Source organism: Nonomuraea fuscirosea (assembly GCF_003001935.1).
Taxonomy (GTDB): Bacteria; Actinomycetota; Actinomycetes; order Streptosporangiales; family Streptosporangiaceae; genus Nonomuraea; species Nonomuraea fuscirosea.
On record NZ_PVNG01000004.1, the window covers coordinates 287,983 to 511,036 of the forward strand.

Genomic DNA, 223,054 nt, shown 5'->3' on the forward strand with positions numbered 1-223,054 from the left:
GCAACGCCCGCGCGCTGATGAACTTCCTGTCGTTGCGCGTCAAGCGGGACGACTCCACCTTCCCCTCGTTCCCGCAGCGGGAGATCGAGATGGTCGCGGAGCGGATGGAGGCGCTCTGGGCGGAGCTCATGCCGCTCACCCACGCGGCCTTCGAGGCCAACGGCCGCGTCTGCCCCTGAGGCCGGCGGTCACGTCCGCCCCGACGGCCGCGTCCGCCTGAGCCGTCGCACGGACGGCTCAGGCGCGGGCCGGGAGAGGGGCAGACGAGCAGGCGGGCGGGCTCAGGCGAGGGCCGGGAGCACGTAGACCTCGGCCCCCGGGGGCAGGGCGCAGTCGAGGCCGCCGAGCCCCCGGGCGTTCTCGCCGCACACGATCATGCTGATGTGCCGGCGGATGCGCCCGTAGTCGTCGCGCAGCCGCTCCTCCAGCATCGGGTGCGTACGGCGCAGCGTGTCGAGGGCCGAGCCCAGCGTGGGCGGGGAGTGGCGGTCGGCGCCCACGGCGAAGACCTTGACCTCCGTCCGCCCGCTCACCCATCTGCGCAGCGAACTGGGCAGCACGAAGACGACCATCGTCACCGGTTTCGCGATCAACTAGAGCACCGCCGCGCGCACGGTGAGCACGTCGGGCAGGTGCCGGGCGACCGTCGACCAGGTCTCGCCGTCGTCGCGCGAGCAGTGGACCTCACCGTCGCGGGTGCCGAAGAACAGCCCCGCCTCCGAGGCGGTCATCGCGTCGCGCAGCACGGTCGCGTAGACCGGGCCCTCGGGCAGCCCCGTGGAGCACGGCTGCCAGCTCGCGCCGGCGTCGTCGCTGCGGTAGACCCGGTAGCGGTGGTCCACCGGCGTGCGGTCGACGTCGGCCGTCAGCGGCAGCACGTAGACCGTGTCGGGCCGCGACGGGTGCGCCACGATCGGGAAGCCGAAGTCGGACGGCAGCGAAGAGCCGATGTCGCGTCAGGTGCCGCCGAAGTCGTCGCTGCGGTAGACGCCGAAGTGGTGCTGCAGGTAGAGCCGCTCGGGCCGGGACGGATGCATCGACACCTTGTGCACGCACTGCCCGAACTCCGGATACTGCTGACCCTCGGGCAGGAACGGCGCCCGGATGTTCTTGTTGGCCGCCTCCCACGACCGGCCCCCGTCGGAGGTGCGGTAGAAGCCCGCGGCCGAGACGGCGACGGCCATGACCTCGGGGTCGGCCGGATGACCGACGATCGTGTGCAGGCACAGCCCGCCGCCGCCCGGCTGCCAGTGCTCGCGGTGCGGATGGTCCCACAGCCCCTCGACCAGGCGGTAGGTGATGCCGCCGTCCTCCGAGCGGAACAGCGCGGCCGGCTCGACGCCCGCCCACACCACGCCCGGCTCGGACGGGGAGGGGAGCAGCTGCCAGACCCTGCTCAGGGTGGCCTCGGTCTTCTCGGGGAAGGCGATGGGCGGCTGCTCCGCCTCCTGCCAGCTCGCGCCGAGATCGTCGGAGTACATCACCGACGGGCCGAAGTGGCCGTATTCGATCCCGGCCAGCAGGCGGGGAGTGGCGCCGCGGGTGTCGATGGCCACGGAGGTCACCGCGATCGTGGAGAACTGGATCGGCTCGATCTCGAAGGGGCCGCCGCCCGCCGAGCGGGCGAGGAACAGGCCCTTGCGGGTGCCGATCGCGAGCACTGCGTCGCTCATGACATTGCTCCAATGTTCGCTTGCGGCCCATGGTGCCACGCGGCACCGACAGTTACCGAGGACTGGGAGATTCCCCGCAGAAGGGCGGCCGGCCGGGCCCTCATTACCTCCCGGGTAATCGAGAGCTTTCCCCCCGCTCGATACCGTGTGCGGCATGGGAGCGGTCGCCGTACACGAGGAGTCCTTCGGAGAGCTGCTGCGCGCGTGGCGGCAGCGGCGCAGGGTCAGCCAGCTGGACCTGGCGATCGAGGCGGACGTGTCCGCCCGTCACGTCAGCTTCCTGGAGACCGGGCGCGCCCGGCCGAGCCGCGAGATGGTGATGAAGCTGGCCGAGGAGCTGGAGGTGCCGCTGCGGCACCGCAACAGGCTGCTGGTGGCCGCCGGGTTCGCCCCCGTCTATCCGGAACGGGAAGTACGCGCTCCCGAGATGGAGGTCGTCCGGCGGGCGCTGGACCGGATCCTGGCCGGGCACGAGCCCTACCCGGCGGTCGTGGTCGACGCCATGTGGAATCTGGTGGCGGCCAACTCGGCGGCGGGCATGTTCATGGAGGGCGTGCCGGCCGAGCTGCTGGCGGAGCCGGTCAACGTGATGCGGCTGTCGCTGCACCCGCAGGCCATGGGCGGGCGGCTGCTCAACCTGGCCGAGGTGCGGGCCCACCTGCTGCACCAGCTCCGCAGGCAGGCCGAGGCGTCCGGGCACGGCCGGCTGGCCGAGCTGCACGACGAGCTGGCCTCGTACACCTATCCGGGGGTCGATCTGAACGTGGCGCACGTGCCGGGGCCGGGCGACATCCTGGTGCCGCTGCGGATCGCGGCCGGTGACCGGGTGCTGTCGATGTTCACCACGATCGCCACGTTCGGGACGCCGCTGGACGTGACGGTGTCCGAGCTGGCCATCGAGACGTTCTGGCCCGGCGACGAGGAGACCGCGGCGGCCTTCGGCCGGGCCTGACCGGTGGCCTTCGGCCGGGCCTGACCGGTGGCCTTCGGCCGGGCCTGACCGCCGCGCCGTCGATGCGATGCCTGGGCGACGCCTGGGCGACGCCGGGACGCCGGCCCGCTGGGGCGGGGCGCGGCGCGACGGGGCGCGACGCCCGGGTCAGCGTGCCGTCGGCGGGAGGGCCGGGTGGGGGTCGCCCGAGGCGATGGCGGCGGCCCTGGCCACGGTCGGCGGCTCGCCGCTCATGATCGGCAGGCCGCCGGTGACGGTGTGGGTGCGGACGTCGAGCGTGCCGCCCGCGGGCGCCGCCGCGACGGCGAACGCCGGGAAGGCGCTGCCGCCGGGGACGACGGAGATCGAGAGGTAGTCGCCGGCCGTCCGGCCGTCCGCGGTGGCGGCCAGCCAGCCCGGCGACATCGGCCCGGCCAGCTCCAGCGGCGGCGACCAGCTCGCCCCGCCGTTGGAGGAGGAGGTGTAGGCGACCGTGAGGCGGCAGGTCGCGGCCGTGCAGAGGGCCTCGGGGTAGCGGTAGTAGACGAGCGCGAGCCTGGCCTGGTCGCCCGTGCTCTCGCGGTCCACGCCCAGGCCCGGGATGAAGTGGTCGCCCCCGTCGGCGGTGACCCGCGCGGGCTCGCTCCACGTGGCGCCCGTGGCCGAGCGGCTCAGCACGATGTCGTTGCCGCCGCAGTCGGTCTGGAAGCGGCAGTCGTGCCAGGCGACGTACACGGCGCCGTCCGCGTCGGTCTCCGCCGACGGCAGCGGCGCCGCCCGTAACCCGCCCGCCACCGCGTGCCGCTGCGCCTCCGCGACCAGCACGCTCTCCTCCCAGCTCGCCCCGCCGTCGCGGGAGCGGACCGAGCGGATCCGGCCGTCGTTGCCCAGGTAAGGGACCACCACGGCACCGTTCGGCCGCACCACCGGCTGCCCGCCGATCCCCGTGGCGGACGTGCCCGTGACCTCCCAGGTCAGGCCGCCGTCCGCGGAACGGGCCAGGTGGATCGCGTTGCCGTCGGCGTGGTCGTCGTACAGGACGTGGCAGCGGCCGCGGAACGGGCTGGCGGCGCCGTTGTCGCAGACGATCCACGGCTTGTCCAGGTCGCCGCCGCCCGCGACCGCGGTCGTCACCGGCCTGTCCCAGGTCAGCCCGTCGGCCGAGCGGCTGGTCAGCACCGCCGCCCCGGTGAGCCCGCCCGCGTCCGACAGCGCCAGCGAGGCGATCAGCCACACGCCGTGCCGGGCGTCGAAGGCCACCGACGGGTCGCTGACCCGCGCGTACGGCCCGCCGCCCGCCGCCGTCAGCCCGGGTAACAGCCCTCTCGCCCAGGTGGCGCCGTTGTCGGCGGAGGTCGCGAAGGCGATCCCCGACGCGCCCGCGTCGTGGAAGCGGCCCGACTGCTGCGCCGCCACGATGGTCGAGCCCCACTGGTAGGTGTCGGACCCGGCCTGCGTGCCCCGCTGGCCCGCGCCCTCCGCGTCGTCGCCGGTGTCCGCGCCGAGCTCGGTCAGCGGCACGCCTCCCGCGTCCTCGGCGAGAACGGGAACGGGAACGGCGGACAGGGCCGCGATGAGGACGGCCACGGTGGTGACGACCACGGTGATGACGGGAACGGTGATGACGGGAACGAGTCCGCCGATTCCTCGGCGCCGGGCGGGGGCTGGCACAGTCCACCTCCACTTGGCGTGTCCCATCCAGATGGCACCGCCCGACCCCCTGCTGTCAACCTCCCGATCAAGAAAAGTGACTCCTCCGGCCGTGGAAGGTCATCGTTCGGCGTGGGCGACGTCCCGGTGGATGCGGACCAGGGGCACGCCGTCCCCCTGGAGGCGGCGCACGGTCTCGTTGACCATGCCGGCCGGGCCGCACACGTACACGTCGTGGTCGGTCCAGGAGCGGAAGCGCTGCGTCACCTCGGGCAGGTGGCCGCGCATGCCCTCGTAGCCGGGCTGGCCCGACACCACCGGCAGCACCCGCAGCCACGGGAACGACGACTCCAGCCTGATCAGGTCGGGCAGGTCGTACAGCTCGTCGGCGCTGCGGGCCCCGTACATCAGGTGGATGGCGGGACGGCGTCCCGAGGCGATGATGGACTCCACGATCGCCTTCAGCGGCGCCAGCCCCGTGCCGCCGGCCACGCACAGCACGTCGCGCACGCTGTTCTCGCGCGGCGTCATCGTGCCCATGGGCGGGCCCAGCATCAGCGTGTCGCCGACCCCGGTGTGCCTGATCAGCGCGGTCGAGACCCAGCCGCCCGGCACGGAGCGGACGTGCAGGGTGATCGTGTTGTCCGCGCGCGGCGCGTTCGCGATGGAGAACGTCCGCCACACGCGCGGCCAGCGGGAGGTCTGCACGCTCACGTACTGGCCCGGCTGGTACGGCAGCCGCTGCGTCGGCCGCAACGTCAGCACCGCGATGTCCCGGTGCCGCCGCTCGTGCCCGACGACCTCGGCCAGCCACCAGGCCGGGGAGACCCCGGCGTCCGACTCGGCCGCCCCGATCATCAGGTTGGCCGCCGCCGAGTAGGCCGACACCCAGGCCGCCTCGATCTCGTGGTTCCACACGTCGGCGGCGAAGCGCCTGATCGTGGCCAGCAGGGCGTTGCCCACGGCCGTGTAGTGCTCGGCGATGACGCCGTACTTGCGATGGTCCCTCCCGAGTTGCCCGAGGAAGCCCGCCAGCCCGTCCGGGCTGTCCAGGCTCCAGACGATCCGGGTCAACGAGCTGAACAGCCGGTCCCGCTGCACGTCCATGGCGGGCGGGAACATCCCGCGCAGGTGCGGGTTCTCGGCGAACAGCCGGCCGTAGAAGTAGGCCGTGGCCTTGTCGGCCACCGGCTCGATGACGGAGAAACTCTCTTTTACCAGGCGCGGATTCAACGACATATCCAACCCCACCCCTTGACCGGAAACGCGTTCCGGCCTTCGTCGTTCACCTCCCTGACGGTTCCGGGTCGTGAGCGCGGGACAGGCCCCGGCACATCCGTACGCTCGAATTCGAGTGTTACACCACCGATGACGCGTCACAACCGTTTCCCCCGATACGGTGCGAAGCGGAACTACCTGTAGTGGTTTCGTGATTCTCCGCGTCCGGCGGTGCGGAGTTTTTCGGATGGCCAAGGTGAAAGAAATTAATATTCGCTTTTCGTCGTCCCGCGAAGGCCGTTCCCTGGATATTCCGCTCCCTGGATTTCCGCGAGCCCTGGGAGGACGCCCGCCCGTGCCGGTGACCGCCCTCCGGCGGCCCCTCGCCGGCGGCCGCCGGAGACATGGGACAGGAGGGATCTCGGCGAGGGGTGACATATCGGAAAGGGAGTGCGCCATGATGGGGCAAGGGGTCCCGTCATCTCGAACGGGCTGACAGCCGCCCGAACTCCACCATGTTCCCTGGAGATCGCATGTCCCGTCCGCTCATCGGTATCACCGCCTACTTCGAAGCCGCACGCTGGGGTGACTGGGTGCGCGAGGCCGTGGTCTCCCCACCCTCCTACGCCAAGGCGGTCATCCGGGCGGGAGGCGCGCCCGTGGTGCTGCCGCCGCTCGGCCCGCACGCCGTGGACGACTACGTACGCGGCCTGCGCGGCATCGTCCTGGCCGGCGGCGTCGAACTGGGCGCCGACACCTACAACGGCGAGCAGGACGAGCACGTCGCCGAGCCGCAGAGCCACCGCGACCGGTTCGAGCTGGCCGTCGCCAGGGCCGCCGTCCAGGCCGACGTGCCCATCCTGGCCATCTCCAGGGGCATGCACGTGCTCAACGTCGCCCAGGGCGGCACGCTCATCCCGTGGCTGCCCGAGGTGCTCGACAGCGACCGCCACGCCGTCCCCGGCGCCGTCCACACGATCCAGGTCAGCGTCACCAGCAAGCTCGGCAAGGCCGTCGGCGACCGGGTCGAGGTGAGCGCGCCGCACCACCAGTCCGTACGCCGCCTCGGGACCGGCCTGCTGGCCGTGGCCTGGGCCGAGGACCAGATCGTCGAAGGCGTCGAACTGCAGGGACACCGGTTCGGCGTGGGGGTGCAGTGGCACCCTGAGCGGGGCGACGACAACCGGCTCTTCGATGCGTTCATGGAGGCGGCCCGCTAGGCTGCGATCATGCCGCTGCACCCCCAGGCGCGGGACTACGTCGCCCAGGCCACGTCAGATTCCGATGCCGGCCTGTCCGCGCTCAGCCCGGCCGAGATCCGGGAGATGCGCGAGCAGGACCCCCTCGCCCCGCACCGGGGGCCGCTGACCAAGCTGCCGTTCGTCCGCGACGAGCGGGCCGGCGAGGTGCCCATCCGCATCTACCGGGCCGACCCCGGCGACGGCCCGCTGCCGGTCGTGGTCTACTTCCACGGCGGCGGCTGGGTCTTCGGCAGCGTCAAGCGCAACGACGCGACCGGCCGCGACCTGGCCATCCGCACCGGCTCGGTGGTGGTGTCGGTCGACTACCGGCTCGCCCCGGAAGACCCGTTCCCCGCCGCCGCCGACGACGCCTGGACCGTGGTGCGCGACATCTTCGCCCGGCCCGCCTTCTACCAGAGCAACGGCAGCGTCGCCGTCGTCGGCGACAGCGCGGGCGGCAACCTGGCCGCCGTCGCCGCCTGGCAGGCCCGCGACGCCGGCCTCACGCTGGCCCACCAGGTGCTCGTCTATCCGGTGCTCGACGTGGCCATGGACACGCCCAGCTACACCGAGTTCGCCAAGGGCCTCGGCCTCGACGCCGCCGACATGGTCTGGTTCGTCCAGCAATATGCCGCCGACGCCGACCCGGCCGACCCCTGCCTGTCCCCGCTGCGCCTGCCCGACGTCGCCGGCCTGGCGCCCGCCACCGTCGTGACCGCCGAATACGACGTGCTCAGAGACGAGGGCGAGCGCTACGCCGCCCGCCTGGCCGAGGCGGGCGTGCCGGTCGAGCTGCGCCGCTACGACGGCATGGTGCACGGCTTCTACGTCCTGCCCGGCCTGTTCGACCCGGCCGTCGAGGCCCGCGACTACGTGGCGGAACGGCTGCGTGCGTCCCTGTGAGCCGTACCGGCGGGACGTCGCGAGCGAAGGAGCGATCATGACGGGGGAGCGGTTGTGAAGGACGCCTACGACAAGCTGCTGCTCGACACCCCCGCCGAGGGCGTCCTGCGGATCACCATCAGCGAGCCGGGCAAGCTCAACGCCGTCGACGCCACCGCGCACCGTGAGCTGGGCGAGGTCTGGCGTGACGCCGACCGCGACGACTCCGTCAGGGCCGTGCTGATCAGGGGAGAGGGCCGGGCGTTCTCGGCCGGCGGCGACCTGTCCATGATCGAGGACATGATGCGCGACCACGCCACCCGGCTGCGCGTGTTCGCCGAGGCCCGCGACATCGTCTACAACGTGCTCAACTGCTCCAAGCCGATCGTCTCCGCCATCCAGGGCCCGGCCGTGGGCGCCGGGCTCGCGGTGGCGCTGCTGGCCGACATCTCCGTCGCCGGCCGTACCGCGCGGATCATCGACGGCCACACCAGGCTCGGCGTCGCGGCCGGCGACCACGCCGCGATCGTCTGGCCGCTGCTGTGCGGGCTGGCCAAGGCGAAATACCACCTGCTGCTGTGCGAGCCCGTGACCGGCGCGGAGGCCGAGCGGATGGGCCTGGTCAGCCTGTGCGTGGACGACGACGAGGTGCACGACAAGGCGATGGAGATCGCCGTCAGGCTCGCGGCCGGCTCACCCGAGGCGATCAGGCTGACCAAATACTCGCTCAACAACTGGCTGCGCCTGGCGGGCCCGTCCTTCGACGCGTCCCTGGCGATGGAGTTCCTCGGCTTCACCGGCCCCGACGCGGCCGAGGGCGTGCGCGCGCTGCGCGAGAAGCGGCCGCCCGCGTTCGGCTGAGCCGGGTGTGCTTGCCCGGACCCCGGGTAGCGGGAGCCCATGAAGGACCACAGGGGGGTGGACCTGCCGAGGCTCCGGCATCGGGAGGCCGAGGCCCCGTCCGCCGAGGCCGAGAACGCAGCCCGGGCGGACGGAGCCGGCGCCTACTGGCGGCTGGTGCGGTTGCCGGTGGTCCGCGGGACTACGGGGGAGGAGGTCGCCAGCACACGCGCCCGCCGCGACAGGGCGGGCGATCCGGCCTGAGCGCCGGTTCAGAGCCGCGGGGCGGTCCGAGCGTCCGCGCCACGAGGGGTTGAGCAGGAGCTCCCCGGTCAACTGGCGCGGCCCGCCCGATCCAGGCGCCGATCGGGCGGCCGGCCGTTCCGTGCCGGCCCCGCCCGGCCGTCCCGGCGGGGCTGGTCAGCGGGGCTGGTCAGCGGGGGCGGCGGGCGTGGAAGACGAAGGCCGGCGGGGTGTTGCGCCACACCGTACGCCCCTGCACGACCTCCTCGAACCGCTCGCCCAGCAACGCACGGAAGCGCCGCGCCGAACTCAGCGGAACGGCGTGAATGTAGGAGAACGTGGTGAAAGCCGCCCCAGGGCTCATCGCATCCGTCACCGCACTCAGCAACTCGTGCTGCAACCCCTGGGGAAAGGCCGCCCACGGCAGCCCGCTCACCACCACGTCCGCCCGGCGCAGCCCGCGCTCGCCGAGCAGCTCACACAGCCGGGAGGCGTCGTCGTTGACCACGTCCACCGTGGGGAAGCGCTCGGAAAGCACCGTGGCCATCGCCTCGTTGAGCTCCACGGCCAGATGGTGGCCCCGCCCACCCAGCCGCTGCTGGATCTCCACCGTGAACGAGCCCGTACCGGGCCCGAGTTCCACCACGATCGGCTCGCCCCGCTCGGGGATCGGCGCGCAGACGGCCGACGCCAGCCACCGCGAACTGGGCGCGAGCGCGCCGACGGTGGCGGGGGAGCGCAGGAACTGGCCGAGGAAGAGTGCGGTGTCGTTGGACATGACCCGAACCTAGGCCACGCTCGGCCATGAACGCTCCCCCCTCCGGGCGGAGCTGCGGCCACTTGGAGGAGGCGGTGTCCTCCGCGCGGAGGATCAGCAGCTCACACGGGGCCTATACGGTGTGTCCATGCGTTGGCGCGGTGTGCCGCTTGATGTCCTGCTCGCGGCCTCTGGAGTGGGTCTCGACCTGCTGACCACGGCGAACGCGGGCGACACCGAATATCTGCCCGCGGAGATGAACCTCCCCATGGCGCTGCTCGTCGGCCTGCCCATGGGGCTGGTCCGCCACCGCCCCGTGGCCGTCTCCCTCTACCTGGCCGTCGTCCTGGCCGTCACCGACCAGCTCGGCTCCTTCACCTCCAACACGGCGCAGATCCTCGTCTGCGTGGCGCTGGGCGTGGCGGGATACAGCGCCCGGGTGCGCGCCACCGCCGTGGCCGTGATCGGCTCGATCTTCGCCACCGCCTTCAACATCGCCGACCCGGGTGTCGCCCTCACCGGCAACATGTGGATGTACTCCGTGCTGCTGCCCGTCTTCCCCGCCGTCCTGGGCGCGTACCTGCGCAGCACGGCCGAGCGCCTCGACGAGAGCGACGTCACCCCGGACGCGCTGCTGGCCGCCGGCGGCGTCGCGATCACCGTGCTCAGCACCTGGACCAGCTGGCACTCCGGCACCCAGCCGGTCTGGGTGGTGGGGCTGCTGGCCGTCGTGGGCGGGCTGTCGCTGGGCATCGCCAGGCGGCTGCCCGGCCTGGTCTTCACGCTGCAGGGCGTGCTGCTCGTCTCGGCCGACATCTACCTCAACGACACCGTCAACACCTGCCTGATCCTCACGCTCATCGCCATCGGAGTGTTCGCCATGCGCGTGGTGTCCTGGGCCTGGACCCTGGCCGCGTACCTGACCGGTTGCCTGCTGAGCTCCATCGCCGTCATCGGCGACGACGCCGAGATCACCGGGTTCCGCATCGGCGTCCTGATGACGCTCGTCGCCACGCCCATCGCGATCGGCCGCTACCTGGGCATGCGCCGCGCCGCGGTCGCCTCCGAACGGCTGCGCGCCGAGGAGGCCGCCCGCGCCGCCGTCGCGCAGGTGCGCGCCGACCAGCTAGCCGAGCGCGAGCGCATCGCCCGCGACGTGCACGACATCGTGGCCCACCACGTCGGCGCGATGGTGCTGCGGGCCAGCGCCGCCCGCTACACCGCGCCCGACGGCCCCGTCGCCGACGCGCTCGACGACATCCGCGAGACCGGCCATCAGGTGCTGCAGGACCTGCGCGACCTGCTCGACCTGCTGCGCGACCCCGACCGGCAGCCCGACCTGCTGGCCAACCCCGCCGACGTCGTACGCGAGTCCGCCGAGCGCATGGCCGCCGCGGGCCTGCTCGTGGACCTCGACCTCGACCCGGCGACCGACCAGGCCCCGCTCATCGCCCGCACCTCCGCGGCCCGCATCGTCCAGGAAGGACTGACCAACGTGCTCAAACACGCAGGCCCCGGCACCCGGGTCCGCGTAACCGTGTCCCCCGCGGAAGAAGGACTCGACGTCGAGATCCGCAACGGCCGGCCGCCGACGGCGATCGAGCGGCTGCCCTCCTCCGGGCGCGGCCTGGCCGGCATGCGCGAGCGGGTGCGCACCGTCGGCGGCACCCTCAGCGCCGGACCCGACGGCGAGGGCGGCTGGCTGCTGGCCGCCCACCTGCCCACCCGCCTGTCCCAGGGGAACGCGGCGTGATCCGCGTGCTGGTGGCCGACGACCAGGCGCTCGTCCGCGCGGGCGTGCGCATGCTGCTGCAGGCCACGGGGGACATGGAGGTGGTGGCCGAGGCCGAGGACGGCGCCGAGGCCGTCCGCCTGTCCGAGCGCCACCTGCCCGACGTCATCCTGATGGACCTGCGCATGCCCAGGGTGGACGGGCTCGAAGCCATCAAACGGGTGCTCGCGGCCCGGCCGGGGACCAGGGTCGTGGTGCTGACCACGTTCGCCGAGGACGGCAACGTCTACGCGGCCCTGCGCGCCGGCGCGGTCGGCTTCCTGGTCAAGGACGACGACCCCGAGCGCATGGTCGACGCCGTACGCCGGGCGGCGGCCGGTGAGCAGCTGCTCGCGCCCTCCGTGCTGCGCCGGGTCGTCGAGCGCTTCCTGGCCGCCGAGGAGCAGGCCGCCGCCCCTTCCGCGCCGCCCGGGCTGACCGAGCGCGAGCTGGAGGTCCTCGCCCTGGTCGGCACCGGCCTGTCCAACGCCGAGATCGCCGAGGAGCTGCACGTCGGGGTCACCACGGTCAAGACCCACATCGCCGCCGCCATGGACAAGCTGGGCCTGCGCAACCGCATCCAGGCCGCCGTCGTCGCCCACCGCACCGGCCTGGTGGACGCCGCCTTCCGCCCCGTACGCCAGCCCAGAGGCGGCTCGGCGACCTGACGCGGCCCTCATACGCATCATGTGGTCCTTCACCCGTCACACCAGCGGAAGGACCACTGATCGCCATGCCGGCCGTCCTCCTCTGGCGGCCGGGGCGCGGGGCTGGCCGGCGTGGCGCTGTTCGCCGTCGGGATCGCCCAGCACTTCACCTGGCTGTGGCTGGGGGCGCACCTGCCCACCGGGGGTGATCCTGTTCGGGCTCATCGTCGCCCCACTGGTCCGGTCATGGTCTTCGGCGGCGGCCCGCCGCCGCTAAAGTCGGAGACGTGTATGTGAAGATCTGCGGACTGAGCGAGCCCGAGCACGTGGCCACCGCCGTACGAGCCGGCGCCGACGCCATCGGGTTCGTCATGACCCGCAGCCCCCGCCGCGTCTCGCCGGAGCGCGCGGCGGAGCTGGCCGCCCTCGTCCCCGGTCATGTGCTGACCGTCGGCGTGTTCCGCGGCGAGGACCCCGAGACGGTCAGGGCCGCCGCGCTGACCTCCGGCGTACGGGCCGTCCAGCTGCACGGCAACCACCCCCACGGCGACTTCACCGCGCTGAAAGACCTCGGCGCCCGCCTGGTCAGGGCCGTGGACGCCCAGGCCGACCTGCGCTGCGGCGCCTACGACGAAGACCTGCTCATCGTCGACGCCCCTCAGGCGGGCTCCGGCCTGCCGTGGGACTGGGCGGCCGTCCGCGGCCGCCCCTCCGGGCACTGGATGCTGGCAGGCGGCCTCGCCCCGGCCAACGTGGGGGAGGCGATCTCGGCCGCGCGCCCCTGGGGCGTCGACGTCTCCAGCGGCGTGGAGACCGCGCCGGGCGTGAAGGACTCCGGCCTGATCGAAGACTTCCTGCGAGCGGTACGGCGAACGCATGGATGAGCTCACCAGAGACCCCGTCCTCACCCAGGGCACCGCGATCGGCGACCTCGCGCGCGCCATCGCCTTCCTGCACGCCTTCGCCCACCGCAAGGCACCCGTACGGCGACCGGTTCCGGGCGGATTCGCCGTCCTGGACGACCGCTACCCCGGCTCATACGACGACAACAAACTCATCATCCGCGAGACCCCCGACGATGACGGGCGCATCCTCAGGGAGACGCCCGGCGACGACAGGCTCTTTGCCCGGGAGGCTTCCGACGACAACGGGCTCATCGTCCGCCCAGCCCCTGGCGACGTCCCGGAGCAGGCCGCCGAGCTGCTGATGGCCGCGGCCGACGAGACGCTGGCGACGCGCGCCCACCGGCTGGTCTGCATCGACGACGACCGGCTCGGCACCGCCTGCGTCCCCGCCTTCGCCGCCGCCGGCTACGAACACGAGACCAACCTCGTCATGGTCTTCCGCGGCCCGATCCCCACCGCCCCACCCTCGCCGGCATCCCGGGCCGCGCCCCAGGAGGCGTCCCAGATCGCTTCTCCGGCGGCCTCCCCGGTGGGGCTTGCGGTGGTTGAGATGCTCGGGCTGGAGGAGGTGGTGGCGGTGTCGCGGCGCGACTGGCGGGAGTCGCTGCCCGAGGCGTCCGACGAGACGATCGACGCGCTCGCCCGGCGAGTGGAGGTACGGCCGCGGGGTGCCGACACGGTCGGTTTCCGCGGCGTCCGCGCTCCCGACGGCGAGATCGCCGCCAGGGCCGACCTGTACGTCCACGGCGGGGTCGCCCAGATCGAGAGCGTCCTCACCGCCGAGGCGTACCGAGGCAAGGGATACGCGCGCACCCTGATGAACGCGCTGCTGGCCGAGGTGGCCGACGCCGAGCTGATCTTCCTGGTGGCCGACGCCGACGACTGGCCCCGCCACTTCTACACCCGCCTCGGGTTCGAAACCGTCGGCCGCACCCACGCCTTCCTCCGCGCCTGACCCCCGGCCGGCACTGACCACCTGGCCACATCCGGCCACCCGGTTCTCCTCTGAACCGGTACGTCCGCGTGGCCAGGAGCCGGTCAGGCCGGAGAGACCGGGCACGAGCGGGGCCGCTGTGTCGGAGTTCCACGCAGTAGGGTCTCCTGCGTGAGCGAAACTTCCGCCGAGGACCGGATCTGGACGGTTCCTAACCTGCTGAGCTTCCTGCGCCTCCTCGGCGTCCCCGTGTTCCTCTGGCTGGTTCTCGGGCCCAAGGCGGACGGATGGGCCATCGGGATCCTCGCGGTGGCCGGGTTCACCGACTGGCTCGACGGAAAGATCGCCCGCGCGTTCAACCAGATCAGCAGGCTCGGCCGGATCATCGACCCGGCCGCGGACAAGCTCTACGTCTTCGCCACCATCCTCGCCCTGCTGCTGCGCGACGTGATCCCGTGGTGGCTGGTGATCGTCATCCTCGCGCGCGAACTCTTCGTCGCGAGTTTCTTTCCCGTACTTCGCAAACACGGTTACAAGGCACTTCAAGTGCATTTCCTGGGCAAGGCGGCCATGTTCAACCTCATGTACGCCTTCCCTCTGCTCTTCCTCGCCTCCCACACTGGGTGGTATGCCGAGATGGCGCGCATTGTCGGGTGGGCCTTCGCGCTCTGGGGCACGGGCCTGTACTGGTGGGCGGGGGTGCTGTACGGGATACAGGTGCGGCGGCTGGTAGCCGAGGCCAAGAAGGGGTGATCGGGTGAGGGCGGTCGTCATGGCGGGCGGGGAGGGCACGAGGCTGCGCCCGATGACCGCCAACCAGCCCAAACCCCTGCTCCCCGTGGCCAACCGCCCGATCATGGAACACGTGCTGCGCCTGCTCAAGCGGCACGGCGTCACCGAGACGGTGGTGACGCTGCAGTTCCTGGCCGCCCTCGTGCGCAACTACTTCGGCGACGGCGACGAGCTCGGCATGAGCCTCCAGTACGCCACCGAGGACCTCCCCCTCGGCACCGCCGGCAGCGTCAAGAACGCCGCCGACCGCCTGCGCGACGACCGATTCCTGGTGATCTCCGGCGACGCCCTGACGGATATCGATTTATCGGACATGGTGCGATTCCACCGGGAAAACCAGGCATTAGTGACGATCGGCCTGAAAAGGGTCCCGAACCCCCTCGAATTCGGCATCATCATCGTGGACGAGGAAGGCCGCGTCCAGCGCTTCCTGGAGAAGCCCACCTGGGGCCAGGTCTTCTCCGACACCGTCAACACCGGCATCTACGTCATGGAGCCCGAGGTTCTCGACGCCGTGGCGCCCGGCGAGCCCGTCGACTGGTCCTCGGACGTCTTCCCCGCCCTCCTGGAGCGCGGCGCCCCCATCTACGGCTACGTGGCCGACGGCTACTGGGAGGACGTCGGCACCCACGAGAGCTACCTCAAGGCCCAGGCGGACGCCCTGTCGGGCAAGGTCCAGCTCGACATCGCCGGGTTCGAGCTGTCCCCCGGCGTCTGGGTGGCCGACTCCGCCTCGGTGGACCCCGACGCCGTGCTCAAGGGCCCGCTGCTGATCGGCGCGTACGCCAAGGTCGAGGCCGGGGCGGAGCTGCGCGAGTACACCGTGCTGGGCAACAACGCCGTCGTCCGCGAGGGCGCCTTCCTGCACCGGGCGGTCGTCCACGACAACGTCTACCTCGGCCCCGGCGCCCACCTGCGCGGCTGCGTCATCGGCAAGAGCACCGACGTGATGGCCGGCGCCCGCATCGAGGAGAACGCGGTCGTCGGCGACGAATGCGTCATCGAGGCCGAGGCGTACGTCTCCAGTGGCGTCAAGGTGTACCCGTTCAAGACCATCGAGGCCGGCGCGGTCGTCAACACCAGCGTCATCTGGGAGTCGCGCGGCCAGCGCAACCTGTTCGGCCCCAGAGGCGTCAGCGGCCTGGTCAACGTCGAGATCACCGCCGAACTGTGCGTCCGCCTGGCCAGCGCGTACGCCACCACCCTGAAGAAGGGCGAGCACGTCGTCACCTCCCGCGACTGCTCGCTGGCCGCCAGGGCGCTCAAGCGCGCCGTCATCGGCGCCCTCACCGCCGGGGCCATCAACGTGCTCGACCTGGAGGCGGCCCCGCTGCCCGTGGCCCGCTTCCACACCGCCCGCGAGTCGGCCGGCGGCGGCATCGCGCTGCGCACCACCCCGGGCGACCCGCAGAGCGTGGACATCGTCATCATGGACGACCGCGGCGCCGACCTGCCGCCGGCGGCCCAGCGCAAGCTGGAGCGGGTCTTCTCCCGCCAGGAGTTCCGCCGCGCCTTCCCCGGCGAGATCGCCGAGCTCACCTATCCGGCCAGGGCCGTCGAGGACTACACCCACGAGCTGCTGCGCCACGTCGGCGTGGGCGGCGTCAAGGACATGAAGGTGGTCGTGGACTGCGCGGGCGGCACCTCCTCGCTGGTGCTGCCGACGCTGCTCGGCCGGGTGGGCGTCGAGGTGCTCACCGTCAACGCCCGCCTGGACGACGTCTCGCCCACCGAGACGCTGGCCGGGCGCCGCCGCGACCTGCAGCGCCTGTCCGAGCTGGTCAGCTCCTCCCGGGCGGCGTTCGGCGTGCGTTTCGACCCGGTCGGCGAGCGCATCGCCCTGGTGGACGAGCAGGGCCAGCTCATCGACGAGGAACGCGCCCTGCTCGTCGTGCTCGACCTGGTGGCGGCCGAGCGCAGGGGCGGCCAGGTGGCGCTGCCGGTCACCACGACCAGGGTCGCCGAGCAGGTGTGCCGCTTCCACGGCGTCCAGGTGCAGTGGACCTCCACCGCGCTCGACGCCCTGACCTCCGCCGCCGCCGGCCCCGACATGATCTTCGCCGCCGACGGGCGCGGCGGCTTCGTGGTGCCCGAGTTCAGCCCCGCCATCGACGGGCTGGCCGCGTTCATGCGCCTGCTCGGGCTGGTGGCCCGCACCCGGCTCTCGCTCAGCCAGATCGACGCGCGGATCCCCGAGGTGAAGCTGCTGCGGCGGACGATCCCCACGCCGTGGGCGGCCAAGGGCGCCGTCATGCGCTCGGTCATGGAGGCGGCCGAGGCCGAGCCCGACGGCCACCGCGTCGACACCACCGACGGCGTGCGCGTGGCGCACGACGACGGGAGCTGGGTGCTGGTGCTGCCCGCCGCGGCCGAGCCCGTCACCGACCTCTGGGCGGAGGCCGGCGACGTGGACGGCGCCCAGGCGCTGCTCGAACGCTGGGCGCGCATCGTCGAACAGGCGGCGGGGCGGCCCGGTCACGGAACGTGATCGGAAAGGCTTTACCGATGATGTGCGCGGAGAGCGCCGCAAGATCGTAATGTAGAAACGCGCGGCGGCATGGACCACGGGGCGGGGGCGGCGGTAACTTTGTCTGCGTCCGAACCAACGTGCAGCGCCCCGCCTTGACCTTTGCCGCTGATCAGCGTAAGTTGCGGCATTCGCAAACTTGAAATAGCGAAGCGAGGCGCGCCCCAGAGCACCGTCGCCGCGTCTTCGCGGTAGGAGGCCGAGCCGATCGATGCCGAGCGTCTACTGCACGCAGTGCGGGCACGCCAACCCCGAGGATGCCCGTTTCTGTTCCCGCTGTGGGTCACCGCTGACCAGGCCCGAGGTCTCCGGGGACACCACGTCGACGATCTCCGTCGCGGGAATAGAGGCGTACGAGGCTGAGACAGGCGACATGCTCCTGGCCGAGCGGGCGCTGGTCGAACAGCTGCCGCCCGGCACGGCGTTGCTCACCGTCACCAGGGGCCCCAACCAGGGCAGCCGGTTCCGGCTGGACAAGGAGCTGACCACCACGGGGCGTCATCCGGAGAGCGACATCTTCCTCGACGACATCACCGTCTCCCGCCGCCACGTCGAGTTCTACCGCCACCGCGGCGGCCAGTTCTCCGTGCGCGACGTGGGCAGCCTCAACGGCACCTACGTCAACAGGGAGCGGATCGAGGAGGTCCCCCTGCACTCCGGAGACGAGGTGCAGATCGGCAAGTTCCGCCTCGTCTTCCTGATGCGAGGCAACGCCGGGGCATGAGCGGGCGGAGCGAGCGACCCATGGACACGGCCTCCGCACGCCCGCGGCCACGGGAGGCGGTCGCGTGAGTTCTCAGGCGGCACGGTCGCACATGAGCATCGGGGAGGTGCTCGCGCTCCTGCAGGGCGAGTTCCCCGATGTCACCATCTCCAAGATCAGGTTTCTGGAGGGCGAGGGGCTGATCGAGCCGGAGCGCAGCCCCTCCGGCTATCGCAAGTTCACCCACCTCCACGTCGAGCAGCTGCGCTTCATCCTCACCGAGCAGCGCGACCACTACCTCCCGCTGCGGGTGATCAAGGACCGGATGGCCGAGAGCTTCGGCCGGCCGCGCGAGGTCCGGCAGGCCCAGGAGGTCAGGCTCGACCGGGCCGAGCTGCTCGAGGCCGCCGAGATCGACGAGGAGACCCTCGCCGAGCTGGAGGACTACGGCCTGCTCGTGCCCGTGGCCAGGCGCTACGACGAGGAGGCGCTCAAGGTGGCCCGCGCCGTCGGCGCCCTGTCCCGCTTCGGCCTGCACGCCCGCCACCTGCGGGCGGTCAGGGCCGCGGCCGAGCGCGAGGCCGGGCTCGTCGAGCAGACCGTCGCCCCGATACTCAAGCGGCGCGCCCCCGGCGCCATCGGCGAGGCCGACGAGGTGGCCAGGGAATTGACCGCCCTGCTGCTCGACCTGCACGCATCCCTTGTGCGCACGGGTGTCCGCTCGGTCCTCGGTCGTTGAGACCGTCGCGAGCTGGGAGGCGCGGGCACATTCGAGGCCCGCTGGGTGTTACGTTGAATTGAAGAAGCCATGTCAGCAGAAGTGATGACCGAAGAGCTGTGCCGGGTCACCGGTCAGGAATACGGAGCAGCCCGTGTTGCAGATGGAGGTCGTGGGCGTTCGCGTTGAAATGCCCACTAATCAGCCGATCGTCTTGCTCAAGGAGGCACACGGGGAGCGGTTTCTTCCGATCTGGATCGGCATGACCGAGGCCACCGCCATCGCGCTGGCCCAGGCGGAGGAGCCGCCGCCGCGGCCTCTCACCCACGACCTGTTCAGAGACGTGCTGAGCGCGCTCGGCGTGGGGCTGCGCGCGGTCAACATCGTCGCCCTGCGTGACGGCATCTTCTTCGCCGACCTGGTCTTCTCCAACGGCGTGGAGGTGAGCGCGCGGCCGTCCGACTCGATCGCGCTCGCGCTGCGCACCGGGGCCCGCATCTTCGCCAGCGAGGAGGTCGTCCAGGAAGCCGGGGTCATCATCCCGGACGACCAGGAGGACGAGGTGGAGAAGTTCAGGGAGTTCCTTGACACGATCACTCCCGAAGACTTCGGCAGGGCGGGGTAGGTATTTCAGTGCATTTACGCTTCACGACGCGCCGAGCCGGATCGTTGACTGCGCATGGTCACGGTCCTACGGTGCAAGTGAAACCCGTGGTCGCCTTTTACGAACCCCCAGATCAGGCCACGGGATGAGAGAAAGCCGGAGGTCCGCGTGGCGGTCAGCAGCGGCGAGGGAAAGACGGCCGGCCAGGAAGATCCGGTACGGCGCGAGAGCGCGCGGCAGCGTGCCGGAGAGCAGGGTCTGCTCTTCGACCAGCAACCCAGGACGCTGCCAGGTGACATCGGATACCGCGGGCCGACGGCCTGTGCGGCGGCCGGCATCACCTACAGGCAGCTCGACTACTGGGCGCGCACGGGGCTGGTGGAGCCCACGATAAGAGCCGCGCAGGGCTCGGGCTCCCAGCGGCTCTACAGTTTCCGCGACATCCTGGTGCTCAAGGTCGTCAAGCGGCTGCTCGACACCGGAGTGTCGCTGCAGCAGATCCGTACGGCCGTGCAGCACCTGCGTGACCGCGGGGTCGGTGACCTCGCGCAGATCACGCTCATGAGCGACGGCGTCAGCGTCTACGAGTGCACCTCGGCCGACGAGGTGATCGACCTGCTCCAGGGCGGCCAGGGCGTGTTCGGCATCGCGCTCGGCCGGGTCTGGCGTGAGGTCGAGGGCTCCCTCGCGGAGCTGCCGGGGGAACGCGCGGCGGTCGAGGACACCGTCCCGGCCGACCATCCCGCTGACGAGCTGGCCCGCAGGCGACGCGCCCGCCGCACCGGCTGAGAGCACCCGGCTCCACGAGGGCCGGGATGCCGAAGAAGAAGACCAGGTTCCGGGAGAGCGCCACAAGCGCCGGTCCCGCGACCACCCAGGGGACGTCGATCCCCGGGAACACCCGCCTGGGAGCGCTGATCCCCAGAGCGTGAGAGCGCCGATTCACCCGGGGGAACCCGCACGCGGCGGGCCGATGACCGGCTAATGGGGCGTAGCGTAGTAATCTGGGACAGCAAGGCTGACGACCCCGTGCGGGAGAGTCCCCGGGCCGCTACAAGGCGCCGGGGCGCCGAAGGAGCAACCCTCCCCGGAATCTCTCAGGCATCCTGTACCGCTCGGGCGAGGCGACTCTGGAAAGCAGGCGCTCCCGCCAGGCGCGCCTCACCGACGGTGCAAGCCCCACCGGGGGTGAAGCTCTCAGGTCGCGGTAGCACGTACGTCGTGCGGCCGCGCTGACAGAGGGGGAGATCCGGCACTCGCCCGCGCCCTGGCGCCGGTCTCCACAGCCTCGGGAGGCACATCCATGACCGATCTGTCAGCTCCGCCGTTCTCGTCCAGGCACATCGGCCCGTCGGAGTCCGAGCAGCAGCGCATGCTCGAAGCCGTGGGCTTCGAGTCCGTGGCGGATCTGGTGGCGGTGGCCGTGCCCGAGTCCATCAGGGTCAAGGACCGGCTCAAGCTGCCCGCCGCGATCGGCGAGGCCGAGGCCATCGCCGAGCTGCGCGCCCTGGCCGGGCGCAACCGCGTGCTCACCTCGATGATCGGCCTGGGCTACTACGACACCGTCACGCCCGCCGTCATCCGCCGCAACCTGCTGGAGAACCCGGGCTGGTACACCGCCTACACCCCGTACCAGCCGGAGATCTCGCAGGGGCGCCTGGAGGCGCTGCTGAACTTCCAGACCGTCGTCTCCGACCTCACCGGCCTGCCCGTCTCCGGCGCGTCCCTGCTGGACGAGGCCACCGCCGCCGCCGAGGCCATGACGCTGGCCCGCCGGGCGGGCAAGTCCAAGAGCGCCGTGTTCGTGGTGGACGCCGACGCGCTGCCGCAGACCAAGGCCGTGCTGGCCACCAGGGCCGAGCCGCTCGGCATCACGCTGGTGGAGCACCCGCTCGACGGCGAGCTGCCCGAATGCTTCGGCGTGCTCGTGCAGTACCCCGGCGCCTCGGGCCGGCTGCGCGCCTTCCGCGCCGTGGCCGCCGCCGCCCACGAGGCCGGCGCGCTGGTCGTGGCCGCCGCCGACCTGCTGGCCCTCACGCTGATCGCCGCCCCCGGCGAGCTGGGCGCCGACATCGCCATCGGCTCCTCGCAGCGCTTCGGAGTGCCGTTCGGCTTCGGCGGGCCGCACGCCGCCTACATGTCCGTACGCGAGGGGCTGCAGCGCCAGCTCCCCGGCCGCCTGGTGGGCGTGTCGGTGGACGCCGACGGCGACCCCGCCTACCGCCTGGCCCTGCAGACCCGCGAGCAGCACATCCGCCGCGAGAAGGCCACCAGCAACATCTGCACCGCCCAGGTCCTGCTCGCCGTCATCGCCGGCATGTACGCCGTCTACCACGGCCCCGAGGGCCTGCGCCGCATCGCCCACCGCGTCCACCGGTACGCCGGCGCGCTGGCCGCCGGGCTGCGCGAGGGCGGTGTGGAGATCGTGCACCAGGAGTTCTTCGACACCGTGCTGGCCCGCGTGCCCGGCCGGGCCGCCGAGGTCGTGGCCGCCGCCGCCGAGCGGGGCGTCAACCTCTGGCGAGTGGACGACGACCACGTCTCCGTCGCCTGCGACGAGAAGACCGGCGCCGCCGAGGTGGCCGCCGTCTGGGGCGCCTTCGGGCTGCCCGAGGCGGGCGGGGCGGACCCGGAGAACGCCGCGGACGCGCTGCCGGGCGAGCTCCTGCGCGAGAGCGCGTACCTGACCCACCCGGTCTTCCACGCCCACCGCTCCGAGACCGCGATGCTGCGTTACCTGCGCAGGCTGCAGGACAAGGACATCGCGCTCGACCGCTCCATGATCCCGCTCGGCTCCTGCACGATGAAGCTGAACGCGACCACCGAGATGGAGCCGATCACCTGGCCCGAGTTCGCCGCGATCCACCCGTACGCGCCCGACGGGCAGACCGAGGGCTACCGCGAGCTGATCGGCACGCTGGAGGGCTGGCTGGCCGAGGTGACCGGCTACGACGCCGTCTCCCTCCAGCCGAACGCCGGCTCGCAGGGCGAGTTCGCCGGGCTGCTGGCCATCCGCGCCTACCACCGCGACCAGGGCCAGGGCGAGCGCGACGTCTGCCTCATCCCGTCCTCGGCCCACGGCACCAACGCCGCCAGCGCCGTCATGGCCGGCATGCGGGTCGTCGTCGTGGCCTGCGACGACGACGGCAACATCGACCTGGCCGACCTCGACGCCAAGATCGGCAAGCACCGTGACGCGCTGGCGGCGATCATGGTGACGTACCCGTCCACGCACGGCGTGTACGAGGAGAGCATCACCGAGGTCTGCGCCAAGGTGCACGAGGCCGGCGGCCAGGTGTACGTGGACGGCGCCAACCTCAACGCCCTAGTCGGCCTGGCCAAGCCGGGCGAGTTCGGGGCCGACGTGTCCCATCTCAACCTGCACAAGACCTTCTGCATCCCGCACGGCGGCGGCGGCCCCGGCGTCGGCCCGGTCGCGGTCCGCGCCCACCTGGCCTCCTATCTGCCCGGCCACCCGCTGCACGACGGCACCGCGGTCGGCCCCGTCTCGGCGGCCCCGTACGGCTCGGCCGGCATCCTGCCGATCTCGTGGGCGTACGTCAGGATGATGGGCGCCGACGGCCTCACCGCGGCCACCGAGCAGGCCATCCTGTCGGCGAACTACCTGGCCAGGCGGCTGGCCCCGCACTACCCGGTGCTCTACACCGGCCGCGGCGGCCTGGTCGCCCACGAGTGCATCATCGACCTGCGCCAGATCACCAAGGAGACCGGCGTCACCGTCGACGACGTGGCCAAGCGGCTCATCGACTACGGCTTCCACGCCCCGACCATGTCGTTCCCCGTCGCCGGGACCCTCATGATCGAGCCGACCGAGAGCGAGGACCTCGCCGAGCTCGACCGGTTCGCCGACGCCATGGCCGCGATCAGGGCCGAGATCGCCAAGGTGGCCTCGGGCGACTACGACAGGACCGACAACCCGCTGCGGAACGCGCCGCACACGGCCGAGTCCGTCAGCGCCGACGAGTGGCCGCACCCGTACGGGCGCGGCGAGGCCGCCTACCCGCTGCCGTCGCTGCGCGAGGGCAAGTACTGGGTGCCGGTGCGCCGCATCGACCAGGCCTACGGCGACCGCAACCTGGTGTGCTCCTGCCCTCCGCTGGAGGCGTACGAGGACTGAGCCGTCCGGGGTGGGAGGACTGTCACCCCGGTGCCAGTCCTTCCGCGTCAAGTGAGCAGACATGATCGTCAGAAGTCGTTAGGCTTCGGTGCGACCGTCGCCCCAAGGAGCTCTCTTGACGTCCTCAGAGCTGGAGACACCGCCCCTCGACACCGCCCGCCGCCTGGCCGAGGAGGGTGACCTCGACGCCGCGGCCGACATCCTGAGCCGGCTCGCCGCCGACCCGGAGGAGCCCGACCGGGCGCAGGCCGCCGTGGGCCTGGCCGTGGTGCTGGAGCAGCGCGGCGACGTCGAGCGGGCCAGGGCCGCCGCCAGGACCGCCCTGGCCACCGGGCACCCCGAATACGCCGCCCAGGCGGCCTGTCACCTGGCCCAGGGCTTCGAGCGGGAGGGCCGGGCCGACCAGGCCAGGGCCGCCTGGCAGGCCGTCCTCGGGGTCGGCACGGCCGCGTACGTGCCGCTGGCCCATCTCGCGCTGGCCCGGCTGGCGGTCGAGGCGGGCCACCTGGAGGAGGCCGGCGACGAGCTGCGCGCCGCCGTGCGCGCGGGCGTGGCCTCGGGCGACGACAAGATGGGCGCGCACGCGGCGCAGCGGCTGGCCGAGCTGATGCTGGAGCACGGGGAGCCGGGGCCGGCGGCCGAGGTGCTGCTGGAGGCGCTGGAGTTCGCCCCCGCCGACGAGGTGCCCGGCCTGCGGGTCCAGCTCGGCATCGCGCATCTGGAGCTGGCCTGCGCCGAGTTCGCCGAGAGCGTCGAGGGCGGCGCCGACCCGCGTACCGGCGCGCTGGCCATCGAGCTGCTCGCCCGCACCCTGCCGCTGCGGGGGCGCGACGACGACGCGGGGCGGGTGTGGACGTACGGGCTCGAACACGAGGACGAGACGCTGGCGGCCGAGGTCCGTCTCCGCTACCAGCGCGACGCCTGACGGCGGAGGGGTCAGGGGCGGCGCATGAACGCCACCGCGGCCGCCACGTTGACCAGCACGATCGCCGCCCACGCGACCAGCAGCCCGAACGTGCCTCCCGTGGTGCCCGCGATGGCCGTGAGCGGAACCCCGATGCCCAGCGAGCCCAGCGCGATCGGCACCAGCGGCGTCCCCTGGCCGGTCTTCTTGCGCGGCGCGACGCCGTGGTGGTCGAGCTCGGCCCGGACGCGCGCGGCGATCGTGGCGTCGAGGCGTTCCATGAACGAGTCGATGAGCGCCGGCTCGTAGTCGGGGCCGAGATCGCGGCGCGCCTCCAGCGTGGCCCGCAGGTCGTCCCTGAGGCGTTTGTCTGACATGGACGACATCATCTCCCGTCCCGCGCCGCGCCGTCATCAGCCTTGAGGTCTAGGGCGCGATCCTCCCCAGGTACCGTGCTGCCATGCAGGTGATGACCCCGAGAGGGCCGGCGCTGGTCCAGGTGGACGAGGTCGCGGACGCCCGGCTGCTGCTGGTGCTGACCCACGGCTCCGCCGGGACGGTGGAGGCCCCCGACCTGCTGGCCGTGCGCGACGCCGCCGTGGCGGCCGGGGTGAGCGTGGCCAGGGTGACGCAGGCGTTCCGGGTGGCGGGGGCGCGGGCGCCCGGTCCGGCCGAGCGGCAGGACGAGGCGTGGGAGATCGTCCTGGACGAGCTGCGGGCGGCCCGGCCGGGGCTGCCGGTCGTGCAGGGCGGGCGGAGCAACGGGGCCCGCGTGGCCTGCCGTACGGCGAAGGCGGTCGGCGCCGCGGCGGTGGTGGCGCTGGCCTTCCCGCTGCATCCGCCGGGGAAGCCGGAGCGGTCGAGGGCCGGCGAGCTGCGCGGCGCCGGCGTGGACGTGCTGGTGGTGAACGGGGACCGCGATCCGTTCGGCGTTCCCGACGCGGGGGACGCCGCGCGCCTGGTGGTGCTGCCGGGGGAGGGGCACGAGCTGAGACGTGACCCCGCCCGGGTGGGCGAGGTCGTCGCGGAGTGGATCGTCCGCTACGCGTAGGCGTGGCTCCGGCCGGAGGTGAGCGGCCGCGCGCGGGCCCAGGGCCTGGCGGCGGGCGTCAGGTGCGGGCCGCGCCGGGAGGCGTCAGGCCGCGCCGACCGCGGGCCGGTGCGGGGCGATGGCGGTGCCACTGGGAAGCAGCTCCCCGGTGTCCTCGAACAGGACGACGCCGTTGCAGAGCAGGCTCCACCCCTGTTCGGGGTGGCAGGCCAGGGTGCGTGCCGCCTCGCGGTCAGGCGCCTCGGCATCCGGACAGGCCGGGTCGTGCGGGCACATCGGCGTGCCTCCGATATCTCGTGGGTCGCTCCCGTGCTGGAGGGTCGGGAGCCGGCTCGGGTTGTTCTGTTCTGGCAAGTGTGCGATGTATGTCACGTGTTCCGACATAGTCCGTTCGGACTGTTACAGGAGGATCCCCGGGTCGTGTGACCTTCGACACAGCGTGCCTTATGCAGGATAACGGGCCAAGCGCGACACGCGCATCACGTTTGCAATCCCTTGAGCAGAGCGTCGAGTCCGCGCTCGAAGTCCATATCGGCTCTTTCGTCCCTCCTGACCCATTCATCAACCTCCGGGTCGGCCCAGCCGGACTGCTGGACCTCGACGGCCACGCTGCCGAACACGAACGCCCGCAGCGACCGCACGGCCTCGGGGGCGTCGCCCAGACCGCCCTCGGCGAGCTGCTCGGTCTGCTCCCTGATGGCCACGGCGGTCGCTCCCTTCGGCGGCTTGGTCAGCGCCAGCGCCAGCACGCCCGGATGCTCGCGCAGCAGCTCCCTGCCCGCCCGGCACCACGCCCTGGCCGTCTCCTGCCAGGTGGGGCCGCGCTCGACGTGGACGGTGGTGACGTGCTCGGCCAGGGCGTCCATCAGCGCCTCCTTGCCGCGGGGCAGGTGGTGGTAGATGGCCATCGCCTCCACCTCCAGGGCGTCGCCCAGGCGGCGCATGGTCAGGCGGCGCAGGCCCTGGCTGTCGGCGATGTGGAGTGCGGCCTCGATGATGCGCTCGCGGGAGAGGGGAACGGGTGGTCTCTTGGCGGGCATGGAGATCATCTTACTATGTAAAGGCGGTCGCGCCAGGGCGATTTCCGCCCGTGTCGCGCGACGGCGTACCCTTGGTCGTCGCACCAGTACACGACAGCTTTAAGGGGCAGGGCCGATGGCGTTTTTCCGTCCGCGGGTGAGCCGGGAGGCAGAGGTCCGCTACCACGCGGACCTGGAGATCTCCAAGAGCTTCCCCGAGTTCATCGAGAAGGCCAGGCAGGCCGAGCAGGTCCTGCGTGAGCTGCGCGCCTCCGGGGCCGACGAGATCGAGTTGCTGGCGGCCGGCCGGGCCTTCGACGCGGCGCTCACCGAGGCGCTGCGGGCGGCCGAGGCCGGGCAGCGGGCCACGTTCGGGGTGAAGGCCTACGACGACCGGATCGCCCGCCGCAAGGCCAAGGCCACCCCGGCCGGGGCCATGTGGACGGCCGAGGTCGAGCGGCTGCGCACCCTGCGCGAGGACAACCGGCTGTGGGGGATCCCCCGGGTGCCGAGGCCGCTGCCCGCGACCGCCTGACCCGGGACGAACCCGCTCGCGGCCACCGGTCCGCTGGTTCTGCCGAGCCGTCCGGACCTGGGCGTGCCGGTCCGGATACGCGAGCGTTCCCCGTGCGATGAGCCCCGGCGCCCTTTGACGGTGCCGGGGCTCTCGTTCAGCTGGCCCAGTCGAGCAGCGGGCGGGTGTTGCTCGGGTGGCGCAGCTTGGACAGCGACTCCTTCTCCAGCTGCCTGATGCGCTCCCTGGTCAGGCCGAGATACTTGCCGATCTCGTCCAGGGTGTGCGGCTTGCCGTCCACCAGGCCGAAACGCAGCGCCATGATCTTCGACTCGCGCGGCGAGAGGTTGTCGAGCACGCCCCGCAGCTGGTCGCCCAGCAGCTGGCGGTCGACGATCTCCGACGCCTCGGGGGAGTCGACGTCCTCGATGAGGTCGCCGATCGTGGTCTCCCCGTCCTCGCCGATCGTCGCGTTCAGCGAGATCGGCTGACGGCTCGTGCGCAGCAGCTCCTCGATCTGGTCCGGCGTCTTGTCCAGCTCGACGGCCAGCTCCTCGGGCGTGGGCTCACGGCCCAGGCGCTGGTGCATGTCACGCTCGACGCGCGACAGCTTGGACAGCATCTCCAGCACGTGCACGGGCAGCCGGATCGTCCTGGCCGAGTCGGCGAAGCCGCGCTGGATGGCCTGGCGGATCCACCACATGGCGTACGTGGAGAACTTGAAGCCCTTGGTGTAGTCGAACTTCTCCACGGCCCTGATGAGCCCCAGGTTGCCCTCCTGGACGACGTCCAGCAGGGACATGCCGCGGTCGGTGTACTTCTTGGCGACGGAGACCACGAGGCGCAGGTTGGCCTCCAGCATGTGGTCCTTGGCCTGCCGGCCGTCCTCCACGACGAGGTGGAGGTCCGCCTGGGCGGCGGGCGACAGGTCGGGCTGGGTCTCCAGCTTGTACTCGGCGTACAGGCCCGCCTCGATCCGCCTGGCCAGCTCGACCTCCTGGGCGGCGGTGAGCAGGGTGCGGCGGCCGATGGACTTGAGGTAGGTGTGCACCGAGTCGCCCATGACGGACTGCGTGTCGTCCAGGTCGATCGGCTCGTTCTCGATCTCGGCGTCCGCTGCGTTCACGACGAGGTCGTCCGGCACGTCTTCCTCGTGCTCCGGCTTGGACTCCGGCGCCGTCACCGCCTTCGCCGCGTCGGTCGCGCCGTTCGCCGCTCCGGTTTTTGCCTCGGAGCCCTTGCGGCGGGTACTCTTTGCCCGCGCGGTCTTCCCGGCGGGAGCGGTCTTCTTCTGGGCGTTCTTCTTGGGGGCGGTCGTGCTGAGAGACGGCTCGTTCTCGGCGGCCAGGCTCACACCGGCCTCCGACAGCTCGCGCAGGATCGTGCGGCCTTCAGAGGGGCTGATGCCGGCCATCGCGAATGCGTCACGCAGCTCCGCCAGAGAAAGGTGACCCTGGGCTCGCCCTCGTTCAATCAGCTGATCGAGAGTAGCGGGTGGGGTCGCCACGGCGGTTCTGGGCATGAGGACACCTCCTCCGTACGGAGTGGAAGCGATCAGGCAGGTTGTGGTGGGGCGGGTTCGCGTCCGCACGGCGCACCAGTATCAATAACGCCAAACGCCGTCATTTGTTCCCGTGCACCCTAAGTGGGACGAAAAAGGGGCGGATCGCCCACGTATCGAACCGCCCCAGGGGTGGACTTTATTCCGTCGACCCGTGCCCGTCCGGCCGCGCCTCGGGCATCGGCATGGGCTCGGCGTCCTCCATGCGCTGGTCGGTCCAGTATTCGAGGACCTTCTCCGGGTCCGGGTTGATCTCCCTGGAGACGATGAAACCATCGGTGGTCGCGGGGGCCGGGGTCTCGTCCGGTCCTTCGAGCAGCTCCTGGGGCTCACCGGACGGCGCCTTCTCCACCACGGCTCGGGTCTCCCTCGCGACCTGGTCGAGCTTTCCCGCCGAGGCGGCCGCCGCGACTGAGGCGCCTCCGGCGACGATGACGCCGACGACGGCCGCGGATGCCCACAGCTTGCGGGTCTGGTCCATGAAGGCTCCCTCCTTCTCCCCACTATGACGCATCGGCCACTCGTCAGGTTCCTGCCCTAAGCCGCATCAAATCGGTCTTGCCGTTCGGCAGCAGGGGGAGCCGCTCGACGAGCCGCAGGTCGCGAGGGGCGGCGTAGGGGGCGAGCCTATCGCGGCAGAATGCCCGCAATTGCTGAAGCGTGACGGGTGTGTCGGGGTCGGTGGGGACCACGACGGCGGTGACCCGCTCGCCCCATTCCGCGTCGGGCACGCCGATCACGGCGGCGTCGGCGACCCCGGGGTGGGCGCGCAGGACGGCGGTCACGACGCCGGCCACCACCTTCTCGCCGCCGGTGTTGACGACGTCGTCGGCCCGGCCGAGCACGCGCAGGCGGCCGTCGCGCAGCTCGCCGAGGTCGGAGGTGACGAACCAGCCACCGTCGAGCGGGGCGGGCGGGCCGGCGAAGCGGTAGCCGGAGAAGAGCACCGGGCCGGAGATCCTGATCAGGCCGTCCGCGCCGATTTTGAGATCTACATTGTCAAGGGGCCGGCCGTCGTACACGCAGCCGCCGCACGTCTCGCTCGACCCGTACGTCGTCACGACCCTGGCGCCGAGGGCGGTGGCCCGCTCCAGCAGGCCCGGCCCCGGGGCCGCCCCGCCCAGCACGATGGTCCTGAACACCGACAGGTCCGCCCCCATCTCGACCAGCCGGTGCAGCTGGGTGGGGACGAGGGAGACGTGGTGGGCGCCCGAGGCCAGCACCGCGTGCGGGTCGAACGCCGGATGGATGATCGGCTCGCTCTCCGAGAGCAGGGCGCGGACCAGGACCTGCAGCCCTGAGACGTGGGAGACGGGCAGGCAGCACAGCCAGCGGTCGCCCTTCGCGGCGCCCACCCGGCGGATCGAGGCCGCCGCGCAGGCGCGCAGCGCCGCGGCGGAGAGCTGCACACCCTTGGGCGGTCCTGTGCTGCCGCTGGTGGCGATCACGATGGCCACGTCGCCGGGAACGCCCGCCCCGCCGGGGTTGGGGACGCCGTCGACGTGGGTGGGGCGCAGCGCGTCCAGGGCGGGCTCATGGTGGCCGGGGGAGAGCGGGAGGACGGCGGGGCCGTCGCCGGAGAGGGCGTCGCGGATCGCCGTGAAGAGGACGGGCCCGGCAGGCTGCACAATGGCATGCAGCGGACGGTCCGGATGCGACGGGTTCCTCCACATGCTCGTAAGGTTAATGGTGACAGGTCGGACAGTGGCGCAGGGAGGGTCGTGACGCGTTCCCCCGTGGTCTTCCGGATCCCGATGCGGACGCGGTTCCGCGGGCAGACCGTCAGGGAGGGGGTGCTGCTGCACGGCCCGGCGGGGTGGGGGGAGTTCTCCCCGTTCCCCGAGTACGGCCCGCGCGAGTGCGCCCGCTGGCTGGCGTGCGCCCGCGAGGCGGCGTTCGAGGGATGGCCGGAGCCGGTGCGCGACAGCGTCCCGGTCAACGCGACCGTGCCCGCGGTCGATCCCGAGCGGGCCCATGACATCGTGCGGCGCTCGGGTTGCGGCACGGCGAAGGTCAAGGTGGCCGAGCCGGGGCAGACGTTCGACGACGACGTGGCCAGGGTCGAGGCCGTGCGCGACGCGCTCGGGCCGTCGGGGCGGCTGCGGGTCGACGTCAACGGCGCCTGGGAGGTCGACGAGGCCGTCCGCCGGCTCAAGCGGCTCGACCGTTTCGACCTCGAATACGCCGAGCAGCCGTGCGCCACGCTGGAGGAGCTGGCGGCGGTGCGGCGGGCGTGCGACGTGCCGATCGCGGCCGACGAGTCGATCCGCAGGGCCGAGGACCCGCTGCGGGTCAGGGCGGCCGAGGCGGCCGACATCGCGGTGGTCAAGGTGCAGCCGCTGGGCGGCGTGCGGGCCGCGCTGCGGGTGGTGGAGGCGTGCGGGCTGCCCGCGGTGGTCTCCAGCGCCGTGGAGACGTCCGTGGGCCTGGCGGCCGGGCTGGCGCTGGCCGCGGCGCTGCCGTCGCTGCCGTACGCGTGCGGGCTCGGCACCATGGCGCTGCTGTCGGGCGATGTGGCGGACGATTCGCTGGTGCCGGTGGACGGGCGGCTGGCGGTACGGCGTCCCAGCGTGGATTATGGGCTTTTGTCGGCTTTTGAGATTGAATCTCCCCAGTGGCTTCGCCGGATGCAGGAGGCGTCACGTTGAACCCCGCTACCGCGCTGGCCACGGTGCTGGTCGATGAGCTGGTGCGCTGCGGCCTGACCGACGTGGTGCTGGCTCCCGGCTCGCGCTCCGCCCCGCTGGCGCTCGCGCTGCACGCCGAGTCCCGGGTGCGGCTGCACGTACGGATCGACGAGCGCTCGGCGTCGTTCCTGGCCCTCGGGCTGGCCCGGCGCTCCGAGCGGCCCGTGGCGCTGATCTGCTCCTCCGGCACCGCCGCCGCCAACTTCCACCCCGCCGTCATCGAGGCGGGCGAGTCGGGCGTGCCGCTGCTGGTCCTGACCGCCGACCGCCCGCCGGAGCTGCGCGGCACCGGCGCCAACCAGACGATCGACCAGATCAAGCTGTACGGCGGCGCGACCCGCTGGTTCGCCGAGGTCGGCGTGCCGGAGGACCGTCCTGGCCAGGTCGCCTACTGGCGCTCGCTGGCCTGCCGCGCCTACCAGCGCGCCGCCGGCGCGGGCAACCCCGGCCCGGTCCACCTCAACCTGGCGTTCAGGGAGCCGCTGATCCCCGAGGGCGACACCACCTGGTCCGAGCCGCTCGACGGCGGCGCCAACGGCCCGTGGGTGCGCGCCAGGGTCGCGCCCCCGCCCATCGCCCTGCACATCCCGCCCACCAGGCGCGGCGTGCTCGTGGTCGGCGACGGCGCCGCCAACGTGCGCCGCTACGTCGCGGCGGCGGGGATGGCCGGCTGGCCGGTGCTGTCGGAGCCCAACGGCGGCGGCCGCTACGGCGACCACGCCATCTCCACCTACCACTACCTGCTCAGCACACCGGAGTTCGCCGACGCGCACCGGCCCGACGTGGTCGTCACGCTGGGCCGTCCCGGGCTCTCCCGGCCGCTGCTGTCCTGGCTGAAGCGAGCGGACGAGCACATCGTGGTGGCCCCGGACCTCGACCGCTGGCCCGACCCGACCCGGTCGGCCACGCAGGTGGCGCAGGCCGTGGAGATCCCCGTCGCCTCCGGCGACGACACCTGGCTGCACGCCTGGCGGCAGGCCGACCTCGCGGTACGCGCGGCCATGGACGAGGTGCTCGACCTGTCCGGCACCAGCGAGCCGCGCCTGGCCAGGGACCTGGTCGACGCGCTGCCCAACGGGGCGCTGCTGTTCTGCGGCTCCTCCATGCCGATCCGCGACCTCGACCAGGCGATGCGGCCCAGGCGCGGCATCCGGCTGATGGCCAACAGGGGCGCCTCCGGCATCGACGGGCTGGTGTCCACCGCCATGGGGGCGGCGCTGGCGCACAACGGGCCCTCGTACGCGCTGATCGGCGACCTGTCGTTCCTGCACGACCAGAACGGGCTCGTGCTCGGGCCCCGCGAGCCCCGGCCCGACCTGTGCCTCGTCGTGGTCAACAACGACGGGGGCGGCATCTTCTCGCTGCTGCCCCAGGCGGCGGTGCGCGACCCGTTCGAGCGGGTGTTCGGCACGCCGCACGGGGTGGACCTCGGATACGTGGCGGCCGCCACGGGGACCCCGTACACGCTGGTGGGCGATCTCAGTGACCTGTCCAAGGCGATGCGGGGCGAGGGGCCGAGGGTGGTCGAGGTGCGGACGGACCGGGAGGAGAACGCGCTCGTGCACGCCCGCCTGCGCGACGTCGCCCAGGAGGCCGTGCGCGCCTACCTGGCCGGCTGACGCGCGACGCCGGCCGACTTCCGGCGCCCGCCGACTTCCGGGCCGGCCGACGCTCGGGGCCGGCGGACTTCCGGGCCGGCCGGCGCGGGTTCGGCTGATGCGGTTTTCGGCTGGCCGGCGTGGGGCGGGTCAGCGGCCGAGGACGTCCAGGAGGCGGTTGAGCGGGCTGTCCAGGCCGTAGCGGTCGGCCAGGGCGACCAGCGCCTCCGGATCGCGCGGCTTGGCCGGCAGCGTGAGGTCGGCGCCCGGCAGCGGCGCGTCGGGAGCCACCTTGACCACGGCGGGAGCGGCGTTCAGGTAGTCGCGGGCGGCGCTCAGCTTGGTCCTGCTGCCGGCCGGGAAACCGTCGGTGACGCCCGCGTCGAGGGCCTCCAGCAGCGCCGCGAGCGAACCGAACCGGGTGATCAGCGCGGCGGCGGTCTTCTCGCCGACGCCGGCCACGCCGGGCAGGCCGTCGCTGGGGTCGCCGCGCAGGGTGGCGAAATCGGCGTAGGAGCGGCCGGGGATGCCGTACTTGGCGGTGACGAACGCCTCGTCCACGATCTGCAGATTGCGTACGCCGCGAGCGGTGTAGAGGACGCGGACCGGCCGGGAGTCGTCGACGAGCTGGAACAGGTCGCGGTCGCCGGTGACGATGTCGACCGCGCCGGAGGCCTGGTGGGTGAGCGTGCCGATGACGTCGTCGGCCTCGTAGCCGGGCGACTCCAGCCGGGCCACACCGAGGGCGTCGAGCACCTCGTTGATGACCGCGATCTGCGGCACGAGCGTCTCGGGCACCTCCTCCTGGTCGCCCCCTCGGCCGGTGCCGGCGACGCGGTGCGCCTTGTACGTCGGGATCGCCGCGACCCGGAACGCCGGCCGCCAGTCGGCGTCCATGGTGGCCGCCAGCTCGGCAGGGGAGTGCTGGCGGACCAGGGTGGCGATCATGTCGATGAGGCCGCGCACCGCGTTCACGGGCGAGCCGTCAGGAGCCTTGATCGACTCCGGGATGCCGAAGAAGGCGCGGAAGTAGAGCGACGGGGTGTCCAGAAGCATCAGCACTAGGACAGTATGCCCACCGCCAGCAGGCACGCGTCGTCCTCCGGGTTGGGGCCGCCGATGTCGGCGAGCAGCCGGTCGAGGCTCCCGTCCAGGTCGTGCCCGCACACCCGGCGGGCCGCGGCCAGCGCCAGGTCGAGGCCGACGTCGATGTCCCGCGTCCGCCGCTCGACCAGCCCGTCGGTGAACAGCAGCAGCTGGTCGCCGGGCAGCAGCCTGGTGGTGGCCAGCTCGTACGGGCTGCCCGGCGCCGCGCCCAGCAGCACGCCCCTGGGCTGGGCCAGCTGGGTGGCCTCCCCGCCGCGGACCAGGATGGGCGCCAGGTTGCCCGCCTGCCCCCAGGCGAACACCCGGGTCTCCGGGTCGAGATGGCCGATGATCGCGGTGGCGGTGGTGTCCTTCAGCTGGTGCATGACGAGGTCGTTCAGCCAGGCCAGCAGCCGGTTGGCGCCCTGCCCGGTCATGGCCAGGCCAACCAGGGCGTGGCGGAGCTGGGCCATGCGCGAGATCGCCGGCAGGCCGTGGCCGGAGGCGTCGCCGATGGCCAGCAGCACCCGCCCGTCGGCCGCCGAGGCGGCCTCGAACCAGTCGCCGCCCAGGTTGGCGGTCTTCTCGGCGGGCACGTACCGGACCGCGATCTTCGTCTGCTGCAGGTCGAGGCAGCCGACCGGCTCGGGCAGGATCGCCTCGCGCAGCGCGAGCATCACGTGACGCTCCTCCGCGGCCCGCTCGCGCGCCTCCAGGAGCTGGCGGCGCGACTCCGACACCATGCGCTCGGCGCGGCGGCGGCCGGTGATGTCCTGGATGACGCCGTGCATGCCGATCGTGCCGCCGGGCCCGGACAGCGGTTCGAGCACCACCCGCAGGTCGCGCAGGTCGGCCGCGGCCCCGCCGCGGCGGATGCGGAACTCGGCCTGTACCGGCTCCACGCCCTGCACGACCGACCACAGCAGCCGGTCGAGCGTGGCCACGTCGGCCGGTTCGACGTGCTCGGGCAGGTCGGGCAGCGGGATGGGGCCGTCGCCCGGGTCGCGGCCGAAGATCACGTACACCTGGTCGGACCAGATCGTCTCGCCGGTGTGCAGGTGCCACTCCGCCCAGCCCATGTTGCCGAGCCGCTGGGCGTGGCCCAGCCGGACGGCGAGCATCTCGGCCTCGTGCCCGAGCAGCTCGGCCGCGCCTGTGACGTCGACCATGATCTCACTCTCGAACGCAGGGGAACTGGACAATTGGCCCCACACTACGTGATCGACCCGCAACCGTGTGTGGCGATGTCCGGCCGCGTGGCGAGACCTTTTCGCGGATTTTAGCCGCCGCGATCACGAGTAGATTGGGCCTGTGACGTCCTCAGACCTGTATCCCGTGTCCCGCCTCGCCGCCGTCCAGGAGGCCACCGCCAAGGCCGGTCTCGACGCCCTGCTCCTGACGCCCGGCCCTGACCTGCGCTATGTGAGCGGCTACGACGCCAAGCCCCTTGAGCGGCTGACGTGCCTCGTGGTGCCTGCCGCGGCGGAGCCGTACATGATGGTGCCCCGGCTTGAGCTGCCCGCCGCGCAGGCGTCGCCCGCCAGGCGGCTCGGGCTGGAGTTCGTGGCGTGGGACGAGACAGAAGACCCCTACGCGATCGCCGCCGCGCGGCTCGGCGGGGCGGCCAAGGTGGGCCTGGCCGACCGCATGTGGGCCATGTCGTCGCTGCGCTTCCGCGAAGTGCTGCCGCAGGCGGAGCAGGTGCTGGCCGGCAGCGTGCTGCGGGAGCTGCGGATGCGCAAGTCGCCCGGCGAGGTGGCCGCGCTGCGCGAGGCGGGCGAGGCCATCGACGGCGTGCACCGGCTCGTGCCCGGGCTGCTGCGGGCCGGGCGCACCGAGCGCGAGGTGGGCCGCGACATCGCCGAGGCCATCCTGGCCTCGGGGCACGCGACCGTCGACTTCGTCATCGTGGCCTCCGGCCCCAACGGCGCCAGCCCCCACCACGACGTGTCCGACCGGGTCATCCAGGCGGGCGAGCCCGTGGTGGTCGACATCGGCGGGCAACTGCACAACGGCTACTGCTCCGACTCCACCCGCACCTACAGCGTGGGCGAGCCGCCGGCCGACTTCGCCGCCTACTACGAGGTGCTGCGGCGGGCGCAGGAGGCGGCCTGCCTGGCGGTGCGGCCCGGGGTGTCGTGCGAGTCGATCGACGCGGCCGCGCGCGACGTCATCGCCGAGGCGGGCTACGGCGAGCACTTCATCCACAGGACGGGGCACGGGATCGGCATCGAGACGCACGAGGAGCCGTACATCGTGGCCGGGAACGGCGAGCCGATGGAGGCCGGGTTCGCGTTCTCGGTGGAGCCGGGCATCTACCTGGCCGGGCGGCACGGGGCTCGGATCGAGGACATCGTGGTGTGTACGGAGAGCGGGGGCGAGCGGCTGAACAACACGCCGCGCGACCTCGTGATCGTCTGACCCTGCCTTTCGTCCCTGCCTGATCCCTGCCGGGCACCGGTTCGTCGCGCCTGACCCGTGGCCCGTGCCGGTCCCCCTCGCCGTAGGGGATGGGTGGCCTGTGCCGGACCCGCTCCCCATATAGGGATGGGCGGGCTGCGGCGGAGATGGCCTGTACCGGGGCCCGTTCTGTGCGTTCGGGCCCCGTTCCGGGCTTGCGCGGTCAGCGGGGGAGGGCGGCGGCCGGATAGGTGTTCTGGAAGACCAGCCGGTCGTCGGCCCGGCCGGCCACGCCGGTGAGCAGATCGTCCAGCTCCATGAACACCTGCCAGCCCGGCACCGCGCCGGCCAGCCGGTCGACCACGAACTGCTCCAGCTCGGGCACCCGTTTGGCCTTCCAGACCTTGTCGGCCAGGCTGACCAGGTGGTCCTCGAACGTCGTGCCCGCCTCCGTCCAGGAGCCGTGCGTACGGGCGAACCGGGCCAGCCGCTCGGGCACGCCCCGGGCGAGCAGCAGCCGGTGCCCCGCCTCCTCATGGGCCGAGCCCGGCTCCGACAGCTCGGCCGGGTGCAGGCACTTGCCGATGTCGTGGGTGGCGGCGCCGTACAGGACGGCCTCGTGGTCCACGGGGACGGCGGGATGCTGGGCGCGCAGCCAGGCGAGTACGTCGAGGGCCGCGTCGTGAACGGCGCGCAGATGAGCGGCCAGGCGGGGCGGGGCGTCCAGCTCACGCAGCAGCTCCTCGGCCGCGCCGGGGAGACGGGGGAGGGGCGGGTCGGTGAGAGCGCGCCGCAGGGTCGTCACCGTCCCACGATAGGCGGCCCGGCCGTCGGTATGGCCGCCTGCCCGGGGTCGGCCGCGCGGTGGGTCGGTTGCCGGAGGCGTCGTGCGTCAGCGAGCTCGGTCGTAGACCATGGCGAGCTCGCCCATTCTGCCGGTCCGCTGGTGGGTGAGCGTCCAGGCCGAGGTCGGCAGGCCGTCGTCGAACAGTCGCCGCCCGCCGCCGGCGATCTCTGGGAAGATCATGAGGTACAGCCGGTCGAGCAGGTCGGCCGCCAGGAGCGGTTGGATGATGCTCGCACTGCTGTTGACCAGAATGTCGCCCGCGCCGGTGGCCTTGAGTTCGGTGACGACGTCGGCGGCGGGGGCGTTCACCACGCGGGTGCGTTCCCACGGGGCCTCGGTCAAGGTGGAGGAGAAGACCACCTTCTCCGTGTCGACCAGCCACTTGGCGTATCCCCGATCGCGCGGGTCGGCGTTCTCGTCCTCGGCGACCGACGGCCAGTAGCCCAGGAACCCCTCGGCGTTGATCCGGCCGAGCAGCGCCGTCGTGGCGTTCTCCCACATGAGGTTCATGTGGTCCCGCGCCACCTCGCTGGTCACATAGGGGGCGAACGCCGCGAAGTCGCCGGGCCCACCGGGGCCGTGGTAACGCCCGTCGAGGGTGAGGCTCAGGTTGGCGGTCACCTTGCGGCCGGTCGAGTTCGTCATGTCGTGCTCCTCTTAGTGGTGTCGTGCTGGGCGTTGATGGTGTGGTCAGTGGGTTCGCGTTCGGTGCGTTCAGTGGTGTGCGGATCTGCCGTGAGGATCGTCGCGAGCTTGTCGAGGCTCTGCCCGAACCCGATCTCGATGCCGGCGATGAAGTCAGCGGAGTCGATCGTGCTGTCGGCGACCCGGAAGTGCACGTCGAGCTCCGAGCCCGTGTCGGTGGGCCGCAGGCCGAGGTCGAGGTGGGCGGTGAAGGCGGGGCCGCCGTCGGCGAGCAGCGGGGAGAGCCGGTAGGCCAGGCGCTCGCCGGGACGTACGTCCTCGACGACTCCCAGCGCACGCCCGGCGACCGGGTCGGAGCCCTCGGTGTCTTCGGCGTCGCGGTACTCGTGGACGATCCGGCCGCCGGGTCGCGCCTCGAAGACGAGTTCGGAGACGCGCAGGTCGTCCGGCGTCCACCAGCGGGCGAGCAGGGGCGCCTCGGTCAGATGCCGCCAGACCTCCTCGGGACCCGCCGTGAGCGACCGGTGGAAGCGGAAGGAACGGCCGTCGGCCCAGCCCGGCTTCGCGGCGGCGAGCCGCTCGGCCTGGAGGCTGAGCCCGTAGCGGTCATAGGTCTCGCGCGACCCGCCGGCCTGCTCCGCGGTGTCGGCCAGCAGGGTGAGCACCGCCGCCAGCTCCCGCAGCGGCCCGGCCTGAAGCGCGTAGACACGGCGCTGCCCGGAGCGCTGGGAGGTGACGACCCCGGCCCGTTCGAGGGTCTGCAGGTGCTTGGTCGTCTGCGGCTGGCGCGCCTCGGCGAGCTGAGCCAGAACACCGACCGGCCGCGGCCGCTCAGCCAGCAGCCCCACAAGCCGCCAACGGGCCGGGTCGGCCAGTGCGGTGAGCAATGCGTCCATGGGTCAAAGTATTCTCTATGACGAATATTCGTGTCAAGGAATATCTTAGGGCGATTGGGCGCGATCTTCCATCCGGCAGCCCGCATGCTGGCACACTGGCGGGGGGCGGCCGCCCCTTGGCAGGTGGGTCTTGCGATGGGTGGGGGGTGAGCGGCTCGCGGTAGGCGGGTGGGGCTCGGGGCGGGCTGTGGCACAGTCGCTGTCATGTTCGCGGAGATCACGTACGCCACCAGACCCGGTTTCGAACGGCCCAACGAGGACCTGGTGATCGCCGGACCCTCGTGGATCGTGGTGCTGGACGGGGCGACGGCGGCAGCCGGGGTGGACAGTGGGTGTGCGCACGACGTGGCCTGGCTGGTGGGGCGGCTCGGTGGCGCGCTGGCCGCCGGGCTGGCGGCCGATGACGGCGCGTCGCTGGCGGGCCTCCTGGAGGCGGCCATCGAGGGCACGCAGTCGGCTCATGGGGGCCGGTGCGACCTGGGCAACCCGGACTCGCCCTCGGCGACGGTGGCCATGGTGCGATGCCTGGGCTCCGGGCGGGTGGAGTACCTCGTCCTGGGGGATTCGCCGGTCGTGCTGTCCCTGGTGGGCGGCGGGGTGCGGGTGGTGAGCGACGACCGGCTCGAACGGCTGCCCGGCGGACGGCCGTACACGCTGGAGCTGGTGCGGCGCATGCGGAACGCTCCCGGCGGCTTCTGGGTGGCGGCCGCCCGTCCGGAGGCTGCCCGGGAGGCGATCACCGGCGCGGCGGACGGGGTGCGGGGAGCCGGGGTGTTCACCGACGGGGTGGCGCGGCTGGCCGACTGGTACGGCTGGAGCTGGCAGACCGTCCTGGACACGCTGGAGGACGGCGGGCCGGGGGCGGTGATCGACGCCGTGCGGGAGCTGGAGGTACGGCGGGGGCCGGTGCGGGGCAAGCGGCACGACGACGCCACCGCCGCCTGGGGCCGCGTGAGCCCGCCCTGAGCGCCGCGCACCCCGGTGTATCAGGTGGCCTCGCCGCCTGCTCTGGGGTTTGCGAGGGCGGACGGAGGGAGCTCACATGTTCGTCGGCAGAATGGAGGAGCTCGCCCTCCTGCGCGCGGAACTGCGCGCGGCCGCCGCCGGGTCCGTCAGAAGAGTGGTGGTCGAAGGGCCGGAGGGCATCGGCAAGACCGCCCTCATCAACCACGCGCTCGACGGGGAGGCGGGCGCGCGGGTACTGATGGTCAGCGGCGAGGAGGACGAGCGGGAGCTCCCGCTGGGGATCGTCCGCCAACTCATCGCCGAGGCGACCCGGCTGAACACCCGGGCACCGGCCGGGACGGCGGCACGGCTGGACCCCGGGGCACCGGCCGGGGCGGCGGCGTCGATCAGCGGTCGGGGATCGGCGGCGGCAGTCGACACCGGACCGAGTGACACCCTGACACGGTCGGAGACGGGCGGGCCAGGTGTGTGCGCGGCCGGACTCGGTCCACGCGGTGTCGGAGTGGGTCCGTGTGGTGCCGGGGTGGGTGCACGCATGGCTGGGGTGGGTCCGTGGGCTGCTGCTGGGCAGGTGGTGTGCGATCTTGTGGGGCGGCTGGCGGGGCAGGGGCTTCTGGGTCTGGTCGTCGATGACGCGCAGTGGGTTGACCAGCCCTCGTTGCGGGCGTTGGGGTACGCCCTGAGACGGGTCCGGGCTGGGAAGGTCATCGTCCTGGTGGCCTGTCGGGATCTGGGCGGCGCGTGGCTGCCTGAAGGGCTGCGGCGGCTGCTCACCGGCGACGACGTGGTGCGTTTGACGCTGCGCGGCCTGAGCCCGGCCGATCTGATCGAAATTGCCTCAGATCGGCCGCCGGTGGCCATCCCTGAGGACCTGATCGTGCCTAGTGGGCCGGACGCGACCATGCAGCTCCCTGGCGATCTGCCGGATCGTCAGGCCGCCGGCCACCAGCGTGGCGGGGCTCAGCGGGCGCGCAGGGTCCAGTCGAGCCACGAACGCACGGCCGCGCCAGCGGCAACAGCACAGTCGCGTGGCTGTGAGCGGGCCGTGCCACCGGGGACAGCGCACGCGGGCGGCGGCGCTGTCGCTGGGCCGGTGGGAAGGGCACAGGTGGGTTCTGGCAGGGCTGCTGTGTCGGGAGGGAAGGCGCGAGCTCCACAGCCGGGAGACGCGCCTGTCCCGGTGGGAACGGTCGGTGCGGGAGAGGTGGACGGGGTGGGTTTGCGGGGGAGCGTGGCTGTGGGGGAGAGGGGAGCGGGCGAGGGAGTCGAACCGTGCGATGGAGGTGGGCGCGGCGCTGGGTTGGGGGAGGGGGCGGCAGTGAGGTTGTGGGAGCACAGTCGCGGCAATCCGTTGCACGCCCGAGCGCTGCTGGAGGTCGTGCCCCCGGCGGTGCTTCGCGATCCGTGGGCTCGGTTGCCGGCACCGGAGACGTACCGGCGGATCTTCGCCCGGCGACTGCGCTCCTGCACGCCCGCGACCAGGCGGCTGGTGTCGGTGTGCGCGGTGCTGGGTGAGGAGTGTCCGCTGCATGTGGCGGTCACCGTCGCCGGGGAGGTCGGCAAGTCGCTCGACGGCTTGGAGGTAGATAAGCGACTTGACACCCTAGAGGGAGGCGAGCGGCTCGACGCCTTGGCAGTCGCTGAGCCTTCGGCTGCCATGGGCGTGGGTGAGCGGTTCGGTGCTTCAGGGGTGGGCGAGTCGGTTGACGCCCTGGAGGGAAGCAGGCGGCTTGATCCTCTGGAGGTGGGCGGGCGGTTCGGAGCCTTGGCGGTGGGCGAGCCGGTTGATTCGTCGGGGGCAGGCGGGCGGTTCGACGCTCTGGGGGTGCGGGAGTCGCTTGATGCCCTGGAGGAGGCCGTCGGGGCGGGGCTGTTGCGGGAGTTGCCCGGTCGGATGGTCGGGTTCGTCGAGCCGCTGGCGCGGGCGGCGGCGTACGACGGGATCGGGGCGGGGATGCGGGCGCGGCTGCATCTGGCCGCTTCGCGGGTGACCGAGGACACCGGGGCGGCCCTGTGGCATCGTGCCGCCGCGGCCGACGGGCCGGACGAGGTGCTGGCCGAGGAGCTGGCCGGGTACGCGGCCAAGGCGGCGCAGCACGGGCTGTGGCAGGAGGCCGCCGCCCACCTCGACCTGGCCGCCGGGCTCACCGAGTCGGCCGCGTGCCGCGACGAGTTGCGTACGGCCGTGCTGGAACACGTCCTCATCGGGGGCGACGTGCTCCGGGCGGCCGAGCTCGCCGCCGTGCGCAACGCCGATCCGCGCCCGGTACGCCGGTACGTGCTGGGCCGGCTCGCGCTGGCCGCCGGGCGCTTCGATGAGGCGTCCGAGCTGCTGGCCGAGGCGTGGCGGCACGCGGAACCCGGTTTCGCCGCCGACGTGGCGGAGCAGCTGGCCTGGCTGCGGCTGGTCACGGGGGACCGTGCGGCGGCGGCGGACTGGGCCCGGCTGGCGATCGAGCAGCCCATCCAGGGCATGGCCGCCAGGCCGTACGACGTGCTGGCGCTGGCAGGGGCACCTTGCGCCGGCGCGCCGCCCGGCAGCCTCGCCGCGGCCGTCACGCTGCTGGCCCGCGACGAGCCCGGGCAGGCGCGCGCGATGCTCGGACGCGCCGCCGGGTCCGCCGCGCCGGCGCATCACCGGCTGCTGGCCACCGCGCTGCTCGCCGTCGCCGAACACGCCTGCGCCCGGTGGGACAAGGCGGCGGCCCACGCCGAGTACGCCTTCGCGCAGGCGGCGGCGCTCGGCCAGCGGTGGTTGCTGCCGTCCCTGGCAGCGGCCTGCGTGGCGCCACTGGCGGCGCTGGGCGAGCACGTACGGGCCCTGACCCACGCGACGGAGGCCGCGGCCACCGCCCGGAGGCTGGGACACGTGATGGGCGAGCGGCAGGCCGCCCTGGCCCTGGCGGTCCTGACCCCCGGCGAAGCACCACCCGCCGCCCACCTTCCGGCTCCCTCCACAGCATCCGGGATGTACGGGGTGCCGGGAGCCGGTGGCGATCGAGAACCGGGCGGAGGGCCGGACGTGTTCGTGCCGGACGCGCGGCCCGCCCGGATCGAGGCGCTGGTCGCGGACGGGCGGCTGGAGGAGGCGGAGCGGGCGCTGGCCGCGTTCGACAGCGAAGGGACGCGGTACGACGCCGACCGGGCGTGGCAGAGCGGGGAAGTGGGTCGGCAGGGCGGTGAAGGGGTGCGGTGTGACGGTGAAGGGGCGTGGCGGGGCAGTGAAGAGGTGCGGTGTGACGGTGAAGGGGTGCGGTGTGACGGTGAAGAGGTGTGGCGGGGCAGTGCGGAGGCGCGGCGGGGTGAGGCCAGGAGGAGGGCTGAGCGGGCTCGGCTCCGTGGGTTGCTGCTGGCCGGGAGGAATGCGCCGGCCCAGGCGGAGGAGGCGTTCGTACGGGCGCTCTCACTGGTGGAGGCGGGAGTGTGTCCGCTGGAGGAGGCACGCGTGCTGCTGGACCTGGGCAGGCTGTTGCGCAGGACCGGGCGGCGGAAGGTGGCGGCCGAGCGGCTGGGAGCGGCGCGGGCGATCTCCGAGCGGCTGGGCGCCCGACCGCTGGCGGAGCGGTGTGGCAAGGAGCTGGAGGCGTGCGGGATGGAGCCGCCCGCCACGGCCCGGCTCGGTCTCACTCCGCAGGAGCTGAGCACCGCCACGCTGGTGGCCGGCGGGCTGACGAACCGGCAGATCGCCAGGGAGCTGCTCATCAGCGTCAAGACCGTCGAGTACCACATCGGCAAGATCTACACCAAGCTCGGGATCAGCTCCCGGGTGGCGCTGGCCGCGAAGCTGGCGGTCTGAGCCGGCCCGAGACAGGCCCGGGACCGCACGAGGACAGGGGATAAGACTAGGCGCGGGACGAGGACCGCACCGGGACCCCACTGAGCAGGGGACCGCAACCAAAACCGCACAACAAAACGCACCAGAACCGCATCGGGACCGGGGATCGGGCCCGGGACGAGGATCGCGTCGGGAGCGCGTCGGGACCGGCCCCGGTGGGTGATGGGAGAGTTACGGAGAGGGAGGTGACATCGCGGATCCGGATCGGCCACCCGGCCGATGCCTTGATCGGAACCGCATGATCATGAAAGAATTCTTTGACGGGTGTATATCCGGATGTTGGGGGTCGTGGCCCATGATCCGCGAGCCGATCGAGCGGCCTTAGGATGCCGGACGAGCTGGACGAGGCGTTCGAGCTCGGAAAGACATGCGCAACGGCCGCCGAGTGCGGCAGGGACCTGCAGCGATGCGCGCAGATGTACACCGGGCTGTTCCCGCAGGCCGTCTTCGGCACGGAGTTCTTCCACGACCTGACCCTGGCCAGCGCGTTCGGCTCGCCCTGGGCCGGCGCGGGCCGGCTGCGGGTGGTCAACCGGGCCGCCCTGTGGGTGCTGGCCGTGGACCGGCACGTCGAGTACACCGCGACCACCCGCGCGCAGGTCGATCGCATGACCCGAGAATGCCTGTCCGTCGCCGAGGGGGCCGTGCCGCGCACGGCCCTCACGCGTTTCCTGGCCGACCTGCGCGACGAGATGGCGACGGCGGGGGAGTTCGAGCGCCTGCAGCGGGTCTGGCGCGACCAGCTCGCCGACATGCTGGTGGCGATGACGACGGCCTGGGAGTGGCGGGAGCGGCGCGCCGTCCCGACGCTCGCCCGCTACGTCGACAACGCCGACTGCAGGGGCTCCAGCTTTGTCGATCTGTCGCACTGGATCTACGTGGCCGACGACTGGTCGAAGGCGCATCTGGACGATCTGCGCGCCGCGAGCAGGCAGGTGCAGCGCTACCTGCACCTGCTCGGCGACGTCGTCTCCTACCGCAGGGACATGAGCTGGGGCGATCTCAACGTGCTGGCGCTCGGCGTGGAGCGTACGGAGGTGACGGACGCGATGACGGAGCTGGCCGGCGAGGCGTGTGAGCTCATCGAACGGCTCCGCCCGCACAGCCCGAGGACCGCCTCCTACCTGCGCAGACAGATCGGATTCAGCGCGGGTTACACCGGAGTTTCGGGCTTTCGGCGGGTGCCGTAACGGCCTCGTCTGAATCCATGACAGACAAACTTGACTGTTACTCTGTTAAGGCCGCGAATAACGGGGCGCTGGACGACAAACCGTGTCATTTTGTTTCTTGTAAAAGATTGCGGCTTGAGTGGAAAATGTGGCGTTGCTAGGGTGTCTCGATGCCAGGCATGTGGATCAGCCTTCTCAACGCGCCTTGACAGGTACCACTGACCACGGCACCTCAGGGGCGGGGTTGCGCATGCGCGGGATAGGTACGGGCGGTGCTGGATGGAAGTCGGTCGCACAGACCGTTGGCGGCTGCCGACAGCGATCAAGATTCTGATCGCGGGCGGCTTCGGCGCGGGCAAGACCACGATGGTCGGCGCCGTGTCCGAAACGCGGCCTCTGCGAACAGAGGAGGCCCTGACCCAGGTCGGAACGCACATCGACGACTTATCAGGAGTCGAACGCAAGCTCACCACCACCGTGGCCATGGACTTCGGCCGCATCACGATGGCCAACGACTACATGCTCTACCTGTTCGGCACCCCGGGGCAGGAGCGGTTCTGGTTCGTGTGGGACGAGCTGGCCATGGGGGCGCTGGGCGCCGTCGTGCTGGCCGACACCCGGCGCCTCGACGACTGCTTCCCGGCCGTCGACTACTTCGAGAAGCGCGGCCAGCCGTTCATCGTGGCGCTCAACTGCTTCGACGGCACCAGCCCCTTCACGGTAGGCGAGGTGCGCTCGGCGATCGGCCTGGAGCCGGACATCCCCATCGTACGCTGCGACGCGCGCCGCAAGGACTCCGGCAGGGAGGTGCTCATCACCCTGGTCGAGCACGCGATGCGCAGAGGAGTCAGTCCCGTCGGGACCATGTCGTGACCATGACCGGCTACCTTTGACCGATGGAGGAGATCGACCGCCGGATCGTCACGCTGCTGGCCCGTGACGGCCGGATGAGCTTCACCGACCTGGCCAGGGAGACCGGGCTCTCGGTCTCAGCGGTTCACCAGCGCGTACGCCGGCTGGAGAAGCGGGGAGTGGTCCGCGGATACGCCGCGATCGTCGACCACGACGCGGTGGGGCTGCCGCTGACCGCCTTCGTGTCGATCAAGCCGATCGACCCGGCAGCGCCCGACGACGCCCCCGAGCGGCTGGCCCACCTGGCCGCCATCGAGGCGTGCCACAGCGTGGCCGGCGACGAGAGCTACATCCTCAAGGTGCGGGTGGCCTCGCCGGTGGCGCTGGAGGACCTGCTGCAGCAGATCCGCGCCTCGGCCAACGTCTCGACCCGCACCACGGTCGTGCTGAGCACCCCGTACGAGCACCGCGCCCCCGCCGTCGCCGGCGAACCCGCGCCCGCCCCCGAGGGCCAGGCCTGAGCGGCGATCGCTCAGCCCCCGATCCCGGCCACGCCGAACACCTCGTCGCGTACGGCGGCCAGGGCCAGCTCCAGGGCTCCGGCCAGCACCGGGTTGCCCTCGACGCTGGACAGGCGGACCTTGGGGCGGGGGATGGTGAGCGCGTGCAGCTCCTGCTCGACCAGCTCGCGCAGCGGCTCGCCGCCGGGCAGCACGACGCCGCCGGTCAGCACGATCAGCTCGGGGTCGACGACCGAGGTGATCGCCGCCAGGCCCACGGCCAGGCGGGCGGCGACGTCGCGCAGCCCCGCCCTGGCGTCCTCGGCCTTCTGCCCGGTGCCCGCCGCCGCCCGTACGGCACTCGCGACGGCCTGACGGAAGTCGCCGCCGCGCACGCCGTACGAGCGCAGCAGCTTCAGCACGGCGGGCCCGCCGCTGAGGGCCTGGAAGCCGTGGTTGGCGTAGCGGCCGGACTCGCGTGCCGTCGGCGCGCCGGGGATCGGCATGTAGCCCACCTCGCCGGCCCCGCCCGTGGCGCCCCTGTGCATCCGGCCGTCCAGCACGACGGCGCAGCCGATGCCGCTGTCGGCCCACAGCAGCACGAAGTCGCGGTGGCCGCGGGCCGCGCCGTGCGCGCGCTCGGCCGCCGCGACCAGGTTGACGTCGTTCTCCACGGCCACGGGCACGCCGAGGCCGGCGCTGAGCGCGGGCACCAGGCCGGGCAGCTGCCAGCCCGGCACGTCCTCGGCGGCGGCGTACCCGAGCCTGCCGGTGGAGGGGTCGACGGCGGCCTGCACGCCGATCACCACCCGGCTCAGCGGGCCGGGCGCGTCGGTGCCGCGCAGCGCGGCCTGCAGCCGCTCGACCAGGTCGCCGCGCGGGCGGCCCGGGGTGGGCAGCACGTGCTCGCCGACCACCGTGCCGGTCAGGTCGGCCACCGTGGCCTCGATCCGCCCCGGGGTGACGTCGAGCGCGCCCACGTACGCCGCCGCGGGGTTGATCCGGTAGACCTCGGCCGTACGGCCGGGCAGGCCCTCCCTGACGCCGTCCAGCACGACCAGGCCCGCCCGCCGGAGGCGGAGCAGGAGCTGGGAGGCGGTGGGCTTGGACAGCCCCGTCAGCGCGCCGATCTCGGGACGGGTCAGGGGGCCCCGCTCGATGAGGGCGCGCAGGGCGGCGCGATCATTGATGGCGCGTAGCAGACTGGGAGTCCCCGGGACCGGGCCGCTCACGGCATGTCTCCTTCATCGTTGTTAGGAAACTTTCCTAACTAATGTGACGATAGGAAGAGCCGTGGGCGCGGGTCAAGGGGCGCGACCAAGACGTGACCAGGGCTGAGGAAAGCTTCGGCAAGCCCGGGGAAGGTCAGGAAGGGGGAAAGCGATGAGAGTGCCTCGACAGGCATGCTAATGTCGTCGTTTGTCGTAACAACAAGCAGAATGGCCCGGAGTGTCCCATTAACCACATTAACGGTCAGGCGGCAACTCGTCAAACCGAGCTCGCCAGGGAGCAGGCGTACGTCACCACCCTGTACGACCGCCTCGACACCCTGCGTGAGCGTACCCAGCGGCAGCTCAAAGAAGTGCTCGCCGCGGGCGCCGTCGGTACGATGCAGAACATGTCCGAGCGCGACGCGTTCGCCGAGATGCACGCCACCCGCCTGGCCCGGCTCTGGGCCGTCGAGCGCGGCCTGGTCTTCGGCCGGCTCGATCACACGGACGAGGGCCGGCTGTACATCGGCAAGCTCGGCCTGACCGACGACGAGCAGCACCGCCTGCTCATCGACTGGCGGGCCCCCGTGGCGCAGCCGTTCTACCGCGCCACCCCGTCCGCGCCCATGGGCGTGACCAGGCGCCGGCACCTGCAGACCAAGGGCCGCGACGTCGTCGGCGTGGACGACGACCTGCTCGACCTCGACTCGCTCACCGACGACGACCGCGCCACGCTCAACGGCGAGGCCGCGCTGCTGGCCGCGCTCGACGAGCGGCGCACCGGCCGCATGCGCGACATCGTCGCCACCATCCAGTCCGAGCAGGACCGCGTCATCCGCAGCGACCTCAACGGCGTGCTCGTGGTCCAGGGCGGCCCCGGCACCGGCAAGACCGTCGTGGCCCTGCACCGGGCCGCCTACCTCCTCTACACCCACCGCCAGCGGCTCGAACGCCGCGGCGTGCTCATCCTCGGCCCCAACCTGACCTTCCTGCGCTACATCGAGCAGGTCCTACCCTCGCTCGGCGAGACCGACGTGCTGCTGTCCACCGTCGGCGAGCTCTACCCGGGCGTGACGGCCACCGCCAGGGAACGGCCCGAGGTGGCCGCGCTCAAGGGCGACCCGCGGATGGCCGACGTGATCGCCAGGGCGGTGCGCGACCGGCAGAAGATCCCCCGCCAGCCCATCGAGGTCACCCTCGGCCGGATCACGCTCACCATCGACCGGCCCATGCTGGAGGCGGCCAGGAACAAGGCCACCCGCTCGCGCCGCCCGCACAACCAGGCCCGCGCCGTCTTCGTCCGCTCGCTGCTGAACGCCCTGGCCAGGCAGCAGGCCCGCAAGATCGGCAAGGGGCTCATCGACGAGGAGGAGCTCGCCGACCTGCGCGAGGAGCTGCGCACCGAGCCGGCGATCAAGTCCGCGCTCAACCGGCTCTGGCCGTACCTGACGCCGCAGCGTCTCCTGCTCGGCCTGTACGGCTCCCCCGACCGCCTCGGCGCCGCCGGCTCCGCCCTGACCCCCGAGGAACGCCGGCTCCTGCGCCGCGAGGGCTCGCGCGCGGGGGAGTGGACCGAGTCCGACGTCCCCCTGCTCGACGAGGCCGCGGAGCTGCTCGGCGAGATCGACGAGCACGTGCTGCGCGCCAGCGCGATGCAGGCCGAGGAGGAGCTGGCCGCCGCCCGGCAGGCCGAGCAGAGCGAGCGCGAGGCCGAGATCGCCTACGCCCGTGAGGTCCTGGAGCTGACGGGCCTGTCCGACGTCGTGGAGGCCGAACGGCTGGCCGAGCGCCAGCGCGGCGACGGCCCCTACCTCACCACCGCCGAACGCGCCGCCGCCGACCGCACCTGGGCCTACGGCCACGTGATCGTGGACGAGGCGCAGGAGCTGTCGCCGATGGCGTGGCGGGCCGTCATGCGGCGCTGCCCGACCCGGTCGATGACGATCGTCGGCGACATCGCCCAGACCGGCTCGGCCGCCGGGGCCCGCTCGTGGGAGGAGGTGCTCGACCCGTACGTGGCCGGGCGCTGGCGCCAGGAGCGGCTGAGCGTCAATTACCGTACCCCGGTCGAGCTGATGGCCGTGGCCGCCCGCGTCCTGGCCACCATCGACCCCGCCCTGCGCGCCCCCGACTCCGTGCGCGAGGTGGACGCGCGGCCCTGGGCCGCGCCGCTGACCGCGCTGCCCGCCCTGGTCAAGGCGGAGACGGACGAGGGCGGCAAGGTCGCCGTGGTCGTGCCCGACGCGCTGCTGGCCACCCTCGGCGAGCAGGTCGCCGCGGCCGTGCCCGGCACCGTCGTCGTCTCGCCCGGCGCCGCGCGGGCCAAGGGCGCCGAGGCCCTGGACGCGCCCGTCGCGGTCATGAGCGTGACCGACGCCAAGGGGCTGGAGTTCGACTCCGTCGTCGTGGCCGAACCCGACCTCATCGCCGCCCAGTCGCCACGCGGTCCCAGCGACCTGTATGTTGCTCTCACGCGTGCGACACAGCGGCTCGGGGTCGTCCACGAGCGGCCGCTGTCGCCCGCGCTGCGGGACTTGCCAAGCCGCTCCCCGGTGCCCGCTAATGGGCTTTGACCGGCTTTACGGCCACCGGCCGAACATGTCCTACCTGCGAAAACTTGATGTTTCTGCTGATCGGGACACGGTTGACATCTGAGGTGGAGTCGGTAGTTTGCTGCGCAGTCCAGCACGGGACTTGGCCGGTTGGCCGTCTCTGACATCGCCGGATCCTGCGTCCGTGACGGAGTGTGACTTCGTCCACACAGCCAGGTGCAGGGCCGTCGGTCCGTCGAGTCGGGGCACCCCAACCGGGCGGGGGGTTGGACCCGGGACGGGTCCGGGAGCCCAGTAGACAACGGAATTCCGAGCTCGCCGCCGACGAGACGGGTCCGGTCCGAAGGGTTTCCGGGCCCTCTTCCCGCTCTCGTGCGCCGGACCGACATCGCGCCGGGTGATCCCGTTCAGCCACGGGATCACCCCGCCGCTCCGCTTCCGCCCTCAGCCGATAATCCGATCACCCGTGGCGCGCCGGACCTGAGCGCGGCCGCGGGGCGGTAGCGTTTTCGCCAGCAGGCATGATGAGCAGGCTTCGCGAGCAGGCTTCGTGACACGGCGAGGAGACCCCGGAGTGGTTCAGGAGACAACGAGCCCACCGCCCGCGGCCGGGCACGCCTCCGATGGGGCGGCGCGGCCGTGGGCGCGATGGGTGCTGCCGGGCCGGGTCGCCGCGGCCGCCATCGGCGGCCTGGCCCTCTTCGCGGCCTTCCCGCCGCTCGGCTGGTGGCCGTGCGCCCCCCTGGGCGTCGCCCTCGTCATCGGCTCCCTGTACGGCACCCGCGCCAGGCGGGCGGCCTGGCTCGGTTACCTGGCCGCCGCCGTGTTCCTGCTGCCCGCCCTCGCCTGGGTGCGCACCATCGGCGACGACGTGTGGTTCATGCTGGTCGCCACCGAGTGCCTCTTCTACGCCGCCATGGCCGCCCTGGCCGCGCCCGTGTTCCGGCTGCGGGGCTGGCCGCTGTGGTTCGCCGGCCTGTGGGTGCTCATGGAGTGGGCGCGCAGCCTGGTGCCCATCGGCGGGTTCCCCTGGGCCAGGGTCGCCTTCAGCCAGGGCGAGACGCCGTACACGCCCTATGCCGCGCTCGGCGGCGTGCCGCTGGTGTCGTTCGCCGTCACGCTGAGCGCCGGCCTGCTGGCGCAGGCCGTGCTGACCCGCCGAGCCGCCCTGCCGTCCGTGTTCAGCCGCCTGGCCGGCTCGTCGTCCGCGCGGGCCGCCGTGCTCGGCAGGGCCCTTCCGGTGGCGCTGGCGCTGCTCGTCCCCGCGCTCACGTTCGCCCTGCCCAGGCCGGGTGACGAGGGCCGCACCGTCAACGTCGGCATCGTCCAGGGCAACGTCCCCGGCCGGGGCATGTACGCGCTCGGCGACGAGCCCGCCGTCGTGCTGCGCAACCACGCCGGTGAGACCAAGCGGCTGGCTCAGGCCGTACGCGACGGCAAACTGCCCAAGCCCGACATCGTCGTCCTGCCGGAAAACTCCACCGACATCGACCCCTACCGCGACGAATACGCCCGCCAGATCATCCAGGACGCCGTCTCCGACGTCGGCGTGCCCACGCTCGTCGGAGCCGTCGTCGCGATCGGCAGCGACGAACGCGCCACCCGCAGCCTCGTCTGGGACCCGGTGACCGGGGCCGGCGACTACTACGACAAGCAGGACCTGGTGCCATTCGGCGAATACACGCCGTTCAAGGACCTGGTGCTGGCGCTGTGGGAGCGGGCCAGCCTGGTCGGCAGGCAGTCGGTCCCCGGCGACGAACCGGGCGACCTGAAGATGGGGCCGGTCACGGTCGGCGCGGTCAACTGCTACGAGGTGGCCTACGACGGCACCGTCCGCGAGACCGTCCGCGCCGGCGGCACCCCGATCGTCGTGCAGACCAACAACGCCAGCTACGCCGAGTCCAACCTGCCGCCGCAGCAGCTGGCCATGTCGCAACTGCGCGCCGTCGAGCACAACCGGGCCGTCGTCACCGCCGCCACCACGGGGATCTCGGCATACGTGACACCTGACGGTAAGGTCTCCTGGCAGACTCGCGAACTTGTCCCTGACATGAACGTGGTCAAGGTGCCCGTGCGGACGCAGGAAACGATCGCCACCAAGGTGGGCGGCCTGCCCGAGTGGGCACTGATGGTGATGGGAGCGGCGGCGGCCGGAGTCGCCGTGTGGCGTGGCAGGCGGCGAGGCGATCGGATGAGGAACGACGGATGATGGAGACTCTCGGCCGGGTGCTCGTCGTCGTGCCCACCTACAACGAGCGCGACAACCTGCCGGCGATCGTCGAACGGGTGCGCGCCGCCGTGCCCGGCGCCCACGTGCTCGTGGCCGACGACAACAGCCCCGACGGCACCGGCGAGGTCGCCGACGGGCTGGCCGACGCGGACGAGCAGGTGCACGTCCTGCACCGGCCGGGCAAGCAGGGCCTCGGGGCCGCCTACATCGCCGGGTTCCGCTGGGGGCTGCAGGAGGGCTACGACGTCCTGGTCGAGATGGACGCCGACGGCTCCCACCAGCCCGAGGAGCTGCCCAAACTGCTGGAGGCGCTGGCCGACGGCGCCGACCTGGCCATCGGCTCGCGCTACGTGCCCGGCGGCAAGGTGGTCAACTGGCCGCAGCGGCGCGAGCTGCTGTCCAAAGGGGCCAACATCTACACCCGCGTCATGCTCGGCCTGCCCGTACGCGACGCGACCGCAGGCTTCCGCGCCTACCGGGCCGCCACGCTGGAGAAGGTGGGGCTGTCCGGGGTGGAGTCGCAGGGCTACTGCTTCCAGGTCGACCTGACCCTGCGCACCTCCCGGCACGGGCTGAGGGTGGTGGAGGTGCCCATCACGTTCGTGGAGCGGACGGTGGGCAAGAGCAAGATGAACGGCAAGGTCATGTCCGAGGCGCTGTGGCGGATCGGGCTGTGGGGCGTCACCGGGCTCCCCAAGCGCCTCAGGGGCAACCCCAGATCCTGAACCGGCCTGACACCTCGACGGCCCCGCGCGCGCCGGACCACGGCGGCTGAGCGCGAGGGTGTCAGGGGCGGGTCCGGAATGTCCCTGATTCGCCGGCCACGCCGGAACGCTCAGCGGCTTCCGGGCGTTGTGTCTGCTGTAAGGCGCGCGTGTGCGGAATCGAGGAAACGATGCGGCTGCTGCTCTTCCTGGCCTTCCTGGTCGTCCCGGTCCTGGAGATCTGGCTGCTGATCCAGATCGGGTCGGTGATCGGCGGGCCCGCCACCATCGCCCTGCTCATCGCCGACAGCCTCCTCGGCGCCTGGCTGGTCCGCCGCGAGGGACGCCGGGCCTGGCGGGTGCTGCAGGACGCGATCAAGTCCGGCCGCATGCCCGACCGCGAACTGGCCGACGGCGGCATCATCCTGGTGGGCGGCACGCTGCTGCTGACGCCGGGGTTCTTCCTCGACGTGTTCGGCTTCCTGTGCCTGATCCCGTTCACCCGGCCGATGATGCGCCGCCTGGGCGCGTACTTCTTCGAGCGCCGGATCAAGAAGATGGCGGCCTCCTCGCCGTACGCGGGCCTCTTCGCGCCGTCCGCCGGCTTCCCCGGGCAGGACGCGGGGCCGTACGCGGACGAGGGCAGGGACGCGCGGGCCGGTGCGCCGCAGGGCGGCCGGGTGGTGCACGGTGAGGTGATCCGCGAGGACCGCGACTCCGCGTCCTGAGGGGGCCTGCGGGCCCTTATGATCATCGCGTGCGTTCACGGGGTCTCTCATCGATCGTGCTCGTGATCATCCTGACTGCAGGGTGCGGGGGGCAGGCGGCTCCGCCATCCGCCGAGGCGGTGGCCCGGCAGGCGGAGGACTCGGCGGGAGTGCGGATCGCCAAGCTGGTCCGCCTGGATTACGGTGCGGCGATGCCCACCCCTCCGGGGGAGGACGACCTCGTCGTGCCGGTCGACATCGGCGAATACGACGAGAGCCGGACCACCGGGGTCATGCGGCTCGGCGCGGACGCCTCCGACCTGACCACGACCTTTCACCGCACCAACGTTCCCGGCGAGCTGAAACTCGTCCCGGACGATCTCTCGTCGATGACGACCAGGGTCATCTCGATCGACGGCTCCGGCACCTACGAGCATCGGGCCGATCGGAGGGACGTTCCGGCCGGCAAGACCTGGCTGCACCACAGCGGCAGCGGCTGCGGAACGCTGGAGCGCGCCGTCGGATCACTCGACCTGCGGGCGATCCTGTCGCCCGAGGTGCTGCGGAAGCTCACGGCCCCCGCTCCCTCTCCCGGAGAGGTCATCGACGGGGTCGGCACGGTCGTGCACGCGGGGAGCGCCGCGCAGAGCGAGTTCAGCGGGCCCGCCCCGGGCGTCGACCCCGCCACCCTCGAGGTGCTGCGCGAGCGGTTCCGCTCGGTGGAGGTCTCATGGCGGTTGTGGGCCGGGCCGGACGGGCTTCCCCGCCGGCTCCGCCTTGAGGAGGCCATGCCGGCGGCCGAAGAGGGCATGCCCAGGACCTCCGTGACCGAGATCGACTTCACCGGCTGGGGAAGTGACGTCACCGTCGTGCCCCCGCCGGCGGAGCAGGTGCACGAGGCCGGCAGTTGTCTCGCCCCGGAACCCCGGTGACCTCCCGTCGCGCCCCGTCCGCTCCCATAGGGAGGGAGCCGGGTTTTCCGGGCAAGACGAAACCCCCGGGCGGTCGGCCCGGGGGTTTCACCGTGAGAGTAGGTCAGGCGCTCTTGCGACGCTGCGCCCGCAGCACAGCAAGCCGCTCGTTGAGCACCTCTTCAAGATCCTCGATGGACCGCCGCTCCAGGAGCATGTCCCAGTGTGTCCGCGGGGGCTTGGTCTTCTTGGACTCCGGCTGCTCGCCGTCCATGCGGACCGCGGTCGCACCGCACATGCGGCATTCCCAAGTCGCGGGAATCTCGGCCTCTGCGGCAAGCGGAACCTCGAAATGATGGCCCTTCGGACAGGTGTAGGACACCTCCTGGCGCGGGGCCAGATCCGTGTTACGGTCGTTCTCGTAGCTGGTTGCCCCGAGCCGGGTGCCACGAAGTGCGCGCTCGCCCATGTCTAAATGCCTCCTACAGGGCCCCCTTGCGTGGGGGGTCTGTCTCCCACGGTGTCTAACGCTTGGTACCGTGATGGGATTCCCACCCGCGGGGTGATCCAATCGCGCTTGGCGCCTCGGTTCTTCACATGATCGTCGATCAAGGCCGCGGCCTGGGGTTTCATGTCCGGTCCGCGGCTTTTCCCCGCGATCAGCGCGCCCACGGCGGACTGTCGCCCATTTTCTGGTAGTACCGGGCCAAATGGCTTTTGACGCGGTCCACCTCGTCCGCCGGTAGGTCGATGCCGCCGCGGGCGCCCTGCATGATGTTGCCGGCGGCCATGACGGCACGTGGCACCGCCTTCAGCCGGCCTCCGACGACGTCGGCGATCAGCAGCTTGTAACTGCCGAAGTTCCCGGGCTTGTCGCCGTCGTACCAGATGTGCGCGTCCCGGTACGCGGCGTCCGGCTCGTCCTCGGCGTCCGCCCAGGCGCGCACCCGCTTGTCGGCCGCGTCACCGTCCCACTCACGGTCACGGTCGGCCAGAGGCAGATCTTGGAACCTGGTGACAGTCATGCCTTCCGGCTACCCGGCCTGGTTCGGGTAAACGGAGGGCTCGCGAACCTTTGCCGAGCCCTCCGCGCACCGCTCCGCAGGTCGGACGCCGACGTCCGCGCGGGTCTGACGCCGACGCCCGCGCGGATCGGACGTCCGGCGCGGGCCGATCGCGCGTGCGGGTCAGAGGTCGGCCAGGAGGATCGCCGGGTTCTCCACGCAGTCGGCCACGTGGCGGAGGAAGCCGCCGGCGGTGCCGCCGTCGCAGACCCGGTGGTCGAAGGTGAAGGAGAGCTGGGTGATCTTGCGGGCGGTGACGACCCCGCCGCTCACCCAGGGCCGGTCGATGATGCGGCCCACGCCCAGCAGTGCCGCCTCGGGGTGGTTGATGATCGGGGTGGAGCCGTCCACGCCGAAGACGCCGTAGTTGTTGAGCGTGAAGGTGCCGCCGGTCAGCGCCTGCGGAGAGAGCCTGCCCGCCCGGGCCAGGGCGGTCAGCCTGGTCAGTTCGGCGGCGAGCCCGGCGGTGGTCAGCAGGTGGGCGTCGCGGATCACCGGCACGACGAGGCCGCGTTCGGTCTGGGCGGCGAAGCCGAGGTTGACGTGGCCGTACCGGACGATCTCGGAACGGTCCGTGTCCACCGACGAGTTCAGCTCGGGGAAGCGGCGCAGACCGTCCACGCAGATGCGTGCCAGCAGGGCCAGCAGGCCGATGCCGAGGTCGGGACGGGAGCGCCTGAGGGCGTCCCTGGCCGCCAGCAGGTCGGTGGCGTCCACGTCCACCCAGGTCGTGGCGTCGGGGATCTCGGCGCGGCTGCGGCTCAGCTTCTCGGCCACGGCCCGGCGCAGGCCGCGCAGCGGGACGCGCTCGTCCACCAGCCCCCTTGCCCGGAAGCCCTGGACGTCGTCAGGGTCCGCGTCGAGGACGGGAGCGGGGGCGGAGGCGGGCCGGCTCGTCCGCGCGGCGATGCCGTGCGTGGGGATCGCCTGTTCGGCGACGGTCTGGTCACCGACGGTCTGGTCTCCGACGATCCGGTCACCGACGTCCTGGTCGGCGATGGCCTGTTCGACGTCGCGTCGCAGGATCACGGCGTGCGGGCCGGTGGGGGTGACGTCGGCCAGGTCGATGCCGTGGTCGCGGGCCATCCGGCGGACCAGCGGGGAGATCACCCGCGGCGCCTGCGACCCGACCGCGGAGACCTCCTCTGTCGCGCCACCAGGGCCTGCGCGATGCTCACCCCCTGAGGGACGGTCCCCCACGAGACGGCCTCCCCTGGGGCGCTCGGGGGTGAGCTGCTCGACCCTGGGACGGCCGGTCATCGAGCGGGAGGCACGGCGGCGCCGGGTGGCGGGGGTGTGGCCGGTGCCGTAGCCGATCAGGACGTTGCCGGAGCCCGCGCGCTCCTCCTCCCGGTACTGCGCCGCCGCCCCTGAGCCCGCTTCCGGCCGGTCGCCGGCCCCCGTGGGGGTTCCGGGCGGGCCGATCTCGATGAGGGGGAGGCCCACCGACAGGACGGCGCCGGGAGCGGCGTGCAGCGCCAGCACGGTGCCCGCGTACGGGACCGGCACCTCCACCGCGGCCTTCGCGGTCTCGACCTCCACCACGATCTGGTCGACCTCGACCGTGTCCCCGACGGAGACCTTCCACTCCAAGATCTCGGCCTCGGTCAGCCCTTCGCCGAGGTCCGGCAGGCGGAACACCTGCCGCGCGGCCGTGGCCGTCATGACGCCGCCCCTCCGCTCAGGTGCAGCACGTCCGGCCGGTCGTCGAACTGCAGCCGGTCCACCGCGTCCAGGATCCGGTCGACGTCCGGCAGGTGCGCGTGCTCAAGCTTCGGCGGCGGGTACGGGATGTCGAACCCCGTGACGCGCAGCACGGGCGCGGCCAGGGAGTGGAAGCAGCGCTCCTGGACACGGGCCGCGATCTCGGCGCCCACTCCGGCGAACCCCTGCGCCTCCTGGACCACCACGCACCGCCCGGTCCTGCGTACGGAGGCCATGACGCTCTCGTCGTCGAACGGGACGATCGTCCGCAGATCCACCACCTCCAGGGACCGGCCCTCCGCGGCCGCCGCCTCGGCGGCCTGCAACGCCACCGGCACGCCGGGGCCGTAGGCGACGAGCGTGGCGTCGCCACCCGCGCGCCGCACGGCCGCCCGCCCGAACCCGGGAGCGCGCCGCTCACCGGGCGTGAACTCCTCCTTGGCCCAGTAGAGCCGCTTCGGCTCCATGAAGATCACCGGGTCGGGGTCGGCGATGGCGTCGCGCAGCAGCCAGTACGCGTCCTCGACGGTGGCGGGGGTGACGACCTTCAGCCCGGGGGTGTGGGCGTAGTACGCCTCGCTGGAGTCGCAGTGGTGCTCGACCCCGCCGATTCCGCCCGCGAACGGGATGCGGATCACCATGGGCAGCGACAGCAGGCCGCGGGTGCGGTTACGGGTCTTGGCCACGTGCGAGACGATCTGCTCGAACGCCGGGTAGGCGAAGGCGTCGAACTGCATCTCGACCACCGGACGGAACCCGCCCATCGCCATGCCCACGGCCAGTCCCACGATCCCGGACTCGGCGAGCGGCGTGTCGAAGCACCGTTCCTCACCGAACTCCCTGGTCAGCCCGTCGGTGACGCGGAACACCCCGCCCAGCGGGCCGACGTCCTCGCCGAAGACGAGCACCCGCTCGTCCTCGCGCAGCGCGTCCCGCAGGGCGGCGTTCAACGCCTGCGCCATCGACATCGACGCGGGGACAGGCGCCGACGGCTCCGGCTTCGACTTCGACTTCGCCTTCGCCTTCGCCACAGGCTCCGGCCTCGGCTGCCGCGTCGGCGTCGATCGCGACGGCTCGGGCCTCGGCTTCGGACCGGGCGTCGTCGCAGGCGGTGCGGACATCGATTCGGACATCGAATCGGACATGGCGGTCATGTCACTCCTCCGGGGCGCTCAGCTCGGCCGCGAGCAGCGCGCGCTGCTCGCGCAGCTGCGGCGTCGGGGCGGCGAAGACGTGGTCGAACAGCTCGAACGGGTCCGTCTCCGGCTCCGCGTTCATCCGGTCGCGGACGCGGGCCGCGTACTCCTCGGCGGCCTCGTGCGCCGCCTCGACGCCGGCCGTGTCGAGCAGCCCCCGGCCGCGCAGGTAGGTCTCCAGCCGGGCCAGGGGGTCGGCCGCCTCCCACCGCGCGACCTCCCCGGCGTCGCGGTAGCGGGTGGCGTCGTCGGCGTTGGTGTGCGACTCGATCCGGTACGTGTGCGCCTCGACCAGGAACGGCCCGCCGCCCTCGCGGGCATGCCGGACCGCCTCGGTCAGCACGGACAGGACCGCGACGAGGTCGTTGCCGTCCACCTGCTCGGAGCGGATCCCGTACCCGACGCCCTTGTAGGCGAGCGCGGGGGCGGCGCTCTGCCGGGCCAGCGGCACCGAGATGGCGTACTTGTTGTTCTGCACGAAGAACACGACGGGGGAGCGCAAGACGGCCGCGTAGTTGAGCGCCTCGTGGAAGTCGCCCTCGCTGGTGCCGCCGTCGCCGACGAAGGCCATCGCGACCGCGTCCTCGCCCCTGCGCCGCAGCGCCTCCGCCATGCCGACCGCGTGGATCGTCTGGGTGGCCAGCGGCGTGCACTGGGGCGCGACGCGAGTGGCCGCGGGGTCGTAGCCGCAGTGCCAGTCGCCGCGCAGCAGCGTGAGCACCTCGACGGGGTCGAGGCCGCGGGCGACCAGGGCCACGCAGTCGCGGTAGGTGGGGAACAGCCAGTCGTCCGCGCGCAGTGCGAGGACGCCGGCGATCTGGCAGGCCTCCTGCCCCCTGCTGGACGGGTAGACGGCGAGCCGGCCCTGCTTGGTCAGCGCGGTCGCCTGGCGATCGAAGCGGCGGCCCAGGACCATGTGGCGGTAGGCCTCCACGAGCAGGTCGTCCGCGGGCGCCCCATAGCCGGCCGGGTGGTCGCCCTGGTAGCCGGCGGGCGGGGCGGCGGTGCCGTCCTCGGCGACGAAGCGTACGGGGACGGGCTCGGGGAGAAGACCGTCGGCCACCTGACGATGGGACATGGCGACGCTCGCTTTCGCTGGACGTTTGACAAGAGAAGCGTCCGCGTCACGCGCCATCTGTTCAAGACATCAGGCGCAATGGGCGACAAATGGCCTCAAGTGGGTTTATTGCGGGCCAAATGTCGATCCAATAGCAGGCCGGCCGGGAGAACGCCGGACGTTTTGCCGTGCTCGCCCCAGGCCCTCCCGATGCTCGCTCCGACGTGTCTCCCGGCTCACCCCGGGCCCTTGCCCCATTCCGCGCCCCGGCCCCGGGCCTCGTCGAACACGAGCCAGGTCCGGGTGGCGCGCACACCCGGGATGTCCTGGATGCGTTCCAGCACCATGTGCCGCAGCGCCGCGTTGTCCGGCGTCCTGACCAGCACCAGGATGTCGTAGTCGCCGCCGACCATGGCGAAGTGCTCCACGTAGGCGATCTCGCGCAGCCGCGCCGACACCTGCCGCCAGGAGTTCTGCTCGATGGTCACCGAGACGTACGCGCTGGTGCCCAGGCCCGCCTTCGCCGGCGCGATCTCGGCGGTGAAGCCGGTGATCACGCCGTCGTCGATGAGCCTGGTCAGGCGGGCGTACGCGCTGGCCCGGGAGATGTGCACGTGCTCGGCCAGCGTCCGCACCGACATGCGGCCGTCACGCAGCAGCTCGGCGATGATCGCCCGGTCCACCTCGTCCAGCGGCGCGGCGGCACGCCCCGGCCAGCCCTCGCCGGACCGCTCGGCGGGCGGCGCGGGCCCGTTCACCGCGTGTCCTCCTCCCACGTCTTGGCCACCAGGGTGAGGACGTCGTACGTGGCGACCGGCTGGCCCTCCTGATTGCTCACCACGGCGTCCCAGCGGACCTCGCCGTAGTCGGCCCCGCTGCGCGGCGTGATCTGCTTGACCGTCAGCGTCACGGCGATGGCGTCGCCCGCCTTGACGGGGGTGAGGAAGCGCAGCGCGTCCACGCCGAAGTTCGCCAGCACGGGCCCGGGCGCCGGGTCCACGAAGAGGCCGGCGGCCAGCGAGACGACCAGGTAGCCGTGCGCGACGATGCCGCCGAACAGCGGGTTGCGCGCGGCCGCCGCCGCGTCGGTGTGGGCGTAGAAGGTGTCGCCGGTGAACTCGGCGAAGTGCTCGATGTCGGCGAGCGAGACCGTGCGCGGCTCGGAGGCGATCGTGTCGCCGATCCGCAGCTCGGCCAGTGACTTGCGGAAGGGGTGCACGCCCGTGTCGGCGCGGGCGGCGCCGGTCGTCCAGCGTCCGGTGACCGCGGTGAGCAGGTCGGGCGAGGCCTGTACGGCGGTGCGCTGCATGTGGTGCAGCACCCCGCGGATCCCGCCCAGTTCCTCACCACCGCCGGCCCGCCCGGGGCCGCCGTGCACGAGGACGGGCAGGGGCGAGCCGTGCCCGGTGGACTCCTTGGCGTCGTCCCGGTCGAGGACGAGCACCCGGCCGTGCCACGGCGCGAGCCCGAGCACGACGGCCCTGGCGACCTCCGGGTCATGGGTGACGACGGAGGCGACCAGGCTGCCCCGGCCCCGCGCGGCCAGCGCGACGGCCTCGTCCAGGCCGTCGTAGGGGAGCACGGTGCTGACCGGGCCGAACGGCTCGACGTCGTGCGGCTCGGTGGCGCCGGGCCGGGCCCGCAGCACCAGCGGGGTCATGAACGCGCCCCTGGTCGCGTCCCCGTCCAGCAGGGGAGCGCCGGCGGGGTCGCCGACCACCACGTCGGAGCTCGCACGCAGCGCCTCGACGGCCTTGCGCACCTCCTCGCGTTGCCCGAGGCCGGCCAGCGCGCCCATGCGCACGTCCGGGTTGCGCGGGTCGCCCACGCTCACCTTCGCCAGGCGCGCGGCCAGCGCCTCCACCACCTCGCCCGCGAGCGACGACGGTACGAGCACGCGGCGGATGGCGGTGCACTTCTGTCCCGCCTTGACCGTCATCTCGGTGACGACACCCTTGACGAACAGGTCGAACTCGGGATCGCCAGGACGCACGTCGGGGCCGAGGACGGAGCAGTTGAGCGAGTCGGCCTCGACGCCGAGCACGACGCCGCCGTCCAGCACGTTCGGATGGCGGCGCAGGATGCCGGCGGTGTGGGCCGAGCCGGTGAAGGCCACGGAGTCCTGCACGGTCAGCTCGTCGAGCAGGCCGCCCGCGCTGCCCGCGACGAGCTGGAGCGTGCCCTCGGGCAGGATCCCCGACGCGACGATCAGCCGGACGGCGCGCTCGGTGAGGTAGGCGGTCTGGCTGGCCGGCTTGACGATCGAGGGCAGCCCGGCCAGGAAGGCGGGGGCCAGCTTCTCCAGCATGCCCCAGACGGGGAAGTTGAACGCGTTGATCTGCACGGCCACGCCCGGCCTGGAGGCGTAGAGGTGCTGGCCGACGAACGTGCCGCCCTTGCCCAGCCGCTCCAGCCCGCCGTCCAGGACGACGGTGTCGTTCGGCAGCTCGCGCACGCCCTTGCTGGCGTAGCTGAACAGGGTGCCGATGCCGCCGTCGACGTCCACGGCGGTGTCGCGGGTGGTGGCGCCGGTGCGCAGCGACAGGGCGTACAGCTCGTCCTTGTGCTCCAGCAGGTACTTGGCCAGGGCCTTGAGCAGCGCGGCCCGCTCGTGGAAGGTCAGGGACCGCAGCGCGGGACCGCCGGTCGCGCGGGCGTGGCGGACCATCGCCGCGACGTCCAGCCCCCGGCTGGAGATGCGCGCGACCTCCTCACCCGTGGCGGCGTCGAGCAGCGGCTCCCCGTCGTCGGCCGGGCGGAACCACCGTCCGGCGGCATAGCTCTCCAGCAGCGTGCTCACACTGTCTCCTCTCCCCGGGCGTGACCTGTTGCGCGGGCACCCCTCCCTGTGCGACCTTATTACTGACCGAGCGATAAGTAAATGAGCCGGAGGGTCTCGGAGGTAACATGACGACCACCCCAGCGGACCCGGCCCTGGAGAGCCGGCTGCAGGCCGGTTTCGACGCGACCATCGGCCGCCACGACCGCATCGAGCCCCGGGACTGGATGCCGGACGCCTACCGCAGGACCCTCATCCGCCAGATCGCCCAGCACGCCCACTCCGAGATCATCGGCATGCAGCCCGAGGGCAACTGGATCGGCCGCGCGCCGTCCCTGCGCCGCAAGGCGATCCTGCTGGCCAAGGTCCAGGACGAGGCGGGGCACGGGCTCTATCTGTACTCCGCCTGCGAGACTCTGGGCGTCTCCCGCGCCGAGCTGACCGACATGTTGCTCTCCGGCCGGCAGAAATACTCCTCGATCTTCAACTATCCGGCGCTGTCGTACGCCGACGTCGGGACCATCGGCTGGCTGGTGGACGGGGCCGCGATCTGCAACCAGGTGCCGCTCTGCCGCACCTCCTACGGCCCGTACGGGCGCGCCATGATCCGCATCTGCAAGGAGGAGTCCTTCCACCAGCGGCAGGGCTACGAGCTGCTGATGACGATGATGCGCGGCACCGACGCCCAGCGCGCCATGGTGCAGGAGTCGGTCGACCGGTTCTGGTGGCCGGTGCTGATGATGTTCGGCCCGCCGGACGCGCAGTCGCCCAACAGCGCCCGGTCGATGGCGTGGGGCATCAAGCGCAACTCCAACGACGAGCTGCGGCAGAAGTTCGTGGACATGACCGTCCCGCAGGCCGAGGCGCTCGGCGTCACGCTGCCCGACCCTGGCCTGCGCTGGAACGAGGAACGCGGCCACTACGACTTCGGCGAGCCCGACTGGGAGGAGTTCGCCGCGATCCTGCGCGGGGACGGGCCGTGCAACGCGCAGCGGATGGCCCACCGCCGGGCCGCGCACGAGGACGGGGCCTGGGTACGCGAGGCCGCCACCGCCTTCGCCGAGCGCGTCGCGGAGGACGTTCGATGAGCGCCGACCGGCGGGAATGGCCGCTGTACGAGGTGTTCGTCCGGGGCAAGCGCGGCCTCAACCACGTGCACGTGGGATCGCTGCACGCGCCGGACGACGCGATGGCCCTGCGGCACGCCCGCGACGTCTACACCCGGCGCAACGAGGGGGTCAGCATCTGGGTCGTCCGGGCCGACGCCATCGCCGCGTCCAGCCCGGACGAGAAGGACCCGCTGTTCGCGCCGAACGGCGACAAGGTCTACCGGCATCCGACGTTCTACGACATCCCCGGCGACGTCCCGCACATGTGAGCCTCACCCGATCGGACCACCGCACCATGAACGACCAACCCGTGAGCGACGAGCCCGTGACCGACGAACCTGCGGGCGCCCGGCCCGCGACCGGCGAGCCCGTGACCGGCGAGCTCGCGACCGGCGGACCCATGACCGGCGATTCCGCAATCGGCGGCCCTACGACCGGTGCACCCGTGAGTGACGAGCACGGCAGCGTCTTCGACGGGCTGCTCGGCGGCGACTCGTCCCAGTGGGCCTTCGGCACCGACTTCGAGGACCCGCTGGCCGGCGTCGACACCAGCACACCCGACGGCGTGGACCCCGCCGGCCTGGCCGCGTACTGCCTCATGCTCGGCGACGACGCCCTGATCATGTCGCAGCGCCTGTCCGAGTGGTGCAGCCGCGCCCCCGACCTGGAGGAGGACATCGCGCTGGCCAACATGGCGCTCGACCTCCTCGGCCAGGCGCGGCTGCTGCTGGCGCGGGCTGCCGCCGCCGATCCGGGCGTCGTGCCCGTCCTGCCCGAGGGCTCGCCGGTGCCGCCGGAGGACGCGCTGGCCTTCTTCCGCGACGACCGCGACTTCCGCAACGTGCGGCTGGCCGAGGTGGACAACGGCGACTTCGCGCACGTCGTCGTCCGCCTGCTGCTCTTCTCGGCGGCCCGGCTCGCCCTGCTCGAACGGCTGCGCGCCAGCCGGGACCACGTGCTGGCCGCCGTGGCCGCGAAAGGCGTCAAGGAGGTCGCCTACCACCGCGACTGGGCCGGGCGCTGGTTCCTCACGCTCGCCCTCGGCACCGAGGAGTCGCACCGCAGGCTCCTGGCCGCCCTGGACGAGCTGTGGCCGCTGCTGGCCGAGCTGACCGCCACCCACCCTCTCGAACGCTCCCTGGCCCAGGCCGGTGCAGCCGCCGACACCTCGTCCCTGCCCGGCGAGGTGAACGCCGTCCTCGGCCAGGTGCTCGCCACGAGCGGCGTACCCCGTCCAGAACGGGCCCCGCTGGCCGGCGTCGGCGGGCGCGCGGGCCGCGACGGCCTGCACACCGAGGCCCTGAGCCGGCTGCTCGCCGAGATGCAGGTGGTCGCCCGCGCCCACCCGAGCGGACGCTGGTGAACACCACCCACGGCCCCGCCGCTCACGGCCCCGCCGGGCCGGCCGGGACGGGCGCCGATCAGAACGCCGTACAGGCCGCCAGGGAGGTCGCGGGGCAGGTGCGCGATCCCGAGATGCCCATGCTCACCCTCGCCGACCTCGGCGTCCTGCGCGGCGTCGAGATGGTACGGGACGAGAGCGGCGCGGCGGTCGTCGTGGCCTCGATCACGCCGACCTACACCGGCTGCCCCGCCATGGCGACCATGCGCGACGACCTCGTGCATCGCCTCAACGACGCCGGGTTCGGCCGGGTCGAGGTGCGGGTCGTGCTCGACCCGCCGTGGTCCAGCGACTGGATCTCCGAACGCGGCCGCGCCGCCCTGCGCGCCGCCGGCCTGTCGGCGCCCGGCCCGGCCCCCAGGCGGAGCACGGGGCCGGTCCCGCTCACCCTCGGCCCGCCGCGGACCGCGCCGCCCTGCCCGCGTTGCGGCTCGGCGGCCACCCGGCTCACCTCCGAGTTCGGCGCCACCGCCTGCAAGGCCCTCTACCGCTGCACCGGCTGCCTCGAACCGTTCGAGCACGTCAAGGAGATCTGAGCATGACCACGCTCGCGCCAGGCCCGGCCCGTTCCCGGGCCGCCGTCTTCCACCCGCTGGCCGTGTCGGCGGTGGACCGCCTGTGCGAGGACGCCGCCGCGATCACGTTCGACGTCCCCGCCGAGCTGCGCGACGCGTACGCCTTCAGCGCCGGCCAGTCCCTCACCCTGCGCCGCGTGATCGACGGACGGGAACACCGCCGCTCCTACTCGATCTGCGCTCCCGCCGGCGCCGCGCCGCGCATCGGCGTCCGCGAGATCCCCGGCGGGCTGTTCTCCTCCTGGCTCGTCCGCGAGGTGCGGCCGGGCACCCGGATCGACGTCCAGCCGCCCACCGGCTCCTGGCGGGCCGACCCCGGCACGGGCGAGCGGCACCTGTGCGTCGCCGCCGGCTCCGGCATCACCCCCATGCTGTCGGTCGCCGCGACCGTGCTCACCCACCCCGCCGCGCAGGTCTCCCTCCTGTACGGCAACCGCACCAGCCGTACCGTCATGTTCGCCGAGGAGCTCGGCGACCTGAAGAACCGCTACGGGCCCCGGCTCCAGGTCGTGCACACGCTCTCGCGCGAGCCGCGCGACGTCGAGCTGTTGTCCGGCCGGCTCGACCGCGACCGGCTGCGCCGCCTGCTCACGACCCTCGTGCCCGTCGAGGTGTTCGACCACGTCTGGCTGTGCGGGCCGCTGCGCATGATCGAGGAGGCCCGTACGGTGCTCGCCGAGCTGGGCGTGCCCGCCGGACGCGTCCACGTCGAGCTGTTCTACGCCGACGCGCCGCCGCCCCCGCCGAGACGGACCGGAGGCGGGATCCCGGCCGGGGCCACCACGGAGCTGACGACCGTACTCGACGGGCTGCGGACCACCTCGACCGTCTCCCGCGAGACGCCGATCCTCGACGCCGCCCAGGCCACCCGCGCCGACCTGCCGTTCGCCTGCAAGGGCGGCGTCTGCGGGACGTGCCGCGCGGTGGTGCGGTCCGGCGAGGTGGACATGCGCCGCAACTACGCGCTCGAACCGGCCGAGGTGGCCGCCGGGTTCGTGCTGACCTGCCAGACGTACCCGGCGGGCGAGCACGTGACCGTCGACTACGACGCCTGAGCCCCGCACCCCTCACCCGCGCCCCTTACCGATCCGATACCGGCCACCATTCCGGACACCGACCACCGACCGGCCTCGACCGACCACAGGAGCCGCCACGTGCCCGAACACTCCGCCGTCCCGCCGTCCGGCCTGCTCGTCGAGGAGGGTGAGGACCGGGTCGTGTGGCGGCTCAACCGGCCCGAGGTCCGCAACGCCATCGACCGCGAGCTCGTCGCCGCGCTGCACGAGGCGTGCGCCGCCGTCGAGGACGATCCGAAGGTCGTCCTGCTCATCGGCGAGGGCGGCACCTTCGCGGCCGGCGCGGACATCGCCCAGCTCCGCGAACGCGGCCGCGACGACGCGCTGCGCGGCATCAACTCCAAGATCTTCGAACGGGTCCACCGGCTGCCGATGCCGGTCATCGGCCTGCTCGACGGGTACGCCCTGGGCGGCGGCGCCGAGCTCGCCTACGCCTGCGACTTCCGCATCGGCACGCCGCGCACCCGGATCGGCAACCCGGAGACGGGCCTCGGCATCATCGCCGCGGCCGGGGCCGCGTGGCGGCTGGCCGCGCTCGTGGGGGAGCCGCTGGCCAAGGAGATCCTGCTCGCGGGCCGGGTGCTGACCGCCGCCGAGGCGCACGCCGTCCGGCTGCTCAACGAGATCGTCGACCCCGCCGACCTGCTCGCCGCCGGCCACCGTCTCGCCGACCGCGTCACCGCGCAGGCGCCGCTGGCGACCAGGCTGATGAAGTCCGTCTTCCACGCGCCCAGGGAGGCGCATCCGTTCGTGGACGACGTGGCGCAGGCCGTACTGTTCGAGACGGGGGAGAAGCGGGCCCGCATGACAGCGTTCCTGGACCGCCGCCAGCGCAAAAGCCGTAAAGTTCCTGAACCACCGCCAACGCAAGAGCCGTGAAGACGAGCGCCCCCGACCGGTTCGGTACCCGTACCGACGAGGCCCCCGACCAGTCCGGCGGGCATCCGGTCGTGAGCCGCCTCAAACCTCGTGCTTGGCCAGGCCGTCGAAGGCGATGGCGGTGATCGCGTCGGCGACCAGCGCCAGATCGTACGCGCCGTCCGGCCGATACCACTCGACCAGCGAGTTGACCATGCCGAACAGCAGCCGGCTCACCAGCCCCGGCGGCACAGTGTCACGCAGCGCGCCCTCCGCCACGGCGTCGGCCACGAGCGCGGCCAGCCGGTCGTCCAGCCAGCGCCGCCGTTCCAGAGCCGCCAGCTCGATCTCGCTGTTGCCGCGCACCCGCAGCAGCAGCGTGACGGACGGCTGGTGCGCCACCAGCACCTCCACGCTGCGCCGCAGCACCTCGCGCAGCCGCTGGTACGCGCTGACCCCGGCCTGCTCCCGTGACGCCTCGGTGACGACGGCGGTCAGCTCGTCGAGGGCGTCGTCCAGCGCCTGGCCGAGCAGCTGCTCCTTGCTCGTGACGTGATGATAGATGGCCGCCTTGGTCAGCCCCAGCTCCTTGGCCAGGTCGCCCATGCTGGTGGCGTCGTAGCCGCGGCGGTTGAACAGCTCGACCGCGGCACGCAGGATCGCCTGCTGGTCGTAGCCCGGACGGCCCCGCCGGCGGCGCGGAGCCGGCTCGGCATGCTCAGTCCTGGTCACGAAAGCAGCATCTCACGCGCCCGGCCCCACCCCGCCCGCCGCACGGCGCCCCGGCCGCCAGGTTCCGTCCCGTCAGGCCCGGGTACGGGGGAGGCCGCACGGAAGGGGGACGGAGTGAGTGGTGGCGGTTCTCAGCAGGCGACGCTGGCGGCGCTGGCGGCGAACGTCGGGGTGGCGGTGACGAAGTTCGTCGCGTTCTTCTTCACCGGCTCCTCGTCCATGCTCGCCGAGGGCATCCACTCCGTCGCCGACTCGGGCAACCAGGGGCTGCTCCTGCTCGGCCGTACGCGCTCGGCCCGCGGGCCCAGCCCGGCGCACCCGTTCGGCTACGGGGGCGAGCGTTACTTCTACGCCTTCCTCGTCTCGGTGATGCTCTTCTTCGGCGGCGGCCTGTTCGCCCTGTACGAGGGCTACGAGAAGATCACCCATCCACATCCCCTGGAGAGCTGGCCCTGGGCCGTGGGAGTGCTGGCGGGCGCGATCGTCATGGAGGGCCTGTCGCTGCGCACCGCCGTCCGCAACGCCGGCCGGGTCCGTCGCGGCCGCTCCTGGGCCCGCTACATCCGCGAGGCCAAGGCGCCCGAGCTGCCCGTCGTGCTGCTGGAGGACGCCGCCGCACTGATCGGGCTGGCCTTCGCCCTCACCGGCGTCACGCTGGCCCTGCTGACCGGCAACACCGTCTTCGACGGACTCGGTTCGGTCGCCATCGGCCTGCTCCTGATCGTGGTGGCGATCACCCTCGCCAGGGAGACCAAGAGCATGATCATCGGCGAGGCGGCGGCGCCCGAGATCCAGCGCACGCTGGAGGACATCCTCCGCGATGACCCGTCGATCGACGACTTCACCCAGCTGCGGACCCTGCACCTCGGGCCGGAGAACCTGCTGGTGGCCGCCCGCGTCACCATGGCCGGCCGGCCGGAGGGGGACGCGGTCGCCGAGGCGCTGAGCAGGACGGAGCAGCACATCAGGGAACGCGTCCCCATCAGCACCGCCGTCTACCTCCAACCCGACTCCTCCCGGGCAGGCCGATAGCCCCGCGAGCCGACGAAATGCATGCGATGCCCTCTTTGTGACATCGCACAATGCGCGGATTTCGCACGGTGGGATATACCGTCCGTGCCGGGGAACATACGGTCCATGTCGGGGCGTACCGACACGAAACTTCGACCAAGGCGTTGACGACCTTGCCTTCGAGTTCGAGCCGCATACGCGTTGTGAGGAGAATGATCGTGTCAGAACGCGGAGAGCCTACGAGGGAAGAGAAGATCCGGGATGCGCTCAGTGCCGCCCCGCGCTTCATCGCGGAGACGGCGACGGTTCTGGACTCGGACATGAAGACAGTCCTCAGGGAAGGGTCGCCCGACTGGATCTGCATGCCGACTCCTCCCGGTCAGCCGGCTCCCGGCCCCATGTGCCTCGACCCGACCTGGATGCAGTTCGTCAAAGAGGTCATGCAGGGCAAGACGCCGACGATCGACCGTATCGGGATCTCCTACATGCTGATGGGAGAGACCGGTGCGGACTTCGATGATGTCTTCGCCACACAGCCCCCGGAGGGCAAGGACTGGTATCGCGCCGGACCCCACGAGATGTTCTGCTTTCCCCAAGGCACCGGACACATCTTGCAGGGGATCGGACACGACCCGTCCTCAGGACAGCCTTATGTACGACCGGTTCCAGGAGCTGAGCCCATGCTCGTCGTCCCGGTCGCCAAGCCGGGCGAGACGGCCTGCGGATGCCCGAGCGACTGCCCCTGCTGCCGGAACAACTCGGCTGGATCCGGCTCCGAGTCCTCGGCTTGAGGCAGTCATAGGGCGTAGGGGTGGCGGCGGTCACCATCACAGCAGTCACTACACGAACCGGACCGCGGTTGAAGCCGCTTCGATGGGTTGAAGCCTGCGCCGCTTGGCCTGGGGTTCGGTCCGTGGATCTCGCCTGGGCGGGCCCGGCAGGTGCTCAGGAAACGCCAGAACGCCTGCCGGTAACCCGGGCCGGGGTTAGGTCAGGTGGCGGGTGAAGAAGTGCACCGTGCTGTCCAGTTCGTACGCGGGCAGGATGTCCGCGTGTTTGCCCGGGTTGGCGTGCAGGGTCTTCTCGGCTGAGCCGAGGGCGTCGAACAGGGCCAGGCCCTGGGTCCGTGGCACCCGTTCGTCGTCCCACTGCATCAGGAACTCGACGGGGACGGTGATCCGCGCGGCGGGTTCGGCTGAGGCGGCGGCTCCGCCGAGGCCCAGGACGGCTGCGCGGATCCGGGGTTCGGCGGCCACGAACGGTACGCCGAGGCCGCAGCCGAGTGACACGCCCCAGTAGCCGGCCGGGCCGGTGCCGACGTGTTCCAGGCTCTGGACCGCGTCCAGCACCGCCTGCCACTCCGGTACGGTCTGACGGGCCACGACTGCCTGGAACTCGGCGATCAGCGCGGCCAGGTCCTCGCCGGCCGCCACCCGTGCCTGGTTCTCGGTGTTGATGCGGTCGTATTCGGGGTCCACCGGCCGGTCGCCGTGGCCGGGGACGTCGGCCGCGACCACCGCGAAGCCGCACTCGCGGACGAAGCGGTGCGCGCGGGTCAGGATGCCGGGGGCCTTCTTGTGCTGGCCGCCGCCGTGTCCCATGACGATGAGCGGGCGGATGCCGGTGGCGCCGTCGGGCGTCCAGAGCACGCCGGGGATGTCGCCGAGGGTGAAGAGCTGTTCGCGGACGCCGTCGGACGACGTCTCGGAGATGATGCGCATGAACGTGGAAAGCCTTTCGGGATGCCCGCGGGCTCTCCCTAGGCCGTGGGAGAGAGGGAGGCCCGGCATGTCACAGCGTTGATGGGACTCACCTCCTCGGTTCGCACTGGCTCACGGCGCTGGACAAGTTATCACAAGAGGTCGATCGGCGGCCCGCTCGGCGGGCGATCAGGTAAGGCGGGTGAGGCGGCCGCTGCGGGAGGCGGGGGTGTGGTCGGGCGGCGGTGCTGGAGATGCGGGGAGTGAGGTGGAGGTGCGGGATGTGGGGGTGTGGTCAGGCGGCGGTGCGGGTGGTGGGGGATGGGCGGGTGTCGGCGGTGTTGAGGGATTCGCGCAGCCGGGTCAGGACGGCGCGCAGGATCCGGGACACGTGCATCTGGGAGATGCCGAACTCCTCGGCGATCTCGGCCTGGGTCAGGTTGCCGTAGAAGCGCAGCAGCAGGATGTGTCTCTCGCGGGCCGGCAGGGCCGCGACGAGGGGCCGGACGGACTGTGCGTCGATCATGGTGTCCAGCGTGGTGTCGCGGTCGGGGATGAGGTCGCCCAAGCAGGCCCGTCCGCCGCCGGAGTCGTCGCCGGTCGGGGCGTCCAGGGACAGGGTGCTGTACGCGGCCGAGGCGTCCATGCTGCGCAGCACCTCCTCCTGCGTCAGCCCCATCCTGGTGGCCAGGTCGGCCGCGGTCGGCGTCCGGCCCAGTTCCTGGGTCAGGTCGGCGGTGGCGTGCTTGAGCTCGGAGCGGCGCTCCTGGAACAGGCGCGGCACCCGGACGGCCCACGTACGGTCCCGGAAGTGCCGCTTGACCTCGCCCGCCACGGTGACCGCCGCGTACCCGCGGAACTCGTGGCCGAGGTCGGGGTCGAAGCCGTTGATGGCCTTGACCAGACCGAGGTAGGCGGCCTGGCGCAGGTCGTCGATCGGCTCGCCGCGGTCGGAGTAGCGGCGGGTGACTTCGGAGACCAGCCACTGGTGCATCTCCACCAGGCGTTCGCGGACCTGGGCCCGCCGCCGGGCGCCGACGTCCGGCCGGTGCATCTCGTCGAGGAGTTCTTCTGCGGTCATGTGCTCGAACGCGCGGTTCTGGGCGGCCATGGTGTGTCGTGTCCCTGCCTGTGCGGCGTGCCGCCCGGCCCGGAAGGTCCGTCCGGGGGCGCGCCTCGAATGTGTCGCGAGACGAAGCCCTCTGCTGGACCTCTGCACTCATCCGCTGACCGGACAGAGCCACGCTAGTCGTCCCGAAAGGTGACAAGTCCGGACCTGCTCGGGATTGATCGGGCATTTCCGGCCGCCGGGCCCACGTTCTCGTCCCAGGTGCGGGTTGTGATTTCCGGGTTCGGGCGACCGTTTCACGCCCTGGTCCCGGCTGAGGTTTCGGCTCGACCGGATGGGGCAGCGGGGCGGCTTGAAGACGGAGATGAGGTGACCCGATGTACCGTGCCCGGCCCGGCGGCGCCGATCGTACGGCGGCCGATCGTCGTGCGGCCGCCAGTCACGCGACCGGCCGTGACACGGACGCCCACGACACGACCGGCCGTCACCCGGCAGACCGTTATGCGGCTGACCGTTACGGGGCTGACCCGTACGCGGCCGGTGGCGATGCCGCCGACGAGGCCGGCCGTCTGGAGGCGCCGCACTTCCAGGCGCAGCATCCGGGCACACCGATGCGGTACGAGCCCGCGTACGGGATCGGCGCCGGCGGTCGTCCTCTGACGTCAGAGCGGGACCGCGACGCCGAGCGCATCCGGGCCGTGCTACGCCGCGCGGACGGCCCCGGGGCGGCGGGCGAGCGGCACGAGGTCACCGTCACCGGCGGGGACGACGGCGTTTATGTCGTCACCTGCGCCGACGCGTACACAAGAATGCCGGCCCGGATGAGCGCCCACGTCACCGCGCTCACCCGCGCCGGCATGACGGCCGAACCACGGCCGGACGGCGTGCTTCACGTCCGGGTGACGTCAGCGCTCTGACGGCCCCGAGCGAATCCGGCCGCCACGGGACGGCCGAAGTACGGTCGGACGGGGTGCTTCACGTTCGGGTGGCGACGGCGCTCTGACGGCCCGCGAGCGAACCCGACCGCCACAGGGCGGCCGCCGTCCACAGCCCGCCGACCAAAATGAGGGCCCCGTGGGCGACCCGCAGCGGGTACGGGCCGAAGAACTGCGGGATGAACAGGGCGAACCCCAGCGCCAGCGGCACGCCGCTCCACCGCGGCAGCGTGCCTGAGCGCCAGATGGCGAGCGCCGCCATGACGGTCCCGACGCCGAGCAGCACCAGTCCGCCGGCGAACATCGTGACCGCGACGGGCCCGTACCTGAACTCCTCGGCCAGTTCCATCAGCGCCGGCGCTCCGTCGCGCAGGGAGCGCCGGGCGATGACGTTGAGCCCGAAGTCCTCGGCCCCGTAGTACGGCAGCGTCAGGCCCGCCCCGATCCACGTCACCACCGTGGCCCGCAGCGACAGCCGGTCGCCGAGCACCTGGTGCAGCCCGAGCGCGCCCAGCCCGAGCAGGATGAACCCGACCATCGCGGTGGCGTGCCCGGTCACCCACGCGGTGGAGGCCATGGCGGCGGCGTCGTCGCCGGAGGGGCGGATCGCCGGATAGAGGAGGAAGAGCAGCCCGCCGGTGGCGTAGGCGGCGGCGGTCAGCCGAGGGGTGGTCATCGGTGCTCCCTTGAAGGTGCGTCGCTCTGTTATGAGAGCAATGCTCTCGTCAAGGGAGAGCCGCTGTCAAGAGCGGTGCTCTCGTTCTGGAGAGCTGTCCTTATTTCGGTGGCGTCAGGAGCGGGACCAGGGTCCGGTCCCCGAGGCGGGTGATCGCGGCCAGCGGCTTGACCGCGGCTCCTACCAGCAGTGCCAGGCCGGGACGGCCGGCCGCTCTGGCCAGGCCCGGGCCGAGCGCGGCCATCATCGCGGTGAGCGCGGGCAGCGGCCGGATCCACAGGGTGAGCTCCTCGATCAGGCCCTCCTCGCCGAACCGCAGCACGGCCGTCTCGTGCATCTCCATGCGCCCGATCCGCGCGGTGGCCGTCACCGCCCGCGTGTGCTCGTCGCCGACGTCGCTCTGGTAACGGAGGTCGGAGATGGCGTCCAGGACGACGGAGAACAGCTGGTTCACCTGCTCCCTGCCCTGGAACGCGGCCCGCCCGCTGAGCGGGGAGTGGAAGACGACGTCGGCGGCGAGTGTGGCCGCCAGGGCGTCGAGGTCGTGCTCCTCGCCGGCCCGCCGGTACGCCAGCGCTGGTGAGTCCTGAATGTGAACTGTCATGGGTTCACTTTATCAACCCACTATCCTGGGGTCATGAACAGGTTCGGTGAGATGCACTGCTCCATCGCCCAGGCCGTCGGCGTCGTCGGCGAGCCGTGGACGCCGCTGATCCTGCGTGACCTGTTCCTCGGCCTGTGCAGGTTCGACGACCTGGCGCAGGACCTGGGGATCTCGCGCAACCTGCTCACCCGCCGCCTGGAGCACCTGGTGGCGGCGGGGGTGGTGGAGAAGCGGCGCTACCAGGAGCGCCCGCCGCGCCACGAGTACGTGCTGTCGCGGGCCGGCCGCGACGTGGTGCCCGCGCTGTTGACGCTGATGGCCTGGGGCGATCAGTGGTCCACGCCGCCCGGTGGGCCGCCCGCGCTGCTGGTGCACGACTGCGGCGCGCAGTTCACGCCCGTCGTCACGTGCCCGCACTGCGGGGGCGCGGCCACGGCGGACACGGTGACGGCCGTACGCGGCCCAGGTGCGGCTCAGGGGCCGGGCACGATGCTCCTGTCCGCAGGAGTCGCCGCCGAAGCCGCCGAAGCCGCCGACTGAGCCCAGACCGACAGTGCCCGCCCGACAGTGCCCGCCCGATGCCCGCCCGGCTGAGGCCGGCCGTGCACCCGGGACGCGGCTCAGCCGGCCCGGGACACCAGGTCAGATCCGTCCGGGCACCTCGTTGCCCGCCGCGCGGATCGCCTTGGGCAGGTTCGTCATGGCCAGCAGCACGAACCCGAGCACGAAGAAGACGACCATCGACAGGATGGCGATGCGGTAACTGTTGGTGAGCTGCAGCGTGATCGTGATCGTGAGCGAGCCGATGAACGCCGACCCCTTGTCGCTGATCTGCAGCAGGCTGAAGTACTCCGCCTCCCGCCCCTTCGGGATCACCTGGGAGAACAGCGAGCGCGACAGTGCCTGCGTGCCGCCCAGCACGATCGCGATCGCGAACGCCATCAGGTAGAACTGCAGCGCCTGCCCCTCGGCCACGAACATGGCCATCGCCACGATCGCCGTCCACACCACGAGGCTGGCCAGCACTGTCCGCTTCGTCCCGATGCCGCGCGCCAGCCACCCGAGCAGCAGCGCCCCGAAGAACGCCACGAACTGCACCATGAGGATCGCCGTGATCTGCACGGTCTGGTCCAGCTTGAGCGCCTCGGAGGCGAAGGCGGCGCTGTTGCCGATGACCGTCTGCACGCCGTCGTTGTAGACCAGGTACGCGACCAGGAACAGCAGCGTCAGCGGATAGCGGCGCAGCTCCGACAGCGTACGGCCGAGCTGGCGGAAGCTGCCGCCGACCGAGCGCAGGGCCGTGCTCTCGTGCGCGGGCACCGGCCGGTTGCGCAGCCGCAGCAGCGGGAAGATCGTGAACGTGGCCCACCACAGGCCCGCCGACATCATGCAGATCCGCACCGCCATGCCCTGGGTCAGGCCGAGGCTCTCGTGCTGCAGGAAGAGCACCAGGTTGAGCGCCAGCAGCAGGCCGCCGCCCAGATAGCCGATCGCCCAGCCGCGCGACGACACCCGGTCGCGCTCCTCCGGGGTGGAGATCTGCGGCAGGAACGAGTCGTAGACGACGACGGAGGCGCCGTAGGCCACGTTGGCCAGGATGAACAGCACCCCGCCCAGCAGGTAGCGGTCGCCCTCGACGAAGAACAGCGACATCGCGGCCAGCGCCCCGAGGTAGGCGAAGACGCCGAGCATCTCCCGCTTGCGGCCGGTGTGGTCGGCCAGCGCGCCCACGATCGGCAGGAACACGATCTGCAGGAACACCGCGACCGTGGTGATGAGCCCGAAGTACGCGGCCGGGCGGATGTCGGCGCCGAGCACGTCGACGTACCCGAGCCCGGGGTTGTCCGCCGCCAGCCGGTCGAACGTGTCGACGCAGGTGGCGGTGGCGACGCCGGCGAAGTCCTTGGCGCAGGCGGCGGTCTTGGCGACGGGGATCAGGTAGGGGCCGAGGAAGACCGAGATGATCGTGGTGTAGAAGGCGGAGTTGGCCCAGTCGTAGAGGTACCAGCCGCGCTGCTCACGCCGGCGCGCCGCCGGGGAGTCGTCGAGGTCCGCGGGGGGTGCGGGTACGGGCATGATGTCGTGTGACTCCTGTACGGGCGGCCGGGGGCCGGGGGGAAGGGGACTCTCTCAGGCGGCCATGCTGCCGGGATGCCACTGGCCGCGCCGTTCGAGCACGCCGCGCAGGCCGGTGACGTTGTCGGTCATGAGGCCGTCCACGCCCAGGTCGAGCAGGTGCTCCATGCGGGCGGTGTCGTTGACGGTCCACACGTGCACCTGCATGCCGATGGCGTGCGCCGTGCTGATCAGGCGCCGGGTGGTGACCCGCAGCCCGCGGAAGCCCACCGGCACCTGCGCGCAGGGCACCCCGGCGCGCGACAGGCGGGTCAGCAGGCGGCCGTAGCCGGAGGTGGCCGCGGCGGCCCGCAGCGCGGCCACGCCGCGCGGGCCGAGGGCCGAGCACACCTCCCGGCCGAGCGCCGCCCTGGCCAGCACCAGGCGCTCGTCGGAGAACGAGGTCAGGCAGATCCGGTCGTAGGCGCCGGTCCGCCTGATCGCCTCGGCCAGCGGGGCGATGGCGGCCGACTCCTTGACGTCGATGTTGAAGCGGATCTCGGGCCAGGTGCCGAGCAGGTCCTCCAGCAGCGGGATCTCGTGCACCCCGCCGATGCGGGCTCTCCTGACCGCCTGGTAGGGCAGCTCGGAGATGCGGCCGCGCCCGTCGGTCACGCGGTCGAGCGTGTGGTCGTGGAAGGCCACGAGCACGCCGTCGGCGGTGGCGTGCGCGTCGGTCTCCAGATAGGCGTAGCCGAGCGCGACCGCCCGCTCGAAGGCGGCGACGGAGTTCTCCGCGCCTTCCGCCGCTCCGCCGCGGTGGGCGAAGGCCAGCGGCCCTGGATGGTCGAGGAAGGGGAATCGGCGGCTCAGCACGTACGGAAGTATGCCCTTCCCTGATGAACGGTGAGGTTACGAATCGGGGAGATTCTGCCATTCCTGGCGTCGCGCCTCGGCCAGCGCGATGGCCGCGGCGACCGCCACGTTGAACGAGCCGACCCGCCCGACCTGCGGGATGTAACAGGCGCCGTCGACGGCGTCGAGCAGGGCGGGGGAGCAGCCGTGGTCCTCGCTGCCGACCACCAGGCACACGTCGCGGCCGAGGTCGGCCCGGTGCAGCGGCACCGCCTCCGCGGTCAGCTCGATGGCCAGCACGGTGTAGCCCGCTTCCCTGGCGGCCTTGACCGCCTCGGTGGCCGGCACCGCCTCGTGCCAGGTGACCAGGCGCTCGGTGCCGAGCGCGGTCTTGCCCGCCTTGGGGTTGGTGGGCGGGGTGGCGTTGCCCGCCAGCCAGACCTCGTCCACGCCGAACGCGGCGGCGCTGCGGAAGATCGAGCCGATGTTGAACGGGCCGGTGACCGACTCGACGATGAGGCCGAGGCGGTTGCCGGTGTTCCTGCGCCAGGTGCGGTTGAGCCGCTTGACGTCGGTGGGGCGCAGTTGCCTTCTCAACGGGTCACCTTCAGTATCCGGTAGGCGGCCCGGCTGGCCTCGCGTGAGGCCTGCCACCCCTGCTCGCCGAGCCAGCGCTGCAGGGAGTCGGAGCCGAGGTGTTTCTGGACGACCAGGTAGGCCACGCCGTCGGGCGTCAGCCGGCTCAGCCACCTGGTGAGCATCTCGTGCAGGGCCGGCTTGCCGATGCGGATCGCGGGGTTGGACCAGATGGCCCGGAACCGCACGTCGTCCGGCATCTCGTCGGCGTGCACGGATCTTACTTTGTAAAGGCGGGCGGCCTTGGCGTTCCGCTCGGTCAGCTCCAGGCTGCGCCGGTTCACGTCCACGGCCCACACGCTCGCCTCAGGCGCCCGGGAGGCCATGGTGAGCGCGATCGGCCCGTAGCCGCAGCCCAGGTCGAGCAGGTCGCCCTCCTGGGGCGGCGGCGGCACGCTCTCCAGCAGCACGCGCGTGCCGACGTCGACCCGTTCCGGCGAGAACACGCCGCTGTCGGTCTCCAGCCGCAGATGCAGGTCGGGCAGGACGAGATCGACCGACCCCGGCCTGCTCGCCGCCCCCGGCTCCTCGGAGAAGTAGTGCGCCACGTCGCCAAACGTTACGGGATCCGCGAACCGAACAGGACCGCGGCGCCCGCCACCAGCACCCCGGCCAGGATCGCGGCCACGATGAACCACTGCGTGATCTCCTGGTTGACCAGCTTGTAGCCGAGTGAGGTGCCGATCTGCTCGTAGACCTCGCGCAGCTCGCTGCCGGACTCGGCGGTGTAGGCGCGGCCGGTGGTGCCGTCGGACAGCGACTGCAGGGTCTGCTTGTTGACCGGGACGTTCACGGGCCGGCCGTCGATGGAGACGGTGCCCTCCTGGGTGCCGTACGCGATCGTGGAGACCGGCACGCGGGCCTGCTGGGCGGCCTCGATGGCCTCGTTCACCGACCGCCCCGAGGTGTTGTCGCCGTCGGACAGCAGCACGATGGCGGCCGGCGGCGGGTCGGTGGCGGCCTGCTGGTCGAAGGAGCGCAGCGAGTCGAGCGCGTTGAAGACGGCCTCGCCGATGGCCGTGCCGGGACGGGTGGTGAGGTTGCCGATGGCGGTCACCACGGCTTGGTGGTCGGTGGTGGGGGAGATGACGACGTTGGCCGAGCGGGCGAAGGAGACGACGCCCACGTTGAAGCGGTCGGGCAGCTCCTTGGCGAACGCCTGGGCGGCGGCCTTGGCGGCGCTGATGCGGTCGGGCTGGACGTCGTCGGCGTCCATGGACAGGGACACGTCGAGGGCGATCATGATGGTGGCGCGGTCGCGGGGGACGCGTACCTCGTCGGCGGGCTTGGCGGCGCCCACGACGAGCAGCGACATCATCAGCAGGAACAGGCCGGGCGCGACGTGCCGGCGCCAGCCGGGGCCGGCGGGGGCGACCAGGTTGAGCAGGGCCAGGTTGGTGAAGCGCACGGTGTAGCGGCGGCGGGCGAACATCGCCAGCACGTAGCCGGCGGCCAGCAGCAGCACCAGGACGAACAGCCACAACCAGCCCGCGGCGAGGAATGTCATGCGGAGGGCCTCCGGTGGGCGAGGTGGCTCGTGCGCCGCTGGCGCAGCACGAACTGCGCGACGTCGAACACCCAGTCGCGGTCGGTGCGCAGGACGAGGTGGGCGATGCCGGCGCGGCGCAGAGCCAGGCGGGTGCCCTCGCGCTGGAGGGCGGCCGCCTCCGCGTACGCGTGCCGGATTTTAGGCGTGAGGTGCACTTCGCGTACGTTCCCGGTCTCGGGGTCGGCGAACGCGACCCGGCCGACGTCGGGCAGCTCCAGCTCGCGCGGGTCGATGATCTCGACGGCCAGCACCTGGTGGCGGGCGGCGAGCCGCCTGATGGGGCGCTCCCACGGCCGTTCGGCGTCGGGGTCGAGGTCGGGCTCGGCGTCGAGGAAGTCGGAGACGATCACCCGCATGCCGCGCCGCCTGCGGGTGGCCGACAGCACCTCGATGCCCTCGGCCAGGTCGGGCGGGTCGTCGACGATCCGGCCGCGGGGGGCGTCCATGAGGGAGTGCAGCAGTCCGTAGAGGGCGGGGCGGCCGGTGCGGGCGGGCATGCGGTGCACGTACTCGTCGTGCAGGACGAGCGCGCCGAAGCGGTCGCCCATCCGGCTGGACAGGAACCCGAGGGCGCCGACGGCGGCCACGACCAGGTCGCGCTTGTCGCTGTCGGCGGTGCCGAAGTCCATGCTGGGGGACAGGTCGGCCAGCGCCCAGGTCTCCAGCTCGCGGTCGGCGATGAGGTCGCGCACGTGGGGGATGGTGGTGCGGGCGGTGACCGCCCAGTCCATGCGGCGCACGTCGTCCTCGCCGGGCACGTAGACGCGGCTGTCGCCGGCCTCGCTGCCGGTGCCGGGCAGCAGCCCCTGGTGGGCGCCGTGCAGCAGCCCGTCGAGGCGGCGGGTGACGGTCAGTTCGAGCCGCCGCAGGGCTTGCTCAGCGGTGGTGGTCAACGGTTCTGGTTCCAGACGACGAGGGGCGGGGGTACGGCGTGCAGGATCTGCTTGACGACCTGCTCGGGGTCGACGCCGTCGGCCAGGGCGTCGAAGGTGAGCATGAGCCGGTGGGACATGACGTCCACGGCGACGTCGCGTACGTCGTCGGGCAGCAGGTAGTCGCGGCCGCGCAGCAGGGCCAGGGCCCGCCCGGCCGAGACCAGGCCCAGGGTGGCGCGGGGGCTGACGCCGATCTCGATGGTCTCGGTGAGGTCGGCCAGCCCGTACTCGGCGGGGGCCCGGGTGGACATGACCAGCCGGACGACGTAGTCGGCGACGAGCTGGTGCACCGAGACCTGCTCGGCGGCCTCCTGCAGCGCCAGCAGCCGGGCGGGGTCGAGCACCCGCTCGGGGACCGGCGGGGTGACGCTCATCCGGTGCAGGATCTCCAGCTCCTCGTGGGCGCTGGGATGCGGCACCCGCACCCGGAACAGGAACCGGTCGCGCTGCACCTCGGGCAGGGGGTAGACGCCCTCGGACTCGATCGGGTTCTGGGTGGCCAGCACGATGAACGGCCTCGGCAGCGGGTGGGTGACGCCGGCGAGGGTGACCTGGCGCTCGGCCATCACCTCCAGCAGCGCCGACTGGACCTTGGCGGGGGCGCGGTTGATCTCGTCGGCCAGCAGGAAGTTGACGAACACGGGGCCGAGCTCGACATCGAACTTCTCGTTGGAGGGGTGGAAGACGCGGGTGCCGACGATGTCGCTCGGCACGAGGTCGGGGGTGAACTGGATCCGGGCGAACGTGCCGCCCACGACGGTGGCCAGGGTGGAGGCGGCGAGCGTCTTGGCGACGCCCGGCACGCCTTCGAGCAGGCAGTGCCCGCGCGCGAGCAGGGCCACGATCAGTCTTTCGACCATGTGGTCCTGTCCGACGATGACACGCCGGACCTCGTCGAGACTCTGACGCAGCAGTGCCGCGTCGTTTCCGCCCGGCAACTCTTCGGCGACGCTCATGACGCCATTCCACCAAACGCGCCGCAAACGTGCACGACGCCACGTCTGTGCTTTCATGGCAAACGTGGCAAGTCCCCTGCAGTACGGTGATCCGCCCGGGCTCGGTCCCTACGTGGTGCAGGCACGCCTGCACGCGGCACCCGCCGGGTTCGTCTACCTGGCGCAGTCGCCCGACGGGCGGGCCGTGTCGCTGGCCGTGCTCACCCGGGGGGCCGCGTACGACGCCGCGGCGCGCGATCGGTTCGTCACCGCGATCAGGGAGGCCGGCGGGCGCGAGCGTTCCGGGTTGCGCGGCCGGCTGGGGCGTCCCGGGCGGTCGCGGGGCGCGGTGCTGGACGGCGCGCCGGAGGTGCTGGCGTACGAGGGTGGGCGGGCGCCGTGGGTGGCGGTGCCGTACGCGCCGGGGCAGCCGGGGGCCGAGTGGTTCCTCGATCCGGTCATGGTGGGCGGGACGTTCATCGGGGCGGCGCACGGGCCCGACTTCGTCCCGTACTGGCTGACCGACCGCGCGCCGGCGCTTCCGGGTCCGGGGCGTCCGCCCAGGCCGCTGACCGAGACGCGCAAGCGGGTGCTGCTGGCGGCGCTGACCCTGGTGCTGCTGCTCCTGCTGGTGACGGTCATCCTGCTGGTGATGCTGCTCGGGCGGCGCGACAGCGAGCCGCAGCCGCGGCAGCTGCCGCCCACGGTGTTCGTGCCGACGCCGCCGCCGACGCCCGAGACGCCGATGCCGCAGCCTTCGCCGTCGCAGTCGCCGTCACCGAGTCAGAGCGGGCCGAGCACGCCGGGCCGCTCGCCGGGGGAGGACCCGGGCGATGAGGCGCCGCTCTGACGGTTAATCCGGTTGAGTCTCACGTAACGTGAGGCTTTAGCGTCGCCGGCATGGAATTCATCGTTCACGACACGCTGACGGCGATGGCCGATCTGCTGGAGCAGCCGCTGGAGCGGCGGCCCGGCCTGTTGCGGGAGGTGCTGGCGCCCATCCGCGAGGTGATCCCGATGCCCGGCGACATCGTCGACATCCACCAGCAGGGCGGCGGCTTCCTGGTCGACACCGAGGACCCGCGTTACCTGCCCGCCGTGCGGCGCATGATCGAGGCCGACGTGCTCGGGCAGGTGCGGCACGAGCTGGAACGGGCCTCAGAGCGGCTGCACGGGGCCAAGCAGGTCGAATCGCTGCAGATCATGTTCATGATGGGCAACCCTGACAACGAGCACCTGATGACGACGGCCGGCGGCTACTACGGCATGGGCGGCGCGCCCGGCTGGCTCTACCTGCTGGCCTGGCCGTCGGAGGAGGTGCTCGGGCGGATCTGTCATCTGGCGGTGCACGAGTTCCACCACAACGTGCGCTACACCAACGTCGAGTGGAACCCGGTCACGGTGACCGTCGGCGAGCACGTGGTGGCCGAGGGGCTGGCCGAGGCGTTCGTCAGGGAACTGTCGGGGGCCGAGGCGATGGGGCCGTGGTCGTCGATGGTGCAAGGGGAGGCGTTCGACCGGGCGTACGAGCTGATCATGGCCGATTTCGATCTGGCCGGGATGCAGCACACGTCGGCGTACGTGCTGGGTGACAGCGCCATGGTCCGTTTCGGGCAGGAGCCGCGCGGCATTCCTGACATGGCGGGATACGCGGTCGGGCTGAACCTGGTGGACCGGGCGCTGGCCGCCACCGGGCTGAGCGCGGCGGAGGCGACCGTGCTGCCCGTCGCCGAGCTCATGCGGCGCGGCGGGATCCGTCCTTAGCCGGACGGGAGCCGTCGCCGAGCGGACGGGTGCTCCGTCGGTCGAGGCGGGTGTTCCGTCGTCAGTCGGACGGAGACACGAAGCCCGACTCGTAGGCGGCGATCACGGCCTGGGTGCGATCACGGGCGCCCAGCTTGGCCAGCACGTTGCCCACGTGCGTCTTGACCGTCTCCTGGCTGACGACCAGATCGGCCGCGATCTCCTGGTTCGACAGGCCCTTGGTCATGAGGCGCAGCACGTCGCCCTCGCGGCCGGTCAGGCGGTCGATGCCGGGCACGCGGGCGGGGGAGGGGCTCGGAGTGCGGCGGCCGGCCAGTCTCCTGATCGCGGCGGGGAACAGCAGCGACTCGCCCGACGCGACCAGCCGTACGGCCTGGACCAGATCGTCCGGACGCGTGCGCTTGAGCAGGAAGCCGCTGGCCCCGGCCAGCAGCGCGTCGTAGACGTGGTCGTCGTTCTCGAACGTGGTCACCACCAGCACCTTGGGCGGCTCGTCCAGCGCCATCAGCCGCTCGGTGGCGCGGATGCCGTCGAGGGCGGGCATGCGCACGTCCATGAGAACGACGTCGGGCCGCTCCCGGCGCACCACGGGCAGCACCGCGGCGCCGTCGGCGGCCTCACCGACCACGCTGAGATCCGGCTCGGCGTCGAGGATGACGCGCAGACCGGCCCGGATGAGGTCCTCGTCGTCGGCGATCACGACTCTGAGTGTCATGCACCCGACCGTAGCGGGAGGCGGGCGGTGACCTGCCATCCGGCGTCGGTCGGGCCCGCCTGGAGGTCGCCGCGCAGCAGCCGTACGCGTTCGCGCATGCCCGCCACGCCCCTGCCTCCGGTCCGGGTCGCGCTGCCGTGGCGGCCGTCGTTGGCGACCTCCAGGCGCAGCTCGCCGTCCTCGACGGCGGCGGTCAGGCGCACGGGGCCGCGGCCGTGCCTGATCGCGTTCGTCAGGGCCTCTTGCAGGATCCGGTACGCCTCCCGCGACACCATGGCCGGCACCCCCGACAGATCGCCGACGTCCTGGTGCACCTCGGCTCCCGAGGCGTCCACGAGCGTACCGAGATCGGCCAGCGTCGCCTGAGGCGCGCGCCGGCCCGGCTGCGGCACGCGCGGACTCGCGTCCCCGTCAGGCGTCTCCCCATCAGATGTCTCCCCGTCAGGCGCCTTCCGGCCGGGCGTCTCCCCGTCAGGCGCCTCCTCATACGCGGCGCCGGCTGGGGAGCTTCCACGGGCCTTCTCGCGGTGGTCGCGTTCCGGTGCGGCAGCAGGACGGGGTTCCTCGCCGTGGCGCAGAACGCCGAGGACGTGGTCGAGGTCCTCCAGGGCGGCGCGGGCCGAATGCTCGATCGCGGCCAGCGCGGTCCTGGCCGTGCCCGGATCGCGGTCGAGGACCTTCCCCGCGGCGGCGGCCTGCAGAGTGACGACGCTGAGCGCGTGTCCCACCGAGTCGTGCAGTTCGCGGGCCAGCCGGTTGCGCTCGGCCAGCGTCCTGGCCCGTTCTTCGGCGGCGGCCAGCCGTTCGGACGGAGTGGGGCCGAGCAGGACGGGCGCCAGCCTGGCCAGCAGTTCGCCCGCGCCCGCCGCGAGCACGACCAGCGCCGCCAGCAGCGCCAGCCCGGCCAGCGCCCAGCCCACGGCGGGCCGGCCGGGGGCGACGTCCATGCCGAGCATCCTCGTCCCCCCGGTGAACGGGAGGGCGAGCGTGAACATCGTGAACGGCACGATCGCCAGCGTGCAGCCGCTGACCACGCCGCCGACGCCCAGGTGCAGCGTGAACCAGGCGGCGGTGCGCCGCCGTTCCTCCCAGGACCTGCCCGCCTGCCGCGGCGGCGTCTCCACCCGCGCCCCGAGCAGGCCCTGCGCCGCGTTGAGCTCCAGCGCCCGCACCGGCAGGAACAGCCCGGTCACGGCCACCACGGGCAGCATCGCGACGAACACGCCCACCTCGAGCGGCAGCAGCAGGTCGGCCGGTCGGCCGCGCACCAGGCCCGAGATCAGCACCCCGACCATCATGTACGGCATCAGCAGCGCCCCGCCCAGGATGAGGCACGCCCATCGGCGAGGCAGGTTCCTTCTCACGCCAGCGATTGTATGCCGAGGCGAATTCGCGGCCCGGCGAGGGCTTATCAGTAATCCAGAGGAATGCACCCGTAATTTCGTCGGAATGCCGCCTGAAAAGCAGCCGAGAATGGCGTCCTTCATAGCGGGGGATGGTGCACGACCTGCCTTGACCAGTTGGCGGATTGCCGCCCGAAGCGAGCGCCGCCGTCCTCGGCCGGGAGGCAGTAAGGAGATCGGCGCGAAGTCGCTGCTGCCAGGTGGCCGAGGATCCGGCGCGCGGCACGACGCCGACCCGAATTCGCCAGGCGGGAATGGCGTCCCGCGGCATGACCCGGTTCGTTATCCGGATATATCGGGTTATCGTCGCGTCATGACCGAACAGCAGCCCTGGCAGTGGGACGAGCCCACGTGGCGTGGCCACGTCGAGCGCGTGCGTGCCGGGCGGAGCCTGCGCCCCAGCTCCTGGCCCGGCGGCGCCCGCGTCGCCGTCGCCCTCTCCTTCGACTCCGACCACGAGACGCTCCCGCTGCGCGACGGCGAGACCCGGCCGGGCCGGCTCTCCCAGGGCGAGTACGGCTCCCGCGCCGCCGCCCCGCGCATCCTGCGCCTGCTGGAACAGCACCGCATCCCCGCCTCGTTCTTCGTGCCGGCGGTCTCGGCGCTGCTGCACCCCGGCGAGGTACGCGACTACGCCGCCGCCGGCCACGAGGTCGCCCTGCACGGCTGGATCCACGAACGCAACCTGCTGCTCGACCCGGCCACCGAGCGCGAGCTGGCCTTCCGCGCCGCCGACACCCTGGAACGGCTCTCCGGCACCCGCCCCGTGGGCCTGCGCACCCCGTCGTGGGACTTCTCCGACCACACCCTCGCCATCACCCGCGAGCTGGGCCTGCGGTACGACTCCTCGCTCATGGCCGACGACGAGCCGTACGAGCTGCTGGCCGACGGCGAGCCGACCGGCGTGGTGGAGATCCCGGTCGAGTGGATCAGGGACGACGCGCCGTACCTGAGGATGGACCCGCAGACGGGGAGCCGGCCGTACACGCCGCCGCGGCAGGTGGCCGGGATCTGGCGCGACGAGTTCGACGCCGCCCTCGCGGAGGGCGGCCTGTTCCAGCTCACCATGCACCCGCACGTCATCGGCCACCGCTCCCGGATGATCGCGCTGAGCGGGCTGGTCGAGCACATCGGCGCGCACGACGGCGTCTGGTACGCCACCCACGCCGAGGTCGCCGCGTACGTCTGGGAGCACGCGTGACCGGGCGTGCGGCATCACAGCTTTATTGCAGTATGCAACGTTCACTTCATGCGGCATGCTGAGTGCGGCTGAATGGTCAGTCACCGGCCGTCGAGGGGATGTGAGGCATGGGCCTTTCCGGGGAGGAGAGCCGCGCGCTCGAGGAGATGGACGCGCGCCTGTCGAGGGAGGATCCCGAACTCGACGCGTTGCTGTCCGGAGCCTCCTCGGCGCGCAGGCGGGGGCCTCGCGGGCGGGACGGTCTTCTCCAGGTGTGGCTCATGCTGATGCTGCTGACCTGCGCCGTCTTCATGATGGGCATCGTCCTGATGCTGTCGTCGGGGGAGTACGCCTGCGCCGACGCGCAGTCCCGTGCCTGCGAGAACCCCGCTGACGCCAAGGTGCGGCTGCAGCGTTAGCCGGGTCAGGTGGCGGGCGGGGAGGGGAAGCTCGCCGGGGTGGTCAGGCCGGTGCTCTCCAGCAGGCGCTGGTGGTTGAGCACCGCGCTGTTGCACTGCTCGGCGAAGCGGCGGATCAGCGTGTTCTGGGTGCTGCCGCGGACCGCGCCGATCAGGCCGAAGATCTGGCCGTGGGCCAGCCGCAGCCATTTGACGTACGTGGCGTCGTAGGCGGCCCCCGACTTGCTGGAGATGTCGCTCATCCAGGACTGCTGCTGCGCCGTGGGCTTCACCGGCAGCTTGATCTCCAGCTTCGAGGCCGCCTCCCGTACCCGGCGGTCGAGGGTGTGGTGCTGGGACGCGATCGTCTCGCTGACCTCACGCACCCGGGCGGTGCTGGCCCGCTGCACCGCGTCCTGCGCCATGGGCATCTCCCACAGGCTGGCCAGCCGTACCTTGCGGACGAGCTCCTGGTCGGCCTCCGACAGGGGCCCCCATTCCGTCTGCCGGGTCGCGGGTTCCGTCTCCTCCTCCTCGGCGGGGGAGGAGGCCGGGTCGTCCGGCTCCGCGGTGATGCCGGCGGTGGCCGTGCTGAGGGCGGCCACGTCCGAGACGGGCGTCGGCGTGTAGGTGGTGCAGGCGCTCGTCGAGCAGAGCAGGCCGATGCCACAGACGATGATGACGTGACGGCTACGGCGGATTCGCATGGCCACCTCTTCCGGGGGTCGGGGATGTGGCCGCCCTGCGGCGCTGGTCACTCATGGATACGCAGCGGAGGTGAGCAGTGTTCATAGCAGTGTGCAAGATTTGCATCGCGCAACTCGTGCCGCCGCCCGCGGCTACCGCCCGCGCGCCGCGCTGACCCGTTCCAGCACCTCTCGCAGCTCCTCCGGCGCGGCCCGGCGGCAGTTCCACATCACCCGCGCGTCGTCGCCGTGCCAGCGCGGGACGACGTGGGCGTGGAAGTGGAAGACCTCCTGCCCGGCCGCCGCTCCGGTTGCGTGCGTGACGGACATCCCGTCCGGGGCCAGCGCCGTCCGCAGCAGGGCGCTCACGCGATGCACCAGCCGGGCCACCTCGGCGAAGCCGTGTTCCGGCAGGTCCCACAGGTCCCGCGCGTGATCGCGGGGCACGACCAGGGTGTGGCCCGGTGTGGCGGGGGCGATGGTCAGGAACGCCACCGCGTGCTCGTCCTCCAGGACCCGGTAGGCGGGGGCCCGGTCAGCGACGATCTCGCAGAAGACGCATCTCTCCTTCATCCCTACGATGATCGCACCCGGCCGCCGCCGGGGTCTCCAGGTGGGCGACGGTGTGGACCAGGTCGGGGAAGGCGTCGAGGAAGGCGTCCACGTGGTGCGGGGCGAAGTCGGCGCGTTGCCGCAGGCCGCTCTGCAGGCAGGCGGCGAAGCGCAGGCCCGCGCCGTTGGCGGCCTGGGCGTCGCCGGGGGAGTCGCCCACGTACAGGCACTGCCGGGGCTCCAGGCCGGTGGCGGCGAGCAGTTCGTCGAAGGCGCGGGCGTCGGGCTTGCCGTGGCGGACGTTGCCGGCGTGGTAGACGGCGGCGATCCGCCCCGCCAGCGCGTGGCCGGGCGCCATGAGGTGCTCCATCTCCGCCTCGGTGCGTGAGGTGAGCAGCATGAGGCTGCGGCCGGCGGCGGCGAGTTCGTCGAGGGCGCGCAGGTTATCCGGCGCGACGACGTCCAGCCGGCCGGCCGCCACGTACGCCCTGAGCACCTCCGGATAGACGGCGGTGAAGGCGTCGAGATCGAGGCCGGGCGAGCGCCGCGGCATCGCCTGGAGCAGGGGCTGCCCCCAGGTGGCCACGTGCGCGGCCCGGGACATGGGCTCGCGGCCGAGGCGCGCGAGCACGTCGTTCTCCAGGTCGAAGCAGGCGGCCTCGGTGAGGCAGAGGGTGTCGTCGACGTCGAGCACTACCGCGCGGATCACAGGGGCCAAGATAGCGGGCCGCGGATCTGCCGCCACAGCCAGGGGAAATTGCGTGCGCGGCTAGTCGCGGATATAAATAGAAGGCGTGTGCAAGTAAATCATGAGTACTGACGAGGAGCATCCCCGTGGCCGCCCTGCTCACCCCGTACGACCTCAGGTCACTGACCATCCCCAACCGGATCTGGATGGCCCCGATGTGCCAGTACAGTGCCGCGCCGGAGGGGGAGTCGGCCGGCGCGCCGACCGACTGGCACCTCTCGCACCTGGGCGCCCGCGCCACCGGCGGCACCGGCCTGGTCATGACCGAGGCCACCGCGGTTAGCCCGGAAGGCCGCATCTCACCCTATGACCTCGGCATCTGGAACGACGTCCAGGTGGACGCCTTCCGCCGGATCACCGCGTTCATCAGGACGCAGGGCTCCGTCCCGGCCGTCCAGCTCGCCCACGCCGGCCGCAAGGCCTCGACCGAACGCACCTGGGTCGAGCAGGGCCGCCCGCTCAAGCCCGGCGAGCCGCACGCCTGGATCCCGTTCGGCCCCAGCGCCGTCCCGTTCGGCCCGGAGTCGACGACCCCGCAGGAGCTGACCGCGGACGGGATCGGCGAGGTCGTCGGGCAGTTCGCCGCCGCCGCCCGGCGGGCGCTCGCGGCCGGGTTCGAGGTGGCCGAGATCCACGGCGCCCACGGCTACCTCCTCCACGAGTTCCTCTCCCCGCACAGCAACCACCGCACCGACGGGTACGGCGGCACGTTCGAGGGCCGGATCCGCCTCGCCCTGGAGGTCGTGGACGCCGTCCGCGCCGTGTGGCCGGACGACCTGCCCGTCTTCTTCCGCGTCTCGGCCACCGACTGGCTCACCGAGAACGCGGAGGACGAGCGCGACGGCTGGACGGCCGACGACACCGTACGGTTCGCCAAGCACCTGCACGCCCGCGGCGTCGACCTGCTGGACGTCTCCAGCGGCGGCAACGCCCCCGGCGCCAGGGTGGTGACCGGCCCCGGCTACCAGGTGCCCTTCGCCGAGCGGGTCCGCGACGAGGTCGGCATGCCCGTGGCGGCGGTCGGCGAGATCACCGAGCCCGCCCAGGCCGAGGAGATCGTCGCCGCGGGCCGGGCGGACGCGGTCCTGCTCGGCCGCGAGCTCCTGCGCGACCCGTACTGGGCCCGCCGCGCCGCCGGGGAACTGGGCGGGCGGGTCGCCGTCCCCGCCCAGTACCACCGCGCCTGAGCCGGGCCGTCAGCTCACGAACGTGTGGGTGCCCGCCCCCACCTCCCGCGGCTCCGCCCCCGGCAGCTCCACCAGCGCCGACGTGCCCGGCGGCACGGTGGCCTCGACGGTCAGCGTGCCGCCGTCCGTGGTCCAGGAGACCGCGGCCGGCCCGTACGGCGTGTCCAGCCGGGCCGAGGCGTGCGTCAGCCCGCCGCCGGGACGGGGCGCGATGCGCAGCCGCCGGTAGCCGGGCTCGGCCGGGGCCAGGCCGGCCACCGTGCGGTGCAGGAAGTCGGCCACGGCCCCGAGGGCGTAGTGGTTGAAGGAGGTCATCTCGCCCGGGTTGATCCGGCCGTCGGGCAGCATGCTGTCCCAGCGCTCCCAGACGGTGGTCGCGCCCATCGTCACCGGATACAGCCACGACGGGCACTCGCGCTGCGTGAGCAGGGCGTACGCGGTGTCGTACGCGCCGACCGAGCACAGGGCGTCGCAGACGAGCGGGGTGCCGACGAACCCGGTGCCGATGCGGTGGTCGTCGGCGGCGACCAGCTCCACGAGCCGCCGCCCGGCCCGCTCGCGCTGCTCGGGCCCGTCGAGCAGGTCCAGGTGCAGGGCGAGGGCGTAGGCGGTCTGGGTGTCGCAGGCCAGCCGGCCCGACGGGGTGACGAACTCGCGGCGGAAGGCCGCCCGCACCTCGCCCGCGAGGGCCGCGTAGCGGGCGGCGTCGCCGGAGTGGCCGAGCAGCGCCGCCGCGTCGGCGAGGACGCGGGCCGACCAGGCGTGGCAGGCGGTGGCCACGAGCGCGTGATCGGTGCGCGCCCGGCCCGGGTGCTCAGGGGGAGCGGCGGGGTCGAGCCAGTCGCCGAACTGGAAGCCCTCGTCCCACAGATGGTCGTGGGTGAGGCCGGCGACCTGGTCCACCCACGCGGTCATGCTCGCGTACTGGGCGGCCAGCACGCCCAGGTCGCCGGTGCGCTCGTAGAGCACCCACGGGACGAGCACGGCCGCGTCACCCCAGGCGGCGGTGGGCGTGGGGGCGGACTTCAGCTCGACCCACGGCACGTAGGGCGGCACGGTGCCCGCCTGCGCCTGGTCGGCCGCCAGGTCGGCGAGCCACGACGTCAGCGGCCCCGCGCAGGCGTACAGGAACGCGGCGGCAGGGGCGAAGACCTGGATGTCGCCGGTCCAGCCGAGCCGCTCGTCGCGTTGCGGGCAGTCGGTGGGCAGGCCGACGTAGTTGCCGCGCATGCTCCACCGCACGTTGTCGTGCAGCCGGTTGAGCAGCGGGTCGGAGCAGGTGAAGTCGCCGGCGGCGCGCATGTCGGTGTGGCAGACGACGGCCTCGACGGCGGCTTCTGCGGCGGCGGGGTCCAGCTCGCCCGGCCAGTCGTCGATCTGGGCGTAGCGGAAGCCGTGCGTGGTGAAGCGCGGCTCGTAGGTCTCCAGGAAGGCGTCGCCGCGCAGCGTGTACCGGTCGAGGGCGGCGGCGCCGCGCAGCGGCCGCACCCCGAGCGCGCCGTCCTCCAGGACCTCGGCGTGGCGCAACGTGATCGTGTGCCCGGCGGGGCCCTGGACGCGGACGCGCAGGCGGCCGGCGATGTTCTGGCCGAAGTCGAGGATCGTCTCCCCTGACGGGCCGGTCAGGATCGCGGCCGGGCGCAGCGTCTCCGTCCTGCGGATGGGCGGGCCGGTGGGGGCGGCGAGCAGGGCGGCGTCGTGGGGGAGCGGGTCGGCGGGCAGCCAGGAGGAGTCGTCGAAGCCGGGCTCCGACCAGCCGGCCGGGAGCAGGCGGGCGTCGTGGTGCTCGCCGTCGTACAGGCTCGCCGCGGTGACGGGGCCGCTCGCACAGCGCCAGGAGCCGTCGGTGGTCACCACGTCGGTGCCGCCGCCGGCGTAGGTGATCTCCAGCTGGGCGATGAGCGCCGTGCGGTCGCCGTAGACGCCGGTCCTGCCGCCGGCGAAGCCGATGCGGCCGCGGTACCAGCCGTCGGCCAGGGTGGCGCCGAGCGCGTTGCCGCCCTCGCGCAGCAGGCCGGTCACGTCGTGGGTGCGGTAGAGCAGCCGGTGGCCGTAGCTGCTCCAGCCGGGCGCGAGCACGTCGTCGCCGACCACGCGGCCGTTGAGCTCGATCTCGTACGTGCCGTGCGCGCTCACGTACAGGCGGGCCCGCTCGACCGGGGCGCGGGCGGTGAACTCGCGGCGCAGCAGCGGCGCGGGCCCGTCCGGCGCGTCCAGCAGCTCCAGCGGCGGCGCGGCGGCGTCCGCCCGCCAGTCGGCCGGATCCAGCAGGCCGGCCTCCGCGTAGGACCAGTCGCTCCACGCGCCGGCCGAGCCGTCGGCGCCGTGCACGCGCACCCGCGCGCCGCGCCGCTCGCGCGACCGCAGCGGCGCGCCCGGCCAGGGCACGAGCACCGAGTCCCGCGACTCGATCCGGCCGGTGGCGGTGCCGTCGCTCAGCTCGATCTCGTACGCGGCCTGCCGCCACCCGGGCAGGTCGGTGGTCACGGTCCAGGACAGGCGGGGCGAGGCCTCACCGATGCCGAGAAGGTCGTCGTGGTGTTCGAAGGCAGGCGTGCTGACGTGTAGCAAGGCGCTCCTTAGCCCTTGACGGCGCCGGCGGTCATACCGGCGACGATCTTGCGGTTGAAGAAGATGAACAGCAGCAGCGGCGGGATCGTGATGAGCACGATGTCCATGAACAGCAGGTTCCACTGGGTGTTGTACTGGCTCTGGAAGTTGTAGAGGGTGACCTGCACGGTGGCGTTCTCGTCGCCGGGCAGCAGGTAGAGCGGGTTGACGAAGTCGTTGAAGATGTTCACCGAGCTGACCAGGATGACGGTGATGGTGACCGGCCGCAGCAGCGGGAAGATGACGCGGAAGAACAGGCGGAAGCCGCCACAGCCGTCGATCTGGGCGGCCTCGTCCAGCTCGCGCGGGATGGCCGCGATGAACGCCCGGAACAGCAGCATCGCGAACGACAGATGGAAGGACACCTCGGCCAGGATCATCCCCGGCAGGGTCTTGAACAGGCCGAGCGCCTGCAGCAGCCAGATGGTCGGCACGACCGCCGGCGGGATGATCAGCCCCGACAGCACGAGGAAGCCGGCCAGCCTGGACACCCGGCCGGGACGGCGCTGCAGCACGAACGCGGCCATCGACGCGAAGACGACCAGCAGCGCCACGGAGGCGACCGTGATGACGGTGCTGTTGACGTAGGCGCGCAGCAGCACGTAGTCGCGCGCCTCGACCACGGCGACGAAGTTCGCCACGATCGGCCAGTCGGTCGGCCAGGCGAAGTCGAGGTCGGTGGCCTGCGTCTGGTCCTTGACCGCCGTCAGCAGCATGAACGCGAACGGAACCAGGAAGATCACGGTGGCCAGCACCAGCGTGACCGATTCCGCGCCGAGCCTGCGCAGCGCCCTCATACGGCGACCTGCCTCTTGCCGAGGAAATGGTTGAGCGGCACGGCGATGACCGTGACGATGAGGAAGAGCAGCACGTTGCCCGCGGTCGACAGGCCGAAGAAACCGGCCTGATACTGCTTGTAGATGATCGAGGCGATGGTGTCGCTGGTGAAGCCGGGCCCGCCGCGGGTCATCGTCCAGATGAGGTCGAACGAGCGCAGCCCGCCGATGAACGACAGGATGATCACCGAGTACGTCGCCGGCCAGCTCAGCGGCAGCGTGATGTGCCGGAACCGGTGCCAGGCGCCGCCCCCGTCCACGGCCACGGCCTGGTAGTACTCCGTCGGGATCGACATGATGCCGGCGATGTAGATGACGGTGGCCAGCCCCACGCCCTTCCACACGTCCACCAGCGCCACCGACAACAGCGCAGTGGAGGCGTCGCCGAGCCAGTCGCGCCCGTCCACCCCCACCACCGCCAGCGCCTCGTTCACCAGGCCCGTGTCCGGCTTGAGGAGCATGCTGAAGGTGATGCCGACGGCCACCGTGGAGACCAGCGTCGGGAAGAACACCACCGAGCGCAGGAAGCCGCGCAGCCGCAGCCGCGAGGTGAGCAGCACGCCCAGCAGCAGCCCGAGCACGACCTTGAGCCCGCTGGTGAGCACCGCGTAGAACAGAGTGTTGCCGAAGCCGATGCTGAGGTTCTGCTCGGCCAGGAAGTCGCGGAAGTTGTCCAGGCCGACGAACGTGCTGTCGAACAGCGTCCACCGGGTGAGCGCGAAGTAGAAGGCCATGGCCGTCGGCACCAGGAAGATGACTCCGAAGACGACGGCGGCGGGCAGGTACAGCGCGTACGGGTAGGCCGCGTCGCGCCGGCGGCGGGAGGCACGGCCGGGGCCGGGGACCGGGCCGGGCCCCGTGCGGGGCCCGACGTGCTGCCTGGTCACCACCCCGCGAGACCCAGCTGCTTGGCCTGCTTCTCCACGTCCTTGTCGTACTGGGCGGCCCCCTCGGCGGGCGGCGTCAGCCCGGAGCCGACCGCGACCGTGATCTGCTCCAGCGACGGGCCCTTGACCGGGGAGACGAACTCCAGCGCCGGGGCCGTGGCGCCCTCGTCGACGTAGGCCTGCAGGTCCTTCGCGGCCTGGATGGCGTCCTCGGGCAGCTCGGCGCCCTTGATCCGGTACGGCCCCGTCGGCGGGACGGCCGCGGTGACCGCCTCGGCGGCCGGCGGCGAGGCGATGAACGCCAGGAACTTCTTGGCCGCCGCCACGTTCTCGCTCGTCTTGGCGATGTAGACGGCGGCCGGCTCCCAGACGGTGGCGCCGTTGCGTGACGCGTCGGGGCCCGGGATGCCGAAGAAGCCGACGTCCGTGGCCGCCTGCGGCAGCGTGGCGATCACCGGCGGCAGGGCGGAGCTGAGCATCGCGTAGTGGGCGCCCTTGCCCTCGGCCAGCATCTTGACGCCCTGATCGTTGGTCGCCGAGCCGAAGCCCTCGTTCAGGTAACCCTTGGCGTGCACCTCGGCCAGGTGCTCGAACCCGGCCTGGGCGGCCGGGGTGCCGGCGAACTTGACCTTGTTCGCGGTGTAGTCGCGGGCGAAGGCCGGCACCGCCGCTTGCACGTTGAAGAAGTCGCCGAGCACGAACAGCTGCGAGGTCCAGCTGTCCTTGAACGTGCCGATCACGGGGGTGATCCCGGCCGCCTTGATCGTGTCGTTGTTGGCCATGAACTCGGCCCAGGTTTTGGGCACCTTCAGCTTCAGGCGTTCGTAGATCTTGCGGTTGTAGAGGATGCCGCCGCCGGTCAGCGTGCCGGCGGGGACGCCGTACGCCTTGCCGTCCTGGCTCACCACCGGCAGGTAGTCCTGCTGCACGCCGGCCAGCACCGGGTCGCCGGTGAGGTCGACCATGGTCTGCGCGGGGTTGAGCGCCTGGAGCAGCGAGCCGGAGTTGTACCAGAACACATCCGACATGTCGCCCGTCGAGAGACGGGTCTTGACGATGTTGTCGCCCTCGCTGCCTCCCGGCCGCGTCTCCGTCTCGATCTTGATCTGGGGATTGGCCCGCATGAAGGCGTCCGTGAGCGCCTTGGCGGTGGCGGTGGTGCCCATGCTGTTGTCGACGAGGAACTTCAGCGTGACCGAGCCGTCGGCGGCCGGCCCCGAACCGGCGCCCGAGCCGGAGCCGCACGAGGTCAGGGCCGCCGTCGTGAGAACGGCCAGGGCCGCTCCCGCCATGCGGTGCGAGGTCTTCACAACGCCCCTCCGGGTTCGTTGAAACGTTTTAACCGTCCCCCGATGGGAGTTAACGTAAGCGTTACCTAGCAGGGCGTCAAGACTCGGATGGGGAACGGTCCCCGATCGACATCCCTGTCATCCCGGGCTTATGGACGGCTTTCCTGGGCTGGATGGGTAACGTTACCCACTCCTGATGGCCGTGCCGCGGGGCTCGTACAATCGAGCGGCGTCCGGTCGAACGAGAGGCGGCACATGGCCATACGGCAGCGCAGGGTGACGATCACCGATGTGGCCAGGCACGCCCAGGTGTCCACCACGGCGGTGTCGAAGGTGCTGCGCGACGCCTACGGCGTCAGCGAGGCGATGCGCCTCAAGGTGCGGGCCGCCATCGACGATCTCGGCTACCGCCCGCACAACGCGGCCCGCGCCATGCGCGGGCGCACCTTCACCATCGGCGTGCTGCTGCCGCACATCAGGAACCCGTTCTTCGCCGACATCATCGACGGCCTGACGGACGAGATCTCCGCCGGCGGCTACCAGGCCATCATGGTGCAGAGCGGCGGCCGCGACCCCGCCGCCGAGCGGCGCGCGAGCGACGCGCTGGTGGACCGGCAGGTGGACGGCGTCTTCTGGGTCGCCCCCGCCTGCGCCAGGGCCCAGCTCGAACAGCTGGCCGAGGACACCCCGCTCGTGGTGCTCGGCCGGCACGACCGCTCCTCCCGCTACGACTGCGTCCTCGACGACGACGAGGTCGGGGCCGAGCTGGCGGTCGAGCACCTCATCGGGCTCGGTCACCGCCGCATCGCGCACATCGCCGACTCCCTCGTGAGCCGCTCGACCGCCCTGCTGCAGACCATCAGGGCCGCCACGTACGAACGGGTGATGACCGAGCACGGCCTGGCCGGGCACATCGCCGTGGCCAGCACCTCCTACACCGAGGAGGGCGGCTACGCGGGCACCCGCGAGCTGCTGTCCCGCGACCCGCGCCCCACCGCCATCTTCGCCGGCTCCGACCAGGCCGCCTTCGGCGCCCTCGCGGCCGTGCACGAGGCCGGCCTGACCGTGCCCGGCGACATCTCCGTGGCCGGATACGACAACGCCCGCGTGACCGGGCTCGCGCACATCGCGCTGACCAGCGTCGACCAGGACGGCGCGCTCATGGGCCGGACGGCGGGCCGGCTGCTGCTCGAACGCATCGGCGGGCGCACCGCCGCGGTGCGTTTCTCGGTCACCCCCACCCTCGTCACCCGCCGTTCCACGGCGCCCCCGGGTCCGGAGTGATCGCGCGGGCTCGGGGGGGCGCACGCCGGACAAAGGGCCATATTCCTGCAAGTCCGTCGCCAAGATGTGGCAACGGCGGGTCTCGTCCCGGACACCGCTCCCTACGATTGAACCCATGACAGCTCCAACGGGTACGGCAGCGCAGGACGGATCGAGGTAGAGCGTGCGGAGCCGCGCTGACGAGCGGATCCGGCCGTACACGGCGGGGCTGGACGAGGCCTTGGCCCGGGTCGTCCGCGACACCACGGCGCACATCGGCGCTATCTACCTGCTCGGCCCGCGCGGCGACGCGACGGACGACGGGGAGCAGATCCTGCTGATGGAGGCGGAGATCGGCCTGCCCGGCCAGATCGTGAAGCCGTGGACCAGGATCAGGACGAACGCGAGCGCGCCGGTGGCGGCGGCGGTCCGCCGGCGCCGGCTGATCTGGGTGCCCGACCGCCAGGAGATGGCCGCCAGGTTCCCCGGGGCGGCGCTGGCGCTGCCGTACCGGTTCGCGTGCGTCGCCGTTCCCCTGTGGGACGGGTCCCGGCTGTGGGGGGCGCTGGTCCTGCTCTGGCCGGCCTCGCGCCCGGCCGAGCTGGCCGCCGCCGAGCGGGAGACCGTCGAGGCCGCCGCGCACAACATGGCCACCCTGCTGGCGCAGGCGGCCGACAGCGGGCACGCGCTGGAGCCCGCCGGCGAGCCGCGCGTGCTGCCGCAGGGGCGGGCCCTGATGCCGGAGCCGCATGCCGCCATGGCCGGCTACCTCGACCGGCTCAGGGGCGCCTGCGTCGCGCTCAACCTCGACGGCGTCATCACCTTCGCCGACGCGACCGCGGCCGCCCTGCTCGGCTCCGACGTGGCCGACCTGCGCGGGAAACCGCTGTGGGAGGTGGCCGCGTGGCTGAAGGACCCGGTCTTCGAGGACCGTTGCCGGGCCGCGGTGGTCAGCCAGGAGCTCACCTGGTGCACCGCCCGCCATCCCGACGGCCGCGAGCTGCGGTTCTGGCTCTATCCCGACCCGTCGGGCATCAGCCTGCGCATCACTCCCGCCGCGCAGGACGACCCGGCCAACGCCTACCCGCGCGATCCCTCCGCCGGCGCGGCGGGCATGCACCGGGTGGACGTCTACTACAACTTCCTGCACATGGTGGCGGGCCTGACCAGAGCCCTGAACGTCCGGGAGGCCGTCGACCTGATCGCCGACCACGTCATGCCGGTGTTCCGGGCCGCGGCCATGACGATCGTGATCGCCGAGGGCGGCCGGATGCGGATCGTCGGCTCCCACGGCTACCCGGCCGACGTGCTCGACAGGTTCGACGGGCTGCCCCTGAACGCGCCCACGCCCGTGGCGCAGGTCCTGCGCAGCGGCGAGCCGCTGTTCGCGGGCAGCTGGAGCGAGCTCGGCGAGCTCTATCCCGAGCTGAGCCGCGACGATCCGATGCAGGCGTGGGCGTTCCTGCCGCTGGCCGTCTCCGACGACATCTTCGGCACCTGCGTGCTCGCCTTCGACCAGCCCCACCCCTTCACCGCCGAGCAGCGCGCCACGCTCACCGCCCTGGCCGGGATGATGGGCCCGGCGCTCGACCGCGCCCTCGTCTACGACACCAAGGACCGGCTCTCCCACACCCTGCAGACCTCCCTGCTGCCCGGCAGCCTGCCCGAGATCGCCGGGCTGGAGGTGGCCGCCCGCTACGTGCCGGCCACGCGGGGCGTCGGCGTCGGCGGCGACTTCTACGACCTCATCAAACTCGACGACACCACCGTCGCGGCCGTCATCGCGGACGTCCAGGGACACAACATGACCGCCGCCGCGCTCATGGGCCAGGTCCGCACGGCCATCCACGCCCACGCCGCGACCGGCGCCGGCCCCGGCGACGTGCTCATGCACACCAACCGCCTGCTCATCGACCTGCGCGCCGACCTGTTCACCAGCTGCCTGCTCGTCTACATCAACCTGCGGCTGCGCACGCTCTGCGCGGCCAACGCGGGGCACCTCCCGCCGCTGCTGCGCCCGCCGAGCATGCCCGCCGAGGTCATCGACGTGCCACCCGGCGTCCTGCTCGGCATCGACTTCGACGCCGACTATCCCACCGTGCAGACGCCCTTCCCGCCCGGCGCCGTCCTGGCCCTCTACACCGACGGCCTGGTCGAGTCGCCGGGGACCGACCTCGACGAGGCCATCGGCGGGCTCGCCGCGCACCTCACCCGCGCCTGCGACGAGCCCCTCGAACACCTCACCGACGGCCTGCTCGACCACGCGCCCCACACCAGGCACCGCGCCGACGACATCGCGCTCCTGCTGCTCCAGCACCGCGCGGCGTGCGGCTGACCGCCGCAAAACGTGCACGAAACGCAATGATGCGCGCTATGTATGTTCGGTACGCTTGCGCCTTCGCCGGACGGGCGGGCCCGGGAGCGGCTCGCCCGGGAACAGGACGTGCCGATGACCGACAACAGCCTGACCGAGGAATCCCGCGCCGCCAACCCCACGGCGACGCGCGGAGTCCTGCCCGCGAACCTGGTCGAGCGGGCCGGCTGCCCGTTCGATCCGCCGTCGGGGCTGCGGGAACGGCGCGGGCGGGGCGCCGTCCAGCCGCTGCCGTTGGCGAACGGCGCGGCGGCCTGGCTGGTGACCGGCTTCGAGGAGGCCCGTACGGTCCTGGCGGACCCGCGCTTCAGCGCCGACAAGGTTCGCCACCGCGAGGCCATGTCGCTGCGGCCGCACGAGGTGGCCGACCTGGCGGCCGGGAAGGCGCCGCGGGCGCCGGCCGTCGAGAGCCGGCAGGACGGGCTCTTCGTGTTCATGGACCCGCCCGAGCACACCCGGATCCGGCGGCTGCTGACCGGCCAGTTCACGGTACGGCGGATGCGGGCCCTGGACAAGCGGGTCACCGAGATCGCCGTCGAGCACATCGAGGCGATGCGGGCCGCCGGGACCGAGGCCGACCTCGTCCCCGCGTTCGCCCTGCCGCTGCCCTCGCTGGTCATCTGCGAGCTGCTCGGCGTCGACTACGCCGACCGGGCCGAGTTCCAGGAACGCACCGCCGTCTCGCTCAACTCCGCCGCGCCGCCCGAGGCGCGGGCCGAGGCGGGCGCCGCGCTGCACGCGTTCATGCGCCGGTTCGTCGCGGACAAGCGCGCCCGTCCCGCCGACGACCTGCTTTCCGGCCTCATTCACGACGCCGACCCGCCGCTGACCGACGCCCAGCTCGTCGACATCGCCACCGTGCTGCTCGGCGCCGGCCACGAGACCACCGCGAACATGCTCGGCCTGGGCGCCTTCGCGCTGCTGGAGCACCCCGGCCAGCTCGGCGCGCTGCGTGACGATCCGGGACTGATCGACGACGCCGTCGAGGAACTGCTGCGGTATCTGTCGATCATCCAGCTCGGCGTCAGCCGGGTCACCACCGAGCCGGTCACCGTGGGCGGCGTGGACCTCCCCGCCGGCGCCACGGTCGTGATCGCCACGCCCGAGGTCAACCGCGACGAGCGGCACTGGGGCGACCCCGACCGGTTCGACGTGCGCCGCCCCCGCGCCTCGCACCTGGCCTTCGGGCACGGCATCCACCAGTGCCTGGGCCAGCAGCTGGCCCGGGTCGAGATGCGGATCGGCCTGCGCGAGCTGATCACCCGCCTGCCCGGCCTGCGCCTGGCCGTGCCCGCGGGACAGGTGCCGCTGCGTGACGAGATGCTCATCTTCGGCGTGCACTCCCTGCCCGTCACCTGGTCCTGGTCCCGATCGGCCGCTCCCGAGCCGGCGTCGCGGCAGGGCCGGCGATGAGTTTCCGCCGCCGCGGACGTCGGTACGGGTGACACATCGGCCCAGCACACGGATGAGGACCTGACAGTGGATCTCTTCGCCGGCATCCCCGTGACCGACTACGCGGCGGCCTCGCCCTGGTACGAGCGGTTCTTCGGGCGGCCGCCGTCGTTCCTGCCCAACGACATCGAGGCGGTGTGGGAGACGGCCGAGCACCGCTACGTCTACATCGTCCAGGACCCGCGGCGGGCGGGGAACGCCCTGGTGCTGCTGTACGTCGGCGACCTGGACGAGCGGGTCGCCGAGGTCGCGGGGCGGGGGATCGAGCCCGCGGAGCGGGAGACGTTCGACGGGGGCGCGACCAAGGTGATCTACCGGGACCCCGACGGCAACGAGATCAGCCTGGGCGGCGGCCCGGCCTGACCCGGCCGGTCCGGCGGCGCTACGACGCGGCCGGACCGGCGGCGCTCTGCCGCGGCCGGTTCGGCGAGGTCAGGGGTTCGGCCCGGCCGGGTGGCGGGGCGCGGTCAGCGGCAGGAGCACGTCGTCGACGACGGCGACGACGTCCTCCTCGCTCACGTGCCCCTTCTGCATCGTCTCGGTCAGGATCAGGCGCGGCCCGACGGACGCGATCAGCGGCGTCACCGCCGCCGGGTCCGCCTCGCCGCGCTCGGCGGCGGCGCGCAGCCGTCCGATGAGGATGTCCTGGTGGGGGACGATGACCAGGGTACGGACGGCGTCGTGCAGCTCCGGCGGGCGGCCCCGGTCGGTCAGCAGCGGGATGATGGCCCGGCCGCGCGGCTCGTCGAGCACCCGGGCCAGGCCGCCGAGCAGGGCGAGCAGGTCGCCGCGCAGGGTGCCGGTGTCGGGCACGGAGCTGTCGGCGAACCCCTCGACCGGATCGTTCATGGCGTCCAGCAGCAGCTCGGCGGGGCTCGGCCAGCGGCGGTAGAGCACCGACTTGCCGGTCCCCGCGCGGGGGGCGAGCTTGTCGAAGGCGAGCGCGTCGTACCCGTGCCGGGCCAGCTCCTCGAACGCGGCCCGGTAGATCGCCCTGGTCAGCGCCTCACCCCGCCTGCGGGTGGACCTGCCCGCCGAATCGGCGGCGGGGCGAGGTGCGGAGTCGGCGGAGTCGGCGGGATGCGGCAGCACGTCTCCGGTTATAGCCGACCCGGGCACGCGGCCGCGTTGGACATGCCAGCTCCCCGGGGACTAGCCTCACTCCATTAGAGGACAAATCTGTCCCTTATATGGAGGAGGGCTCCATCGTGAACGCATTCGCCCTGGTCAACGTGCGGGTCTTCGACGGGTGGCGGCTGACGGAGCCGACCACCGTCGTCGTCGAGAACGGGCTCATCGCCTCCGGGGCGGCGCGCGGCGAGCGGATCGACGCCCGGGGAGCCGTCCTGCTGCCCGGGCTGATCGACAGTCACGTCCACGTGCGCGACGCCCGCAGTAGGGACGCGCTGGCCCGCCACGGGGTGACCACCGGCCTGGACATGGCCTCCTGGCCGCCGGAGCTGATCGCCTCGCTGCGCGGCGCCACGGGCAGCGCCGATCTGCGCAGCGCCGGCCTGCCCGCCATCGGGCCCGATGGGTTGCACGCCCGCATGCTGGTCAAGGACCCCGAGGCCGTCGTCACCGACGCCCGCCAGGCCGAGGGCTGGGTCTCGGACCGGATCGCGGAGGGCGCGGACTACGTGAAGATCGTCATGGAGGAGCCCGGCGGAGGCGGCCTGGAGGCCGACGTGGCCAAGGCGATCGTGGACGCCGCCCACGCCCGAGGCCGGCGGGTGGTCGCGCACGCCGCCTCGGCCGGGGCGTACACGATGGCTCTCGACTCCGGCGCGGACGTCATCACCCACTGCCCGATCGGCGCCCCCGCCGACCCCGCCGACGTCACCCGCATGCGCACCGGGGGACGGGTGGCCGTCCCCACCCTGGTCATGATGAAGGCAGTGGCACGCTTCATCGGTGCCGGTGGTGCCGGTGGTGCCGGTGGTGCCGGTGCTTCTGACGGCTTCGCCGGGAGTATCGCGACCGTGGCCGCTCTGCACGCGGCCGGGGTGCCTGTTCTGGCCGGGACCGACGCCAACGCGGAACCCGGCGCCCCCTTCCAGGTCGAGCACGGTGCGAGCCTGCACCAGGAGCTGCGGCTGCTGGTCGAGGCCGGGCTGAGTCCCGCCGAGGCGTTGCGCGCGGCGACGTCCCTGCCCGCCCGGCACTTCTCCCTCGCCGACCGGGGGAGTATCGAGCCCGGCCGCCGGGCCGACCTCCTTCTCGTCGACGGCGACCCGCTGGCCGACATCGCCGCGACTGGGCACGTCCTGCGCGTGTGGTGCGCTGGCGTCCAACACGTCCCCCGCCTGAACCCGCCACCCGCCCCCGACCCGGTTACGGGGCCTCCCGGGGCACGGCATACATAAGCAGGTGATATAAGTTGCTTATGGATGTCGAACCCCCTGCTCAGCCCGTGGACGAGCTGGAGCTGGCGGTCGGGCTGGCCCGGATCAGGACGATGATGCGCCTGCTCGACGTCCCCAGGGACCTGTCGATCACGGCGCTGTCCACCCTCGCGAGCCTGGAACGCCTGGGCCCGCGCCGGCTCACCGACCTGGCCGTCATGGAGGGCGTCACGCAGCCCGCGATGACCCAGCTCGTCTCCCGGCTCGAACGGGAGGCGCTGGCCGAGCGCCAGCCCGACCCCTCCGACCGGCGCGTCGTCGTGGTCGCCATCACCCCGCACGGCCGCGCCGAGCTGGCCCGCCGCCGCGCGGTCCAGGCCAAGCGGCTGGCCGAGCTGCTGGCGGAGCTGCCCGGGGAAGACCGGGCCGCCATCGCCGCCGCGCTGCCGGCCCTCGAACGGCTGACCGCCCGGGCCTTCGGCCTCGCCGGACCCGCCGACCCCGCTGTCCCCTCCCCTGAGGTGAGTGAATGACCAGCCCCGCTCCCAGCCCGTTCCGCCAGCCCAAGGCCGTCTGGGCGGTCGCGTTCGCGTGCGTGATCTCCTTCATGGGGATCGGCCTCGTCGACCCGATCCTGCCCGCGATCTCCGCCGACCTGCACGCCTCGCCCAGCCAGGTGACGCTGCTGTTCACGAGTTACCTGGTCGTCATGGCCGTCGCGATGCTGGTCACCGGCTGGGTGTCGAGCCGCATCGGCGCCAAGTGGACGCTGATCGCCGGGCTCGTGCTGATCGTCGTGTTCAGCGCGCTGGCCGGCACCTCCGACAGCGTCGGCGGCATCATCGGCTTCCGCGCGGGCTGGGGGCTGGGCAACGCCCTGTTCGTGGCGACCTCCCTGGCCGTCATCGTGGCCGCCGCCAGCGGCGGCTTCAGCGGCGCGATCATCCTGTACGAGGCCGCGCTCGGCCTGGGCATCGCCATCGGCCCGCTGCTCGGCGGCGCGCTCGGCCACATCAGCTGGCGCGGCCCCTTCTACGGCGTCGCCGTGCTGATGACCGTCGCCCTGCTCGCCACGGTCATGCTGGTCCGCCCGCAGCCGAAACCCGCGCGCAAGACCTCCCTGCTCGACCCGCTCAAGGCCCTGCGCCACCGCGGCCTGCTGATCATGAGCCTGACGGCCCTCTGCTACAACTGGGGCTTCTTCACCGTGCTCGGCTACGCGCCCTTCCCCATGGAGCTGGACGCCATCCAGCTGGGCCTCGTCTTCACCGGCTGGGGCCTGATGGTGGCCATCTTCTCGGTGGCCGGCGCGCCCTGGCTGCAGCGCCGGCTGGGCCTGGCCCGCACGCTCTACGGCAACCTCGCGCTGTTCGCGGTGGTCATCTTCGTCATCGCCGTCTTCGTCGACAACCGGCCGGTGCTGATCGCCGCCGTGATCGTGGCGGGCGTCTTCATCGGCGTGAACAACACGCTGACCACGCAGGCCGTGATGATGGTCGCGCCGGTGGAACGGCCGGTGGCCTCGGCAGCGTACGGGTTCGTGCGCTTCATCGGCGGCGGCCTGGCGCCGTTCGCGGCCGGGCAGCTCGCCGAGCACTTCAACGTGCACGTGCCCTTCGTCATCGGCGCCTGCGCGATCCTCGTCGGCATCGCCATCCTCGCCACCGGCCACCGCGACCTGGTGCGCGCCGAGAGCAACCAGGCCCAGCTGGACGCCCACGCGGGCCGGGGCGAGCGGGACGCCGAGCTGTCCGAGGCCACCGAGGCAGCCACCGGCGCCCCGAGCTGAGCCGGCCGCGGCGGCACCGATGCCCCCGCGCTGAGCGGATCCCGTCCGCCGGGATCACCGTCGTGCGGCTCGTCCCTGGTTGGCGGGCTGTTCTCCGGCCGAGTAGGTTTCAATCCGAAACTCGGACAGATGTGAAGGAGAGCCGCCCTCGTCCCAGCGGGACCGGACGAGGGCGGGGCTCGCCACGGAGGAACAGCGCATGGCAGCACGCGTCACCGCACTGACGTACTACCCGATCAAAGGATGCGCCGGTGTGACGGCGGAAGAGGTGACGCTCACGCCCGCCGGCCTCGCGCACGACCGCAGCTTCATGGTGGTCGACGAGGAGGGCGTCTTCATGAGCCAGCGCCGCGATCCGCGGATGTCGCTGATCCGCCCCGAGATCGGCGACGGCGGCGCGCGGCTGCGGCTGCGGGCTCCCGGCATCGAGGACCTGGACCTCGACGTGGACGTGAGCGGCGCCCGGGAGCGCGTGGAGCTGTTCGGGACCCCCTATCTGGGCATCGACCAGGGCCCGGCGGCCGGGCGCTGGCTCACGCACGTGCTCGGGCAGCCGAGCAGGCTCGTCCGGGTGCCGCCCGAGCATCACCGGGTGACCAGCGGCAGGACGCCCGGGACCGCCGGGTTCTCCGACAGCGGCGCCGTGCTCGTCGTGTCGTGCGCCAGCCTCGGCCTGCTCAACCGCAGGCTGGCCGATCGCGGCGAGGACCCGCTGCCCGTCAGCCGCTTCCGTCCCAACATCGTCGTCGACGGCTGGGACGACCCGCACACCGAGGACCGCGCGTACGCCGTCACGATCGGCGCGGCCGAGCTGGGCTACGCGAAGATCGCCATCCGCTGCGTGGTCACCACGATCGACCAGGAGAGCGGGACGAAGGCGGGCCACGAGCCGCTGCGCACCCTGGCCGGCTACCGCAGGGCCGCCAAGGGCGGTGTCGCCTTCGGGGCCAAGTACTCCGTGGTCACGACCGGCGCCGTCGCGGTCGGGGACACGGTCCGGGTCACCGCCTGGGGTGCGTCCGAGCTCTGATCCACGGGCGCCCCGGCGCGCCGCGCGCACCTTCGCATCGAAATAGTGCGATATGTTGATGCGAAAGCAGGCGACTGAGGAGCGGCGCGATGAGCGGCATGCCCGGCATCGATCTCGGCAGGTTCGGGATCTACACCTTCGACTTCGAGCACCAGCTGGCGGCGCTGGTGCGTGAGTCGGTCCAGGAGCTGGAGGAGCTGGGCTGGCCGGCGGTGTGGGTGCCCGAGCTGCTCGGCCGCGAGGCGCTGACGCACGCCGGTTACCTGCTCGCGTCCACCCGGGGGCTGCGCGTGGTCAACGGCGTCGCGCGGATCTGGTCGCGCGGGGCGCGGTGGACGTACGGCGCCGCGACGCTGCTCGCCGACGGCTACCCGGACCGGCACGTGCTCGGGCTCGGGTTCGGCGGCCAGCCGCAGCCGGGCACCAAGCCGCTCGCGGCCATGGCCGGCTACCTCGACGAGATGGACGCGGTGGACCCGGTCAACCCGGCGCCGCGGGCGCCGATGCGGCGCATCCTGGCCGCGTACGGGCCCAAGATGCTGGAGCTGGCCCGCGACCGGGCCGCCGGCGCGCAGACCTATCACGTCAACGTGGCGCACACCGAGCAGGCGCGGCGGATCCTCGGCCCGGAGCCCTTCCTCGCCGTCGAGCACCCCGTGCTGTTCGAGAGCGACCCGGCCAAGGCGCGGGCGGTCGCGCGCGAGCACCTGCACCGTTACCTGTCCACGCCGTACAACCTGGCCAAGTTCCGGCGGCTGGGCTACTCGGAGGAGGAGATCTCCGGCGGCGGCGGTGACCGGCTCGTGGACGACTTCGTGTTCTGGGGCGATCTGGACACGATCGCGCGCAAGCTGCACGGGCATCTCGACGCGGGCGCCGACCACGTCACCGTGCAGGTGATCGGGGTGCGGCCGGGCGAGTCGGCGATGCCCTACTGGCGCCGGCTGGCCGGCGCGCTCCTGCCCGGACGCGCCGGCGGCTGACCCGGCGCCGCGTCCGCCAGCGCGGCGCCGAGCCGCAGGGCCGCCTCGACCGCGGACGGGATGTCGGCGATCGGGTAGACGACGTGCTGGATCGTCCGGCGGGCGTCGGCGATGAGGACGGCCCGCTTGAGCCGCAGGTTCTGCCCGGCGCGGAACGTGGGCAGCCGCAGGGCCGCGCACAGGGTGAGGTCCACGTCCGACAGCAGGGGGAACGGGAGGTCCTCGGCGTCGGCGAAGGCCTGCTGCTCGTCCGGGCGCTGGGTGCTCACGCCGCGCAGGGCCACGCCGGCCCGCGCGAAGTCGGCGGCCGAGGCGCGGAACAGGCGGTTCTCCAGGGTGCAGCCGGCCGCTCCCGGGATCGGCGGGCCGTCCTCCGGCGGGAGGCCGGGAGCGCCGGTGGCCGGATAGGTGAAGATCACGGTGACGGGCGCGCCGGCGGCCACGACGTCCAGTTCGCCCCCGCCGGTCGCGGGCAGGCTGAGGGGGTGCGGCACGGAGGTCCCGGTCAGCGCGCGCAGCCGGACGGCCTCCGGGCCGGTGGGGGAGGCGACGGCGGTGAGCGTGCCGTCGCCCAGGACGAAGCGGTCGGCCCAGTCCTGCAGCCCGATCAGCACCGGGGTCAGCGCCCGGCCGGCGTCGGTCAGGTGGTACTCGTACCGGATCGGCCGCCGCTGGTACGGGCGGCGCTCCAGCACGGCGTGATCGAGTAGGTGCCTGAGCCGCTCGGCCAGCACGCGCCGCGAGATGGCCAGCTCCGCCTGGAGGTCGTCGAAGCGGTGCCGGCCCCGGCTGACCTCCCGGACGATGAGCAGGCTCCACCACTCGCCGACCACCGCCGCGGCCTGCGCGATGGCGCAGACGGCGTCCAGTTCGCGCACCTCTCGTGCCACCGCTCGCCTCCTCGCCGTCCGCCGCGAGACCAGGCCAGTGTAGCGAGTGGGTTTCAGAAGGGAATCCACCCTCCGCAACGAACGGCGCGGGCGGGGCCGGTGGCGGGATCGGCGGCGGCGTTTACCCTTCTGGCCACGGGTACGGGTCGCGAACGGGATCACTGAGGTACGGAGGTCACCCGATGCGAGCCGTGGTCATCAACTGCACCCTGAAGCCGTCGCCGGAACCGTCGAACACCGACGCGCTGGCCGAGGTGGTCGCCGGGGAGCTGCGCGGGCGCGGCGTCACCGTCGAGACGTACCGGGCGGTGGACGAGAACATCCTGCCGGGCGTCGAGACGGACATGGGGCAGGGTGACGGCTGGCCGCGGGTCCACCGGAGCCTGCTCGGCGCGGAGATCCTCATCGTCGCCACCCCGACCTGGGTGGGCCATCCGTCGTCGCTGGCGCAGCGGGTGATCGAACGGATGGACGCCATGTTGTCGGAGACCGACGACGACGAGCGGCCGGTGGCCTACAACCGGGTCGCCGGGGTGGTGGTCACCGGCAACGAGGACGGGGCCCACCACGTGATCAGCGAGATCGCCGGCGCCCTGGGCGACATCGGGTACACGATCCCCGGGCAGGCGTGGACGTACTGGCATCTCGGCCCCGGCGCCGGGCCCGACTACCTGGACTCGGAGCAGGGGCGCGAGTGGTCGCACAAGACCGGCCGCGCGATGGCGTCGAACCTGTACGCCGTGGCCAAGGCCCTGGCCGCCCGCCCGATCCCGGCGCCACCCCAGTGATCAGTGCAGGCCGCGGACGGTGCCGCCGTCCACCCGAAGCGTGGTGCCGGTGACGTAGCCGGCGAGCGGGCCGCTGAGGTAGAGCACCGCGGCGGCGATCTCCTCGGGGCGGCCCATCCGGCCGACGTCGTTCGGCGCCAGCTCCTCGATCGCGTGGCGTTCGATCTCCGGCCACGTCTCTCCCCAGCCGCGACCGGGCGCGAGTCCGGTGATGAACCGCCGGACGCCGTCGACCAGGATGGCGCCGGGGGAGACGGTGTTGGACGTCACCCCGGTCCCCTTCAGCTCGCGGGCCAGCGACACCGCGAGGTTGTGCCGGGCCGCCAGCGTGGCGCTGTAGTGCGGCAGCTCGGCGCCCGGCTGCAGGGCGAGCCCGCCGCCGATCTGGATGACCCGGCCCCAGCCGCGCTCCCGCATCCCGGGGACCACCCGCTGGATCATGCGGACCCCGGAGATGACGTTGACCTCGTACGCCTCGCGCCAGTCATCGGCCGTGGCGTCCCGCCACGAGCGGTGCGGGTAGGAGCCGGCGTTGTTGACCAGGATGTCGATCGGCCCCGCCGCCAGCGCGGCTCCGGCCACGGCGTCGGCGCCCGCGTCGGTGGCCAGGTCGCCGACGGCTGCCACGGCGCCGCCGCCGGCCGCCCTGATGGCGCCGGCGACGGACTCGGTCCGGGCCGGGTCGCGGCCGTGCACGACGACCTCGGCTCCCTCGGCGGCCAGGGCGGTGGCGATGGCCGCACCGAGGCCGGAACTGGCCCCGGTGACCAGCGCCCGTCTGCCCGTCAGTTGCGCATTCATGTCGTTCCTCGTGTCGTCACGCTCTTATCTACGTTTGTAGACTTACGACCAAAGTATACGAGTGTAGACATGATGCCGCCGACGCCTGGGCCGTGCGCACGACCGGGCTCAGGGGTTCTTGCCCATGGCCTTGCGGATGGTGTCGCGGACCCGGTCCATCATCGCGATCGGCGTGCCGACCAGCAGGTTCTTGGTGGCGGACTCGGTGCCGGGATGAGGATGGGTGGGCGCCATCGCCTCGGCCGCTTTGACGCCGGCGGCCATGCTGCGCCGCTGCGCCTCACTGGTGTGGGCGCGGAGCTGGGCGAACTCGTAGCGTTCCTCGCTGCGGGCGTGTGCCTCGACGGCGGCGCGCAGCATGAGCAGGTTCGGCATGAAGTCGGGGGCGTCCGGCCCGGCCTCGTCCATGCGGGACAGCAGCTCCTTGGCCTCGTTCTCCTCGGCGAGGCGGTCGTCGACCACGCCGTCTCCGCCGTCGATGGCGTGCCGGGCGAAGGGGTGGACGATCTCCTCCTCGGCCGTCTCGTGCACGGCGAGCAGCCGTACCAGGCGGGTGAACGCCTCGCCGCGCTCGTCCGCGGGCGCCTGCTCTACCTCGTCGAACAGGTTCCTGATCATGCCGTGCTGGGCCTGCAGCAGGTCGATGACGTCCGTCTCGTCCATCGTCTCCGGGGCTGTTCTGGTCATATCCGTACCTCCTTGTTCGGGTACGCGGCGGCTACCCGGACAAGGGGTGGCCACGCCACGAACGAGGACCGGAGGCGTGATCCTTACCGAATGCGGAGCTTCCGGCGAGAGATCCGCACACCGCCGCTCAGCCGGAGAAGCACTCGCGTGCCGTGGTGAGGCGCGCGGACATGTTGCGCTCCATCATCCGCAGCGCCGCCTCGCCCAGGTCGTCGTGGATGGCCGCGACGCAGTCGGTCGGCACCGTGAGGTCGTATTTGCGCACGTACGCGTCCAGCGCGCTGTAGAGGACGCACTGCTCGGTCACCTGCCCGGCCAGCACGACCGTCCGCACCCCCAGCCGCGACAGCAGGTACTCGAGGGGCGTGCCGAAGAAGACGCTGTGCCGCACCTTGGGCAGGAACGCGCAGCCGGGCGGCGGCAGCACCGGCCGCACCAGGTCCGGCCGCCTGCCCTTCAGCGCCCGTTCCTCGATCTCGCGCCGATCGGCGGCGAAGTCGCCGTAGTTGTCGTTGACGTACACCAGCTCGACGTCGTCGCGCTCCTCGGCGGAGGCGATGAGCTCCGCAAGCGGGTCGACGATCGCCGCCGCCTTCTCCGCGAGCGGCTCGGCGTCCTGGTGGTCGTACGGGTTCAGCATGTCGATGACGACCAGGGCGAACGTAGTCATAGCCACTGTCCTGTCCAGCCGGTCGCCTTTTATCCCAGCTCAGACATCGGACCGGGGCCTCTATGAGCCGGAAAGAGCGGTCAGGTCGTGTCGCTCATGTGCACCCGCAGGCGCGGATGCCCGTCCGGATGGTCGACGGTGACCACGTCGCAGAGGCGCCGGATGATCCACAGCCCGAACCCGCGCACGGCGCTGGCCGGCGGATCGGACGGCGGCAGATGGTCGGCGGTCAGCGTGCCGCCGGGCTCGACGATCTCGACCCAGATGCCGTGGGCGTCCCTGCGGGCGGTGAGGACGCCGGAGCCGGTGCCGTGCTCCAGGATGTTGGCGGCGGCCTCGTTGATCGCGATGATCAGATCGTTCGCGCGCTCACCCGAGAACCCGGAGCTGAGGGCGAAGGCGTGCAGCCGCGACCGCAGCAGGGAGAGATCCGCGGTGATCGCGCATCGAAGCGGCACGCTGTCACCCCTAACCCTGCATCTCGGACGGTCAATTGTCGCGCTTCGCGGCAACAGTGTCACATGAGGGTCTTCGCCGGGGGTCACGGGGGTGGGCACGCTCCAGGCCGGCGATCTTCCCAGGGGCCTGGAGGCGTTGCGATGATCGCGGCGTGACGGCGACGGCGGACGGACCGCCGGAGCCGGTCCGCGGGCAGTGTGTGTGGGCAGTGTGTGGGCAGGGCGAACGTCTCCCGCTCAGGTCAGGGCGGCGAGTGCTTCGTCGAGGTCGTCGTAGAGGGGCAGGACCTTGGCCAGGCCGGTGATCCACATGATCTTCGCGCGGCGGTAGTCGACGCCGATGAGGGCGAACTTGCCGCCGGCGGCCTGGCTGGCCTGCCAGTGGTGGATGATCAGGCCGAGGGCGCGGGAGTCCATGAAGACGGCGCCGGCGAGGTCGAGGATGATGGAGGTGCCGGCCTGGTCGAGGTGGTCGGCGAACTGCTGGCGGGTGGTGGCGTCCAGCACTCCCTCCACGGCGATCACGGCGATGTCGCCGGCCGTGGACGACGTCAGGCGCAGCGGTGCGGGGGCGGGGGTCTCGCCCGCGGGCATCATCACGACGTCATCGTACGTGTGGCCGGACGGATGCGCGGACGCGCGGCACCGTCTTTCCTCCTCCGCCCTCCGCGCGTCCCGGCGACCACGATGGCTGTTTCAGGAAAGAGATTTCGGTAATATGGCTTCAGCTATTGTCTGATCCAACGCTCTCGCCGACAAGGAGGTCAGCAGTGGAACATGCGGGTCAGCCGCGGACGGGCAGGCCGTGGACGTTCCTGACCAACCATGCCCGGGTCCTCATCGAGATCACCAGGCATCCGAACGCGCGGCTCCGCGAGATCGCGGCCGTCACCGGCATCACCGAGCGCGCCGTCCAGGCCATCGTCACCGACCTGGAGAACGCCGGTTACATAACCCGCACACGTCTGGGCAGACGTACACACTACAGCGTCGACGCCAGCCGGCCCTTCCGCCACCCAGCCGACGCCGACCGCGACATCGAAGGACTGATCGCCCTGTTCACCGAGCACGACGCCCCCGCAGCCAGCAGTCCTGAGAGAGAGCTCACCCCATGAACACCGCGGAGCTCCGCACCATCCTCGTCGTCGAGGACGACCCCGCCGACCAGGTCCTCATCCAGGAGGCCTTCGAAGAGCACGCGGAAACCCGGCGAACCCGCCCCAACCTGCTCCTGGCATGGGACGGGGAGCAGGCCCTCGACATCCTGTTCCGCCGCGGCGCGCACGCCGAGGCCACCCGCCCCGACCTGGTGATCCTGGACCTCAACCTGCCCAAGTACGACGGCCGCGCGGTCCTGGAGCAGATCAAGTCCGACCTCGAACTGCGCACCATCCCGGTCGTGGTCTTCAGCACCTCCTCCCAGGACGAGGACATCATCGGCACCTACCGGCTGCACGCCAACGCCTTCGTCACCAAGCCGACCGGCTTCGACGACTTCACCGCCGTCGTGCACCAGATCCAGGAGTTCTTCACCCGCACCGCCCGTCTCCCCGCCCCCGCGGCCTGACCCGGCCGCTCCCAACCCCGCCGGCCCGCTCCCACCAGGGCCGGATTCGGCCCTTCTGACGCCACGCCGAGGACTTTTGTCCGCTTTTGCCAGCGAACGTGCCGGTCATGGTGCCATCATGGGACCACAGTGCGTGATTGCGGGCAGGAGGGGCCGATGTTCACGCCTCTGCCTGACAGTCTCGCCGGCCACGGCGTGACCTGGCCGATCAGCCTCGACCTCCCCAGACTGCGGGATCTGGTGTGCCACCACGCACGGCAGGCCGGGCTGAGCCCGCAGCGTGCCGGAGATCTGGCGCTAGCGGCCAACGAGGCGGTCACCAACGTGCTGGACCACGCCGGCGGCCGGGGCTGGGTGCGGATCTGGGCCGACGACGGCTTCCTCAACGTGGAGGTCGTCGACCTGGCGGGCCGGCTCGCCCCGGGCGCCCGCCTGGACGAGCCGCCGCAGGCCGGGCCGCGCGGATACGGGCTGTGGGTCATGCGCAGCCTGTGCGACGAATTCGCCATCACCCAGCAGAGCGGCTCCTCCCAGGTGCGGCTGCGCATGAGGCGTCCCACGGCGCGAAGGAGCTGATCGTCACGATGGACGACCCGGAGGAGATGGTCTGCGTCGTCAGCATGTCCGTCGACGGCCGGGCCTGGATCGTCCAGGTCCACGGCTTCATGGACTTCCGCCACGCCGCGCTGCTGCGCGAGCAGGTGGACGCGGTACTGCGGGGCGCGCACGTGCCCGTGCTGATCGTGGACCTGTCCACGGTCGCGTTCTGCGACTCGTCCGGACTGTCGGCCCTCGTGTACGCCCTGCGGCGCTGCCGCAACGCGTCCACGCACCTGATCCTCACGGGGGTGCGGGGCACACAGGAGCGCTGGATGACCATCACCGGCCTGTCGCGGATCTTCGACCGCCGGCCGAACGTGACGGACGCCCTCCCCGCCGCGGCCGGCTGACCTCAGCTTCTGGCGCCGGGGAACAGCCTCTCGCGCCAGGGAAAGCCGAGTTCAGCCTGCCGCACCGGGCAAGGCCGAAATGGGCCTTTCGCACCGGGAAAGGCCGGACACGCCGAGGCCGTGGGGCGCGGGCGGCCCCGCCCGCCGCCCCACGGTGGCTCAGACGTTGAAGATGCTCACACCACCGGGTCCGACGAGCAGCCCGACAACGATGAGGACGATGCCCCACAGGATGTCGCGGCGGGCCAGCAGCACGTAGATGCCGGCGATGACGAGGATGACGGCGATGATCCAAAGAAGGGTAGCCATGCGCCTCGACTGCCCTCAGCGGAGGGCAGGAAACGGCCGCGCTCGGGACATCAGGTAACACTTCGGTTTCGCCTTGCCCGGATGCGCCCGGAATTGGACGTGTCCGGAACGGGACACGCTCTGCGGCGTAAATGATCGGAGTAGGACATGTGCCGACTTATAGACTTCCGCCCTGCCCCCTGAGTGCTGCTCGCACAGGAATGAGTGCCGATGCTGACCGAGTTCCTCCGCGACCAGTTCTTCACCACCGCATGGTTCGGGTTGATGGCCTTCGTCTGGTTCGGCTGGTCGCAGGAGAGCCCCGACCGGCGCTGGCGGGTCTGGCTGGGGGCCGGTTCGGTCCTGGGCATCGGGATCGCCGTGGCGTTCGGGGTGCTGACCGCGACGAACTGGGACCAGCCGACCGCGCTGGACGGGAAGTACGCCTGGTTCGGCGTCCTGGTCGCGGCCGAGGTCGTCGCGGCGGCAGCCGGCTGCCTGCTGCTGTCGAGGCGCGGGGCGTCCCGGTGGATGGCCTGGTGGGTCGCGCTCGTCGTGGCGGCGCACTTCCTCCCCCTGGCGCTGCTGCTGAACGACCTCGGCGTGGCGGTCGTCGGGCTCGTCCAGCTGGCCGCGCTCGGCCTGGTGGCCAGGCCCCTGCGGGCCACCAGCACACCCAGCAGCCGCTCGGCCGGCCCGATCATGGGCGCGACCCTGCTGCTCAGCGCGGCGATCGGCGCCCTGATCGCCGTGTCGGGAGCCTGACGACCCCGCAACCGGCGTCCCGGGCGGTCGCTCCCGTCCGGCTTTTCGCGCCTGGTCAGTTCTTCGCGCCCGGTCAGCTCTTCGCGGACGAGGGCGGAGGTGCAGACGGCGACGGGGACGGGGGCGGAGCCGGGTCGGCGTCGCCGGAGAGCAGGGCGCTCAGACCGCCCCGGGCGTCCTCGATCACGATGGCCTCGGCCGCCGCCGAGTCGCCCGCGCGCAGCGCGCGGACCAGCGCGCGGTGGCTGGCGTAGCGGTCCAGACCGAAGTTCGGGTCCTCGGCGACGCGCTCCAGCCGCCGGGCCCGGCTCTCGGAACGGGAGAACACCCGGGTCTGGTCGAGCAGGCGTACCAGGACCGGATTGTCGGCGCAGGCGCTGACCGCGTCGTTGAAGCGCTGCATCGTGTCGAGGAGCTGGGTGAGGTGCCTGGTCATGGGGTCGCCGTCGCGATGGCGCTGCTTGATCAGGATGAGCAGGTCGTCGGCCTCGTCGAGGATGGCGTCGAGGTGGTCGAGCTGCTCGGCCGTCACGTGCCGGGCGGCGAACCTGGCCACCATCCCGCGCAGCGCGACCTCCACCTCGGCCAGCTCCTGCAGCGCGATGTCGCCGATGGTGGAGACCTTCACCGTGCGCGGGCCCGTGCGTTCGAGCAGGCCGTCCTGCTCCAGCCGCCGGATCGCCTCGCGCACCGGCGTCGGGCTCACCGCCAGCCGCTCGGCCAGCCCGCGCTCCGTCACCTTCTGGCCCGGCCTGAGCTCGCCCGTGACGATGGCGGCGCGTACCGACTGATAGGCCCGGTCGGCGAGGGTGTCGCTGCTGAGTGATCCGAGGGATTCGATGGCCACGGCCGTAGCATACCGCCCGCAATGGCAGAAGAATAAGCAACTCTTGACGGTGATGCTATAGCAAATATACGGTCACGGCGTCCCCACCGCCGATCCGGCCCCTCGTCCGAGAAAGAAGCGAAGCATGGACAACAGACCCGACTCCGTCCGGATCATGACGCCCGTCGGCATGCTCGGCGCCGGCTGGGACGAGGCCACGATCGAGCGCGGCCTGGCCCTCGGCGTGGACGTGATCACCGTGGACGGCGGGTCCACCGACTCGGGCCCGTACTATCTCGGCTCCGGAACGGCGAAGACCGCCGCGCAGGCGGTCGCCCGCGACCTGCGCAGCCTGCTCAAGGCGGCGGCCCGCGCGGACGCGCCGCTGATCATCGGATCCTGCGGCACCAGCGGCACCGACAGCGGCGTCGACTGGGTCGCCGGCATGGTGAGCGAGATCATGGCGGAGGAGGGCCTGGACCTCAGGGTGGCGCGCATCTACAGCGAGCAGGACGCCGCCGGCCTCAAGGAGCACCTCGACGCCGGACGGATCCACCCGCTGCCGCCCCTGGGGGAGATCCGGGCCGAGACGCTGGAGGGCTGCACCCACATCGTCGGCATGATGGGTCACGAGCCGATCGTGCGGGCGCTGGAGGCGGGCGCCCAGGTCGTGCTCGCCGGGCGGGCCACCGACACGGCGGTGGCGGCGGCGTACCCGCTGATGAAGGGGATGCCGGCCGGGCCGAGCTGGCACGCCGCCAAGATCGTCGAGTGCGGCGGGCAGTGCACCGTCGACCCGCGCGCGGGCGGGGTGCACACCACGATCGACGCGGACGGGTTCACCATCGAGCCGCTCGACGCGGCCAACGCGTGCACGCCGTACACGGTCGCCGCCCACATGTTGTACGAGACGGTGGACCCGTTCGAGATGCGTGAACCCGCGGGGACCCTCGACGTGCGCGAGGCCACCTACGTCGCCGTGGACGAGCGCACCGTGCGGGTCGAGGGGTCGCGCTTCCACACCGCCGACCAGCACACCGTCAAGCTGGAGGGCGCCCGGATCACCGGCTACGAGACGATCTCCTTCAGCGCGATCCGCGACCCCCTCATCCTCGGCGACCTGGAGACCTGGGCGGACCTGCTGCGCACGCACCTGCGGCGGCGGGTGAGCCAGACGCTCGGGCTCACGGACGACGACTACGCCTTCGACCTGCGCCTCTACGGCCACAACGCGGTGCTGGACGACCTGGAGTTCGAGACGGGAACGCCGCGCGAGGTGGCCGTGATGCTCCTCGTCAGCGCCCCCGACCAGGCCACCGCGACGGCGGTGGCCAAGGTCGCCAACCCGTTGATGCTGCACATGCCGGTGCCCCGCATGAACTACCTGCCCAGCCTGGCCTTCGCCTCCTCCCCGGCGGAGGTCGAGCGGGGCCCCGCCTACGAGTTCGTGCTCAACCACGTCGTCGACACCATCACCCCGACCGCTATGTTCCGGATTGAACACGACAGCACAGACGGAGCACACCACCATGACTGACACACCCCCCGGATCGCCTCCGGTCACCGTCGGCGACCTCGCGCTGGAGGTCCGGTCCAAGAACGCCGGCCCCTTCTGGGTGACGATGGAGCTGTTCATGCGGGACGCGGACGGCTACCGCGTCGTGGCGGACGAGACGTTCATCGACGAACACGTCATCGCCCGCCTCTACCGCGTCGACGCCGGCACGGTCCGGATGTTCCGCATCCCGTCGCTCAACGTCGTCAAGATCTCCTTCCCGCGGCCGGTCTCCCAGGGGTCGCTGCGCGACCGCGACATGCACGCGGGCCAGCACCACGTCCCCCTGGCCGCCCTCCCCGTCCCGGCGGGCGCCCCGATCACCGCTGGAGCGGGCCGTGGCTGACGCGGACATCGTCGTCGTCGGGGCGGGCCTGGCCGGCCTGGTGGCCGCCGCCGAGGCGGCCGACGCCGGCCGGTCGGTCGTGCTGGTCGAGCAGGAGGGCGAGCGGTCGCTGGGCGGCCAGGCGTTCTGGAGCCTGGGCGGGCTGTTCCTGGTCGACAGCCCCGAGCAGCGCCGGATGGGCATCAGGGACTCGCGCGAGCTGGCCTGGCAGGACTGGCTCGGCAGCGCCCAGTTCGACCGCGAGGAGGACCGCTGGCCCCGGGCGTGGGCGGAGGCGTACCTCGACTTCGCGGCGGGGGAGAAGCGGGCCTGGCTGCGCGCGATGGGGCACCGGATCTTCCCGCTGGTGGGCTGGGCCGAGCGCGGCGACGGCCGCGCCGAGGGTCACGGCAACTCGGTCCCGCGTTTCCACATCACCTGGGGGACGGGTCCCGGCGTGGTCGCGCCGTTCGAGCGCCGCGTACGCGCCCACGCCGAGGCGGGACGGATCCGCTTCGCCTTCCGCCACCGCGTGGACGACCTCATCGTCGAGGACGGCGCGGCCACCGGCGTCCGCGGGCAGGTGCTGGAGCCGGACGACGCGGAGCGGGGCCGCCCGACCTCGCGCGTCGCGGCCGGCGACTTCGAACTGCGCGCCCAGGCCGTCATCGTCACCAGCGGCGGCATCGGCGGGAACCACGACCTGGTCCGCAAGGCCTGGCCGGCCCGGCTGGGGGAGCCGCCCAGGACGATGGTCGCCGGGGTGCCGGCGTACGTGGACGGCCGGATGCTCGGCATCGCCGAGGCGGCCGGCGCGCGAGTGATCAACCCGGACCGGATGTGGCACTACGTCGAGGGCCTGCGCAACTGGGACCCGATCTGGGACAACCACGGCATCCGCATCCTGCCCGGCCCCTCGTCGCTCTGGCTCGACGCCACCGGCGCACGCCTGCCCGCACCCTGCTTCCCCGGCTTCGACACGCTGAGCACCCTGCGGCACCTGCGGGGGACGGGCTACGACTACTCGTGGTTCGTGCTCACCCAGAAGATCATCGAGAAGGAGTTCGCGCTCTCGGGGTCGGAGCAGAATCCCGACCTCACCGGCAAGGACGTCAAGCTCGTCCTGTCGCGGGTCAAGAGCGGGGCGCCGGGCCCGGTGGAGGCGTTCAAGCGGCACGGCGCCGACTTCGTCGTCGCCGACAGCCTGACCGAGCTGGTCGCGGGCATGAACAAGCTGGCCGACCCGGACGCCCCCGAGCTGGCGGAGCCGGCGCTGCGCGCGCTCATCGAGGCGCGCGACCGCGAGATAAGCAACGCGTTCACCAAGGACGCGCAGCTGACCGCGATCAGGGGCGCGCGCAACTACCGCGGCGACCGGCTGAGCCGGGTGGCGGCCCCGCACAAGCTGCTCGACCCGAAGGCCGGGCCGCTGATCGCCGTGCGGCTGCACATCCTGTCGCGCAAGACGCTCGGCGGGCTCGAATCCGACCTCGACGGCCGCTGCCTGCGCGCCGACGGCAGCCCGCTGCCGGGCCTGTACGCCGCGGGCGAGGTCAACGGGTTCGGCGGCGGCGGGATGATGGGCTACAACGCCCTGGAGGGCACGTTCCTCGGCGGCTGCCTCTTCTCCGGCCGCGTGGCCGGCCGTGCCGCCGCCCAGGCGGTCGCCTGACCCGTCACCCGGCCCAGGCGGTCCGCCTGATTCGTCACCTGGCCCAAGCGGTCGGCTGACCCGTCACGCACTCGTTGCCGCACTCGTTGCCGCGCACGTCACGGGCGCGGCGACGAGCGACCCGTCATGCCCGGATTCCACCCCCGAAGATCCCATGGCAAAAGCCGTCTGCAACTATTGACAGTTTTGCCATAGCATTCACAAGATGGCGGGTGTCACAGTGAGCCGACCGTGATCCAGCCGCCGCACGGTCCGCCGCGTCCGGTCCCGGCGCCGTCGCCGTCGAAGAACCCGAGGAACATCATGAGAAGGACCGCATTCCTGCCCCTCGCGCTCGCCGCCGCCCTCACCTCGGCCTGCGGCAGCCCGGCCGGTGACGCCCCCGCCGCCGAGCCCACCGCCACGGCGGACGTCGGGAAGGCCTCCGCGGTCACCCCCGTCGACGACGCCACGCTCAAGGCGGCGCAGGCCGAGGGCGAGGTCCTGCTCTACACCAACAGCGAGGAGCAGCAGATGGCGCCGCTGGTCAAGGCCTTCGAGCAGGCGTTCCCCGGCATCAAGCTGCGCAGCCTCACCCTTGGCAACCAGGAGATGTTCCAGCGCTACGAGACCGAGGCCGCCTCCGGGGCGGCCTCGGCCGACGTGGTCATGAGCAGCGACGCGGTCGGCTGGCTGTCGTTCATCGCGAACGGCGACGTCGAGGACTACAAGGACCCGAACACGCCGAACCTGCCCGAGCACGCCGTGCTCGGCCCCGGCGTCTACTCCATGTCCGTGGACCCGGTCGTCGCGGTGTTCAACAAGGCGCTGATCCCCGAGGCCGCGCAGCCCGACACGATGGTGAAGCTGGCCGCGATGGCGCCGAAGCTGGACAAGAAGATCGCCACCACCGACATCAGCAACGTCATCCAGTACGGAGCCACCAGCGCCTACCTCGGCAAGTACGGCGAGCAAGGCTGGGCCACGCTGGAGAAGATCGGCCCCCACGCCGCGGTGGAGTCGAGCAACGGCCCCCTGGTGACCAAGCTCGCCCAGGGCCAGTACGCCGCCGAGTTCTTCGTCTCCGGCACCGTCCGCGCGTTCATCACCGACGACGTCGCCAAGGTGGTCAACTACAGCTACCTCAAGGACGGCACGCCGCTGCTGCCGCGCGGCGTCGGGGTGACCGCCAAGGCGAAACACCCCAACGCGGCCAAGGTCTTCGTCAACTGGCTGCTGTCGGTCGCCGGGCAGGAGGCCGCCTGCCAGGGCGGGTTCACGCCCTACCGTGACGGCGTGACCTGCGACTTCGGCCTGCCGCAGGTCAAGGCCATCGTCGGGGAGGACAACCTGATCATCGGCACGTACGGCAAGGAACTCGCCGACCAGCGCGACCAGATCATCGCCCGCTTCAACAAGGCCTTCGGCCGGTGACCGTCACGGCCGGCCCCAGGCCGGAGACGGCGGCCCCCGCGCAGGACCGGGGCCCGCGGCGCCCGTCCGTGCCGACGACCGCCAGCCACTACCTGATCTGGGCCCTGACCCTGCTCGTCGTCGTCGGCCCCGTGGTGCCGATCGTGCTGGCCTCGCTGTGGTCGACGCCGCTCTACCGCTCCGGCGGCGGGCTCACGCTCGGGAACTTCCGCGACCTGCTGACCGACCCGGCCTGGTGGACCGCGGTCGGTAACAGCGCCGCCTTCGCCGCCCTCACCACGGTCACGTCCGTGCTGCTGGGGGTGGGTGCGGCGGTGCTGCTGTCCAGGACCGACGTGCCGCTGCGCCGCCTCTTCGCCGCCCTCCTCATCCTGCCGATCATGCTCCCCGGCCTCGTGCTCATCGTCGGCTGGATGGCGATGTGGGCGCCGTCGGGGTACGTCAGCTCCTGGCTGGAGATCAACACCTTTCTCCGGTTCCCGGTCGACCTCTACACCCTGCCGGGCATGGTGCTGGTGGCGACCTCCGTGGCCGCGCCGACCGTGTTCCTCTTCTGCCGCACCACCGTGCTCGCCATCGATCCCGCCCTGGAGGACGCGGCACGCAGCGCCGGCGCGAGCCCCCTGCGGGCGCTGCTGACGGTGACCGTGCCGCTGCTGCGTCCCGCCGTGCTCAACTCGGCGCTGCTCGTCTTCGCGATCTCCTTCGAGGCGCTCGGCCTGCCGCTGATCCTGGGCTTCTCCAACAACATCAGGTTCGTCTCCACGTACCTGTACGACCACTGGATCAACGCCGCTCCGCCGAACCAGGGCCTGGTGTCGGCCGGCGCGGTCTTCCTCCTCCTCTGCGTCTCCGGGCTCCTCGTCCTGCGCAACCGGCTCGTCGGGGACGCCGCCCGGTACACGACCGTCACCGGCAAGGCCACCGCCACCCGGGTGGTGGGCCTCGGACCGGCCCGGTGGCTGCCGGCCGCCCTGCTCGCCGTCGTGCTGGGAGTGTTCGTCGTCGTGCCGCTGGCCGGGGTGGTAATGTCGGCCTTCACCACCATCCTCACCCCGTACGTCACCCCGTGGTCCGTGCTGACCACCGAGAACTTCCAGGCCATCGCCGAGCATCCCATCTGGTCGGAGTCGATCGTGAACAGCCTGCTCATCGCCGGCGCGGGCGGGCTGCTGACCACGGTGGCCATCGCGGTCGTCTCGGTGGTGGCCCACCGCTCCTCCTTCCGCTTCCGCGGCTCGCTGCAGCAGGCGGTGGTGTGGCCCAGGATGATGCCGGGGCTCGTCACGGGCATGGCGTTCTTCTGGTCGTTCGCCATCCTCGACCCGGGCGGCGCCGTCCGCGGCAGCCTGTGGGGGATCGGGCTCGCTTTCGCCGTGCGCAGCCTCGCCCTCGGCTACGGCGTGTTCTACCCGGCGCTGGCCGCGATCGGCGAGGACCTCGTCCGCGCCGCCCGCACGTCGGGGGCCACCTGGTGGCAGGCCGCGGTGAGCGTCGTGCTGCGCCTGTGCGCCCCGGCCATGGCCGCCTGCTTCGTGCTGCTGTTCGTCTCGATCCTGAACGACGCCGACCCCGCCGTCTTCCTGGTCACCGACCGGACGCCGGTCATGGGCCTGACCATGCTGCAACTCGCGGCGACGAGCACCGGCGGCGCGGTCGCCGCCTTCGGGGTGATCCAGATGGTCATCACCCTCGCGGTGCTCGGCGCCGGACGACTCTTCCTGGGGGTACGGGCCCATGCCTGATCTCACGCTGACCAAGGTGGCCAAGAGCTTCGGCGGCAACGCCGTCCTGCACGACCTCGATCTGCACGTACGGGACGGCGAGCTGTTCACGCTGCTCGGCCCCAGCGGCTGCGGCAAGTCCACGACGTTGTGGTCGATCGCCGGGCTGCACTCGCCCGACCGGGGCACCATCGCCTTCGGCGACCGGGTGGTGTTCGACGGCGGCCGCGTCGACGTGACACCCGAGCGGCGCAACTGCGGCGTGGTCTTCCAGTCGTACGCGGTCTGGCCGCACCTGTCCGTGCACGACAACGTCGCGTACCCGCTCAAACTGCGCCGGGTGAAGCGCCCGGCCAGGGCCGCCCGCGTCCGCGAGGTGCTCGAACTCGTGGAGCTGGGCCACCTGGAGCGGCGCTACCCGCACGAGCTCAGCGGCGGGCAGCAGCAGCGGGTGGCGCTGGCCCGCGCGCTGGCGCACCCGCCCGACCTGCTGCTGCTCGACGAGCCGTTCTCCAACCTGGACGCCAAGCTGCGCGAACGGGCCAGGGAGTGGCTGCGCGCCCTGCAGCAGCGGATCGGCGTCACCACCGTCTTCGTCACGCACGACCAGGACGAGGCGCTGTCCATGAGCGACCGCGTGATGGTCATGGACCAGGGCCGGGTCCGGCAGGTCGGCACCCCCGAGGAGATCTATCACGAGCCCGCGGACGAGTTCGTCGCCGACTTCGTGGGCAGCGTGAACGTGCTCTCCGGCCGGGCCGTGCCGGGCGCGGACGGCACCGCGCAGGTGTCGCTCGACGGCCTGGGCCGCCCGCTCACGGTCCCGGCCGGTGCCGACCTCACCGGCGACGTGCGGCTCGCCGTCCGTCCCGAGCGCATCGTGGTGCATCCGCCGGGCGGCGTACCGGCGGACGCGGTCAACGTGGTCACGGTCAAGGTGGCCTCGCGGGCCTTCCTCGGCGATCACTACCGGTACGTGGCGGAGCTGGGGGAGCGGGAGCTGGTGGTGCGGACGCTGACGCCGGTCGACCACGGCTCCGAGCTGATCGTCGAGCTGCCGCCCGAGGCGATCCGCGTCTTCGGTCCCGCCTGACCCGGCCGCCCCCCGCCTGACCGGGCCGCCCGCCTCGCCTGACCCGGTCGCGGCGCCGGATCGGGCGTGTGCCGACCGGCCGCCGGGGGAGTGGAAAAGATCCACCCGTGTGTCGACATAGGATCTTTTCAACTCGTCTGCCCCCGACTGCCGGAAGGCCTTCATGACCCACCCCCTCAGTCGTCGGTCCGCCCTGCTCGGCGCCACGGCCGCGACCGGTCTCGCCCTCTGGGACCAGCCGGTGGGGGCCGCGGGGACCGGGACCGGGACCGGGACCGGTACCGGGGCAGGGGCCGACGCGGCGGCGTTCGACGCCGCTCGTGAGCGGTGGGTGAGCCTGCTGGCCGGGGCGACGTACGACCCCGCCTACGCCGACAAGACGCGGGCGGTCGAGGGCTCGGCCAAGGCCGTCCTGCGCAAGATGAAGCCCGACCCGGGCCGCCCCAGCCTCTGGCCGGACCTGCCCCTGAGCGACCCCCGTACAGGCGACTTCAACCGTTCCTACAACCGCATGCGCACCCTGGCGCTCGGCTGGGCCACGCCCGGCACCGCCATGCACGGCGACAGGCAGGTCGCCGAGACCGCCGCCAGGGCGCTCGACTTCCTGTACGAGCACGCCTACAACGAGCGACTCGACCGGCGGGGCAGCAACTGGTTCTGGTGGGAGATCGGCGTCCCCCGCGCGCTCACCGACACCTGCGCCCTGCTCTACGACGGACTGCCCCGCGACCGCATCACCCGCTGGCTGCGCCCGCTGCGCCGCTGGTGCCCCGACCCCGAGCGGCGGGTCAGCCACCCCGGCGTGGTCGAGACCGGCGCCAACCGGGCCGGCAAGGCCATGGCGGTGGCCATGCGCGGGCTGCTCACCCATGACGAACGCCTGGTCAGGCGGGCCAGGGCCGCGGTCTCCGCGCTGCTGCGGCCGACCAGGGGGCCGGGCGACGGCCTCTACCGCGACGGGTCGTTCATCCAGCACGACGTGTACCCGTACACCGGCAGCTACGGCGTGGACTACCTGGAGAGCATGGCCAAGCTGATCGCGATGCTGGCACGCTCACCCTGGGAGCTCACCGGCGTCGGCGGCGTCTACGACATCGTGGACCGCTCCTTCACGCCGTTCGTCTTCGATGGGCTGATGATGGACTGCGTCCGCGGCCGGCAGATCTCGGTGCAGGGCCACCGCGACTACCACTCGGGCCAGAAGACGATCGAGGCCGTCCTCACCCTGCTGGAGTCGGCGCCCGAGCGGTACGCCGAGCGCTGGCGGCCGCTGGTGAAGGGCTGGCTCACCCGCAACACGGCCGTCCCCTACGTCACGCTGGCGCCGCCGGCCAGCATCGCCAAGGCCGCGGCGCTGCTGGACGACCCGTCGGTGCCGGTCGGAGCGCGGACGACGGGCACGTACGTGTTCGCCGACATGGACCGGGTCGTGCACCGCCGCCCCACCTGGGCGTACGCGATCGCGATGAGCTCGCAGCGGATCGGCGCGGCCGAGGCGATGAACCGGGAGAACCTGCACGGCTGGTACACCGGCGACGGCATGACCTACCTCTACACCGGCGACCTCACCCACTGGAACGACGACCTGTGGCCCACGATCGACCCGTACCGGCTGCCCGGCACGACCGTCGACCGCCGAAGGCGCGCCGATCTCACCCACGGCCACCGCCGCCTGCCGCCCACCCCGTGGGCGGGCGGCGTGGCCCTCGACGGCGAGTACGGCGTGGCCGCCATGAGGCTGATCGCCGGCGGCTCCTCGCTGCGGGCCAGAAAAGCCTGGTTCCTGCTCGACGACGCGGTGATCGCGCTCGGCGCCGGCATCACCGCCTCCGACGGCCGCCGCGTCGAGACCATCGTGGAGAACCGCAACACCCACGACTGCCACCCTCCGCTGGACAAGGGCGACGACTGGGTGCACCTGCCGGGCGTGGCCGGATACGTGCTGCTCGACGGCCCCGGCCCGAAGGTGATCCGCGAGAAGCGCACGGGACGCTGGCGGGACATCGACAAGGGCGCCACCACCGGCGGCGACGGGACCCCCGTCACCCGCCACTACACCACGATCCTCCTCGACCACGGCGTCGACCCGCGCAAGGCGCGCTACGCCTACGCCGTCCTGCCCGGCGCCACCGCCGCGCAGACCGCCGGCTACCGCCTGCGGGTCAGGATCCTCGCCAACTCCGGCACGGCGCAGGCCATCTCCCGCGGCGACGTGCTCGCCGCCGTCTTCTGGCGCGCCGGGACCGTCGAGACCATGGACGGGCCGCTGCGCGCCGACGGTCCGTGCACGCTGCTGATCCGCCGCGACGACAAGCGGGTCCGGCTCGCGGTCGCCGACCCGTCGAGGACCGCCGACGAGGTGAAGATCACGCTGCCCTGGCCGGTGCGCTCGATCGAGCGGGGCGACCGCAGCGTGCGCAGGTCCAAGCGGGCGATCAAGGTGGAGGTCGGCGGCAGCCGCGGGCACGCCCACACCGCGGTCGTACGCGTCTGACACGAGCGCTTCCCCTCGGGTCGTGTCCCGTTGAACGAGGCGGACCCCCTTCTTTTGTCCAAGCGACGCCCTGGACAATGCTTGGACAATTCTCCGACGTACATTCGTTGCCGCCGGCCGAATGACCGGGCATAGTCGGAATCGTCACCGCCGGATCGCGACCCGGGAGCGGTAGCCGATCGGCGGACATCTGGGGGGGAATCACCGGCCGGCGCCTTTCATTCGCTGCGCCGTACCGCAAAAGCCGGAAATGCCTTCCTTTCCCACGGACATTCTCCCGAACGAAAGGACGCGACCATGACCGACAGAAAACTGACCGCGGCTCTGGTGACCTGCGGCGCCGCGGCGCTGCTGGGCGCACCCGCCTCCGCCACGGCCGCGACGGCGGGCACGACCACCACCGCGACGAGCCGCACCCAGGCGGTGGAGCGCGACAGCGTCCGCTGCATCAAGCCCAGCGGAAAGAAGACGAACTACTCGTGGTCGGACGGGAACTCGTCCACGACGGTCTACTTCAACAATCACTGCTCCCATCGCGTGTACGCCCAGCTGCATTTCAAGGGCCCGGCCGGAACGCGGAAGGAATGCCTTGCCACGAACGGCGGGACGAAAGGCAAGAAGAAATTCCACAAGGGGCTGGCCGAGAATCTCACGAACATCACCAGGGACTGCTGACCACGCGGGGGCCAGGACCCCCGCCTTCCGGTAAGGAGCCGGTTCGACATGAAGATGCACGTAGCCGCCATCGCGGTCTCCGCGGCGGCCATCTCCACACTTCTGCTCAGTACGGGGCCGGCCAGCGCGCACCCGTACGACGGGAAGGACCCGTACAAGAGCGGGTGCGCGAACAGCAAGGTCTTCACCGGCAAGAAGGCCTCACTCGAGAACGAGATCGGTGACAGCCTGGGCTCGATCCGGCTGTACTACTCGCGGCGCTGCGGCACCAACTGGGGCGAGGCCCAGGTGCCGAAGAACGCGACCGGCACGATCACGGTCTTCACCAGCTCCAGGAGGGTGTCGTTCACCTACCGCGCCGGCAACGGCGGGCACCACTGGGGCGACATGGTCTACGCGCCCAGCGGCGTCTGCGCCAAGGCGTCGGGCACCGTGGCCGCCGGGACCGGCCGGGTCAACCGGGGCAGCGGCACCACCGGCGCGGCCTGCGGCTGAGCTTCCTCGAACCGGGGCGGCGTGCTACGGCACGCCGCCCTTCGCGTGCGCTCATGTCACGTTTGGTAACGCCGGGGAACGCACAGTCTTACCGGCTCCCTCGTGGGAGAGGGACTGCCGAGCGAGATCGTTGAACCGGTTCGCCTGCCATCCATCGGACCATGACCGAGGTGGCGGCGAGGAAGCGCTTCTGGACATTTGGACAACGCCTTGTCCACGGCGGCTCGTCGAACCGGTTCGACGGCTCGGGAGGTGACATGGCGACGATCGGCGACGTGGCTGCTCGTGACCGAGCCCGACGGCGCGCGGGCGCTGCGGCGCCTCACCGACTCGCGGATGGTCGACGGCGTGGTGCCGATGAACGTGGCATGGGACGACGTCAGGCCGCCCGTCCTGCGGGCGGCGCCGCAGCCGGGCGCGCTGGTCGGCCTGCCCGGCGACTGCTCCGGGCTGGACGTGTTCGACCTCGACTTCGAGGAGGCCGCGCCGGCCGCTTGACCGGGTCCGGGGCGTCCGGCGGCGGGTACGTGGGCCACGGTCGCCTGCCCGCCGACGGCGGGCTGGGGGCGCTTCGGCACCACGACGAGCGGCGATGACCACCGTGCCGGAGCCCCGCGCGGCGCGCGGCACGGTGGTCTCGCCGTGACGTCCGGGGTGGTCACCGCCGGCGTCAGTTGTTGAGCGCGCTGAACAGGGTCATTCCCGCGCTGACGATGAGGGCCAGCAGCACCACCCGGCGGAACCGGTCCGGGTCGATGCGGCTGAACACCGCGTCGCCGATGAAGTAGCCGAGCTGCACCACCGGCACCCCCACCAGCCCGATCCAGAGCGACTGGCTGTTCACCTGGCCGGCCACGGCGAAGCCGATCAGGCTGAACACGCTGGTGCCGGCGAACACCGCGGCGAGGGTGGCGCGGAACTTGCGCGGGTCGTAGCCCATGCCCTGGAAGGCGGCGACCATCGGCGGCCCGTTCGTGCCGGTGGACGTGGACAGCGCGCCGGACAGGAGACCGACCCCCACCAGCACGGGAACGTTGCCCGGCACCTTCACCCGGCGCCACACCATCAGGGTGCAGCCCAAGACGCCGACGCCGATGAGCGCGGTGAGGACCCGCTCGGACGTGGCCCCGTAGATCCACAGGCCCAGGGGCATGCCGAGCAGGATGCCGGCCATGGCGATCATGGCCACCTTCCATTCGGCGTGATGGCGCTGGCGTACGCCGATCGTGATGGTCATGGCGAGAGCGGACAGGGTGGTGGCGACGACCGCCGTGTGCGGGTCGACGGTGAGGGCGAGGAGGGGAGTGGCGACGAGGGCGTATCCGAATCCGGTCACCGCGTGCACCGTAGAGGCGAGGAGGACGATCACTGCGGCGACGAGCAGCGTGGTCACCTGCCACACTTTGCCATAAACCCAGGGAAATGATCCAGTATTTCTCGGCAGAAAAATCGGCGATAATCACATCGGCAGGCTGAGGCCGTTCCTGAAATCGAGAACGGAGCTGCGGCGAATGGTCTCTACGTTGTTTCTCTGGCTTTGTCAACGGGTGCGCCGAGGAGTGAATTGACGTGAACGCTCAGGAACCTGCGAATTACGTGGTCAGCCCGCCGCTCGACGGCGGCGGGGCGGTCGTCTTCGTCCCCGGGCTGGGCGGCCGGACGAAATTCGTCGACCGCTGGAACGAGCCCGGCCGGGGCCCCGTCATCCGCCGGGCCGTCTGGAGCGAACCCATGAACGTGCCCGCCGTCGACGAGCGCGGCGCGGCCCTCGCGTCCCTCATCGACCGCGCGGACGCCTCCGACGTCGTGCTCGTCGGCCACAGCATGGGCGCGCTGGTCTGCCTGGAGGCGGCCGGGCGGCTGGACCGGCGGGTGCGCGGCGTCGTCGTCATGTGCCAGTATCCACCGCACCGCACGCCCGTCTCGCCGCTCGCGGAGCTGCCGGACCGGGCGCTGGCGGCCGAACTCGACGCGCCGCCGCACATCGCGGACACGGCGGCCCTGCCCGAATACGCCCGCCTCTGGCGCTCCGAATACCGCCTTCTCAATCGTTACCTGGAATCGTATCCGCGCCCGATGGTGAACGCGCCGATCGTCGCCGTCGGGGCCAAGGACGACGCCAGTTCGTGGAGCTCGGAAAACCTCGACGAGTGGCATTCTTACACGACGGAACGGCTCTCCGTCCATATGGTCGCGGGCGGCCATCAGATGGTCGAAGAGCTGCCTTCCGAGACGCTACGAGAATGGCTCAGCACGCTTTCCTGCTGACCCTTCCGCGCGTCCATGACGTCGTTCTCCCCGGGCCTCCTCTCACTCGCCCAACCGGCGCAGTTCGGCGGCCAGCTCGGCCACCGTCGGATGGTCGAAGATCACCGCGATGCCGACGTCCACGCTGAAGGCCCGGCGGATCTCCTCGACCAGGCCGACGGCGGCGAAGGAGTCGCCGCCCAGGTCGAAGAAGTTCTCGTCCAGGCCGACCTCCTCCAGCCCGAACTCGGCACACCACATCTCCACCAGCCTGTCCTCAACCGCCACCTGCCCCTGCGCCGCCCCGCCCGAGAGTCCTTGGGGCACGGCGGACGGGGCACCGGCTGCGGTGGACTGCGCATCGGCTGAGATGGGCTGTGTGCCGGGTGCGGTGGGCCGCGTATCGGCTGCGGCGGACCGCGTGCCGGCCGCGCTGGGCCGCGTATCGACCGAGGCCGGCGCCCCCGACATGCTGCCCGGCCGCCCGCCTGATGAACCGGCCCCGTCACCCATGACCGCGTTCTTCAAGACGGCGTCGTGCCCCGGCACGGTGACGGCCACCTGCCGGTGCTCAGGCCGGGCCAGAAGCCGCAGCAGCAGGCCGATCCCGGTCGCGGGCGTGATCGCGTCACCAGGCGCAAGCTGCGGCCCGGCGTCAAAGTGCCGCCGTCCGGACGACGGCACCGGCCCGGCGGCGGCGTCCCGTCCGAGGCTGATGTCCGGCGTGATGGCGGCGCCTCGCTCCTCACGACGAATGTCGGAAGCGACCATCGATTCGTCGACGCGGCGCATGGTGAAGCCCCTGACCTCGACGGCCACCTCGCCGTCAGCCGTCAGTACGTCGATGTCCGCCACGATCGTGTCGGGACCGCTCGGCCGCCGGCGGATGTGGCTGTACGCGCGGCCCGGGATCGGCCGGTGCACCACGATCGACTGGTAGGCGAACGGGGCGTGCGGCGGCTCCAGATCGGGATCGCGCGCCAGCGACACCGCCGCGTCCAGCAGCGTGGGGTGCAGCGCGTGCTCGCCGAGCTCGTGACTGAAGGCGTCGGAAAAGGTGAGCACAGCAAGCTTCGTGCCCGGATCGTCCCCTGACGTCCAGATCTCCTCACCCGGCCATCGCGGTCCGATGGTGAACAGCCGGTTGGCCGGATCGTTCACGGGCGTGCGCCGGTCGGTCAGCGACGCGCGCAACCCGTCCAGGTCCACCGTGCCCGCCGTGGCATCCACCAGCCCGATCTCACCCGTCGTGTGCACGCGATGGTCACTGGGCGAGCCGGAGGACGATGACAGCGGCGCGGTGCGTACGGTGAAACGCCAGACATCCTCGTGCGGCTCGAAGCCGACCTCCAGCGAGACGGGCTCAGGGGTGGTGATCGGCTGCCGGAACACCATGTGACGCACCCGCTCGGGCCGCCCGTTCACGTTGCCGACCGCCTCACGGAACGCGCGCAGAACGAAGTCGACCTGGGCCGTGCCCGGCAGCACCGGGACTCCTTCCATTCGGTGCTCGTCGAGAATCGGATAACTCTCGGCCGACAACGAGACCGACCACCGACGCACAGCCACCCCGGCCTCCGGTCCCGAGCCCGGCTCCACCTCTGTAGCCACGTTCGGGCCTGTCCCCGCGATTTGCCCTGGGCGGCCGGTGTGCGGGTGTCTTTCCTGGCGGGCGGCCATGCCGACCTCGGTCCACGACGGCCAGTTGACGCTCACCGAGGCGCAGCCCGCCAGCGGCTGCCGGCGTACCACCGCGTCGAGGAAGGCGTTCGCGGCGGCGTAGTCGGCGCCGCCCACCAGGCCCCTGAGCGCGGCCCGGCTGGAGAACGCCACGAAGAAGTCGAGACCGGCCTGGTCCCGCAGCACCTCGATCAGCGCCAGCGTGCCGTGCACCTTCGGCGCCAGCGTCGCCCTCATCTGTTCCCGCGTCCGGAACGGGATCATGCCGTCCCCCGCCACCCCGGCGAGATGGAACACCCCGTTGACGCCACCGAAGGAGTCCGACGCCCGACCGATCACACGGCGCAACGCCTCCACATCGGTCACGTCGCACGTCTCGACCCGGCACTCGGCCCCGAGCCCCTTGATCTCAGCCAGCTCCGCCTCGTGCCCACCTGTACGGCGCCCCAGCAGCAGCAACCGCGGCCGCATCCCCGTCTCCGCCAGCCCACGCGCCACAGCCAGCCCCAGCCCGCCGAGCCCTCCGGTGATCACATACACACCCCCGCGCCGCAACCCGACCGACCCCACACCACGAGCGTCCGCACCGTTGGAAGCCGCGCCGTGCCGGGGCGCGACGTCAGGAGCCGTGTCGTCGAGGGGGAGCGGGCGTTCTTCGGGGATCCAGCGTCGGTCGCCGCGCAGGGCGACGATCTCCGAGTGGTCGAAGCCGCGCAGTTCCGCGAGTAGCCGGTTGGTGCCCACCCCGTCCTGGACGTCGATGAGCTTGCAGCGGGAACGGGGGTTCTCCAGCATGTAGCTGCGCAGGAGGCCGAGCAGCATGGCCCGGACCGGGTGCACGCGCTCGCCGCCTGTCACGTCCGCCGACAGTTCGGTGATGACCAGGACATCGCGGCCGCGTCTGTCGGGTGCCCGCCGCGCCGCCTCCTGCAGCAGGTCCACGAACCGATGGAAACCGGCGTCGAGCTGGTCGTCGATGGTGCTCAGGTCGGGTTCCGCCAGGGCGCCGAGCTGGGTGGCGTCCACGACGAGCTCCGGGTAGCGGCGCGACTCCCTCAGCTCGTCCAACAGCCGGACGACGTCCTCCGAATGTCCCGGCCGGATCGTGAAGTCGTTCTCCGAGCATCCGGGTCGGTCCATGGAGTCGGTCGCCGAGCTCGCGTACGCGGAGGCGTGCCGGACCCTTGTTGCGTCCCATCCGGCTCGGTCGAGCAGGGCGGTCAGTTCGGCCGCGCGGCGTGGGTCGTCCGGCAGGAACACCAGTGGGCGCGACCCGTGCCCGATGCCGGACCCATGGCGTGGGGCTGGTGCGGCCTCCACCCACGTGGGCAGCCGCAAGGCCGCCCCGCCCGCCTCGCGCGCGTGCGCCTCGCTCGTCTCGTGCGCGGACTGGCCGGTCGGCTGGTGTGCGGGTGCGCCGTTCGGCTGGTGCGCCGGCGTGCGGCCGGCCGGGCCGTGCGGGGCTTCCAGGTCGATCCAGTGCCGCTCGCGCTGGTACGGGTAACCGGGCAGGGGCACGCGTTCACGAGGACCCGACGCCGACAGGGGCGACCAGTTCACCTCCGCGCCCAGCGTCCACATCCGGCCCAGCGCGTACAGGAACGAGGCCCGTTCCGTGGCGCCCTTCGACGGCCCGGCCGGCAGGACCGGCACCACCAGATGACGCCCGGCCCGCACCTGGGGATGCGCGCGGGCCAGGGTGGTGAGCGACCGACCCGGGCCCATCTCGACCAGCACCCGGTCTCCATCGGACAGCACGGCGTCGAGCGCCCGCTCGAACAGGGCGGGCTCGTCGAGGAGCCGCAGCCAGAAGTCCGCGCTTCCTGCCTGCGCCGGCTCCACCAGGCCGCCGGCGGCGGTGGAGCAGATTTTCGCCCGGGGACGCCGTGGCCGGATGCCGTCGAAGGCCGTGCGGAACCGTCCGGCGGCGTCGTCCGTGGACGATCCGCCCGTCGCCTTGGCGCTGACCAGCCGTACCGTCTCCTGGAGGGTGAACACCCCGGCGAGCGTGGCGGCGGCGAACTCCCCGACGCCCAGGCCGAGCAGCACGTCGGGCTCGATGCCCAGCGCCTGCCAGAGCCGTCCCAGCGCGTACTCGACGCTGAAGACCGCCGACTGCCTGACATCGGCGCCGTCCGGGACCGGCCGGTCCTGCGCGGCTTCCCGCGTCCCCTCCCAGAGCGGCCGCAGCGGCAGGCCGTGCGCCTCGAAGAGCTCGACGCACTCGTCCAGCGCCGCCCTGAACACCGGTTCCGTACGGCGAAGCTCCGCCGCCATGCCGGCGTGCCACGCCCTCTCGCCCGGGAACAGGAACACGGTGCTCCGCTCCGCCCACTCCGGCGGGGTGACGATGCGCCGCCCCTCGTCGAGTACGGCGGCCGCCGCGTCGGCCAGGCTCTCCACCACCACCGCGCCCCGTACCGGATGGGGCGTGCGCCCCTCCCGCAGCGTGAACGCGACCCCGGCGAGCGGCTCAGCGCTTCCCGCGAAGGCTCGGGCGAGCCGCTCCGGCCAGGCCGCGGCCGCCGCCGGCGTCCGCGCCGACCACACGATCAGCTCCGCCGGTTCACGACGCGTCGGTTCCGGGCGGGATCCGGTGTGGCCGCCGCCTTGCCGGCTCCGCCCAGGGACAGCCGGGCGGGCCGGTGCCTCTTCGAGGATGGCGTGCGCGTTCGTGCCGCCGATCCCGAACGAGCTGACCCCCGCCAGCCGCCGCCGCCCGGCCGCCCGGGGCCAGGACCGGAGCGTGTCGTTGACGAGGAACGGTGAGCTGTCGAGGTCGAGCAGCGGGTTCACCTCGTCCAGGTTGACGGTCGCCGGGATCCGCTCGTGGCTCAGTGACAGCGCGGTCTTGATCAACGACGTGATCCCCGCCGCATGCCCCAGATGCCCCACGTTGCCCTTGATCGAGCCGATGGGACACCGTTCGGCCCGCGACGCCGCCCGGGCGCCGAACGCCATCCGCAGCCCCGCGATCTCGATGGCGTCACCCAGCCGGGTCGCGGTGGCGTGCGCCTCCACGTACCCGATGTCCGCGGGCCCCACGCCGGCCAGTTCCATGGCCCGCGCCACGACCTCCGCCTGCCGGTCGGCGCTGGGCGCGGTGAAGCCGACCTTGTGCGCGCCGTCGTTGTTGACCGCCACCGACCGGATCACCGCGGAGATCCGGTCGCCGTCGCCCAGGGCGTCGGCGAGCCGCTTGAGCACCACGACGCCGGCCCCGCTGCCGAAGACCGTGCCGGTGGCCGCCGCGGCGAAGGGCCGGCAGTGACCGTCCCGGCTGAGCGGGCCGTCCTGGGCCCACCGGTAGCCGTGACCGACGGGGAACTCGACGTCCGCGCCGCCGGCCAGCGCGACGTCACACTCGCGCAGCCGCAGCGCGTTCACGGCGAGGTGCACCGCCACCAGCGAGCTCGAACACGCGGTCTGCACGGTCAGGCTCGGGCCGTTCAGATTCAGCTTGTACGACACCAGCGTCGACGCGCTGTCGGGGTTGTTCCACATGCCGGCCCCCATGCCGGTCGCACTCCTGAGCGCCTCCAGGTTCGCGAGAATCCGGCCGATCCCGTACCGGTTCGCGGCGACCGACGAGAACACGCCCGCCCTGCCGAGCCGCGTCGCGTCATATCCGGCGTTCTCCACGGCGGCGTGCGCGGTCTCCAGGTAGAGCCGCAGCTGCGGATCGCACACGTCGGCCTCGCGCCGGGTCAGGCCGAAGAACCCGGCGTCGAACAGGTCGATGCCCTCCGGCTCCGCCACCGCCCGCACGTACGCCGGGTCGGCCAGCGCCTCCGGCGACACGCCCCTCGACCGCAGCTCGTCCTCGGCGGGGAAACGCACCGCCTCCTCGCCGGCCACGAGCAGCTCCCACAGTTGCCGGGTGCCGGCCGCCCCGGGGAAACGGCCGGCCATCCCGATGATCGCGATCGGCTCGACGAGGTCGCTCATGTCGTCCGTGCTCCAATCAGCTTGCCGCGTACGGGGAACGAGCCGTCGCGGAGACCAGGCCGCCCTCCACCGAGTGAGGGGCGGCCTCAGGCCAGGTCGTCGTCCAGGGTCTCTCGTAAGTGATCGGCGAAGGCCCGCAGAGTGGGATATCGGAAGACCAGCACCGGAGAGATCTCCCTGCCGAGGCGGATGGAGACCTCCGACACGAAACGCATCAGGGACATCGAGGTGAAACCGGTCTCGAAGAAGCCGCCGTCAGGGTCGATCCCGGTCCGGCCGAGCACGGACCGCGCACTCTCGTCCAGCACCGCCCACAGCTTCCCGGCCTGGTCCTCGGCCGGCTCGTCACCCCACGCATCAGCCTGATCCCCGCCCAGCCCGCCGCCCAGCCCGCCGTCCCGCGCGCCGTTCCGGCCGCTGTCCGGGGCACTGTCCGGGGCGCTGTCCTGCGGGGAGTCCCGCACCTCGATGCTCGACGGCAGGACCGCCGGGTCCAGCCGGTCGCGGAGCACCGCCCGGATCTCCTCGCCGTCCACCGCCGCCCCTGGAGCCCGTACGACGGTCAGGCGCACGGTTCCGACACCCGCGCCGTCCTCGACGAACGTCGCCACCGAGCCGGCCACGCCCGGGACCAGGGCGGCCGCGCCCTCGATCTCGTCCAGCTCCACCCGCGTGCCGTTGACCTGGACCTGCCGGTCCGCCCGCCGCAGGAAGCACAGGTCGCCGTCCGGCAGCAGGCGGACGACGTCGCCCGTGTCGTACCAGCGCCGGCCGTCCTGGTCGGTGGTCAGCAGTGCGGCGCCGCCGGTGTAGCCGAGCGCACATGCGGAGGACTCCACCTGCAACCGGCCCTCCAGATTCGCAGCGCCGCTCACCCCGGGCTCCGGGACGATCCTGATCGTGGCGTGGCCGAGCGAGCGCCCGATGGGGACCGGGTCCTCGCCGGCGACCCCCTGACCAGGCGGAACCCGGTACATGCAGACCACCTGCGGCGTCTCCGACGCGCCGTAACAGTTGACCACGGTGGCCCGCGGCGCGAACCGGGCCGTCGCCCGCAGCGCCGCCGCCGTGAGCCGCGCCCCCACCGAGCAGACCACCCGCAGACTGGGCAAGGGACGCGGGGACGCGCCCGCCATGAGCTGGAGCAGGACCGGCGAGCCCTGGAGCACCGTGATGGAGTGCGCGGCGAGCCAGTCCGCCGCCGGCCGCGGATCGGCGGCCGTGCGCGGGCCGGGGACGAACAGCGTCGCACCCGTCACCCAGGGCGCGATCAGCTCCCGCAGGCTGGGATCGTGGCCGGGCCGGCTGAGGAAGGCGACCCGGTCGGCTTCGTCCATGGGCAGCTCTTCGAAGAACGCCGCGCAGGCCGCCGCGAAGGCCGCCCGCCCGACGACGATCCCCTTGGGCCGGCCCGTCGTCCCGGACGTGAAGAGCACATGACTGACGTCGTCCCCGACGTGGCCGCCGCCGTTCGCGGAGACGTCCAGCGGCTCCAGGCCGGCGGCCGGGGCGGACGACGGCGCGAAGACCGCGGCGGCGCCGGTGGCCGCCAGCGCCCCGCGTACCCGTTCCCGGCCCCAGTCCCCGAGGATCGCCGGAACGGCTCCCGCGCCCCACAGCCCCAGGAGCCGCGCGACGAACGCCGGGCCGCGCTCGGCGGGCACGCCCACCACGCGGCGCTCCAGCCGGTGACGCCGCACGACCTCGCCGACGTCCGCGCCGAGCGCGGCGAGATCGCCGAAGGTGAGCCGGCGATCCTCGTGCACCAGCGCGACCCGGCCCGGGTCACGCGGCGCCCGCCCGAGCACGCCGAACAGCCCCAGCCCCGGGTCGCCGACTGCGGTGCCCGTGGGGGTAGTGTAGGTAACGGTGCCGATGGTGTCACGGGCGGGGCCGGTCGGCTGGTCCCGTCGGCTCACGCTGGCCTCCCTCGCGGGCACGACTCCCGCTCGTCCGATCGTTGTCGCGTCACAGCAGCTCGTCCCACACCGGGTGGAAGTACCTGGGGTGAGCGGCGCGCAGGTCGCGCCAGTGTTTCCTGCGGCTCTCCGCCGGTGCCGCGCCGGCCCGGTCGTCCCCCGGCTCGCCGGTCGCCGGCCATGCCACGTGCACCAGCGGGAGCACGGCGGAACCGCGCCGGGCCTTGCCCAGCTCCGCCCCCGCGCCGGTGACGACTTTGGACAGCCCCATGGCGTACGCGTGCCTGATGGGTTCGTAGATGGCCGCGTTGAAGTACACGAACGGGTCGGGCCCCTCGTCGTCCACCCGCCCGAAGTCCGTCACGTACAGCCGGTCGTGCCACCGGCACAGCACCCCGGCGCCGACGACCCGGCCGCGCACCTTGCACAGCACGGCCAGCGCCGCGGTGTCGCCCAGCGCGGAGGCGTACGCCGAGAGCCGCCCCGTGACCGCGTCCACGCTGTAGGCCATCCCGTGCCTGGCCCGCACGTTCCCGATCATCGGCGCGATGGCCGGGACGGCCTCGCGCAGCGGGACGGTCTCGGCCGCGCAGACCTCGGCGAAGCGCCCGGTCTCCCTGCGGACGCTGGTACGCGTGTTGCGCGGCAGCGTCGCCAGGTAGTCCGCGAAGCACGTGCCGGGCAGCTCCAGCTCGGTCTGGGCGACGCCGGCCAGCCGGTGCCGGCCGCCGTCGCCCGTGACCGGCGCGAGGTCCCGCCACGCGGCGGCGTCGAGGAACAGGAAGAAGGTGTACGGAAGCCCGCGCTCGGCCGCGACGGCGCCGGCGGCGTCCCTGAGCGCGCGCAGGACCATGGCTCTGGCCGGCCCCGTCAGGGTGGGGTCGAGGACGAGCCGGGTGCCGAAGCCGGCCCGGGACCCGGCCAGCAGCCCCAGCCGCCCGCCGGCCGGGCTCGCGGCCCGCAGCAGGTCCTGGAAGTGCAGCTCGGGCCAGTAGAGGTAGTCGCCGCGGCTGGGCAGCGAGTCGTAGAGGGGGAGCGCGCCGAGGACGCGGCAGTGCCCGGGCCTGCGGGCGATGAGGTACATGACGGGCGCCTCACCGGTCCGTTCGAGAGCCCGCAGCCACGCACGGCTCTGGAACAGGTCCTGAGGGTCGGCGACGTCGTCCCACGCGCGCCCGGCGACGTCGCTCAGCGAGAGAACGCGTTCGACCGTCACGGGCCCGGGCACTTCTGGCGTCATTTTGCGTATTTCCTGGTGCGTTATCCGAACAGGGCGGTCACGTGATCAACCAGCCCCGTGATGGAGCCATTCGAGCAAGTCCGGCTCGGCGAGGCCGGACACCCGGCGCTCGTAGTGCGCCCGATCCTCGGCGGTGAGGAACTGCTGCCATTCGCCGGACTTACCGCTGCGGAAAAAGCGTTTGCGGTCGCGGATGTAACCCAGTTGCTCATCGGGCGCGAGTTCGTCCGCGCGATCGCGCATCTGCTGGAACGTGGCGGCCTCGACGAGCCCGGGCCACCTGCTCTCGTCGATCTCGATGCCGAGCCGCCCGGCCAGCCGCCGCATCTGGCCCGCCAGGTCGCGTGACAGGTCGGCGTAGTGCAGCAGGACGACGTTCGGCTCCGTACGGCGGATCCAGGCGCGGCTCTGCGTCCAGATCAGCGCGCGCAGCGAGTCGAGGTTGACGTGCGGCGGGTCGTCGTTGTCCACCCAGCGCATCAGGTACGTGCGTTCGTCGAGGAGGTCTCTGTCGTCATGGCCGTCGACCGGGGCGTCGTCCGCGCCGCCGCCGGGGTGGGCGGCCTGGTGGATCAGCCGGCGGATCACGTCGCGTTTGAGGTTCTTGCCGTGGCTGCGCAGGGAGATGGCGACGTCGCGCGGGTCGCGTCCCACCGTGATGTAGGTGACCTGGGGATCGATCGGGATGCCGTCGAGCGGGATGTGGGTCTTGATGAAACGGCGGTGCCGCTGCGCGGACAGGTGGTCCCAGACCTCCTGTTTCGGGCGTACGAGCATGTCGATCCACGGGGAGAGGCTCGACAGCTTGGCGGGTAGCCGGGGCGTCTGGAAGATGAGGAGTGCGCAGATCGTCTGGGTCCAGGTGGTGCCGCACTTCGCCGGAGAATTGATGACGATGTCGCCGGGACGGAATTCGAAACCGTCCCACCTGGAGCTGTCCTCCATTGGAGTGAGGTAACGAGCCAGTTGTGTCGTCACGAATGCGAGTTTAAACACAGTATGCGAGTTGAGAAAATACATCTTTGCCGGTATTTATTGCGAATCGCGGCCATCGCCCGGTTTGCTGGTGGTGAATAGTGAAATTTACGGCATGCGTTATCGCCGAGGCGCTGAATTGCGCGCCTCGGCCGCCGTCACCGGCCGCTCATCCGCTGCGCAGGGAGTAGGCGGTCACCTCCTCGGGCACCTGGGTGAGGCGTGACAGCGCGCCGCTCCCGATGTTCCAGCCGAGCAGCCTGTCCCCGCTTTCGACGATCACGGTGTCGTGCCCGTACCAGCCGCGCACGGCGCAGCCGGCCTTCCCGCAGCGCGCTCCGGGCGGATCGCCCCAGGGCAGGAGCAGCGTCCTGACCACCCGTCCCGTGGCGGACTCGGCCACCACGACCACGTCCGCCCGGCCCCGCCGGTCGTCGTGCGCGGGCGCGGACCTGGCCACGAGGCCGTCACGCTGCCACCCGTGGTCACCCGGGCCGCGCACGGGCATCCGGCCCTGGCCGGTGATGCCCCGCACGTCCAGCCGCAGCTCCCGGTCACCCTGCCGGATCAGCGTCCTGCGGCCCTGACCGGGCGAGACGATCCTGAGGTCGCCGTAGCCCGCGGCACTGGCGAACCCCTTGAACGGCTGCCGCACGGCTGCCCCCGTGGCCAGGTCGAGCAGGTAGTTCGCCGCCTGCTGCTCGACGAGCAGCCGATCCCCGCGCCACAGCACCGCCTGGTTGAACCCCGGCACCCGGTACCGCCTGGCCTGGCCGATCACCAGGTCGACGACGACCACCTCGTCCCGCTGCGGGAAGGCGGCCATCGTCCCGTCGGGGGCGAGCGAGTTGGGGACCAGCGCCGGGCTGGGGGAGCCGGTCGCGTCCACGGCCTCGTCCAGCTTCACGTCCAGCCGGACGCGGCCGCCGGCCTTCATCGCGTAGATCCGCCCGTCGCCGTACGCGGCCAGCGCCAGCACGGGCCCGGCGACCGAGGGCATGACGGGGACGCCGGCCCACCGCTCCGGCAGCGCGGTCGCCAGCGCCGGCAGCGCCGCCTCGCCGGCGGGCGGTGGGGCGACGTCCGCGGGGGGAGCGGACGGCGTCATGGGCACGGGCGTGCCGCCCGGATGGACGGCGACGCCGCGTTCGACCGGCTCCGGCGTCATGACGATCCCCGCCACGACGACCGCGGCGACCGTCGCCACCGCCGCGGCCGCCGTCAACCGGCGGCGGGCACGCCTCCGCGTGCCCAGCCGCCACAACTCTCCCGCGCTGGACGAACCCTCCGGCAGGGTCTCGGCGAGCTCGCCGAACAGCTCGCGCAACCGCTGGTCCGTCATATCAGCACCTCCTCCAGCTCGGGAGCGACCTCGCGCAGGCGCTTCAGCGCCGCGTGCGTCTGGCTCTTCACCGTCCCGGGGGAGACCCGCAGGATCGCGGCGACCTCCCCGACGGGCAGGTCCTCGTAGAAACGCAGCACGAGCACGGCCCGCTGCTTCACCGGCAGCCTGGCCAGCGCGCGGGCGAAGACCAGCTTCAGGTCCGACTCGCCGGAGGTGTCCTGGTCCTGCTGTTCCGGCGGCTCCTCGTAGACGAACTCCCGCCGCCTGCGCCGCCTGGACGCGACATCCCTGTACAAGGTGGTACGTACGTAGTTGACCGGATCCGTGTGCACCTTCGACCAGCGGCGCGCCAGTTTGATCAGGGCTTCCTGGAGTACGTCCTCGGCCAGATGCCGGTCGCCGCTGATGAGGATGGCGGCACGCAGCAGCCGCGGGCGCCAGGCGGCGACGAAGGCCTCGAACGCCTCGGAATCCCTCATGTAGACAAGACGCCCCGGGGGGCGCGATCGGTTGGGGTCCGCGCCGAAATCCACCGAATCCGGCTTCACCGAGGCAACCCTGCCCTGCTATCGGGGCCCTGACCGCGGAAGGCGGAGCTGTGGGCGGCACCGGGACACGGGCCCGGCCGCCGCCTACGCTGGAGGCCATGACCGAGACCGACGACGGAGACCGTCCCGCCCGCGTCGAGGACGTACACGAACTGGCCCTGTCCATGCCGCACGTGACCGTCTATCCCGGGACCGGCGACAACCCGGTCTACCAGGTGGGCGGAAAGTCGTTCGTGTTCTTCCGCAACCCGCGCCCGGACGCGGTGGACCCCGACACCGGCGAGCGCTACCCGGACGTGATCGTCTTCTGGGTCGAGTCCCAGGCGGACAAGCTGGCGCTGGTCCAGGACGAGACGACGCCGTTCTTCACCACCCCGCACTTCGACGGTCACGCGTCGGTGCTGCTGCGCGCCGCCAGGATCGGTGAGCTCACCCGCGCCGAACTGGCCGAGGTGGTCCAGGACGCGTGGCTGTCGCGGGCCTCGGCCCGCAGGGCGGCCGACTGGCTCCGCGCCCACCCGCCCGCACGGGGATGACGGCAGAGCGCGCGAGGACGACCGTCCCTTACTCGAACAGGGACGGGTCTCCCGTGCCCCGGCGCAGGATCTCGGGCTCGTCCTGCGACAGATCGACCACGGTCGTCGGGGTCGCGCCGCACTCGCCGGCGTCGATGACGGCGTCCAGCGAGTGGTCCAGGGTCTCCTTGATCTCCCACCCCTGCGTCATGGGCTCCGTCTCGTCGGGCAGCAGCAGGGTGCTCGACAGCAGCGGCTCGCCCAGCTCCGCCAGCAGCGCCTGCGTCACGACGTGGTCGGGGATCCGGACGCCGACCGTCTTCTTCCTGGGATGCAGCAGGCGCCGGGGCACCTCCTTGGTCGCGGGCAGGATGAACGTGTAACCGCCCGGGGTCGCCGCCTTGACCAGGCGGAACACCGCGTTGCTCACATGCACGAACTGCCCGAACTGGGCGAAGTCCCGGCAGACCAGGGTGAAGTGATGGTCGTCGCTCAGGCGGCGGATCTCCTTGATCCGGTCGATGCCCTCCTTGTTGCCCAGCCGGCACCCGAGGGCGTAGGACGAGTCCGTCGGGTACGCGATCAGCCCGTCGCCGCGCAACAGGTCGACGACCTGGCCGATCAGGCGGGGCTGGGGATTGTCCGGATGCAGATCGATGTACTTGGCCACACCTCGGATCTTAGAAGCGAACCCGCCATGGCCGGGCACGGGGCTCGCGCCTCCTCAACCGGGGACGCCGCCGGCCACCCACCGCCTGATCTCCTCGCCGGCCCGATCGGCGACCGGATGCCCGGCGGGCCGGGTGACCAGGTCGCTGAGGGCGAACATGTCGAGCACGTGCCCCAGATAGGCCCAGTCGTCGTCAGGCGGCAGGTGCGCGCCGAACCCCTCCCGGAAACCCTCGGTGAAACCGGCCGGATAGTCGGCCCCGAACCGCAGCATGTTGGCCGCGTCGGCGTACGGGCAGCCGGAGAAGGAGAACTCCCAGTCGAGCACGGCGTCCACCCGCCAGCCGTCCGCCGCCCGCGTGACCAGGACGTTCTTGGGATTCATGTCGGCGTGCACGAGCCTGGCCCACCCGTCCACGCGGGTGAGCGCCGGAGCGTGCGCCGCGCACAACTCCGCCCACGCCGACCGTACCGCCGGATCGAGACGAGAGGCCGGCACCTTGCTCATGCAGCTCTCGGCGAACGCGGGCAGTTGCCTGGACCACGGCGGACCTTCGGCGACCGCGAGATCAGACCCACCGAAGAACCCCGGCCGATCAAACCCCGCACCCCCGATCCCCGCCACCACCCGCCCCACCTCAACCCCCAACGCCCGCAACTCACCCGCGTAGCAGCCGGGCCCGGGCCCGGACAACCCGACCTCGGGCCCGGACGGCACGATGTCGGGACCGGACCCCACAATGCCGGGCCCGGCCATCAGGACCTCGGGATCGGCCAACACGCTGCCGGGATCGGCCAGCACGATGTCGAGCGGCGTGCCCGCCACGTGCTCCAGCACCATGGCCGGACGCCTGCCCGCCACGGACGGCAGGACGAGCAACACCTCAGGCACCGGCACGTGACGGCGGCCCAACTCCATGACCGCGCCCTCCACGGCCGGGTCGGGCCCACCGAGCCGAGCGACCACGGCACCTCCGCCGGCCAGCTCCAGCAGGGTCGTCTCGTGAGAGAACCCGCCGGCCAGCATCCGGGTAGCGACCACCTCAACGCCCAGCGCCGCCGCGATCGCCTTCATCTCTTCCGCCCGCATCCGCCCCAGTCTGGCACGTACGACCCCCGTACCGCCGAAGCCACCTTCCCCACCAGCCATACGCCGCCCCCGCACCACCGATCCCACCGGACCCACCGCCCTTCCAGCGACCCGTCACCCGTCCCTCCACGACCGCCCTCCACGACCGCCCTGCACGGCTGGAGTGACGACCGGCGGGACGACTGGCCGCATGACTGGCCGCACGACTGACCTTGCGATCGGCCAGACGACTGACTCCTATGGACGGCCCGGCGTGTACACCCGTCAGTACTGACCAAGGCATGGGTGAGGGCTTACAACAATCGGTCGAGGAGGCTGGGAAGGGCCGCTCCGTGAGAAGATCAAGCTCATGACTGAACTGCCTGGCTCAGGCTGCCGCGACTCCCGCAGCCGCCCGATGGACACCGACCCCTCCGCGCCGTCCATGACGCGGCCGGTCAGGCTGGTGAGGGCGGGTACGGTCGAGTGCTGAGCATGCCCCGAACCCATGACGCCTCCAGTCCCGGCACCACGCCGGAGGAGGCGCTCACCATGGCAGGCGGGCCAAGCGAGCAGTCAAAGCCGACCCCAGCGCAGCCGCCCGCACAGGCGACCGGCTTCGATCCGGCCGGACAACCGGTCGAGCTAGGCCAGGCAGGGCAGATGACCGGGCTTGGTCTGGCCGGGCAGGCAGCTGAACTTGGGCAAAAAGGGCAGTTGGCCAAGCGTGGCTTGGCTGGGCGAGCGGCCGGGCTTGGGCACGCAGCGCATGTGGTCGGTCCAGGCCAAGAAGGGCAAGCGGCCAGGCTTGGTCCGGCTGGGGAAGCGGCCGGGCTCGGTCCGGCTGAGCAGGCGACCGGGCCTGGGCAGGCGGAGCATGTGACCGGACCTGGCCAAGAAGGGCAAGTGGCTGGGCCGGAGGAGGCCGGGCTTGGGTCGGCCGGACCGGCGGTGGCCGGGTGGAAGGCGGCAGGGCGGACGATGACCGGTGACGAGATCGCGGGCCACGAAGCGGAACAAACCGGTGCAGACGAGCCCGGCTTCGAAGGCCACAGGCCCGAGCCCGGAGCTCACAAGTCTGGCTCTGGAGGCCATGAGCCCGGGTCCGGAGGCCGCAAGCCCGAGTTCAGCGGGCAGGGTCCCGAGTTCGGAGGCCGCCGGCCCGATTCAAGTGGGTACAGGCCCGAGTTGGGCGGTTACGGGACCGACCCCAGCGAGGTCGGGCCTGAGCGTGGGGTGACCGCGCCGGGGCTGGAGGTGACCGCCTCCGGGCTCGGCGTGACCGCGTCCAGACTCAACGCGGCCGGCCTCGGCGTATCCGGCTCCGGTGCCGCCGGGCTCGGCGCATCCGGGCCCCACGCGTCCGACCCCGGTGCTGCTCGGCCCGGTGCCGCTGGGCTCGGTGCGGCAGGGCTCGGCTCGTCCCAATCCCATACGTCCGGACCCGGCACGTCCGGACCCGGCACGTCCGGACCCGGCACGTCTCACTCCGGCACGTCCCACTCCGGTACGCCTGGACCAGGTACGTCCGGACTCGATGCATCTAGAGCCGGTACGTCCGGACTTGGTGGGTCTGAGACCGGTACGTCCAACCTTGCTGTGCCTGGAACTGGTGCGCCTGGAATCGGCGCCTCCGGAACAGGCATGCCCGGGCTCGTCGGTGCGGCTGGACTGGGTGCGTCCGGTCGTGGTGGGGCCGGGGTGGGGCTCGGGATGGGGTGGCCGGAAACGGGCGGTCACTCGCGTGGCGTCGGATTAGCGGACGTCGAGGGCCTGCGACCCCGGCGCGAACCCGGCGACGGAGGCCAGGTGCCCGGCGCCGATGTCGACCTGGTGGACGGGCTGCCCCCGGAGACCCGCCGCACCGCCATCGCCTGGCTGAGCGAGAACGTCTCCCCGGCCGCGCGGCAGACGCGACTGCAGGTGCTGGCCTCGTTCCTGCGCTGGCTGGGTGCCGTCGAGCCGGACGTCGAAGCGGCGGACGTCACCACGACCCACCTGGACGCCTACTGCGAGGCCGCGCTCGCCGGCAGCCTCACCGTCGGCGTGCGCCACCCGGGCAGGCCCCTCGCCCGGGCGACCGTGGCCAGGAAACGGGCGGTGCTGTCGTCGTTCTACACCTTCGCCTGGCGAACCGGCGCCGCGCGGCACGAATGGCCCCCGCGAACGGACGCGACCCGCGACCCCCGCCTGCTGAGCAAGGACGACCGGCGAAGGCTGCGTGAGGGCGCCGCCCGCCTGGCCGCCGGCGGCCGTACCGCCGAGGCCGTCGCCGTCGCGCTGCTGGACGCCACCGGCGCGACCGCCGACGCGCTGGCCGGGCTGACCCTGCAGGACCTGCGGGCGGTCGCCTCGGGCGAGCCCGCCATCGTCACCATGCACGACGCACGGGGCGACCTCGTCGCCTTCCCGATCCCGACACCGGCCCGCCCCCTGCTGTGCGACCTGTCGTCGGAACGGAAGGCGGGGGAGCCGCTGCTCACACGCGCCGACGGCCGGCCCGTGGACGTGCGCTGGCTCAGGAACGCGCTGACCGACGCCGCCCTCGCCGGCGGCATCCCCCGGCGCCGCGCCGAACTGCTCGACCCGCACATGCTCCGCGCCACCACGGTGACCGAGTACCTACGCGACCGCACGACTTGACAAGGCGGGGGCACCGATACCCCCCGCCACCTCACCCCGAACCCTCAACCCCCGCATCCCCGGACTCCTGAACCTGGGATTCCTGAACCCCGGACTTCGGATCCCCGGAGCTCGGACCCTCGGACCCCGGGTCCTCGGACTCCGGGGACTTCTGGACCCTTCATCTTCGGACGCTTGGGGTCCCTGGACTTCGGACCCCTGCCTCTCGGGCCTCGGATGCCCGAACCCTCGCTTCTCGGGACCTCGGTTCTCAGATTCCCGGACCTCGGATTCCTGGTTCCCAGATCCTTGGACGCCGGATCCCTGGACTTTGGCTACTCGGGCTCTCAGACCTTGGTTTCTGGATCCGGGCTCCTGGAACCCCAGACCTCCAGACGCCGAATCCTCTGACTCCCAGACCGTCGGCTCTCTGGACTCCCGGACCCGGACCTCGGATCCCTGGCTCCCAGATCCCAGGCTGGCTCCCGGGTCTCCGGCCTTTCCGGACCGGTTGCGGAGTTCCCCGGTTACCTGGGTCTGGGGTGTTTGTGCGGGTGCGGTGTCACACTTGTGGGGCGGCTCGGGTCAAGGCGGTGGAATCATTCGGACCCGCCGTTCCGGGACACGTCGCCGCGTCGGCGGGTGTCCCGGAAGGAGCGTCTGATGCTCACTGTCGTCGTCACCGTTCTGACCGCCCTCTGGGTCGGGTTCTCGGCCCTGTCCGTCTTCAGGCGTGCCCAGTGGGTCGTGGGACCGCTGGCCGAGTACGGCGTCGCCCGTAGGTGGTGGCCGTGGCTGGGGGCCGCCAAGGCCGCGGGGGCGGTCGGGCTGGTGGTCGGGCTGGTCGTGCCCGTCATCGGGGTCGTGGCGGGGATCGGGCTGGTGCTGTACTTCACCGGGGCCGTGATCACCGTGCTCAGGGCGCGCTCGTACGCCCACGTCCCGTTCCCGCTGCTGTATCTCGCGCCGGTGGTGGCCGTGCTGGCGATGGGCCCGATCGGCTGAAGCCGTACGGAGAACTGGACGATCAACTACAACCTTTCGCCCCGCCCCGGCGTAGGGAACGGGCGAGAGGAGTCGAATTGAACGATCATGACGGCTTCCGTGAGTTCGTGCTCGTCCGCCAGCAAGCGCTGATGCGGACGGCGTACCTGCTCACGGGAGACGCGCACCTCGCCGAGGACCTGCTGCAGAGCGTGCTGGTCAAGGTGCTCGGGCAGTGGGGCAAGCTGTCCAAGGGCGGCGACCCGGTGGCGTACACGCGTAAGGCGCTGGTGAACCAGTACATCTCGTGGCGGCGCCGCCCCCGCGTCGAGTTGCCCAGCGCCTCGGTGCCGGAGCACGGCGTCTCGAGCGACGACAGGACGCTGGACCGGATCGTGCTGCGCGAGGCCCTGGCCCGGCTGGCCCCCAAGCAGCGCGCCGTGATCGTGCTGCGCTTCTGGGAGGACCTGACCGAGGCGCAGGCGGCCGACGTGCTCGGCTGCTCCCTCGGCAACGTCAAGAGCCAGACCCATCACGCGCTGGCCCGGCTGCGGACGATCGCCCCGGAACTGGCGCACCTGCTGTCCGAGCACGAGATCGAGAAGGTGGCCCGGTGACGCGGCTGCGTGAGGCACTGGGCGACATCGCCGCCGACGCCCCCATGGTGAACCTGGCCGACCTGGCGATCGCCGGGCACCGTCGCAGGAGGATGCGGACGGCTCTGGCCATGACGTCCGTGGTGGCGCTCGCGGTGGCGGGGGCGACGAGCGCGGCCCTGGTGGTGCCGTGGCACCGCCTGGCCGGCGGCGCCACGCCGCAGAACGCCGTGATGGTGCCCGAACTGCCCGGGGGCAAGGTCGGGGCGCTCAGCCACGCCTACCGGACGGAGTGCGCCGTCGACCGGACCACCCGCGAGGTGGACTGCGACTCCGCGGAGTGGCGGGTGGTCACCGCCGGCGGCAGGACGTACCGGGTGCCACAGGCGCTCGCCTTCACCGCGAAGCACGACCATGTCCCCCTCGCGCTCAGCCGGGACGGCCGCAAGCTCGCCTACTACAGCGACGAGGCGGCGGCCTACATGGTGCGCGATCTCATGACCGGGCGTGAGGCGACCTCGCCGATCAAGGTCCGGCAGGAGGAGATCCAGGCCGGCGCCATCCTCGTGCTCTCCGACGACGGCCGCTACCTGGCCTTCGACCCGCTGGTCGGCAAGAAGCGCCCCACGACGCTGATCGATCTGCGCACCGGCGAGGCGAAGCGGCTGAACAGCCGGTACGAGCCGATCAGCATCAAGGGCGGAGTGATCGAACTGGTCCGGTACGTCAAGACCGACCTGTGGCGCATGCCCGTCGAAGGCGGCGGGAAGCCGGTCCGCTTCAAGGGGGCGTGGATCGGCTTCAGCGAGCCGCACCCGGACGGCCGCACGGTGGTCGCGATCGACCACGCGGACCACAGGAAGGGGGCACGCACCACGTTCGGCGTGCTCGACGCCCAGACCGGGCGGATCGTACGGAAGGTGCGGCTGACCGGGGTGCCGGCGAATACGACCATCGACGAGATGTCCGTGTGGCGGAGCTCGAAGCACGTCACGGTGGCGACCAGCACCGGGTCGGACCGGCGCCTCTACGAGGTGAACGTCACCACCGGCGAGGCCAAACTGCTGACCGCCTTCGGCACCAAGGTCAGGGATCTGGCTCTCCCAGGCGCGGCATCAGGCAAGTGACAAGTGACAAGTAGCAAGTGACAGGAACGTGGCGCCCACCGGGCTCGGCCACCGCAGCCCAGGCCCGGGCCGGTGCCGGGCTGGGCCGGCACCGGCACGGTCGTCGATGGGTGTCGGTGATGTGGCTAGCTCAGGCGGGCGAGCTCCTCCGCGCTCAGCTCCAAAGCGGCGGCGCGGGCGGAGTCGACGATGGACTCCGGCCGGCTGGCGCCCGGGATCGGGATGACGACCGGGCTGCGGGCCAGCTCCCAGGCCAGGCAGACCTGCTGCGGCGAGACGCCGTGCGCCTGCGCGATCTCGGTGAAGGCGGCGTTGCGCTCACGCAGCTCGCCGGTGCGGCCGATGCCGCCGAGCGGTGACCACGGCAGGAAGGCCAGGCCGAGCTCCTCGCACACGTCGATCTCGGGCTCGCTGGAACGGAACCGCGGCGAGTACTCGTTCTGGACGCTCACCAGGCGCTCACCGAGGATGTCGTGGGCGAGCCTGATCTGCGCCGGGTCCGCGTTCGAGATGCCGGCCATCTGGATCTTGCCGGCGTCGTGCAGGTCCTTCAGCGCGCCGATGGTCTCCTCGTACGGCACCTTCGGATCGGGCCGGTGGTGCTGGTAGAGCCCGATGCTGTCCACGCCGAGGGCCTTCAGCGACCGGTCGCAGGCCTCCCTCAGGTACGACGGGCGCCCGTCCACGTCCCAGCCGTCCGGCGTACGGGTGTGGCCGCCCTTGGTGGCGACGAGCACGGAGCCCGTGTCACCGCTCCAGCGCGCCAGCGCCCTGGACACCAGGCGCTCGTTGTGGCCGACGTCCTCGTGCGAGGGCGTGTAGGCGTCGGCCGTGTCGATCAAGGTGATACCGGCGTCCAGGGCGGCGAGGATCGTCCGGATCGACTGCTCCTCGTCCGGCATGTGGCCGGCCACCGACATGGGCATGGCCCCGAGCCCGATGGCCCCGACCTGGCGGTTTCCGATGGCACGCGTTCTCATGGCGTTCTGCATGAGAACACCCTGTCGTCTGGAGCGCACTCCAGGTCAAACAGGCCGCCGCCGAAAGCGACCGCGTGTCGCCGAAGAGGCGGCTCGCCCGCACCGTATCGCTCAGGGCCGGCGCCGACGGCGGCGTGCCGTCCGGGGGACGGCACGCCCGCGCCGGGTCGCGCGGGTCAGGGCCGGCGGCCGACTCCCGCCAGGACGCCGCCCTTCGCCAGCCCCGGCGCCGGGTACGGGTCGTCGTCGCGCCACTCCTGGACCGGTACGATCCCCGGCTCCAGCAGCTCCAGCCCCGCGAAGTAGCCGCGCATGGTCTCCCGGTCGCGCCAGGCGATCGTCCCCGCGCCCGAGCGCCGGTAGACGCCCCTGGCCTCGTCCATCTTGTCGGCCCGCCCCTCCTCGGGCTCGACGTAGCTGTGCGAGATCACCAGATGGCCGCCGGGCACCAGGGCCTCGCGCAGGGTGGCGACGATCGCGGCCACCTCGTCGTCGTCGGGGAAGAAGTGGAAGACGGCCGCCACGATGATCGCGACCGGCTGGGAGAGGTCGAGGTGGGCGGCGGCGGCCTTCAGGATGGCGTCGGGCCGGTGCAGGTCGCCCTCGATCACGGCGGTGTGCGGGTTGTCGGCGAGCAGGGCCTGGGCGTGCACGAGCACGATCGGGTCGTTGTCGACGTAGACGACCTTCGAGCCGGGCGCCTCCCGCTGCACCACCTGGTGCACGTTGTCCTGCGTGGGCAGGCCCGTGCCGATGTCGAGGAACTGCCGCACGCCCGAGCGGGCGACGTGGCGTACGGCGCGGACGAGGAAGCCGCGGTTGGCCAGGGCCATCTCCCGCACGTCGGCGCCGCTCTCGCGGGCTATGGCGACGATCTGCTCCGCCGCCACCCGGTCGGCGTGGAAGTTGTCCTTGCCGCCCAGGTAGTAGTCGTACATGCGCGCGACGCTGGGAACCGTCGGATCGACCCCTTGAGGAGCCCGCTCGTCCGGTAAGCCCTGCGCGTCCTGCTCCCGATCTCCGGCCATGACCCCGCCTTCCTCGCCCTGATCGGATCATACGAGATAACCCGGCCGATTGTGATCTTCGTCACCCGGTCTCTTCGCGCACCCAGCCGAGAACCCGCGCCGCCACCCCCGCGGGCGTCTCACCACCGCCCGTGCCGAAGACGTGGGGGATCAGCTCGCGCCCCTCGGCGGCGTCCGCCAGCGCCCCGCCGATCCACCCGGCCGGACCGCCCCGCGCCCGCAGCCGGCGTACCCGCTCGTCGTCCGGGCAGTCCAGCAGCGCCCAGCGGGCCGGCTCCACCCACCGCGCTCCCGGCGCGAGCTCGCCCGGGTCGGGGACCGGGCACAGCAGCAGGACCGGATGGCCGGCGCGGCGCACCATGGTGACGATCCGCGCCCACATCCGGTCGTACGCCGGCCACACGGGCGCCGCCTCGGGCGTCGCGATGGGCACGCCGACCAGCCGGCCGTCCTCCAGCAGCTCGTCCATGTCCATGACGACGATCCCGCCCGCCCGCGCGACCAGGTGCGGAAGGAGAGTGGTCTTGCCCGCGCCCGGCGCGCCCGCGAGCAGGAACAGCGGCGCCAACGCGTGATCTTCCATCAGGGGGATGGTAGCCGACACATCTGTACCTACTAGTATGTACGGCATGGACACGAGGGAACGGCTCATCCAGAGCACCCGTGAGCTGCTGTGGGAGCGCGGCTACGTGGGCACGAGCCCGAAGGCGATCCAGGAGCGGGCCGGCGCCGGTCAGGGCAGCATGTACCACCACTTCCGCGGCAAGCCGGACCTGGCGCGGGCCGCGATCGAGCGCAGCGCCACGGAGCTGAGGGACAGGGCGCAGGCCGCGTTCACCGGCCCCGGCACCGCCCTGGAGCAGGTCGCCGCCTACCTGCGCCGCGAACGCGACGCGCTCAAGGGCTGCCCGGTCGGCCGCCTCACCCAGGACCCCGACGTGATGAAGGACCCCGAGCTGCGCGAGCCGATCGAGCGGACCTTCGCCTGGCTCACCGACCGGCTGACGGCCCTGCTGACCCGCGCCCGCGACGACGGCGACCTCGCCGCGGGCCTCGACCCGGAAGCCACGGCCGCGGCGCTGGTCGCGGTGGTGCAGGGCGGCTACGTGCTGGCCCGCGCCACCGGCTCGGCCGCCGGCTACGCCCAGGCCGTCGAGGGCGCCCTCGCCCTGCTCACCCGTCAAGGAGAGGACTGACATGCCCTTCGTCCGCATCGACGCGCTCAGGGCCGGCCCCGACCGGCTCGACGCGCTCGGCCGCGCCGTGCACGACGCCCTGGCCGAGACCGTCGGCATCCCGTACGACGACCGCTTCCAGGTCCTGACCAGCCACGACGGCACGACCGGCACCCTGCGCTACGACGGCTTCCCCGGCATCAGGCGCGACGACGACCTCGTGTACGTGGCGATCACGCTCCGCTCAGGGCGCACCCCCGAGCAGAAGAAGGCCCTCTACCGGCGCATCGCCGAACTCGCCCGCGAGTACGCGGCGACCGAGCCGCGCAACGTGTTCGTCACCCTGACCGAGAACGAGCCGATCGACTGGTCGTTCGGGGACGGGATCGCGCAGTACGCCATGGACTGACGGGCTTCGCCGCTCAATCCGGCACGGGCGCGGCGTCGCGGCGGAACCGGGCCCTGACCAGGCCGATGACGGACGGCCCGCCCGCGAAGCACCACAGCGCGATCACCGGATCACAGATGGCGCAGCCGAACGACGACAGCTCGGCGAAGGGCAGCAGCGGGCTGCCGTTCAGGTGGTGGATCACGTCCCACGCCGTGTGCAGCAGCCAGCCGACGCCGATCCAGGTCCAGCTCTCCAGCCCCCGGTAGGCGACGTAGCTCATCACGACCGGCAGCACGAACTCCCACGGGCCGAGCCCGCCCCCGCTCAGGTAGGCGGCGCCCGCCCCGGCCACCACGACGGCGTTGAGCGGGCGCCGGTGCCGCTCGGGGACCAGGGAGATCAGGGTGACGGCGACGACGCCGATGAGGATCGGCATGACGATGGACATGGGGCGTGATCATCCGTTTCTGGGTGGTCGCGGCAGGTGCGCAGGCAACGCTAGGCCGCCCGGCGCCATCGCCCCAGTGGCTCGATCGACAACTTCCCACGGGATACCGCCAGTGCCCGCGGCCGGCGCGCGTGGGTGAGGGTGACTGCTCGCGACCGGCGCCGATCAGCTCACGGAACGGCCTGCCGGCGACACGGGAGAGGGCTCACCGGGTCATCCATCGGCCCGCTCCTTGGGCGGCTCAGGAACCCGGGGTCTCGGTCGGCGTCTCGGTGGGGGTTTCCGTCGGGGTTTCCGTGGGTGTCTCGGTGGGGGTTTCGGTCGGCGGGTCGGTCGGCGGGTCGGTCGGAGGCGGTGTCGCGGTGTCCGACGGGATCGGCGTGGCGGTCGCCGTCGGCGTGGGGCACGGGGCCGGAGTCTGCCACGTCGGCACGACGCCCCTCCACCACTGCTTGGCCCGCTTCCACTCGCGGTCGTTCCACTCGCGCTTGTTCCACGGGTGCAGCCGCACGGGCCGCGACAGGTCGAGGACGTTCAACGCCCTGGCCGTTGTGCCGTCCGTGGTGGCCGTCACCGACACCCAGCCGCCCTGCTCGATCGGGGTCTCCCGGTCACGGAGGCGCACCGGCCGGCGGGTGGACTCGTCGATCGCGTACGTCTGCTCGAACCCGTCCTGGCTGCGTACCGTGATGGAGTCCGTCGCGAGGGCGGACACCTGGCCGGTCTGGGCGAGCACCGTGATCGTGCCGCACCCGTCCTTCGTCGGGACGACGAACTCGCCGTGCATCGCGCCCAGGAAGCTCCAGGGGTTGACCGACGGCACCTCGGTCGCGGTGGGCGCCGGCGCCGGGGTCTCCGTCGGGACAGGGGTGTCCGTCGGCGTCTCGGTCGGGGTTTCCGTGGGGGACTCGGTGATCGTCGGGGTCGGGGCCGGCGGCGTCAGGGTGGCCGCCGAGGCCGTCATGGTCACACCGAGCCCGCCCGCCGTGACGACCGCGACGGCGGCGACCTTGAGCAACTGCCGGGAGACGCGCCGTCTCGGGCGCGGTCGGTCGAACCTCATACGCGTCCTCCATGGGGATCGGAGTCATCTGTGCCCTCCACCCGGGGCGAACCGGCGCATGGCGACGGCCGCCGCGGCGGTCCGCCGTGACGTGGAGGGAGGGGCTGAACTCGCGTCATTGTCGAAGGCGAACAGGCCGGACTACGGCGCCGGCACCACCCCATCGGGTACGGATGCCGGACGCGAACGCTAGCTCTGGTTGGACGTACGGCCGGACTCAGTAGGTTCCCGCCGTTTTCTCCATAGTCGTCCGATTAGTCGGTACGCCCGCCGATCCGGAGATCCGGCATCAGCACGACCGAGGCCAGCGCCAGCAGCCCGCCCAGGCCGCCGGCCCAGCCCAGAACCGTGGCCACACCCGCGGTGACCTGGACCGCGTCCGCGCCGCCTGCGGTGAGATGGTGGCCGAGCAGGGACTGGCCGCAGGCGAGGCTCACCGCGCCGCCGATCTGCTTGGTGAGCATGGACCCGGCGGTGGCGGCGCCGATGTCCGTACGGGGGACGCTGTTCTGGGCCACGATCGAGGCCCCGCCCATGGCCGGGCCGGTGCCCAGGCCGACGAGCGCCAGGCAGCAGGCGATCAGTAAGGCGGGGGTGCCGGCGTTCAGCGTGAGGAGGGGCAGGCTGCCCGCGGTCAGCAGCGCCGCGCCCAGCAGCAGCGCGGGCCTGGGCCGCGCGGTGCGCAGGATGAAGGAGGCGGTCAGCCGGTTGGACAGCACCATCCCGCCCAGCATCGGCAGCAGGAGCAGCCCGGAGTCGGTCGCGGAGTAGCCGCGCACGTGCTGCAGGTACAGGACCAGGAAGACGCCCGCGGGCAGGCTCGCCGCCTGGAAGAAGAACCCGGCCGCGATGATCGCGGCGTAGGCGCGGTGGCCGAACAGGCGCAGCGGCACGATCGGCACCTCGGCCCGCCGCTCGGCCACGGCCAGCAGGGCCAGCAGCACCGCGCCCAGCAGCAGGGGAGCGCCCACGGTGAGGTCGCTCCAGCTCCGCTCGCCGTGCCCCTTGAGGGTCAGCCCGAGCAGCACGAGGGACAACCCGCTGGTGAGCAGGGCGATGCCGGCCACGTCCAGCCGTCCGGTGACGGAGGAGGCCGGGCGAGTGCGGGGGAGCAGGGCGGCCAGCAGCGCCGCGGCGACCGCGCCCGCGGGCAGGTTGAGCAGGAACGCCCACCGCCAGCTCGCGTAGTCGGCCAGCACCCCGCCGGCCAGCGGGCCGCCCACCATGCCGGCGACGAGCATGACCGCCATGACGCTCTGCATGCGGACCATGCCTCCCATGCGGCTGGGCGGATACAGGTCGCGTACCACCGCCATGCCGACCGTGAGCAGCGCGCCCGCGCCCAGGCCCTGCACGGCGCGGGCGGCGATGAGCAGGGTGATGGAGGAGGCGAGGCCGCAGGCGAGCGACCCGGCCAGGAAGATCCCCAGGCCGGTGAGCAACGGGCCGCGCCGCCCGCGCAGGTCGGAGAAGCGGCCGTAGAGCGGGACGGTGACGGTGGAGGTCAGCAGGTAGGCGGTGACCACCCAGACGTACCAGGTCTCGGCGCCGCCGAGCTGGGCGACGATCCTGGGCATCGCCGTGCCGGTCACGGTGCCGTCCAGCATGCTCAGGAAGACGCAGGTGAGGGTGGCCGCGGTGATCAGCCGGCGGTTGCCGGCGGGGAGCAGCTCGTACGGCGTCGGAGCGGCGGGCGGTGGCAGGCGCGGCGGGTTCGTCATATCGAGGATATTACGGAGTGAGCACTCACTCCGTCAAGATTGGAGTGAGTGCTCACTCCGATAGGAGGGGACGGTACGGGCCGATAAAGTTGCCGTGGCTCACCGCGAGGAAGGAAGGCGTGTCATGCCGACAGGAGTGGCCATGCGCGACGCGCGCCGGCAGCTATTCGACGCCGCCGAACGGGTCCTGCTCCGCGACGGGCCCCGCGCCCTGACCAGCCGCGCCGTCACCACCGAGGCGGGCTGCGCCAAGGGGGTCCTGCACCGGCACTTCGCCGACTTCGACGAGTTCCTGGCCGAGCTGGTCCGCGAGCGCGTCGCCGGGGTCGAGCGGCAGGCGGGCGTCCTGCGCGCCGCCGCGGGCACCGGCACCGTGACCGGCAACCTCGCGGGCGCGCTCATCGAATTGTTCGACGCGGTCGCGGTGGCCGTCGTCGGCCTGCTCGTCTTCCGCGACGACCTGCGTGCGCTGCTCCGTGTCACCGCGCCCGCCGGAGTCCCGATCCTGACCGAGGCGGCCGGCATGATCGCCGTCTATCTGGCCGAGGAGCGCGCCATGGGCCGCATCGCCGCCGACGCCGACGTCGACACGCTGGCGCTCATGCTGATCGGGTCCGGGCACCTGCTGTTCGCCGGGTGGCAGGGCGCCCCGCCGGACGCCGCCGAGGTGGACCGGCTCGTGTCCACGGCCCTCGCCGACGTCCTCCAGCGCCGCCTGCTGTGACGGCGCCCGCGGTGTGACGGCGCCCGCGGTGTGACGGCGCCCGCGGTGTGACGGGGTGTGACGGCGCCCGCTGTGTGACGGCCGTACCGCGCCGCCTGCCGGTCTCAGGCGGTGATCTTGGTGAGGAAGGCGTCCAGGTTGGCGTGCAGACGGGCGATCTTGCCCTCCAGGGGCAGCGTCTCCTCCAGGTCGCCCCCGGACATCGACTCCTTCCTGCCCCGCAGGTACAACGAGCAGTCCAGGTCGTTGCAGAGGTACTGCCCGACGGTGTTGCCCAGCCGCCCCGCCTCACCCGTGCGCCGCGCCGACATCAGCACCACGCCGCCGCCGGTCCGCGTGGTCAGGCAGAGCGAGCACATGCTGCGCGAGGTGAAGCCGCGCCCGCCGCCGGACGTCACCCGCAACGCGATCCCGGTCAGGCGCTCATCACGTTCGGCCACCAGGTAGGTGCGCTCGGGCGCGCCGGGATCGCGCCAGCCCAGGAAGTCGAGGTCGTCCCACGGCTGCTCGTCGAGATCCTTGGGCAGGCCGAGCCGCTTGGCCTCGCCCTTGGAACAGTTGACGAAGGACGCACGGATGTCACGTTCGGTGATGGCTCTCATGAGTGGCGACGCTAGAAAGGCTGGAACTATTATGCAAATGGATAAACTCTTTAGGTTTCCGGGAGGACACGCATGCCACGCGCGGGGGTGACCGTCGACCGCCTCACCGAGGTGGCGGCGGATCTGGCCGACGAGCTCGGCTTCGACAACGTGACGATCACGGCGCTGGCGCGCAGTTTCGGGGTCAAGGAGGGCAGCCTCTACTCCCACATCAGGAACATGCGCGACCTGCGGGTCAAGGTGGCGCTGTTCGCCCTGGCGGAGCTGGCCGACGAGGTGAGCGACGCGCTGGCCGGGCGTTCGGGCAAGGACGCGCTGGTGGCCTTCGCCGACGCCTACCGCGACTACGCCATGCGGCATCCGGGACGCTACGCCGCCACCCGTTTCCCGCTCGACCCGGAGACCGCGGCGGCCAGCGCGGGCGTCCGCCACGCCGAGATGACGCGGGCCATCCTGCGCGGCTACCGGGTGCCCGAATCCGACCAGATCGACGCGATCCGGCTGCTCGGCAGCACCTTCCACGGGTTCGTGAGTCTGGAGGCGTCCCAGTCCTTCAGCCATTCGAGCGGGATACGCGACACGGACAGTTCGTGGTCCGCGATCCTCGACGTCCTGCACGCCGCCCTGTCGAACTGGCCCGGCACGGCGTCCAGACCGGCGGCGTCCTAACCGGCGTCCTGACCGGCGTCCTGACCGGCGTCCTGACCGGCGGCCGCGAGCGCGCTCTCGTAGCGGCTCGCCGTACGCGTGATCGCGGCGACGTAGTCGGGCCACAGGTGACGCTCCAGCCAGTGCCCCATGCCCGGATAGACGTGCAGCTCTGAGCCGGGGATCGCCTCGGCCATGTCGGCGGAGGCGTGCCAGTGCAGCAGCGGGTCGTCGCGTCCGTGCACCAGCACCGTCGGCGCCCCGACCGCGCGCAGCCGTTCCAGCCGCTCGGGGGCGCGCATGAGCGCCGCCCACTGGCGGGCCATGCCGTCGGGGGCGTAGCAGCGGTCGTACGCCTCCGCGGCACGGTCGCGGGCCCACGCCACCTCCGACTCCGGATGGTCGGGCCGCGCCTCCCGGTGGGCGGCCGCCGCGTACGCGATCACCTCGTCGCGGCCGTGGCGCGGCTGCACCGTCAGGCGCTCGGGGTGCTCGCCGTGCAGCACGTACCGCGGCGACCGCCCCGGGATCGAGTAGAACAGCGCGAGGCCGCGGACCCGCCGCGGATGCTCGATCGCCAGCGTCTGCGCGATCATCCCGCCCATCGACCGGCCCGCCACGTGGGCGCTCTCCAGACCCAGCGCGTCGAGCACCCTGACCACGTCGTCCGCCATGTCCGACAGCCCGTAGCCGCCGTCGACGTCCTCGGGGCCGCCGAACTTCTGCGACAGCCCGACGTCGCGGTTGTCCAGCCGGATGAGGTGGAAACCCGCGTCGGCGAGGAGCGCGCAGAACTCCTCGTGCCAGCCGATGAGCTGCCCGCCGAAGCCCTCGATCAGCACCAGCGGCTCGCCGGACGGGTCTCCGGCCGTCTCGTAGTAGATCTCGACGTCGCTGGTGAAGGGCATGTGCGGCGCTCCCGGGGTGTCGCGGGGGGATGCTCAGAGGCTACGAAGAGCGGACGAGACACGGCAATGTGCCGGAAGCCCAGAGAATGCGACCGTACTGTGCCGGAAACCCAGCAGGTCGCCCGTCCTGGGCGCGTCTTCGCCGCCCGTACGATGGCCGGATGCTGATCCGAGAGGCCACCGAAGAGGACTGGGCGGCCGTGTGGCCGTTCTTCCGCAAGATCGTCGCCGCCGGCGAGACGTTCACCTATCCCGTCGACATGGGCGCGGACCAGGGCCATGACTGGTGGATGCTGCCGCCGCCCAACCGCACGGTCGTCGCCGTCGACGACGACGGTGAGGTCCTGGGCACGGCCAAGATGAACAACAACCAGGCGGGCAACGGCGCCCACGTCGCGAGCGCCAGCTACATGGTCGATCCGGCCCGCACCGGCCGCGGCGTCGGGCGGGCGCTGTGCGCGTACACGCTGGACTGGGCACGGGCGGAGGGCTTTCGCGCCATGCAGTTCAACGGCGTCGTCGAGACGAACACGCACGCGGTGTCGCTCTACCGGTCGCTCGGCTTCGAGATCATCGGGACGGTGCCCGAGGGCTTCCGGCATCCGGAGCGGGGATACGTGGGCCTGCACATCATGCACCGTCCGCTCTGACCCGGGCCCGCCGACCGCGCTGACCTGCCGGACGGGCGGGCGGCGGTGCGGGCGGACGGCGGCGCGGCCGGGCGCCCGCATGGACCGGCCGCCGCGCGGGAATAGCCCTCCCCGTGACCGCCACCCCAGCAACGATGTCCGTGGCCGAGGCCGGCTGCTCACTGGCCGCGCCCGCCACCTACGCCGACGAGGCCCGCCTGCACGCCGCGCTCACGCTCCTGCGCCGCGAGGCTCCCGTCCACCGCGTCGAGGCCCCCGGCTACACGCCCTTCTGGGCCGTCACCCGGCACGCCGACATCATCGACGTCGAACGCGACCACACCCTGTGGCTCAACGCCCCGCGTCCCGTCCTGCGCACCGCGGCGCTCGACGCCGCGCTCGAAGCCCGCCGCGCCCGGGGCGGCGCCCTGGCGACCCTCGTGCACCTGGACGGCCGGCGCCACCGCGAGCTGCGCGCCGTCGCGGCCGACTGGTTCCGCCCCAAGGCGATGCGCGACCTGCGGGCGCGCGTGCGCGAGCTGGCCGGTCGGTACGTCGCCGTCATGGCCGAGCACGGCGGCGCCTGCGACTTCGCCCGCGACGTCGCCGCCCACTACCCGCTCTACGTCATCCTCTCGCTGCTCGGCCTGCCCGAGTCCGACTTCCCCCGTATGCTGCGGCTGACCCAGCAGCTGTTCGGCCAGGACGACGCCGACACCGGGCGCGGCTCGGGCACGCCCGTCGACCACACCTCGGTGCTGGAGGACCTGTTCGCCTACTTCCGCGACCTGACCGCCCGCCGCCGTGCCACCCCCACCGGCGACCTGGCCTCGGAGATCGCCAACGCCCGCGTCGACGGCCGCCACCTGGACGACAACACCGCCGCCTCGTACTACATCATCATCGCCACCGCCGGCCACGACACCACCAGCTCCACCATCGCCGGCGGCCTGGACGCGCTCATCCGCCATCCGGCCGAGCTGCGCCGGCTGCGCGCGGACCCCGGCCTGCTGGCCCCGGCCGCCGAGGAGATGATCCGCTGGGTCAGCCCGGTCAAGTCGTTCATGCGCACGGCGTCCGCCGACACCGAGGTCCGCGGCACGCCGATCGGCGAGGGGGAGTCGGTGCTGCTGGCCTACCCGTCGGCCAACCGGGACGAGGAGGTCTTTCCGGACGCGTTCCGCTTCGACGCCGGTCGCGACCCCAACCGGCACCTGGCGTTCGGCTCGGGCGTGCACTACTGCCTGGGCGCCGCGCTGGCCCGGATGGAGATCCAGGAGCTGTTCGCCGTTCTGCTGCCCCGCCTGACCCGCGTCGAGCCGGACGGCGAGCCCGCGTGGACGGCGACCACGTTCGTGGGCGGGCTCAAACGGCTGCCGATCCGCTACTCGCTCTCCTGACGGCGGCCGCCGGTCGCGGCGGTCAGCTTGGCCGGGTTCATCATCCACAGCACCTGGTCGATGCCCTGCTCGGAGGCGTGCACGGTGACGACCGTGAACACCTCGCCGTCGCGGCTCAGCAGGGCCGAGGCCTGCCCGTTCGCCGTCCCCCACGTCACCTCGACCCCGGTCCAGAAGCGCGGCGCGAACGCCCTGATGTACTTCGCCACCCGCGTCGCGCCGACCACGGGGATGCGGCTGGCGCGCGCGGCGCCGCCGCCGTCGGAGTAGCTGACCACGTCCGCGGCGAAGAGCTGCTCCAGCGCGGCCAGGTCGCCGGCGCGGGCGGCGGCGACGAAGGCCGTCAGCAGCTTGCGCTGCGCGCCCGGGGTCACGGGGGCGCGGCGCTCGACGAGCACCCGCTTGCGGGCCCGGCTGACGAGCTGGCGCACCGCCGGCTCGCTGAGCCCCACGATCTCGGCGATCTGCGGGTAGGGGTAGTCGAACGCCTCCCGCAGCACGTACGCGGCCCGTTCCGTCGGCGAGAGCCGCTCCAGGAGCAGCAGCACCGCCAGGCTCAGCGCCTCGCCGCGCTCGGCGCCCAGATAGGGGTCGGCGCCGGTGTCGACCGGCTCGGGCAACCACGGGCCGACATAGGTCTCGCGGCGCACACGCGCGGACTGCAGCTCGTTGATCGCGAGACGGGTGATCGTCGTGGCCAGGAACGCGGCCGGGTTGTCGACCGTCGCGCGGTCGTAGGCCTGCCAGCGCATCCAGACCTCCTGCACCAGGTCCTCGGCCTCGGTGGCGCTGCCCAGCATCCGGTACGCGATCCCGAACAGGCGCCCGCGCACCTCCGCGAACACCCGCGCGGCCCGTTCGAGCTCCTCCGGATCGCCCGGCCCGTTGTCCGCCACCGCCATCGCCCCCTGTCGCCCCGGCGTCCATCTTCCCCGCCGGTCCCCTGATGAGCGGTGAGGCCGGGCCGGACGGCGAGTCCGTCCGTCCGGCGCTCTCCACCGCGTCCGGCGGGAGATCGACACCGAACGCATCATAGGCGTCGCGCTCGGCAGCCTCCGACACGCCTGCCTCGGACCCGGCCGCCCGGGGTGCGGTCAGCGCGGTTCGAGGGAGGCGGTGAGGCGGGAGACGAGCGTCGCGACCGCGGCACGCAGCTCCGGCCCGCCCTCGACGCGGAACGGGAACGGGATCGTCGGCAGCCACTCCTGCGCGTACATCGCCGGATTGCTCGTGCTGCCGACCAGCACGCACCCCTCGCCCGGCGCGCCGCCCCGCGGTTCGAGCCGTCCCATGGGCGGCCGGATCCACGGCGCGACCTCCTCCTGCGGCGCGTCGAACACGACCCGCGTGGCGAACTCCCACCCGGTGCCCAGATTCTCCTCCAGCGCCGCCACCGGATCGAGGCCGTCAGGAGGCTCGAACGCCCGCGTCGTCCGCCGGACCTCGCGCACGCGGTCGACCCGGTACGTGCGCACGGCCCGCGCGTGGTGGGAGTGGCAGAGCAGGTACCAGCGGCCGTGCCGGACGACGACCGCCCACGGGTCCACCTCCGCCTCCCACTCCCTGCCCGACTCGCTCCGGTAGGCGACCACCACCCGCCGCCGGTCCGCGCCGGCCGCCACGAGCGCGCTGGTGATGGCCGGGTCCGGCCGGGCCGAGGACCGGTCGGGCGCCGCCGAGGCGTGCTCGCGCAGCGCCGCCGCCTGCCGTCCGACGCTCTCCGGCAGCGCCCTGATGACCTTGCCGAGCGCTGCGCCGACGACGTCGCCCGCGTCGGTGGCGGCCGGCTGCCCGTCGAGCACCGCCATGACCAGGCCGAGCGCCTCCGGCTCGGTGAAGGCGACCGGGGGCAGCCGCGTGCCGCGCCCGAGCCGGTACCCGCCGTAGGGGCCGCGGGTGGACTCGACCGGGATGCCCGCCTCGCGCAGGATCCCGACGTAACGGCGCGCGGCGCGTTCGGTGACGTGCAGGTGCTCGGCGAGCTCGCCGGCAGTCACGCCGGGGCGGTTCCTGAGGAGCTCCATGGTGCGCAGGGCCCGCGCGGTCGGGCTGAGGTCGGTCGGCACATCTGAAGGTTAGGAGGTCACGTCAAGAACAGGAAGCAGAACGTCCGGAACCGGCCCTAGCCTGGCGTGGCTACCGGGTCCCCGCGGGCCTGCGCTCGCCGGGGCGTACCGAGGAGAAAGAACGGATCATGGACATTCTGCTGATCGGCGGCCTCTGGCTCGACGCCTCCACCTGGGACGACGTCGTCCCCGCCCTGGAGGCGCACGGCCACCGCGCCGTGCCGGTCGCCCTGCCGGGACAGGGGGACGGCTCCCGCTCGGCCACGCTCGGAGACCAGGTGGCGGCGGTGCTCGCGGCCGTGGACGCGGCGCGCGGCGAGGTCATGGTGGCGGGACACTCCGCCGCCTGCACCCTGGCCTGGCTGGCCGCCGACGCGCGCCCGGAACGGGTCGCCAAGGTCGCGCTCATCGGGGGTTTCCCGTCCGGCGACGGGCAGACGTACGCCGACTTCTTCGAGGTGGAGGACGGTGTCATGCCGTTCCCCGGCTGGGGCCCGTTCGAGGGGCCCGACTCCGCCGACCTCGACGAGGCGGCCAGGCGGGACTTCGCGAGCGCGGCCGTGCCGGTGCCCGAGGGGGTGGCGAAGGGCGTGGTGCGGCTGAAGGACGAGCGGCGGTTCGGCGTGCCCGTGCTGGTCGTGTGCCCCGAGTTCAGCCCCGATGAGGCGCGCGCGTGGGTCGCCGCCGGTGACGTGCCTGAGCTGGCCAAGGCCGAGCGGGTCGAGTACGCGGACCTCGACTCCGGGCACTGGCCCATGCTCACCCGTCCGGCCGAACTGGCCGGCCTCCTGGCCGCCGCCGCCAAGGCCTGACGCGTTCTCTTCGCCCGCCCGTCCGTTCCCCGGCGGACGTCAGGGGACGCGGCCGACGGCGCAGAGGATGTCGGCGCCGCCCGGGCCGGCCAGCGAGGGGTCGAGGGCGACCTCGGGACGCCAGTCGGTCGTCGACACCAGGCCGGGCTCCAACAGCTCCAGCCCCTCGAAGAAGCCGGCGATCTGCTCGCGCGTGCGCGGGGTCACGTTGCCCGCGGTGGTCCTGCGGTAGACGTCGTTGCCCTCGCCGACCACGTCGCTGCCCAGCTCACCCGCGGTCACGTGCGAGATGATCAGGTGGCTGCCGGACGGGAGGGAGTCGCGTACGGTGCGCACGATGGACTGGGCCTGGTCGTCGTCGGGGATGAAGTGCAGCACCGCGACCATGATCACCGTCAGGGGCCGCCGGAAGTCCAGGTGGCCGGTGACGTCGGGGTGGCCCAGGATGGCCTTGGGCTCGCGCATGTCGCCCTCGACCACGACGACGTCGTCGGTCTCCGCCAGCAGGGCGCGGGCGTGCACGAGCACGATCGGGTCGTTGTCGACGTAGACCACCCGCGAGCCGGGGGAGAACCTGGCCGCGACCTGGTGCACGTTGTCCTGGGTCGGCAGCCCGGTGCCGATGTCGAGGAACTGGTGGATGCCGCCTTCCGCGACCGCGCGTACGGCCCGGCCGAGGAACGCCCGGTTGGCCTGCGCGACCTCCTTCGCGTTGGGCGAGAGCTGGATGATCTGCGCGGCGGCCTCGCGGTCGGCGCGGAAGTTGTCCTTGCCACCCAGGAGATAGTCGTACATCCGAGCCACGCTCGGCACGGTCGCGTCCACGCCCGCAGGTGCCCGCTCCTGCTCCGTCATTCCTACTCCTCAGTCACTCGGTAAAACGATCGTAGTAGGAGGATCGGGGGACGATGTGCGGGATTGCCGGAATCTACGACGTAAAGGCGCTGGCCGGTGGTGCGAGACTGAGCCGCCACACAGCCGCGACGCTCACACGCTGCGCAGCACCGACACGACGATGCCCAGCACCACGGCCCGGTCGCCGTCGATGACGTCGTACGCGGGATTGCGCGGTTCGAGCAGGACGTGCCCGCCGCGCCGCCGGTAGACCTTCACGGTGGCCTCGTCGTCGATCATCGCCGCGACGATCTGACCCGAGTGGGCCTCGGGCTGCTGGCGTACCACGACGAGGTCGCCGTCGCAGATCGCGGCGTCGATCATCGAGTCGCCGCGGACGCGCAGGCCGAAGACGTTGCCGCGGCCGGTCAGGTCGCGGGGCAGGGTCAGGGCGCCGTCCAGGTGCTCGTCCGCGGGGATGGGGACGCCGGCCGCGATGTCGCCGACCACCGGCACGCTCACCAGGTCGCCGGACGTCTCGGCCGCCGGGCCGCGCAGGAACAGGCGGACGTCGATGGGCCGGGTCATCGACGCGCCCCTTCGCAGGAAGCCCTTGTCCTCCAGGTCTCTCAGGTGCTTCGACACCGACGACGGCGAGCGCAGCCCGACCGCCTGGCCGAGCTCTCGGGTGCTCGGGGGGTAGCCGTACCTGGTCACCCAGTCCTGGATGGCGGCCAGGATGCGCTGCTGGCGCGGCGGCAGGGCGGCGGCGTCGAGATGGTCGAACGGGTCGGCGTCGTAGGTGGTCACGGTTGAGATGGTAGAGGTGGTCCGGCGGGTCCGCCGTGAGCGCCGCCGGCTGCCTGTCGGCGGGCGGTTGTATATTCCTTGCATGACTGCGGAAGACCTGGCCGACCTGGTCCGGCTGCGGCGGGTGCGTGATCTGATCGACCGCGACTACGCGCGGCCGCTCGACGTGGCGGCGATGGCCCGCCACGCGCTCATGTCGCCGGCGCACTTCTCGCGGCGGTTCCGCGCGGCCTACGGCGAGACCCCCTACAGCTATCTCATGACCCGCCGCATCGAGCGGGCGATGGCCCTGCTGCGCGCGGGCATGAGCGTGACCGACGCGTGCATGGCGGTGGGATGCACGTCGCTGGGCTCGTTCAGTTCACGGTTCACCGAGCTGGTGGGGGAGACGCCGAGCGCCTACCGCGCCCGCGAGCACCGCGCCGAGACGGCCATGCCCCCGTGCGTGGCGAAGGTGCGCACCCGCCCGATCAGGCAAGCCGAGCTCCGAAGGGAGGCGGGACGTGAAGCCGCCGCTTAGCGTTGACCTTATGTCCATCGCACTGCAGTACTGTCACGTCACCGTCAACGACGTGGAGGAGTCGCTCGCCTTCTACCGCGACGGGCTCGGGCTCGACGTGACCAACGACGTCTCCTCGGGCGGGTTCCGCTGGGTCACCCTCGGCAGCCCGGCCCAGCCGGGCCTCGAGATCGTCCTGTCCGAGCCGCACGCCGGCCGGTCCGAAGCCGACGGCGACGCCTTGCGCGAGCTGCTCGCCAAGGGTGTCATGCCGATGCTCATCTTCCGTACCGACGACCTCGACGCGACCTTCGAGAAGGTGCGGGCGTGCGGCGCCGAGGTGCTGGAAGAGCCGGCCGACCAGCCGTGGGGTCCCCGCGACTGCGCCGTCCGCGACCCCTCGGGCACCATGATCCGCATCGCCCAGGAGCCGAAGGCGTAACCGCCCGCGCCGGGCGGCCTGGTTTGGCTGTCGTGGCGGGATCGCATTACGTTGCCGGGGTGGATCTCTTCTCGCGCTCCTGGGACGCGTTGCTCGCGGCGGTCGGCGAGCTTCGTGAGGAGGACTTCGCGCGGCCGTCCGGGTGCCGGGGATGGCTCGTCCGGGATCTGGTGTGTCACCTGGTCATCGACGCGCAGGACGTTCTGATCACGCTGGCGACCCCGGCCGATGCGGAGCCGACCCGTGACGCTGTGACCTACTGGGAGGTCTCGGATACGCCGCCGAGCGGTGACGATCCGCTGGACGCGCTCACCGTCCGGCTGGCCGCCGCGTACGAGGAGCCCCGCCTGCTCACGTTCCACCTCGACGACGTGGGGTCCGCCGCCGGCCGGGCCGCCCGTCTCGCCGATCCGGCGCTGCGGGTCGAAACCCGCGACGTGGTGCTCACGGCGGGCGACTACCTCGGCGCGTACGTGCTGGAGTGGACGCTGCACCACCTCGACCTCGGCGCGCACCTTCCGCACCTGCCTGGACCGCCGGCGGAGGGCGCGGCCCGTTCCCGCGAGATGCTGGAGAAGATCGCGGGGACGCCGTTCCCCGCGTCGTTCCCGGACGAGGACGCGCTGCTGGTCGGCACCGGACGGCGCGCCCCGACCGACGCGGAGCGGGCCGAGCTGGGCGACCTGGCCGGGAGACTGCCGTTCGTGCTCGGATGACGTGCCCCCCACTCTGACCGACGGGATGATCACATGACGGTGCGGAACGGCAAGCGGTGGAACCACAACATCCACTACCACCCGCGCATCCTGCGCGCGGTCCCCGACGGCGCGAAGAGCGCCCTCGACGTGGGCTGCGGCGAGGGCACGCTGGCCCGCGAGTTACGGCGGGTCGTGCCGCACGTCACCGGCATCGACCCCGACGCGGCCGGTCTCGCACTGGCCCGGGAGCACGCGGACGACATCGTCTACGTCGAGGACGACTTCCGCACGCATCCGTTCGAGCCCGCCTCGTTCGACGTCGTCACCTCCGTGGCGACCCTGCACCACATGGACGCCGCCGAAGGGCTGACCCGCATGCGGGACCTGCTCGCACCCGGCGGCGTGCTGGCCGTCCTCGGGCTGGCCCGCAGCACCATGCCCGGGGACCTGCCGCGCGAGCTGGCCGCCGTCGCGGCCAACGGGCTGCACCGGGCGGCGAAGGAGCACTGGGAGCATCCGTCCCCGACGGTGTGGCCGCCGCCGGTGACGTACCCGGAGATGCGGGCGCTGGCCGCCGAGCTGCTGCCCGGCTCCGCGTACCGCCGCCACCTCCTGTGGCGTTACAGCATCCTGTGGCGCAAGCCGCGGGACTGAACTGGGCCCCTGTCAGAGCCAGACGGTGGCCAGCCAGGCGGCCGCCACCGCGGCGGCCAGCAGGACGACGTTGAGCCCGATCAGCCGCGACTCGCCCCGGCTCAGATGCAGCGTGATGCCGCCGATCTGGAGCAGCACGAAACCGATCGCCGCGGCGAGGGCGAGCCACGGCGCGATCCCGGTCAGCGGCGGCAGGACGAGCCCGGCCGCGCCGAGCAGTTCCAGGGTGCCGATCCCGCGGACGTACGGCATCGGGACGGTGTCGACCCAGCCCATCATCGGCCGCAGCCGCTCCTTGTCCTGGGCGACCTTCTTGCCTCCGGAGTAGAGGTACATGAGGGCCAGGAGCGCGGCGACGACCCAATAGGAAATCTCCATGTAAGGCACACCTCGGGGGTTGCTGATGTGGCGTCGGCCACGACGGTTACCCCTGGTGGGGCAGCCCCATGATGCGTCACTATCGAAGGCCTTACAAAAGGCACACACGTGTGCGTCACCCACAAGAGGCTGTCGTGTCGGAGTACGAGCACACCTGCATGATCCGGGGAGACGGCGGCCGGACGCTCCGCGCCGTCCTCGACCGCATCTGCAACAAGTGGACGCTGCTGATCGTGGCCACCCTCGACCGGGGCAGCCTCCGTTTCACCGACCTGCACCAGCAGGTTCCCGGCATCTCCCAGCGCATGCTGACCCTGACCCTGCGCAACCTCGAACGCGACGGCCTGGTCTCCCGTACGGTGCACGCCGAGGTGCCGCCGCGGGTGGAGTACGCCCTGACGCCGACCGGCAAGAGCCTCATCCCGCCCGCGCTGGCGCTGGCCGGCTGGGCCATCGAGCACGTCTCGCACATGGAGGCCAGCCGGGCAGCGTACGAGGCCCGCACCTGAAGCCAGGAGGTAGCGTGCACGCCATGACATCACCGGGTGCGCGGTCATGACGGGCCGCGCCGGCGGAGGGGCGCCGCGAGAGCCGAAGGAGGGGACCGGTGCGCAGCGGTGAACTGGCCGCGCTGGCCGGCGTCACGATCAGGACCGTGCGGCACTACCTGCAGATCGGCCTGCTGGAGGAGCCCGAGCGCTCGGTCAACGGCTACCGCGACTACGACGTACGCCATCTGGTCCGGCTGCTGCGGATCGGCCGCCTGACCGAGCTCGGCCTGCCGCTCGCCGAGCTGCCCCGCGTTCTGGACGATCCTCAGGTGGCCGAGGAGGTGCTGGACGAGCTGGACCGGCAGGCGGTCGCCGAGATCGAGCGGCTCACCAGCCGGCGGGCGGCCATCGCCCGGCTCCGCCACCAGGGCGCGACGCCCGACCTGCCACCGGAGATGGCCGACTACGGATCCGTCATCGAGGCCGGCGTCGCCCCCGACGTGGCGCGCCACGAGTACGAGCAGCTCCTGCTGATCTCGCACCTGATCGGCGAGAACGAGACCGCCGCCCTCGCCGGCGCCATGGCCGAGCAGGCACTCTTCACCCCGGCCACGGCGGACCTGGTCCAGCGCTTCGGCGAACTCGGCCCGGACACGCCGCAGGAGACCGTCGAGCGGCTGGCCGACGACATGGTGACGCGGTATCTGCCGCTGCTGCGGAACTGGCCCGACGTCGAGTTCGGCGCGGACGTCTCCTCGATGCTCGCCGCGTACGGGGAGCGCAACCTCAACGACCAGCAGCACCGCGTGAACCAGCTGTTCGTGGAGCGGGTGATGGGCCGGCTCACGTCGTCGTCGGATGAGAGGCCGCGATCCCGGTGAGGATGCTCCGCAAACCGGACGTGAACTGTTCGGCCGGGCTCAGATCGGCGGTCGCGGTGAGGGCGGCGACCCGGGGATAGGCGCCGCTTTCCATGATCCTGATCATGTACGGGGCCACGTCGGCGCGCCACTCGTCCTCGGTCTGGCCGGTACGCTGCCGGGTCTGCTTCTCGGCGAGCTCACGCATGACCGCACCCCGTACGTAATCCCTGATCAGCCCGACGACCGAGCCCGCGGCGGCGACGTCCGCGGTCAGCGGGGCGGCCGCGGTCAGGGCGCGCTCCAGGCCGCGCAGCCAGTTGGGGCCGAGCGAGGGCCGGGTCGCCAGCAGCGGGGCGAGCCACGGGTGCCGCAGCCACAGCTCGCGCTCGTGGTGCGCGTACGCCTCAAGGTCGGCGCGCCAGTCGCCGGTCAGCGGCACCTGGTCGTCCTGCACCGCGTCGGCCATGAGGTCGAGCAGGTCGTCGCGGCTGTCCACGTAGCGGTAGAGCGACGTCGTGCCCGTCGACAGCTCGGCGGCGACGCGGCGCATCGACAGCGCGTCGAGCCCCTCGGCGTCGGCGATGGCGACGGACACGCCGACGATGCGCTCCACGCTCAGGGCCTGCCTCTTCGGCCGGTACGGCTCACGCTCCCAGACAAGCGGCATGGACACGACTCTACCGGAATGGATACAGTGTTCCCATGAACGGGAACACTGTATCCACTGATGTTTTGATCGCCGGCGGCGGATCCGTCGGGCTGATGCTCGCGGTGCTGCTGCGCCACCACGGCGTCAAACCCCTGGTCGTCGAGGAGAAACCCGAGCTGTCCCACCACCCCAGGGCCAACGGCATCGGGCTGCGCACGGTGGAGATCCTGCGCGAGGTCGGCCTGGCGGAAGCGGTCAACGAGGCCGCGATCGACCTGCGGGCGGGCAAGATCAAGGGGCGTACGCTGGCCGAGGCCGACTTCACCGAAGGCTTGGCGTGGAAGGCGAGAGGCGAGACCGAGTTCACCTACACCCCGGCCAGGATCCGCGGCACCTGCGCGCAGAACCGGTTCGACCGCGTACTGATCACCAAAGCCGGTGACGTGGAGTTCGGTGTGGCGCTCGACTCGTTCGAGCAGGACCCCGACGGCGTCACGGCCACCCTGTCCGACGGGCGGGTGGTGCGGGCGCGCTATCTCGTGGCGGCCGACGGCGTGCGCAGCCGGGTCCGGCAGATCCTCGGCCTCGGCGTCACCGGTCCCGGCGTGATGGGCAGGGAGACGACGAGCGTGCTGTTCCGCGCCGAGCTGCGGCCGGAGCAGCCGTTCGCGATGTGCAACATCGAGCATCCCGACGCGCCCGGCCTGCTGGTGACGGTCGACGGCGCACGCGAGTGGGTCTTCCTCACCACCCTCGACACCGAGCCGGCCCCCGACCTCATCCGCACGGCGCTCGGCGACCCGTCGGTCGAGGTGGAGATCCGCAGCGTGCTGAGGTTCCGCGGGCGCGGTCAGGTGGCCGACCGCCTCTCCGCCGGGCGGGTCTTCCTGGTGGGCGACGCGGCGCACGCCATCCCGCCGCTGGGCGCGTTCGGGCTGAACACCGGCGTCGCCGACGCGCACAACCTGGCCTGGAAACTCGCGCACGTGCTGCGCGGCGAGGCCGGGCCCGAACTGCTGGAGACCTACCACGAGGAGCGCCACCCGGTGGCTCTGATGACGATGGAGCAGGCGCGCCTGCGGTTCGAGGACCCGTCCCTGCACTGGGGGCAGGACATGGCGCGGGCGCGCGAGGCGGTGGGGGCGATGAACGCGCCGGTGGTGCACATGGGGTACCGGTACGGCGGCGCGGCGCTCCCCTCCACCGAGGACGTCGCCCTCGACTTCGACGGGTCGCCGGGGTCACGCCTGCCGCACCTGTGGGTGGCCGACGGGGTGTCCACGCTGGACCTGGTCGGATCGCGGTGGTGCGTCGTCACGGCCGATCCCGGGGTGGAGGCCGATGTTCCGGTGCATGTCGTGGACGGGTGGCCGTACGGGACGGTGCTGGTCCGCCCTGACGGGTTCATCAGCCGTTCGTACGAGTGACGCGCCGGCGTCGCTCGTACGACTGACATCGTTTCTGGGTGGACTCGGGCCTGCCTCCGGGCGGACGCGGACGCACCTCCGGGCCGCCGCGGACCCGTCACCTTCTCGCGGGACCGAGCCGATCGAGACGCGAGACGACCGAGACCAGGTGATCGAGTCGTGAGGCGACCGAGACGCGAGACGATCGAGGCCCGGCGCTCAGCAGGCCGACTTGCTCAACGGGCCGAACTGCCCAACAGGCTGAATCGCTCAGTGGCTCAGTGGCTCAGTGGCTCAGTGGCTCAGTGGCTCAGTGGCTCAGTGGGACCGACATATCACCTCTCGCGGCGAAAAATACGGTTTCGCGGGGACGGCGTCGACTGCTAGAACGCTGGAATGACGGATCGCGGAATCGTGGTGGTCGGAGCCGGCATCGTCGGGGCGTCCCTGGCGTACCACCTGTCCGGAGGCGGCCGGCCCGTCACGCTGATCGACGCGGGCCTGCCCGCTTCGGGCGCCACCCGCGCCTCCTTCGCCTGGATCGGCCGGCCGGCCGTCAGCGACCTGCCCTCGGCGCCGCTGCGTTACCTCGCGCTGGAGGAGTACCGGCGGCTGGAGAAGGAGCTTCCCGAACTGTCGATCCGCTGGACGGGCTCCATCACCTGGGACGGCTTCGACGGAACGGGGCCGCGCATCGACGACGTCGGAGCGCTCGAACCGCACCTGCTCGACCCTCCGGCCGCGGCCGTCCACCACCCGGAGGACGCCGCGTTCGACCCGGTCGCGACGACCGAGCTGCTGGTCGCCGCCGCGCGTGACCGGGGCGTACGGGTGCTGACGGGAGTGCCGGCCACCGCCCTCGACCATCGGGCGGGCACGGTGAACGGCGTCCGTACCACCGCCGGGCTCCTGCCCGCCGAGACCGTCGTCCTGGCCGCCGGCACGGGCACGGTCGCCCTGTGCTCCGGTATCGGCGTCCCCCTGCCCGTCGCACCGTCGCCGGCAGTACTCGTCCGGCTGAGTGCGGCGCCGGGCCTGGTCCGGACGATCGTCGCGACGTCGTCGCTGGAGGCCCGGCAGCTCGACGACGGTACGGTGCTCATGCCCGTGGCGTACAACGGCGAGACCGACCAGGCGGCGCTCCTCGCCACCGCCCAGCGGGTCCGCGACCGCTTCGCCGCCTGTTTCGCCGGGGCGGACGACACGAAGGTCCTCTCCGCCGAGATCGGCTGGCGGCCGATGCCCGCCGACGAGGAACCGATCATCGGCCGCCCCGCCGGCACTCATGGCCTGTACGTCGCCGTCATGCACTCGGCGATCACCCTGGCCGCCGCGGCCGGCCGCCTGGCCGCCACCGAAATCCTCACCGGGGCGCAGGCCCCCGAACTCGCCGGCTGCCGCCCGGACCGCTTCCACTGACCCCTCCGGCGACGACCCCGGCCGACCCTCGATACGTCCGCCGTTCTCCCCGTTACGCCCGCCGATCCGTTCGCTGATACGTCCGCCGCTTCCTTCGTCGGCGCGAGCGCTGCTTCGTCCATGGGTCCATCGCTCGTCGACTTCTCCGTGGACCCTTCGTTCGTCGACTCGTTCGCCGGTTCGTTCGCCGACGGACAGCTCGTGTTGCCTGCCGCCTGACGCGCGTTGACTTGGACGCGACGTCATGGTTTTGGCTGTACCCAAGCCGACGCCGAGTTCGACGCGGGTTCGCCCCCGAGATCGACGCAGGGGGGTGCGGTTCGGGGAGGCGTACGACCTTGCCGTTCCGTCGGGAGCGCGCCGGTCGGCTGTCCGTGGCCGAGCAGTTCGGAACGGCCATGAGCCCACCGGACATGTCCGGACGCGCGTCAGGACTCGTCCCCGTCGGCCATCATCCTCCGGCAACAGGAGAAAACGCATGCCATATCGCAGGAAACCGGCTGCCGCCCTGGGCGCCGCAGCGTTGACGCTGCTCCTCGGCGCCTACGCCACCCCGGCGTCCGGTCAGAGCACGCCGAACGGCCGGCAGGCCGTGGCTTCGGACGGGCTCACCGTCCCAGCCATCGCCGCCCAGACCGGCCAAGTCGATAAGACTGCCCAAGCCGACCAGACCGGGCAAGTCGGTCAGGCTGCCCAAGTCGCTCTGGCCGGCCAAGTCAGTCAGGTCGGCCAGGCCAATATGGTCGGGCAAGTAGCTCTGGCCGGACGAGTCAGTCGGGCCGGCCAGGCTGGTGAAGTCGTGCAGTCCAGCCAGGCTGATCAAGCCGTGCAGTCCAGCCAAACTGGTCGAGCCGTTCGGTCCAGGCAGGCCGGCCGGCGGGATGTGGCCCGGAGCGCCGGCCTGGCGCGGTTCTACCAGCAGAAACTGGTCTTCAAGCCGTGCGATCCGCCCAAGCTGCCACCCGGCGCGCCGGTCGTGAGAACCGAGTGCGCGCGACTCAAGGTGCCGCTCGACTACCGGAAACCGAAGGGCCGGCAGGCGGAGACCGCGCTGCTGCGCGTACCCGCGCGTGGCGGGGATCGGATCGGGTCGCTCGTGCTGAACCCCGGCGGTCCCGGCTTCCCCGGCACCACGCACGCCGCCCTGACCGCCGCCATATGGGCGAAATCGCCGATCACCGAGCGTTTCGACCTGGTCGGGTTCGACCCGCGCGGCGTCGGCGGCTCCAAGCCGGCGCTCGACTGCTACACCGACGCCCAGCGCGACCACGGCGCGAAGCTCTCCTCGACCCCGGCCGGCCTGGACGACTGGACCGAGCGGGAGACACGCCGGCTGGTCGAGCAGTGCGCCGCACGTTCCGGTGGCAAGCAGGTGATCGCGCACGTCGGCACCCGCGACGTCGCCCGTGACATGGACGTGCTGCGCCAGGCCCTGGGCGACGCGAAGCTCTCCTTCGCGGGCACCAGTTACGGCACCCGGCTCGGCGCCGTGTACGCGGAGATGTTCCCGCGCAACGTCCGCGCGCTGGTGCTCGACGGGGCGATGGACCCGCTGGCGGACACGTACGAGCGGCGCGTCCAGCAGGCCACCGGCATGCAGCGTTCGTTCGAGCGCATGGCCGCGTCGTGCGCCACCCGGCCGGACTGCCCGCTCGGCACCGACCCGAAGCGCGCCACCCAGGCGTTCCAGCGACTCGTCCGGCCGCTGATCGACAAGCCGGCGCGGACGTCCGACGGGCGCGGGCTGACGTTCGAGCAGGCGGTCGAGGGGATGACGGCGGCGATGTACGGCCCGGCCGCCTGGCCCGCCGCGATCGCCGGCATGGCGGAACTCAAGGCCGGCAAGGGCGACACCCTGCAGAAACTGCGCGACGGCTACCACGAGCGCGGCGCCGACGGCCATTACAGCCGCTCGCTGGAGGCCACCCTGGTGATCAACTGCCTGGACGAGGAACGCCACACGCCTGAGCAGGAGACCGCGATGAACCGGGCATGGTTCAAGGCGGCCCCGTTCACCGACCACGGCCGTACGATCAAGCAGGCGCGTGACGGCTGCGAGCACTGGCCCGTCAAGCCGACGCTCGGCTACCCGTACGCCACGAACATCAAGGGCCTGCCCGGCACACTGACGGTCTCCGTCACGAACGACCCCATCACGCCCCACCAGGGCGGCGTCAACCTGGCCAAGGCGCTGGGCGGCGGCCTGCTCACGGTCGAGGGCGACCAGCACGGCGCCCTCCTGGCCGGCAACGCCTGCGTGGGCAAGGTCGTGGCCGCGTACCTCATCGACCTCGAAGTCCCGGCCGCAGGGACCCGCTGCAAGCTCTGAACAAGCAACGCCCGGGCCGAAGCTCCGCCGGACAACACCACCCGCCCCTCAGCCGGGGCGCCTCACGGCCTCGTCCACCCCAGTGCCGAGACCGCCCCCGGAGACGGAACCGGCGGGCAGCGAGGGGCCCGGCTCTGACGTCGGTGGGTCGAGTCGGGCTGGCGGCAGGTCTGTTCCAGCGTCGGTGGGTCTGGCCGTACCGGCGGCGGGATCGGTCGCATCGGCGGCGGAACCGGCTGAGCAAGCGAGGGTTTGGCTCCGGCGTCGGTCGGGCTGGTGGTGGGTCTGGCTCCGGCGTCGACGAGACCGGCCGGACTGGCGACAGGACCGGCCGGACAGCGTAGGGTCTGGCCCAGCGCCAGGGGGGTTTGGCCGGGCCGGCGGCTGGTCTGGTCCCAGCGTTTGTGGGTCCGGCCGCACCGGCGGCGGGATCGGTCGCATTGGTGCCGGAACCGCCGGGCCAGCAAGGGGTATGGCTCCACCATCAGTGGGATCGGCCGGACCGGTAGCGGGTCTGGCCCCACCGTTGGCGGGGTCGATCGGATTGGCGGTGGGACCGGCCTCACCGGCGGCGGGATCGGCGGGACCGGCGGTGGATCTAGCTTTAATCGGAGATGGGACCTACCGGACTCGCGATGGGTCCGGTCGTACCGGTGAGGTGGGTTTCGGCGCTGCGGCGGAAGGCCGCCACCAGGCGGCTGCGGTCGCCGGCGCGGGTGGCCAGCACCACCTGGCTCGGCTCCACTCCCTCCAGCGGCACTGTGGTGAGATCGGAGCGCAGGCCGCTCACGACGGCGCCGCCCGGGACGATGAGCACGGCCTGCCCGCCGGCGACGAGTTCCAGCTTGTCCTCGTCCTGCTGGATGAGCGGACCGTCGGGCGCCGCGCTCCCGTCCGGCCGGGGGTCGGCGCGCCAGAAGGCGTTCCAGGCGGGGTCGAAGTCAGGTGCCCGGGGGATGGGCTCGTCGGCGATGTCGTCGAGGGTGACCGCCTCCTTCCCCGCCAGGCGGTGATTCGCGGGTACGAGCAGCACCCTGGGCTCGTCGTAGAGCACCGTGACGTGCAGCCCGTCGGTGGAGAACGGCAGGCGGGCGAGCGCCACGTCGACCCGGTGGTCGAGCAGCGCGGCGCGGGGCTCCTTGCAGTGCAGGTGGAGGATGCGTACCTCGGCGTCGGGATGCCGGTGGCGCAGGTCGCGCACCGCCGGGGCGACCGTCAGGTTGCCGATGTAGCCGACGACGATCCGGCTGGGCCGCGCGGCGGCCCGCGCGGACGCCGTGGCCCGCTCGGCGGAGCGCAGCAGCGCGGCCGCGAGCGGCAGGAACACCTCCCCGGCCTCGGTGAGCCGGGTGCCCTGCGGGGTACGGTCGAGCAGCCGGGCGCCCACCTGCTGTTCGAGACGGCCGATCTGCCGGCTCAGCGAGGACTGGGTGAGGTGCAGGTCGGCGGCGGCCCGGCCGAAGTGCCGGTGCCCGGCGACGACGGTGAAGGCCCGCACCAGCCGCAGATCGAGGTCCTCCGGGGGGCGCGGCGCGTCGGGCATGAGATCAGCGTATATCCCCGCCTGCCACCCTCCAGACGCCGCTGGCTGCGGTGATGCATGAATCGGGATGCCCCTTGCGGAACGTTCATTGGACCGGAAGCACCATTCGGCCACAAGCTGGAAACACCAGCCGGACACCGCCGGACGGCCCCTCGGGCCCTCCTCTCCGCACGCGTCGAACAGGGCACGTCGAACAGGGCACGTCCAGCGGGTGCGTCGAGCGGGGCACGTCGGATGAGGTGCGTCCAACGGCACGTCCAACGGGGCAACGTCGAACGAGGTACGCGGCAGGGTGCGCCCAACGAGGTGGGCCGAACGGGGCACGCCGAACGGGGTGCGCCGAACGGGGCACGTCGAACGGGGTGCGCCGAACGGGGTGCGCCGAACGGGGCACGTCGAACGGGGTGCGCCGAACGGGGTGCGCCGAACGGGGTGCGTCCAACGCGATGCGTTTTGCGGGATGTGTTCAACGGCTGTGCGCTGGCCGGGACGTACACGCTGAGTAGTTCGGAGGATCTTCATGGGGAACACCGCTGTCGTCGACGCGGCCCGCCGGGCCCTGGGGCCGGTCGGCATCGCTCTGGCGGCCTCGCTCACCAGCCCGATCGACATTGACGGGCAGCGCGCGGCCGTCGTCCGACTGGAATCCGCCGGCTACCGCACCGTCTGGACCAACGAGACCGTCGGCGGCAAGGACGCCCTCGTGCAACTCGCCGTGCTGCTGGCCGCCACCCGGCGGACGGTGTTCGGCACCGGCATCGCCAACGTCTGGGCCAGGGAGCCGGAGACCCTGCACGGCGCGGCCTCCGTGCTGGCTCAGGCTTATCCCGGCCGGTTCGTGCTGGGCATCGGCGGCGGCTACCCGCAGCAGGCCGCCGCCACCGGGCGTGAATTCGGCAGCCCGCTGAGCAAGATGCGCGACTATCTCGACCGGATGGACGGGCCAACCATGCCGCCCGCGCCGTACCCGCGGATCATCGCCGCGAACGGCCCGAAGATGCTCGCGCTGGCCGGCGAGCTCGCCGACGGCGCCCTGCCCGCCGGGGGACCGCCCGCGTTCACCGCGCAGGCCCGGCAGGTGCTCGGCCCGGACAAGCTGCTCGTCGTCGGGCTCACCATGGTGCCCGGCAGTGACCCGGCCCGGGCCAGGCAGGGTGCGCGGGAGCGGGTGTCGGCCGGCCTCGCCCAGCCGTGGTTCGCGGCCGCCGTGGCCCGGCTCGGCTTCTCCGAGCAGGAGATCGCCGAGGTGAGTGACCGGCTGGTGGACACGATGATCGCGCACGGCGAACCGGCGGCGATCGCGGCCAAGGCAGGCGAGCACCTGGCCGCCGGCGCGGACCACGTGGCGCTCCTGCCACCGATCGGCACCGACTTCGCGACCGGCGTCGACCAGGCCGAGGGGCTCGCCCCGGCCCTGCGCGACCTCCACTGACCGGCCCTGCCAATCCGACACCGGAGTGCCCAAACTGCGAAGCGCCACAACGCCGGCACGGCTCTGAGAACCCGGCGCCACGAGCGGCGACATGGCTCGGCGGATTGGGCCCTGTGACGTCGGCGCGCTCGGAGGGTCGGGTGTCGCGAGGCTGTTCTGCTTGGGGACCGGGCTTCGTGACGCTGGTACGGCTCTGAGGATCGGGCGCCCCACGGTCGGCGATGTGGTTCGGCGGATTGGGCCCTGTGACGTCGGCGCGCTCGGCAGGTCGGGTGCTGCGACGCTGTCTTGCTTGGGGAACTGGGCTCCGCGACGCTGGCTTGGCTTGGAGGATCGGGTGCCCAGCATCGGCGATGCGGCTCGGCGGATCAGTATGCACCACGCCGACACGGTCGGCGGATCGGGCTCCGGGAAGCTGGCTTGGCTCGGTGGATCGGGCTTTGCGACGGTGGCGGCGGGGGTCGGAGAATCCGGCGGGACTGTGTATTTCGCCATGGAAGCCGCGCTGCCGACTGAGTGAGGCTGGTGGCTACGTGCGATGTCCGAAGCGGAGGAACGGGCCGGGCAGCGTGAATCAGCGATGAGCAGGCCCGCCGCCCGATCATGAACAGTCTCACGACGTCCGCCGTCACGCTGGCTGCCGGGATCACCATGATCCTGAGTACCGCGACCCCCGCCTGGGCGGGCCAGAATGTCTCCGCCCGGCTCGTGGAGGGCTCACCCCGGCCGCTCGTCTACGGCGCGTTCCACCACCAAGGCGCCGTCGAACGGCTCCAACTGGTGCTGGACTGCTCCCGTCAGAACGGGTTCTTCGGTCACATCCAGGGCTATCTGGAGGTACGCGACGGCGCGCGGAAGAGTCGCTATCACCTGGCGCGGAAGGGGCAGCCGCACCGCTGGTGCGGGGAGCGGTGGATCAGGCGTGACTTCCGTGAGGGGCAGAGCGTCGGCATACAGGTGTGCTGGTACCAGAGGGGGAGGGACCGCTGTACCGGATGGCGTTGGGGTATCGCCTGACGGCCCACCCCACTCCGGGCCTGCTAAGTCACCACACCGTGCTTGCTGGGTTATGGCGGGCTTACGGGGCCATCGCGCCGGGCTTACGGGGCCATCGCGCCGGGCCTGCGGGGCCATCGCGCCGAGCTTGCTGGGTTACGGCGCCGGACCTGCTGTTCACCACACCGGGCCTGCTAGGGCATCGTGCCGAGCTCGCTGGGTCATCGTGGCGCTTGTTGGGCCATTGTGCCGGGCCTGCTGGGGTCATGTCCCCACGCAGTGGTGTAGGTGGGTGGCCTCTGCTGGGTCATCGTGCCGAGCCTGCTGGGCTATCGCGTCAAGCGTTCGATCCCGCCCGACCAGGTGGGCCATCTCGGCTCACTGCGGCGGATAGGTCCGGCTCACTGCGGCGTGCCGTCGCTGCCGCCCGCGCCCGCCCAGGCACGGTGGTCGTCCAGGCGGGAGCGGTCTGGGCGACCACCGCCTGGGCGGGCGCCGTGTGGTCCCGCGCCCGCCTGGGCGGTGTGGGATCAGGCGGCGCGGCCTGCCTTGAGGCGGGCTGTGGTGTCGACGACGCGGCGGGCCTGGTGGCGGGCTGCCTGGAGGGTGACCTCGCTGGGCATCCCGTTCCCCGCCACGTGCGAGGTCCCGTACGGATTGCCCGTTTCGAACTGGACGGGATCGGTGTAGCCGGGTGGCACGATGACGCCGCCCCAGTGGTAGAACGTGTTCCCCAGCGCCAGGATGGTCGACTCGTGCCCGCCGTGGGCGGTGTTGGCGGCGGTGAAGGCCGAGTACACCTTGTCGGCGAGCTTGCCCTGGAACCACAGGGGCCCCGTGGTCTCGATGAAGGCCCTCAGCTGGCTGGCCGGGTTGCCGAAGCGGGTGGGCGTGCCGAACAGCACCGCGTCGGCCCAGAGCAGGTCGTCGTGACCGGCCTCGGCCACGTCCGCGGTCTCCCGCAGGTGCGCCGCCCATTCGGGGCTGGAGCCGACCGCCTCCGGCGGGGCCGACTCCGCGACCTTGCGCAGCCGTACGTTCGCACCGGCCTTCTCGGCGCCCTCGGCGACGGCCCGGGCCAGGGCGTGGACGCGGCCTGTGGCACTGTAGTAGATGACCGCGACGTTCACGGGTTCCATGATGATGTGTCCTTCCTTCAGCGATTCCCGCCGGTACGACGACACAGCCCCGCGTGATGTGAGGTGACCCGCCGGCCTCACATTCCGGCGCGACGCGTCGTCGTACGAGGGTGAGAGAGAAGGAATCCGGCGACACCATGACCCATCCATCCGCACCACCGGACGACGGACGGCCCGACCCCGACCTGAGTGCGCTCATGAGCGAGCGCCGCCAGCTGATCGGACTCGGTTACCGGTTGCTGGGCTCGCTGGCCGACGCCGAGGACGTCGTGCAGGAGACGTACGCCCGCTGGTACGCCATGTCGCCGCGGCAGCGGGAGGCCATCGACTCGCCGGCCGCCTGGCTGACCCGGGTGGCCGGCCGGATCTGTCTGGACGTGCTCGGCTCGGCCCGGGCGCGGCGCGAACGGTACGTGGGGGAGTGGATCCCCGAGCCGCTGCCCGACCACGGCGAACTGGTCGGCGGACGGCCCGGCGGCGTCCCGCCCGATCCGGCCGATCGGGTCACCCTCGACGAGTCGATCACCATGGCCTTCCTCGTCGTGCTCGAATCGATGACCCCGGCGGAACGGGTCGCGTTCGTGCTGCACGACGTCTTCGGCTATCCCTTCGCCGAGGTGGCCGAGATCGTCGGCCGCACTCCGGCCGCCTGCCGTCAGCTGGCCACCTCCGCCCGTCGCCGCGTCCGCCACGCGCAGACTCCCGCGCCGCCCGCCGACCGGCACGCCGGCCTCGTCCGAGCCTTCAAGCAGGCCTGGGAGAAAAAGGACATCGCCGCCCTCATCGGCGTGCTCGCCCCCGATGTCACGGCCACAGGCGACGGCGGCGGGCTCGTCACCGCGGCCCCGCATCCGGTCCGCGGCGCCGAGCCGGTCGCCCGCTTCTTCGCCGACCGGGCCGGCGCGCTGCCCGATCTGGTGATCTCGGAGTGCACGGTGAACGGCCGGCCGGGGCTGGTGGCCGAGCAGGACGGCCTCGCCGTGTCGGTGATGGCGTTCGACGTCGCCGACGACCGGATCACCCACATCTGGGCCGTGCTCAACCCGGACAAACTGCGGCCGTGGACGGCGAGCTGACGCGGGTGCCGCCGGTCGGAGGGCTGATGCGGGCCGCCGATCCGCGTCGGCTCCCCGTCCTCTCCTCGGCGGGATCTCGGCAGGATCTCGGCGGGATCGCCGGTGGTCAGCGCAGGGGGTTCTCGCGCCGGTGGTCAGCGCACGCCGGACGACTCCTCCAGATAGGCCATCGCCCCCACCGGCTCCTCGGCGAAGAAGACCAGGTCGGTGAGGGGGCGCGGCAGGAAGCCCTCGTCCTCCATCCGCTGGAACTGCTGCTTGAGCCCGTCGTAGAAACCCGCCGTGTTCAGCAGCACGACCGGCTTGTCCGTGCGGCCGTGCTTCTTCAGCTCCAGGATCTCGGTGGCCTCGTCCAGCGTGCCCGTCCCGCCCACCATGATCACCACGGCGTCGGCCTTCTCCAGCAGCAGCCGCTTGCGCTCGCCGAGATCGGCCGCGATCACCATGTCGTCCACGCCGCGGCGCGCCTTGGCGGCCAGGAAGTCCACCGACACGCCCATCAGCAGCCCGCCCGCCGCGTGCACGCCGTCCGCCATCACCTTCATCAGGCCCACGTCCGAACCACCCCACACCAGCGTGTGCCCGCCCCTGCCGATCAGCTCGGCGAACTCGCGGGCGGGGCGGGTGTAGGTCTCGGACAGGTCGGCGGCGGAAAGGAAGACACAGATGTTCATGCGCTCCACCGTACGAGGTGCGTTCCCGGCCTGAGTAGGGCGTACCTACTCATGCCCTGACCGGGGTCGCCGCCTTATCACTGGAGGACGTTCATCCCCAGTCAAGGAGATCGCGGTGAATCGCACCCTCAGCCTTCTCGGTGCCGCCGGCGTCGTCGCCCTGGGCGTCCTGCCGGCCTTGAGCGCGCCCGCCGTCGCGGCGCCCAACTGCGCCGCCGCGTCGGCGTACTACGACAGCGCCCCCACCAGCGCCAACCTCGCCATGTTCCGCCAGGCGGTGCACTGCCTGATCGACGCCGAGCGCGCCGCGGTCGGGCTCGGCCCGCTGACCGTCAACACCCCGCTCACCAACGCGGCGGTCTCGCACGCCGCTGCCGCCGCCTCGATCAAGTGGTGGGGGCCGGGCGCCGACTCGCACCGCAACCCGCAGACCGGCTCCACGCCGGGCAGCCGCATCACGGCCGCGGGCTACTGCCCGAACCCCGTCTCCTGGGCCTACGCCGAGACCACCTACACCGGCTGGGGCACCGGAGCGGGCACGCCGCGGGCCGCCGTGCGCTGGTGGGTGCACGTCAGCACGTACGGGCACCGGCAGATCGTGCTCAGCCCGACCCTGAAGGACCTCGGCGTGGGTGTCGCGGTCGGATCGGCGGACCCGGCGGGCGCGGGCTCGCCTGGCGGCGGCACGTACGTGGTCGACTTCGGCCGCTGCCAGCGCTGAGACCTCCGCCGGCACCCACAACCTCGCCGGCGCTGGAACCCCGGCTGGCGCGAAGGCCCCGGCCGGTGTAGACGATCCGGCCGGCGTTGATGATCCCGCCGGCCCGCGAGTCCGGTCCGGCGGAAAGCGGATGGCAAGCACGGCGCAAACTCCTGTCGCCTCGATGCAAGCGGTCCGGCTTACACATAGTGACGTCGCCACTACGAAAGGATCAATCCGATGTCGCGCTCCCGTGCCTTCCTCGGCCTCCTCACCGCTCTCGGAACGGCGGCCACGGCCGTCGCCGTCACCGCCGCTCCGGCGAACGCCACGGCCTGCAACCCCGCCCTGATCGCGCCCGCCGGCAGCCTCGTCGGCGACCTGTGGCGCTCCAACGGCGGCGAGCGCAGCGTCTACGGCTGCCCGACCACCAAGGAGTACGGCTACGCCGGCAAGCGCGGCTCGTACCAGGCCTTCCGCAACGGCAAGATCGTCTGGTCGCCCAACCTGGGCGGCGGCGCCCTGGTCCGCGCCTACTACGCGGGCGGCAAGGCCGTCTTCCGCTGGAGCGGTCTCGGTCGCGACTGGGACTTCTTCAACGTCCGCTGGAGCATCAACGGCGGCAAGACCACGCAGGTGAAGGTCGGCAGGCTGACCCCGTGGAGCGGCGTGTACGCGGTCAACCCCAGCTGCCAGGACGGCGTCTGCATGACCTCCAACGGTCACGGCGGAGTCCTCAAGGCCGCCTTCATCGTGCAGGGCTGCGACCGCGGCACCTTCAGCTCCGACTGCGGCCCCTGGAGCATCGCCACCTCCGTCAAGGCCCCCTACTGATGACCCCCTCGGGCCCGCCCCTCCCGGGCCCGTCGGGTAAGAGCGCGAGCCGCAAGGACCGCCACCCGCCCGGAACCCTCACGTACCCCCCAGCAGCCCGACGTCGGACACCGGCCCGATGTGGCCGAGCTTGTCGGGGTTGGCCACCGAATGGATGGCCTGCACCACGCCGTCGGCGACGTCGAGCTCGACCACGGCCGCCACCCGTCCGTCCCCGTCGTACAGCACCGCGCCCGGCCGCCCGTTGACCCAGGCCAGCCGGGGCAGGACGCCGAGCTTCCTGGCCCGGCGCAGCCCCGCCACCAGCATCCGCGCGGCGCGCACCGACCCCGCCGCCGGGTTCCCGATCGACGGCGCCTTGCCGCCCCCGTCGCCGTGCAGTACCACGTCCGGCGCTAGCAGGCCGAGCAGCGCGTCCATGTCGCCGCCTGCGGCCGCCTCGAAGAACCTGCGGGCCAGCTCCTCGCCCGCAGCCCGCTGCGCGGGGCCGCCGCGCACCTTGCGCCCGGCGGAGATGTGCTGCCTGGCGCGGGCGAAGATCTGGCGGCAGTTCACCTCGGTCTTGCCGGTGATCCTGGCCACGTCCTCGTAGCCGTACCCGAACACCTCGCGCAACATGAACACCGCCCGCTCCACCGGCGACAGCGACTCCAGCAGCACGAGGAACGCCATCGACAGCGAGTCGGCCAGCTCGGCGCGCTCGGCCGGCCCCTGGCCGTCGGCGGGCACGACGACCGGTTCGGGCAGCCAGTCACCCACGTACGTCTCCCGCCGCACCCGCGCCGACCGCAGATGGTCGATGCCCAGCCGTGTCACCGCCGTCGTCAGGTACGCCTTCAGGTCCGCGATCACGGTGCCCGCTCGGCGCGCCCGGGTCAGGCCGAGGAACGCGTCCTGCACGATGTCCTCCGCGTCGCCCACCGACCCGGTCATCCCGTAGGCGATGGAGAACAGCAGCGGCCGGTACGCGGTCGTGCCCGTCTCGTCCGCCGGCTCGGGCAGGGGTTCCCGTGCGCCGGCCGGTCTACCGCCGCTCATCTCCATGGCCTTCTCGTTTCCGTACGACGTCAAGCAGGGTATCCGGGGCGGCGTTCACCAGGCGACGGGGCCGAGGCGGTCGATGAAGATCCCGCTCGGCCCGTCGGGGCCGAGCGTGGCGAGCTTGACGATCGGGTCGCTGCCCTCGGTGACCGTCAGCTGGCCGGTGTGATGGTTCATGTCGGTCGCGGTGTACTTGCGGTTCGCGACCTCTCCCGGGGTGAGCAGGTTGAACTTGATCTCCGGGAGGGCCTGGGCGTACCGGACGGTGATCATGTTCAGCGCCGCCTTGGACGAGCTGTAGGCGAGCTCGTGCATCTTCGAGGCGGGCTGGTCGGGGTCCGTCATGACCGCGAAGGAGCCGCCGCCGCTGGACACCATCACGACCCGCGGGTTGGCCGCCGCCCTGAGCAGGGGGAGGAACGCGTGGGTGACCCTGACCGGGCCGTACACGTTGGTGTCGTAGACGGGGTGGAGCTCGTCGGCCGTGGCCTCGGCGGGGTTGACCACGTTCCCGGGCGCGCCGGCGTTGTTGACCAGCACGTCCAGCCGGTCGGTGTGCTCGCGGACGCGCCGTACGGCCTCGGCCACGGACTCGTCCGAGGTCACGTCCAGCGGCACCATGATCACGTTCGCGCCGTCCGCGGCCAGTTTGGCGGCGGCCGTCCTGCCGCGCTCCTCGTCGCGCGAGCCGAGGAAGATCGTCCAGCCCAGCTCGCCGAGCCGCCTGGCCGTCTCGAGGCCGAGTCCCTTGTTGCCGCCGGTGATCAGCGCCGTGGTGTGTTCCGTGGTCTGTTCGGTGTTCGTCATGCCCTCTAAGACGGGCTCCGCGTCCTGCTGTGACACCGTGTGAGCGAGCTCACACGGGCGCGCGCGGCGTGGCCGGCCGCCGGCAAGGTCATCGGATGGGGGAACGCAGCTGACTTTACGTAGTGAATTCCCCGTCAAAGCTAAGCGAAATAAGTGGATATAACCCTGTTTGATGCGATTTGCGGGGATATTGTCCTATTTGGAAAGTGGTAACCACCGGGGGGAGGACTACGATGGCTGGATCGAGCGGCTTCCACGAAGGAGGCGGCTGCGGGCGGCGCCGCTGGCGTCGTCGTCGTTGCCGCCGTCGCAGGCGCTGGTGGGGCGGCTGGGGCGGACCCTGGGACAGAGGCTGGGGCGGCGGCTGGAACTGGTGGTAGACCAACCGGCCTGCCGAGGCCGCGGGCCGCGGCGGTTTCCGCACCGCGTATGAAACCAGTCCCCGTTGGCGGTGCCTGACGGATTCCGCCGCGAGCCCGCACTCGCCCCGCGCGTCGTCACCAGAAGGAGTGTGGGTGGAGAATTCACCGGACGCGCGGGGCGCGATGACGAGCGCAACGGAAAACAACACGATGCACGGCGCGCTTCCGCCCGCCACGGGTGGCCGCAGAATCGCGTGGTCGGCGGTGCCCTGGCAGGTGGCCGCCGGAATAGAACGGCTGCTCGGCAGCAGGGTGACCGGCGCGGTCAGTCAGCCGGGAGGCTTCTCCGAGGGGCTGGCCGCGCGGGTGCGGCTGGCGGACGGGGGCCGCGCCTTCGTCAAGGCGCCAGTTCCCGTACGGCGCCCGCGGTGGCGGGCTTCCACCGCAGGGAGATCGCGATCTCGCGGACGCTGCCCCGGACGGTGCCGGCGCCTCGGTTGCTGGACGCGTACGACGACGGCGACTGGGTGGCGCTGGTCTTCGAGGACATCCCCGGACGATTGCCCGCACAGCCGTGGCAGCCCGACGAACTGGAACACGCCCTGGCAGCCGTGACCGACCTGACCCAAGCCTTGACGCCGTCCCCGATGGACGAACGACTGCTCGGCCGGCCACGTTTGGGAGGCTGGACGACCCTGGCGAACGCCACCGCAACAGCCGCGACGAGCGCCGCCTCGGAACGGGCCGCCGCCGGGCGGGAGGAGCTTGCGGTGATCTCCCCGTGGGCGGCTCGGCATCTCGACGAGCTGGCCGCGCTGGAGGAACGTGCCGCGCCCGCCCTCACCGGCCGCACTCTCCTGCACGGCGACCTGTACCCGTTCAACATCATGTTGTACGGACGGCGCGTCTTCGTCGTCGATTGGCCGCACGCCTGGGTCGGCGCCGCGCACGGTGACCTGGTGACACTGCTGTCGGGCGTGTCGCTCAGCGGCCTGGATCCGCAACCCATCGCCGAGCGTCACCCGCTGACCCGCGGCCTGGACGCCGCTCAGATCGACGCGGTGCTGGTGGCGCACTCCGGCTTCCTCCTCCGCACCGCCACCTCGGCGGGACCGAAAACCGATCACCGCCTGGTGGACATGATGGTCGCCCTGGGTCTCGCCTCCCTGCGCTGGCTCAGCACCCGCCGTGGGAGGAGCCTCCTCGGCTAAGGTCTCGGCGCATGGACGACTGGCTGACCGACACCCGCACCTCCTACGACACGGTCGCATCCAGCGCCGACCAGTTGCGCGGGGCGGTGGGTGAGCGGCCGTACGTGCGCGCGGCGCTGGCCCTGTTCGCTGACCTGCTGCGCGACGCCGGGTTCGCGGTGGAGACGCAGCTGACGGTTCACCTCGACGAGAAGGTCCCCGGGGCGATGTTGTTCGCGCGTCCCGGTCGCGCCTGAGGCGGGACGCGTCACATTCCAGGGCGCTGGTTCGTCGGAGTGGTGAGACATCGTTGAGGGAGAAGACAGATGACCCAGTCAGACAGCAACAGAGCGACGTTCCAGCGCTTTCACGAGGTCGTCAACGGCGGTGACGCGGAGCTCATCGCGAAGGCGATCGACAACCTCGTCCGGCCGGACGTGCTGTTCCACGCGCCGGTGCCGATGGGGACGACGGGCCCGCAGGCGATGAAACAGGTGTGGGAGGTGCTCCTTCGCGCGTTCCCCGACATCCGCGTCACGGTCGAGGACGTGATCGCCGAGGGTGACAAGGTCGTCTCCAGGAACACGGTCACCGGCACCCACCTGGGCGAGTTCAGGGGCATGGAGCCGACAGGCCGGTCCGTCACGTACGGCGAGATCTTCATCGCCCGCTTCGAGGACGGCAGGATCGCCGAGCTGTGGGGGGTCGTCGACGTCTTCTCCCAGTTGAAGCAGCTCGGCGCCATACCGGCCTGACCAGGCCGCGCGCCGCGAGCGATGCGGCGGTCAGCCCGCGGTGACGATCAGTTTGCCGTTCTTGGGGGTGCCGTGGCGTTCGAGCTCGGTGAGCACCGGGATCGCGTCGGCGAGCGGCACGGTACGGGCGATCGGAATCCGCAGCCCTCCCTGCGCGGCCAGGTGGGTCACCACGTCGAGGTCGTTCGTGCTGGGATCGGCGATCAGCACCTTGTAGGGCCCCGGCAGGGCGCTGCGCGCGAACTTCACCGGCGTGGGGACGATGTCCAGGATGCGGCCACCGGGCTTCAGCAGCAGCCGGGCGGCCGTGGCGGAGAGCGTGCCGGCGGTGTCGAAGACCAGGTCGAAGCGCCCTTCGAGCGGTGCGGGGTCGAAGCCGAACTCGACGATCGGGTCGATGCCGAGCTCGCGGGCCTCCTTCACGGCGGTGGCCCGGCAGCTGCCTCCCACCGAGGCGCCGGACATCAGCGCGATCTGGGCGGCGGCCCGCCCGACGCCGCCCAGGCAGCCGTTGATGAAGACGGTCTGCCCGGGTCGCAGCTTTCCCTTGCCGAGGATGGCCTGGTACGCGGTGACCCCGGCGACCGGGAGCGCCGCGGCCTGCTCGTAGGACAGCTCCGCCGGCTTCCGCACCACCGTCCGCTCCGAGGCGAGGACCAGCTCGGCGAACGCGCCCGCCCCTTTGAGACTCGTTCCGCCGAGCACCTCATCGCCGGGCTTCAGCCTGGTCACGTCCGCGCCGACCGCCTCGACGACGCCCGCGAAGTCGTTGCCGACCCCGCGCGGGAAGGCGCGGCCGGTCATGAGGCGCATCTCGCCGTTGCGCATCTTCCAGTCCATCGCGTTGGCGGCCGCCGCCTTCACCCGGACGAGCACCTCGTCCCGGCCTGGTCGCGGTGGCTCGAAGTCCTCAAGCCGCAGGACCTCGGGGCCGCCGAAGCGGTGATATTGGATGCGCCGCACCGTGGGCATCCTCGTTCCGCTCGGGCTGCCGGTCATGGCGACCCCCTCCTTCTGTTGTCTCGACGTGACATCACATTAACAGTGATGTCGCGTCGTGACATCAGCTGGCGCGGTGTGACATCGGACACGTCCGTCCGGGGCGGACCCGACCGCGATGCCGTGACCGGCGCGGATGTGGTGTCACGTCGCGTCATCAAGACGGGTATCTTGGCGCCTATGCCTCGGTGGGAACACGGCAGCGAAGAGCGGCTGAAGCAGGCCGCCCTGGAGCTGTTCCAGGAGCAGGGGTTCGAGGACACCAGCGCGGTCCAGATCGCGGAACGCGCCCGTGTCACCACCCGGACCTTCTTCCGATACTTCCGGGACAAGGAGGAGGTTCTCTTCGCCGACGCGGACGCGCTCAAGGAGACGCTCGTGCACGACCTCCTCCAGGCCGCCGACGTCTCGGAGCCGCTCCGGGCGGTGACCCGGACCCTGGCCGGTTTCGACTGGGGACGGCTCGGATCGCGAGAGAGCCAGCACCGGCGCAACGCGATGATCGCGGCCAACCCGCGCCTGCTGGAACGCGAACTGGTGAAACAGCACCAGGTGGCCGACGGGCTCGGCGACGCACTCCGCCGGCGCGGGATCGACCCCGACGTGGCGGAGCTCGCGGCCGGCGCGGGGGTCCAGGTCTTCCGTACGGCGTACCAGCGGTGGCTGGCAGGCGACGACGACACCGACCTGACGACGATGATCGAAACCGTGCTGTCCAGCCTCGCGGTGCTGGTGCCCGGAGCACGGTCACGACCTGGCTGACGCCGGGCGGGTGCTTCGTACCAGGGTGACCAGCATGGCGAGGCCCGCCCCCACGGCCACGACATGCTCGGCCAGCGCCAGCCAGCGGTACTCGGCCGGCTGGTAGACCCCGGGCGGCAGCAGCCAGAGCAGCTTCCACGCGCCCCACGCGAACAACGACCCCGACGCGACGAACCCCAGCGCCATGGGCAGCCACGACGGCGTTCGCGCGCCGCCCCGCCCGTTCAGCGCCCGCAGGCTCCAGACGCCGCACACCGCGCACAGCGCGCTGTCGGCGAGGAGGAGCCTGGCGTCGGCGCCCTCCGTCCGCGGCGCCGACGGGTCGAGGCCGGCGGTTCCGCCCGCGGCCCAGTAGGTCCACAGCACGGCGAGCGCGGCGGGCGGCACCATGATCCACCGGGTACGGGCGCCCGCCCCGGCCCCGACGGCTGCCCGGTCGGCTGCTCCGTCGGATGCCCGGCCGGAAGCCCGGTCGGTTGCTCGGTCGGTTGCTCGGTCGGCGAAGGCCCACGGCCATCGATCGCGCAGGTAGAGCGGCAGGCCGACGACCAGCGCCAGCGCCATGCCGAGGAACCCGGCGCCGATGAACACCGTCTCCCAGGCCGGCAGGCCCGGCTCGCCCGCCGGCTCGGGCGTCCCCGGCGCCAGCAGGCTGCTGACGACCAGGTACGGGAGCATGGACACCAGGAAGCCACCCGAGATCCACACGACGGGAACCACCAGCCAGGCCGGCAACCGCATCCCCCACGGCTGCGCCAGCGCCAGCCCCAGCCCGATCCCGGCCAGGGCCATCACCACCGTGACCGCGTTGAGCAGCACCCAGTCGGCCGTGCCGTGCCGCACCTCCAGGGCGATCCAGACGACCTTGACCAGCAGGTAGAGGGACATCGCCCCGGCCGCGGCGTACCCGGCGGCGCGGCGTGGCAGCGTGGGGGCGCCGATCGCGGCACGTACTCTCATGATCGCGAGTCTCGCGGCCACGGCCGGTCCCGCCATCCCCCGCACGCGCCAGACGGTTCCCCCGCACGGGGGAGTGGCACTCACTCCCGCCCCGCGCAGCTCCCCGTGCGCGGAATGTGCACGCCCCGCACGACCGCTGGGGCGCGGATGCTCCACGCCTCGCGCGACCGCTCGTGCGCGGGTCGGTCACGCCTTGAGCAGTTGCTCGCTCAGCTCCCACAGGCGTCGCGCCGACGCGGGGTCTATGGCGTGCGGTGCGACGTCGGTCACGACCACCTGCTCGTCGCCGACGAGGGTGGTGACCGACGGCGTGTCGTTCAGCGGTGCGATGTCGCTGTTCTTCAGGTAGACCCCGCCGATCCCGGCGAGCTGCGGGCCGGCCGCCGCGAACACGATGGTGGCGGCCCCCTGCTGCGGGGTCTTCTTCTCCCGGTCGGGGTCGATGATCGGCCGGCCGACGTCGTCGATGAGCCGCTGCGCCCGCAGCTGGTCCTCGTCGAACAGGCCGGGCACGCTCTTCCGGCCGCCCCCGTCGGGCTCGGGCGACAGGTGGGCCAGGGTCGTGGCGACCACGATGCCCGGGTGCAGGGCGTAACCGCGGATCCCGTCGCCGGACCAGCGCCGGTCCAGTTCCACGGCGAAGAGCACGTTGGCGGTCTTGGACTGGCCGTAGGCCATGTGACCCTCGAAGCCGGTGGTGAAGTGCGGGTCGTCCCAGCGGATGTCGCAGAGCCGATGGGCGCCGGAGGACACGTTCACGACCCGGGCCCCGTGCGCGGCACGCAGCGCGGGCCGCAGGCCGAGGGTCAGCTGGAAGTGCCCGAGATGGTTGGTCGCGAACGTCGACTCGTAACCGCGCGCGTCCACGACCCGGCCGCCCGTGCTGCCGCCGGCGTTGTTGATCAGGACGTGCAGCGGGCGGCCGGATTCGACGTAGCGGGCGGCGAAGGCGTCGATCGAGGCCGGGTCGAGCAGGTCCAGCCGGTCGATCTCGACGCGTTCGATCCCCGCCAGCGCGGCGGCGGCGCGGCCGGGGTCGCGCGCCCCCACGGTGACGGACGCCCCTGCGCCGCTGAGCGCACGGGTGGTCTCCAGGCCGAGTCCGGCGCTCCCGCCGGTGATGACCACGTTCGTGCCGGACAGATCGATGCCCTTGAGCACCTCCTCGGCCGTCGACGCGGCGGTGAATCCCGTACCGAGGGGATGTTGCCGATGAGTCATGGGATAGCCCTCCCTGTGGCGGCTGTCATGGGGTGGTGGTCACAACGCGGCTGTCAGGCGGCGGCGCGCTCGGCGGCGGGCCGGCGGCGCAGGCCCGGCCGCAGGACGGCGGGCGTGTCGTAGGCCATGTCGAGCCGGCCGATGTCGGTGCCGGGCGGCACGATCTCGTCGATCCGGTCGAGGACGTCGTCGGTGAGCGTGACGTCGAGCCCGGCGAGCGAGCTGTCCAGGTGCTCCATGGTGCGCGGCCCGATGATCGCCGACGTGACGCCGGGGTGGGCGATGACGAAGGCCATGGCCAGGTGGTTCAGCGGCATCCCGGCCTCCTCGGCGAGCGGGATGAGCCGCTCGACGGCGTCCAGGCGGCGCTCGTCCTGCAGGTGCCGGAAGCCGAACTGGGCGCGATGCGCGGTGCTCTGCCGGTTCTTGCGGTAGCGGCCGGTGAGCAGGCCGCCGGCGAGCGGGCTCCAGACCAGGGTGCCCATGCCGAACTCCTGCACGGCGGGCAGGACCTCGCGCTCGATGCCGCGGTTGAGGATCGAGTACGGCGGCTGCTCGGTGCGCGGCCGGAGGAGGCCGCGCCGTTCGGCGGTCCAGTGGGCCCGCACGATGTCGGAGGCCGGCATGGACGAGGTGCCGAAAGCCCGCACCTTTCCGGCCCGCACCAGGTCGGTGAGCGCCGACAGGGTCTCCTCCATGTCGGTGTCGGGGTCGGGCTGGTGGATCTGGTAGAGGTCGATGTAGTCGGTGCCCAGTCGGCGCAGCGAGTCCTCCAGGGCGCGGATCAGCCAGCGGCGGGAGGCGCCCGACTTGTTGGGGACGAAGGCCGTGCCGCCGCGGGGGTTGAAGTTCACCGGGAAGCGGGCCTTGGTGGCCAGCACGACCTCGTCGCGGCGGCCCTTGAGCGCCTTGCCGACGATCTCCTCGGACTCGCCGTTCGAGTACATGTCGGCGGTGTCGACGAAGTTGATCCCCGCGTCCAGGGCCCGGTGGATGATCTTGATCGAGTCGTCGTGGTCGGGGTTGCCGGCGCCGCCGAACATCATCGCGCCGAGCGCATAAGGGCTGACCTGGATACCGGTTCCGCCGAGAGTGCGGTACTGCATGCGGATGTCTCCTGAGGTGAGAGGGAAATACCGGGCGGACCGCATGGATGCCGTACGCTGGAACCCGAAACGGAACGCCTCTCCGGAACTATACGGAATGCTGTTCCGCTTAAGCAAGTCCGAGGGAGAGACGCGACGGAGCACACCCTGGGCATGACGAAGAGCGGGCGCGCGTTGTCGCGCCCGCCGTGCGGCGTGGGAACTCGGGCGAGCCCGGTGTCAGCGGAAGTCGGAGATGCGCAGCACCGCCAGCATGTCCGAGGCCCGGGAACCGGTCGAGAAGGACGCCTCCGCGCCGACCCAGCCGCGGAAGGCGCCCGAGTCGTCGATGATCTGCATGAGCGGCTTGACGTGCGAGTTGCCCGTGTAGCAGAACTGGCCGCGCTCCATCGCCAGGCAGGTGCACCAGTGCCAGAGCGTGTCGCGGCGGTCGGTCTTGGAGATCATCGTCAGGTAGTACTGGATCGAGCTGACGTTGGCGCGCGTCCCGCCGCCGTACTTGGGACAGCCTCCCGACTTCTGGCACGCGCCGCGCGAGGACGGCTGCAGGTACGTCAGGCACGACGTGGTGGCGGCGCAGGCGCGGAAGGCGGAGTGGCCGAACGGCTGGTTACGCGAGGTGACCATCTTGCCGCTCGCCCAGCTCGTCAGGTCCTGCCGCAGCGAGCCGGGGAACGCCTTGACCGAGGTCATCGCGCGCCGGGTGCCGAGCGCGGCGTTGCTGCCGTAGCCGTACCCGTGTGTGGCCAGCGTGCTGCTCCTGAGGTCGAGGCGGGCCAGCTTGCCGTCCGGCGAGCGCCGCACGTTCCACTGCTCCGTCCACTTCTGGGCGATCTTCCACCGGATCGTGAGCACGTCGCCCGCCACGCTGTACGTGCCGGTACGGCTCTCGTCGGGAGCGCCGGTGAAGCCGCCGGCGGTCAGCACCTCGCAGGCCCGGGGCTTGGAGGCGACACCGCCGGCCTTGGTGGTGCAGCTCGGGTCGGGCCTGGTGCCGGTGCGCTGCCTGGCCTTCGGGTTGCGCTGCCACCACAGGTAAAGGGAGGCGCTCACCGTGCCGTTCGCGGCGAAGCGGTAGCTGCCCAGCCGCAGCCAGTTCTGCCGCGACGAGGCCTTCAGATGCCCTTGCGAGACGACGAACGTGGACTTCCCGTCCGGCAACCCGGCCAGGGAGCCGGAGACGGACGCGGATGCGGCGGCCGGCGCGGGGATCGCGGCGGGGGCGGCGCCGGCCGGGACGGCGGGTGGCAGGGTGACGGCGAGGACGAAGGACAGGATCGCGGCTGCGGTACGCAAGAGCAGACTCCCGGGGGCTGGCGGGCTTTGGCCGATCGTCAACGACACACCGTATTCGGTCCGGCCGGATATGTCACTGAAACCGCAGGGCCGATGACTCCCCGAGGGCTTGAACGCGCCCAGCCCGGCTGTTTAGTCTCCTTATGACCGGAACGCCCGGATGCCGTCCGCGCACGCGTCCGGCGCCCGCACGGGAGGTACGGTGACACCGGACGCGAGCCCCGCCTTCGACCACATCCACGCCGGCTACGACCCCGACCCCGCGCTGTCGATGTCGCTGCACGCCGACGCCTACACGGATCCGGCCTGGTTCGGCGTCGACCAGCGGGCGATCTTCGCCCGCACGTGGCAGTGGCTGTGTCACGGGGAGCTGCTGCGGGAGGCGGGCGCCTACGTGACGGGCACGGTGGCCGGCCTGCCGATCGTGGCCGTCCGCGACGAGGCCGGCACGCTGCGGGCCTTCTACAACGTGTGCAAGCACCGGGCGCACGAGCTGCTGTCCGGCTCCGGGGTGCGGCGCAGCATCGTGTGCCCGTACCACGCCTGGAACTTCGACCTGACCGGCCGGTTGCGGCGGGCCAGGAACACCGGCGGCATGCCGGGCTTCGACGTCTCGGGCGTCTGCCTGGACCGGATCCAGGTCACCGAGTTCGGCGGCATGGTGTACGTCAACCTCGACGCTGAGGCGGCCCCGCTGGGCGCGCAGGCCGCGGGGCTGGAGGCGGAGATCACGGCGCGGGCGCCGGACGTGGCCAAGCTGACCCTCGCCCGGCGGCTCACCTACGACATCGCCTCCAACTGGAAGAACGTCGTGGACAACTTCCTGGAGTGCTACCACTGCCACGTGGCGCACAAGGACTTCGTCTCGCTGGTGGACATGAGCACCTACCGGGTCACCACGCACGGGATCTGGTCCAGCCACATGGCCCAGGCAGGACAGGCCGCCAACTCCGCCTACGACGTGTCGGGCGCGACGGTCACCGAGCACGCCGTGTGGTGGCTGTGGCCCAACACCTGCCTGCTGCGCTATCCGGGCCGCGGCAACTTCATGGTGCTGCAGATCATCCCCGACGGTCCGGAATGCACCCGCGAGACCTGGGACTTCTACCTGGAGACCGCGGAGCCGGACGCGGCCGAACTGGACAGCATCCGCTACATCGACGAGGTGCTGCAGGTGGAGGACATCGCCCTGGCGGAGAGCGTGCAGCGCGGGATGCGCACCCCCGCCTTCACCCAGGGGAAGATCGTCTACGACCCCGGCGGCTCGGGCCTGTCCGAGCACGCCGTCCACCACTTCCACGGCCTCGTCCTGGACGCCTACGGGCGTGAGCTCGGGCGGCCGTCCTGACCGACACGGGCCCACGACGGCCGAGGCGGGTCAGCCGGACGCCGGGGTGGGGTCAGCCGGACGCCGGCGGGGCCGCGAGCACGGCGACGGCCTCGACCTCGACGAGCTGGTCGCTGTAGCCGAGCACGGTCACGCCGAGCAGGGTGCTGGGCACGTCGTGCTCGCCCATGTACTCCCGATACACCTCCCAGGCCTTGACCAGGTCGCTCTGCTGGGAGGAGGCCACGTACACGGTGGTCTTGACGACGTCGGTCAGCGCCGCGCCCGCCTCCTCCAGCGCGGTCACGAGGTTGCGCATCACCTGGTGCGTCTGACCGGCGTAGTCGCCGACCGCGACGGTCTCGCCCTTGAGGTCGAGCGGGCAGGCCCCGGCCACCCAGATGGAGCGCACCGGCGCGTCGGCGACGGCGGCGTAGGCGTACTCCACCTCCGCGAGCCGGTCGTTCCTGATCAATCTGACGCCACTGCTCATATGCGCTCCATTCCGTCTCGTCCGAAGGCAGCCACAACCTAGCCGATGAGGCGGGGTTTCGGCCGTCCATTTTCGCGCCGGCGGCCGTACCGCCGAGCGCCCGGTGATCACCTCTCGCAGATCATGATCCGGTCGGGCATACTGATGCCGCTTGACCATGATCACTGACTTGGACGAGGGCTGTCGGTGGCGAGGCACCCGTGGGTGAAGTCCCGTACCGCCCCCGGCACGGGACGAAAGGAAGCCATGTCCGAGCACGGCATCAACCGGCGCCGCCTGCTGACCTCGGCCGCCGCCGTCGGCGGCCTGACCCTGGGAATGGCGGCCGGTGCGCGGGCCGCCTCCGCGGAGGCGCGCGACGCCGCCAGGGCCCGGGCCGCCTCCCGCGCCGGCCGCGCCGCCGAGACCTGGGAGAACCTCATCGAGAAGTCGTCCTTCAGCAGCTGGACGAACTTCACCAAGGAGTGGAACCTGCTCTACCCCTGGGACGGCGACCCCGACACCCACAACGGCGCCGCGCTGATGCAGGCGAGCCAGGTCTCGCTCTCCGGGGGCGTGCTGACCCTCACCGCGACCAGGCTGTCCGCGCCGGCGGGGGAGAGCGCGCACGCGCCGCACGCCCCGCTGTGGTACCGCTCCGGCGCGATCCACGCCAAGGAGCAGATCGTCGTCGACGACGAGTTCCCCGAGTACGACATCGAGGGCGAGTTCAGGACGCAGACCGGGCTGGGCGTCTGGCCGGCGTTCTGGACCACGGGGACCGAGCCGAACTGGCCGCCGGAGAGCGACATCCTGGAGTACGTGGGCGACTCGACCAACCTGTTCAACACCTGGAACAAGACCTCCAGCGGCGACCCGGGCGAGACCCAGGACGGCGACGCCTTCGTCACGCGGGCGCCGGTGCCCGTCGCGGACCCGTACCAGGCGTTCCGCAAGTACCGCGTCTGGCTGTACAAGGACGGCCCGGACGTGATGTGCGACTACTACCTCGGCACCACGGGCGGTCAGCTCGAATGGGTGGCGACGCACCGGGGCAAGGGCTGGGCCGGCGTCCCGCAGTACCTCATCATCAACCTCCAGATGGGCTCATGGGCGTCCGACCTGGACGGCCCCGACGACGAGGACTGGCCGGCGCAGCCGGGCCCGGCGGGCGACACGTACTTCCATGCGCGCAATGTCTGGATGGGTCGTACGCGCATCTCGTGAGGTCCTGACCTGCGAGGAGGGTCCGGCGGACGGGCGGCTCGGGGCGCGAATACGGAGAAATAACGCGTCAGAGTGGTAAATGTCTGCCAGAGTTATCCTAGAGACATCTGTTTGGTCTCCTTCGTCCTCGGAACAGGCGACCCGCCGAACCGGTACGGCACCTCGCCGCCGGTTCCGGGGACACGGTCCATTCCGTGAGCCCGGGGCGGCGGCGCCTGACCGGGCCGCGTTCCGCCGCCGAAGACGTCGTGGACCATGTCGCCGGATGATCGAAAAGGACCCGTGAGTTACAGCAGCAACGGCCAGGAGCCGACCGGCCGCCCTCGGGACACCGGAGGGCGGGCCCGCGCGTCGGCTCGACCGGGGAGACGTCAGCGCCCGTCCGAGGGCGGCGCGCCCGGCGAGCCCTTCTCCGCCCATGCCGAGCGGCCGGCTCCCCAGCCGGGCGCTCCATCGGGCGTCCCGTCGCAAGCCCCACCCGACGCGCCGCCGGGTACGCGGCGGCGCCGGAGCGGTCGCGGGAGGCCGGGCGGGTCCGGCGGCGACGGTCCGGCTGGTCACGGTGCTCAGGGCGCTCAGGGTTCCGGTGGTCCAGGTGGCCGCGGTCCTGGTGGGCAGGGCCCTGGCGGTGGCGGCCCTGGTGGCGGTCCCGGCGGTGGTGGTCCCGGCGGTGAAGGTCCCGGTGGGCGGGACGAGCCGGCGGGGCGGCGCGGCTCGCGCCGCAGCGGCTGGAAGCGCTTCGTCCCCAGCTGGAAGATCGTGGTGGCCGGCGTCACCGTCCTGGTGGCGGGCGTGTTCGGCATGATCATGGTCGCGTACGCCAACACGCCGCTGCCCGACGAGACCCAGGACCAGGCCATCGAGCAGGGCAGCATCATCTACTACCGGGACGGCAAGACCGAGATCGCCCGCCTGGGCACGAAACGCGAGATCGTCGACATCTCCCGGATCCCCCGGCACGTCCAGGACGCCTTCATCGCCGCGGAGAACCGTACGTTCCGGACCGACCCTGGCATCTCGGTGTCGGGCATCACCCGTGCGGTGTGGAGCACGGTGACCGGCCAGCAGGTCCAGGGCGGTTCGACGATCACGCAGGAGATGGCCCGCGGCTACTACGACGGCCTCAGCCAGGAGCGGACGATCCAGCGGAAGGTCAAGGAGATCTTCGTCGCCATCCGCGCGGGCAAGGAGATGTCCAAGGACGAGATCCTGGCCAACTACCTCAACACGATCTACTTCGGGCGCGGCGCGGACGGCATCCAGGCCGCCGCGCAGGCGTTCTTCGACCGGGACGTGGAGAAGCTGACTCCCGCCCAGGCCGCCTACCTGGCGGGCCGGATCCAGAGCCCGGACGCGTTCGACGCGGCGGAGGCGAAGAAGAACTTCGCGCCGACGAAGGAGCGGTTCGCGTACGTCATCGACGGCATGGGCGTCGTCGATCCGGCGAAGTACGGCTCGCTGCGCACCACGGCGAAGTTCCCCAAGCTCGCCAGGCCGGACAAGAAGGAGACGCTCAAGGGCATCAACGGCTACATGGTCGACATCGTCCAGCGCGAGCTGGAGCGGCGGGGGATCACCCGCGAGCGCCTGCGCGCCGAGGGGTACCGCGTGACGACGACGTTCGACAAGAGGCTGATGCGGGCCGCGAAGAAGACGGTCGAGAGCAACCTCGACGCCATCGGCGACAAGAACATCCGCGCGAACATGGCCGCCGTGGACCCGCGCAACGGCCGCGTGATCGCCTTCTACAGTGGCCGTGACTATCTCAAGAGCTTCACCAACAACGCCTTCGACGCCAACAAGCAGGCCGCGTCGGCGTTCAAGCCGTACGTGCTGGCCGCCTGGCTGGAGAGCGGCTACAGCCTCAAGAGCTTCGTGTCGGGCAAGGGCCCGGTCACGCTGCCGGGCACCAAGCCGATCCGCAACTCGCACGACGTCGGCGCGGCGGTGCAGATCGACAAGGCCACCGCCCAGTCGGTGAACACCGCGTTCGCCACGATGGCGCAGGAGGTCGGCCTGGAGGAGGTCGAGAAGATCGCCGAGGGCGCCGGGATCGACAAGAAGGACCTGGCCCTGGCCATCAAGGACCACGCCTACGGCATGTCCATCGGCGCCGGCCTGGTCACCCCGGTCGAGCAGGCCGCCGGGTACGGCATCTTCGCCAACGGCGGCGTCCACCACGACGCCCACGTGGTCATCTCGGTCAAGGCGTACACCGGCAAGACCGTCCTGCAGGAGGCCGGCAAGCCGGCCACGGTCATCAGCCCCGACACCGCCGCCGACGCCACGTACGCGATGCAGCAGGTGGTCAAGAACGGCACCGCGGCCGGCACGGCGCTGCCCGGCGGCCGGCCGATCGCCGGCAAGACCGGCACCAACAACGAGAACAAGGAAGCCTGGTTCGTCGGCTACGCCCCGCAACTGTCCGCGGCCGTCGGGATGTACAAAGAGGTCCCGCAGCGCAACCCGAAGACGAAGAAGATCCTCAAGGACGCCAACGGCTACCCGCTGCCCAAGGAGGTCTCCCTCGGGAACATCCAGGGCGCCGGCACGCCCACCAAGATCTGGCGCGACTTCATGACGCTCGCGATGGAGGGCAAGCCGGTCGAGCCGTTCCCCGCGCCGGCCTTCGCCGGCGAGCCGCACAACCTGGTGAACAAGCCGGAGCCCAAGCCGACCAAGGAACCGGACGAGCCGGGCGGCGACGACTTCGGCACCGATCCGGCCTGCCCCGGCGACCCCTCCTGCGGCGCCGGCGACCCGGGTGACGGCACCGTCGACGACGGCGGTGACGACGGCGGCGACACGGGCACGTCCGACGAGGACCCGCTCGGGGACGACGGCGACCCGACGCTGAACGACAACGGCGATTCCGGCAGTACGGGCGATTCCGGCGGGACCGGCGACTCGGGCGGCACCGGCGATTCCGGCGACACCGGGGACTCAGGCGGCACGGGCGACTCCGGCGGGACCGGTACGGCACCGACCTCCGGCCCCCAGGGCGGCTGAGGCCGCCCGCACGGTGAGGCTGCCCGGACACGGCGCGCGGAAAGATGACAGGAGGTGTCGGGTTTTCGGTCGAGAATGGACACCGACGCCCGGCCACCAGGGCCGGCCATGACTCGACGAGGACCTCGATGCACGAAACGCCGGAAGAGCTCAAGGAGCTGCAAGCCCTCCTCGACGCCTCTCTCGCCCGCTCCACCCCGCATCTCCGCTCGATCATCCGCGGCGAGAGCACTCTGACCGCCGAGCAGCTCACCCAGGTGCTCACCGGGATGCGGACCCTCGCCCTGTCCACCGTGACGGCGAAGGGCGAGCCGCGGATCAGCGGCGTGGACGGGCACTTCCTGCACGGGAGATGGCTTTTCGGCACCGCGCGCGACGCGGCCAAGGCCCGCCATCTCGCCGCCAGGCCCGCCGCCAGCGCCGCCTACCTGCTCGGCGAGGACCTGGGCGTGTTCACCCACGGCGAGGTCGAGATCCTCAACCCCCGTGACGGCGAGCCGGCCGCGGACTGGCCGGACCTGCTCGCCTACTTGCAGGATCATTACGGCCAGGACGCCTTCGACTGGGAGAAGGACGTGGTCTACTTCCGGCTGCGTCCCCGCTGGATGACCGTGTACGCGCCCGACTTCGGGAAGCTCGTCTCCTGAGGAGTCACGGACGGTCGGCGCGGACCGCCTCCGGGCTCCGGCAGACGAGGCAGAAGCGGTAGAGGTCCACCCGGGTGAGCGTGCCGGCCGGGTTGTAGCGGCGCTTGCAGAAGGCCCGCCAGTTGCCGGTGGCCTCCAGCACCGCGCCCGCCGCCTGGCACTTGAGGCACGCGTTGGGGTTGTTGTACGACGAGTCGAAGTAGTAGTCGCGGGGGATGGAGCCGTCGCTGCAGGCGACCGCCAGCGCGACCGCAACGCTCGTGCTCGTGCTCGCGCCGGCGGTCGTGCTCGTGCTGGTGCTCGCGCCGGCGGCGGCGCTTCCGCCGGTCAGCAGCGTGACGACCGTGCCGAGCACGGCGGCCGCGCCCAGCACGACGACCGGCCGGCGTCCCGTCGATCTTGTGAATGCCATGTCAGCCTCCTCCTGGTGGAATCCCGATTCTCGGCGGAGGCGACAGGGCAGGACAGGGCGGCAGCCGGGCATCGGCCGGACTTATCGCGATTCGCCGCCCCATTCCAGCCGGTCGGCCCCTAGTCTGCCGGGCATGCGCATGCTGCACCTCGGGCTGCGGGTCACCGACCTGGACCGCTCGCTCGCCTTCTACACCGCCGTCGGCTACGCCGAGCTCGGCCGGGTCCCGGAGACGGGGTTCGGCAGCCTGACCATGCTCAAGCTGCCCGGCGACCCGTACGTGAGCCTCGAACTCGTGCACGATCCCGCGAGGCCGGTCAAGGACACCGGCGCCGTCAACCACCTCGTCATCCAGGTGGACGACCTCCACGCCACGATCGCCGGCCTCGCGGACAAGGGCGTCACGGCCGAGCCGCCGGCGGAGCTGGGCCCGGGGTTCTGGACGTCGTGGCTGACCGACCCCGACGGCTACCGGATCGAGCTGGTCCAGTGGCCGCCCGGCCATCCCCCCGGCATGACGGCGGCGGACTTCGCCTGACGTCCGAAGCCGCCGGCCAAGGCCCTCAGGTTGTCGCGTACAAAGGTGCCAGGTCGATGAAGATGCGGTAGTCCGAGATCAGGCCGTCGTCGCGGGTGCGCCAGATCGTCACGGCGGCGGCGCTGACGTCCTTGCCGTCCAGCCGGCGGTAGGTGACCTCGGTCTCGGCGATGCTGTCCGCGCCGACCCGCCAGTGCCTGACGATCCGGTGCCGCAGGCCCCCGATGGTGGCGTAGAACGCGCGCAACCCGTCGGCGACGGCCTCGCGGCCCACCATCGGCTCGGCGTTGCCGAACACCATCGTGACGTCCTCGGCCAGCAGCTTCGCGAACGCGTCCGGGTCGAACGTGTCGACGGTCTGGAAAAGGTGGCGTACCTCGTCGTCGGACATGCCGCTCATCCCCCTGCCGCTAAGGATCGATGCCTCCACGATGAGCGCCGCACCGCCGCCGGGCAAGCCATGAATTCGTGCCGGAAAGCGCCCGAACGGGCCTCTTCTAGATCGGTAGAGTGAGCGATCGTCGCGGACGCCGTCATCGACGTCGACGAACACGACTACAACGCCGCCGGCTACGGTGTGGGCCGGCCCAGCGTGACCAGCGTCGACCAGCAGGGGAACCTGCTGCTGTTCTACAGCGGACTGGACTGCGCGGCCCTGGACGCGCCGGACCCGTCCTGCGACGTCGCCGATCGCGGCACCGCCGTGCGCACGCTGGACCTCGGCGACGCCGGCGCGCCGGTGCTCGGCGAGCGGCGCTTCGTCACCACCGCCGGGCTGACACCGGAGCCGTTCCTGCCGAACTCCGGACGATTCCTGCACCACGCGTCCTGGGCCTACGTTCCGCGGGCACCGTGCCGCCCCGGGACGGCTACTTCACCTGTCGTCCCCAGCACGGCACCACGGCACTGTGATGTGACGCAGGCCGGGCGCCGGTGTATACGAGCGTGTACTCAAGCGAACTATACACTTGTAGAATGAGCGACCGACCCGCACCCGACCGGCGCAGACGCGACGCCGCCGCCACCCGGCAGGCCATCCTCGACGCGGCGGTCGCCGCCTTCACCCGGCACGGTTACGACGGGGTGGGGGTCCGCGACATCGCCGGGAACGCGGGGGTGACCGCGATGCTCATCAACCGCTACTTCGGGTCGAAGGAGCAACTGTTCGCCGAAGCGGTCGACGTCTCCTTCGCGCCGCGTACCGTCATCACCGGCACGGGCCGGGAACTGGCCGCGAGCACCGCGCGCACGCTGGTGTCACGGACGGCGCCGGACGCCGAGGAGCTGGGCCCGTTCCTGCTCATGCTCCGGTCGGCCGCCAACCCGCGCGCGGCGGAGATCATGCGCGAGGCGATCGGCCGCCACGCCGGCCGCCACCTCACCGAGGAGTTGTCCGGCCCGGGGGCAGAGGTGCGGGCGGAGCTGATGCTCGCCGTGCAGGCGGGGGTGTGGCTGATGCGCCACGTCATCGGCACCCCGGCCCTCGCCGAAGCCCACTCCGAAGACCTCGCCCCGCTCGTCACCACCCTCTTCCGCTCCCTGAACCCGACCCCGGCCGACACCGTCCCCCAGGCATGACCGGGCTCAGCCTGACGTCGCGCACCAGGCACGGCTGCTTAGGCACTGACGTCTCCTGCCGGGCGTGGCCGGGCTCGGATGGACGTCGTGCGCCGGACGCGGAGAGGGCGGACTGACGCCGTGTGCCGGGCATGGGCGGACCCGGCCGGCATCGCGTGCGGCCTGAACGGTGGGGTGGTCAGGCGGCGGTGATGCCGCCGTCGATCGCGAGGGCGGCGCCGGTGATGAAGCCGGCCTCGTCACTGAGCAGGAACGCCACGAACGCCGCGACCTCCTCCGGCCGGCCGACCCGCCCGATCGGGTGCATCGCGGCGGCGATCCGCATCGACTCCTCCGGCGTCGGGCCCATGCCCGCCCGCAGCAGCGGCGTGTCGACGCCGCCGGTGACCAGGGCGTTGACCCGTACGCCGGCCGGGGCCGCGTCGAGCGCCGCCGAACGGGTGAGACCGATGACGCCGTGCTTGGCGGCGCTGTAGGAGGCCATGCCCGCCTGCCCGGTCACGCCCAGGATGGAGGCGTTGTTCACGATCGCGCCCCCGCCGCTCGCACCCAGCGCCGGGATCTGGTGCTTCAGGCCGAAGAAGACGCTGTTGAGGTTGAGCGCGAGGTCCCCCTGCCAGGCGTCGCCGTCGATCTCGGTCACCGCCCCTGCCGCCGTGGCGGCCCCGACGTTGTTGAACACGCCGTCGAGCCGGCCGTACCGTTCGACCGTCTGCCGGACCAGCTCCGCCACCTGCCCTTCCTCGCGTACGTCGGTGGGGACGAAGGTGGCCTCCCGCCCGGCGAGCCGAAGGCCGGCCACCAGCGCCTCTCCCGCTTCCTTGCCACGGGCGGCCAGGACGACCTTGGCCCCCTCATCAGCGAGCCGCTCGGCAGCGGCGCGGCCCATGCCGGAGGTGGCGCCGGTGATCAGGATGACCTTGTCGGTGAAACGCGTGGACACGATGACTCCTCAGTGTTGTCGGGTGACGTCAATGGCCAGGCTCGGGCTCAGAAGATGAGCGCGATGACCGGGATCGGGGTTCAGAAGGTGAGGACGATGCGGCCGCGGACGCCGCCGGCTTCGAGTCGCCGGTGTGCTTCGGCCGCCTCGCTCGCCGGGAGGGTGGCCGCGACGCGCGGAGTGAGCACGCCCTGCTCGGCGAGGTCGCGGATCTGGCGCAGTTTGTCCGTCCGGCCCGCGTATTCCGGGACGAACGGCGTCAGCACCGTGACCCGGCCGCCGACGTTCGACACCTGGCCGCCGGGCAGCTTCTCGTCACGGAAACGGGCGTAGGTCCCGCCGTCGCGGACGGCGTCGAGCAGACCAGTCCCGACGAGCGCGGTATCGGCGAGGGCGTCCACGCCGTCCGGATACAGCGCCCGAATACGAGCGGCAACGCCCGATCGCCCTGGGGCGGGGTCCGTTGCGGGCAGGTCGCGAGCAGCGGCGTCTGTTCTGCTCCGGTCGCGAGGGACGACGTTCGTCGCGCCCAGCTCGCGGACCAGGGCCTCGTCGGCGGGGGCGGCGTCGGCGAGGACCGTCAGGCCCGCGTGTCCGCCGAGTTGCACCAGGTACCCGCCGAGAGCCCCGGCGGCCCCGATCACCGCCAGCACCGAGCCAGGAGCGAGGGCCAGCTGGTCGAGGGCCAGCAGGGCGGTGAGCCCGTTCATCGGCAGGGTCGCCGCCGCCACGTGGTCCAGGCCGGCGGGCGCGGGGACGACCCAGCCGGCCGGCAGCACGACGTGCTCGGCGTAGCCGCCGGCGGCCTGGCCGATCGGGATCACCATCGCCATCACCGGCTCGCCCACGGCGAGACCGGTCTCGGTTCCCGGGCCGATCTCGTCGATCACGCCGGCGATGTCCATCCCGGGCACGTACGGGCCCGGCACGCCGGCGAGCACGTGAGCGTTCGCGCCGGAGCGCAGCAGCGTGTCCGATGGGTTGACGGCCGCCGCGTGCACCCGCACCCGGACCTCGCCGGGCCCGGCGTGCGGATCCGGCAGATCCATGACCCGAAGCACGTCCGGCCCGCCGAACTCGAAAAGGCCGATGGCTCGCATCATCGCAGCTCCCATACGGTTCTCTTTAGTTACCTGGTACGACATTCGTACCCTCGCACTAAGGGGCAAAAGCGACAAGAGAGCACTTTCAAGTGCGCAGGTATCACCGGGAGAACCGTTCCGGAACGGAACCAGGTACCGTCCGTATACTGGGGGCCATGGCGGAACCGCTCCCGATCCTGGCTGACGACGGCCTGTGCGAAGAAGGCCGCGACCTGATCCGCGGCGTGCTCGAACGCATCGGCGACAAGTGGTCGGTGATCGTCATCTGCCAGCTCGGCGACACCACCCTGCGCTTCAACGAGCTGCGCCGCATGAGCGCCCCCATCACGCAACGCATGCTCAGCGCGACCCTGCGCGGACTGGAGCGGGACGGCCTGGTGACGCGGACCGTCCACGACACCAAGCCCCCGAGGGTCGACTACGCGCTCACCCCGCGCGGAAGCAGCCTGCTCGAAGTCGTCCGCGCCCTGGCCGGCTGGGCGGAGCGCAACGCCACCGGCATTCTGGACTCCAGAACCGCCTTCGACGCCCGGTGACCCGAGGCGACCCGGACGGGTTGTCCGCAGGCCCCGAACGGGAAGGTGGACCACTACGGGACCGCCATCGCGAACCCGCCGGACATCGGGCCCGGCGCGGGATGGATTCTGGCGGGTATCCCTGGGCGCTGATCGGCATGTCCCCGCGGTTTCGCGGGGGGAGCTCGTGGACAGGAACGACCGGATGGAGAACGTCCCCGCGGTCATGACGGCCGCGTACATCACCGGCCTCGGCCCGGCCGACCGGATCACGATCGGTGAGCTGCCGGTCCCGGCGCCGGGCCCGACCGACGTGCTCGTCCGCACGGAAGCGCTGGCCGTCAACCAGGTCGACACGTTCGTCCGCTCGGGCGCCTATCGCACCCACACCCCGTTCCCGTTCGTCATCGGCCGTGACCTGGTCGGCACGGTCGCCGCACACGGCGCCGGAGTCGCGGGGTTCCGTGCGGGGGAGCGGGTGTGGTGCAACAGCCTCGGCCACGACGGCCGGCAGGGGTCGTTCGCCCAGTACGCGGTGGTGCCCGCCGACAGGCTGTACCGGCTGCCGCCCGACGTGCCGCCGGACCTCGCCGTGAGCACCCTGCACACCGCCGCGACCGCCTGCGTCGGGCTGTTCCGCGAGGGCGGGCTCCGGGCCGGCCGGACCGTCCTCGTCAACGGGGCCGCCGGCGGTGTCGGCAGCGCCGTCGTCCAGGTCGCCGTGGCCGCGGGCGCGAAAGTCGTCGCCACCGCGTCCGCGCGGGACGCCGAATGGTGCCTGGCCCTCGGCGCGAGCGCCGTCGTCGACTACCGCGATCCGCACCTGGCCGAACGGGTGAGGGACGCGGCCCCGGACGGCGTGGACCTCGTCTGGGACAACTCCGGCGTCAACGACCTCGAAAGCACGCTGCCGCTGCTGGTCCAGGGCGGGCGCGTCCTCGTCATGGCGGGGCTGCGCTCGCGGCCGGTGCTGCCGGCGGGCGACCTCTACCCGCGTGACCTGAGCATCCGCGGCTTCGCCATCAGCAACGCCTCGATCGCCGACCTCCGGTCGGCCGCGACGACGATCAACGCCCTGCTCGCCGAAGGGCGGCTCCGGGTCCGGATCGGGGCGAGGCTGCCGCTGTCCGACGCCGCCGAGGCCCACCGCCTCCTGGAGGACCACCGCCCCGACCGGGTCAGGGGACGTGTCGTCGTCCTGCCGTGACAAGGCCGGCGGTGGCGTCGGACGGGTGGCCGGGCCGTGCCCGGCCGGGTCGGGACGAAGGGCCTAGACCCGCTGGTCCGGTGGGAAGCCGGTCCAGCGGAGGTCGGCCGGCAGGTGGCCCATGTCGTTGTAGTACAGGACGGAGGCGGGGCGGTCGGGGCTGTAGCGGATGACGGTCAGGGCGGCGTTGGCGTGGTTGAGGCCGAGCCAGCGCCACTCCGGCGCGTCGAGCGCGGCACGGACGAGCCAGCCGATCAGGAAGTTGTGCGTCACGACCAGCTCGTGCCCGGTCCCCTCCGCCACCGGGCCGGTGAACGCGTCCATGGCCCGCGCGGCGAGCTCGTCGCCCCCGTCGGCGGGGAACTGCTCCAGGAAGGCCAGGTAACGGCCGGCGTGCTCCGGCGGCAACTCGTCCGCGCCGGGACGGTACGGGACGTAGTCCCCGGCGGCCTCGGAAAGCCGCAGCGGCACGTCCGGCAGCTGCTTCCCGATCAGCGCGGCGGTCTCCGCGGCCCGGGGCAGCGGGCCGTGGTGGACGGCGGCGAGGGGGACGTCGCGCAGCCGCTCGCCGAGCAGCGTGGCCTGGCGGCGGCCGTTCTCGGTGAGACCGCTCTCGTCCGGCGTGGCCTCGCCGTGGCGGGTGAGATACAGGTAACGGGTCATGATTGCGTCATTGATAGCAGAAGTCCGGAATCGCCGTCATCAGTCCGGAATCGCCGTCATAGCGGCGGATGAGCGCGGCCGATGAGCGCGCCCGAAAAGCGTTGGCGTCGCCGTCGCCGCGCGGGCTAGCGTGGCCTCGGTCCCCGTGTCAGGAGGGCCGTGACCGGCGGATGGGAGATCCGGGATGACTGCTGAGCTCGTCGCACTCTGCTTCGACGCGAACGACCATGAGGATCTCGCCCGCTTCTGGGCCGGAATGCTGGGCTGGGAGGCGGCCGCCGACCCGCACGACGGCATCACGCTGCTGCCGGCCGACGACACCGGGTTCCGGATCCGGTTCGTGCCGTCCGAGGAGAAGAAGCTCGGCCAGAACCAGATGCACTTCGACCTGACCAGCACGTCCCTGGAGGATCAGGAGCGGAAGATAGCGAGGGCGCTCGACCTCGGCGGCCGGCACATCGACGTCGGGCAGCGCCCCGACGAGGACCACGTGGTGCTGGCCGACCCCGAGGGCAACGAGTTCTGCGTCATCGGCCCGGACAACCAGTTCCTCGCCGACTGCGGCTACGTCGGGGCGCTCGCGAGCGACGGCACGCAGCGGGTCGGCTACTTCTGGAGCGAGGCGCTGGGCTGGCCGCTGGTCTGGGACCAGGACGAGGAGACCGCGATCCGCTCACCGCACGGCGGCCCCAAGATCACCTGGGGCGGCCCGCCGGTGAACCCGAAGCACGGCAAGAACCGGCTGCACTTCGACCTCGTCCCCGCCCCCGGCCAGGACCTTCAGGCCGAGGCCGACCGGCTCGTCGCCCTCGGGGCGACCCGCGTGGACATCGGTCAGGGCGACGTCGCCTGGGTGGTCATGGCCGACCCCGACGGCAACGAGTTCTGCCTGTACGACCGCCCGCCGGCCTGACCGGCCGGACGCGGCGGCCCGCCGGGCCGTTCCGTCAGCTGGAGCAGATCCGGGCCCCGGGGACCGGTGCCCTGCCGGGTGAACGCCTCGTATGGGCAGGCGGTCAGCTCGGGGTCGCGCGACTCCCACCCCTGCAGCCACTGGCGCAGGCGTGGGTTGTCCACCTTGAGCGAGCCGTCGGGCAGCAGCCGGCCGACGGTGTTGGCCGGCTCCGACAGCCCCACGGTGCACTTGCCGAGCCGCCCGTCCGCCCGGACCATCAGCGAGTTCGCGCGGGCGGCGTAGCACACCTCCTCCGGCTGGAACAGGCTCGCACCCCGCCCGTCCGTCCGGATGATCTCCTCCAGCGCGGCGATCCTCGCGTCCTCGGCGTCGAGCACCTCCATGGACGCGTCGCCGGGGCCGCCGAGCCGCACCACCCGCTTGAGGAACACCAGGAACCGGGGATCGCCGAGGAACGTGTCCCGCACCCGGGTGAGGAACTCCGGCATCACCACCAGGTTGCCCGGAGTGAGGTGGACCCGCAGCAGCACCCGCACGTCCGCCGAACCGTCGCGGATCGACGACAGGTTCCGCCAGATGCGCTCGAACGTACCCTGGCCGTCGGCCCGTACCCGCGTGTGGTCGTGGTGCTGGGCGGGCCCGTCCAGTGACACCTGGAACCTGCGGATGCCCAGCTCGGCCAGGCGGCGCGCGGCCGGGTCGTCGAGCAGGTAGCCGTTCGTGGTCATGTCGCTGTCGTAACCGAGGCCGGGCCTGCGCCGCCGGGCCTCGCTCGCGTGCGCGGCCACGTCCTCGACGATCGGCCGCGCCAGCATCGGCTCCCCGCCGAACCACGAGATCTGCAGGTGCGCCAGGTCGTCGCGGCGCCGGTCGATGAGGTTCTTCACGCCCTCGACGACCTCGGGACGCATCCTTCCGATGGCGAAGTCCTCGTAACAGTACGTGCACCGGAAGTTGCACTGCTCGGTGGGGAAGAGGATGAGATGGAGCCGGTCGCTGCGGAACGACGCGGCCATCTCCCGATCGAACGCGGAGACGCCCGCCGGCTCGCCCGCGCTCACTTGGGCGCGCAGCCCATCGAGCAGTTGCCGCCGAAGCAGTTGTTGGCGACATGACCCGGATGTCCCGGATGCGGCGTCAGCTCCGCGTCACCGGCCAGGGCCTGCAACGCCCGGGCGATCTCCGGATCGGCGATCGTGACCCGGCCCTCGTCGTCGACGCTCACGTCCTTCGCCCGGACGGGCACGGCTGATTCATCGGCCATCGTGCACTCCTGTGTCGTTCCCCGCCGGTCCTGCGCGACGGCTGCGGGGACGGCCGGGTGTGCGTGGTCCGATGGTGGTTGCCTGCGGCTTCGCCGAGCACGTACCCGAAGGGGTCTCCGGCGATAGCAAAGCCACCGCCAAATCGGCGCTCCTGGATAGATCCCGCCCGGCCGGGGTAGCGGGACGGCCGGCGCAGCGGCAGACGGGAGTCACGGATGAGCACCATGGCGGGAGACTGGAAGATGACGATCGTCGACGGATGCATGCCCGGCGACCAGCTCAGCCTGCTCAACGTCAGCGCGGGGATCGCCCGGGTCGAGCTGACGCTCTGCGCGGAGGGCGGGCAGCCGCTGGGGCCGATCCGGCTGGTCATCCCGCCGCAGCGCACCCGCTCCTCCGTCCTGGCCGACCTGGTCGGTGCCGGCGGTCCCGTGCGGGAGCTGCCGCACTCGGTCGTGGTCGTGTCGGACGCCCCCGTCCTCGTCCAGCCGCACCCGGCGGACCGGGACGCCCCGGAGACGGCACAGCAGCCGGCACAGCAGCCGACACGGCAGCCGGCACAGCAGTCGGCACAGCAGTCGGCGGCCTGACCGCGCCCGCGGGCCGAGGGCATTCTGCAGCATCTTCTCTGCACAAGGGTTTCGGCACGCCACTAGGCTGGGCGGATGTCCACCGACCCGGTCATGCACACGCCTGCGGCGATGAAGGCGCTGGCCAGCCCGCTGCGGCGGGAGATCCTGCGCCAGCTGGCCAACCACGGCCCGGCCACCTCGACCACGCTGGCCAAGGCCATGGGTCAGAACACCGGGACCACCAGCTACCACCTGCGGCTGCTCGCCGACACCGGCTTCGTGACCGAGCTGCGCGAGCGGGCCAAGGGGCGGGAACGCTGGTGGGAGGTGGTCAAGGCCGACCGGCGGCTGCCGGCCCGCGCGGACATGACCGACGCCGAGCAGGACCTCGCCGTGCGGCTGGGTGATTCGCGGCTCGCCGAGGACCTGCGCCTGCTGTCGGCCTTCGTCCGCGACCGGGACGAGGACAGCGACTGGCAGCAGGGCTCGCGCTCCAGCACCTTCATGACCAAGGAGCGGCTCAAGGAGTTCCACGAGGAGTACCTGAAGCTGGTGCGCCGCTTCGGCTCCGACCGCGACAGCGCGCCCGAGGGCGCCCGGATGATCCTGCTGCGCTGGATGGGCTTCCCCGACCCCCGCGGCTCCTGACGACGAGCTGCCGGGTGCGGCGTAAGAGGCGCCGCGCCCCCGCTACACCGGCCGGGTCCTCAGGGAGTCTGACGTCATGACTCTCGCATCGGGACGCGTACGCCGGTGTCCTGGGCGACCTCGGCGGCGTGGTCGTAGCCGGCGTCCACGTGCCGGATGACGCCCATGCCCGGGTCGTTGGTGAGCACCCGGCGGATCTTCTCCCCGGCCAGCGCGGTGCCGTCGGCCACGGTCACCTGGCCGGCGTGGATCGAGCGGCCGATGCCGACCCCGCCGCCGTGGTGGATCGACACCCAGGAGGCCCCCGAGGCCACGTTCACCATCGCGTTGAGCAGCGGCCAGTCGGCGATCGCGTCCGAGCCGTCCAGCATGCCCTCGGTCTCCCGGTACGGCGAGGCCACCGACCCGCAGTCCAGGTGGTCGCGGCCGATGACGATCGGAGCCCGCAGCTCACCGCTCGCCACCATGTCGTTGAACCGCTCGCCGGCCCGGTCGCGTTCGCCGTAGCCGAGCCAGCAGATCCGCGCGGGCAGGCCCTGGAAGTGCACCTTCTCGCCGGCCAGGCGGATCCAGCGGGCCAGCTGCTCGTTGCCGGGGAACAGCTCCAGGATCGCTCGGTCGGTGGCGGCGATGTCGGCCGGATCACCCGACAGGGCCGCCCACCGGAACGGGCCCTTGCCCTCGCAGAACAGCGGCCTGATGTACGCGGGCACGAACCCGGGGAAGGCGAAGGCGCGCCCGTACCCCGCCAGCTGGGCCTCGCCCCTGATGGAGTTGCCGTAGTCGAACACCTCCGCCCCCGCGTCCATGAACCCGACCATGGCCTCGACGTGCCGCGCCATCGACGCGCGGGCCCGCTCGGTGAAACCGGCCGGGTCCTTGTCGCGCTCGAAGGTCATGTCGTCGAACGCCATCCCGGCGGGCAGGTACGCGAGCGGGTCGTGGGCGCTGGTCTGGTCGGTGACGACGTCGATCGGGGCGCCTTCGGCGAGCATGCGCGGCAGCACCTCGGCGGCGTTGCCGAGCAGGCCGATCGACAGCGGGCGCCGGGCGTCCCTCGCCTCGGTGGCCAGCCGCAGCGCGTGCGCCAGGTCGTCGGCTCGCACGTCGAGGTAGCCGTGGTCGAGGCGGCGCTGGATGCGGGACGGGTCGCACTCGACGCAGATCACCACGCCGCCGTTCATGGTGACGGCCAGCGGCTGGGCGCCGCCCATCCCGCCGAGCCCGGCGGTGAGCGTGATCGTCCCGGCCAGCGAGCCGCCGAACCTCTTGGCCGCGACCGCGGCGAACGTCTCGTACGTGCCCTGGAGGATGCCCTGCGTGCCGATGTAGATCCACGAACCGGCCGTCATCTGGCCGTACATGGTCAGCCCCGCGGCCTCGAGGCGCCGGAACTCCTCCCAGTTGGCCCAGTCGCCGACCAGGTTGGAGTTGGCGATCAGCACGCGCGGCGCCCACTCGTGGGTGGTCATGACGCCGACCGGCCGGCCCGACTGCACCAGCATCGTCTCGTCCGCCTTGAGCGTGCGCAGCGTGCGCTCGATCGCGTCGAACGAGCGCCAGTCGCGGGCGGCGCGTCCGGTGCCGCCGTAGACCACCAGCTCGTCGGGATGCTCGGCCACCTCGGGGTCGAGGTTGTTCTGCAGCATCCGCAGCGCGGCCTCCTGCTGCCAGCCGAGAGCCGTCAGCGTGCTGCCGCGGGCGGCCCGGACCGGGCGTGCGCCTTCCATGATGTTCGGTTCCTTTCGTCAGCGGGCCGGTGCGGCCTCGGCGGAGGGGTAGATCATCTCGGCGGGCGGGTTGGCGGTGCGCCTGGCCCAGGGGTAGTAGAGCGCGGCGGTCGCCACCAGCCCGACGATCCACGAGATGTCGGCGCCGCCGAGCAGCTCGGTGACGGGCCCCGTGTAGAGCTTCTGGGCCAGGAACGGGATCTGGATCAGCACGCCGAAGGCGTAGCAGACCAGCGCGGGCACGTTCCAGCGGCCGTAGCGGCCGGACGGGTCGTACAGGGCGGGGATGTCCACCCGCTCCTTGGAGATCCGGTAGTAGTCGGTGAGGTTGATGGCGCTCCACGGCGTGAACACCATGAGCAGCACCAGCACGAAGTTCTTGAAGTTGTTCAGGAAGTCGGCGCTGGCCATGATCGCCACCGCGACCGACACGGCGGTGAAGGCGACGATGTAGAGCGCGCGGGCCACCGGCGAGATCCGTGAGCGGCCGTTGAACGCGGTCACGGTCGTCAGCAGGCACATGAAGCCGCCGTAGGCGTTGAGCGTGTTGACGGTCAGCTTGCCGACCACGATCACGAGGTAGATGAGCAGCGCGACGGCCGCGGGCCCGGCCAGCTCGCCGACGAAACCGACCTGGTCTCCGACGAACGCGTCGCCGGAGACGGCCGCGATCAGCGCGCCCAGCGTCATCGCCCACTGCGAGCCGATCACGCTGCCCGCGAACGTGCTCCAGAACGTGGCCGACTCGGGGGTGCTGCGCGGCAGGTAGCGCGAGTAGTCGGCGACGTAGGGGCCGAACGTCAGCTGCCAGGCCGCCCCGAGCCCCACGGCCAGCAGGAACGTCGGCGCCTCGAACGGCTTGACGCCGACGACCGCGCCCACGTCGTACGTGGTGAACACGGCGATCAGCAGGTAGCCGAGGCCGCACACGCCGACCACGGTCGCGATCCTGCCGACGGTGTGGATGAGCCGGTAGCCGGTCACCGCGACGATCACCGTCAGCGCGCCGAAGAGCAGGATGCCGGCGGTCGCGGGCACGTGCAGGATTCGCCCGAGCGCCTGGCCGGCCAGCACGCTGCCGGTCGCGGCGAAGCCCAGGTACATCAGCACGACGAGGACGAGCGGCACGACCGCGCCGAACACGCCGAACTGCGCCCGGCTGGAGATCATCTGGGGCAGGCCGAGCCGCGGGCCCTGGGCGGAGTGCAGCGCCATCACCACGCCGCCCAGCACGTTGCCGATGAGCAGCGCGACGATCGCCCAGAGGGCGTCGGCGCCGAAGACGACGGCGAGCGCGCCGTCCACGATCGCGGTGATCTGCATGTTGGCGCCGAACCAGAGGGTGAACTGGCTGCGTGGCGTGCCGTGCCGTTCGGCGTCGGGGATCACGTCGATCGTCCGGCGCTCCACGGCGGGGGCCGCGCCCGGGGGATGGTCGTGCTGCATGGCGGTCCGCCTCTCGCGCTTCTCGCGCCCTGGGGGATACAGGGGATGGGGGAAATGTACAGTCCTGTATATACAGCTCGCTACCCTGCGGAGGAAGATAAACTTCCGGCCATCGGCCAGGAGAGCTCCTCCGTCCCGCCGTCCCCGAGCCCGTCCCGCCGTCCCCCGAGCCCTGAGGATCGCCAGGCCATGGTGCCCATCACGGTGGTCGAGTCCGAACTCGCCGCCCAGTTCCAGCAGGTCGGCCCCGCCTCCGCGCCCGCGTACGAACGGGTCAAGACGCTCATCGCGACCGGCGTGCGGTCCGGGCGGTGGGCCCACGGCCAGCAGCTCCCGTCGGAGCACCAGCTCGTCGGCGCGCTCGGCCTGTCCCGCATGACGATCAACCGGGCGCTGCGCGAGCTGACCCACGAGGGCCTCGTCGTGCGGCGGGCGGGGGTGGGCACGTTCGTCGCCGCGCCCAAGGCCGCCTCGGCCCTGCTCCAGGTCAGGAACATCGCCGACGACGTACGGCGGCACGGCCACCGGCACCGCACCGAGGTCGTCTACGCACGCGAGGAGCCGTCGGGCGCGGCCGATCCCGAGCTCCGGGCGGCGGCGGGGCCGACCGTGTTCCGCACGCTCATCGTGCACTTCGAGGACGACACCCCCATCCAGCTGGAGGATCGCCTGGTCAACCCGGCCGGCGCGCCCCACTACCTGGAGCGCGACTTCACCCGGCAGACCCCGCACGCCTACCTGAACGAGGTGGCGCCGCTCACCCGTGGCGAGCACATCGTCGAGGCGGTGCTCGCCGACGCCGCCGAGCGCCGGCTGCTGCGCATCGGCCGCCACGAGCCGTGCCTGCTCGTCCGCCGCCGCACCTGGTCCGGCGACGTGCTGGTGAGCTCGGCCCGCCTTCTCCATCCGGGCTCCCGCCACCGCCTCGAAGGCACCTTCGGCACCGACTGAGCACCCGCCGGCCGGCTGCTCCACTGCGCCGGCCGCATTTCCCGCCGCCCGGGGCCCGCAGCCGCCGGCTCCGGGCGGCCGGGCGGTCAGGGCAGCATGGCCTCGATGAGGTCCGCGGCGCGCGCGGTGCCGCCCTCGGCCTGTGCTTCGGCCCGCAGCCGGGCCGAGCGGCGGGCGACCTCCGGGTCGGTGGTCAGCTCGATCAGCGCGGTCCGCAGCCGCTCGGCCGTGGCGTCCTCGGTGTCGATCCGGTGGGCGATGCCCAGCTCCACCAGCCGGTCGGCGTTCGTGAACTGCTCGGCGCCCTGCGGAACGGCGATCATCGGCACGCCCGCCAGCAGCCCTTCGCCGCACCCGCCCATCCCGGCGTGGGTGACGAAGGCGTCGGCCTGCTCCAGGATCGCCCGCTGCGGCACCCAGGGGTGCACCTCGACGTTGGCCGGGATGTCGCCCAGGTCGCCCGCGTCGGTGTATTTCCCGATCTGCAGCACGACGTGCCAGCCGGGCAGGTCGCCGAAGGCCGCCAGGCACCGGCGGTAGAACTCCGGCCGGCGCGTGTACGCCGAGCCCAGCGAGATCAGCAGCACCTTGCCGGCGTCCGCCGGGCGGGTCCAGGAGTTCCCCTCGCCCGACAGGTCGAAGCAGGGGCCGACGAACGTCACCGTACTGGTGTCGACCTGGTCCGCGTACGGCTGCATCGCCCGGGAGATCAGGGCCAGGGCGCGCTCGGGTCGGCCGGAGAAGGCGTCCACGTCGAGGGTGGTCGCCCCGCAGCCGGCCAGCCAGTCCGCGAACCTCTTCCGGTAGTCGCCGGCGCCCGGCAGCTCCCACAACTGCGCGGCCACGTCCTGCTCGTACCCCTTCCAGGCCACGAACGTCGGGGACAACTGCAGCAGCGGGCGACCCTGCCGCTCGGCGAGGGCGCGGGCGGCGTAGCCGGCGATGTCGTACAGGTAGAGGTCCGCGGGATCGTCGTCGTAGGCGGCGCGCAACTGCGGCAGGGCCTGGACGGCGTTGTCCAGGAACAGGCTCATCGCGGCGATCGGGTCGTCGGGCCAGAGGTTGTCCGCCACCGGCAGGGTGGAGGTGCAGGTGACCAGCTCGGCCCCGGTCCCGGTGATCAGCTCCGCGACCGCCGCGTCGTTGGCGTAGGTCACCCGGTGGCCGCGGGCCACCAGTTCGCGGATGATCTCCAAGCTGGGCAGGACGTGGCTGATGGCGGGGATCCCGACCATCGAGATATGGGCACGACGACGCGGCACGCAGATCACTCATTTCAGTACTCAAGGTGAAACGTCCATGCTGCACCAGCGCGGACGATCACGCGAAACGCCGGCCGCCGCGTCATGCGGGGTCCTCCGGGGCGCGCGAGCGCCGGATCAGGAAGACGGCGCACCCCACCAGCCCCCAGGCGGCCAGCACCAGGTACGGCAGCACCCGCTGATGGCCGCCGAAGTAGACCGCGGTGTGCTGGGCGTTGACCGAGGCTCCCGGGGGCAGCCAGCGCCCGATGGCCCCCAGCGGCGACGGCAGCAGCGGCCAGGACACCGCCCCGCCCGAGGACGGGTTGCCGAGCAGCACCATCAGCCCCCAGGTGGGCACCATCGCCCAGCGCCCGACGAGGGTGTGGAACATGGCGAACACCATCCCCGAGGCGAACATGGTCAGCGCCAGGATGAACCACGACTCCGGCAGCGGCAGGTTCAGCGCGCCGAGCCCCCAGTCCACGACGGCCACGATGGACAGCGCGCCGAGCGCCGCGTACGCCACCGTGAAGGCGATCTGCTGCCACGCCGACAGTCCCGCGGCGTTGGCGTGGAGCTGGACGGCTCCGATGAACCCGATGACGACCGCCGCGAGCGTGATGTAGAACAGCGCCAGCCCGCGCGGGTCGCCCCGCTGCAGCGGGTTGATGTCGCGCACCGTCAGCCGGACGCCGACCCGGGGCGCGACCTTCGGCGCCGCCTCGGTGAGCAGCAGCGCCACCGACGCGCCCGACGCGCTCGACACGTTCAGCGTGACGTCGTCGCCGCGCACCACGATGATCGCGAAGACGCGCTGCTCCTCGACCGCCTCCCAGGCCTGCTCGTAGGAGCGTTCGAAGGACAGGGCGAGGGAGGCGTCGAGCGCCCGCTCCAGGCCGGCGGCGAAGGCCTTGCCGCGCACGGTCTGATGGCTGACCCCGACCACGGCGACCGGTACGCGGTGCGGGGTCGGGTTGGCCATGGCGTAGGTGTAGGAACCGGCGAAGAGCCCGGCGCCGGCGGAGAGGATCAGCACGATCACGGTCGCGGGCAGGAACGGCGACTCCTTGAAGGCCTCCCATCGGCGGCTGATCCGGTCGTCCATGCGCACCCACGCTAGGCGCGGGACCACCGGGGCAGCCCGATGACACGCGTCCCTGCCGCAGGCTTGGCCTCGTGATGACGGAAAATTGTTTCATTCGATACCGTATCGAGTGAAAGGATGCTGATAAGGTGGGTTCATGAGCGCCGACCTACCTTCCGCGGCACCGCCGCGGGCGACCGACCGGCCGGGTGACGCCTCGCCCTTCGCCCTCGGCCTGCTGCTGCGCCAGGCCCACTGGCGGGCGGCCGCGGTGATGACGGAGGCGCTGCGGCCGCTCGGCATCGAGCTGCGCCACTTCGCCGTGCTGATCGTGCTGTCCGACCGGGGGCCGACGGTGCAGCGGGACCTGGCGGTGGCGACGGGGTCGGACAAGGCCGGGATCATGCGGGTCGTGGACGACCTGGAACGCAAGGGGCTGGCCGTGCGCAAGGCCGTGCCGGGGGACCGGCGGGTGCGCGCGGTGGAGATCACGCCGAGCGGCGTCGAGCTGTTCGACGCGGCGCACGTCGCGGCGGAGCCGATGGCCGGGCGCCTGGTCGCGGGCCTCGGGCCCGGAGAGGCCGAGCAGTTGCGGGATCTGCTGACCAGGTTCGCCTATCCCGCGGACGGGTAGGCAGGAAGGATCCGCCGCCCGTCCCCCCGATAAACAGTGCATACCGTCACGGAAGTGCGGGGGAGATGGTGATCATGGACGTCTACGAGGCCGTCACCAGCCGGCGGGCTGTGCGCGGGTTCACCGGACGGCCTGTTTCGAGAGAGGTGCTGCAGCGGGTGCTGTCCGCCGCGGCCTGGGCGCCGTCCGGGTCGAACCTGCAGCCCTGGCACGTCTACGTGGTGACCGGCGAGCCGCTGGCCGAGATCAAGCGGCGGGCCGGCGCGCGGCTGGCCGCCGGCGAGCCGTGGGACGAGCGCGAGTACGAGATGTATCCGGCCACGCTGAAGTCCCCGTACCAGGAGCGCCGGGCCGCCTTCGGCCGGGAGCGCTACAGCGCGCTCGGCGTCACCCGCGAGGACTGGGAGGCGCGCCAGCGCGCCGCCTCGGGCAACTGGCAGTGCTTCGGCGCGCCCGCCGCCCTCTTCTGCTACGTCGACCGCGACCTCGGCCGGCCGCAGTGGTCCGACCTCGGCATGTACCTGCAGACCGTCATGCTGCTGCTGCGCGCCGAAGGGCTGCACAGCTGCCCGCAGATGGCGTGGTCGGTCTACCGGAAGACGGTCGCGGAGATCCTGCGGCCGCCGGAGGAGCTCATCCTGTTCTGCGGCATGTCGATCGGCTCCCAGGACGCCGCGGAGCAGTACATCCGCACGGGCCGGGCGCCGCTCGACGAGACGGTCACGTTCGTCGGAAGCCGATAGCGCCGTCCGCCTGCGTGCCCTCCGAGGCCAGGCGGGCGTGGTGGGCGAGCAGGCGGGCCAGGGCGGCCCGGCGCTCGCTCGCGTTCACGGTCGCCGCCGCCTGCGTGGCGTGCGCCCGGACGAGATGGTGGAAGCGGTAGTGGCCGGGTGCGGGCTCCTCGATGAGGTGCGCGTCGAGCAGCTGCTCCAGCAGCCGTTCGGTCCTGACGGGGTGGGCGTCCATGAGCGCGGCGGCGGCGCCGACGGCGTGGTCGGCGGCGGGATTCAGGCCGAGCAGCCGGTACGCCTGCCGCTGCGGCTCGTCGAGGTTCCGGTAGGACAGGTCGAGGGCCGCCGTGACGCTGCGCTGCCCGGCGCGCAACGGCTGGCGGGGGTCGCCGAGGCGGTCGAGCAGGTGGGTGAGGCGCCAGGTCGGGTGGGAGCGCAGGCGCGCGGCCGTCACCCTGATGGCCAGGGGCAGCCGGCCGCAGTGCTCGACCACGGCGGCCAGGAGGTGCCGGGGCGAGCCGGCCACCCGGCCAGCGCCGGCCGTGCGGGCGAACAGGGTGATCGCGTCGGCGGCGGGCAGCGGGTCCAGCGACAGGGCGTGGGTGACGTCCAGGCCGGACAGGCGGCGCCGGCTGGTGATCAGCACGTGGCAGCCGCCGCCGCCCGGCAGCAGCGGCCGGACCTGGGCCTCGCTGGCGGCGTCGTCCAGGACGACCAGGACCCGTCGCTCGGCCAGCAGGCTGCGGTAGAGCCCGGCGCGGTCGTCCAGCCGCTCGGGGACGTGCTCGCCGGGCAGGCCCAGGGCGCGCAGCAGGCGGTCGAGAGCGTCGGCGGGGTCGAGCGGTGGGTCGTCCTGGCTGTGGGCGCGCAGATTCAGGAACAGCTGGCCGCCGGGGTGGTGCGGGGCCAGCAGGTGTGCGGCGCGCACGGCCAGGGCGGTCTTGCCGACGCCCGGCATGCCGTCGATCACGCTGACCGTCACCGCGGCGTCACCAGTCACCGCGGCGGCACCGGTGATCGCCGCGACACCCGTCGCTGCGGCGTCACCCATGACCGTGGCGGCATCCCTCCCGGCGGTGAGGGCGGTCAGTTCGTCCGCGCGTCCGACGAACGCCGGCACGCCGGCCGGGAGCTGTCTGGGCGGGACGGGCGGGGGCGGATCGCTCAGGTCGTCCCGGGCGACCACCGGTGACTGGGCGAGCATGGCCTGGTGCAGGCGGCGCAGCTCGGCGTTGGGGGCGATGCCGAGCTCGTCCTGCAGCAGCCGGAAGACGGTCCGGTAGGTCTCCAGCGCCTCGGCCTGCCGGCCGGTGCGGTAAAGGGCGGTCATGAGCTGGGCCCAGAGCCGCTCCCTGAAGGGATGCTCGGTGGTCAGGGCCTGCAGTTCGGCGACGAGCGAGGCGTGCTCGCCGAGGCCGGCGTCCAGCTCGATGCGGCGTTCGAGGGTGTGCACGTGCAGCTCGGCGAGGGGCGGGACGTCGATCTGCTGGAGCGTCTCCGAGGCGACGCCGGCGCCCACGGGGCCGCGCCACAGGGCCAGCGCCTCGTGCAGGAGCCGCCGCTCCGTCAGCGGGTCCCCGGCCTGGCCGGCCTCATGGAGCAGGGCGCGGAAGCGGAGCAGGTCGAGCTGGTCGGTCCGCAGCCGGACGAGGTAGCCGTCCGGCATGGTGACGATCACGTCCCTCAGGTCCAGGGTCTGGCGCAGCCGTACGACGTACGTACGCAGGACCTTGCGCGGGTTGACCGGAGCCCGGCGGCCCCACAGGCGCTCGGCGAGCAGGTCGGCCGGAACGACCTCGTTGGGGCGCAGCAGGAGGGTGGCGAGCAGGACACGTAGTTTGCCGACCGTGACAGGGACAGGAGTCCCGTCCTGGACCGCAGTCAGGGGACCCAGCACCGAGAACCGCACAGTGGTCACCGGCCTCGCTCCTCGCTCTCGTCTCCGCCTTCGGCCGCTTCCGGCACCTCCGTAGTGTGCGCCGGGCCGGAACGCGTGATCGAGGGCATGGGGCGGGCATTGCCCGGACATTGCGCGCCCTCCCGGCCGCCGGTCACGCCGCTTCAGGCCGGTGACGTCGGTGTTCCGTCCCTGGCCGGAACACGGCGACACGCCGCACCCCGGCTCTGTGTACTGGGTGTCCGACGGAGAGAGAAGGGGAGCGGATCTTGGGAATCAGACGGGCGGTGTCCGCCGGCGCGGTCACCCTCATGGCGGCGTTCTGTCTCACCGGGAACGCGGGCGTCGCGTCGGCGCAGGACTGGCTGGGGGACTGCCCCAAGGGCAGCATCTGCGCCTACAGCGGCGTAAGCGGGTCGGGAAAACGGTGCAATTGGGAGGGGAACGACGCCAACTGGGCGGGCGGAGGACGGCCGTGCTCGTTCAGCCACAAGGTGAAGTCGCTGTGGAACAACGGCCGCAAGGGCAACCTGGACGACGTCCATCTCGTCACCTGCGGCGGCGCCCATTGGGCCCTGCTGTGGGGCCAGCAGGAGGCCTGGACCAACCCCACGGAGGACGCCGGCAAGGGCCATATCTGTATCAAGTCGCATAAATGGTTCAACAGGTAGCGAGTTGCTCGCGGTGCGGGTGCGTGTCCACCGGGTGTTGATCGCCTGATGATCGGCCCGGGCCAGCATGGGGGCATGCCCGGCGGAATTCTGCGTATCGTCTTCACCGGTGAGGATCTGGCCCGCGTACGCGTCGCCACGCGTGTCGACGAGCCGTGGGAGACGGTGATGAGCCTGCACGTGCTGCGGCAGCCCGGCGGCGGACCCGACCTGACCGCCTGGCGCCGCCGGGCCCGCGCGGACCTGGCCGCCGCCGGGCTGCTGCGGCCCGTCCGGCGCACACTGGCGCCGCTGATGCCGATCAAGGCGTACTGGCCCGACTTCCTCACCCCGCACGAGGCCCAGTCGGGAGTGGAGGCCGGCCTCGACGCGCTGGCCGCCACCCCCGCCGCACGGGTCCGGCGCGAGGTGGACCAGCTGCGCCGGCACACCGTCCTGCCCGGCACCCTCGACGACCTGGCCCGCGGCGACCGGCGCGCCATCACCGGCCTGGCCCGCCTGGCCGGCCACTACGGCCGGGCCGTCCTGACGCCGCACCGCACCACGATGGAGCACGCCCTCGGACGCGAACGCGCCCGGCTCGCCCGCCTGCTCACCGACCAGGGCGTGGAGGCCATGCTCGCCGCCCTGCCGCCGTGTACGCGGTGGCGGCCCCCGGTCCTGGAGGTGGACTACGCCGCGGGCCGCTACGAGATCCCGCTGCGCGGCAGGGGCCTGACCCTCATCCCCTCCTACTTCTGCCGCTACACCCCCGTGGCGCTGGCGGACCCCGGCCTGCCGCCCGTCCTGATCTACCCGGTGCCGCGGCGTACCCCGGAGCCCGACCCGGGCCAGGCCCTGTCGGACCTGCTCGGCGCGACCCGCGCCCGCGTCCTGTGCCACATCGCCGCCACCCCCGGCTGCACCACCAGCGAACTCTCCCGGCGCACCGGCACCTCGCTGTCCTCGGCCAGCGCGCACGCCCAGGTCCTGCACCGGGCCGGCCTGATCACCAGCACCCGCCACGCCAACATGGTCATCCACCGGGCCACCGGCCTCGGCGCCGCCCTGATCCGGCCGGCCGCCCCCGGCCCTGGTGCCGGTGCGGCTTCTGCGGGAGAGTAGGGCAAAACGGATCATGAGGAGGCGGCAGTGCGGCTCGGATTCAGCCTTGGCACCCTCGGCCCCGTGGCGGCCACCCATGAAGCCCAGCTGACGCTGACACGCGAGGCGGAGCGGCTCGGATACGACTCGGTGTGGGCCTCTGAGGGCTACGGGGTCGATCCGGCGACCACGCTGGCGTGGCTGGCGGCCGGCACCGAGCGGATCGGGCTGGGCACCGGCGTGATCCAGGTGACGGGCCGCACGGCGATCTCGGCGGCGATGGCCGCCACCACCATCGACCGGGTGTCCGGCGGACGGTTCCTGCTCGGGCTGGGCGCCTCGGGGCCGCAGGTGGCCGAGGGGTGGCACGGTCAGCGGTACGAGCGGCCGCTGGCCCACCTGCGCGACTACGTGGCCGTGGTGCGGACGGCGCTGGACGGCCGGCCGGTCGAGCACGACGGCCCCGAGATCGTGCTGCCGCTGCCCGACAGCCGCGGCAAGGCGCTGAGCATGACGGTCGCACCCGTACGCAGGCCGCTGCCCGTCCACCTGGCGGCCATGGGGCCGAAGGCGGTGGCGCTGGCCGGGGAGATCGCCGACGGCTGGCTGCCGATCCACTTCCCGCCCGAGCACGTGGCCGAGACCATGGAACACCTGCGGGCTGGGGCGGCCCTGGCCGGGCGCGACGCGGCCCAGGTGGAGGTCTCGCCGATGGTCATGGCCATGGTGGACGACGACGCCGACTACGCGCGCGACCTGATCCGGCCGATGCTGGCGCTCTACCTGGGCGGCATGGGCACCCGGGGGGTCAACTTCTACAACCGGCTCGCCCACCGGCTCGGTTTCGGCCCGGCGGCGGCGCGGGTGCGGGACGCGTACTTCGACGGCGATCTCGGTGAGGCGATGGAGGAGGTGCCCGACGACCTGGTGGACGCCCTCGCCCTGTGCGGGACGCCCGCGCGGGTGCGCGAGCGGCTGGAGTCCTACCGCAAGGCGGGCGCGACCCGGGTGATCGTCGGACTGAACGCGCCCACCGTCGAGGACCGCGTCGAACAGCTCGGCTGGCTGGCCGAACTCAACGCCTGACCCCTTCTTCGCCCCCGTCGTCGCCTTCCCCGGCGGGCGGGCTTCGCCGGGCCGACCGGGCGAGCCGGTCGGCGAACGCCACGACGAGGTCGCGCAGCTCGTCCGGCCGTTCGATGAGGAACGGGAGGTCCATCGAGGCGAGTACGGCGGGCAGCCAGTCGAGCCGTTCGGCCCGCAACTCGACGCGGGACCAGCGCATGACGTCCTGACCCGCGCCGCTCACGGACGATGATCCCGCGCCGCTCACCGGTGGCGACTCAGCGGTACGCCCCGGCGGCCATTCCGCGGCGCTCTCCGGCGGCGACTCGGGGTCGTGCTCCGATGGTGGTTCCGTCACGATCGCGATGCCGGCGGGGAGCCGGGTGCGGATCTGCTCGGCGCTGCCCTGGACCCGGAGCGTCACCTCGTGCCGGTACGGGGCGGTGGCGAGCCCGGTCAGGACCCGTTCGGCCGGGCCGGGCCCTGCAGGCGGGTGGAACGAGCCGGGCAGGGTCCGGGCGCCGGCGATGCGGTCCAGCCGGAACGTCCGGTCCTCGCCGATCGCCGGATCGGCGCCCGTCACGTACCACCGGCCCGCATGCGCGACGAGCCCGTACGGGTGCAGCGTGCGCTCGCTGCGCCGCCCGCCGGCGTCGGTGTACCGGATCGAGACCGGCCGGTGGTGGCTCACCGCGTCGGCGATCGCGAGCAGCACCGCCGTCTCCGGGACGCTCGGCTCATCGGTCGGCTCACTAGCCGGCTCACCGGCAGGGGCGGTGAAGGCGAGGGAGCCGAGCACGGCGTCGAGCCGGCGGCCGAGCCGCTCGGGCAGCACCCGCCTGATCTTCGCCGCGGCCGTCTCGCTCGCCGTGCC

226 protein-coding genes, 1 pseudogene and 1 riboswitch (2 of these 228 running past the window's edge) are annotated in these 223,054 nt (G+C 72.2%); of the genes and pseudogenes, 124 read left to right on the forward strand and 103 right to left on the reverse strand.

The features are described 5' to 3' along the window. A protein-coding gene (gene thyX / locus B0I32_RS11390; RefSeq protein ID WP_106237579.1) for an FAD-dependent thymidylate synthase crosses the window boundary here: on the forward strand, window positions 1-179 show its final stretch. It extends 556 nt beyond the left edge of the window; the window shows 179 of its 735 coding nt (coding positions 557-735); its start codon lies off the left edge, out of view; it ends in the stop codon at window positions 177-179. Window positions 180-281: 102 nt separating this feature from the next. Here the strand turns inward: thyX and B0I32_RS11395 are convergent, their stop codons facing one another. From B0I32_RS11395 to B0I32_RS11400, 3 genes are read right to left on the reverse strand one after another with little or no spacing between them, the layout of a single operon-like run. After that, the gene (locus tag B0I32_RS11395) at window positions 282-593 is read right to left on the reverse strand and encodes a ubiquitin family protein (protein WP_219911732.1); all 312 of its coding nucleotides are present in this window, start codon (window positions 591-593) and stop codon (window positions 282-284) included. Beyond that, window positions 594-911 (reverse strand): WD40/YVTN/BNR-like repeat-containing protein, encoded by a 318-nt coding sequence (locus tag B0I32_RS61385; protein WP_342751729.1) that lies wholly within the window; start codon window positions 909-911, stop codon window positions 594-596. Window positions 912-956: 45 nt separating this feature from the next. Beyond that, window positions 957-1,673, reverse strand: coding sequence for a WD40/YVTN/BNR-like repeat-containing protein (locus tag B0I32_RS11400; protein ID WP_342751730.1), 717 nt, complete (start codon window positions 1,671-1,673; stop codon window positions 957-959). Between the two features lie 154 nt (window positions 1,674-1,827). Between B0I32_RS11400 and B0I32_RS11405 the strand changes: the two genes are divergently transcribed. After that, window positions 1,828-2,625, forward strand: a complete 798-nt coding sequence (locus B0I32_RS11405) for a helix-turn-helix domain-containing protein (protein ID WP_181307268.1) — start codon at window positions 1,828-1,830, stop codon at window positions 2,623-2,625. Window positions 2,626-2,772: 147 nt separating this feature from the next. Here the strand turns inward: B0I32_RS11405 and B0I32_RS11410 are convergent, their stop codons facing one another. After that, window positions 2,773-4,275, reverse strand: a complete 1,503-nt coding sequence (locus tag B0I32_RS11410; protein ID WP_106237582.1) for a sialidase family protein — start codon at window positions 4,273-4,275, stop codon at window positions 2,773-2,775. A 99-nt stretch (window positions 4,276-4,374) separates the two neighbouring features. Beyond that, entirely contained in the window at window positions 4,375-5,493 is a 1,119-nt protein-coding gene (locus B0I32_RS11415; RefSeq protein ID WP_106237583.1) for a globin domain-containing protein, read from the reverse strand. 512 nt (window positions 5,494-6,005) lie between these two features. On the opposite strand from B0I32_RS11415, the gene B0I32_RS11420 reads away from it, so the two are divergent. From B0I32_RS11420 to B0I32_RS11435, 4 genes are read left to right on the forward strand one after another with little or no spacing between them, the layout of a single operon-like run. Further along, complete coding sequence (locus B0I32_RS11420; protein WP_106237586.1) at window positions 6,006-6,692, forward strand: gamma-glutamyl-gamma-aminobutyrate hydrolase family protein; 687 nt, start codon at window positions 6,006-6,008, stop codon at window positions 6,690-6,692. A gap of 9 nt (window positions 6,693-6,701) precedes the next feature. Next, window positions 6,702-7,616 (forward strand): alpha/beta hydrolase, encoded by a 915-nt coding sequence (locus tag B0I32_RS11425; RefSeq protein WP_106237588.1) that lies wholly within the window; start codon window positions 6,702-6,704, stop codon window positions 7,614-7,616. Between the two features lie 54 nt (window positions 7,617-7,670). Continuing rightward, window positions 7,671-8,456 carry an enoyl-CoA hydratase/isomerase family protein gene (locus B0I32_RS11430; RefSeq protein ID WP_106237590.1) on the forward strand — a complete coding sequence of 262 codons (786 nt, stop codon included), beginning with the start codon at window positions 7,671-7,673 and terminating at the stop codon, window positions 8,454-8,456. 39 nt (window positions 8,457-8,495) lie between these two features. After that, window positions 8,496-8,699, forward strand: a complete 204-nt coding sequence (locus B0I32_RS11435; protein ID WP_146178125.1) for a hypothetical protein — start codon at window positions 8,496-8,498, stop codon at window positions 8,697-8,699. Between the two features lie 169 nt (window positions 8,700-8,868). Here B0I32_RS11435 and B0I32_RS11440 read toward each other — a convergent pair whose 3' ends face one another. Next, on the reverse strand, window positions 8,869-9,456 hold the full coding sequence (locus tag B0I32_RS11440; protein ID WP_106237595.1) for a class I SAM-dependent methyltransferase: 588 nt from the start codon (window positions 9,454-9,456) through the stop codon (window positions 8,869-8,871). Window positions 9,457-9,583: 127 nt separating this feature from the next. Here B0I32_RS11440 and B0I32_RS11445 point away from each other — a divergent pair, with 127 nt between their 5' ends. From B0I32_RS11445 to B0I32_RS11500, 12 genes are all read left to right on the forward strand, one after another. Then, complete coding sequence (locus B0I32_RS11445) at window positions 9,584-11,188, forward strand: sensor histidine kinase (RefSeq protein WP_245955764.1); 1,605 nt, start codon at window positions 9,584-9,586, stop codon at window positions 11,186-11,188. Beyond that, window positions 11,185-11,874, forward strand: coding sequence for a response regulator (locus B0I32_RS11450; protein ID WP_106237598.1), 690 nt, complete (start codon window positions 11,185-11,187; stop codon window positions 11,872-11,874). The genes B0I32_RS11445 and B0I32_RS11450 overlap by 4 nt, the downstream gene beginning before the upstream one ends. 266 nt (window positions 11,875-12,140) lie before the next feature. Next, the gene (locus tag B0I32_RS11455; RefSeq protein WP_106237599.1) at window positions 12,141-12,737 is read left to right on the forward strand and encodes a phosphoribosylanthranilate isomerase; all 597 of its coding nucleotides are present in this window, start codon (window positions 12,141-12,143) and stop codon (window positions 12,735-12,737) included. Beyond that, the gene (locus B0I32_RS11460) at window positions 12,730-13,713 is read left to right on the forward strand and encodes a GNAT family N-acetyltransferase (protein ID WP_106237602.1); all 984 of its coding nucleotides are present in this window, start codon (window positions 12,730-12,732) and stop codon (window positions 13,711-13,713) included. Before B0I32_RS11455 ends, B0I32_RS11460 begins: the two co-directional genes overlap by 8 nt. A 150-nt stretch (window positions 13,714-13,863) precedes the next feature. Then, entirely contained in the window at window positions 13,864-14,445 is a 582-nt protein-coding gene (clsA, locus tag B0I32_RS11465; RefSeq protein WP_106237605.1) for a cardiolipin synthase ClsA, read from the forward strand. Between the two features lie 4 nt (window positions 14,446-14,449). Beyond that, the gene (locus B0I32_RS11470) at window positions 14,450-16,972 is read left to right on the forward strand and encodes a mannose-1-phosphate guanyltransferase (protein ID WP_106237608.1); all 2,523 of its coding nucleotides are present in this window, start codon (window positions 14,450-14,452) and stop codon (window positions 16,970-16,972) included. Window positions 16,973-17,222: 250 nt separating this feature from the next. Then, window positions 17,223-17,735 (forward strand): double zinc ribbon and FHA domain-containing protein, encoded by a 513-nt coding sequence (locus B0I32_RS11475; protein ID WP_106237610.1) that lies wholly within the window; start codon window positions 17,223-17,225, stop codon window positions 17,733-17,735. A gap of 91 nt (window positions 17,736-17,826) precedes the next feature. Further along, window positions 17,827-18,453 carry a transcriptional regulator FtsR gene (gene ftsR, locus B0I32_RS11480; RefSeq protein ID WP_106237612.1) on the forward strand — a complete coding sequence of 209 codons (627 nt, stop codon included), beginning with the start codon at window positions 17,827-17,829 and terminating at the stop codon, window positions 18,451-18,453. Between the two features lie 133 nt (window positions 18,454-18,586). Then, window positions 18,587-19,057: a bifunctional nuclease family protein gene (locus B0I32_RS11485; RefSeq protein ID WP_090771501.1), complete on the forward strand. Its 471-nt coding sequence runs from the start codon at window positions 18,587-18,589 to the stop codon at window positions 19,055-19,057. Between the two features lie 147 nt (window positions 19,058-19,204). After that, on the forward strand, window positions 19,205-19,825 hold the full coding sequence (locus tag B0I32_RS11490) for a MerR family transcriptional regulator (protein ID WP_106237615.1): 621 nt from the start codon (window positions 19,205-19,207) through the stop codon (window positions 19,823-19,825). A gap of 233 nt (window positions 19,826-20,058) precedes the next feature. Beyond that, window positions 20,059-20,160: riboswitch (glycine riboswitch) on the forward strand. 179 nt (window positions 20,161-20,339) lie between these two features. Continuing rightward, window positions 20,340-23,174 (forward strand): aminomethyl-transferring glycine dehydrogenase, encoded by a 2,835-nt coding sequence (gene gcvP / locus B0I32_RS11495; RefSeq protein ID WP_106237617.1) that lies wholly within the window; start codon window positions 20,340-20,342, stop codon window positions 23,172-23,174. Window positions 23,175-23,289: 115 nt separating this feature from the next. Continuing rightward, on the forward strand, window positions 23,290-24,099 hold the full coding sequence (locus tag B0I32_RS11500; RefSeq protein ID WP_106237619.1) for a tetratricopeptide repeat protein: 810 nt from the start codon (window positions 23,290-23,292) through the stop codon (window positions 24,097-24,099). Window positions 24,100-24,110: 11 nt separating this feature from the next. Here B0I32_RS11500 and B0I32_RS11505 read toward each other — a convergent pair whose 3' ends face one another. Next, window positions 24,111-24,455 (reverse strand): hypothetical protein, encoded by a 345-nt coding sequence (locus tag B0I32_RS11505; protein ID WP_219911733.1) that lies wholly within the window; start codon window positions 24,453-24,455, stop codon window positions 24,111-24,113. A gap of 83 nt (window positions 24,456-24,538) precedes the next feature. On the opposite strand from B0I32_RS11505, the gene B0I32_RS11510 reads away from it, so the two are divergent. Further along, on the forward strand, window positions 24,539-25,129 hold the full coding sequence (locus B0I32_RS11510) for an alpha/beta hydrolase family protein (RefSeq protein WP_106237623.1): 591 nt from the start codon (window positions 24,539-24,541) through the stop codon (window positions 25,127-25,129). Between the two features lie 84 nt (window positions 25,130-25,213). Here the strand turns inward: B0I32_RS11510 and B0I32_RS11515 are convergent, their stop codons facing one another. Together B0I32_RS11515 and B0I32_RS11520 are read right to left on the reverse strand one after the other, a co-directional pair. After that, a complete protein-coding gene (locus tag B0I32_RS11515) occupies window positions 25,214-25,405 on the reverse strand; it encodes a DUF5999 family protein (RefSeq protein WP_106237625.1) in 192 nt (63 codons plus the stop codon). Between the two features lie 203 nt (window positions 25,406-25,608). Further along, window positions 25,609-26,169, reverse strand: coding sequence for a TetR/AcrR family transcriptional regulator C-terminal domain-containing protein (locus tag B0I32_RS11520; protein WP_181307270.1), 561 nt, complete (start codon window positions 26,167-26,169; stop codon window positions 25,609-25,611). A gap of 115 nt (window positions 26,170-26,284) precedes the next feature. On the opposite strand from B0I32_RS11520, the gene B0I32_RS11525 reads away from it, so the two are divergent. Beyond that, window positions 26,285-26,683: a hypothetical protein gene (locus B0I32_RS11525; RefSeq protein WP_106237630.1), complete on the forward strand. Its 399-nt coding sequence runs from the start codon at window positions 26,285-26,287 to the stop codon at window positions 26,681-26,683. A gap of 136 nt (window positions 26,684-26,819) precedes the next feature. Here B0I32_RS11525 and B0I32_RS11530 read toward each other — a convergent pair whose 3' ends face one another. From B0I32_RS11530 to B0I32_RS11540, 3 genes are all read right to left on the reverse strand, one after another. After that, window positions 26,820-28,184, reverse strand: a complete 1,365-nt coding sequence (locus B0I32_RS11530) for an RNA polymerase sigma factor (protein ID WP_106237632.1) — start codon at window positions 28,182-28,184, stop codon at window positions 26,820-26,822. 178 nt (window positions 28,185-28,362) lie between these two features. Further along, window positions 28,363-28,704, reverse strand: coding sequence for a hypothetical protein (locus B0I32_RS11535; RefSeq protein ID WP_106237634.1), 342 nt, complete (start codon window positions 28,702-28,704; stop codon window positions 28,363-28,365). 43 nt (window positions 28,705-28,747) lie between these two features. After that, window positions 28,748-29,896, reverse strand: coding sequence for an AMP-binding protein (locus B0I32_RS11540; RefSeq protein ID WP_106237636.1), 1,149 nt, complete (start codon window positions 29,894-29,896; stop codon window positions 28,748-28,750). A gap of 81 nt (window positions 29,897-29,977) precedes the next feature. On the opposite strand from B0I32_RS11540, the gene B0I32_RS11545 reads away from it, so the two are divergent. Further along, window positions 29,978-30,871 carry an o-succinylbenzoate synthase gene (locus B0I32_RS11545; RefSeq protein WP_245955785.1) on the forward strand — a complete coding sequence of 298 codons (894 nt, stop codon included), beginning with the start codon at window positions 29,978-29,980 and terminating at the stop codon, window positions 30,869-30,871. Next, window positions 30,868-32,529: a 2-succinyl-5-enolpyruvyl-6-hydroxy-3-cyclohexene-1-carboxylic-acid synthase gene (gene menD / locus B0I32_RS11550; RefSeq protein ID WP_106237641.1), complete on the forward strand. Its 1,662-nt coding sequence runs from the start codon at window positions 30,868-30,870 to the stop codon at window positions 32,527-32,529. The genes B0I32_RS11545 and menD overlap by 4 nt, the downstream gene beginning before the upstream one ends. 129 nt (window positions 32,530-32,658) lie before the next feature. Here the strand turns inward: menD and B0I32_RS11555 are convergent, their stop codons facing one another. Both B0I32_RS11555 and B0I32_RS11560 read right to left on the reverse strand, forming a co-directional pair. Next, window positions 32,659-33,564 carry a 5'-3' exonuclease gene (locus B0I32_RS11555; protein ID WP_106238252.1) on the reverse strand — a complete coding sequence of 302 codons (906 nt, stop codon included), beginning with the start codon at window positions 33,562-33,564 and terminating at the stop codon, window positions 32,659-32,661. 5 nt (window positions 33,565-33,569) lie between these two features. Further along, complete coding sequence (locus B0I32_RS11560; protein ID WP_106237642.1) at window positions 33,570-34,763, reverse strand: PP2C family protein-serine/threonine phosphatase; 1,194 nt, start codon at window positions 34,761-34,763, stop codon at window positions 33,570-33,572. 142 nt (window positions 34,764-34,905) lie between these two features. On the opposite strand from B0I32_RS11560, the gene B0I32_RS11565 reads away from it, so the two are divergent. Beyond that, window positions 34,906-36,015, forward strand: a complete 1,110-nt coding sequence (locus tag B0I32_RS11565; RefSeq protein WP_181307272.1) for a M24 family metallopeptidase — start codon at window positions 34,906-34,908, stop codon at window positions 36,013-36,015. A 202-nt stretch (window positions 36,016-36,217) separates the two neighbouring features. Here B0I32_RS11565 and B0I32_RS11570 read toward each other — a convergent pair whose 3' ends face one another. The 3 genes from B0I32_RS11570 to B0I32_RS11580 form a co-directional block, all read right to left on the reverse strand. Further along, window positions 36,218-36,799: an HD domain-containing protein gene (locus B0I32_RS11570; RefSeq protein ID WP_106237645.1), complete on the reverse strand. Its 582-nt coding sequence runs from the start codon at window positions 36,797-36,799 to the stop codon at window positions 36,218-36,220. Window positions 36,800-36,886: 87 nt separating this feature from the next. Continuing rightward, a complete protein-coding gene (locus B0I32_RS11575; RefSeq protein WP_106237647.1) occupies window positions 36,887-37,486 on the reverse strand; it encodes a dihydrofolate reductase family protein in 600 nt (199 codons plus the stop codon). Further along, window positions 37,483-38,382, reverse strand: coding sequence for a metalloregulator ArsR/SmtB family transcription factor (locus B0I32_RS11580; RefSeq protein WP_106237649.1), 900 nt, complete (start codon window positions 38,380-38,382; stop codon window positions 37,483-37,485). The genes B0I32_RS11575 and B0I32_RS11580 overlap by 4 nt, the downstream gene beginning before the upstream one ends. A gap of 204 nt (window positions 38,383-38,586) precedes the next feature. On the opposite strand from B0I32_RS11580, the gene B0I32_RS11585 reads away from it, so the two are divergent. The 6 genes and pseudogenes from B0I32_RS11585 to B0I32_RS11605 all read left to right on the forward strand — a co-directional run bounded on the left by B0I32_RS11585 (window position 38,587) and on the right by B0I32_RS11605 (window position 45,725). After that, window positions 38,587-39,348, forward strand: a complete 762-nt coding sequence (locus B0I32_RS11585) for a protein phosphatase 2C domain-containing protein (protein ID WP_106237651.1) — start codon at window positions 38,587-38,589, stop codon at window positions 39,346-39,348. A 91-nt stretch (window positions 39,349-39,439) separates the two neighbouring features. Continuing rightward, window positions 39,440-40,048, forward strand: a pseudogene (locus tag B0I32_RS61640) (AAA family ATPase); the annotation flags it as partial. A gap of 1,125 nt (window positions 40,049-41,173) precedes the next feature. Further along, on the forward strand, window positions 41,174-43,144 hold the full coding sequence (locus B0I32_RS59785; protein ID WP_245955765.1) for a helix-turn-helix domain-containing protein: 1,971 nt from the start codon (window positions 41,174-41,176) through the stop codon (window positions 43,142-43,144). Between the two features lie 365 nt (window positions 43,145-43,509). Next, window positions 43,510-44,373: a terpene synthase family protein gene (locus tag B0I32_RS11595; protein ID WP_106237655.1), complete on the forward strand. Its 864-nt coding sequence runs from the start codon at window positions 43,510-43,512 to the stop codon at window positions 44,371-44,373. Window positions 44,374-44,631: 258 nt separating this feature from the next. Continuing rightward, entirely contained in the window at window positions 44,632-45,225 is a 594-nt protein-coding gene (locus B0I32_RS11600) for a GTP-binding protein (RefSeq protein ID WP_106237656.1), read from the forward strand. A 23-nt stretch (window positions 45,226-45,248) separates the two neighbouring features. Further along, window positions 45,249-45,725 (forward strand): Lrp/AsnC family transcriptional regulator, encoded by a 477-nt coding sequence (locus tag B0I32_RS11605; RefSeq protein ID WP_106237658.1) that lies wholly within the window; start codon window positions 45,249-45,251, stop codon window positions 45,723-45,725. Window positions 45,726-45,736: 11 nt separating this feature from the next. Here B0I32_RS11605 and B0I32_RS11610 read toward each other — a convergent pair whose 3' ends face one another. Then, window positions 45,737-46,936, reverse strand: a complete 1,200-nt coding sequence (locus B0I32_RS11610; RefSeq protein WP_106237660.1) for an ROK family protein — start codon at window positions 46,934-46,936, stop codon at window positions 45,737-45,739. 386 nt (window positions 46,937-47,322) lie between these two features. On the opposite strand from B0I32_RS11610, the gene B0I32_RS11615 reads away from it, so the two are divergent. From B0I32_RS11615 to B0I32_RS11635, 5 genes are all read left to right on the forward strand, one after another. Next, window positions 47,323-49,488 carry a HelD family protein gene (locus B0I32_RS11615; RefSeq protein WP_245955766.1) on the forward strand — a complete coding sequence of 722 codons (2,166 nt, stop codon included), beginning with the start codon at window positions 47,323-47,325 and terminating at the stop codon, window positions 49,486-49,488. 553 nt (window positions 49,489-50,041) lie between these two features. Further along, complete coding sequence (gene lnt, locus B0I32_RS11620) at window positions 50,042-51,676, forward strand: apolipoprotein N-acyltransferase (protein WP_245955767.1); 1,635 nt, start codon at window positions 50,042-50,044, stop codon at window positions 51,674-51,676. Continuing rightward, window positions 51,673-52,422, forward strand: a complete 750-nt coding sequence (locus B0I32_RS11625) for a polyprenol monophosphomannose synthase (RefSeq protein ID WP_106237666.1) — start codon at window positions 51,673-51,675, stop codon at window positions 52,420-52,422. The genes lnt and B0I32_RS11625 overlap by 4 nt, the downstream gene beginning before the upstream one ends. Window positions 52,423-52,592: 170 nt before the next feature. Next, the gene (locus tag B0I32_RS11630) at window positions 52,593-53,129 is read left to right on the forward strand and encodes an FxsA family protein (protein WP_106237669.1); all 537 of its coding nucleotides are present in this window, start codon (window positions 52,593-52,595) and stop codon (window positions 53,127-53,129) included. Between the two features lie 29 nt (window positions 53,130-53,158). Further along, a complete protein-coding gene (locus B0I32_RS11635; protein ID WP_146178126.1) occupies window positions 53,159-54,040 on the forward strand; it encodes a hypothetical protein in 882 nt (293 codons plus the stop codon). Window positions 54,041-54,143: 103 nt separating this feature from the next. Here B0I32_RS11635 and B0I32_RS11640 read toward each other — a convergent pair whose 3' ends face one another. The 7 genes from B0I32_RS11640 to paaZ all read right to left on the reverse strand — a co-directional run bounded on the left by B0I32_RS11640 (window position 54,144) and on the right by paaZ (window position 61,840). Continuing rightward, entirely contained in the window at window positions 54,144-54,488 is a 345-nt protein-coding gene (locus tag B0I32_RS11640) for an RNA polymerase-binding protein RbpA (protein ID WP_106237674.1), read from the reverse strand. Between the two features lie 190 nt (window positions 54,489-54,678). Further along, window positions 54,679-55,044: a hypothetical protein gene (locus B0I32_RS11645; protein WP_106237676.1), complete on the reverse strand. Its 366-nt coding sequence runs from the start codon at window positions 55,042-55,044 to the stop codon at window positions 54,679-54,681. 162 nt (window positions 55,045-55,206) lie between these two features. Beyond that, entirely contained in the window at window positions 55,207-56,748 is a 1,542-nt protein-coding gene (locus tag B0I32_RS11650; protein ID WP_106237677.1) for a dihydrolipoamide acetyltransferase family protein, read from the reverse strand. Continuing rightward, on the reverse strand, window positions 56,745-57,755 hold the full coding sequence (locus B0I32_RS11655; RefSeq protein WP_106238259.1) for an alpha-ketoacid dehydrogenase subunit beta: 1,011 nt from the start codon (window positions 57,753-57,755) through the stop codon (window positions 56,745-56,747). Before B0I32_RS11655 ends, B0I32_RS11650 begins: the two co-directional genes overlap by 4 nt. 187 nt (window positions 57,756-57,942) lie before the next feature. Beyond that, window positions 57,943-59,061, reverse strand: coding sequence for a pyruvate dehydrogenase (acetyl-transferring) E1 component subunit alpha (pdhA, locus tag B0I32_RS11660; RefSeq protein WP_106237680.1), 1,119 nt, complete (start codon window positions 59,059-59,061; stop codon window positions 57,943-57,945). A 215-nt stretch (window positions 59,062-59,276) separates the two neighbouring features. Further along, a complete protein-coding gene (locus B0I32_RS11665) occupies window positions 59,277-59,798 on the reverse strand; it encodes an Lrp/AsnC family transcriptional regulator (protein WP_393265876.1) in 522 nt (173 codons plus the stop codon). Continuing rightward, complete coding sequence (gene paaZ, locus B0I32_RS11670; protein WP_106237684.1) at window positions 59,795-61,840, reverse strand: phenylacetic acid degradation bifunctional protein PaaZ; 2,046 nt, start codon at window positions 61,838-61,840, stop codon at window positions 59,795-59,797. Before paaZ ends, B0I32_RS11665 begins: the two co-directional genes overlap by 4 nt. 107 nt (window positions 61,841-61,947) lie before the next feature. Between paaZ and paaA the strand changes: the two genes are divergently transcribed. From paaA to B0I32_RS11700, 6 genes are all read left to right on the forward strand, one after another. Further along, window positions 61,948-62,907 (forward strand): 1,2-phenylacetyl-CoA epoxidase subunit PaaA, encoded by a 960-nt coding sequence (paaA, locus tag B0I32_RS11675; RefSeq protein WP_106237686.1) that lies wholly within the window; start codon window positions 61,948-61,950, stop codon window positions 62,905-62,907. Further along, window positions 62,904-63,197 (forward strand): 1,2-phenylacetyl-CoA epoxidase subunit PaaB, encoded by a 294-nt coding sequence (gene paaB / locus B0I32_RS11680; RefSeq protein ID WP_106237689.1) that lies wholly within the window; start codon window positions 62,904-62,906, stop codon window positions 63,195-63,197. Before paaA ends, paaB begins: the two co-directional genes overlap by 4 nt. 26 nt (window positions 63,198-63,223) lie before the next feature. Further along, window positions 63,224-64,291: a 1,2-phenylacetyl-CoA epoxidase subunit PaaC gene (gene paaC, locus B0I32_RS11685; protein WP_425438091.1), complete on the forward strand. Its 1,068-nt coding sequence runs from the start codon at window positions 63,224-63,226 to the stop codon at window positions 64,289-64,291. Further along, on the forward strand, window positions 64,288-64,866 hold the full coding sequence (paaD, locus tag B0I32_RS11690; protein WP_358357233.1) for a 1,2-phenylacetyl-CoA epoxidase subunit PaaD: 579 nt from the start codon (window positions 64,288-64,290) through the stop codon (window positions 64,864-64,866). The genes paaC and paaD overlap by 4 nt, the downstream gene beginning before the upstream one ends. A 2-nt stretch (window positions 64,867-64,868) precedes the next feature. Further along, window positions 64,869-65,960: a 1,2-phenylacetyl-CoA epoxidase subunit PaaE gene (paaE, locus tag B0I32_RS11695; RefSeq protein WP_106237692.1), complete on the forward strand. Its 1,092-nt coding sequence runs from the start codon at window positions 64,869-64,871 to the stop codon at window positions 65,958-65,960. 99 nt (window positions 65,961-66,059) lie between these two features. Further along, entirely contained in the window at window positions 66,060-66,860 is an 801-nt protein-coding gene (locus B0I32_RS11700) for an enoyl-CoA hydratase/isomerase family protein (RefSeq protein ID WP_106237694.1), read from the forward strand. A gap of 81 nt (window positions 66,861-66,941) precedes the next feature. Here B0I32_RS11700 and B0I32_RS11705 read toward each other — a convergent pair whose 3' ends face one another. Next, the gene (locus tag B0I32_RS11705) at window positions 66,942-67,571 is read right to left on the reverse strand and encodes a TetR/AcrR family transcriptional regulator (protein ID WP_106237696.1); all 630 of its coding nucleotides are present in this window, start codon (window positions 67,569-67,571) and stop codon (window positions 66,942-66,944) included. Window positions 67,572-67,685: 114 nt separating this feature from the next. Between B0I32_RS11705 and B0I32_RS11710 the strand changes: the two genes are divergently transcribed. Continuing rightward, window positions 67,686-68,603, forward strand: coding sequence for a cation diffusion facilitator family transporter (locus tag B0I32_RS11710; RefSeq protein ID WP_106237698.1), 918 nt, complete (start codon window positions 67,686-67,688; stop codon window positions 68,601-68,603). 197 nt (window positions 68,604-68,800) lie between these two features. After that, complete coding sequence (locus B0I32_RS11715; protein ID WP_146178127.1) at window positions 68,801-69,373, forward strand: hypothetical protein; 573 nt, start codon at window positions 68,801-68,803, stop codon at window positions 69,371-69,373. Between the two features lie 195 nt (window positions 69,374-69,568). Here the strand turns inward: B0I32_RS11715 and B0I32_RS11720 are convergent, their stop codons facing one another. Together B0I32_RS11720 and B0I32_RS11725 are read right to left on the reverse strand one after the other, a co-directional pair. Next, window positions 69,569-70,303 carry a dienelactone hydrolase family protein gene (locus B0I32_RS11720; protein WP_106237703.1) on the reverse strand — a complete coding sequence of 245 codons (735 nt, stop codon included), beginning with the start codon at window positions 70,301-70,303 and terminating at the stop codon, window positions 69,569-69,571. 274 nt (window positions 70,304-70,577) lie between these two features. Then, the gene (locus B0I32_RS11725) at window positions 70,578-71,393 is read right to left on the reverse strand and encodes a SigB/SigF/SigG family RNA polymerase sigma factor (RefSeq protein WP_106237705.1); all 816 of its coding nucleotides are present in this window, start codon (window positions 71,391-71,393) and stop codon (window positions 70,578-70,580) included. A gap of 335 nt (window positions 71,394-71,728) precedes the next feature. Here B0I32_RS11725 and B0I32_RS11730 point away from each other — a divergent pair, with 335 nt between their 5' ends. Next, complete coding sequence (locus B0I32_RS11730; RefSeq protein ID WP_106237707.1) at window positions 71,729-72,268, forward strand: hypothetical protein; 540 nt, start codon at window positions 71,729-71,731, stop codon at window positions 72,266-72,268. 58 nt (window positions 72,269-72,326) lie between these two features. Here the strand turns inward: B0I32_RS11730 and B0I32_RS11735 are convergent, their stop codons facing one another. Next, complete coding sequence (locus B0I32_RS11735) at window positions 72,327-72,962, reverse strand: hypothetical protein (protein WP_106237709.1); 636 nt, start codon at window positions 72,960-72,962, stop codon at window positions 72,327-72,329. A 100-nt stretch (window positions 72,963-73,062) separates the two neighbouring features. Continuing rightward, complete coding sequence (locus tag B0I32_RS11740) at window positions 73,063-73,566, reverse strand: nuclear transport factor 2 family protein (RefSeq protein ID WP_106237711.1); 504 nt, start codon at window positions 73,564-73,566, stop codon at window positions 73,063-73,065. A 33-nt stretch (window positions 73,567-73,599) separates the two neighbouring features. Here B0I32_RS11740 and B0I32_RS11745 point away from each other — a divergent pair, with 33 nt between their 5' ends. Continuing rightward, window positions 73,600-74,106, forward strand: coding sequence for a winged helix-turn-helix transcriptional regulator (locus tag B0I32_RS11745; protein ID WP_219911734.1), 507 nt, complete (start codon window positions 73,600-73,602; stop codon window positions 74,104-74,106). A gap of 102 nt (window positions 74,107-74,208) precedes the next feature. Here the strand turns inward: B0I32_RS11745 and B0I32_RS11750 are convergent, their stop codons facing one another. The 7 genes from B0I32_RS11750 to B0I32_RS11780 are packed head-to-tail and all read right to left on the reverse strand — an operon-like array spanning window position 74,209 to window position 80,552. Continuing rightward, window positions 74,209-75,642, reverse strand: a complete 1,434-nt coding sequence (locus tag B0I32_RS11750; protein ID WP_106237715.1) for an MFS transporter — start codon at window positions 75,640-75,642, stop codon at window positions 74,209-74,211. A 54-nt stretch (window positions 75,643-75,696) separates the two neighbouring features. Then, the gene (locus tag B0I32_RS11755; protein ID WP_181307323.1) at window positions 75,697-76,494 is read right to left on the reverse strand and encodes a glycerophosphodiester phosphodiesterase family protein; all 798 of its coding nucleotides are present in this window, start codon (window positions 76,492-76,494) and stop codon (window positions 75,697-75,699) included. 39 nt (window positions 76,495-76,533) lie between these two features. Next, window positions 76,534-77,073 (reverse strand): TrmH family RNA methyltransferase, encoded by a 540-nt coding sequence (locus B0I32_RS11760; protein WP_106237720.1) that lies wholly within the window; start codon window positions 77,071-77,073, stop codon window positions 76,534-76,536. Then, window positions 77,070-77,660 carry a class I SAM-dependent methyltransferase gene (locus tag B0I32_RS11765; RefSeq protein ID WP_106237723.1) on the reverse strand — a complete coding sequence of 197 codons (591 nt, stop codon included), beginning with the start codon at window positions 77,658-77,660 and terminating at the stop codon, window positions 77,070-77,072. Before B0I32_RS11765 ends, B0I32_RS11760 begins: the two co-directional genes overlap by 4 nt. 11 nt (window positions 77,661-77,671) lie before the next feature. Beyond that, window positions 77,672-78,619 carry a VWA domain-containing protein gene (locus B0I32_RS11770; protein ID WP_106237726.1) on the reverse strand — a complete coding sequence of 316 codons (948 nt, stop codon included), beginning with the start codon at window positions 78,617-78,619 and terminating at the stop codon, window positions 77,672-77,674. Beyond that, window positions 78,616-79,554, reverse strand: a complete 939-nt coding sequence (locus B0I32_RS11775; protein WP_245955768.1) for a DUF58 domain-containing protein — start codon at window positions 79,552-79,554, stop codon at window positions 78,616-78,618. Before B0I32_RS11775 ends, B0I32_RS11770 begins: the two co-directional genes overlap by 4 nt. Further along, the gene (locus B0I32_RS11780; protein ID WP_106237728.1) at window positions 79,551-80,552 is read right to left on the reverse strand and encodes an AAA family ATPase; all 1,002 of its coding nucleotides are present in this window, start codon (window positions 80,550-80,552) and stop codon (window positions 79,551-79,553) included. The genes B0I32_RS11775 and B0I32_RS11780 overlap by 4 nt, the downstream gene beginning before the upstream one ends. 55 nt (window positions 80,553-80,607) lie before the next feature. On the opposite strand from B0I32_RS11780, the gene B0I32_RS11785 reads away from it, so the two are divergent. Then, window positions 80,608-81,381: a hypothetical protein gene (locus B0I32_RS11785; RefSeq protein WP_181307274.1), complete on the forward strand. Its 774-nt coding sequence runs from the start codon at window positions 80,608-80,610 to the stop codon at window positions 81,379-81,381. 50 nt (window positions 81,382-81,431) lie between these two features. Then, complete coding sequence (locus tag B0I32_RS11790; protein WP_106237731.1) at window positions 81,432-82,295, forward strand: DUF2268 domain-containing putative Zn-dependent protease; 864 nt, start codon at window positions 81,432-81,434, stop codon at window positions 82,293-82,295. 61 nt (window positions 82,296-82,356) lie between these two features. Here the strand turns inward: B0I32_RS11790 and B0I32_RS11795 are convergent, their stop codons facing one another. Together B0I32_RS11795 and B0I32_RS11800 are read right to left on the reverse strand one after the other, a co-directional pair. Then, window positions 82,357-83,010: a response regulator transcription factor gene (locus tag B0I32_RS11795; protein ID WP_106237734.1), complete on the reverse strand. Its 654-nt coding sequence runs from the start codon at window positions 83,008-83,010 to the stop codon at window positions 82,357-82,359. Next, complete coding sequence (locus B0I32_RS11800) at window positions 83,007-84,374, reverse strand: sensor histidine kinase (protein ID WP_245955769.1); 1,368 nt, start codon at window positions 84,372-84,374, stop codon at window positions 83,007-83,009. Before B0I32_RS11800 ends, B0I32_RS11795 begins: the two co-directional genes overlap by 4 nt. A gap of 352 nt (window positions 84,375-84,726) precedes the next feature. Here B0I32_RS11800 and B0I32_RS11805 point away from each other — a divergent pair, with 352 nt between their 5' ends. Further along, on the forward strand, window positions 84,727-85,614 hold the full coding sequence (locus B0I32_RS11805; protein WP_106237739.1) for a polysaccharide deacetylase family protein: 888 nt from the start codon (window positions 84,727-84,729) through the stop codon (window positions 85,612-85,614). Between the two features lie 107 nt (window positions 85,615-85,721). Next, window positions 85,722-86,012 carry a DUF3040 domain-containing protein gene (locus B0I32_RS11810; RefSeq protein ID WP_106237741.1) on the forward strand — a complete coding sequence of 97 codons (291 nt, stop codon included), beginning with the start codon at window positions 85,722-85,724 and terminating at the stop codon, window positions 86,010-86,012. Between the two features lie 5 nt (window positions 86,013-86,017). On the opposite strand, the gene B0I32_RS11815 is transcribed toward B0I32_RS11810, so the two are convergent. The 3 genes from B0I32_RS11815 to B0I32_RS11825 all read right to left on the reverse strand — a co-directional run bounded on the left by B0I32_RS11815 (window position 86,018) and on the right by B0I32_RS11825 (window position 87,938). Next, complete coding sequence (locus B0I32_RS11815) at window positions 86,018-86,698, reverse strand: DUF4142 domain-containing protein (RefSeq protein ID WP_106237743.1); 681 nt, start codon at window positions 86,696-86,698, stop codon at window positions 86,018-86,020. Between the two features lie 132 nt (window positions 86,699-86,830). Further along, the gene (locus B0I32_RS11820; protein WP_106237745.1) at window positions 86,831-87,250 is read right to left on the reverse strand and encodes an HIT family protein; all 420 of its coding nucleotides are present in this window, start codon (window positions 87,248-87,250) and stop codon (window positions 86,831-86,833) included. Beyond that, window positions 87,213-87,938, reverse strand: coding sequence for an HAD family hydrolase (locus tag B0I32_RS11825; RefSeq protein WP_219911735.1), 726 nt, complete (start codon window positions 87,936-87,938; stop codon window positions 87,213-87,215). The genes B0I32_RS11820 and B0I32_RS11825 overlap by 38 nt, the downstream gene beginning before the upstream one ends. A 125-nt stretch (window positions 87,939-88,063) precedes the next feature. On the opposite strand from B0I32_RS11825, the gene B0I32_RS11830 reads away from it, so the two are divergent. Beyond that, window positions 88,064-89,164, forward strand: a complete 1,101-nt coding sequence (locus B0I32_RS11830) for an NADH:flavin oxidoreductase/NADH oxidase (RefSeq protein ID WP_106237747.1) — start codon at window positions 88,064-88,066, stop codon at window positions 89,162-89,164. 9 nt (window positions 89,165-89,173) lie between these two features. Here B0I32_RS11830 and B0I32_RS11835 read toward each other — a convergent pair whose 3' ends face one another. The 4 genes from B0I32_RS11835 to B0I32_RS11850 are packed head-to-tail and all read right to left on the reverse strand — an operon-like array spanning window position 89,174 to window position 94,807. Further along, window positions 89,174-91,735 carry a glycoside hydrolase family 78 protein gene (locus B0I32_RS11835; RefSeq protein WP_106237749.1) on the reverse strand — a complete coding sequence of 854 codons (2,562 nt, stop codon included), beginning with the start codon at window positions 91,733-91,735 and terminating at the stop codon, window positions 89,174-89,176. 8 nt (window positions 91,736-91,743) lie between these two features. Continuing rightward, window positions 91,744-92,571 carry a carbohydrate ABC transporter permease gene (locus B0I32_RS11840; protein ID WP_106237751.1) on the reverse strand — a complete coding sequence of 276 codons (828 nt, stop codon included), beginning with the start codon at window positions 92,569-92,571 and terminating at the stop codon, window positions 91,744-91,746. After that, entirely contained in the window at window positions 92,568-93,497 is a 930-nt protein-coding gene (locus B0I32_RS11845; protein WP_219911736.1) for a carbohydrate ABC transporter permease, read from the reverse strand. Before B0I32_RS11845 ends, B0I32_RS11840 begins: the two co-directional genes overlap by 4 nt. Next, window positions 93,494-94,807 (reverse strand): ABC transporter substrate-binding protein, encoded by a 1,314-nt coding sequence (locus B0I32_RS11850; RefSeq protein WP_219911737.1) that lies wholly within the window; start codon window positions 94,805-94,807, stop codon window positions 93,494-93,496. Before B0I32_RS11850 ends, B0I32_RS11845 begins: the two co-directional genes overlap by 4 nt. 234 nt (window positions 94,808-95,041) lie before the next feature. Between B0I32_RS11850 and B0I32_RS11855 the strand changes: the two genes are divergently transcribed. The 4 genes from B0I32_RS11855 to B0I32_RS11870 all read left to right on the forward strand — a co-directional run bounded on the left by B0I32_RS11855 (window position 95,042) and on the right by B0I32_RS11870 (window position 100,238). After that, window positions 95,042-96,070: a LacI family DNA-binding transcriptional regulator gene (locus B0I32_RS11855; RefSeq protein ID WP_106237753.1), complete on the forward strand. Its 1,029-nt coding sequence runs from the start codon at window positions 95,042-95,044 to the stop codon at window positions 96,068-96,070. A gap of 163 nt (window positions 96,071-96,233) precedes the next feature. After that, window positions 96,234-98,384 carry a SpoIIE family protein phosphatase gene (locus tag B0I32_RS11860; RefSeq protein ID WP_219911738.1) on the forward strand — a complete coding sequence of 717 codons (2,151 nt, stop codon included), beginning with the start codon at window positions 96,234-96,236 and terminating at the stop codon, window positions 98,382-98,384. 114 nt (window positions 98,385-98,498) lie between these two features. Next, a complete protein-coding gene (locus B0I32_RS11865; RefSeq protein ID WP_106238280.1) occupies window positions 98,499-99,836 on the forward strand; it encodes a cytochrome P450 in 1,338 nt (445 codons plus the stop codon). 66 nt (window positions 99,837-99,902) lie between these two features. Continuing rightward, window positions 99,903-100,238 (forward strand): VOC family protein, encoded by a 336-nt coding sequence (locus tag B0I32_RS11870; protein ID WP_245955770.1) that lies wholly within the window; start codon window positions 99,903-99,905, stop codon window positions 100,236-100,238. Window positions 100,239-100,307: 69 nt separating this feature from the next. Here the strand turns inward: B0I32_RS11870 and B0I32_RS11875 are convergent, their stop codons facing one another. Next, window positions 100,308-100,967, reverse strand: a complete 660-nt coding sequence (locus B0I32_RS11875; protein WP_219911739.1) for a TetR/AcrR family transcriptional regulator — start codon at window positions 100,965-100,967, stop codon at window positions 100,308-100,310. A gap of 116 nt (window positions 100,968-101,083) precedes the next feature. Here B0I32_RS11875 and B0I32_RS11880 point away from each other — a divergent pair, with 116 nt between their 5' ends. The 5 genes from B0I32_RS11880 to B0I32_RS11900 all read left to right on the forward strand — a co-directional run bounded on the left by B0I32_RS11880 (window position 101,084) and on the right by B0I32_RS11900 (window position 106,022). Beyond that, window positions 101,084-102,241, forward strand: a complete 1,158-nt coding sequence (locus tag B0I32_RS11880) for an amidohydrolase family protein (protein ID WP_245955771.1) — start codon at window positions 101,084-101,086, stop codon at window positions 102,239-102,241. Window positions 102,242-102,261: 20 nt separating this feature from the next. Beyond that, window positions 102,262-102,753 (forward strand): MarR family winged helix-turn-helix transcriptional regulator, encoded by a 492-nt coding sequence (locus B0I32_RS11885; RefSeq protein WP_181307276.1) that lies wholly within the window; start codon window positions 102,262-102,264, stop codon window positions 102,751-102,753. Then, window positions 102,750-104,009, forward strand: coding sequence for an MFS transporter (locus B0I32_RS11890; protein ID WP_106237763.1), 1,260 nt, complete (start codon window positions 102,750-102,752; stop codon window positions 104,007-104,009). The genes B0I32_RS11885 and B0I32_RS11890 overlap by 4 nt, the downstream gene beginning before the upstream one ends. A gap of 199 nt (window positions 104,010-104,208) precedes the next feature. Beyond that, the gene (locus B0I32_RS11895) at window positions 104,209-105,039 is read left to right on the forward strand and encodes an MOSC domain-containing protein (RefSeq protein ID WP_106237766.1); all 831 of its coding nucleotides are present in this window, start codon (window positions 104,209-104,211) and stop codon (window positions 105,037-105,039) included. An 89-nt stretch (window positions 105,040-105,128) separates the two neighbouring features. Continuing rightward, entirely contained in the window at window positions 105,129-106,022 is an 894-nt protein-coding gene (locus B0I32_RS11900) for a TIGR03620 family F420-dependent LLM class oxidoreductase (protein WP_106237769.1), read from the forward strand. Here the strand turns inward: B0I32_RS11900 and B0I32_RS11905 are convergent. Continuing rightward, entirely contained in the window at window positions 105,971-106,912 is a 942-nt protein-coding gene (locus B0I32_RS11905; protein WP_106237772.1) for a winged helix-turn-helix transcriptional regulator, read from the reverse strand. The genes B0I32_RS11900 and B0I32_RS11905 overlap by 52 nt on opposite strands. A gap of 182 nt (window positions 106,913-107,094) precedes the next feature. Here B0I32_RS11905 and B0I32_RS11910 point away from each other — a divergent pair, with 182 nt between their 5' ends. Beyond that, complete coding sequence (locus B0I32_RS11910) at window positions 107,095-107,700, forward strand: flavodoxin family protein (protein WP_106237774.1); 606 nt, start codon at window positions 107,095-107,097, stop codon at window positions 107,698-107,700. On the opposite strand, the gene B0I32_RS11915 is transcribed toward B0I32_RS11910, so the two are convergent. The 5 genes from B0I32_RS11915 to B0I32_RS11935 all read right to left on the reverse strand — a co-directional run bounded on the left by B0I32_RS11915 (window position 107,701) and on the right by B0I32_RS11935 (window position 110,913). Next, window positions 107,701-108,501, reverse strand: a complete 801-nt coding sequence (locus B0I32_RS11915; protein WP_106237777.1) for an SDR family NAD(P)-dependent oxidoreductase — start codon at window positions 108,499-108,501, stop codon at window positions 107,701-107,703. 108 nt (window positions 108,502-108,609) lie between these two features. After that, window positions 108,610-109,188 (reverse strand): hemerythrin domain-containing protein, encoded by a 579-nt coding sequence (locus tag B0I32_RS11920; protein ID WP_245955772.1) that lies wholly within the window; start codon window positions 109,186-109,188, stop codon window positions 108,610-108,612. Between the two features lie 127 nt (window positions 109,189-109,315). After that, on the reverse strand, window positions 109,316-109,858 hold the full coding sequence (locus B0I32_RS11925) for a cysteine hydrolase family protein (RefSeq protein WP_106237782.1): 543 nt from the start codon (window positions 109,856-109,858) through the stop codon (window positions 109,316-109,318). A gap of 80 nt (window positions 109,859-109,938) precedes the next feature. Continuing rightward, window positions 109,939-110,316: an ATP-binding protein gene (locus B0I32_RS57590; protein ID WP_181307278.1), complete on the reverse strand. Its 378-nt coding sequence runs from the start codon at window positions 110,314-110,316 to the stop codon at window positions 109,939-109,941. A gap of 237 nt (window positions 110,317-110,553) precedes the next feature. Further along, window positions 110,554-110,913, reverse strand: a complete 360-nt coding sequence (locus B0I32_RS11935) for an STAS domain-containing protein (RefSeq protein WP_245955789.1) — start codon at window positions 110,911-110,913, stop codon at window positions 110,554-110,556. A 173-nt stretch (window positions 110,914-111,086) separates the two neighbouring features. On the opposite strand from B0I32_RS11935, the gene B0I32_RS11940 reads away from it, so the two are divergent. The 4 genes from B0I32_RS11940 to B0I32_RS11955 all read left to right on the forward strand — a co-directional run bounded on the left by B0I32_RS11940 (window position 111,087) and on the right by B0I32_RS11955 (window position 112,833). Further along, window positions 111,087-111,431, forward strand: coding sequence for a helix-turn-helix transcriptional regulator (locus B0I32_RS11940; protein WP_106237787.1), 345 nt, complete (start codon window positions 111,087-111,089; stop codon window positions 111,429-111,431). Then, complete coding sequence (locus B0I32_RS11945; RefSeq protein ID WP_106237790.1) at window positions 111,428-111,883, forward strand: response regulator; 456 nt, start codon at window positions 111,428-111,430, stop codon at window positions 111,881-111,883. Before B0I32_RS11940 ends, B0I32_RS11945 begins: the two co-directional genes overlap by 4 nt. Window positions 111,884-112,039: 156 nt before the next feature. Continuing rightward, entirely contained in the window at window positions 112,040-112,459 is a 420-nt protein-coding gene (locus tag B0I32_RS11950) for an ATP-binding protein (RefSeq protein ID WP_106237793.1), read from the forward strand. An 8-nt stretch (window positions 112,460-112,467) separates the two neighbouring features. Next, window positions 112,468-112,833 (forward strand): STAS domain-containing protein, encoded by a 366-nt coding sequence (locus tag B0I32_RS11955; RefSeq protein ID WP_106237795.1) that lies wholly within the window; start codon window positions 112,468-112,470, stop codon window positions 112,831-112,833. Between the two features lie 159 nt (window positions 112,834-112,992). On the opposite strand, the gene B0I32_RS57595 is transcribed toward B0I32_RS11955, so the two are convergent. Next, window positions 112,993-113,142, reverse strand: coding sequence for a GPGG-motif small membrane protein (locus B0I32_RS57595; protein ID WP_181307280.1), 150 nt, complete (start codon window positions 113,140-113,142; stop codon window positions 112,993-112,995). Window positions 113,143-113,352: 210 nt separating this feature from the next. Between B0I32_RS57595 and B0I32_RS11960 the strand changes: the two genes are divergently transcribed. Further along, window positions 113,353-113,886 carry a hypothetical protein gene (locus B0I32_RS11960; RefSeq protein WP_106237797.1) on the forward strand — a complete coding sequence of 178 codons (534 nt, stop codon included), beginning with the start codon at window positions 113,353-113,355 and terminating at the stop codon, window positions 113,884-113,886. A 73-nt stretch (window positions 113,887-113,959) separates the two neighbouring features. Here B0I32_RS11960 and B0I32_RS11965 read toward each other — a convergent pair whose 3' ends face one another. Beyond that, the gene (locus B0I32_RS11965) at window positions 113,960-114,733 is read right to left on the reverse strand and encodes a GntR family transcriptional regulator (protein ID WP_106237800.1); all 774 of its coding nucleotides are present in this window, start codon (window positions 114,731-114,733) and stop codon (window positions 113,960-113,962) included. Window positions 114,734-114,857: 124 nt separating this feature from the next. Between B0I32_RS11965 and B0I32_RS11970 the strand changes: the two genes are divergently transcribed. From B0I32_RS11970 to B0I32_RS12015, 10 genes are all read left to right on the forward strand, one after another. Next, window positions 114,858-116,249 carry an acyclic terpene utilization AtuA family protein gene (locus B0I32_RS11970; protein ID WP_106237801.1) on the forward strand — a complete coding sequence of 464 codons (1,392 nt, stop codon included), beginning with the start codon at window positions 114,858-114,860 and terminating at the stop codon, window positions 116,247-116,249. Then, entirely contained in the window at window positions 116,242-116,613 is a 372-nt protein-coding gene (locus B0I32_RS11975) for a DUF4387 domain-containing protein (RefSeq protein WP_106237804.1), read from the forward strand. Before B0I32_RS11970 ends, B0I32_RS11975 begins: the two co-directional genes overlap by 8 nt. Next, complete coding sequence (locus B0I32_RS11980) at window positions 116,606-118,264, forward strand: FAD-binding dehydrogenase (protein WP_106237807.1); 1,659 nt, start codon at window positions 116,606-116,608, stop codon at window positions 118,262-118,264. Before B0I32_RS11975 ends, B0I32_RS11980 begins: the two co-directional genes overlap by 8 nt. A 303-nt stretch (window positions 118,265-118,567) precedes the next feature. Next, entirely contained in the window at window positions 118,568-119,677 is a 1,110-nt protein-coding gene (locus B0I32_RS11985) for an ABC transporter substrate-binding protein (protein WP_106237808.1), read from the forward strand. Then, the gene (locus tag B0I32_RS11990) at window positions 119,674-121,422 is read left to right on the forward strand and encodes an ABC transporter permease (protein WP_106237810.1); all 1,749 of its coding nucleotides are present in this window, start codon (window positions 119,674-119,676) and stop codon (window positions 121,420-121,422) included. Before B0I32_RS11985 ends, B0I32_RS11990 begins: the two co-directional genes overlap by 4 nt. Next, window positions 121,415-122,494 carry an ABC transporter ATP-binding protein gene (locus tag B0I32_RS11995; protein ID WP_106237812.1) on the forward strand — a complete coding sequence of 360 codons (1,080 nt, stop codon included), beginning with the start codon at window positions 121,415-121,417 and terminating at the stop codon, window positions 122,492-122,494. The genes B0I32_RS11990 and B0I32_RS11995 overlap by 8 nt, the downstream gene beginning before the upstream one ends. A gap of 163 nt (window positions 122,495-122,657) precedes the next feature. Next, window positions 122,658-124,988, forward strand: coding sequence for a polysaccharide lyase 8 family protein (locus B0I32_RS12000; RefSeq protein WP_106237814.1), 2,331 nt, complete (start codon window positions 122,658-122,660; stop codon window positions 124,986-124,988). 297 nt (window positions 124,989-125,285) lie between these two features. After that, the gene (locus B0I32_RS12005) at window positions 125,286-125,663 is read left to right on the forward strand and encodes a hypothetical protein (protein ID WP_106237816.1); all 378 of its coding nucleotides are present in this window, start codon (window positions 125,286-125,288) and stop codon (window positions 125,661-125,663) included. A 48-nt stretch (window positions 125,664-125,711) separates the two neighbouring features. Next, entirely contained in the window at window positions 125,712-126,158 is a 447-nt protein-coding gene (locus tag B0I32_RS12010; RefSeq protein WP_106237819.1) for a DUF2690 domain-containing protein, read from the forward strand. 285 nt (window positions 126,159-126,443) lie between these two features. After that, the gene (locus B0I32_RS12015) at window positions 126,444-126,656 is read left to right on the forward strand and encodes a type 1 periplasmic-binding domain-containing protein (RefSeq protein WP_181307282.1); all 213 of its coding nucleotides are present in this window, start codon (window positions 126,444-126,446) and stop codon (window positions 126,654-126,656) included. Between the two features lie 172 nt (window positions 126,657-126,828). Here B0I32_RS12015 and B0I32_RS12020 read toward each other — a convergent pair whose 3' ends face one another. After that, window positions 126,829-127,551 (reverse strand): sulfite exporter TauE/SafE family protein, encoded by a 723-nt coding sequence (locus B0I32_RS12020; protein ID WP_181307284.1) that lies wholly within the window; start codon window positions 127,549-127,551, stop codon window positions 126,829-126,831. 176 nt (window positions 127,552-127,727) lie between these two features. Between B0I32_RS12020 and B0I32_RS12025 the strand changes: the two genes are divergently transcribed. Further along, on the forward strand, window positions 127,728-128,426 hold the full coding sequence (locus B0I32_RS12025) for a thioesterase II family protein (protein ID WP_181307286.1): 699 nt from the start codon (window positions 127,728-127,730) through the stop codon (window positions 128,424-128,426). 42 nt (window positions 128,427-128,468) lie between these two features. On the opposite strand, the gene B0I32_RS12030 is transcribed toward B0I32_RS12025, so the two are convergent. From B0I32_RS12030 to B0I32_RS12055, 6 genes are all read right to left on the reverse strand, one after another. Beyond that, window positions 128,469-134,033, reverse strand: coding sequence for a type I polyketide synthase (locus B0I32_RS12030; protein ID WP_106237825.1), 5,565 nt, complete (start codon window positions 134,031-134,033; stop codon window positions 128,469-128,471). Between the two features lie 86 nt (window positions 134,034-134,119). Further along, on the reverse strand, window positions 134,120-135,952 hold the full coding sequence (locus tag B0I32_RS12035) for an AMP-binding protein (protein ID WP_146178129.1): 1,833 nt from the start codon (window positions 135,950-135,952) through the stop codon (window positions 134,120-134,122). A gap of 49 nt (window positions 135,953-136,001) precedes the next feature. Then, on the reverse strand, window positions 136,002-137,192 hold the full coding sequence (locus B0I32_RS12040) for a peptidogalycan biosysnthesis protein (protein WP_106237831.1): 1,191 nt from the start codon (window positions 137,190-137,192) through the stop codon (window positions 136,002-136,004). A 45-nt stretch (window positions 137,193-137,237) separates the two neighbouring features. Next, the gene (locus B0I32_RS12045) at window positions 137,238-138,170 is read right to left on the reverse strand and encodes a sulfotransferase domain-containing protein (RefSeq protein ID WP_219911740.1); all 933 of its coding nucleotides are present in this window, start codon (window positions 138,168-138,170) and stop codon (window positions 137,238-137,240) included. 166 nt (window positions 138,171-138,336) lie between these two features. Continuing rightward, window positions 138,337-139,509, reverse strand: coding sequence for a hypothetical protein (locus B0I32_RS12050; RefSeq protein ID WP_146178130.1), 1,173 nt, complete (start codon window positions 139,507-139,509; stop codon window positions 138,337-138,339). Further along, on the reverse strand, window positions 139,506-139,991 hold the full coding sequence (locus B0I32_RS12055) for a SigE family RNA polymerase sigma factor (protein WP_106237838.1): 486 nt from the start codon (window positions 139,989-139,991) through the stop codon (window positions 139,506-139,508). The genes B0I32_RS12050 and B0I32_RS12055 overlap by 4 nt, the downstream gene beginning before the upstream one ends. Before the next feature lie 167 nt (window positions 139,992-140,158). On the opposite strand from B0I32_RS12055, the gene B0I32_RS12060 reads away from it, so the two are divergent. Beyond that, on the forward strand, window positions 140,159-140,596 hold the full coding sequence (locus tag B0I32_RS12060) for an MmcQ/YjbR family DNA-binding protein (protein ID WP_106237840.1): 438 nt from the start codon (window positions 140,159-140,161) through the stop codon (window positions 140,594-140,596). 28 nt (window positions 140,597-140,624) lie between these two features. On the opposite strand, the gene B0I32_RS12065 is transcribed toward B0I32_RS12060, so the two are convergent. Continuing rightward, a complete protein-coding gene (locus B0I32_RS12065) occupies window positions 140,625-141,245 on the reverse strand; it encodes an L-threonylcarbamoyladenylate synthase (protein WP_106237842.1) in 621 nt (206 codons plus the stop codon). A gap of 54 nt (window positions 141,246-141,299) precedes the next feature. Beyond that, the gene (locus B0I32_RS12070) at window positions 141,300-142,334 is read right to left on the reverse strand and encodes a phosphotransferase family protein (RefSeq protein ID WP_181307287.1); all 1,035 of its coding nucleotides are present in this window, start codon (window positions 142,332-142,334) and stop codon (window positions 141,300-141,302) included. Window positions 142,335-142,683: 349 nt separating this feature from the next. On the opposite strand from B0I32_RS12070, the gene B0I32_RS60900 reads away from it, so the two are divergent. The 5 genes from B0I32_RS60900 to B0I32_RS12095 all read left to right on the forward strand — a co-directional run bounded on the left by B0I32_RS60900 (window position 142,684) and on the right by B0I32_RS12095 (window position 147,642). Next, window positions 142,684-142,806, forward strand: coding sequence for a hypothetical protein (locus B0I32_RS60900; RefSeq protein ID WP_281262587.1), 123 nt, complete (start codon window positions 142,684-142,686; stop codon window positions 142,804-142,806). A gap of 1,316 nt (window positions 142,807-144,122) precedes the next feature. Further along, the gene (locus tag B0I32_RS12080; RefSeq protein WP_106237848.1) at window positions 144,123-144,956 is read left to right on the forward strand and encodes a tyrosine-type recombinase/integrase; all 834 of its coding nucleotides are present in this window, start codon (window positions 144,123-144,125) and stop codon (window positions 144,954-144,956) included. Between the two features lie 642 nt (window positions 144,957-145,598). Next, the gene (locus B0I32_RS12085) at window positions 145,599-145,940 is read left to right on the forward strand and encodes a DoxX family protein (protein WP_106237850.1); all 342 of its coding nucleotides are present in this window, start codon (window positions 145,599-145,601) and stop codon (window positions 145,938-145,940) included. Window positions 145,941-146,017: 77 nt separating this feature from the next. Then, entirely contained in the window at window positions 146,018-146,536 is a 519-nt protein-coding gene (locus B0I32_RS12090) for a SigE family RNA polymerase sigma factor (protein WP_106237852.1), read from the forward strand. Beyond that, window positions 146,533-147,642: a TolB-like translocation protein gene (locus B0I32_RS12095; RefSeq protein ID WP_106237854.1), complete on the forward strand. Its 1,110-nt coding sequence runs from the start codon at window positions 146,533-146,535 to the stop codon at window positions 147,640-147,642. The genes B0I32_RS12090 and B0I32_RS12095 overlap by 4 nt, the downstream gene beginning before the upstream one ends. A gap of 125 nt (window positions 147,643-147,767) precedes the next feature. On the opposite strand, the gene B0I32_RS12100 is transcribed toward B0I32_RS12095, so the two are convergent. The 3 genes from B0I32_RS12100 to B0I32_RS12110 all read right to left on the reverse strand — a co-directional run bounded on the left by B0I32_RS12100 (window position 147,768) and on the right by B0I32_RS12110 (window position 150,233). Then, on the reverse strand, window positions 147,768-148,622 hold the full coding sequence (locus B0I32_RS12100; RefSeq protein WP_106238288.1) for an aldo/keto reductase: 855 nt from the start codon (window positions 148,620-148,622) through the stop codon (window positions 147,768-147,770). A gap of 176 nt (window positions 148,623-148,798) precedes the next feature. Beyond that, on the reverse strand, window positions 148,799-149,650 hold the full coding sequence (locus B0I32_RS12105) for an SAM-dependent methyltransferase (protein WP_106237856.1): 852 nt from the start codon (window positions 149,648-149,650) through the stop codon (window positions 148,799-148,801). A gap of 61 nt (window positions 149,651-149,711) precedes the next feature. After that, a complete protein-coding gene (locus tag B0I32_RS12110) occupies window positions 149,712-150,233 on the reverse strand; it encodes a P-loop nucleotide/nucleoside kinase family protein (protein ID WP_181307289.1) in 522 nt (173 codons plus the stop codon). A gap of 46 nt (window positions 150,234-150,279) precedes the next feature. On the opposite strand from B0I32_RS12110, the gene B0I32_RS12115 reads away from it, so the two are divergent. Together B0I32_RS12115 and B0I32_RS12120 are read left to right on the forward strand one after the other, a co-directional pair. Further along, entirely contained in the window at window positions 150,280-150,846 is a 567-nt protein-coding gene (locus B0I32_RS12115; protein ID WP_106238290.1) for a TetR/AcrR family transcriptional regulator, read from the forward strand. A gap of 1 nt (window position 150,847) precedes the next feature. After that, window positions 150,848-151,234, forward strand: a complete 387-nt coding sequence (locus tag B0I32_RS12120) for a tautomerase family protein (RefSeq protein ID WP_106237860.1) — start codon at window positions 150,848-150,850, stop codon at window positions 151,232-151,234. A gap of 13 nt (window positions 151,235-151,247) precedes the next feature. Here B0I32_RS12120 and B0I32_RS12125 read toward each other — a convergent pair whose 3' ends face one another. From B0I32_RS12125 to B0I32_RS12135, 3 genes are all read right to left on the reverse strand, one after another. Beyond that, window positions 151,248-151,664: a DUF6010 family protein gene (locus B0I32_RS12125; protein ID WP_106237862.1), complete on the reverse strand. Its 417-nt coding sequence runs from the start codon at window positions 151,662-151,664 to the stop codon at window positions 151,248-151,250. A gap of 241 nt (window positions 151,665-151,905) precedes the next feature. Further along, complete coding sequence (locus B0I32_RS12130) at window positions 151,906-152,727, reverse strand: hypothetical protein (RefSeq protein ID WP_106237864.1); 822 nt, start codon at window positions 152,725-152,727, stop codon at window positions 151,906-151,908. A 254-nt stretch (window positions 152,728-152,981) separates the two neighbouring features. Next, complete coding sequence (locus B0I32_RS12135) at window positions 152,982-154,448, reverse strand: MFS transporter (RefSeq protein ID WP_106237867.1); 1,467 nt, start codon at window positions 154,446-154,448, stop codon at window positions 152,982-152,984. Window positions 154,449-154,572: 124 nt separating this feature from the next. Between B0I32_RS12135 and B0I32_RS12140 the strand changes: the two genes are divergently transcribed. After that, entirely contained in the window at window positions 154,573-155,172 is a 600-nt protein-coding gene (locus tag B0I32_RS12140) for a TetR/AcrR family transcriptional regulator (RefSeq protein ID WP_106237870.1), read from the forward strand. 104 nt (window positions 155,173-155,276) lie between these two features. On the opposite strand, the gene B0I32_RS12145 is transcribed toward B0I32_RS12140, so the two are convergent. Beyond that, window positions 155,277-155,774 carry an FBP domain-containing protein gene (locus B0I32_RS12145; RefSeq protein WP_106237872.1) on the reverse strand — a complete coding sequence of 166 codons (498 nt, stop codon included), beginning with the start codon at window positions 155,772-155,774 and terminating at the stop codon, window positions 155,277-155,279. 72 nt (window positions 155,775-155,846) lie between these two features. Here B0I32_RS12145 and B0I32_RS12150 point away from each other — a divergent pair, with 72 nt between their 5' ends. Beyond that, entirely contained in the window at window positions 155,847-156,443 is a 597-nt protein-coding gene (locus tag B0I32_RS12150; protein WP_106237875.1) for a TetR/AcrR family transcriptional regulator, read from the forward strand. Here B0I32_RS12150 and B0I32_RS12155 read toward each other — a convergent pair. Next, on the reverse strand, window positions 156,440-157,330 hold the full coding sequence (locus tag B0I32_RS12155; RefSeq protein WP_106237877.1) for an alpha/beta fold hydrolase: 891 nt from the start codon (window positions 157,328-157,330) through the stop codon (window positions 156,440-156,442). The genes B0I32_RS12150 and B0I32_RS12155 overlap by 4 nt on opposite strands. 161 nt (window positions 157,331-157,491) lie before the next feature. Here B0I32_RS12155 and B0I32_RS12160 point away from each other — a divergent pair, with 161 nt between their 5' ends. Beyond that, window positions 157,492-157,980, forward strand: a complete 489-nt coding sequence (locus B0I32_RS12160; RefSeq protein WP_106237879.1) for a GNAT family N-acetyltransferase — start codon at window positions 157,492-157,494, stop codon at window positions 157,978-157,980. Window positions 157,981-158,114: 134 nt separating this feature from the next. Continuing rightward, entirely contained in the window at window positions 158,115-159,359 is a 1,245-nt protein-coding gene (locus B0I32_RS12165) for a cytochrome P450 (protein ID WP_106237881.1), read from the forward strand. Here B0I32_RS12165 and B0I32_RS12170 read toward each other — a convergent pair. Both B0I32_RS12170 and B0I32_RS12175 read right to left on the reverse strand, forming a co-directional pair. Beyond that, complete coding sequence (locus tag B0I32_RS12170; protein WP_106237883.1) at window positions 159,344-160,261, reverse strand: RNA polymerase sigma-70 factor; 918 nt, start codon at window positions 160,259-160,261, stop codon at window positions 159,344-159,346. The genes B0I32_RS12165 and B0I32_RS12170 overlap by 16 nt on opposite strands. A 192-nt stretch (window positions 160,262-160,453) precedes the next feature. Next, complete coding sequence (locus B0I32_RS12175) at window positions 160,454-161,425, reverse strand: helix-turn-helix transcriptional regulator (protein ID WP_106237885.1); 972 nt, start codon at window positions 161,423-161,425, stop codon at window positions 160,454-160,456. Window positions 161,426-161,553: 128 nt separating this feature from the next. On the opposite strand from B0I32_RS12175, the gene B0I32_RS12180 reads away from it, so the two are divergent. Then, window positions 161,554-162,237, forward strand: coding sequence for an alpha/beta fold hydrolase (locus B0I32_RS12180; protein ID WP_106237887.1), 684 nt, complete (start codon window positions 161,554-161,556; stop codon window positions 162,235-162,237). A 39-nt stretch (window positions 162,238-162,276) separates the two neighbouring features. On the opposite strand, the gene B0I32_RS12185 is transcribed toward B0I32_RS12180, so the two are convergent. Continuing rightward, on the reverse strand, window positions 162,277-163,092 hold the full coding sequence (locus B0I32_RS12185) for an SAM-dependent methyltransferase (RefSeq protein ID WP_106237889.1): 816 nt from the start codon (window positions 163,090-163,092) through the stop codon (window positions 162,277-162,279). 132 nt (window positions 163,093-163,224) lie between these two features. Next, entirely contained in the window at window positions 163,225-163,890 is a 666-nt protein-coding gene (gene lexA, locus B0I32_RS12190; protein ID WP_245955790.1) for a transcriptional repressor LexA, read from the reverse strand. Between the two features lie 73 nt (window positions 163,891-163,963). On the opposite strand from lexA, the gene B0I32_RS12195 reads away from it, so the two are divergent. The 4 genes from B0I32_RS12195 to B0I32_RS12210 are packed head-to-tail and all read left to right on the forward strand — an operon-like array spanning window position 163,964 to window position 166,174. Next, the gene (locus B0I32_RS12195) at window positions 163,964-164,401 is read left to right on the forward strand and encodes a helix-turn-helix transcriptional regulator (protein ID WP_106237893.1); all 438 of its coding nucleotides are present in this window, start codon (window positions 163,964-163,966) and stop codon (window positions 164,399-164,401) included. A 10-nt stretch (window positions 164,402-164,411) separates the two neighbouring features. Continuing rightward, window positions 164,412-164,822, forward strand: a complete 411-nt coding sequence (locus tag B0I32_RS12200; protein ID WP_106237896.1) for a VOC family protein — start codon at window positions 164,412-164,414, stop codon at window positions 164,820-164,822. A gap of 59 nt (window positions 164,823-164,881) precedes the next feature. Continuing rightward, a complete protein-coding gene (locus B0I32_RS12205; RefSeq protein ID WP_106237898.1) occupies window positions 164,882-165,538 on the forward strand; it encodes a maleylpyruvate isomerase N-terminal domain-containing protein in 657 nt (218 codons plus the stop codon). Between the two features lie 33 nt (window positions 165,539-165,571). Continuing rightward, window positions 165,572-166,174 carry a methyltransferase domain-containing protein gene (locus tag B0I32_RS12210; RefSeq protein ID WP_106237901.1) on the forward strand — a complete coding sequence of 201 codons (603 nt, stop codon included), beginning with the start codon at window positions 165,572-165,574 and terminating at the stop codon, window positions 166,172-166,174. Between the two features lie 12 nt (window positions 166,175-166,186). Here the strand turns inward: B0I32_RS12210 and B0I32_RS12215 are convergent, their stop codons facing one another. After that, the gene (locus B0I32_RS12215; protein WP_106237904.1) at window positions 166,187-166,552 is read right to left on the reverse strand and encodes a DoxX family protein; all 366 of its coding nucleotides are present in this window, start codon (window positions 166,550-166,552) and stop codon (window positions 166,187-166,189) included. Between the two features lie 134 nt (window positions 166,553-166,686). Here B0I32_RS12215 and B0I32_RS12220 point away from each other — a divergent pair, with 134 nt between their 5' ends. Both B0I32_RS12220 and B0I32_RS12225 read left to right on the forward strand, forming a co-directional pair. After that, window positions 166,687-167,061, forward strand: a complete 375-nt coding sequence (locus tag B0I32_RS12220; protein ID WP_106237907.1) for a winged helix-turn-helix transcriptional regulator — start codon at window positions 166,687-166,689, stop codon at window positions 167,059-167,061. A 98-nt stretch (window positions 167,062-167,159) separates the two neighbouring features. Further along, window positions 167,160-167,924, forward strand: coding sequence for a MerR family transcriptional regulator (locus B0I32_RS12225; RefSeq protein ID WP_106237909.1), 765 nt, complete (start codon window positions 167,160-167,162; stop codon window positions 167,922-167,924). Here the strand turns inward: B0I32_RS12225 and B0I32_RS12230 are convergent. Beyond that, complete coding sequence (locus B0I32_RS12230; protein ID WP_106237912.1) at window positions 167,887-168,573, reverse strand: TetR/AcrR family transcriptional regulator; 687 nt, start codon at window positions 168,571-168,573, stop codon at window positions 167,887-167,889. The genes B0I32_RS12225 and B0I32_RS12230 overlap by 38 nt on opposite strands. 35 nt (window positions 168,574-168,608) lie before the next feature. Here B0I32_RS12230 and B0I32_RS12235 point away from each other — a divergent pair, with 35 nt between their 5' ends. Together B0I32_RS12235 and B0I32_RS12240 are read left to right on the forward strand one after the other, a co-directional pair. After that, window positions 168,609-169,982 carry an FAD-dependent monooxygenase gene (locus B0I32_RS12235; protein WP_106237914.1) on the forward strand — a complete coding sequence of 458 codons (1,374 nt, stop codon included), beginning with the start codon at window positions 168,609-168,611 and terminating at the stop codon, window positions 169,980-169,982. Between the two features lie 375 nt (window positions 169,983-170,357). Next, on the forward strand, window positions 170,358-171,380 hold the full coding sequence (locus B0I32_RS12240; RefSeq protein ID WP_106237916.1) for an NAD(P)/FAD-dependent oxidoreductase: 1,023 nt from the start codon (window positions 170,358-170,360) through the stop codon (window positions 171,378-171,380). Window positions 171,381-171,831: 451 nt separating this feature from the next. Here the strand turns inward: B0I32_RS12240 and B0I32_RS57600 are convergent, their stop codons facing one another. Then, the gene (locus B0I32_RS57600) at window positions 171,832-172,203 is read right to left on the reverse strand and encodes a hypothetical protein (RefSeq protein WP_181307291.1); all 372 of its coding nucleotides are present in this window, start codon (window positions 172,201-172,203) and stop codon (window positions 171,832-171,834) included. Window positions 172,204-172,263: 60 nt separating this feature from the next. On the opposite strand from B0I32_RS57600, the gene B0I32_RS12245 reads away from it, so the two are divergent. Next, a complete protein-coding gene (locus B0I32_RS12245) occupies window positions 172,264-173,709 on the forward strand; it encodes an alpha/beta hydrolase (protein ID WP_181307293.1) in 1,446 nt (481 codons plus the stop codon). 604 nt (window positions 173,710-174,313) lie between these two features. On the opposite strand, the gene B0I32_RS12250 is transcribed toward B0I32_RS12245, so the two are convergent. Further along, window positions 174,314-175,252, reverse strand: coding sequence for a LysR family transcriptional regulator (locus B0I32_RS12250; RefSeq protein ID WP_106237920.1), 939 nt, complete (start codon window positions 175,250-175,252; stop codon window positions 174,314-174,316). Between the two features lie 520 nt (window positions 175,253-175,772). On the opposite strand from B0I32_RS12250, the gene B0I32_RS12255 reads away from it, so the two are divergent. The 3 genes from B0I32_RS12255 (at window position 175,773) to B0I32_RS12265 (ending at window position 177,701) form a co-directional block, all read left to right on the forward strand. After that, complete coding sequence (locus tag B0I32_RS12255) at window positions 175,773-176,684, forward strand: TIGR03620 family F420-dependent LLM class oxidoreductase (RefSeq protein WP_106237923.1); 912 nt, start codon at window positions 175,773-175,775, stop codon at window positions 176,682-176,684. A 337-nt stretch (window positions 176,685-177,021) separates the two neighbouring features. Then, the gene (locus B0I32_RS12260) at window positions 177,022-177,204 is read left to right on the forward strand and encodes a hypothetical protein (RefSeq protein WP_106237925.1); all 183 of its coding nucleotides are present in this window, start codon (window positions 177,022-177,024) and stop codon (window positions 177,202-177,204) included. 131 nt (window positions 177,205-177,335) lie between these two features. Continuing rightward, window positions 177,336-177,701: a hypothetical protein gene (locus tag B0I32_RS12265; protein WP_146178131.1), complete on the forward strand. Its 366-nt coding sequence runs from the start codon at window positions 177,336-177,338 to the stop codon at window positions 177,699-177,701. Between the two features lie 509 nt (window positions 177,702-178,210). Here B0I32_RS12265 and wrbA read toward each other — a convergent pair. Next, on the reverse strand, window positions 178,211-178,819 hold the full coding sequence (gene wrbA, locus B0I32_RS12270) for an NAD(P)H:quinone oxidoreductase (protein WP_181307295.1): 609 nt from the start codon (window positions 178,817-178,819) through the stop codon (window positions 178,211-178,213). 137 nt (window positions 178,820-178,956) lie between these two features. On the opposite strand from wrbA, the gene sigJ (B0I32_RS12275) reads away from it, so the two are divergent. After that, entirely contained in the window at window positions 178,957-179,895 is a 939-nt protein-coding gene (gene sigJ, locus B0I32_RS12275; protein WP_106237929.1) for an RNA polymerase sigma factor SigJ, read from the forward strand. Between the two features lie 134 nt (window positions 179,896-180,029). Here the strand turns inward: sigJ (B0I32_RS12275) and B0I32_RS12280 are convergent, their stop codons facing one another. Beyond that, the gene (locus B0I32_RS12280) at window positions 180,030-180,569 is read right to left on the reverse strand and encodes an LOG family protein (RefSeq protein ID WP_106237931.1); all 540 of its coding nucleotides are present in this window, start codon (window positions 180,567-180,569) and stop codon (window positions 180,030-180,032) included. Window positions 180,570-180,684: 115 nt separating this feature from the next. On the opposite strand from B0I32_RS12280, the gene B0I32_RS12285 reads away from it, so the two are divergent. Next, entirely contained in the window at window positions 180,685-181,290 is a 606-nt protein-coding gene (locus B0I32_RS12285) for a CAP domain-containing protein (RefSeq protein WP_106237933.1), read from the forward strand. A 219-nt stretch (window positions 181,291-181,509) separates the two neighbouring features. Continuing rightward, window positions 181,510-182,103, forward strand: coding sequence for an LGFP repeat-containing protein (locus B0I32_RS12290; RefSeq protein WP_106237935.1), 594 nt, complete (start codon window positions 181,510-181,512; stop codon window positions 182,101-182,103). Between the two features lie 78 nt (window positions 182,104-182,181). Here B0I32_RS12290 and sigJ (B0I32_RS12295) read toward each other — a convergent pair whose 3' ends face one another. Next, a complete protein-coding gene (gene sigJ, locus B0I32_RS12295) occupies window positions 182,182-183,141 on the reverse strand; it encodes an RNA polymerase sigma factor SigJ (RefSeq protein WP_106238294.1) in 960 nt (319 codons plus the stop codon). 54 nt (window positions 183,142-183,195) lie between these two features. Next, window positions 183,196-183,951 carry an SDR family NAD(P)-dependent oxidoreductase gene (locus B0I32_RS12300; RefSeq protein ID WP_106237938.1) on the reverse strand — a complete coding sequence of 252 codons (756 nt, stop codon included), beginning with the start codon at window positions 183,949-183,951 and terminating at the stop codon, window positions 183,196-183,198. Window positions 183,952-184,567: 616 nt separating this feature from the next. On the opposite strand from B0I32_RS12300, the gene B0I32_RS12310 reads away from it, so the two are divergent. The 3 genes from B0I32_RS12310 (at window position 184,568) to B0I32_RS12320 (ending at window position 186,258) form a co-directional block, all read left to right on the forward strand. Further along, window positions 184,568-185,524, forward strand: coding sequence for an aminoglycoside phosphotransferase family protein (locus B0I32_RS12310; protein ID WP_281262590.1), 957 nt, complete (start codon window positions 184,568-184,570; stop codon window positions 185,522-185,524). Window positions 185,525-185,535: 11 nt separating this feature from the next. Then, on the forward strand, window positions 185,536-185,760 hold the full coding sequence (locus B0I32_RS58790) for a hypothetical protein (protein WP_219911743.1): 225 nt from the start codon (window positions 185,536-185,538) through the stop codon (window positions 185,758-185,760). A 69-nt stretch (window positions 185,761-185,829) separates the two neighbouring features. Next, complete coding sequence (locus B0I32_RS12320) at window positions 185,830-186,258, forward strand: ester cyclase (protein WP_106237944.1); 429 nt, start codon at window positions 185,830-185,832, stop codon at window positions 186,256-186,258. 30 nt (window positions 186,259-186,288) lie between these two features. On the opposite strand, the gene B0I32_RS12325 is transcribed toward B0I32_RS12320, so the two are convergent. Further along, complete coding sequence (locus B0I32_RS12325; protein WP_219911744.1) at window positions 186,289-187,257, reverse strand: NADP-dependent oxidoreductase; 969 nt, start codon at window positions 187,255-187,257, stop codon at window positions 186,289-186,291. Between the two features lie 180 nt (window positions 187,258-187,437). On the opposite strand from B0I32_RS12325, the gene B0I32_RS12330 reads away from it, so the two are divergent. Continuing rightward, window positions 187,438-188,019, forward strand: a complete 582-nt coding sequence (locus tag B0I32_RS12330) for a TetR family transcriptional regulator (RefSeq protein WP_106237948.1) — start codon at window positions 187,438-187,440, stop codon at window positions 188,017-188,019. Here B0I32_RS12330 and B0I32_RS59790 read toward each other — a convergent pair. The 4 genes from B0I32_RS59790 to B0I32_RS12350 all read right to left on the reverse strand — a co-directional run bounded on the left by B0I32_RS59790 (window position 188,005) and on the right by B0I32_RS12350 (window position 192,602). Then, on the reverse strand, window positions 188,005-188,979 hold the full coding sequence (locus tag B0I32_RS59790; protein ID WP_245955773.1) for a hypothetical protein: 975 nt from the start codon (window positions 188,977-188,979) through the stop codon (window positions 188,005-188,007). The two genes, B0I32_RS12330 and B0I32_RS59790, sit on opposite strands and share 15 nt — an antisense overlap. A gap of 186 nt (window positions 188,980-189,165) precedes the next feature. Further along, complete coding sequence (locus B0I32_RS12340; protein ID WP_106237953.1) at window positions 189,166-190,200, reverse strand: SDR family NAD(P)-dependent oxidoreductase; 1,035 nt, start codon at window positions 190,198-190,200, stop codon at window positions 189,166-189,168. A gap of 53 nt (window positions 190,201-190,253) precedes the next feature. Further along, window positions 190,254-191,306 (reverse strand): aldo/keto reductase, encoded by a 1,053-nt coding sequence (locus tag B0I32_RS12345; protein ID WP_106237955.1) that lies wholly within the window; start codon window positions 191,304-191,306, stop codon window positions 190,254-190,256. A 219-nt stretch (window positions 191,307-191,525) separates the two neighbouring features. Next, on the reverse strand, window positions 191,526-192,602 hold the full coding sequence (locus B0I32_RS12350) for a hypothetical protein (RefSeq protein WP_106237957.1): 1,077 nt from the start codon (window positions 192,600-192,602) through the stop codon (window positions 191,526-191,528). Window positions 192,603-192,804: 202 nt separating this feature from the next. Between B0I32_RS12350 and B0I32_RS12355 the strand changes: the two genes are divergently transcribed. Then, entirely contained in the window at window positions 192,805-193,950 is a 1,146-nt protein-coding gene (locus B0I32_RS12355; RefSeq protein ID WP_106238298.1) for an aromatic ring-hydroxylating oxygenase subunit alpha, read from the forward strand. A 52-nt stretch (window positions 193,951-194,002) separates the two neighbouring features. On the opposite strand, the gene B0I32_RS12360 is transcribed toward B0I32_RS12355, so the two are convergent. Continuing rightward, complete coding sequence (locus tag B0I32_RS12360; protein WP_106237960.1) at window positions 194,003-194,422, reverse strand: RidA family protein; 420 nt, start codon at window positions 194,420-194,422, stop codon at window positions 194,003-194,005. Window positions 194,423-194,668: 246 nt separating this feature from the next. On the opposite strand from B0I32_RS12360, the gene B0I32_RS12365 reads away from it, so the two are divergent. From B0I32_RS12365 to B0I32_RS12380, 3 genes are all read left to right on the forward strand, one after another. Next, the gene (locus B0I32_RS12365) at window positions 194,669-195,628 is read left to right on the forward strand and encodes a glycoside hydrolase family 16 protein (protein ID WP_106237962.1); all 960 of its coding nucleotides are present in this window, start codon (window positions 194,669-194,671) and stop codon (window positions 195,626-195,628) included. A gap of 762 nt (window positions 195,629-196,390) precedes the next feature. Beyond that, window positions 196,391-198,637, forward strand: coding sequence for a transglycosylase domain-containing protein (locus tag B0I32_RS12375; RefSeq protein WP_181307299.1), 2,247 nt, complete (start codon window positions 196,391-196,393; stop codon window positions 198,635-198,637). A 128-nt stretch (window positions 198,638-198,765) separates the two neighbouring features. Next, window positions 198,766-199,284 carry a pyridoxamine 5'-phosphate oxidase family protein gene (locus tag B0I32_RS12380; protein ID WP_106237968.1) on the forward strand — a complete coding sequence of 173 codons (519 nt, stop codon included), beginning with the start codon at window positions 198,766-198,768 and terminating at the stop codon, window positions 199,282-199,284. Between the two features lie 4 nt (window positions 199,285-199,288). Here B0I32_RS12380 and B0I32_RS12385 read toward each other — a convergent pair whose 3' ends face one another. After that, window positions 199,289-199,696: a hypothetical protein gene (locus tag B0I32_RS12385; RefSeq protein WP_106237969.1), complete on the reverse strand. Its 408-nt coding sequence runs from the start codon at window positions 199,694-199,696 to the stop codon at window positions 199,289-199,291. A gap of 133 nt (window positions 199,697-199,829) precedes the next feature. On the opposite strand from B0I32_RS12385, the gene B0I32_RS12390 reads away from it, so the two are divergent. Continuing rightward, window positions 199,830-200,234, forward strand: coding sequence for a VOC family protein (locus tag B0I32_RS12390; protein WP_106237972.1), 405 nt, complete (start codon window positions 199,830-199,832; stop codon window positions 200,232-200,234). A 25-nt stretch (window positions 200,235-200,259) separates the two neighbouring features. Here the strand turns inward: B0I32_RS12390 and B0I32_RS56415 are convergent, their stop codons facing one another. Further along, window positions 200,260-201,057, reverse strand: a complete 798-nt coding sequence (locus tag B0I32_RS56415; protein ID WP_146178133.1) for a nuclear transport factor 2 family protein — start codon at window positions 201,055-201,057, stop codon at window positions 200,260-200,262. A 152-nt stretch (window positions 201,058-201,209) separates the two neighbouring features. Between B0I32_RS56415 and B0I32_RS12400 the strand changes: the two genes are divergently transcribed. Next, complete coding sequence (locus tag B0I32_RS12400; RefSeq protein ID WP_106237976.1) at window positions 201,210-201,812, forward strand: TetR/AcrR family transcriptional regulator; 603 nt, start codon at window positions 201,210-201,212, stop codon at window positions 201,810-201,812. A 178-nt stretch (window positions 201,813-201,990) separates the two neighbouring features. On the opposite strand, the gene B0I32_RS12405 is transcribed toward B0I32_RS12400, so the two are convergent. Together B0I32_RS12405 and B0I32_RS12410 are read right to left on the reverse strand one after the other, a co-directional pair. Beyond that, the gene (locus B0I32_RS12405; protein WP_106237978.1) at window positions 201,991-202,755 is read right to left on the reverse strand and encodes an SDR family NAD(P)-dependent oxidoreductase; all 765 of its coding nucleotides are present in this window, start codon (window positions 202,753-202,755) and stop codon (window positions 201,991-201,993) included. A gap of 80 nt (window positions 202,756-202,835) precedes the next feature. Then, complete coding sequence (locus B0I32_RS12410) at window positions 202,836-203,858, reverse strand: quinone oxidoreductase family protein (protein ID WP_245955774.1); 1,023 nt, start codon at window positions 203,856-203,858, stop codon at window positions 202,836-202,838. 155 nt (window positions 203,859-204,013) lie between these two features. Here B0I32_RS12410 and B0I32_RS12415 point away from each other — a divergent pair, with 155 nt between their 5' ends. Then, a complete protein-coding gene (locus B0I32_RS12415; protein ID WP_106237981.1) occupies window positions 204,014-204,394 on the forward strand; it encodes a winged helix-turn-helix transcriptional regulator in 381 nt (126 codons plus the stop codon). Between the two features lie 166 nt (window positions 204,395-204,560). Next, window positions 204,561-205,580 carry an NADPH:quinone reductase gene (locus tag B0I32_RS12420; protein WP_245955775.1) on the forward strand — a complete coding sequence of 340 codons (1,020 nt, stop codon included), beginning with the start codon at window positions 204,561-204,563 and terminating at the stop codon, window positions 205,578-205,580. Window positions 205,581-205,643: 63 nt separating this feature from the next. Here the strand turns inward: B0I32_RS12420 and B0I32_RS12425 are convergent, their stop codons facing one another. After that, window positions 205,644-206,243 (reverse strand): histidine phosphatase family protein, encoded by a 600-nt coding sequence (locus B0I32_RS12425; protein ID WP_106237983.1) that lies wholly within the window; start codon window positions 206,241-206,243, stop codon window positions 205,644-205,646. A 184-nt stretch (window positions 206,244-206,427) separates the two neighbouring features. Between B0I32_RS12425 and B0I32_RS12430 the strand changes: the two genes are divergently transcribed. Then, on the forward strand, window positions 206,428-207,156 hold the full coding sequence (locus B0I32_RS12430; RefSeq protein ID WP_106237985.1) for a VOC family protein: 729 nt from the start codon (window positions 206,428-206,430) through the stop codon (window positions 207,154-207,156). Here B0I32_RS12430 and B0I32_RS12435 read toward each other — a convergent pair. Together B0I32_RS12435 and B0I32_RS12440 are read right to left on the reverse strand one after the other, a co-directional pair. Then, window positions 207,078-208,220 (reverse strand): radical SAM protein, encoded by a 1,143-nt coding sequence (locus B0I32_RS12435; protein ID WP_219911745.1) that lies wholly within the window; start codon window positions 208,218-208,220, stop codon window positions 207,078-207,080. The two genes, B0I32_RS12430 and B0I32_RS12435, sit on opposite strands and share 79 nt — an antisense overlap. Then, window positions 208,217-208,423, reverse strand: a complete 207-nt coding sequence (locus B0I32_RS12440; RefSeq protein WP_106237987.1) for a hypothetical protein — start codon at window positions 208,421-208,423, stop codon at window positions 208,217-208,219. Before B0I32_RS12440 ends, B0I32_RS12435 begins: the two co-directional genes overlap by 4 nt. A 216-nt stretch (window positions 208,424-208,639) precedes the next feature. Between B0I32_RS12440 and B0I32_RS12445 the strand changes: the two genes are divergently transcribed. Beyond that, window positions 208,640-209,014 carry a sensory rhodopsin transducer gene (locus B0I32_RS12445; protein WP_106237989.1) on the forward strand — a complete coding sequence of 125 codons (375 nt, stop codon included), beginning with the start codon at window positions 208,640-208,642 and terminating at the stop codon, window positions 209,012-209,014. A gap of 75 nt (window positions 209,015-209,089) precedes the next feature. Beyond that, a complete protein-coding gene (locus B0I32_RS12450; protein WP_219911746.1) occupies window positions 209,090-209,644 on the forward strand; it encodes an ArsR/SmtB family transcription factor in 555 nt (184 codons plus the stop codon). A gap of 74 nt (window positions 209,645-209,718) precedes the next feature. On the opposite strand, the gene hutU is transcribed toward B0I32_RS12450, so the two are convergent. Further along, window positions 209,719-211,374, reverse strand: coding sequence for a urocanate hydratase (gene hutU, locus B0I32_RS12455; protein ID WP_106237991.1), 1,656 nt, complete (start codon window positions 211,372-211,374; stop codon window positions 209,719-209,721). A gap of 18 nt (window positions 211,375-211,392) precedes the next feature. After that, window positions 211,393-212,820, reverse strand: coding sequence for a purine-cytosine permease family protein (locus B0I32_RS12460; protein WP_106237992.1), 1,428 nt, complete (start codon window positions 212,818-212,820; stop codon window positions 211,393-211,395). Window positions 212,821-213,009: 189 nt separating this feature from the next. Here B0I32_RS12460 and hutC point away from each other — a divergent pair, with 189 nt between their 5' ends. Further along, on the forward strand, window positions 213,010-213,771 hold the full coding sequence (gene hutC, locus B0I32_RS12465; RefSeq protein ID WP_106237995.1) for a histidine utilization transcriptional repressor HutC: 762 nt from the start codon (window positions 213,010-213,012) through the stop codon (window positions 213,769-213,771). Window positions 213,772-213,857: 86 nt separating this feature from the next. Here the strand turns inward: hutC and B0I32_RS12470 are convergent, their stop codons facing one another. Next, complete coding sequence (locus B0I32_RS12470; RefSeq protein WP_106237997.1) at window positions 213,858-215,006, reverse strand: macrolide family glycosyltransferase; 1,149 nt, start codon at window positions 215,004-215,006, stop codon at window positions 213,858-213,860. 109 nt (window positions 215,007-215,115) lie between these two features. After that, the gene (locus tag B0I32_RS12475) at window positions 215,116-216,120 is read right to left on the reverse strand and encodes a hypothetical protein (RefSeq protein WP_106238309.1); all 1,005 of its coding nucleotides are present in this window, start codon (window positions 216,118-216,120) and stop codon (window positions 215,116-215,118) included. Between the two features lie 136 nt (window positions 216,121-216,256). Here B0I32_RS12475 and B0I32_RS12480 point away from each other — a divergent pair, with 136 nt between their 5' ends. Next, the gene (locus B0I32_RS12480) at window positions 216,257-216,733 is read left to right on the forward strand and encodes a MarR family winged helix-turn-helix transcriptional regulator (RefSeq protein WP_106237999.1); all 477 of its coding nucleotides are present in this window, start codon (window positions 216,257-216,259) and stop codon (window positions 216,731-216,733) included. A 74-nt stretch (window positions 216,734-216,807) separates the two neighbouring features. Continuing rightward, window positions 216,808-217,476: a nitroreductase gene (locus tag B0I32_RS12485; RefSeq protein ID WP_106238312.1), complete on the forward strand. Its 669-nt coding sequence runs from the start codon at window positions 216,808-216,810 to the stop codon at window positions 217,474-217,476. On the opposite strand, the gene B0I32_RS12490 is transcribed toward B0I32_RS12485, so the two are convergent. Further along, window positions 217,454-219,382, reverse strand: a complete 1,929-nt coding sequence (locus B0I32_RS12490; RefSeq protein WP_181307301.1) for an AfsR/SARP family transcriptional regulator — start codon at window positions 219,380-219,382, stop codon at window positions 217,454-217,456. The genes B0I32_RS12485 and B0I32_RS12490 overlap by 23 nt on opposite strands. Window positions 219,383-219,630: 248 nt before the next feature. Between B0I32_RS12490 and B0I32_RS12495 the strand changes: the two genes are divergently transcribed. The 3 genes from B0I32_RS12495 (at window position 219,631) to B0I32_RS12505 (ending at window position 222,201) form a co-directional block, all read left to right on the forward strand. Continuing rightward, the gene (locus B0I32_RS12495; RefSeq protein WP_146178134.1) at window positions 219,631-220,032 is read left to right on the forward strand and encodes a peptidase inhibitor family I36 protein; all 402 of its coding nucleotides are present in this window, start codon (window positions 219,631-219,633) and stop codon (window positions 220,030-220,032) included. Window positions 220,033-220,107: 75 nt separating this feature from the next. Next, a complete protein-coding gene (locus B0I32_RS12500; RefSeq protein ID WP_106238006.1) occupies window positions 220,108-221,136 on the forward strand; it encodes an ArsR/SmtB family transcription factor in 1,029 nt (342 codons plus the stop codon). A 27-nt stretch (window positions 221,137-221,163) separates the two neighbouring features. Further along, complete coding sequence (locus tag B0I32_RS12505; RefSeq protein ID WP_106238008.1) at window positions 221,164-222,201, forward strand: LLM class flavin-dependent oxidoreductase; 1,038 nt, start codon at window positions 221,164-221,166, stop codon at window positions 222,199-222,201. Here the strand turns inward: B0I32_RS12505 and B0I32_RS12510 are convergent. Further along, window positions 222,191-223,054 carry the 3' portion of a helix-turn-helix transcriptional regulator gene (locus B0I32_RS12510; protein WP_106238010.1) on the reverse strand. The gene runs 294 nt beyond the window's last position, so the window shows 864 of its 1,158 coding nt (coding positions 295-1,158); its start codon lies beyond the right edge, outside the window; the stop codon is at window positions 222,191-222,193. The genes B0I32_RS12505 and B0I32_RS12510 overlap by 11 nt on opposite strands.

Coding starts and splice junctions, on each gene's coding strand:
- B0I32_RS11400 (WP_342751730.1), bottom strand. CDS start 1,673: ATGAGCGACGCAGTGCTCGCGATCGGCACCCGCAAGGGCCTGTTCCTC.
- B0I32_RS11405 (WP_181307268.1), top strand. CDS start 1,828: ATGGGAGCGGTCGCCGTACACGAGGAGTCCTTCGGAGAGCTGCTGCGC.
- B0I32_RS11415 (WP_106237583.1), bottom strand. CDS start 5,493: ATGTCGTTGAATCCGCGCCTGGTAAAAGAGAGTTTCTCCGTCATCGAG.
- B0I32_RS11420 (WP_106237586.1), top strand. CDS start 6,006: ATGTCCCGTCCGCTCATCGGTATCACCGCCTACTTCGAAGCCGCACGC.
- B0I32_RS11425 (WP_106237588.1), top strand. CDS start 6,702: ATGCCGCTGCACCCCCAGGCGCGGGACTACGTCGCCCAGGCCACGTCA.
- B0I32_RS11435 (WP_146178125.1), top strand. CDS start 8,496: ATGAAGGACCACAGGGGGGTGGACCTGCCGAGGCTCCGGCATCGGGAG.
- B0I32_RS11440 (WP_106237595.1), bottom strand. CDS start 9,456: ATGTCCAACGACACCGCACTCTTCCTCGGCCAGTTCCTGCGCTCCCCC.
- B0I32_RS11445 (WP_245955764.1), top strand. CDS start 9,584: ATGCGTTGGCGCGGTGTGCCGCTTGATGTCCTGCTCGCGGCCTCTGGA.
- B0I32_RS11460 (WP_106237602.1), top strand. CDS start 12,730: ATGGATGAGCTCACCAGAGACCCCGTCCTCACCCAGGGCACCGCGATC.
- B0I32_RS11475 (WP_106237610.1), top strand. CDS start 17,223: ATGCCGAGCGTCTACTGCACGCAGTGCGGGCACGCCAACCCCGAGGAT.
- ftsR (WP_106237612.1), top strand. CDS start 17,827: ATGAGCATCGGGGAGGTGCTCGCGCTCCTGCAGGGCGAGTTCCCCGAT.
- gcvP (WP_106237617.1), top strand. CDS start 20,340: ATGACCGATCTGTCAGCTCCGCCGTTCTCGTCCAGGCACATCGGCCCG.
- B0I32_RS11505 (WP_219911733.1), bottom strand. CDS start 24,455: ATGTCAGACAAACGCCTCAGGGACGACCTGCGGGCCACGCTGGAGGCG.
- B0I32_RS11510 (WP_106237623.1), top strand. CDS start 24,539: ATGCAGGTGATGACCCCGAGAGGGCCGGCGCTGGTCCAGGTGGACGAG.
- B0I32_RS11515 (WP_106237625.1), bottom strand. CDS start 25,405: ATGTGCCCGCACGACCCGGCCTGTCCGGATGCCGAGGCGCCTGACCGC.
- B0I32_RS11520 (WP_181307270.1), bottom strand. CDS start 26,169: ATGCCCGCCAAGAGACCACCCGTTCCCCTCTCCCGCGAGCGCATCATC.
- B0I32_RS11525 (WP_106237630.1), top strand. CDS start 26,285: ATGGCGTTTTTCCGTCCGCGGGTGAGCCGGGAGGCAGAGGTCCGCTAC.
- B0I32_RS11530 (WP_106237632.1), bottom strand. CDS start 28,184: ATGCCCAGAACCGCCGTGGCGACCCCACCCGCTACTCTCGATCAGCTG.
- B0I32_RS11535 (WP_106237634.1), bottom strand. CDS start 28,704: ATGGACCAGACCCGCAAGCTGTGGGCATCCGCGGCCGTCGTCGGCGTC.
- B0I32_RS11540 (WP_106237636.1), bottom strand. CDS start 29,896: ATGTGGAGGAACCCGTCGCATCCGGACCGTCCGCTGCATGCCATTGTG.
- B0I32_RS11545 (WP_245955785.1), top strand. CDS start 29,978: ATGCGGACGCGGTTCCGCGGGCAGACCGTCAGGGAGGGGGTGCTGCTG.
- B0I32_RS11555 (WP_106238252.1), bottom strand. CDS start 33,564: ATGCTTCTGGACACCCCGTCGCTCTACTTCCGCGCCTTCTTCGGCATC.
- B0I32_RS11560 (WP_106237642.1), bottom strand. CDS start 34,763: ATGGTCGACGTCACAGGCGCGGCCGAGCTGCTCGGGCACGAGGCCGAG.
- B0I32_RS11575 (WP_106237647.1), bottom strand. CDS start 37,486: ATGACGAACTCGACCGGCCGCAAGGTGACCGCCAACCTGAGCCTCACC.
- B0I32_RS11580 (WP_106237649.1), bottom strand. CDS start 38,382: ATGGACGCATTGCTCACCGCACTGGCCGACCCGGCCCGTTGGCGGCTT.
- B0I32_RS11585 (WP_106237651.1), top strand. CDS start 38,587: ATGTTCGCGGAGATCACGTACGCCACCAGACCCGGTTTCGAACGGCCC.
- B0I32_RS11595 (WP_106237655.1), top strand. CDS start 43,510: ATGCCGGACGAGCTGGACGAGGCGTTCGAGCTCGGAAAGACATGCGCA.
- B0I32_RS11600 (WP_106237656.1), top strand. CDS start 44,632: ATGGAAGTCGGTCGCACAGACCGTTGGCGGCTGCCGACAGCGATCAAG.
- B0I32_RS11605 (WP_106237658.1), top strand. CDS start 45,249: ATGGAGGAGATCGACCGCCGGATCGTCACGCTGCTGGCCCGTGACGGC.
- B0I32_RS11615 (WP_245955766.1), top strand. CDS start 47,323: ATGTCCGAGCGCGACGCGTTCGCCGAGATGCACGCCACCCGCCTGGCC.
- B0I32_RS11625 (WP_106237666.1), top strand. CDS start 51,673: ATGATGGAGACTCTCGGCCGGGTGCTCGTCGTCGTGCCCACCTACAAC.
- B0I32_RS11630 (WP_106237669.1), top strand. CDS start 52,593: ATGCGGCTGCTGCTCTTCCTGGCCTTCCTGGTCGTCCCGGTCCTGGAG.
- B0I32_RS11640 (WP_106237674.1), bottom strand. CDS start 54,488: ATGGGCGAGCGCGCACTTCGTGGCACCCGGCTCGGGGCAACCAGCTAC.
- B0I32_RS11645 (WP_106237676.1), bottom strand. CDS start 55,044: ATGACTGTCACCAGGTTCCAAGATCTGCCTCTGGCCGACCGTGACCGT.
- B0I32_RS11650 (WP_106237677.1), bottom strand. CDS start 56,748: ATGACGGCCACGGCCGCGCGGCAGGTGTTCCGCCTGCCGGACCTCGGC.
- B0I32_RS11655 (WP_106238259.1), bottom strand. CDS start 57,755: ATGTCGATGGCGCAGGCGTTGAACGCCGCCCTGCGGGACGCGCTGCGC.
- pdhA (WP_106237680.1), bottom strand. CDS start 59,061: ATGTCCCATCGTCAGGTGGCCGACGGTCTTCTCCCCGAGCCCGTCCCC.
- paaA (WP_106237686.1), top strand. CDS start 61,948: ATGACGACCACCCCAGCGGACCCGGCCCTGGAGAGCCGGCTGCAGGCC.
- paaB (WP_106237689.1), top strand. CDS start 62,904: ATGAGCGCCGACCGGCGGGAATGGCCGCTGTACGAGGTGTTCGTCCGG.
- paaC (WP_425438091.1), top strand. CDS start 63,224: ATGAACGACCAACCCGTGAGCGACGAGCCCGTGACCGACGAACCTGCG.
- paaE (WP_106237692.1), top strand. CDS start 64,869: ATGACCACGCTCGCGCCAGGCCCGGCCCGTTCCCGGGCCGCCGTCTTC.
- B0I32_RS11720 (WP_106237703.1), bottom strand. CDS start 70,303: ATGCGCATCATCTCCGAGACGTCGTCCGACGGCGTCCGCGAACAGCTC.
- B0I32_RS11725 (WP_106237705.1), bottom strand. CDS start 71,393: ATGGCCGCCCAGAACCGCGCGTTCGAGCACATGACCGCAGAAGAACTC.
- B0I32_RS11730 (WP_106237707.1), top strand. CDS start 71,729: ATGTACCGTGCCCGGCCCGGCGGCGCCGATCGTACGGCGGCCGATCGT.
- B0I32_RS11735 (WP_106237709.1), bottom strand. CDS start 72,962: ATGACCACCCCTCGGCTGACCGCCGCCGCCTACGCCACCGGCGGGCTG.
- B0I32_RS11740 (WP_106237711.1), bottom strand. CDS start 73,566: ATGACAGTTCACATTCAGGACTCACCAGCGCTGGCGTACCGGCGGGCC.
- B0I32_RS11745 (WP_219911734.1), top strand. CDS start 73,600: ATGAACAGGTTCGGTGAGATGCACTGCTCCATCGCCCAGGCCGTCGGC.
- B0I32_RS11750 (WP_106237715.1), bottom strand. CDS start 75,642: ATGCCCGTACCCGCACCCCCCGCGGACCTCGACGACTCCCCGGCGGCG.
- B0I32_RS11770 (WP_106237726.1), bottom strand. CDS start 78,619: ATGACATTCCTCGCCGCGGGCTGGTTGTGGCTGTTCGTCCTGGTGCTG.
- B0I32_RS11780 (WP_106237728.1), bottom strand. CDS start 80,552: ATGAGCGTCGCCGAAGAGTTGCCGGGCGGAAACGACGCGGCACTGCTG.
- B0I32_RS11785 (WP_181307274.1), top strand. CDS start 80,608: ATGGCAAACGTGGCAAGTCCCCTGCAGTACGGTGATCCGCCCGGGCTC.
- B0I32_RS11790 (WP_106237731.1), top strand. CDS start 81,432: ATGGAATTCATCGTTCACGACACGCTGACGGCGATGGCCGATCTGCTG.
- B0I32_RS11795 (WP_106237734.1), bottom strand. CDS start 83,010: ATGACACTCAGAGTCGTGATCGCCGACGACGAGGACCTCATCCGGGCC.
- B0I32_RS11805 (WP_106237739.1), top strand. CDS start 84,727: ATGACCGAACAGCAGCCCTGGCAGTGGGACGAGCCCACGTGGCGTGGC.
- B0I32_RS11810 (WP_106237741.1), top strand. CDS start 85,722: ATGGGCCTTTCCGGGGAGGAGAGCCGCGCGCTCGAGGAGATGGACGCG.
- B0I32_RS11815 (WP_106237743.1), bottom strand. CDS start 86,698: ATGCGAATCCGCCGTAGCCGTCACGTCATCATCGTCTGTGGCATCGGC.
- B0I32_RS11820 (WP_106237745.1), bottom strand. CDS start 87,250: ATGAAGGAGAGATGCGTCTTCTGCGAGATCGTCGCTGACCGGGCCCCC.
- B0I32_RS11840 (WP_106237751.1), bottom strand. CDS start 92,571: ATGAGGGCGCTGCGCAGGCTCGGCGCGGAATCGGTCACGCTGGTGCTG.
- B0I32_RS11855 (WP_106237753.1), top strand. CDS start 95,042: ATGGCCATACGGCAGCGCAGGGTGACGATCACCGATGTGGCCAGGCAC.
- B0I32_RS11865 (WP_106238280.1), top strand. CDS start 98,499: ATGACCGACAACAGCCTGACCGAGGAATCCCGCGCCGCCAACCCCACG.
- B0I32_RS11885 (WP_181307276.1), top strand. CDS start 102,262: ATGGATGTCGAACCCCCTGCTCAGCCCGTGGACGAGCTGGAGCTGGCG.
- B0I32_RS11890 (WP_106237763.1), top strand. CDS start 102,750: ATGACCAGCCCCGCTCCCAGCCCGTTCCGCCAGCCCAAGGCCGTCTGG.
- B0I32_RS11895 (WP_106237766.1), top strand. CDS start 104,209: ATGGCAGCACGCGTCACCGCACTGACGTACTACCCGATCAAAGGATGC.
- B0I32_RS11900 (WP_106237769.1), top strand. CDS start 105,129: ATGAGCGGCATGCCCGGCATCGATCTCGGCAGGTTCGGGATCTACACC.
- B0I32_RS11910 (WP_106237774.1), top strand. CDS start 107,095: ATGCGAGCCGTGGTCATCAACTGCACCCTGAAGCCGTCGCCGGAACCG.
- B0I32_RS11915 (WP_106237777.1), bottom strand. CDS start 108,501: ATGAATGCGCAACTGACGGGCAGACGGGCGCTGGTCACCGGGGCCAGT.
- B0I32_RS11920 (WP_245955772.1), bottom strand. CDS start 109,188: ATGACCAGAACAGCCCCGGAGACGATGGACGAGACGGACGTCATCGAC.
- B0I32_RS11925 (WP_106237782.1), bottom strand. CDS start 109,858: ATGACTACGTTCGCCCTGGTCGTCATCGACATGCTGAACCCGTACGAC.
- B0I32_RS11935 (WP_245955789.1), bottom strand. CDS start 110,913: ATGATGCCCGCGGGCGAGACCCCCGCCCCCGCACCGCTGCGCCTGACG.
- B0I32_RS11945 (WP_106237790.1), top strand. CDS start 111,428: ATGAACACCGCGGAGCTCCGCACCATCCTCGTCGTCGAGGACGACCCC.
- B0I32_RS11950 (WP_106237793.1), top strand. CDS start 112,040: ATGTTCACGCCTCTGCCTGACAGTCTCGCCGGCCACGGCGTGACCTGG.
- B0I32_RS11955 (WP_106237795.1), top strand. CDS start 112,468: ATGGACGACCCGGAGGAGATGGTCTGCGTCGTCAGCATGTCCGTCGAC.
- B0I32_RS57595 (WP_181307280.1), bottom strand. CDS start 113,142: ATGGCTACCCTTCTTTGGATCATCGCCGTCATCCTCGTCATCGCCGGC.
- B0I32_RS11960 (WP_106237797.1), top strand. CDS start 113,353: ATGCTGACCGAGTTCCTCCGCGACCAGTTCTTCACCACCGCATGGTTC.
- B0I32_RS11970 (WP_106237801.1), top strand. CDS start 114,858: ATGGACAACAGACCCGACTCCGTCCGGATCATGACGCCCGTCGGCATG.
- B0I32_RS11975 (WP_106237804.1), top strand. CDS start 116,242: ATGACTGACACACCCCCCGGATCGCCTCCGGTCACCGTCGGCGACCTC.
- B0I32_RS11985 (WP_106237808.1), top strand. CDS start 118,568: ATGAGAAGGACCGCATTCCTGCCCCTCGCGCTCGCCGCCGCCCTCACC.
- B0I32_RS11995 (WP_106237812.1), top strand. CDS start 121,415: ATGCCTGATCTCACGCTGACCAAGGTGGCCAAGAGCTTCGGCGGCAAC.
- B0I32_RS12000 (WP_106237814.1), top strand. CDS start 122,658: ATGACCCACCCCCTCAGTCGTCGGTCCGCCCTGCTCGGCGCCACGGCC.
- B0I32_RS12005 (WP_106237816.1), top strand. CDS start 125,286: ATGACCGACAGAAAACTGACCGCGGCTCTGGTGACCTGCGGCGCCGCG.
- B0I32_RS12010 (WP_106237819.1), top strand. CDS start 125,712: ATGAAGATGCACGTAGCCGCCATCGCGGTCTCCGCGGCGGCCATCTCC.
- B0I32_RS12030 (WP_106237825.1), bottom strand. CDS start 134,033: ATGAGCGACCTCGTCGAGCCGATCGCGATCATCGGGATGGCCGGCCGT.
- B0I32_RS12040 (WP_106237831.1), bottom strand. CDS start 137,192: ATGACGCCAGAAGTGCCCGGGCCCGTGACGGTCGAACGCGTTCTCTCG.
- B0I32_RS12050 (WP_146178130.1), bottom strand. CDS start 139,509: ATGACGGACCAGCGGTTGCGCGAGCTGTTCGGCGAGCTCGCCGAGACC.
- B0I32_RS12055 (WP_106237838.1), bottom strand. CDS start 139,991: ATGAGGGATTCCGAGGCGTTCGAGGCCTTCGTCGCCGCCTGGCGCCCG.
- B0I32_RS12060 (WP_106237840.1), top strand. CDS start 140,159: ATGACCGAGACCGACGACGGAGACCGTCCCGCCCGCGTCGAGGACGTA.
- B0I32_RS12070 (WP_181307287.1), bottom strand. CDS start 142,334: ATGCGGGCGGAAGAGATGAAGGCGATCGCGGCGGCGCTGGGCGTTGAG.
- B0I32_RS60900 (WP_281262587.1), top strand. CDS start 142,684: ATGACTGAACTGCCTGGCTCAGGCTGCCGCGACTCCCGCAGCCGCCCG.
- B0I32_RS12085 (WP_106237850.1), top strand. CDS start 145,599: ATGCTCACTGTCGTCGTCACCGTTCTGACCGCCCTCTGGGTCGGGTTC.
- B0I32_RS12100 (WP_106238288.1), bottom strand. CDS start 148,622: ATGAGAACGCGTGCCATCGGAAACCGCCAGGTCGGGGCCATCGGGCTC.
- B0I32_RS12105 (WP_106237856.1), bottom strand. CDS start 149,650: ATGGCCGGAGATCGGGAGCAGGACGCGCAGGGCTTACCGGACGAGCGG.
- B0I32_RS12110 (WP_181307289.1), bottom strand. CDS start 150,233: ATGGAAGATCACGCGTTGGCGCCGCTGTTCCTGCTCGCGGGCGCGCCG.
- B0I32_RS12115 (WP_106238290.1), top strand. CDS start 150,280: ATGGACACGAGGGAACGGCTCATCCAGAGCACCCGTGAGCTGCTGTGG.
- B0I32_RS12120 (WP_106237860.1), top strand. CDS start 150,848: ATGCCCTTCGTCCGCATCGACGCGCTCAGGGCCGGCCCCGACCGGCTC.
- B0I32_RS12125 (WP_106237862.1), bottom strand. CDS start 151,664: ATGTCCATCGTCATGCCGATCCTCATCGGCGTCGTCGCCGTCACCCTG.
- B0I32_RS12130 (WP_106237864.1), bottom strand. CDS start 152,727: ATGAGGTTCGACCGACCGCGCCCGAGACGGCGCGTCTCCCGGCAGTTG.
- B0I32_RS12135 (WP_106237867.1), bottom strand. CDS start 154,448: ATGACGAACCCGCCGCGCCTGCCACCGCCCGCCGCTCCGACGCCGTAC.
- B0I32_RS12140 (WP_106237870.1), top strand. CDS start 154,573: ATGCCGACAGGAGTGGCCATGCGCGACGCGCGCCGGCAGCTATTCGAC.
- B0I32_RS12145 (WP_106237872.1), bottom strand. CDS start 155,774: ATGAGAGCCATCACCGAACGTGACATCCGTGCGTCCTTCGTCAACTGT.
- B0I32_RS12150 (WP_106237875.1), top strand. CDS start 155,847: ATGCCACGCGCGGGGGTGACCGTCGACCGCCTCACCGAGGTGGCGGCG.
- B0I32_RS12155 (WP_106237877.1), bottom strand. CDS start 157,330: ATGCCCTTCACCAGCGACGTCGAGATCTACTACGAGACGGCCGGAGAC.
- B0I32_RS12160 (WP_106237879.1), top strand. CDS start 157,492: ATGCTGATCCGAGAGGCCACCGAAGAGGACTGGGCGGCCGTGTGGCCG.
- B0I32_RS12165 (WP_106237881.1), top strand. CDS start 158,115: ATGTCCGTGGCCGAGGCCGGCTGCTCACTGGCCGCGCCCGCCACCTAC.
- B0I32_RS12170 (WP_106237883.1), bottom strand. CDS start 160,261: ATGGCGGTGGCGGACAACGGGCCGGGCGATCCGGAGGAGCTCGAACGG.
- B0I32_RS12180 (WP_106237887.1), top strand. CDS start 161,554: ATGGACATTCTGCTGATCGGCGGCCTCTGGCTCGACGCCTCCACCTGG.
- B0I32_RS12185 (WP_106237889.1), bottom strand. CDS start 163,092: ATGACGGAGCAGGAGCGGGCACCTGCGGGCGTGGACGCGACCGTGCCG.
- B0I32_RS12195 (WP_106237893.1), top strand. CDS start 163,964: ATGACTGCGGAAGACCTGGCCGACCTGGTCCGGCTGCGGCGGGTGCGT.
- B0I32_RS12200 (WP_106237896.1), top strand. CDS start 164,412: ATGTCCATCGCACTGCAGTACTGTCACGTCACCGTCAACGACGTGGAG.
- B0I32_RS12210 (WP_106237901.1), top strand. CDS start 165,572: ATGACGGTGCGGAACGGCAAGCGGTGGAACCACAACATCCACTACCAC.
- B0I32_RS12215 (WP_106237904.1), bottom strand. CDS start 166,552: ATGGAGATTTCCTATTGGGTCGTCGCCGCGCTCCTGGCCCTCATGTAC.
- B0I32_RS12230 (WP_106237912.1), bottom strand. CDS start 168,573: ATGCCGCTTGTCTGGGAGCGTGAGCCGTACCGGCCGAAGAGGCAGGCC.
- B0I32_RS12235 (WP_106237914.1), top strand. CDS start 168,609: ATGAACGGGAACACTGTATCCACTGATGTTTTGATCGCCGGCGGCGGA.
- B0I32_RS12240 (WP_106237916.1), top strand. CDS start 170,358: ATGACGGATCGCGGAATCGTGGTGGTCGGAGCCGGCATCGTCGGGGCG.
- B0I32_RS12250 (WP_106237920.1), bottom strand. CDS start 175,252: ATGCCCGACGCGCCGCGCCCCCCGGAGGACCTCGATCTGCGGCTGGTG.
- B0I32_RS12255 (WP_106237923.1), top strand. CDS start 175,773: ATGGGGAACACCGCTGTCGTCGACGCGGCCCGCCGGGCCCTGGGGCCG.
- B0I32_RS12265 (WP_146178131.1), top strand. CDS start 177,336: ATGATCCTGAGTACCGCGACCCCCGCCTGGGCGGGCCAGAATGTCTCC.
- wrbA (WP_181307295.1), bottom strand. CDS start 178,819: ATGGAACCCGTGAACGTCGCGGTCATCTACTACAGTGCCACAGGCCGC.
- sigJ (WP_106237929.1), top strand. CDS start 178,957: ATGACCCATCCATCCGCACCACCGGACGACGGACGGCCCGACCCCGAC.
- B0I32_RS12280 (WP_106237931.1), bottom strand. CDS start 180,569: ATGAACATCTGTGTCTTCCTTTCCGCCGCCGACCTGTCCGAGACCTAC.
- B0I32_RS12290 (WP_106237935.1), top strand. CDS start 181,510: ATGTCGCGCTCCCGTGCCTTCCTCGGCCTCCTCACCGCTCTCGGAACG.
- sigJ (WP_106238294.1), bottom strand. CDS start 183,141: ATGAGCGGCGGTAGACCGGCCGGCGCACGGGAACCCCTGCCCGAGCCG.
- B0I32_RS12300 (WP_106237938.1), bottom strand. CDS start 183,951: ATGACGAACACCGAACAGACCACGGAACACACCACGGCGCTGATCACC.
- B0I32_RS58790 (WP_219911743.1), top strand. CDS start 185,536: ATGGACGACTGGCTGACCGACACCCGCACCTCCTACGACACGGTCGCA.
- B0I32_RS12320 (WP_106237944.1), top strand. CDS start 185,830: ATGACCCAGTCAGACAGCAACAGAGCGACGTTCCAGCGCTTTCACGAG.
- B0I32_RS12325 (WP_219911744.1), bottom strand. CDS start 187,257: ATGACCGGCAGCCCGAGCGGAACGAGGATGCCCACGGTGCGGCGCATC.
- B0I32_RS12330 (WP_106237948.1), top strand. CDS start 187,438: ATGCCTCGGTGGGAACACGGCAGCGAAGAGCGGCTGAAGCAGGCCGCC.
- B0I32_RS59790 (WP_245955773.1), bottom strand. CDS start 188,979: ATGAGAGTACGTGCCGCGATCGGCGCCCCCACGCTGCCACGCCGCGCC.
- B0I32_RS12340 (WP_106237953.1), bottom strand. CDS start 190,200: ATGACTCATCGGCAACATCCCCTCGGTACGGGATTCACCGCCGCGTCG.
- B0I32_RS12345 (WP_106237955.1), bottom strand. CDS start 191,306: ATGCAGTACCGCACTCTCGGCGGAACCGGTATCCAGGTCAGCCCTTAT.
- B0I32_RS12360 (WP_106237960.1), bottom strand. CDS start 194,422: ATGAGCAGTGGCGTCAGATTGATCAGGAACGACCGGCTCGCGGAGGTG.
- B0I32_RS12365 (WP_106237962.1), top strand. CDS start 194,669: ATGTCCGAGCACGGCATCAACCGGCGCCGCCTGCTGACCTCGGCCGCC.
- B0I32_RS12380 (WP_106237968.1), top strand. CDS start 198,766: ATGCACGAAACGCCGGAAGAGCTCAAGGAGCTGCAAGCCCTCCTCGAC.
- B0I32_RS12385 (WP_106237969.1), bottom strand. CDS start 199,696: ATGGCATTCACAAGATCGACGGGACGCCGGCCGGTCGTCGTGCTGGGC.
- B0I32_RS12390 (WP_106237972.1), top strand. CDS start 199,830: ATGCGCATGCTGCACCTCGGGCTGCGGGTCACCGACCTGGACCGCTCG.
- B0I32_RS12400 (WP_106237976.1), top strand. CDS start 201,210: ATGAGCGACCGACCCGCACCCGACCGGCGCAGACGCGACGCCGCCGCC.
- B0I32_RS12410 (WP_245955774.1), bottom strand. CDS start 203,858: ATGATGCGAGCCATCGGCCTTTTCGAGTTCGGCGGGCCGGACGTGCTT.
- B0I32_RS12415 (WP_106237981.1), top strand. CDS start 204,014: ATGGCGGAACCGCTCCCGATCCTGGCTGACGACGGCCTGTGCGAAGAA.
- B0I32_RS12425 (WP_106237983.1), bottom strand. CDS start 206,243: ATGACCCGTTACCTGTATCTCACCCGCCACGGCGAGGCCACGCCGGAC.
- B0I32_RS12430 (WP_106237985.1), top strand. CDS start 206,428: ATGACTGCTGAGCTCGTCGCACTCTGCTTCGACGCGAACGACCATGAG.
- B0I32_RS12440 (WP_106237987.1), bottom strand. CDS start 208,423: ATGGCCGATGAATCAGCCGTGCCCGTCCGGGCGAAGGACGTGAGCGTC.
- B0I32_RS12445 (WP_106237989.1), top strand. CDS start 208,640: ATGAGCACCATGGCGGGAGACTGGAAGATGACGATCGTCGACGGATGC.
- B0I32_RS12450 (WP_219911746.1), top strand. CDS start 209,090: ATGTCCACCGACCCGGTCATGCACACGCCTGCGGCGATGAAGGCGCTG.
- hutU (WP_106237991.1), bottom strand. CDS start 211,374: ATGGAAGGCGCACGCCCGGTCCGGGCCGCCCGCGGCAGCACGCTGACG.
- B0I32_RS12460 (WP_106237992.1), bottom strand. CDS start 212,820: ATGCAGCACGACCATCCCCCGGGCGCGGCCCCCGCCGTGGAGCGCCGG.
- hutC (WP_106237995.1), top strand. CDS start 213,010: ATGGTGCCCATCACGGTGGTCGAGTCCGAACTCGCCGCCCAGTTCCAG.
- B0I32_RS12470 (WP_106237997.1), bottom strand. CDS start 215,006: ATGGTCGGGATCCCCGCCATCAGCCACGTCCTGCCCAGCTTGGAGATC.
- B0I32_RS12475 (WP_106238309.1), bottom strand. CDS start 216,120: ATGGACGACCGGATCAGCCGCCGATGGGAGGCCTTCAAGGAGTCGCCG.
- B0I32_RS12480 (WP_106237999.1), top strand. CDS start 216,257: ATGAGCGCCGACCTACCTTCCGCGGCACCGCCGCGGGCGACCGACCGG.
- B0I32_RS12485 (WP_106238312.1), top strand. CDS start 216,808: ATGGACGTCTACGAGGCCGTCACCAGCCGGCGGGCTGTGCGCGGGTTC.
- B0I32_RS12500 (WP_106238006.1), top strand. CDS start 220,108: ATGCCCGGCGGAATTCTGCGTATCGTCTTCACCGGTGAGGATCTGGCC.